Source organism: Parvularcula lutaonensis (assembly GCF_014651915.1).
GTDB lineage: Bacteria > Pseudomonadota > Alphaproteobacteria > Caulobacterales > Parvularculaceae > Parvularcula > Parvularcula lutaonensis.
On sequence record NZ_BMXU01000001.1, the window covers coordinates 1526984 to 1695218 of the forward strand.

Below are 168235 nucleotides of genomic sequence, written 5' to 3' on the forward strand. Positions count from 1 at the left end.
GAGACCATCATCAACCGCTTCGACACGGTGCTTCTCCTGGGGGATCCGCCGCGCGCCCTTTCTGCATTCAGGCTTCTCGGCGACGAGGCGGAGATCCTGACGATCGGAACCCTCGCCCCCCGTCAGGGCGACGGAGCGGCCCTGATCGAGGGGATCATCATGAGCGCAACCGCCGCGGGTGTCCGGCGCTTGTTTCTCGAAGTGAGCACGTCCAATAAGGCTGCGCGGGCGCTCTACCGGCGCTTTGGATTTGAAGAGGCCGGCAAGCGCCTTGGCTATTACCGCGACGGCTCGGACGCAGCGATCCTGCGCCTTGTCCTCGCCGAGGAGGAAACGGATGGACCGTCTTGAGAAGATCTGCGCCGAAAAGGGCCTGCGGATGACGGACCAGCGGCGTGTCATCACAAGGGTCATTTCGGAAGCGGAAGACCATCCCGACGTTGAAGAGATCCATCGCCGCGCCTCGGAAATCGACAGCCGCATCTCCATCGCCACGGTGTACCGGACCATGCGGCTTCTCGAGGACTACGACGTGGTCCAGCGCCATGACTTCCAGGACGGCCATGGCCGCGCTCGCTATGAAGAAGCCAGCGACGACCACCACGACCATCTCATCAATGTGAAGAACGGAGAGGTGATCGAGTTCGTCAATGACGAGATCGAGAAGCTCCAGGAGAAGATCGCTCGCGAGCATGGTTTCAAGCTGGTCGACCACCGGCTGGAGCTCTACGGCATCCCTCTCGACGAGAACGACGCCTAGGCCAGGATTTCCGCCAGCAATTCGAACCGGTCATGGCCCCAGAATTTCTGGGTCCTTTTGCCGTCGTCGAGTACCGCGAAGGGCACGCCGAAGACTTGGTCTCTCTCGATCAGAGCGCGATCTGCGTCGGTCGCCCCCTCCGGTGCGCGCCCAAGATCGGTGTGGGCATCGAGACCCGCTCGCTCGGCACAGGACTTGAGGCACTCCGGATCGGCAATGTCTTCACTCCGGCCCCAACGGGCATCGGACACGGCGAGCGCGAATTCCAGACCCTTGCCTGCTTCCCGCGCGGCATGGAACGCGGTGATCGAAGGGCTGTAGTCGGGCTCGGGCCGAAGGGGCGGAGCGATGGGCAGGCCGGCCCGCATCGTCATTCTCGGGGCATCTTCGAGCATGTAGCGGAGCTTGGGTTTCGAGTCGGTCGGATTGAGAAATGGGGCATCCCCCGGCGGGCCGTCAAAGACATGGAGACTGGTGGATACCTTCGCCGGCAGGCCCTCCCGCGCCACGAGGCGGAGCCCCAGCCGTGAATAAGGGCTGCGGGGGTGAAAGTAGAGACGCAGACAGGTCATCGAGAAGCTCCTTGACGGCCAATCCCTAGGCGTGACCGGACGGGGCGAGAACGGGTTTCTGCAGCCAGGCGCGGTTAGCTCGCGGAGGACATGGCCATACCGCCGGCGACGGAAGTATGGCCCGCGAACCCCACATCCTCCCTCTGTCTCCCTCTGCCATGGACCCCAGCGATCGCTCGAAACCTTCGCGGCCATACCGTCCGGGCGCGCGTGCCAGTGCGGCATGACCGGCATTGCCGGGCGCGCGAGGAACTCATGCCGGGCCTGGGGGGTGTACGGGGTCTCGGTATGGCCAGTTCGCGACATCGCGCTTTCTGATGAGAGAATGCCGGGCGAGGTTCACGAAGCTCCAGCGCCCTGCTAGACTTTACAATCTGACCTGTTTGGACGTGTAAGAATTGACCATACGACACGATAGAGTTCGATCGGAGCCGCGCCGCGAGTTACGTGCAGTGCAGCAAAGCGGGCTGAGGACCGGACCGTCAGCCTGCCCGAAGCGGGATGGTCCAGCGCGCGGCCTCTTGCTGGCAGGCTCTGCGTGAACTACGGCGTGGCAAGCTGGCATGGCCGTGAAGAGGGTCATTGTTTTTGCGTCGCCGAAAGTCGGCGGTGCGAAAGGGGAAGTCGGCACGGGTTATGCGGTCTTGAAGGCGCAGGGCGGTCCTGCCGCCACGAGATCGGGGGATAGCGCTCAATCCCTAGCGGAGCGCTTTTGACTGGCGAGGGCCTTTCGGGGTCCTCGCCTTTTTTCATTCCCGGCCGGGCTGGCGTCCAAAGAGGAATTCGCGGTCGGCATGGTTCCCGACCATGTATTTGTATTCCTTGATCTTGTCGAAGCCGTAGCGGCGGTAGAGGCGCTGCGCGCCATGGTTCTCGGAATAGACACTGATATAGAGGGGCCCGTATTGCCGCTTGAGCCAGCCGAGCGCCTTCTCGAGCAGCTTCACGCCCAGCCCTTGGCCCTGGTGGGACTTGAGGACGTAAAGCCGGCCGAGTTCGCCTGCGTTCGCTGCCATGTCGTCCACCGGGAGACTGCACGGGCCAGCGACCGCATAGCCAACCGCCTCGCCGCGAGGGGTCCGTGCGATCCACACCGCCGAACCTGCGTCCGACAAGATCTGCTCATAGGCGGCAACGCTGTGCGCTTTGGCGAGGAACAGTTGCAGGTCTTCGAGGCTGTAGAGATGCGCGAAGGTTTCGCTGAAGCTCCGCGCGCCAAGATCCGCGAGATCCGCCTCGTCGCCCGGACCGGCCCTCGTGATCACCGCTTCAGCCATGACTTTCCATGCCAGCATTCGCAGCGGCTCTCAATCGGCCACCCGCGACCTTTGCGCCGCTCGCTGCAGGCGGCGCTTGTGCGTTGAAAGAACAGGCATGACATGCTGTTAAGGCTCAAGGGAGTAGGGCGCATGGATATCCAGATCGACGAGCGGGTTCCGCGGGGCGGGCACAGCCTGATGACCGTCTTCGGACTGCCAGGGGCAGTTCTCGGCTATCTCATCTGGGTCAATGGCGACCTCATCGACAAGGCGGGCGGCGACCCGGACCCGACCCTTCTGGCAATGATCTTCGGGCTTCTTTTCGGGGGCGCAACATATTTCCTGACGGTCCTCAAGGGCCAGATCGTCAGGTCTGCATTGGCCGGTGCCATCGTCGCGCTCATCACCGGAGGCCTCTACCGCATCGGCGTCACCGCAGAAGGCGGGGCGCTGTCGGACGGTGTCCTGCCCTTCCTTGCCTGCGCCGTGATCGTCACGGTGCTGCTGCCTTTCCTGAGGGCGGCGTCGAAGGGGAACAGCTTCTTCGACTACCGCCCGCTCTATGCCGATGCGTGGACCATTCCCGTGCTTGTCGGGGTGGCGCAGGTCTTTGTCTTGGTCGGCATGCTGCTGGCCGCGCTGGTGGCGGCGCTCTTTGCCTTCATCGGGCTTGAGTTCCTTCGGGACCTGATGAGCGAAGGTTGGTTCATCGTCACCTATTTCGGCCTTCTCGAAGCGGTCGGCATCGGTGTCGTGCGCCAGCGCGAGTCCGCCGTGCTGGCGGCGCGGTCGATCAAGATGGCGCTGATCCGGGTTACGGCGCCGGTCTTTGCCGCCTGCGCCACGGTCTTTGTCGGCGCGGTGATGATCCGGGGCTTCGGCTCGCTCATCGAGGGGCTGTCGCCGGTGGGTACGCTGACCGCGGCCGCCGCGGCCTCGATCATCATGATCAACGCCATCGTCGCCGACGAGGGCAGGCCGCAAAATGCCCTGTTCGGTGCCACGGCGCGGCTCCTTGGCATTCTTCTCGTCTTCCTGATGGCGCTCGCCGTTTATGGCCTGTGGATGCGGATCGATAGCGAAGGCCTGACGCCGAACCGCATTGTTGCCGGTGTGCCGGTGCTGGTGTTCGCGCTCTACGCCCCGATCTACGCCGCGGCGGCACTGGCCGAGCGCTGGGTGATCCTGCGCCAGGGCAATATTGTCATGTCGGCCGTCCTGGTGGCCATTGCCGTCTTCATCTGCACCCCGCTCTTCAAGCCTTACACGTGGTCCGTGGAAAGCCAGCTCGCGATCATGCGCGCGGCCCCCGAGGAGGTGACGTCGAGCGATCTCGTCTACCTCCGCGACAAGCTGGGCGCTCCGGGCGAGCGGGCCTTCGCGGAGCTTCGCGCCGGGCAGGGCGTGCTGGCGGAGCGGGCCGCGGCCATCGGCGACCGCCCCGCCTACCAAATCCGCCCCGATGAGACAGGCGCGCCGGGCCGGGTTGATGTGTTCCCGAAAGACCGGGAGGTGCCGCAGGCGCTGAAGGATCTCGCCCTCAAGAACATTGTCGTCGAGGAGGACGCGGTCATCGTCTTCTTCGAGGATCGGCCGCTCGCCATGGTCATGCACCAGAATTACGGCAGCCTGCGCATCGCATTCTACCGCGAGGAGGATGGCAGGTGGACGCTGTTCACCCAGACGGCGCTTTACGTGCCGGAGGACCGGGAGGCGGAACTGATGGACGCTGCGCGCCGCGGCGAGGTCGCCTTCGAACGCCGCAGCTATGATGTTCCCGTCATCGACGGTTCGCCGATCCCGGACACGTTCCGGCAGCTCGAAACTTACCGCGTCGACGAGGCCCCCACAGAAAGCTTGGGTCCGGAGGAAGGGGACGCTAACTGACGGCTCCCTTGAAGGATGGAGCCCTGATGACCGACGCGCCTGTTGCCGAGAAGCGCCCCTTTGAACTGACCCAGCACGGTGAGACCCGTGTCGATCCCTATCACTGGATGCGCGACGACAACTGGCAGGAGGTCCTGCGCGACCCCACGCTGCTGCGCGATGACGTGCGCGCGCATCTCGAGGCCGAAAACGCCTATTACAAGGCGCAGACGGACCATCTCGAGGACCTGAGGACGGCGCTGTTCCAGGAAATGCGTGGGCGGATCAAGGAAGACGAAAGCACCGTTCCGATGCGCGACGGCCCCTTCGAATACTATGTCCGCTACCGCGAGGGTGGTCAGTACCCGATTTATGCCCGCCGCAGGTCCGAGAGCGATCCCGAAGACATCATGCTCGACGGCGATAAGGAAGGCGAGGGCAAGGACTTCTTCTCGATCGGCGGGGTCGATGTCTCCTGGGACCATGAACTGATGGCCTATGGTGTCGATACGCTGGGTTCGGAATATTACGACCTGCACGTCCGCCGACTGGCCGATGGCAAGGAATTCGACGACGTCATTCCGTCGACCGACGGTTCTGTTGTCTGGTCCAAGGACAACAAGGGTTTCTTCTATGTCGAGCGGGACGACAACCAGCGTCCCAAACGGGTGAAGTATCACAGGCTCGGGGACAATCCGCAGGATGACCGTCTTGTCTACGAGGAAGACGATGATGGCATGTTCCTCAGCATCGGCGAGACGTCCTCGGACAAGTTCCTGACCATCACGGTCAGCAACGGCACCACGTCAGAGGATCATGTGATCCCCCTCGACCAGCCCGACGCCGAGCCAAGGGTGATCGAGCCGCGCCAGCACGGTGTCCTCTATTTCGTCGACCATCGTGAGGGCGTGTTCTACATCCATACGAATGCGGACGGTGCCGTCGATTTCAAGATCGTGACCGCGCCTGAAGACGCGCCGGGCCGCGAGAACTGGAAGGACTGGCTCCCCCATGCCAGCGGGACTTACGTGTCCGGCATGGTTTGCTTCAAGGACTGGATCGTCCGTGAAGAGAGGCGGAATGCGAAGCCCCGCATCATTGTCGGGCGCTATGACCGCACGGGCGAGCACGAGATCGGGTTCGACCAGGACGCCTATGCCCTTTCGCTCATGGGGTGGGGGGAATTCGACACCGACGTCATCCGCTTCGCCTATGAAAGCCCCAGCCAGCCGAGCCAGGTCTTCGACTATGACATGGCAAGTCGTGTCCGTACCCTGAGGAAGACACAAGAAGTGCCCTCGGGCCACAATCCGGATGCCTACACGGTTGAACGGATCGAAGCCAAGGCACGGGACGGGGAGAGCATCCCCGTCGTCCTTCTCCGCCGCCGTGACGTGACGCCCGATGGCAACCTGCCCGTCGTCCTCTACGGATATGGTTCGTACGGGATCTATATCGAGGACGATTTCTCGACCCATGTCCTCAGCCTCGTCGACCGGGGTGCGGTTTTTGCCGTCGCGCATATCCGGGGCGGGTCGGCCAAGGGGCGGCAGTGGTATCTCGATGGCAAGCTCGACAAGAAAGAGAACACCTTCACCGACTTCAACGATGCCGCCCAGGCCCTGATCGATGCAGGGTACACGAAGCGCGGGCGAATCGTCGGTTATGGCGGCTCGGCAGGTGGCCTTCTCGTTGGGGCGGCGGTGAATCTCGATCCAGGTCTTTATGGCGGCATCATCGGTGCCGTGCCTTTTGTCGACGTCCTCAGCACGATTTCCGACGACACCCTGCCCCTCACCCCGCCCGAGTGGGAGGAATGGGGCAATCCGATCACCGAGAAGTCGGCCTATGAGACGATCAGCAGGTACTCGCCCTACGACAACATCCGCGCCGGCGAAGCCTATCCGCCCATTCTCGCCACGGGCGGGCTGACCGATTATCGCGTCACCTACTGGGAGCCCGCCAAGTGGATTGCGCGGCTCCGTGAGGAGACCACCGGCGGGCCGTTCCTCCTGCGCATGAACATGACGGCGGGCCATGGCGGCTCGGCGGCGCGGTTCGAGCGCCTCAAGGAGCGCGCGGCGGACTATGCCTTCGCCCTCGATGTCCTGGGTCTCAAAGACGCCGAGCCGGACCGCGGCCTCTGATGACTGCGCCTGCGGCTTCGCCCTCGCCGGCGTGGCCGCTACATGAACCTGAAAAGTTTCAAGGGAGAGCCCTATGCTGACCAGCCTCATCGCCCTCGCCGCGCTTGCCGCGCAGGATGTCCCCGAGGCTCCCGAGCCCGCGCCTCATTCCTTCGACATCGAAGTGATCGCGGACATGGAGGAGCCCTGGGCGCTCGCATTCCTGCCGGACGGCCGGATGCTGGTGACGGAGAAGGCCGGCAGGCTGCTCGTCGTGAACGGCGATGGCGAGGTCGAGACGGATGTCTCCGGCGTTCCCGAGGTCGACTATGGCGGGCAGGGCGGTCTTGGTGATGTCGTTCTCCACCCGGACTTCGCCGAGAACGGGATGATCTACCTTTCCTATGCCGAGGCCGGGCGCCGCAACCGCCGCGGTGCCGCAGTGGGCCGCGGTGTCCTCGACCTGGAAAATGGAACGCTCGAAGATTTTGAGGTCATCTGGCGACAAAACCCGAAAGTGACGGGCCGGGGCCATTACGGCCACCGCCTCGCATTCACTCCCGACGGGGAATATCTTTTCATCAGCTCCGGCGAGCGGCAGAAATTCAACCCCGCCCAGGCGATGAACATGAACCTCGGCAAGATCGTCCGTGTCTACCCGGACGGCTCGATCCCCGAGGACAACCCCTTCTATGACCAGGGCGGCGTGACCCGCGAGATCTGGACCCTCGGCATGCGGAACCCGCTCGGTCTCGACTTCGACGCCGAGGGCAATCTGTGGGAGGTCGAGATGGGCCCCCGCCACGGCGACGAGTTCCAGCGGATCGAGAAGGGCGAGAACTACGGCTACCCGAAAGTCTCCATGGGCGATCACTATTCGGGCCGCGAAATCCCTGACCATTCCGAAGGCGACGGCTTCCGCGCCCCGGACGAGTATTGGGTGCCCGCGATCAGCCCGTCCTCGCTCCTGATGTACAAGGGTGACATGTTCCCCGAATGGACCGGCTCGGCGCTGATCGGCGCTCTTTCCGGCCAGGCGCTGGTCCGCGTCACCCTGGATTGCGACACCGATCCAGACGGCGTCTGCGAGGCGGAGCGCTTCGACATGGGTGCCCGGATCCGCGCGGTGGATGAAGCCGCCGACGGATCGGTCTACCTGATGGAGGACGGCGGCGAACGCGGCGAAGGCCGCATCCTGCGCCTGACGCCGAAGAACTGACCTTGATCTGACGCGCCTCAGACGCCACGAAACCAAGGCGGGGCCGCAGGCTCCGCCTTTTTTGTCCAGGAGTTCCCCGATGCCGCTCGATACCCCGCCAGCGACCCGCACCGACTGGACGCGCGAGGAGATCGGAGCGCTCTTCGACCTGCCGTTTACGGAGCTTCTCTTCCGTGCGGCGGAGGTTCATCGGAGCCATTTCGATCCCACCGAGATCGAGGCCGCCCAGCTCCTTTCCATCAAGACCGGCGGCTGCCCCGAGGACTGCGGCTATTGCAGCCAGTCGTCGAAGTTCGACACCGGCCTCAAGGCCTCCAAGCTGATGGATACGGAGCAGGTGCTCGCCGATGCCGCGCGGGCCAAGGCGGGAGGGGCAACCCGCTTCTGCATGGGCGCCGCCTGGCGTAGTCCCAAGGACCGGGACATGCCCGCGCTCGAAGCGATGATCCGCGGCGTCAGGGACATGGGTCTCGAGACCTGCATGACCCTCGGTATGCTGACCGATGACCAGGCGAAGAAGCTCGCGGATGCCGGCCTCGATTACTACAACCACAATATCGACACGTCAGAAGAGCATTATGGGAAGGTCATCACCACGCGGAGCTTCGCGGACAGGATCCGGACGCTGGAGACGGTGCGGAAGGCGGGCATCAACACCTGCTGCGGCGGCATCCTCGGCCTCGGCGAGACGCGCACCGACCGGGTGAGCTTCGTGCATACCCTCGCCACCCTGCCCGAGCATCCGGGCAGCGTGCCGATCAACGCGCTTGTTCCCATCGAGGGCACGCCGCTGTCGATGGCCGAGCCTGTCGAACCCATCGAGCTTGTCCGCACCATCGCCGCCTGCCGCATCACCATGCCCCAGAGCGTGGTGCGCCTTTCCGCGGGTCGCGAGGACATGTCGGACGAAACCCAGGCCCTTGCCTTCCTCGCTGGCGCCAATTCGATCTTCGTCGGCGACGCGCTCCTGACGACCCCGAACCCCGAGCCGAAATCCGATGCCGCGCTCTTCGCCAGGCTCGGCCTCAGGCCCGCAAAAGCGAGCCCTCGCGCCTGAACCTCTTTTCATGTTCTTCGATAATCCCCATCTTGAGCATTCAGGACTCTGGAGGAGGAAGGGCACATGGATTTCGACCTGTTCGGCTACGGCCAGATCGGCGTTTTCGGGTTCGTCTTGGCGATCATCCTGATCGGCAGTTTTTTCAACTATCTGAAGGTTCGTTCGAACAACGAAACGATCCGCGCGCTTGCTGCGTCAGGCCAAGGCATCGACCCTGAGCTTCTCGGCCATCTCAAGCGTGAGAGCGGCGAGACCGGTCCCGGGATGGTGATCGCCGGCTTCATCACCGTGGCGGTCGCCATCGGCCTTTATTTCTTCGGCAGCCAGCTCGGCGTTGCCACGGGCGATGACCAGGTCGGCCCGGTCTTCCGCGCGATTGCCATGATCCCCGGCTTCGTCGGTGCAGCGCTTCTCGTCGCGGGCCTGTTCATCACCGTCTTCCGCAAACGCGGCAAAGGCGCCGCCGTGCCCGACGAAGAACTCGGCTTCTGATTTGGCGAGGGGCCCTCGGGCCTGCTACTCTACCGGGAAAAGTCCACCGGGAGGACGCCATGCGTGACTACACCACTTTCGAGCAGTTCTGGCCCCATTACCTGCGTGAGCACGCCAGGCCGGGCACGCGGATGTATCACTATATCGGCACGGGCCTCGGCCTCGTCGCCATCGCGGCGGCCATTGTCACTGGAAACTGGCTCTTGGTCCTTCTGGTCCCGCTGCTCGGCTACGGCTTCGCCTGGGTCAGTCACGCCTTTGTCGAGCGGAACAAGCCTGCGACCTTCACCTATCCGCTCTGGTCGTTGATGAGCGATTACAGGATGTTCTTCCTTGCGATCTCTGGCCGGTTGAAGCCTGAGCTCGACAAGGCCGGCGTCACGTCGCAGCGGGCAGGGGACGAACTTCCGACTTCACCCAGTCAATGAAGGCCTTCACGTCCGGCAGCGCGGCTTTCGCCTCCGGATAGACGAGCCAATAGGCGAAATCGGTCGGCGTCTCGTGCCCGAAAGGGATGACGAGGCGCGCCGCTTCGAGGTCCGCCACGGCGAGGGCATAGCGGGCGAGCGCCACGCCCTTGCCTGCCACCGCCGCTTCGATCACCAGCGAAGACTGGTTGAAACGCGGGCCCCTTGAGCCGTCAGCATCTTCCACGCCCGCCGCGCGCAGCCACATCTGCCAGGTCGGCACGCCCTCGCGATCGCTGTCGTCATGGATCAGCGTCTGCTTGGCGAGGTCGGCAGGCTCATCGAGCTGGTGGTCCTTGAGAAGGCTCGGTGCACAGACCGGAACGATGCTTTCGGTCATCAAACGTTCTGCGACAAGGCCATCATAGCCGCCGCGGCCGAAGCGGATCGCGACATCCACGTCCGCGGTGGCGAAATCCACCACTTCCATGTCGGCATGCACATAGACGTCGAGATGGGGGTGTTTTTCCTGGAAAGCGTCAAGCCGTGGCACCAGCCATTTCGACGCGAAGCTCGGCGCCACGGACACCGTCACCCGCGACGGACCCGACCCCGCCTGCATCAGGCGGACACCGGTGGCGAGGCGGTCGAAGCCCTCACGCATATGGGGCAGGGCTGCGAGCCCGGCCTCCGTTAGCTCGAGCCCTTTCGGATCGCGCTTGAAAAGCGGTGCCTCCAGCCAGCTTTCGAGGATGCGCATCTGTTGGCTGATCGCGCCGGGGGTCACGTTCAGCTCATCCGCCGCACGAGAAAAACTAAGGTGTCGCCCCGCAGCCTCGAAGGCGCGAAGGGCGTTGAGGGGTGGAAGCCTGCGCATAAAATCGTGTCCCTTGAGGAAACCTAACGTGCACTCGGACGAACATTCGTTTGCTGTCCCGGTTTTGTCACTCCACATAGGCAATCGACACCCTATCGAATAGGTTTTCTATCACCATGCGGTATTTTCCAGCCTTTATGGACCTGCAAGGCGCGACTGTCCTGCTTTCAGGCGGCGGGGAGCTGGCCCTGCGCAAGGCGCGGCTGCTTCTTCCTTCGGGCGCGCGGATCGTGGCCTTCAGCGCTTCTGAAAACAGCCCCCTTGCAAGGGAGCTGGGTGGGCAGGTGATCCTGCGCGCCGGGCCCCTGAGCGACACCGCCTTTGCCGAGAACCCGAAGCTGCTGGTCGCCGCGACCGGCGACGAGGCCGAGGATGAACGGGCAGCGAAGCTGGGCCGCGCTCATGGCGTGCCGGTGAACGCCGTGGACATGCCCCATCTGTGCGATGTGGTGATCCCGTCGATCGTCCACCGCGGCGATCTGGTGGTCGGCATTTCGACCGGTGGTGCCGCCCCGGTCATCGGCCGCCGCCTGCGCGAGCGGCTGGAGCAGATGCTGCCCGCCAGGCTTGGCGAAGTCATCCGTTTTGGCAAAGAACGTCGCGGGATCGTTTCGGAAGCGATCCAAGGCAAGGGCCGGCGCGCATTCTGGGAGCGCTTCTATTCCGGTCCTGCCGCCGAGGCTGTCATGGCCGGTGACGAGGCGCGGGCCGAAAGCCTCTTTCGCGAGGAGCTCGAAGGCGAGACCCCCGGCCATGTCCACATTGTCGGAGCTGGCCCTGGCGATCCTGAGCTCCTGACCCTGAAAGCCCTGCGCGTCTGCCAGGAGGCGGACGTGATCCTCCACGACAACCTTGTCTCGGACGAGATTCTTGCGCTTTGCCGCCGCGATGCCGAGCGCATCTATGTCGGCAAGAAGCGCAGCGATCATGCCGTGCCGCAGGCCGAGATCGGCGCGCTGATGGTGCGCCTTGCCCGTGAGGGGAAGCGCGTCGTCCGCCTGAAGGGCGGTGACCCCTTCATCTTCGGTCGCGGCGGGGAGGAGCTCGAAGCCCTGCAGGCCGAAGGCATCTCCGCGACGGTGGTGCCCGGCATCTCGGCGGCGCTGGGCTGCGCGGCCAACGCAGAAGTGCCGCTGACCCATCGCGGGCTCAGCCAGTCCGTCACCTTTGTCACGGCGGAGGCTGGCGGCGGCGGTGCCCCGGACATCGACTGGGCATCGCTCGCGAAGCTCCGCGGCACGATCGTCGTCTACATGGGCGTGCGCCGCGCGGGCGATGTTGCAGGCGATCTCCTCAAGGGCGGCCTTGATGCGTCGACCCCGGTTGCCGTGGTCGCTGACGGGACGCGCGACACCGAGCGTGTGATCCGCGCCGATCTTGCGACCCTTGGCGATGCGGCAGCGCAAATCTCCGCCCCCGGACTTCTCATCATCGGCGAGGTGGCCGCCAAGGCCAAAGGCGAGGATCTCCTCGCCCTCGCAAGCCAGAGGCAAGCAGCATGAGCCAGACCGAAGCGACCCCGAGAGCGGCCGAACAGCCGGTCAAGATCTCCGCAGGCGGCGTCAAGAAAGCCAAAGCCGCCGGTACGAAGGTCATCACCGCCAACGACCTCTTCTCAGGTGCCGTCGTCTATTGGAAAGCCGACGGTTCCTGGACGGAGGAACTGGACGAGGCCCAGATCCTCGAAGGCCCCGCCGCGCTCGATGCGCTACAAAGGGCGGTCGCCGACGAAGCGAACGCGGTCGGCCCATACCTGATGGATGTGGAGGACGACCACGCCCCTGCGGGCCGTGGGCGCCTGCGCGAGACCATCCGCAAGGCCGGGCCCACCATCCATCCCCAGTTCGGCCGCCAGGCGCAAAGGTTGTAGCCTGATGTACCGGTATGACGACATCGACCGCGCGATGGTGGCCGACCGGGTGGCCGAATTCCGGCGCCAGGTCGAACGCCGCATCGCAGGCGACCTCACCGAGGAAGAGTTCAAGCCGCTGCGGCTGATGAACGGCCTCTACCTCCAGCTCCATGCCTATATGCTGCGAGTCGCGGTGCCCTATGGCACGCTCAACCCGCGCCAGCTGCGCGTCCTCGCGACGATCGCGCGCGACTATGACAAGGGCTATGCCCATGTCAGCACACGGCAGAACTTCCAGTTCAACTGGCCGAAGCTGAAGGATGTGCCGGACATCCTGGATCTCCTCGCCGAAGCCGAGATGCACGCCATCCAGACTTCCGGCAACTGCATCCGCAACACGACAACGGACCCCTTTGCCGGTGCTGCCAGGGATGAGGTCGAAGACCCGCGCATCACCTGCGAGATCATCCGTCAGTGGTCGACCTTCCACCCCGAATTCACCTTCCTGCCGCGGAAGTTCAAGATCGCCGTCAGCGCGACCGAGCATGACCGCGCTGCGATCGCCGTCCATGACATCGGCCTGCAGATCGTCCGCAACGCCGTGGGCGAGCCGGGCTACCGCGTCCTCGTCGGCGGGGGGCAGGGAAGGACGCCCCATATCGGCCAGTGGATCCGCGAATTCCTTCCGCAGGCGGAGCTCCTGAGCTATCTCGAGGCGATCCTGCGCGTCTACAACGTCTACGGACGGCGGGACAACATGTACAAGGCGCGGATCAAGGTTCTCGTCAACGAGATGGGCATCGATGCGTTCCGCGACGCGGTGGAAGACGAGTTCGCGCACTTCCGCGCGATGGGCCCCGGCGGCTCCGTCGATCTTCCTGCCGAAGAACGGGCGCGTATCGCAGGTTTCTTCGCCCCGCCCGCCTTCGAGGACGCACTGGCCTTTTCCGAAAGCTTCGACGACGCCCTCGCCACCGACCAGCGCTTTGCTTCCTGGGTGCGCAGCAACGTTCATCCGCATAAGGTGCAAGGCTACGTCTCTGCCACCATCTCGCTGAAGCCTGAAGGCGCACCGCCAGGCGACATTACGGATACCCAGCTCGAAGCCGTCGCGGACATCGCGGAGGCGTATGCGCTCTCCGACATCCGCACGACCCACGAGCAGAACATGGTCCTGCCCCATGTGAAGCTCGATGATCTCCATGCAGTCTGGCAGGGCCTGGACGAAGCGGGCCTCGGCACGCCGAACCACGGCCTCATTTCCGACATCATCGCCTGCCCGGGCCTCGATTACTGCAATCTTGCCAACACCCGCTCGATCCCGGTCGCGAACCGGATCCAGGAACGCTTCTCCGACCTCGAGCACCAGGCCATGATCGGTGAACTGAAGATCAAGATCTCCGGCTGCATCAATGCCTGCGGCCATCACCATGTCGGCCATATCGGCATCCTCGGCGTCGACAAGAAAGGCGAGGAATTCTACCAACTCACCCTTGGCGGCTCGGCGGACGAGAACGCTTCGATCGGAGAGATTGTCGGTCGTGGTCTGTCCACGGATGAAGTCGTTGACGCCGTGGAGAGGGTGGTCGAGCGCTATCTCGAGCTGCGAAGCTCCGAAAGCGAGCGCTTCATCGACACCTATCGTCGCCTCGGCGCGGATCCGTTCAAGGAGGCGCTCTATGCCGAAGCTCTTTAGGCTCGCCGATGGCGCGGTCATCGATGTCGCGCCGGACGCGGATCTCGCGATCCCCCACGACGCCGACCTCATGGCCGGGGCGCCTGACCTGTCCAGTGCCAGGGTTGTCCGCATCGAGCTTCCGAAGTTCAAGGACGGCCGCGCCTTGACCCAGGCCCGGCTGCTGCGCCAACGCCACGGCTATGGCGGAGAGATCCGCGCAGGCGGACACGTCATTCCCGACCAGGCGCAGTTCCTTGCGCGCCTCGGCGTCGATACCATTGAAATTCCGTCAGAGACGCGGGTGGAGGACTTCCGTTTCGCGTTGAAAGCCTACAGACACGCCTATCAGAGACCGGCGCAGGGACAGCCGGCATTCGCAATCCGGGGCGCTAGGGAATGACAGCGGCCGTTCTGAAACTGCGCGGCGAGACCGCGCCTGAGGATCGTGCGCGCGCGCTGTCGGCGGAATATGCCGACGCCGACGCGCAGGCGATCCTCGAGCGTGCAATCCGCGAGGAGTTTGCGGGCGAAATCGCGCTCGTCAGCTCGTTCGGTGCGGAGTCGGCGGTCCTCCTTCATCTGGTCGCTTCGGTCGCGCCAGAGACCCCGGTGATCTTTCTCGACACCCAAAAGCACTTTGCCCAGACCTTGAGCTACCGGCGCAAGCTCGCTGCCAGGCTAGGCCTGACGGATGTCCGGGATATCCTTCCCGATACGGAGGAAGCGGCTGCGCAGGATCCCAACGGCGACCTCTGGCGCCGCGATACCGATGCCTGCTGCGACCTGAGGAAAGTCCGTCCCCTGAAGACGGCGCTTGATGGCTTCGGCTCGTGGATCACCGGGCGCAAGGCGTTCCACGGCGGGGAGCGGATGCACCTTCCGGCGTTCGAGTGGAACGGCAGGCACTTCAAGGTGAACCCGCTGGTGCGCTGGACCCCTGAGGATGTCGCGGAATACCGCGCACGGCACGACCTTCCGGCCCATCCGCTGGTCGAGCAGGGCTATCCCTCGATCGGCTGCTGGCCCTGCACCCGCGCGGTGGAGGATGGTGAGGGTGTCCGCGCCGGCCGCTGGTCGAACTCCGACAAGGCCGAGTGCGGCATCCACGTCCGCTAGGCGTCAGCTTTCCGCCCGTTCGGCCCTGAAGACCTGCACCGACACGCCGGTCGCCACGACTGCCGTGCTGATCGCGCCGCCGACCAGGACGGCCGTTCCGAGCTTGGTGCTGCCCATCAGCAGGATCGCCAGGGCAATCGCCCCCGTGGCGACGAAAAGCCAGCCCGCCACGCGGTTGCTGGCGCGCCAGGCCCGCTCGTTGCGCAGGGTCCACGGGTTCCTGACCCCGATGACCCAGTTCGGCCGCGACTTGCCGAGAAAATTGCCGATGACGATTAGCAGGAGGCTCGCCCCGGCCAGCACCGCCTTCATGGGAAGCTGGGCCAGCTCGCCGGATGCCGCGCCGGCATTGGCGTAGACGAGGCCCGCCTGGGCGACGGTCAGCAGCGCGAGGCTGCCAATCCAGCCTGCGAGGAACAGCCCCCGGCTCTCCCGGAGGGCCCGTGTCTGCCAGCCCGTCGCCGCGAAAACCGTGAAAAGCACCGTCATCAGGGCGCCAAGCGCGGGCAGGGCGAGCAAGGCCTCGTTGCGCGGGGAGAAGCGGTCAGGCTCGCCATTGATGGTCCAATGCCGGGCGATCTCGGTTCCCGGCTCGATGGCCTCGAAGCCGACGAGGGTGACCCCCGCCATGACCACGCCGATTTGGGCGCTCGCCAGCAAGCCAGTCCTGATCATGGCGTCTCTCCCTTTGGTTTGCCCGATGGCCGCCCGATCCTGAGGACATCCATCAGGCCGGTCAGGGCCTCCTCGGCCACAGACAGGTTGAGGTGGTAGATCACCTTCGCCCCCTCACGCTCGGACGCGACGAGACCGGCTTCGCGCAAGACAGCGAAGTGGCCGGACAGGGTGGGCTTCGAAAGATCGAACGCATCGGCAAGCTCGCCCGCGCTCTTCGGCCCGTCCCGCAGCATGGCGAGGATCTCCCGGCGCACCGGACTGGCAAGGGCCTGGTAGACATCCATATTCGGAAGTTAGGAAATTTCCAAAATAAAGCAAGCACGAGGTCCCTTGCGCGCCGGGGGCCTCGGGCCTAGCTCCCTCCCATGGCATCCCGTTTCAACCATACGTCGAAAGCGCCGTCCCAGCGGCAGCTTCGCGCCGGCGAGCTGATCCGCCACGAACTCGCGCAGATCCTGCAGCGCGAAGAGGTGCATGACGACACCCTGTCCGGCCTCAACATCACGGTGACGGAGGTCCAGACGTCGCCGGATCTCAAGCACGCCAATGTCTATGTCACGACCCTCGGGGGCATCGATGTCGACGGCGCTGTGCACAAATTGACGGTCGCCTCGAGGACCATCCGCCGGACCCTCGCGCCCAAGCTGGCGCTGAAATTCATCCCGGAGCTGCGCTTCCGCAAGGATGACAGCTTCGACAATGCAGACCGGATTTCGGAGCTTCTGCGCAAGGACCGCTAGCCGCACCCCCAACGAAATGTTAATAGATGTTTGACGGCAGGGCCTGCTCGGGTCACAACTAGCCCTGCAGGTCTTGGAGGGTGGCATGTTTTTCCGGCGTAAGAAGCACGAGGACGATTCCGATCTTCGCGAAGAATTCCAGACGGTGAAGGCCACCGTCGAGGGCAGCCAGCCTGGTGCGGTCGAAGAAAGCCCGGCCGGTGAGGCTGTCTTCAATGCTCCGGTGTCCACGGATGCCGCAATCCGCCTCTTCCCGGGCTTCGAGCGCGAGGATTTCGAGGTCGGTTTCGCCCCCGATTCCGCCGCGCCAAGCCTCATGATGCGCTGGAAGGACGGCGGTGAGTGGTTCACCGTGCCGAGCATGTTCAACCGCGCCGTTCTCTCGGCGATGGACGAGCGCGAAAGCGCCAATGACCTCAACCGCCTGCTGCGCAGCTACGGCTACGATGTCGAGGTGCCGGGCGAGTAAACGGACCGCCTGGTTCTGCTTGACGAAAAGGGCCGGGGCGCATAGCCCGCGGCCCTTTCCTTATTGCGGAGACGATGGCGCATGGCGCGGCGGAAAAAGGGCCGGAAGGTCCATGGCTGGCTGATCCTCGACAAGCCCTACGACTATGGCTCGACAGAGGCCGTTTCGAGAATGAAATGGTTTGGCGAGGCCCAGAAGGCAGGCCATGCCGGCACCCTTGATCCGCTGGCGACGGGCATCCTGCCCATCGCCTTCGGTGAGGCGACCAAGACGGTTCCCTTCGTCCAGGACGGCATCAAGACCTATCGCTTCACCGCCCGCTGGGGCGTGCGCACCGCCACCGATGACCGCGAAGGCGAGGTTGTCGAGGAAAGCGCCGTTCGCCCTGACCGCGAGGCGATCGAGGCTGTCCTTCCGGACTTCATCGGCACCATCGAGCAGGTCCCGCCGCAGTTCTCCGCCATCCTCGTCAATGGCGAGCGCGCCTATGACCTCGCCCGCGACGGCGAGGAGGTGAAGCTCAAGCCCCGCGAGGTGGAAATCGACAGCTTCGACCTCATCGACATGCCCGACGCCGACCATGCGGTCTTCGAGGCGGTCGTCGGCAAGGGGACCTATGTCCGCGCCCTCGTCCGCGACATCGCCGAGAAGCTCGGCACCGTCGCGCATGTCTCCGAACTCCGCCGCACCCGCGTGGGTCCGTTCGGCGAAGACCAGGCTGTGACCATGGAGGAAGTGACCGGCCATCCGGTCTCGGAAAAGATCCCCGCCGACGCCCGCGACCACGCTCGCTTCGACGAGCACCTCGTGCCCATCGGCGATGCCATGGCGGACTATCCCAAGGAAAAGGTGTCGAGCTTCGAGGCCAACCGCCTGCGCTCGGGCCAAGCGGTCATGCTGACCCCGGTCAGGGCAAAAGCCCTCCGCGCGGGCGAGGCGGGACTTCTCGACGTGGTGCTGGCCGAGGACGACAGCGGTGAGGTCGCCCTCTGCCGGCTGGACGGCCTCGCCCTCCAGCCCTCGAAGGTGTTCCAGCTCGGCTAGGCGTCAGCCCTGGCCGTCGCCTTCCTCGTCGGTTTTCTCCTCGCCGGTCTTGGCGACCTCGCCTTCGGCTTTCACCCGCTCCTGGATGCGCTTCTCATTGTCGAGGCGCTCCTCGCGGTAGCGGTCCATGGTGCTGTCATCTTGCATCGGCAGTTCACGCATCGTCGTTCTCCTTATTGGCTGCTGCGGTCGATGAATTTCACGAAGCGGCTCTTCGAGCCGTCGGAGGTCTCGTCCTGCAGGAGGGCGGCGAGGTTCTTCTCCTCGAAGTGATCGAAGAAGGTGTCCCAGCTGACGGTCTCGAGATTGTCCTCGTCCTGGAACTTGATCTTCAGGATCACGCCCTTCTGCTCGTCGTTCAACGTTTCGCCCACGAAAGCAGGCTGGCCTCCACGGGCTTCTGCCCAGGATTTGATCGTGTCGTGGTCGGTCGTCTTGATCGCTTCGCTCATCAGGAACCTCCTGCTCCAGCGGACACGGCGCGTTCGGCGAGCGTTCCGGCGTTGCCCTCACGCCTCCGTTCCCTCACAGAGTTCCGCAGAACGAGCGAAGGAGGATCCTCCCGGATGATAAGGCGTTTATTGGTGGGGGCTGGGTGCCTGGGTCTTGTGGCCTGCGGCGGCGGCAGCGACGAAGCGGGTGAAGAGAGCATCTGGGCGAAGGATCCCTTCCCCTCGACCTACAAGCCCTATCCGTCAGAAAACTTCGCGATCACCAACGCGACGATTCTCGACGGCCGCGGCGGCAGGATCGAGCGCGGCACCGTCGTCATCACCGATGGCGAGATCGCGGAGGTCGGGGCATCCGTCCGCGTGCCCCGTGGCCATGAGGAGATCGACGCCGAGGGCAAGTTCGTCACGCCGGGCATCATCGACCTTCACAGCCACCTGGGTGTCTATCCCAGCCCGTCCAATGCCTCGACCTCCGACGGCAACGAGGCCACTTCGCCGAACACTGCCGGTGTGTGGGCAGAGCATTCGATCTTCCCGCAGGATCCGGGCTTCGGGCGGGCGTTGGCCGGGGGCGTGACATCCCTCCACATCATGCCGGGCTCCGCCAACCTCTTCGGCGGCAGGACGGTCACGGTCAAGAACGTCCCTTCACGGACGGTTCAGGGCATGAAGTTCCCGAACGCGCCCCATGGAATCAAGATGGCGTGCGGCGAAAACCCCAAGCGTGTCTATGGTGGCCGCGGCGGCCCCGGCACGCGCATGGGCAACTTCCGCGGCTACCGCCAGGCATGGGCCGACGCCGAAGCCTATAAACGCGAATGGGACGCCTACGCATCGAAGAAGGAAAACGGCGAAGGCGGATCGCCGCCGCGCCGGGACCTCGACAAGGAAACCCTCGCGGGAGTCCTCAATGGGGACATCCTCGTCCACATGCACTGCTATCGCGGCGACGAGATGGTCCAGGTCCTCGATATGGCCGAGGAGTTCGACTACGAGATTTCGACCTTCCACCACGCGATCGAAGCCTACAAGGTCGCCGACTACCTCGCGGAGAACGATGTCTGCGCTGCCGTCTGGGCCGACTGGTGGGGCTTCAAACTGGAAGCTTATGACAGCGTTCGCGCGAATGCGGCCCTCGTCGCCAACCAGCCTGACAGCTGCGTGGTCATCCACTCCGACGACCCGACGGGCGTGCAGCGCCTCAACCAAGAAGCGGCGAAGGCCATGGCCGACGGCGCTGCCATCGGCATTGATATCGCGCCCGAGCAGGCCATCACCTGGATCACCCGGAACCCGGCCAGGGCTGCTGGCATCCTCGACCAGACCGGGACCCTCGAAGAGGGCAAGGACGCCGACATCGTTCTTTGGGACAATGATCCGTTCTCGGTCTATGCCCGGCCACAACGGGTCTATATCGACGGCGCGCTGATGTATGACCGCGAGGAGGGCGTGGAGCCTGTCTTCGATTTCGAGCTGGGCCAATCTGCACGGGAGGACGCATGACCATGCTGAGAACCATCCTGACCTCCGCCCTCGCTGCCATCAGTGTTCTGAGCATGGCTTCGGCACAGGAAGGCATCGTCGCGATCACCAATGGCGAGCTGCATATGACTTCGCCGGATGGTGATGTCATTCTGGACGGAACCATCCTGATGCGGAATGGTCGCATCGCGGCTGTCGGTCGTGACATCGATATTCCTGCGGGTGCGCAGGTCATCGACGCTGGCGGCAACCCCGTCACGCCGGGCTTCTTCGCTTCGCAATCGGGCATTGGCCTGACCGAGATCGGTGCGGTCCAAGAAGCCAATGACGTGAGCACCGATAATGACAGCCTTTCGGCTGCGCTGCGTGCCATCGACGGCTTCAACTATGACAGCTCGGTCTTCGACATCACCCGTGCGGGAGGCATCACACGGGCCTATGTCGCGCCCAATGCCGGCGAGACGCTGTTCGGCGGCTGCGGCGTCGTCATCGCCATGGTTCGCGGGACCGAAGCCATTACGGAGGAGTGCATCGGCCAAACCGCGGTCCTTGGCGAAAGCGCGGCCCGCCGCACAGGCGGCTCACGGCAGGCGGCCTTCGCCACCTTCCGCCGGGCGCTGGACGATGCGATCCTCTACGATCAGGACCCGGACGCCTATGCCGAGAGCGATCACCACAACCGCCTTTCGGTCGAGGACGCCAGGGGCCTGGCGCCTGCAGCGACGGGTGAGGAGCTTCTCCTCATCCGTGTCGAAGGTGCCTCGGACATCCGCCGGGTGCTCGACCTCCAGGAGCAGTATGATCTCGATCTCGTGCTCGTCGGCGCGACAGAAGCCTACCGTCTGGCCGATGAGCTGGCCGAGGCGGGGATCCCGGTCATCGTCAACCCGCTCTCCAACCTGCCTTCGAATTTCGAGCAGATGGGGGCTACACTGACGAATGCTGCCAGGCTTGCCGAGGCGGGCGTCACTGTCAGTTTCTTCGATGACGGTATCGGATACACGCATAACGCCCGCCTGCTACCGCAGCTTGCGGGCAATGCCGTGGCCAATGGCATGACCCATGCCGATGCCATGCGTGCCGTCACGCTGACGCCTGCGGAGATTTTCGGGCTTGGCCGCGAGCTTGGCACCCTCGAACGCGGCAAGCTGGCCGATATCGTGGTCTGGGACGGCGATCCTTTCGAGGTCACCGTGCGCCCCACCCACGTCTTCATCGAGGGCGAGGAGACGAGTCTCGAAAACCGCCAGACCAAGCTCGCTGAACGGTACAAGGACCTCAAGCGCGCCGAGCGTCCTCTTCAGTACAGGAACCAATAGGTCCTATCGAAGCTGCCCCTCTCCCTGCACGGGAGAGGGGAGTTATCCCCGCCCATCCTACATCTCTTGTCCTACCCGTCCTTGCTGCTGGACAGGACAAGCCGGTTCGTGACGGTTTGGCAGCCTGGCGGTTCTCCTGTACGTGCACGAATGACAATTGTGGCGCCAGGACGAGGGCTTAAAGTGCTCTGTGGGCCCTTCGCTAGAAAGCCGGGAGCTGACGAACGAGCCCGCAAATAACATACCTAGCAAGCGCGGCTCTGCCGTCCGCTCCGCTACCTGTCACCCAGTCCTCAAGACGCGAAGCGACAGGACGCCTGAAAGAAGCAACCGCCCACGGGCGGGCCTTCGTGCTGGGCGTTCAGTCGTCCTCGTGAAACCCGGCTGCGATCAGGTCGCCGATCGTCCTGACTGCTTCGTCCGCATCAGGACCTTCGGCCGCGACTGTGACCTCGCTGCCCTTTCCCGCGCCCAGCATCAAGAGCGCCATCAGAGAGCGCGCACCGACAGTGGTGCCTCCCTTGGAGATCGTTATCCGTGCGTCGAAGGGCGCAGCGGTTTCGCAGATCTTCGCAGCCGCGCGGGCGTGAAGGCCGCGAACATTTACGACGGTGACGCGCCGCTCTTTGGTGGTCACCTGCCGCCCTCTTCGCCCCGCAGCACCCACGAGGCGACGGAGATGTATTTCCGCCCGGCGTCATGGGCGTCTTTCACCGCATCGGCCATCTTGGTCTTTGTGCGGTAGCCCTCGGGCGCGAGCTTGATCAGCATCGGGAGGTTGACCCCGGCGATGACCTCGGACTGCGCCTCCTCCATCACCGCGATGGCGAGGTTTGAAGGCGTGCCGCCGAACATGTCGGTGAGGATGATGGCGCCGTCATCGCCTCCCGCTTCCTTGGCGGCACGGACGATGTCCCTGCGGCGCTTTTCCATGTCGTCGTCGGCGTCGATGCAGACAGCCCGCATCCCCGGCTGGGGGCCAACAACGTGAAAAGCCGCCTGGAGGAGTTCCTTGGCGAGATTGCCATGGGTGACAATGACGATACCGATCATGCGCAGCGCATCCTGATGTGGTCTAGCGGTCGGGTCCGGGTTCAAATCCGCACCACAATGAGTGCCCGGATGCAAGAGACCTCAGCGCAAGGCGCAGCGATGCCGCTGTGACGAGCTTGGGGTCCGCAGGCACTTCCTTGGCCTGTTCCAGCCCCGGCTGTTGGGTTTCCGGCTGTTCGGTCGGGCCGAGCCTGACAATGTAGTCGATGCCCATCGGAGGGGCCTGGCGCACCTCGGCGATCCCCATGCCCCGCAAATGGAGGAGGGGGCCTGCAGCCGGTGTTTCCGCCCAGCCCTCGCCGTCGAACTGCACGAGGTCATCGGCGATCAGCCCGGTGCGCTGGTGCGGGCAGTGGGCGATCAGCTCCGCGGCCAGCCGGGATTTCCCGCAGCCCGGTGGGCCAACAAGGAGAACGCCGCGCAAGGGGCCCTCCGCATCGAGAGCGACGCCGAGCGCGGTGCCGTGCAGGCTGCTCAACGCGCCGGGCTCCGGTGCAGGGGAATCTCCACGCAGAAGCGCGCTCCGCCGTTCTCGACCGAGACGTTCTCCGCCCATATCCGGCCGCCATGGCTCTCGACGATCTGCCGCGCGATGGCGAGGCCGAGGCCGGAGTTCGAGCCGAAAGTTGCCCCCTCGGGTCGCGAGGTGGTGTAGAAACGGTCGAAGATGCTTTCCAGGTTCTCAGGCGGCACGCCCGGGCCCTCATCGGTGACAGTGACAAGAACGCAGTGCTGCCGTGCCTGCCGGGATTTCTCAAGCGCCACGGACACCGCGGCATTCTGCGGCGAGAAGCTGACGGCGTTGTCGATCAGGTTGCGGATGACCCGGCCAAGGGCCGCGGGCGCTGCGAACACGCGGGAGTCCTCGCCTTCGAGATCGTCCCAGAAATTGACCTGGGGGCCACCGGCGCTGGTCACGGCGCGGTAGCTGCCGACAATGTCGCCTATCAGTTTTGCCAGCGAAATGACTTCGCGGGTCTCTGTCGCAAGCTGGGCATCAAGGCGCGACGCGGAGGAGATATCGGAGATCAGCCTGTCCATCCGCTCCACGTCATTGGCGATGACTTCGAGAAGACGGGCGCGCTGCTCGTCGGTCTTGCATTTGTCCATCGTCTCGATGGCACTCTTGATCGAGGTCAGCGGGTTCTTGAGCTCGTGGGAGACGTCGGCGGCAAAGCTGTCGATGGACTCGATCCTGTCCACCAGTGCCTGGGTCATCGCGCGGAAGGCACGGGAGAGGCGTCCGACCTCGTCGCGGCGCTGGTCGAAATCGGGGATGCGCACCTGGCCCGCGCGCCCGACGGAGCTGCGCACTTTCTCCGCGGCATAGGCAAGCTGGCGCAGCGGCCTGCTCACCGCAGCGGTGAGGGTCAGCGCGGAGAAGCTCGCCAGCCCGAAGGTCAGGAATGCGATCGGCAGCATGGCTTTGCGGACCCGGTGGCTGACGACATCGATCCTGTCGCTCTCGGCGATCAGCACGCCGCGGAGCTGTCCGTCCTCGACGACGGGCAAGCTGACCGAGGCGACGAGGGTGCCGTCCTGCTTGCGTCTGAGCGCTTTGGGGGCACCGCCGAGTCCGCGGGCGATCCGCTCGGCCTCCGCATCGCGATCGAGGTCCGAGATCCGCTCGCGGATGGGAAGCTCGAAGAGGAAGTGTTCGACCCATTCGGACAAGCTTCGCCCCATGACCTGGTGCATGGCGCCAGAGGGGAGCTTTTCCGGGATCGGAACCGCGACGGGAGCGCCCCCGTTCTTGTCGGTCGTTTCGGCAACGAAAGAGGCAACCCCGCCGTCCACGGCGTAAAGCGCGACGCGACCATCAAAGCCTGCGGCGGCCTCTTCCATGACGACCAGTGCCGCCAGCGGGTCACGCAGGCAGCTGCGCGAGCCGCAACTGCCAAGGCCATTTTCCGACACGGCCGCTCGGGCAAGCACGGCCTGCCGCTCGACCAGTTCGAGCCGGGCATCGAGCAGGCCGTCGCGATAGGCCATCAGGCCGAGAGCGCCGAAGGTCAGGAGGATAAGGCCGAGCGTGTTCCCGATCAGCAGCGCGCCAGAGAAGCGGGAGCGGCTGAACCGGCTGCGCTTGAGCCTGGTCGTCCGGATGGGAGCAGGTCGGTCGGCTGGCTGGGTGAGGGTCGCCCCCATGGGCTAGTCGCTCTTGTATTTGTAGCCGACGCCATAGAGCGTCTCGATACCATCGAAGCTGCTGTCGACCTGGCGGAATTTCTTGCGGATCCGCTTGATATGGCTGTCGATGGTCCGGTCATCGACATAGACCTGGTCGTCATAGGCCGCATCCATCAGCGCGTCGCGTGACTTCACGAAGCCCGGTCGCGCCGCGAGGGCGTGAAGGATCATGAACTCGGTCACGGTCAGGGTGACGCTCTCACCCTTCCAGCTACAGGCGTGCTGGGGTGGGTCGAGGGTGAGGCTGCCGCGGCGGAGAACCTGGTCGGCATCGCCTTCCCGCTGGGAAGGGGCCGTGGAAGCGCGACGGAGGACGGCCTTCACGCGTTCGAGCAACAGGCGCTGGCTGAAAGGCTTCTTGACGTAGTCGTCCGCGCCCATCGTGAGGCCGAGCATCTCGTCGATCTCCTCGTCCTTCGAGGTGAGGAAGATGAACGGCACCGAGCTCTCGGTACGCAGGCGGCGGAGCAGCTCCACCCCGTCCATGCGCGGCATTTTCACGTCGGAAAGGACGAGGTCTGGCGATTTCGCGAGAATACCGTCGAGTGCGGATGCACCATCGGTGAAGGTCGTGACGCCGTAGCCCTCCGCCTCGAGCGCGATCGAGACCGAGGTCAGGATGTTCTCGTCGTCATCGATCAGGGCAATCGACGCCATGCCCATCTCTCCCACACCTACCCACAGACCATGACGGCTAGCAGGGAAAGATCAGCGGGCTGTTAATTGATAACGGAGGATTGGAGTTGAACTCTCCGCAATAAGTATCCTATGTGTTTCAGCAAGAGCGATAGTTTTTTCCAAAGGACGCCCGTGACCTCGATCACCCATGACGTGACCATCCGCCAGCTCCGCTACGTCGTCGCCCTGGGCGCGACCCTCAGTTTCCGGCGCGGAGCGGAACGGTGCGGCATCAGCCAGCCCTCCTTCAGCGCGCAGATCAAGCTGCTCGAGGAAGCGCTGGGCGTGAAGGTCGCCGAAAGGGGCAGCGGAGCGGTGGCCCTGACCCCGGCAGGGCGTGAGGTGATCGCTGCAGCCATCGACATTCTCGACCGGGTGGACGGGCTGAAGCGCACAGCTGAAAGGGGTCCGCTCTCGGGGGTCCTTCGCCTGGGGGTGAAGGCGACACTGGGCCCCTACATCATGCCGCGGGTGGTGCGGCGGCTTCACCAGACCCACCCGCATCTTCGGCTCTTCATCCGCGAAGGCCCGCCTGTCGATCTCGAGCGCGAGCTGGTGGAAGGGCTTCACGACGTGGTCCTTGCCCAGCTTCCCCTCGGCTCTGCGGACGTGCAGTCGGTCCGGCTTTTCCGCGAGACCCTCTTCCTTGCCGTGGCCGCCGACCATCCCTTGGCGGGCCGCGAACGGTTCTCTCCCGAGGATCTTCGCGGGCTCGACGTGCTGACGCTCAGCCCGCGTTTCCACCTGCATGACCAGGTGCTGCGGCTTTGCGAGGAGCATGGCGCGCGCCTCATGCGCGACTACGAGGGCACGAGTCTCGATGCCCTGCGCCAGATGGTGGGCATGGGGCTGGGAGCGACGTTCCTGCCGGCGATCTACGCTGCGTCGGAGGTCCGCGACCAGGGCGACGTTGCTGTCCTGCGCCCGCACAAGGTCCAGCTGGCCCGCTCGATCGGCCTTGCCTGGCGCAAAAGCTCGTCCTTGGATGATGCCTATGGCGCCATTGCCGACGCGGTCAGCGCCGTGGTCAGGGACGAGCTGAGCGGTGTCGCATCCGAGCGCTAGCGCGATCCGGCGCCCCTTTGCGCGCCATAGCAATAAGCTATCGGGATTGCGGCAAGCGCTATGTTTACAGTATCAGGAAGGCGTGGATCGAGGAACTGAACGCCGCTTGCCCCAGAGGCGTTGATGTCCCCCTGCCTCGGTCCGCCCGACCCGGACGTCCAGGGCAAAGACCAGCCCTCCTGCCCCTGGGCGTCCTAACATTGTGTTGCACCGACGACTGGCGGCGATGGCCTTCCCCATCGCCGCCTTTTTTGCCTTAGCCGTGTCAGGACCGGAGGCTGTCGAGGAATTCGGCCATGGCGACGTCGCGTTCCGAAAGGCCGTCCGCATCATGGGTCGTCAGGGTGACCTCGACCCGGTTGTAGACATTGAACCATTCAGGATGATGGTCATGCTTGTCGGCATAGAGCGCCACACGACTCATGAAGCCCCAGGCTTCGTTGAAATCCTTGAACTGCAGCGTCGTTTGCGCGGCGTCCTTGCCCTCTGCCTCCTTCCACTCTGGGTGGTCGGAAAAGAACTGCGCGCGGGCCTCGGGGGAGAGTTTCTGAACCATGGGACCGAGCTAGGGCGCAGCGAACGCGCCGCCAAGACCCATCGCTGCGGCTGCCCCTCCGGAGCGGGGGAGGCAAAGGCTCCGCCAGAGGGCTCGCCGGTCCTTCCAGATGACAGTTTGGACCGTGAGGCGCGGGAATGCTTGATCGGCGGGCGCGAATGAAGGACAAGCTCTGGAAGCCTATGGTGAACGGCGACGGGGCTGCCTTGACGATCACACGCAAACTTCCGGGACTTGTCGGTCTCGTCCTCCTGGCACTCGGGGCAGCCGGTTTCGGCGGCGCCGCGAAGGCCGACTATAAACTCTGCAACAAGACGAGTTATGCGCTCTCCGCGTCGCTCGGTTTCGTGGAGGAGGAGAACCTGCTGACGCGCGGCTGGTGGCGGCTTCGCCCCGGCGAGTGCAAGACGGTCATCTCCGCCGACGTCCAGCCGGGCCGCTATTACGTCTATGCCGAAGCGATTCCGGGGCACCGGGGGGACCTCAAGACCTGGTCCGGTGAAACGCCGCTCTGTGTCCAGAACGACAGCCTGTTCACCCTTCGCGACCAGTCGGTCTGCAAGGAGGACCCCCAGCGCACGCGCGACTTCAACGCCGTCGACGTGACGGGGGAAGATGGTGGCAACTACACCACCGATTTCACCGACGAGAACAACTACACCACCTACCAGGCGCAGATCGCCGGCGTGCAACGTCTTCTTTCAGACGTAGGCTTCGACATCGGGACGATCGACGGCCAGCTCGGCGCGACCACGAAGTCTGCCCTGCGCCAGTACAGGCGCTCGCGCGGCCTCGGCCAGGACGGCGTGGTCGACAACCAGGTGATCGATGCGCTCATCACCGAGGCGAACAACGAGGACGCCAAGCTCGGCTTCTTTTTCTGCAACGAAACGATGCTGCCTGTCTGGGCCGCTTTCGCCCAGCCCGCGGACGGGAGCGAAGGCTACCGATCGTCAGGCTGGTGGCTGCTGGATTCGGGTTCCTGCGCCAAGGTCCGCCGCGGCGCGCTGACGGCTGAACCCTATTACGTCTATGGCATCATGCAGGCCGAAGACCAGGAGCTGACCCTTGCCGGGGGCGACACGCAGTTCTGCGTCGCCGCGGTGCAGTTCGACGCCCGCTCGGACATCGCCTGCGAAGAGTCGGGCTTCGATACAGCGCGGTTCCGCCGCATCGATACCGGTGGGGAGAAGGCGTGGACGTTTGTCTTCAGGGCCGAGCAGTTCAACCAGGATCTCGTGCAGCAGGCCGATCAGCCCGCGCCCGAACCCGCCCCGGCGCAGTGACTGGTCCGCTGAAGGCCGGCTTCGACGGCGTCACCGATTGGGTCTTCGACCTCGACAACACCCTGTACCCTGCAGGTTGCAATCTCTTTGCGGAGATTGACCAGCGGATGACCGCCTATGTTATGGAGGTGATCGGCTGCGATCATGCCGAGGCGCGCCGTGTGCAGAAGGACCTTTATGTGGAGCACGGCACAACCCTGGCCGGGCTGATGAAGGAGCATGACGTCGATCCGCATGCCTTCATGGACTATGTGCACGAGATCAGCCTTGATCCGTTGACAGTGGATCCGGGCCTGCGCGAGGCGCTGCTCGCGCTGCCGGGGCGGAAATTCGTCCACACCAATGGCAGCGTGAAGCATGCGGAGAATGTCCTCGGCGCACTGGGCCTCACGGATGTCATGGATGATATCTTCGATGTGGAAATGGGCGGTTGGGTGCCCAAGCCCCATGCCCAGAACTACGACCTGTTCCGTGAGCGGACAAAACTCGATCCGGCCAAGGCCGCCATGTTCGAGGATATGGTGGTGAACCTCGAAATTCCCCACGAGATAGGCATGACGACCGTGCTCGTGACGACCGACGCGCCGTGGATCGAAGACGAACCGGCATCGAAACGGCCCGGCGCCGGGCATGAGGATGCAGGGCATATCCATCACATCACGGGCGACCTGACATCTTTCCTCAGGGCGCTGACGACAGAACAACCGGAGACAGCATGAACGAGAACCAGGCCCGCGAGATCATCGATGCCGCTTTTGATAGCGGTGACGATGGAGCTGAAGTCCGCGATGCGGTGGATTTTGCCCTTGCCGGTCTTGATGACGGGAGCTTTCGCGTTGCCTCCCGGGAAGACGGTCAGTGGACGGTGCATCAGTGGCTCAAGAAGGCGGTGCTTCTGTCCTTTCGCCTGACGCCCAACGCACCCATTGACGGCGGACCCGGTGGCGGTCGCTGGTTCGACAAGGTGCCCTCGAAATTCGAGGGCTGGGACCAGGCGGCTTTCGAAGCCGCGGGTTTCCGCGCCGTTCCCCCCTGTGCCGTCCGCCGGGGGAGCTTCATTGCCAAGGGCGCGGTGCTGATGCCGTCTTACGTCAATATCGGCGCTTATGTCGGTGAGCGGACGATGGTCGATACCTGGTCGACGATCGGTTCCTGCGCCCAGATCGGCGCGGATTGCCATATCTCGGGAGGCGTCGGCATCGGAGGCGTGCTCGAGCCGCTGCAGGCAGGGCCGGTCATCATCGAGGACAACGTCTTCATCGGTGCCCGCTCGGAAGTTGCGGAGGGCGTCATCGTCCGCGAGGGCGCGGTGATCTCGATGGGCGTCTTCCTCGGTGCTTCGACCAAGATCGTCGACCGTGCCTCGGGCGAGATCAGCTATGGCGAGGTGCCGCCCTACGCTGTGGTCGTGCCGGGCACGCTGCCGAGTGAGAAGGGCGGGCCGTCGCTGGCCTGTGCCGTGATCGTGAAAACCGTGGACGAGCGCACGCGCGCCAAGACCGGTATCAACGAGATTCTGCGCGGCTGAGTTTTCAAGGTCGCTCGCTCAACCGGGCTGTCAAGTCTTGTTCCATCTCGGCTGTTTCGTTTACGAAATGGCGCGAACGGGAGTGCGTAATGAGCCAGCAGGATCTTTTGACGCCGTGGCGGGATGTCATGGTGGAGCTTGTTCGTGACGACCAGCCTGACCTGTCGATGCGCCAGTGGGCGCTGCTGTTGACCGTCTACCTGACACCCGGGCCGCATACCGTGCGTCGTCTTTCCGAAGACCTCGAAGTGCCCAAGCCAGCGATCAGCCGGGCGCTCGACGCGCTGTCGATCCATGGTTTCGTGAAGCGGGAGCGCGACCAGGGCGACCGCCGGGTGGTGCTGGTGCGCAAGACGGCAGAGGGGTCGCAATTCATCGACCGCTTCGCTGCCGCGGTGGATGCCAGCGAGCGGTCCGCGGATCTCGGTTACTACTGATCTCTGTCCACCGGAACAAAAAGAAGGCCGCCCGAGGGCGGCCTGTTTCACGTTCGCTGGGGGAAACGCCTAGCGCTCCGACGGCTCGTCATCGGTGGAGGCGGTGGGCTGGACATCCTCCATCGTGTTGACCGTGCTGTCATCGAGCTCGGCCTCGCCTGGTCCAGGCACTTCGAAGTCGGCGCGGTCAGCAGCGCTTTCAGCCGCTTCCTCCATTGGCGTGTCGCCTTCGGCCATCTCCTCCGAAGTGACGCATTCGGGGAAGGGGACCGGGTCGCCCGAGGTCAGGGTGCCGAGATAGGCAAGAATGTCGGCGCGTTTGTTATCCTTGCGGATCTTCTGCGCCATCTGGGTGCCCGGGACATAAGCCTGGCTGTCATAGAGATACTGGTCGAGTTTTTCGTAGGTCCACTCGCCCTCCATCGAAGCGAGGGCCGAGGAGTAACTGTATCCTTCGACGCTGGCGATGTCGCGACCGACGACGTTCCAGAGCGCCGGACCGGTGCCGTTCGCACCGCCTTGGTCGAAGCTGTGACAGGAAGCGCAGATGCCGGCGCCGCGCTTGCCGCGCTCCGGATCGGCTTCGGCGAGGAGGCAGCCGAGGGAGACTTTTTCCTCCTCCTGGGCAGCGGCAGGGGCGCCGACAAGCTCTGAATAAGGCGTATAGGCGAGACCGAACGGGTTCTCTTCATCGAAGTGATGGTCGCCATGATGCCCACTGGCGAGCGTGACGAACGTGTTGATGATCACCGGAAGCCCGATGAAGATGAGCAGCACGATCAGGATCGCTGCTGCAAGTTTGTTGGTGAAAAGCGGGTCTTTCATTGTACGGGCCGGACCTTCAGTTCGCTTGACGGCGTCGATAACGCTCTGTGAGTTGCGCCGCACATAGCCGCCGAACCTCCAGACCGCAACGCGCGGATTGGCACCGAATTCGGGGATTTTGTTTAAGGAGTCGCTGCGTGGCGAAGATTGCGTACCAAGGAGAGCCCGGAGCCTTCAGCGAGCTGTGCTGTGCAGCCTTCGCACCGGCTTATGAACCTGTGGCTTTTCCGACTTTCGACCAGGTCTTCCAGGCGGTGACGGCGGGGGAATGCCAGTCGGCCATGGTGCCGGTCGAAAATTCCCTCGCCGGCCGTGTGGATGACGTCTACCGCCTGCTGCCTGACCGCCAGGTTGCGGCTGTGGCCGAGCATTTCCTTCCGGTTCACATGCAGCTGATGGCCCTGCCTGACGCCGACCCCGCGAAGATTCGCACCGTGCGCAGCCATCCGATGGCCCTTTCGCAATGCCGGAGATTTATCCGCGAGCGCGGCTACCTGCCCGAGGCGGCGCGCGACACGGCGGGTTCCGCAAGAGAGCTGCGGGACAATCCCGATCCCACCGTGGCGGTGATTGCCCCGCGCGGCGCGGCCGAACGCTATGGCCTGAAGATCATCCAGCCTGACTGCCAGGACGAGGACCGCAACGTGACCCGCTTCCTGCGCCTCGTGCCGGAAGAGGGCGTGGTCTGGCCGAAGCGGAGCCCGGTGCCGATGCTGACGAGCTTCGTCTTCCGGGTGAGGAACATCCCGGCCGCGCTCTACAAGGCGCTGGGCGGTTTTGCCACGAATGGCGTCAACATGACGAAGCTCGAAAGCTATCAGGAAGACCACAGCTTCGAGGCCACCCGTTTCCAGGCAGAAGCCCAGGGCCACCCGGACGACCCGGCCATGGCACGGGCCCTTGAAGAGCTCGAATACTTCACCACCGACCGGAAGGTGATCGGCGTTTTCGCTGCGGATCCCTACCGGGTCAGCCGCGAGGCCTGAGCCTCGACCTTGTCCGGCACCAAGCGCTCGGTGGCCCGCTCGAGCTGGGCCTGCTGGCGCTCGACCACTTCGGCGAGCCGGGCGATCGTCTGCTGGTCTCGCTCACGTTCCTTCATCAGGGCATCGAGCTCGTCTTCGAGGTCCTTGCGGATTTCCGCGCGGATGCGGCCGTAGATGGCGCGGGCGGCGCCAGAGCCGGGGAGGGTATCGAGGGCGAACTCGCGAACGCTGTCGAGCCAGGACGGGCTACGTCTTGTCGTCACCGAAGACCTCCTCCGACTTCCCAAGCATGCGCTCGGCGTCCTCGATCGCTTTCTCGGCGCGGCTGCGGGTCTCGCGGCCCTTGCGCAGGGTCTCGTCGATGCCGGACCGGCGCTTGCGCAGCCATTCCTTGTAGTCGGGACCCAAAAGCTCCTTGTCGCTGACCCTCCTCAGGTCGCGAGCATGGAACGGCTCGAGATCCCCGGTTCGGTGGTCGTTCTTCTTGTCTGGCGGGCTCATGGGGCCCTCCGCGCTGCGTGCGCCTTTGACGTGGTCGCTGCGACCCGGCGCATCAAGCGGTTCGCTCCAGCCACAGCTTGATGAGCTGATGGGCAATGGCCTGCCTCGGCGGGCAGAGGATCGCGTGCTCGCCATTCATCACCAGCTCCGCTTCCTTGCGGGAGAACCAGCGGGCTTCCTCGATTTCGGTGGGGTCGAGGGTCAGATCCTTGCTGGCAACCTCCGCGAAGAAACCCATCATCAGCGAATGGGGGAAGGGCCAGGGCTGGCTGAAGATGTATCCCATCGAGGTCGCCTGCAGGCCGACCTCCTCGAAAAGCTCGCGCTCTGCGCATTGTTCGAGCGTTTCGCCCGGCTCCATGTAGCCGGCGAAGCAGGACATGAAGCCTGCGGGGAAATGGGGTGAGCGCCCAAGGCAGATCTCGTCTCCGTGGATCGGCAGGACGATGGCGACGGGATCGGTGCGCGGGAAATGCTCCGCTCCCGTTCGTTCGTTGATCCGCTTGAAGCCGCCTTCGGCCGAGACCGTGCGGTCGCCCTCATAGGCGCAGAAACGGTGCTGGCGGTGCCAGTTGAGAAGCCACATGCCTTGCCCGGCGACCGCGAGTTCCTGGGGCGGAAGGAAGGGCGCGGCGTTTCTGAGATTGGCGTAGCTCGCAATGTCAGCAAATGGCGGTTTCTCGGCATGCGACGCATCAACGGCGTAGATCGGCGCGCCGTCCCACAGGCCGAGCAGGACCGTTTCGCGGTCCATTGGCAGGGTGCGGAGCGCATCCATCGCCAGCCACTGGATCTGCGATGTCGTGGGCTGGCGGTCGATCAGCAGCTCGCCGCGATAGAAAAGGAGAAGGCGGGCTTCGGGCTTCCTCGCCTGGGCTGCAAGCCAGTCCTTGTCCTTGCGCTGGACCCCCGCCTTGTCGAGCGGATTGGCGGTGAAGGCATTGGGATTGTCGTGCAGCATCGGGCGCCCTGACGGTTTCTCTTTCGAACCTAACGCCCTGCCGGAGCGCTATGAAAGAGCGGTGAAGGCTCAGCCGCCCAGGAGCGGCTTCAGGGCGTCGAGATAGTCCGCGAACGCCGCGCGGCCTTTGTCGGTCAGGTGGATGGTGGTGAGCGGTTTCCTGCCCTCGAAGCTCTTCACCTGCTCGATATAGCCTGCGTCCTCGAGCTTCCTCAGATGGGTGGAGAGATTGCCGCCGGTCGCGCCGGTGGTCTCTTTCAGCTCGTTGAAGGTCGCGGGACTTGCCTGGGAAAGGTAGGCCATGATCCCAAGCCGCAGGCGTCCATGGATCGCATCGTCGAGACGCCCGGCATCGAAACCCTCGCTCATGCGTCCTCGGCAGGAAGGGATTTTGGCTCGGCCATCATCAGGCGGATGCCGGGATACAGGCTGACGAGCAGGACCACGGTCGCGCCGAAGAGGTAGACATCGGGCCGCCCCGCAAGGACCGGGACGATCCCCACGGAAGCCATCGAGATATAGGCGGGGACCTTCAGCCAAGAGGTGCCTGCAAGGGACGCCGTCACAAAAAGCGCGATGCCGTAGCCGGTGAAGGCAACCGCGAGGATGTAGTCGAAGGCAATCTGGCTGGTCGCGCCGATCAGGTTGGCGATGAGCACGCCGAGAAAGAACGCACCGATGGTGAACCCCGCGAACATCCATGCTGCGGCCTCCGCCCTGTTCCCCGCCGTGCCGCGACCGGGTTTCCTGCGGATCGTGCGCAAAAGCAGGGGCATCCCGACGGCGACAGCGGCGCCGAAAGCGAGCCAGTTCCACCCGATGACGGCATAGGGAAGACCAAACTCCCCTGACAGCACCATCCACTGCACCGCATAGGCGATCGGGATGAGAACGCCGTAAAAGACAAAGAACCTGCCGCCGAGGAGTGGCGCGTTGCGGCCGGCCTCGGCCATCTGGCGCACGAAGCTGAGATCGTCGGTCTGGCTGCTCGTCATGGTCGCCCCCTTATTACGGCAGAGTAGTTTGTAATACAAACCAAGGCATGGTTCAAGGGTTTTTTCCATTTCACGGATCATCCTACGAAGCATCATGCTTCGCTCGATCGCTCCAGCCCTTCTTGTCGTCCTCGCAGCCTGCGCCGAGGAGATCACTCCGCTGAACACCCCGTCCCTCGATGGCCCGCTCACGCAGGGGACCTGGGAGACGCGCGGGCGGAAGGGCATCCTGTTCTGGCCTGAAGGCAAGACCGAGACACGGCTGCCCGAGCTGATCGACTTCGCCTGCCCTGAGAACACGAACGGACAGGTCCGTTTCACCGTGACCGGGGACACGGACCAGACCGGCCTCTGGATCGCTGAGGACCGCCGGTCGAGCCGGACGCTCATCCTCGTCACCAAAGAAGGTGCGACGGCTCTCGACTTCGTGGCCGGGAAGCAGTTCCTGCCTTCGATCACTGTGAAGACATCCGCCGAATGGCTGCAGCCATTGCTTGCCGGGGAGGGGCGTTTTGCCATCAATGCCTTTGGCGGGCGGACCTACAGGCTACGCGCGACGGAGGATCTCGCCAAAGCGATCAGGCGATGCGGGGACACGGGATGAAACGGCTTTTCTGGATCATACTCGGCGGGCTCGGCGCGCTGGTCGGCGGCGCGGTCGTCTACCTTTGGACCCCGCCGACCGATCCCGAGCTGATGATGGCGAAGTATGGCGGCACCGAGGCGCGTTTCGCGGACTCCGCGGAAGGGATGCGGATCCACTACCGGGCCGCCGGCCCTGAAGACGCGCCGGTCGTGATTTTCATCCACGGGACGTCAGCGAGCCTTCACACATGGGAAGAGGTGATGGCCGGGCTCTCCGACGATTACCGGGTCATTGCCTATGACCAGCCGGGTCATGGCCTGACGGGTCCGCACCCCGAGCGCGACTACACCTATGCCGGCATGGCGGATGGCCTCGACGCCATCTTCGCGGCCGAGGGGGTGAGCGATGCGGTCCTGGTCGGCAATTCCATGGGCGGCTGGGTTGCCTGGCGAGATGCCCTGGAGAACCCGCACAGGGTGAGGGCGCTGGTCCTGGTCGATGCTGCGGGCATCCCTGCCGCGGTGAAGCCGGAAAGCAATCTTGGCTTCCGCCTCCTCCAGTCGCCCCTTGGAAGGATTGCTATGCGACGCCTGACGCCCCGAGCCGCGATCAGGCAATCACTGGTCGATACGGTAGGCGATCCGGCGGTGGTCACCGACGAGATGGTGGATCGCTACTGGGAGCTCCTGCGCTTCCCCGGCAACCGCCAGGCGGCAGGCGACCAGTTCACGAGCCCCCGGCAGGACCTCTCTGACCGTCTCGGCGAGATCGAACAGCCGACCCTCGTCGTCTGGGGCGCCAAGGACCGGCTGATCCCCGTGGAGAACGCCGCGATCTTCACCGAGCGGATGCCGAATGCGCAGGCCGTCATCTTCGACGAGCTCGGCCACATCCCGATGGAAGAAGACCCCGCGCAGTTCCTTGCGGCCGTCGAGCCCTTTCTTGCCGAGGTGACGGAAGACCCCCTTGCGGAAACGCCGCCCCTTGGCGATATGCAGCCCTAGGAGAGTCGCGCGGACGCAGTCCTCGCCAACCCGGTCAGGTCCGGAAGGAAGCAGCCGTAACGAGTTTCGCTGCGGGTCGTGTCGGCTCTCCGCCTACAGCGTCGAGCAATCCCCCCTATGATCGGTTTCTGGTTCAGCTTTGCTGCCGCCGTGCTGACGACGGCCAGCTTTGTGCCCCAGGCGCTGCTCGTGCTGCGCACAGGCAAGACCGAGGGCATCTCACTCACCATGTATGCGATGTTCACCGTCGGGGTGGCGTGCTGGTTGGTCTACGGCGCCATCCTAGGGTCATGGCCGATGATCGTAGCGAACCTCATCACCCTCGCCCTCGCGTCGCTCATCCTCTCCCTCAAGATTCGCGACACCATCCGCGACCACCAGAACGCCCGCTGAGACAGCCGGATGCACTGGCCGATGTTTGCTCTGCGTGACTTGATGTAAAAAATATCTTGCATACTGTCCGGTATTATCTACATCATGAGGGAGCGGAGCGAAGGGAGAGACCGATGGTCGTTCGTGAGAAAGTGACGCTGGCCGTGCTCGCCGTGCTGGTTGCGACCGGTGCGTGGTTTGCGCAGGAGGTGCGTGCACGGGGTCTTGCGGCGGAGACGGGCTGGCAGATGCTGGCGGTGACGCTGGCAATCATCGTGGCCTCGGCCGTGCTGGCCGGCGGGATCGTGGCCTTGGGCCCCAAGGCGCGTCAGGTCGACGAGCGGGACAATCGCATCGCGCTCATGTCCCAGAGCTTCCGAGGATTTCTTTATCTCGGTTTGAGCTTCGGGGTCCTCGGGCTGGCCGTTGGCAATGGCAACTACGCCCTCGCCAACGGCATCTTTCTCGCCATTCTCGGCATCGAGATCGTCAGCGGTCTTGTGATGCTCGTTCTCTATCGCACCAGCGCCTGAAGGAGGCCGCCATGTCTTTTCGCGAAAAAAGCAATCTTGTGATCCTGCTGTCGACCCTGTTCACCCTCGGGCTTCATGCGGCGCATGCCCTCGAAAGCGGACCAAGGATCGCTGCGTTTTCGACCGTGCTCGGTGCCACGATCTCGTTCGTCGTGCTGGCGATCATCGGGCACATCATGATTGCGATCACGGGCGGTCGGGACGCAGACAGGAGCGACGAGCGGGACCTGCTCGTCGACCGCCGGACGGACCGCATCAGCGAGGCCGCCCTGACGGCCGTCGTGCTGGGTATCCTCGCCTACGGCCTCGCCCAGGACGATGTGCTGCTCGCCAATATCGCTTTCTTCGGCCTCTTCGGCGCAACGCTCGTCAAGGCGTTGGCCAAGGCTGTCCTCTACCGGATGGCGGCATGAGGAAGGCGAAGAGTCGCCTGAGGAACCGTGTGCGGGAGCTGCGGTTTCACGCGGGCGAGATGACCCAGGCGGAGCTGGCCGACAAGGTTGGCGTGACCCGCCAGACCATCGCGGCGATCGAGAAGAACAAATACGCCCCGTCCCTCGAGACGGCGTTCCTCATCGCCGAGGCGTTCGGCAAACCGATTGGCGAGGTGTTCAGCTTCGCCCCGGCGGAGGAAGCCTAGAACTCGATCTCGGTGTTGAGATTGGCGCGCAGCCAGTCCCAGGTCATGCGCTTGAAATAGGGGTGCCAGACCTTGGGCGCGAGAAAGCGCAGTTTCTCCGCTTCGGGCCAGATCGGGATGACGACGCCGCGCAGGCCCGACGACTTGGCCGCGTTGCGCAGGACGCCCATGGTCTGTTCCTGCTCGATCAGGGATTTGTCGCCAAATTCCTCACCCAGCGGGACGATGATCATGTCATTTCCCTGCTCGTGCAGGTGCGCCACGCGAAACGACGTCATGGAGAAGCTCCCTTTCTCCCCAACCCTGTGCCCACTTTCCGCCAGATTCCAGCCTTAGTCGAGGCGCACCTAAGACGTGCTGAACAAAGCCCTTCAACACGCGAAGGATGTTGCCGGGTGCCGGATGTCCGGGGGTTAAGGCGAGATTTTTAGCGGCTCCTTGCCTTCGGAAAACAAGGCGCGACCAAGCCGCCCCTGCCCCTTTCCCCCGAGGGGGCCCTTTGGTTAAGAGGGGCGGTGACCGAACAAACCCCGTACCAAGTCCTCGCGCGCAAATACCGGCCGACGTCGTTCGACGACCTGCTCGGCCACGACGTGATGATCCGCACCCTGCGCAATGCGTTCGAGGCGGACCGCATCGCCCATGCCTTCATCCTGACCGGCGTCAGGGGGGTGGGGAAGACGACAACCGCCAGGATCATGGCGCGGGCGCTCAACTACGAAACCGAAGATATCGATCGCCCCACCGTCGACATGGCGGTGGAGGGCAAACACTGCCGCGCCATTGCAGAAGGGCGGCATCCTGATGTCATCGAGATGGACGCCGCGTCGCGCACCGGCGTCGATGACATCCGTGAGCTGATCGAGGGCGTGCGCTATGCGCCGACGGTGGGCCGGTACAAGGTCTACATCGTGGACGAGGTCCACATGCTGTCGAAGAACGCCTTCAACGCGTTCCTCAAGACCCTCGAAGAGCCCCCGGCCCATGTGAAGTTCATCTTTGCAACGACGGAGATCAGGAAAGTTCCGATCACGGTGCTTTCGCGGTGCCAGCGTTTCGACCTTGCCCGGTTCGACGCCCAGACCCTCGGCACCTATCTCGGCAGTATTGCCGAGAAGGAAGGGGTGCAGGCGGAGGAAGAGGCGCTCGAGCTTCTTGGTCGCGCGGCGCAGGGATCAGTCCGCGACGGCCTTTCGCTCCTCGACCAGGCAATCCTTTCGCGGCAGGGCGATACCATTGAGGCGGACGCCGTGCGACGGATGATTGGCCTTGCCGACCGCGGCTACAGCTGGTCGCTGCTCGAGGCGGTGCTGAAGGGCGACAGCAAGGAGGCGCTGCGGCTGTTCCGGCATCAATACGATTACGGAGCGGATCCTGCCGAGGTCATTCGAGACCTTCTCGACGTGACCCATCTTGTGACGCGCACGAAGGCGGCTGGCGAGGATGCTGCTGCCCACGGCCCTGCGGGGACAGCCGACGCTGCGGCGGCAAAACGTCTGGCTGCGGAGCTTTCGCTGCCTGCGATGACCCGGACATGGTCGCTCCTGATGACGGCGCTTAGGGAAGTGCAGGGTGCGCCTGACCCGGCGGCTGCGGCAGAGGTGGGCCTCATTCGCCTCGCCTTTGCCTCGCGGCTTCCAACACCCGGCGAGGTGATCGCGGGGGCGTCGGTCCCGCCGGGAAAGCCTGAGGCGGCGGCCGCCGAACACGCGCCGGAGCCTGAGCGCGCGGAAGAGCCTGCGCCCGCCGCAGAGCCTGGCGATAGGCTGCCATCGAGCCTCAAGGAGATTGCAGCGCTTGCCGCCGAGCATGGCGAGCTCAGGCTCAAGAACGCCATCGAGCGCAAAATGCGCCTCGTCAGTTTCGAGGGCCAGCGCATCGTCTTTGCACCGACGGATGATGCCGAGGACAACCTCGCGGGCCGCATCCAGGCCGCTCTCATCAAGTGGACCGGCGCAGCGTGGGACGTCGAGGTCGGCAGCGCCACGGCGGCTGAGCCGACCCTCAAGGAACAGCGCGACGCCGCGATCCAGAACCATCCGCTGGTGAAGGAGGCCCTCAAGACCTTCCCCGGCGCGACCATTGCCGAAGTCCGCCCCATCGGCGGCAAGGAGTAAGACATGAAGAACTTCACCGACATGATGAAGCAGGCCCAGAACCTGCAAAAGCAGATGCAGGAAGCCCAAGAGGCCCTGACCGCGCTGGAAGCCGAAGGTGTCGCAGGCGGCGGTCTCGTCCGTGTCCAGATGAACGGCAAGGGCTACGCCCGCAAGGTTGAGATCGACCCGAAAATGTTCGCCGAGGATGACAAGGAGGTCCTCGAAGACCTCATCACGGCGGCCATCAACGACGCCAAGGCGAAGCTCGAAGAACAGTCGGCGGCGAAGATGAAAGAGATGACGGCGGGCCTGCCGCTGCCTCCGGGCATGAAGCTGCCTTTCTGAGGCCATGCCCAGGACCACCGCGGGCCCTGAGCTCGATCACCTTATCAGCTTGCTGAGCAAGCTGCCCGGCTATGGGCCTCGATCGGCTACACGGGCCGCGCTGCATATGTTGAGGAAGCGCGAGGCCGTGATGAAGCCGCTCGGCGATGCCATTGCGCGCGCCTATGAGATGGTGCGGCCCTGCACGGTCTGCGGCAATTGGGATACACAGGACCCTTGCTCGATCTGTACGGACGAAACCCGTGACAAGACGGTGATCTGTTGCGTGCAGGATGTCTCCGATGTCTGGGCGCTGGAGCGGGCGCGGGCGCACCGCGGGCTCTACCATGTCCTCGGCGGCGTGATCTCGCCGCTCGATGGTGTCGGCCCTGATGACCTGCGCCTCAGGGAGCTGACCGAGCGGGCAGGCCAGCCTGCGGTGCTCGAAGTCGTACTCGCGCTGCCCGCCACCGTCGATGGTCAGACCACGGCGCACTATGCTTCCGAGCGCCTCGAAGGCCTCGGCGTGACGATCACCGGCATGGCGCGGGGCGTGCCGGTCGGCGGGGAGCTCGACGTCCTCGACGAGGGCACGCTTGCTGCGGCGCTCAAGGCGCGGCGGCCTCTCTGATGCTTTAGTGGCCCGGAAACGGGTGACGGGTTAGATACACCGCGACAGAGTTCCAGGGACAGGTTCCATGACCGAAAAACGCCGCGCTTTCATGTGCATGGGCGCCTTCGCGCTGCCCTATGCCGAGAAGGCGATCACGTCCCTGCTGCAGAACGCGCTGGAGCCGGTGGAGCTGACCATCCTCACCGACGGAGCCGAGGACAAGGCCAAGGTCGTCGCAGCGATCTCGAAGCATAGCTTCCCCGAGGGCAAGAGCTGGCGCGCCTTTTCCGAGGAAGAGTGCGCAGCCGAGGCTGAAAGGCAGTGGCCGGAGTATCCGGGCCTCAGGAAGTTCCGGACGGGCCATCCCTGCTGGCGCAAGATCTCCGACCCGCTTCTCTTCTCGGAAGGCTCGGATGAGATCATCGTTCTCGATCCTGATCTTTACTTTCCCGGCCCTTTCAGTTTCGAGCCGACGCCGGAGGAAGGCATCCTCCTGATGTGGCAGCGGAACAACTGCCTCTATCCGCCGGAGGCTGTCTGGCGGACGCTCGATGCGGGCTATCCGCTCGCTAATCACGTGGACATCGGTGCTGCGCAGCTCCGGGCCGATACGATCGACCTGGCGTGGTTCGAGAAATTCGTCGCCGATGTGCGAACAGAGGACTTCGAGGCGTTCATGCATATCGAGGCGATCTTCTGGGCCGCGCTCGCGATGAAGGTGGGCGGCGGATATTACGACAAGGATGCCTGGTTCTGCTGGCAGCGGGGGCAGGTGAAGCGTGTCGCCATCGCGCTCGGATTCCCTGGCCCGGCAAGTCTCGGGTTCGAGCCGATCGAGAAGGCGAAATGCGCCCACCTTTCCGGCCCCTCCAAATGGTGGATGGCCGAGCTCAACAAGCAGGGAAAGCTCCGCGAGCGGACGGAGGCCATGGGCCAACCGACCGCGGTGCAACCCTTCCTCGAACTCACCCGCGATCACTACGCCAAAGAGCAGCGGGTGAAAAACTTCGCGAAGAAGCTCGGCTATCAGAAGCTGGTCGGCGGGTAGCTAGTTGCTTTTCCCCATTCGGGAAAACTAAGACTCCACCCCCCTTGCGGAATCGCTTCTTCTTTCGGGTGTGAATCGAAAGGAGGTGATTACATTGGCTTGTACGAAAAAAACCCGGACGGTGAGGCCCGGGCCGAAGCCCGGGCCCAAAACGGTACCGGTGAAACCGCACCGTCGTTCGAAACCCAAACCTTGTAAGAAGTAAGAGTCTGGCGCTGCAGTCCTTGCACGACTGCGGCGCCTTAGTTTTGAATCCATCAGGTCAGGGGTTCAAGTGAGTCAAAACAAGAACACTGAATGAGATTAGTAGGGCGGAACGCGTAAGCGATCCGCCTTCCAAGCTGGCCGCATGACCACGGCGGATCGCTCCGCGTTCCGCCCTACGAAAAGAGCGCCCCGCGGGGCGCTCTTGTTTGTCTTGAACTGCCGCGAGGCCGCCTAGTAGCGGTAATCGTCGCTCTTGAACGGGCCGTTCTGCGGCACGCCGATATACTCGGCCTGCTCTTCCGTCAGCTTGCTGAGCGATGCGCCGATGTGCTCAAGGTGGAGTGCCGCGACCTTCTCGTCGAGGTGCTTGGGGAGGACGTAGACGTCGTTCTTGTACTTGCCGTCCTTGTTGTTGGCCCAAAGCTCGATCTGCGCCAGCGTCTGGTTGGTGAAGCTCGCCGACATGACGAAGCTCGGGTGACCCGTGGCATTGCCGAGGTTCACGAGACGGCCCTGCGATAGGAGGATGATCCGCTTGTCGTCGGAAAGGTGGACCATATCGACCTGGTCCTTGATGTTGGTCCATTTGTAGTTCTTGAGCGCATCGACCTGAATCTCGTTGTCGAAGTGACCGATATTGCAGATGATCGCCATGTCCTTGGCGTTGCGCATATGGTCCGCCGTCAGAACGTCCTTGTTACCCGTAGCGGTGACCACGATGTCCGAACGCGGCATTGCCTGCTCCATCGTGACGACTTCATAGCCGTCCATTGCAGCCTGGAGCGCGCAGATCGGGTCGACCTCAGTGACCAGGACGCGGCAGCCCGCACCGCGGAGCGAAGCGGCGGAGCCTTTGCCGACATCGCCATAGCCGGCAACTGTGGCCACCTTGCCGGCCATCATTACGTCCGTACCCCGACGGATCGCATCGACCAGCGATTCCTTGCAGCCATACTTGTTGTCGAATTTCGACTTGGTGACCGAGTCGTTGACGTTGATCGCCGGGAAGGGGAGGGTGCCCTCTTTCGCGCGCTGGTAGAGGCGCATGACGCCCGTGGTGGTCTCTTCGGTCACGCCCTTGATCGAAGCCTTGACGCGCGAATAGAAGCCCGGGTCACGGGCAAGGCGCTTCTTGATCGTGTTGAAGAAGGCTTCCTCTTCCTCATTGGACGGATTTTCCAGGATCGAAGGATCGGTCTCGGCCTGGCTGCCGACGAGGATCAGCATCGTCGCGTCGCCGCCATCGTCGAGGATCATGTTGGCGAGCGAGCCGTCTTCCCACTCCCACAGCCGGTCGGCAAAGTCCCAGTACTCTTCCAGGGTCTCGCCCTTGTGGGCGAAGACGGGCGTGCCGCTCGCGGCGATCGCGGCGGCGGCGTGGTCCTGCGTCGAAAAGATGTTGCAACTCGCCCAGCGCACGGTGGCGCCGAGGGCTTCGAGGGTGCGGATCAGGACCGCGGTCTGGATGGTCATGTGCAGGGAGCCTGCGATGCGCGCGCCCTTGAGCGGCTGCGCGGCGCCGAACTCGCGGCGGGTCGCCATCAGGCCGGGCATCTCGTGCTCGGCGATCTGGATCTCTTTCTCGCCGAATTCGGCGAGGCTGATGTCTTTGACTGCGTAGTCCTGAGCCATGGGGCCTCCAATATTCGATGGGGAGGCTCGGGGCCTCCCGGAATTCCAACCGCCGGGTAGCAAGGCTCGGGCCAGATATAAAGCTTTCTTTATATGGAGGCGTTGGCGGAGGTCGAGGCTTCTCTCCTGAGCGCTGTGACACTACGTACCGAACGAACGGTTCACAGGAGTTCTTGCCATGCCCAAGCCGAAGGTGACCAAGGAGGATGCTGTCGCCGCCATCACGGAGACGTTCAGAAAGTTTGGCTACGGTGGCGCCAGCCTGGCCAAGCTTTCCGCTGCGAGCGGTCTCGGCAAGTCGAGCCTCTACCACCACTTCCCCAAGGGGAAAGAGGACATGGCCGCTGCCGCGCGGGAGCATGTCATCGATCGCGTGCGCGAGACATTCCTCGACAGCCTCAACGGCGAGGGTGATCCCGTTGATCGGCTCGCCGAGGCCAGAAAGGGACTCGAATCCTTCTACGGCGGAGGGAGCAAAGCCTGCCTGATCGATCTGTTCGGCATTGCCGATGCCGTGGAAGCTCTCCCCGGAACGGCGTCCGCGATGGCTGAAGCGATGACGGCCGGCTTTGCAAAGCTGGCGCAGGATGCGGGCGCCACAAGGGCGGAAGCCATCGAACGGGCGGAGCTGGCGGTGATTGAACTCGAAGGCGCGTTGGTCCTCGCGCGGGCGCTCGGGACGTCCCAGCCCTTTTTCCGTGTTCTGGGCAGGCTGGAAAAGATCCTTCTTTCAAAGGACTGAACCAATCGGTCCAGAAAAGTGCAGCAGCCCCCTTGCCATACGGCGTGGAGACCGTATGTACCGAACGGTCGGTACAATCTACGAGACCAAGTCAACAAGAGAGACCAAAATGAACACCCAACGTCAGAAAACCCCCGCCCTTCGCCGTTTCCTGGTTGGTGCAGCCACCGTCGCCGTCATCGTCGGCGCTCCGTTCGCATTCGCCAGCGAGCCGCAAGCCGTGACCGCAACGAAGGTGGTTGCCCCCCACGGTCTCGTCAGTCACCGGACGATCGACATCGACGGTGTCGAGGTCTTTTATCGGGAGGCAGGCGATCCTTCGAAGCCGACCGTCCTTCTTCTGCACGGCTTCCCAACTTCGTCGCAGATGTTCCGCAACCTGATCCCGGAGCTAAGCGGAGATTTTCACGTCATCGCGCCGGACTATCCGGGCTACGGGGCGAGCGAGCAGCCAGCTCGCGACCAGTTCGCCTACACCTTCGCCAACTACGCCGAGGTCATCGAAGACTTCATCGACGCCAAGGGGGTCGAAGACTTCTCCGTCTACCTCATGGACTACGGCGCCCCGGTAGGCTTCCGCCTCTTCGCAAAGAATCCCGAGCGCGTGCAGGCCTTCATCATACAGAACGGCAACGCCTATCAGGAAGGTCTGAAAGAGTTCTGGGACCCGATCAAAGCCTATTGGAAGACGGGCGCCGATCAGGAACGCGACGCCCTGCGGCCCTTCCTCGAAGTGGCTGCGACGGAATGGCAATACACCCACGGCCAGCCTGATCCGGAGCTGATCAGTCCTGACACATGGCATACGGACCAGTTCTTGCTCGACCGCCCTGGCAACAAGGATATCCAGCTCGACCTCTTCTATGACTATCGTACCAATGTTGAGCAGTACCCTCAGTGGCAGGAGCTTTTTCGAGCCTTCCAACCCCCGACGCTCGTGGTCTGGGGGAAGAACGACCACATCTTCCCCGATGACGGTGCGTACCCGTATCGTCGTGACCTCAAGAATATGGAGTTTCATCTTCTCGATGGCGGCCACTTTGTTCTGGAGAGCCATGGCGCTTTCATTGCCGAGGAAATCCGTGACTTCCTGAAACGCGAGGTCCGGTAGTCTCTCCCCCTCGCGCGCGTGTCTGTCCCGCCTCCTTCTCGGTGGCGGGACATTTTGGTTGGTGCGCCAAATCCGGAGAACGAAGGTGCCGCAGGAGGCCTTCCGTCTCCGGGATCGCTTTTGTCTTGGGCTGGTCCTGATCGACCCGGGGCATGGTGCAGTCGGCCTTTGCTGAGGGGGCTCGGGCCACAATACCAAGGGTATCGGGTTGGCCGGGCGCAATGCCTGAGTCCCCTGCCATGGCCGCCGGCTCAGCCCGAGATGGACGCTCCTGTATCTTTCAGAGAGTGCTTTCTATCGCGCTGCGGCGACCGCCTTCAGGCCCTCGCGATAGGTGGGGTAGAGAAGGTCGCCGACAAGTGCCTTGAGACGATCGTTCCTGAGGCGCTTGTTCTCGGCGTAAAAGCTGCGCGCCATCGGCGACAGCTCCTCTTCGATGTCCTCATACCGCTCGACCGGTGGGGGATCGATTCCGAGCAGCTCGGCGGCATAGGCGATGGGCTCTGCCGAGGGCGAAGGAAGGTCATCGGAGAAATTGACGATGGACGGTGGTTCGTCCGCCTGCAGAAGAGCGTAGAGCCCGCGGGCGATGTCATCGCGGTGGATGCGGTTGAAGACCTGGCCTTCCTTGACCAGCCTGCGCGAGAGGCCGGCCCTGGCGCCTCGTGTGTTGCCACTCAGCGAATCCACTGCGCTGCGTCCGGGTCCGTAGATCCCAGCAAGGCGGCAGAGGACGAGTTCCGCACCAGTGCGATCGGCGAGGGCCTGCCACTGGTTTTCAGCGGCGAGCCTCTCCTTTCCGCGCTCCGTCCCCGGATTGCAGGGGGTGTCCTCGTCCACCCACTCACCGCCGAAATCTCCATAGACGCCCGATGAAGAGAGGTAGAGCACCCTCGGACGGGTCCAGAAGCTCACGCCGTCGAGCGCTGTAGCCGCAGGGCACTGTCCTTCATTAGGGGCAGTGCTGACGATAACGGCGTCCGCCTCCTCAGCGGCCGAAGCGGGCAGCGGAGCAGGGCTTTCCCAGACCACGGGCCTGAACCCCTCGCCAGCCAGCGCCATCGCCTTGGTCCGGTCGCGCGTGGTGGCAGTGATGTCCCAGCCTTGGTCACGAAGGCGCTGGGCGAGCGGTCGTGCGGAATAGCCAAGACCGATGAACAGCACGCTAGGCACGGCTCTTCAGCTCACCGATCAGAGTATCGATGCCGCCTTCGAGGAGGTCGAGCACATGGTCGAAGCCATCCTCGCCGCCATAATAGGGATCCGGCACGTCCCGGTCGAGCAGCATACGGACCTCCGCCGTCCAGTCAGGAAGACGCTGGTCCTCGATATGGGCGAGGTTCGCGCTGTCCATCGCCAGGATGTGGGTGAATTCATAGCCATCGCCATCGCTGAACTGCCGGGCACGGAGCGGACTCAGGTCGTAGCCCCGCGCGGCGGCAGCCTTGATCATCCTAGGGTCCGGCGCGGTACCCACATGCCAGCCGCCGGTGCCTGCGCTATCGACTTCGGCGTCGAGGCCCTGGTCCGCAGCGCGCTTGCGGAAGACGGCCTCCGCGGCGGGAGAGCGGCAGATATTGCCGAGACAGACGAACAGGATTTTCACGAGACACCCTGCTGGCGAAGCTCCTTGAGCTCGCGGTTGAGGAAAACGGAGATCAGAGTCCGCACGCTGGCTATGATCGCGAGGACGATGACGTCTTCGAGGGACCGGTTGACGATGGTGAACAGGATGTCCGCCACGATGAGGAACTCGAGGCCAGCGAGGATATAAGCGCCGAGATGCACGCGCGCGTCAGCGAGGGCTTCACTCATCCCGCGGGAGCCGGACAGGCTCTGCACGGCCACGGTGAACAGGAACCGGGCTGCGCCGAAAACAAGAATTGCGCCGGCAATCAGCTCGATGCTGAAGGCCAGGAATTCGAGCAGGGCCGTCGTGGCTTCCTCAATTCCTTCCAAGGCTTTCCTCCTGTTCGGTGATCCAGGCGTCGATCTGTTCTTCGAGAATGCTCAGCGGCAGGGCACCGTTCCCGAGAATTTCGTCATGGAACAGGCGAACGTCGAAATCGTCACCGAGGCGGCTCTCGGCTCGCTCGCGCAGTTCACGGATCTTTAGCTCGCCAATCTTGTAAGCAAGCGCCTGACCGGGCCAGGTGATGTAGCGGTCAACCTCGCGGATGATATTGACCTCCGAAAGGCCGGTATTTTCGAGCATGAAGTCGATCGCTTCCTGCCGCGTCCACCCCTTGGCATGCATTCCCGTATCGACCACCAGTCGGCAGGCGCGCCACATCTCGTAGGAGAGACGCCCGAAATTGGTCTCCGGCGTGTCATAGAACCCGACTTCCATGCCGAGGCGTTCGGAATAGAGGCCCCAGCCCTCCGTGAACGCCGTAAAGCCGCCGAAGCGCCGGAACTCCGGTAGGTCGAGTTCCTGGCTGAGCGCGATCTGAAGGTGGTGGCCCGGAACCGCCTCGTGAAGGGTCAGGCTCTCAAGCTCGTAAAGCGGTCGGCTGTCGAGCTTGGTGGTGTTGAGCCAGTAGGTCCCCGCCCTGGTGCCGTCGGCAGCGGGGCCGGAATAATAGGCCGTGGTCGTCCCTTCTGCGACGTCAAGCGGGATGGGCCGGATGTCGTAGGGCATCCGCGGCAGGAGGGTGAAGAGATTCACGAGCTGGCCGTCCATCCGCTTGGCGATGGTCGAAGCGACGGCGATCCGCTCTTCGCCAGTCTTCGGATAGTATTTGGGATCCGTACGCAGATGGTTCTGGAAGGCCGCGAGGCTGTCGAAGCCCGCTTCTCTTGCGACGTCCTCCATCTCGGATCTGATGCGCGCGACCTCGGAGAGACCGATCTGATGGATCTGCTCCGGGGTCATGTCGGTGGTGGTATAGCTCCTTGCCCGATAGGCGTAGAAATCCTGCCCGCCATCGAGGCTGCCGACACCGGCTTCGCTGCGGCAGGCCGGCTTGTAAGTACCCTCATAGAATTCCTTGAAGTCGCGAAAGGCCCGAATGATCCCATCACGGATCACTTGCCTCGCCTGCTCGCGCTGGCCGTCGGTCACGCGTGGGTTATCCAGGAGCGGTTGCATGAAGACTGACGCGTCGATGTCGTCGACAATGTGGCTCTCATAGGTGCGCTCGAACCCCACCATGGCCTGGCAGGGCTGGGTCCAGCCTTGATCGACGGCTTCGGCCAGTCGCGCGATCACCGCCTCCATGTAACCGGGCATCGCTTCGAGCCGGCCAAGATAGCTTGCCACATCCTCGTCGCGGCGAAGGTTCGCGCGCTCGGCCACGCGCGCCAGGCTGAGATGCGGCGCCGAGTAGGTGGTCATGGTGAGATAGCGGCCCGGATGCTCGGCGGCCTCGACAGCATCCTCGAGCTCGCGCCGCAGGAGCCGGTAATTGATGCTCTCGTCGCCTTCGAGGCTCTCGCCGTCGATGGCGTCCATGCGCTCCAGCAGCGCCCGGCGGGCCTCGACGCCTGCCCAATAGCCTTCGAGCGAGGGATCGGAGAGACGGCCGCGCCCTTCAGGATGGCCGAGCTGCTCGGCCAGGACCGGGTTTTCCTCAAGGCGCAGTGCCCAATGGTCAGCCATGATCTTCGCGAAGCTGTCAGCCCGCTCATCCACCGTTTCCGCCACAACCTCCGGCGCGGGTGCCGGGTCGGTGACGGTACCCTCTTGCGTGCAGGCGGCGAGGACGAGAATGGCGGCGGTCAGGGACAAGCGCTGGATCATGCAGCCCGCTTACCGGCTTTCCACTGGTTTTGCACAGGGCGGGCTGTAATATCGGCAGCCCCCCAAGGGTGTGGTAGGAGTGCGGCGTGCAGGCAGAACGCGCAGCGATGACGGAGACAGTGCCCAAGCGGCGGGTCAAGGTGCTGCTGCCGATGCCAGCGGGCAATGGCTATGATTATGCCGTGCCCGAAGGGCTGGATCTTAGACCCGGCGACTTTGTCACTGTTCCGCTGGGGCCGCGCCAGGTGACCGGCGTGGTTTGGCCCGATGCGAGCGATCCTTCCGTACCCGATGAGAAACTGAAGACGGTCGTCAGGCGCTTCGACGCGCCGCCTCTTGCCCCCCAGCTTCTCGATTTCGCCGATTGGGCCGCGCGCTATTACATGGTGCCGCGCGGCGCGATCCTGCGCATGGTGGTTCGTGGCGAGCAGGGCCTTTCCGAGGTCAAGGGCAAGACAGGCTATCGCAAGGCTCCGCTCCCTCAGGGTCTGCGCATGACGCCGAAGCGGGAGGCCGTGCTGGCCGTCGCGGGGGAGCGCGCGCTCTCCGCCAAGGAGCTGGCCGAGGCAGCAGGCGTGACCGAGGGCGTGGTCCGGGGGCTCGCCGATGCAGGCGCGCTGGTCCCGGTGATGTTCGACCCCGATCCTCCGTTCACGCCGCCAAACCCTCACCTTCCCGGCCGTGCGCTCGAAGAGGGCCAGGCCGCCGCCGCCGAAGAGCTCCGCAAGCTGATCGGCGAAGGGAAGGGCACCGCCTTGCTCGACGGCGTCACAGGCTCCGGCAAGACCGAGGTCTATCTCGAGGCCGTCGCCGCTGCGCTGAAAGCAGATGCGCAGGCGCAGGTGCTTGTGATGCTGCCAGAGATTGCACTCACTCTCCCCTTCCTGAAGCGCCTTGAAGAGCGCTTCGGCGCGCCCCCTGCGCATTGGCATTCCGACGTGTCCTCCGCAGGCAGGCGCAGGGTCTGGAAGCGGGTGCTCGACGGCACCTGCCGCCTTGTTGTCGGCGCGCGGTCCGCCCTGTTCCTGCCGTGGCAGAATCTCAAGCTCATCGTTGTCGATGAGGAGCACGACCCTGCATACAAGCAGCAGGACGGCATCCTCTACCACGCGCGAGACATGGCCGTGGCCATGGGCGCGCGGCAGCAGTTTCCTGTCGTCCTCGCCTCGGCGACGCCGTCGCTGGAAACTGTTCTGAATGCGGAAGAGGGGCGCTATCGGCGGGTCATGCTGCCCAGCCGGTTCGGTCCTGCAGTGATGCCTGACGTGCATGTCTGCGACATGCGCGCCCATCCGCCGGACCAGGGGCGGTGGCTGGCAGGGCCTGCGGTGGCCGCGATCAACGACACGCTGGCGCAGAAGAAGCAGGTGCTTCTTTACCTCAACCGCCGCGGTTATGCTCCGGTGACCCTCTGCCGCCGCTGCGGAGAGCGGATGACCGCGCCCGACAGCGACACGTGGCTTGTCGAACATAAGTATACGAACCGTCTTGTCTGCCATCAGACGGGCTTTTCGATGCCGAAGCCCGAAAAGTGCCCTCATTGCGGCGGTGAGGACACGCTCGCGGGCTGTGGTCCGGGGGTGGAGCGGGTCGCGGAAGAAGCGCGGGAACGCTGGCCCGACGCACGCATCGAGATCTTCTCCTCCGACACGGTGGATCGTCCGGGCTCGGCGAAAGAGCTTCTCAGTCGGATGACTGCCGGCGAGATCGATATCCTGGTTGCGACGCAGGCGGCGGCGAAGGGACACAACTTTCCGGGGCTGACACTGGTCGTCGGCGTTGATGCGGATCTCGGCCTGTCAGGCGGCGACCTGCGCGCGGCGGAACGGACCTATCAGGTGCTGAGCCAGGTTGCGGGCCGGGCGGGCCGGGCCGCGGACAGGGGCAGCGTGATCCTGCAGTCCTACCAGCCCCAGCATCCGGTGGCTGCAGCGCTCGCCGCGGGCTCTCGAGACGACTTCCTGCAGGCTGAGCTTTTCAGCCGCGAGGAGATCGGCATGCCACCTTTCGGAAGGCTCGCCGGGCTCATTCTTTCAGCCAAGGAAGAGCCCAAGCTGATGGCCGATGCGCGGGCCCTGGCGCAGGCTGTTCCCCATGCCGAGGGAATCGAGGTCTGGGGGCCGGCACCTGCGCCTTTCTACCGTTTGCGCGGGGTCTACCGGCAACGCTTCCTGGTCAAGGGGACCAAACGGTCGAACCTGCAGGCGTTCATCGCCGACTGGCTGGGCACGGTGAAGCCGACCAGTGCCGTGCGGCGGGTGGTCGATATCGACCCTTACAGCTTCCTCTGACCTACCAGGGAATATCCTCGCCCTTATAGTCTTTATAGGTCGCTTTATCGCCGGGCTTGAGGTCCCTGATGACCTGCACCAGACCACGGGCGCTTTCGTCGGGGTCGATCAGGGCGTTCGGTCCACCCATATCCGTCCGTACCCATCCGGGGTGCAGTGTTCCCACGGCGATGCCCTCGCCCTTCAACTCGTAAGCCGCGCAGCACATGGCCATGTTGAGAGCTGTCTTGGACATGCGGTAAGCGATTGCTCCGCCGCTGGCATCGGCGATGGAGCCGACCTTCGAGCTGATCGCCACCAGCTTCTTCTCCTGTGATCGCCGCGTGTGCGGAAGGAATGCCTGAAGGGTCTTGATCGTGCCGATGAGGTTGACCTCCATCGTCATCCGCACCGTATCGGCATCCAGTTCGACAAAGCTCTGACGGCTCCGGTCGGGGCCGTAGATCCCGGCATTGGCGATGACGATATCCACCGCCTCGTCAATCGTCTCGGCCAGCGTGGCGATCTCGTCGTGGTGGGTGGTGTCGAGGGCGTGGATGTTCACGTCGCCAGACAGGCGGCGTAGCTCCTCCGCCGCGGCTGGGCGGCGGCAAGTGGCGTGGACCCGTGCTCCCTCGCCCGCGTAATGCCGGGCCAATGCAAGGCCGATACCCCGGTTCGCGCCGGTGATGAGGACGGTGGTCATGGCAGGCTCCTGTGAATGCTCTGCCATCAGGATAGGCGCGCCGGGGCCTCGAGCGACCCCGGCTAATGAGCTCAGACCAGTTCGACGCCGACAGCGGTTGCTTCGCCGCCGCCGATACAGATGGCGGCCGCACCGCGTTTCAGGCCACGATGCCTGAGGGCATTGACGAGACCGAGAACGATTCGCGTACCCGACGCACCGATCGGGTGGCCAAGGGCGCAAGCGCCGCCATTCACGTTCATCTGGTCATGCTTGATGCCGAGCTCTTCCATCGCCGCCAGCGGCACCACAGCGAAAGCTTCATTGACCTCGAAAAGGTCGTAATCGGACTGGTTGGTCCCTTCGGCCTCGAAGAGTTTCTGCAGCGCGCCAACGGGTGCCGTGGTGAACCACGCAGGCTCCTGCGCGTGGCTGGTCATGGCGGTCAGCCTGGCGAGCGGCTTGTGCCCGCGTTTCTCCGCTTCGCTCAACCGCATCATGACGATGGCGGCTGCGCCGTCGGAGATCGAGCTGGCATTCGCCGCCGTGACGGTGCCGCCCTCGCGACGGAAGGCCGGGCGAAGCTGGGGGATCTTCTCGCGGCGAGCCTTGAAGGGCTGCTCGTCCTTTTCGATCACGATGGTGCCCGAGCGTGCGTCGATGCTGACATGGACGATCTCGTCCTTGAATTGTTCTTCCGAGGCAGCCAGCGCCCGGTCGAGCGAGGCGATGGCGTACTCGTCCTGCTGCTCGCGGGTGAATTGATATTTGTCCGCACACAGCTCGGCGAAGGTGCCCATCAGGCCGCCTTCATAGGCGTCCTCGAGGCCGTCGAAGAACATGTGGTCGAGGACCTGGCCGTGACCCATGCGGTAGCCCGAACGGGCCTTGGGCAGGAGATAGGGTGCGTTCGTCATCGACTCCATGCCGCCAGCAACGCCGATCTTCACCGAGCCCGCAGCGATGGCCTGGGCCATCATCATGATCGTCTTCATGCCCGAGCCGCACATCTTGTTGACGGTCGTGCAAGGGACGGATGTCGGCAGGCCGCCATGGATCGCTGCCTGGCGCGCCGGGGCCTGGCCCTGGCCGGCAGGCAGGACGCAGCCCATCAGGCACTCATCGATGTCTTCGGGCTTGAGGCCAGCGCGCTGCACGGCGCCCTTGATCGCGACAGCGCCGAGCTTGGCAGCCGGCAGGTCGGCGAGCTCGCCCTGCAGGCCACCCATCGGGGTCCTGGCAATCGAGGCAATGACAATGGGATCGTCGGTCGGGAGCAGCATGGCCGTCTTCCTTTCGCTAGGGGCGTTTCCACGCGCCCGTTAGCGCAAGACCGGCGGCCTCGTCACCTCATCCCGGCGCGATCAGCGCTCGCGCGGACGGTAGGCGAGGGCAAGCGTGAGCAGGAAAACCAGCATCAGCGGCCAGGTCGGCGCAGCCGCCGCGGGCTCGGCCCCTTCCGGGGCAATGCTGGCCGCCTGAGCAGCGATATGAAGCAGAATCTGGTTCATCATTTTGCAGTTGCTTACACCATGCCGGGCAAGCTGTCGCGCAGTGAAACATCAAACTGCAGTGACAAAGGCCGACACGGCCATTGCCGCTTGCCTTGCAGGCCTCGGACCAGTTCGCATTTTTTCAGGACATGAACACGCGCGTTCCTGCGTCGCTCAGCCACAGACGGGGCAGGCGGGGTCCTTCTGGAGGGTGACGCGGCGCACCGTTCCCTGCTTGAGGTCGGCGATCAGCATGGCGCGGGTGAGGGGCGGATCGATCCCGCAGAGAAGCTTCACGGCTTCCCCTGCCGCAAGGCTGCCGACGACGCCCACGACGGGCCCCATGACGCCATCCCTGTCGCAGAGGCCGTCTTCCTCGGCTGTCTCGGGAACGAGGCAGGCATAGCAGGGATCATCCTCCGAACCCGGACGGAAAAGCGCAACCTGGCCTTCGAAGCGGGAGGCGGCAGCGGAGAGAAGGGGTTTGTTTCCGGCAAGGCAGGCGCGGTTGATGAGGTGGCGGCCTGCGATCCGGTCGATGCCCTCGATGATGAGATCGTGGCTTTCTACAAGTTCGTCAGCGTTCCTGAAACTGAACATCTCCGAGCAACCACGAACCGCGATATCACTGTTCATAGCGCGCAGACGAAGCGCGGCAGCCTCGGCCTTCGGTTTGCCGATGTCGTCTTCGGTGTAGAGCGTCTGGCGCTGGAGGTTCGAAAGCTCCACCCGATCACCGTCGCAAATCGTCAGTGTGCCAATGCCAGCCCCTGCAAGATAGGCGAGGATCGGACAGCCAAGCCCCCCTGCGCCGATAACCAGCACCTTGGCGGCGGCCAGCTTCTTCTGGCCCTGACCGCCGATTTCGGGGAGGAGAAGGTGGTGTTTATGGCGGAGATCCGCCACTGGCTCAGACCCCGGTCGAACCAAAGCCGCCTTCGCCGCGCAGGGTTTCGGGCAGATCGTCCTCGGTCACTTCGAAATTTGCCTGGGTCACCGGGGCCACGACCATCTGGGCGATGCGGTCGCCGCGTTCGATGGTGAAGGACGTGGCTCGCCCCGACATGGGCGAGCTGGCCGAGTTGGTGTTGACCAGGATGACCTTGACTTCGCCGCGGTAGTCGGCATCCACCGTGCCCGGAGAGTTGAGCACCGTGATGCCATGCTTGGCAGCTAGCCCCGAACGCGGCCGGACCTGCGCCTCGTAGCCTTCGGGCAGGGCAATCTTCAGGCCCGTCGGGATCATGGCGCGCGCGCCCGGCCCGATGACGATCGGCTCGTCGATGGCGGCGACAAGGTCGGCCCCGGCAGCGCCGGAGGTCTGGTAACTCGGCAACGGCAGGCCTTCGGCATGGGGCAGGCGTTTGATCAGGACTTTCGGCATGGTGGGGTTCTCGAGGCTCAGCAATTGTTCTTCAGCACTTCACCAGCGAGGTAAAGCGATCCGCAGATAAGAATGCGCGGCTGGCCTTCGCCCGACCGGCCATAGGCCTTCACCGCGTGCTCGAGGGCGGCATCGAGCGACGGCATGGGCTGGGCAGGTAGCCCCGCTTTCCTTGCTTCTTCGGCAAGCGCCTCGGGTTCCCAGACGCCGGACTTGTCGGCTTTCACCGTCAGCACCGTGGAGGCAAGGCCTTCGAAGGGAGAAAGGAAATCCTGAGCATCCTTGTTCTTCTGCATACCCACGATCAGGACTACGGGGCGCGGGCTTCGGTCGTCTAGATCGGCCAGCGTCCGGGCGAGGGCACGGGCCGCATGGGCGTTGTGCCCGCCGTCGAGCCACAGCTCGCCCGGGTCGCCCAGATGGCGCGTGACAATTTCTGTCAGTGGCCCGGACGTCAGGCGCTGGAACCGTCCGGGCCATTCAGCCGCTTCGATCCCCATGCTGATGAAATCGTCCTGAGGGGCAAGGCCCGCGGCCTTGAGTGCGGCCACGGCGAGACCCGCATTTTCGATCTGGTGGTTGCCCATCAGGCGTGGCAGCCGGAGGTCGGAAAGGCCGCGCTCGTCTTCATAGGTGAAGCCGCCACCCTCGCGGACGAGCTGCCAGTCTTCGCCAAGGATGTGCTGGTCAGCACCCAGTGCCAGCGCGCGGTTGCGCAGGACGTCGAGGACTTCCGGACGCTGGGCGCCCGTCACCAGGGTCGAGCCCTGCTTGATGATCCCCGCTTTCTCGAAGGCGATCTCCGCGAGATTGTCGCCAAGCCAGTCCTGATGGTCGAGGCCCACCGGCGTGATGACACAGGCGCGGGGGTCCGGCACGACATTGGTCGCATCGAGCCTTCCGCCGAGCCCTGTTTCCAGCAGCACCACATCACCGGGAGTCTCGGCGAAGGCCAGGAAAGCCGCCGCTGTCGATGCTTCGAAATAAGTGAGGGGCAGGTCGCCGGCCGCTGCCTCGCAACGACCGAGGACAGAGGCCAGCTGTTCATCGCCGATCTCTTCGCCGGCCAAGACGATCCGCTCGTTGAAGCGGACGAGGTGCGGGGAGGTGTAGACATGGACGCGCAGCCCCGCCGCAGCAAGGATCGTGCGCATGAAGGCGATCGTCGAGCCCTTGCCATTGGTCCCGGCCACATGGATCACGGGCGGCAGCTTCGTATGCGGATCGCCCAGCCGTCCGAGTGCCTTTTCGATCCGGTCGAGACCCAGCACAATCTCTGCCGGGTTCGTGTTTTCGAACCGGGTGAGGAGCCGCTCGACTTCTGCCTTGGCGGCGTGTTGGCTCATTTACTCGGCAGCTTTCGGCAATGTGTCATCGAGCGGGCCGTCTTCTCCGGCTACTGTCGACGCTTCGTCATTGGCGGCGACCGGGACCTCGATTTCCGGTGGGGGCATCAGCACGCTGAGGATCTCGCTCAGCTCCCTGGCCAGTTCCCGGCGGTCGGTGACCCGGTCGATCATTCCCTTGTCGAGGAGATACTCCGCGCGCTGGAAATCCTCGGGCAGTTTCTCGCGGATCGTCTGCTCGATCACACGGGGGCCGGCGAAGCCGATCAGTGCGCCCGGTTCCGCGATATGGATGTCGCCGAGCATGGCGTAGCTGGCCGTGACCCCGCCCGTGGTCGGATTGGTCAGGATGACGATGTAGGGCAGGCCCGCCTCGCGCACCTTCTGCACGGCGATGGTCGAGCGCGGCATCTGCATCAGGGAAAGGATCCCTTCCTGCATCCGCGCGCCGCCCGATGCGGTGACGACGATAAGCGCCGAGCGCGACTTCACGGCCTCGTCAGCGGCAGTCAGCAGCCCTTCGCCGATGGCCGTGCCCATCGAGCCGCCCATGAACTTGAAGTTCTGGACGGCGACGACGGCGCCGCGGTCACCGATCTTGCCCTTGCCGACAACCAGGGCGTCGCGCTCTCCGGTCCTCTTGCGGTAGTCCTTCAGCCGCGCGGAATAAGGCTTGGTGTCCTTGAATTTGAGGGGGTCGTCGGGGGTTTCGGGCAGCTCGATCCGCTCCCAGTCCTCGCCGAGGAGGTGGAAGAGGCGCATGACCGGCGTGATCTGGTGGTGATGGCCGCAATTCGGGCAGACCATCTGCTCATGCTCGAGGTCACGGTTGAAGGTCATCTGCTCGCAGGACGGGCACCGGGTCCAGAGGGCCTCCTGGTTGTCGTCCTGCTTGAACATCTTCTTGATGCCAGGCGGTGTGATGTCACTGAGCCAGTTCATTGTTGCCCTCCAGGCGCATGCGTGGCTGCGGCGAGTTCGCGCGCCAACGCGACAGCTGCGTCCACCCCCTCTAGCTCAAGCGCTTTAACGATGGCCGAACCGACGACAACGGCATCGGCATGCTGCGCCGCAGCGTGGGCGGACGGGGCGTCCTTGATGCCGAAACCGGCGGCGATCGGCAAGGACGTCTTCTCACGCAATCGGGTGATCGCCTCGCCGAGTTCGTCCGCCCCTGCGGAACGGCCACCGGTGACCCCGGCGACGGCGACGTAATAGAGGAAGCCCGAGGCGTGCTCGATCACGCGGTCGATACGCTCGTCGCGGGTCGTGGGGGTGGCGAGGCGGATCATGTCGAGGCCGGCCTCCTTCGCCTGCACGTCGAGTTCGCCACTCTCTTCGGGGGGCAAATCGACGAGAATGAGGCCGTCCACACCCGCGTCCACAGCGTCTTGAGCGAAACTGTCACCGTGTTGGAGAACCGGGTTCGCGTAGCCCATCAGAACGATCGGGGTCTGGTGTCCGGCGGCGCGGAAGCGCTTCACCATCTCGAGGGTCTTTTTCAACGTCTGCCCGCCTGCCAGCGCGCGCTGGCCCGCCTCGGCGATGATCGGGCCGTCGGCCATCGGATCGGTGAAGGGAAAGCCCACTTCGATCACGTCCGCACCCGCTTCAGGCAGGGCGTGGAGCAGGCGCTCGGAGGTCGCGAGATCGGGATCGCCCGCCATGATAAACGGGACGAAGGCCGTGCGTTTCTCAGCTTTGAGCTGAGCGAAGGTGTCGGTCAGTCTGGTCACGCCTGAGCAGGTGCCGCCGGGCGAGGAAAAGCGCAAGACCTGTCGCGTCAGGATGGGGTCGCGGGTGTATCCCTTGGCCTCCATGTCGATGGAGGCACTCCGTTCCCGAACAGGCTTTCCCGACCGCCCGGGACGCGGGGCGGAGACTAGAAGCTTTCGCAATGCCAGCAGGCCTCGCCGATCGGGCTGCCCGGCGGGATCCGCGCGCCTTCCGCGCGGGGAGCGCGAGCCGGGGCTGGCGCTTCGAGATGGGACCTGAGATGTGCCGCCAGCACCTGCCGGTGACCAGGATCGCTGCGGGAGAAGGTCCGCTCGAGTTCGCTCATCGTCTCCCAAAGCGCGCCGCGTACGGCTATGGACGCATCCTGACGGTCCGCAGCGATGAGGGCGGCGACGAAGCGCGCCTCGACGAGCTGCGCAAGCGCAGATCCGCCCGCTTCGGTCACGGTCTCCGACGCGGTATCCAGCATTTCCGACAGCCCTAGGGTTTCGCCCTCCATGGCTTCGAACTGCGCCAGGCGCTCGAGCCGTCGGCTGGCGAAAAGCGCTCTGAAGGTGATGTCCGCCGCTGCCTCAGCCGCGCTGTGATGGTCGAAGACCGGCGCGGTAGCGCTGTCAAAGCTCTCCCGGCGGTTGATGCCCTGGAACGCATCCGCGCGGGGTGTCAGCATGCTGAGAACATGGGCTGGGATGTCGAGCGCCTCAGGGGAGACCGTTTCGAGGATCGCCTCCAGCGCCGTGCGTTGCTCTCTTGCGGGGACGATTTCGACCTCCGCCGGGTCGGTCCCGAGTTTTGCGTATTGGTAGCTGGCGCCACCGATCAGCTTGGATGCCGCCGCCGTCTGGTAGCGGTGGTAGAGATAGACCGGCACCAGCACCTGGCGCAGCTCGGCTGCACTGCGCCCCTCCGCCGCACGGTCGCTCTCAAAATTCTCCAGCGCCACTTGCCGTACACGCATGACATTTTCGAGTTCCGCGACAGGGTCGCTACCATTGTCCCAGACAGAAGCAAAAGGATGGGCCGTGCCGACGCCGCGGCCTTCGCTGTCTTCGATATAGAGGAGCCCGGCCTCGCGGGCTTGAGCGATCACGGCATCGCCATTCTCCTCGCCGTAGAGCCAGCGCGCCGTGGCGATGTCCCAGGGACCGAGCCCTGCATCATAGGTCCGCGAGAAATCAAGCGCCCCGTCCTCCTCAATCACCCAGGGCGCCGGGTAGTCCATCACCGACGCACGGTCATTGTGGCTGGCTGCGAAATTATGCCCGAAGCCCAGTGCGTGGCCGACCTCATGGGCCGAGAGCTGGCGAATGCGTGCGAGCGCCAGCTCGACGGGATCGTCCGCCTCTCCCGAACCCGTCTTCGCCGTCCCGGCGAGGCCCTCGAAGATCATCCGGTCCTGGCGCACCCGCTGGGAACCGAGAATGACGTGTCCCTTGATGAATTCCCCCGTACGCGGATCGGAAATACCGCCGCCATAGGACCAGCCGCGGGTCTGGCGGTGGACCCACTGAATCACGTTGTAACGCACATCGAGAGGGTGAACCCCTTCCGGCAGCACCTCGACCCGGTAGCCGTCAGGAAAGCCTGCCGCGGCGAAGCCTTCAGCCCACCATCCGGCGCCTTCGACAAGCGCCGAACGCACCGGCTCCGGCGCGCCGCTATCGACGTAGAACACGAGGGGATCGTCCTTGGTCAGACGATGCCGCATGGCGAAGGTCTTCTGGACGGATTCCTCGAGCGGGGCCGAGAAATCGTAATACGGCCTGGCAAAGGTCCCGACCCGCGGGTCGTATTCGCGGGTCTCATAGCCATCGTCGGGGAGGGCCACGAAGCTGTGATGCACCGTCAGCGTTACCGCGCCCGGATAGGGAGATGTCTGGCGAACCTCACGACCGGGGTCGGAGGAGACGAAAGTCATCTCCGTGTCGATCTCGGTGTTGAGCGGGAAGGTCAGTATGCCGCGCGGTGCGACACGCGAACGGTCCTTGTCGAGGGTGAAGCCGCCGCTGCCATCTTCCTTCAGCCTCTCGGACAACCCGAGAAGGTCGGTCATCAAGAGCGGTTTGATATCGAAGGTCACGCTGTCACCGGTCTCCTCGATCACGTCGGTGGAGTAGATGATCGAGCGGGCGAAGCTCTGTTCGACGGCTCGAACTTCGTCGGGATTGTCGGTATGCGCACGGTAGAACTGGTTCTCGATCTCCGCGGTGACCCTGCCGTCGGCGACACGAAAGCGGACGATCTCGCCGGAATTGCCCCAGCCGCGGTCGAGCCCGATCGGGTTCGAGCCGAGCCCGGAGGTCAGCCGCATCGCATGGATCACCCGCAGGGCCGTCCCGTCTTCGCCGGGCGCGGGAAGCGTCGCGACCAGCTTGCCCTCCTCTCCCCTGGTGAGGGGCAGGAGCTTCGCCTCGGAGGTGCCGTCATGGGGGTGCGCGGCCGCTGCAGCGCTGCAAATTGCTGAAAGACAGGCGAAAAAAGCCGCAACGAGCTTCGGCATCAGGAATCCCCACGTGAACCCACGCGATGATCGTAACGCCTCAGCCCTTCCTGTCCATGAAGGAGCGGCTAGACGTCGACGCCTAGCGCGGCGGCCACCGTGAAGACGTCCTTGTCGCCGCGGCCGCACATATTGAGGAGGAGGATTTGGTCCTCATCCATCTCCGCCGCGGCATCGAGGGCGCGGGCGAGGGCATGGCTCGGCTCGAGCGCCGGGATGATGCCCTCCTTCCGTGCACAGAGCTGGAAGCAGGCAAGCGCCTCCTCATCCGTGGCGGAAACGTACTCGACCCGGCCTGTTTCGTGGAGCCAGGAGTGCTCGGGCCCGATGCCAGGATAGTCGAGGCCCGCCGAGATCGAGTGGGCGTCGTCGATCTGTCCGTCCTCGTCTTGGAGAAGGTAGGTCTTGTTGCCGTGAAGGACGCCGGGCTTGCCGCCCGTCAGGCTGGCCGCATGTTCGTCCGTATCAAGTCCTTTGCCCGCAGCTTCGACGCCGATGAGGCGCACTTCGGGATCGTCCAGGAAGGGGTGGAAGAGGCCGATGGCGTTCGATCCGCCGCCAATGCAGGCCATGGCGACATCGGGAAGGCGGCCTTCACGCTCCAGCATCTGCTGCTTCGCCTCACGGCCGATCACCGACTGGAAATCGCGCACCATCATCGGGTAGGGGTGCGGGCCCGCCGCGGTGCCGATGACGTAGAAAGTGTCCTCGACATTCGTCACCCAGTCGCGCAGCGCATCGTTCATGGCATCCTTGAGCGTGCCCTTGCCCGAAGTGACCGGCACGATCTCCGCACCCAGGAGTTTCATGCGAAAGACGTTGGGCTTCTGTCGCTCGACATCGGCCGCGCCCATATAAACAACGCAAGGCAGGCCGAAGAGCGCACAGACCGTGGCCGTCGCCACGCCATGCTGGCCAGCGCCTGTCTCGGCAATGATCCGTGTACGCCCCATGCGCTTGGCCAGGAGGACCTGCCCGACGCAGTTGTTGATCTTGTGCGCGCCGGTGTGGTTCAGCTCGTCGCGCTTCAAGTAGATCTTCGCGCCTTTGCCCTTCAGTGCTGTTTCCCGGACGTGCTTGGTGAGACGACCCGCATAGGTCAGCGGCGACGGCCTGCCGACATATTCGGCCAGCAGGCGGTCAAGTTCATCCGTAAACGCAGGATCATTCTTCGCGTCCTCATAGGCCCTGTTCAGCTCGAGGATCAGCGGCATCAGCGTCTCGGCGACGTAGCGGCCGCCGAACTGGCCGAACTTGCCGCTCTCGTCGGGGCCGAGGCGGAAGCTGTTGGGGGCGGTGCGGGCGTCGTCGGGCATCGAGAAATCTCCTGGAGCCGCGCCCCTAGCAGCGGGAAGGCGGATGTTCCAAGCGCTGCTTCGAACGCCATTGCCGCAGCAAGATTTCTCACAGGCGCGTGAAGGGTCGCCGCCAGTCGAGCCCTTAGATGTTGCAGGGCCGCAACATCGCGTCACCAATCTGCCACAAATTCTGCCTTTTCCGTTTGTCGATAAGGATCGGGCTCTGCGACGTTTCGGCGCGCCTCCCGGCCTCGCGGGGCCGTGCGCGATCGACCCGGGATCAACCGGGCGACAGTCATTTGGGAAAGCAACATGAGACAAAGAACGATGCTGAAGACACTGGCACTGTCGACGATGCTGGCGGGTCTCGCCCTGCCCGCAGCGGCGCAGGACGATGATCCGGCGCTGATCGAACCTGCCGCATCCGAAGAGGCGCGAGGCGACGTCATCACGGTCACGGGCTCGCGTCTGCGCAGGAGTTCGTTCGATTCCATCTCGCCTCTCCAGGTGATCGACGCGGATACCTCGCGGCTCTCCGGCCTGACCACGGCCAGCGAATTCATCACCCAGTCGCCGGTGATTGCGGGCACCCAGCTCGACAACTCGATCAATGCGGGCTCGCCGACGGCCGCCGTCGAGGGTGTTGGCGAAGGCGGTGTCGGCTCGAACAACGTCGCCCTGCGCGGCCTCGGCCCGGAGCGGACGCTCGTCCTGATGAACGGTCGTCGCCTGTCGCCTTCGGGTGTGCGTGGTGCGCCCGTCGCGCCCGACCTCAACCTCGTGCCGTCCCTTGCGGTCCAGAGCGTCGAGATCCTCACGGACGGCGCATCGTCGATTTACGGCGCTGACGCTGTCGCGGGTGTCGTCAACGTCATCCTCCGCAACGATTTCGATGGCATCGAGTTCAATGCCCAGGTCACTGCCCCCGAGCAATCCGGCGGCGGCCTCGAGCAGTTCGGTATCATCGCAGGCTCTGTCGGCGACCGCGGCAACGTCCTGTTCTCAGCCGAGTATTTCAACCGCGATACCGTTTTTGTTGGTGATCGGAGAAATTACAACGACTGCCTCCGCGACATCGAGGTGAGCGCCGAAGGCGACATCTTCTCGACATGCCTCGATGCCCGTCCTGACAACGCAGCCTTCGTCAGTGGACTCGGTTTCGCTTTCAGCACGCCGGGCATGAGCAACATTCCGGGCACCCCGAACTGGACGACCACGTCGGGCCTGCCGGGCAACTTCCGCACCGGATCCCTCTACACCCTGCAGGACGAGGAACGCGCGACCCAGCTTCTCGGCGGTTTCGAACGCCTGAACCTCTACTCGGCGGGTGAGTACGAACTCACCGACGATGGCCGTCACAGCGTCTATTTCGAAGGCCTCTACTCGAACAGGGAGTCCACGGACTTCTTCACTTCGGAACAGATCTTCCCCGGCGTACCGGCGATGATCCCAGTGTGGGCTGATGGCAATGGCAACGGTGCCTTTGATGGTCCTTCCGAATACGTCACCGATTCCAATGGTGTCGTCTTCGCCGACAACCCGCTCAACCCGTTCAGCGTCGACGCGCTGCCGGTCATCTCGACGACGTCGCTGCCGCAGATCCGTTCGGCCGATGTCGAGAATGTCCGCCTCGTTGGCGGCTTCAAGGGTGACATCGTTATGCCGTGGTTCGAGGAGCGCAACTGGGTCTATGACCTCGGTGCCTCTTACGACAACAGCTACGGCACGGCGACCCAGCCGATCCTGCGCGAGAACGCGATCCGCGAGTCCCTCGATACCCTGCGGATCGATGCCCAGGGCAATCTCTCCTGCGGCACGCCGCGGACCGCGCTCACCTTCGGCTTCCTGACGCCGGAGAACTGCGTCGTCGTCGACTTCTTCGCTGACAACCTGTTCACCACCACTGGCGGTGACAAGTCGTTCACGGATGAAGAGCGTGCCTTCCTCGAAGGACGGTCGATCAGCACCACCGAGATCGAGCAGCGCCAGTTCTATGGCCTTGCCACCGGTGATGCGTTCGAGCTCCCCGCCGGTACTGTCGGCCTCGCGGTCGGTGTCGAGTATCGCGAACTCGAGATCACTTCGCTCAGCGATGTCGTCCGTGCCCGCGGACTCGCCGCATCGGAAGTTCCGGATACGGAGCTTGACACGATCGGCCAGACCGACTTCTTCGAGATCTTCGCCGAAACCGAAATTCCGGTTCTCGACACGCTCGATGTCAACCTGTCGGGCCGCTACACCGAGGAGGCGAATTTCGGTGACGAGGTGACCTACTCCGTCAAGGCAAAATGGGATCCGCTCGACTGGCTCGGCTTGCGCGCCACCTATGGCACGACGTTCCGTGCACCGAACCTGCGCGAGCAGTTCCTTGCCGGGGCGGCGGGCACCATCGGCGGCGGCAATGACCCCTGCCTCGTCCCGGCGGACGCCAACAACATGCAGGTCTATGACCCGGCCGGCGACGACCGGAGCCAGGCCCTGCTCAACCAGTGCATTGCTGATGGCGCTGATCCGTTCTCTCTCGGTCTCCAAGCCACGACCGCCATTCCGACCTCGACGGGCGGCGGCGATGACCTGAGGGCAGAAACCTCGGACAGCTACACCGCTGGCTTCGTGTTCCGCCAGCAATGGTCCGATGCATTCGATTTCGATCTCGCGGTGACCTATTACAACATCGAGATCGAGGACACGGTCCGCGAAAGCGATCCGGCCAATCTCCTGGCCCAGTGCTATTCGGACCTGCCGCAGCAATTTGCCTGCGACCGGATCACCCGTGGCCCGGCCGGTACCGTGTCGCTGGTCGATGCATCCTTCATCAATGTCGGCCTCTTCGAGACCTCGGGCATCGACTATGTCGCCCGCTTCAACATGCCGCTTGATCAGTTCTCGGACATGTTCGCGGAAACCGAGTTCGGCCTGACCTTCTCGGCTAGCCAGGTTCTCGAGCGGACCGAGGACGTCGATCCGACGGACCCGGACATCCTGCCTCTCGAGCTCGAGGGCACGATCTCCAACCCCGAATGGTCGTGGCTGATGAACGCGACGCTGGAGCGTGGTCCCTTCACCGCCCTGTGGCGCACGCGCTATATCGGTGAAGGCCAGCAGCTCGGCACCGAGGATTTCGATACGTCGCCCGATCCGCTGCGGACGGCCTGCGGCGTGCTCGGCTATTCAGGCACTGGCGGCTGCCGCGACGTCGACTTCGTGGATGACTATTTCCAGAACGACGTCTCGCTGACCTACCGCGCCGAGACCTGGGGCATCACGGCGGGCATCTCGAACGTCTTCGACGAAGAGCCGCCGCTGATCGACCAGGGCGAAGGCCCCTCGCGGATGAACATCGTGACCCAGTCGGGCTACGACCTGATCGGCCGCCGTGCCTTCTTCAATATCTCGAAAAGGTTCTGATGATCCGGATCAGGACAGGGAGGAGGGGCGCTTTGGCGCCCCTTTTTCTTTGGCCCTCTGCTTGGTCCAGGCCTTCGCTCAGATGCGCGCTGCGCGGGCGTTCTCGGCAAAGCCGAGCATCAGGCCGCGGTCCTTGATGCCCCGCTCCCGCTCGATCCCGGACGAGACATCGAGGCCAGCGAAGGCAGGGTGGGCCCCCGCTATCCTGACCGCATTGGCGACATTCTCCGTGCTCAAACCGCCTGCCAGCAGGAACTTGCGCTCACCCGAATATGCCTCCAGCAGCGACCAGTCGAAAGCGCGCCCATGGCCGCCTTTCTGAGGGTTCCCATCCGGCGGCCTGGCATCGAAAAGGAAAGCGCTGCCATAGCGTTGGTCGGCTCTTTCCGCATCTTCCCGCGATGAGATCGGCAGGGCACGGAGCACCGGCAGGCCGATTTCCTTCTCTACCCTTTCGGCAAAGGCGTCGTCTTCGTCGCCATGGAGCTGGACCCGGTCGAGCCCCACCGCGTTGTGCGTCGCGGCGATCTCTTCGAAGGCGTTGTCGGCGAAGAGGCCGACGACCTCGGCATTGCCGAAAAGGATGTCACGGACCTTGTGCGCCTCGCGAAGGGTCACCCGGCGGGGACTTTTGTGGGCGAACACCAAGCCACCGAGCTGCACCTTGGCATCGACGGCAGCCATCGCGTCCTCGGGCGTCCTGAGGCCGCAATATTTCATAAGCAGGGGAGCCGTCACTGGAGGGCCGGGAGGTTTGTCCCGTCCGCGCGCTCGGGCGCCGGGCTCTCACGGGCGCTTCGCAGTTCGCGTTCGAGCTCGATCACGCGGCGGCGGTGTTCGCTGGAACGTTGGCGCAGGCGTGTGCTGGAGATCCACATGCCCATGGCGCCGAGCACGAACCCGATGAGCAATGTGCCGGACAGCCCGGCCCATAACGGCACTTCGAAGGCGATCGCCGGTTCATTGGTGGGAAGAGGGTCGAAGCTGATCGTCACAGGCTCGCGGTTGGCGAGGAAGAAGACGACCAGAAAGATCGCCATGACCAGCAGGAACAGGGTGGTAAGGAAACGCGGCATGGGGGCTATTTGGCCCGCCCGCCGCGCGAAGGGAAGGCGTCAGGCGCGGACGGCCCGTTTTTTCGTCGGTGCGTCGGATCCCGGCTCGTAATCGGCGTTAATCCGCTCACGGATTTCCTTGCCGGCCTTGAAGAAGGGCGCCCATTTCTCTTCGACTTCCACCGTATCGCCCGTGCGCGGGTTGCGGCCCACGCGCGCATCGCGGTGACGCACGGAGAAAGCCCCGAAGCCTCTCAGCTCGACCCGGTCGCCGTTGCAGAGGGCGTCGGCGATCTCGTCGAAGACCACATTGACCATCCGCTCGACGTCCTTGGCAAACAGATGCGGGTTCTCTTCGGCGAGAATTTGAATAAGCTCCGATTTAATCACGTCTCTTCCTTCGCCCCCTCAACAAAACTGCCGTTACGCGCTATTCGCAAGGACGTAACCTTTGCTAATTTCGGCACACAAGCATGAACCGTTTTCGGCGGTCAATGCTGGAACACATCGTCGTGACGGAACCACTAAAGAATTGATCTAGAAAGACTTCGCGTGATGACCACGCCTCCCGCGTGATTCGCACGCGCAAACGCCGAGGTGAATGGTTCAGCGGACTGAACCTCGGCGGTTCTTGGTCTTGCCCCCCGTTTTCGGCCATAAGGCGGGAAAGGTTCTTGAAGAGGTCGCCATGAAGCGTTGTGTGGGAATTCTGGCGGCTGCCTTGCCGTCCTTGGGTGTGGCGGCGGAACCCGACCGGATCATCGTCCGGGCCGAGTCCTCGGAGACCCGGCCCCTTGATGCCCCTGTCAGTCTTTCGGTCCTTGATGGACCCATCGTCCAGTTCCTATCGCCGCGAGCCCCTGCCGAGCTTCTCAACCGCGCTCCGGGCGTTTTCGTACAGTCGGGCTCTGGCCGAGAACATCTCACCGCCATCCGCTCGCCGGTCCTGACAGGCGGGCAGGGGGCGGGATCGTTCCTGTTCCTGCAGGACGGAATTCCGCTGAGGAGTCCCGGCTTCGCCAATGTCAACGGGCTGTTCCACGCCGCCTTCCCCTTTGCCGAGCGCGTCGAGATCCTGCGCGGGCCGGGGGATGTGGCCTATGGTTCGAATGCCCTGCATGGCGCGATCAACGTGGTCACGCCGGAACCCGGTGAAGCGGGGAGCAGCCTGACCGCAGGCTATGGAAGCTTCGACCGCTTCCGCGGCATCGGCACCTTCGATAGCTACAAGGCAAGCCTCGGGCTCAGCGTGCTCAGCGATGGCGGCTATCGCGAAGAATCCGGCGCGACCGAAATCAAGGGCCGCGGCGCGGTCCGCATGGGCGACGGCATCCTGCGGGTTTTCGTCCACCAGCTGGAGCAGGAGACGGCCGGCTTCGTGCTGGGCGACGATGCGTATGAGAACGACGCCCTGCGTCGCTCGAACCCCAACCCGGAAGCCTATCGCGACGTGCGCCACGGCCTTGTGAGCTACGAGAAGCCCTTTGCCGCTGGTGGCTGGGAAGGGACGGTCACGCCCTTCCTTCGCTGGACGGAGATGGAATTCCTGCAGCACTTCTTCCCGGGCGATCCGCTGGAGGAGAACGAGCACGCCAGCATCGGCCTCCAGAGCATCGCCTTCCGCGCGTTGTCGGATGGGGTCGAACTCGCGGTCGGCCTCGATGCGGACCTCACCGATGGCAGCCTGCGCGAATTCCAGGAGAACCCGACGGTCTTCTCCTTTGTCCAGGGCCTTCATTATGACTACGAGGTCGAAGCCCTCGAGGCGGCACCTTTCGCCAAGCTCCTGTGGGATGCGAATGACGCGCTGTCCTTCGAGGCTGGGCTGCGCGCTACCCATACCCGTTATGATTACGACAATCGCGCGCCGTCCGATGTCGTGGGACGCTTTCGCCGTCCTGCCGACCGCAGCGATGCGTTCACGACCCTGACCGGCAAGCTCGCCGCAAGCTATGACCTTGGTGCGGGCCAGAGCCTCTACGCAAGCCTTGCCCGCGGTGCCCGTGCGCCCCAGACCACGGAACTCTACCGGCTTCAGGCCAATCAGGACCCTTCGGGAATCGATCCCGAAACCCTCGATAGCATCGAGCTTGGCTGGCGCGCCGAGGGCGCTGCGGGACGGATCGCCGTCACGGGCTTCGCCATGCGCAAGGAAAACGTTTTCTTCCGCGATGCCGATGGCTTCAACGTCACCGATGGCGAGACCAGCCATGTCGGGGTCGAAGCCGAGGGGCTTTGGCAGATCGCCCCTGAGCTCTCCCTCACTGCCAGCGGCACTTGGGCGGAGCACCGCTATGAGTTCGACCGAAATGTCGGCAATGCCTCGGAAGTCATCACCGAAGGCAATCTCGTCGATACCGCGCCGAAGACGCTCGCCACGGCGCAGCTGACCTGGACGCCTGGCCCCTGGCGCATGGAGGCTGCAGCCACCCATGTCGGGCCTTATTTCATGAATGCGGCCAACACGGTGGAGTATGAAGGCCACGACCTCCTCGACCTGCGCATCGGTCGCGAGGTCGGTCAGAGGCTCTTTGTCACAGCCATTGTCCGCAATGTGCTCGACGCCCGTTACGCTCGCCGCGCTGATTTCGCCTTCGGCAATGAGCGCTTTTTCCCGGGCGAGGAACGGGCTGCCGAGATCGTGTTGACCGCGAAGTTTTGACGCCGCGGCACGGGGCGTTAGAGACGCCTCCATCCTCCCGGCCCATATGGCAGGGAAAGACGTCCTTTTTGAGAAAGCCGCACGATGAGTGAAGAGAAGACCGTCCCCTTCGGCATGCGCGATGTCGCGCCGGATGAGAAAGCGCCGCTGGTCGGTGAGGTCTTCCGTTCGGTCGCCACCTCCTATGACGTGATGAACGATTTGATGTCCGGCGGCATGCACCGTGTGTGGAAGTCGGTGACGGTCGACAGGATGAACCCCCAGCCGGGCCATCACCTCATCGACGTGGCAGGCGGCACGGGCGATCTGGCGGGCAGCTTCCTTGCGCGTGCCGATTCCCGCGAACAGCGCCAGCGGCCGCAAGCCGAGGCGATTGTCTGTGACATCAATCACGCGATGCTGAAGGCCGGGATGGACCGCTCCCGCGCGGGGCGGGTCTGCGGAGATGCCGAGGCGCTGCCTTTCGACGACCGTCAGTTTACGCATTATTCCATTGCCTTCGGCATTAGGAACGTGACCGATCGGGCGGCCGCCTTCCGCGAGGCCTACCGCACCTTGCGCTTTGGCGGGCGCCTTTTCGTCCTCGAGTTCTCCCAGCCGCCGCAGGACTGGTTCCGTGCGATCTATGATCGGTACTCAGATCTTGTCATCCCGCGCCTTGGCGAGGCAGTGGCAGGCGACCGCGAGAGCTACCAGTATCTCGTCGACTCTATCCGCCGCTTCCCCGGCCCCGACGCCTTGGCCATGGAGATCCGGCAGGCAGGCTTCTCTCGGGTGAAATACGAGCGCATGACGGGCGGGGTTTGCGTCCTCCACATGGCTGCGAAGGTCTAGGCCGTGTTCGGGACCCTGGGCGACTTCTTCCGCTTGCTGAGGATCACATGGATCCTTGCCCGCCATGATGCGCTGATTCCACGCGAATTCGAGGACAATGTCCCGGCCTTCGTTGGCACTGTGGGCAAGATCACCCGTTTCGGCACCCGGACGAAAGGGCGCCGTCCCGGCCAGCGTTTCGCTGACGCCCTCGCCGGTCAGGGGCCGGCCTATGTGAAATTCGGCCAGCTCCTCGCCACCCGTCCCGACATTATCGGTTTCGAGATGGCGAACGACCTCTCGAAACTCCAGGACAGGATGGACCCGTTCCCGAAGGAGGTGGCCGAGCGCGAGGTGGAGCGCGCTTTCGGCAAGCCCATTGGCGAGATTTTCGAAAGCTTCTCCGACCCGGTCGCCGCCGCCTCCATCGCCCAGGTCCACAAGGCCGTCACGCCCGGCGGGCGGGAAATGGCGGTGAAGATCCTCCGCCCCGGGATCGAAAAGAAGGCGCATCAGGAGTTCCGGGTGCTTCTCCTTGGGGCACGGATCGTCCAGCGCTTCGTGCCTGCTGCACGAAGGCTCGAGCCTGTCAAGTTCGTGCGTACGCTTATGGAAAGCTCGGAGCTCGAGCTTGATCTCCGCATCGAGGCCGCATCGGCTTCGGAATTGCGCGAGAACCTCGCCCCGATGACCGACGTGGTCGTGCCGGAAGTGGATTGGCAGCGCTCGGCCCGCAGGGTCCTGACCCTTGAATGGATCGACGGTATCCCGGTCTCGGATATCGACGCGGTCAGGGCATCCGGTGCCGACACACGCTACCTTTCTGTCCTCGTCATGCGGTGTTTCCTGACCCAGGCGCTGGAGCACGGCTTTTTCCACGCCGACATGCACCAAGGGAACCTGTTCGTAGACGGAGAGGGCCGCCTGGTTCTCATCGATTTCGGCATCATGGGCCGCCTCGACGAGAAGGCGCGCAGGACCTTTGCGGAAATCATCTATGGCTTCATCCGCCGCGACTACCGCGCGGCGGCGATGGCGCATTTCGAGGCGGGCTACGTGCCCGAGCATTTCAATATCGACGCCTTCGCGACGGCCCTGCGCGCCGTGGGTGAGCCGATCTTCGGCAAGAAGGCCGACCAGCTCGACATGTCGCGGGTCCTGCAACAGCTCTTCGACGTCACGGACGTGTTCGACATGCGGCTCCGGCCCGAGTTGGTGCTGCTCCAGCGGACCATGGTTGTCGTGGAGGGCGTTGCCCGGATTCTCGATCCCGAGATCGATCTCTGGGGCACGGCGGAGCCGATTGTCCGAGACTATATCGAGCGGGAGATCGGCGGGCGCGCATTCGTCCGGCAGGCGCGGGAGAATCTCGACGCGGCCCGGGGCCTGATCGAGGCGTTCCCCGAATTCGCCCAGGCGGCGGAGAATGTTGCGGGACAGCTTGCCAATGGCGGCCTCAGGCTCTCTGACGACACCATTATCCGCCTCGCCCGAGCGATGAAGGGCAAACCCCTCGACCCCGACGAGGCCGGGACCGGCAAACCCTGACCACGCGCGCAAAGAAAAAGGGCGAAGCCGGAGCTTCGCCCTTTCTGCACCACTCTCGCGAGGGGCTTAGAATTTCCAGGCGTAGCCGATCTCGGCGATGAACTGGTTCACGTCGACTTCGAGGTCGGACGGCAGCAGGTTGGTTTCGATTTCCACTGGCTGGGCACCGCGGTAGCGGAAACCAGCGTGCAGAACCGTCGAGTCGGTGAGGTCATAGTCCGCACCGATCATCGCCTGATAGCCGAAGACAGTGGCCGAATCGTCGGCGAAGTCGGCACCCGACGGCTTGTAGCGCACGTCGACATTCATCGCGCCGATGCCGACACCGACGAACGGATGGACACGTTCGTTGGCGACCGTGAAGTCGTAGTAGCCATTGACCATGACGCCGATGGTGTTGACCGAGCCTTGGGCGTCTTCGAGCAGGCGGCCGGTGGTGATGCCAAGCGGGGTGTTCGTGTTGAACAGGATGCCTGCGTCAACACCCGAGACGTTCCCGCCGAGAGCCTGCAGGTTCGAATGGTCCGCCGTGCGGTTCGTCGTGTAGCTCAGCTCGAGCTCGCTGCGGAACGGGCCGTAGCCGGTCGACTTGCCGACGGCGACAGACGCAAAGCCGCCAAGCTCGAAGTCGGTTTCGAAGCGATAGGCGGCATCGCTGGTCAGCGTGCCAGCGCCGAGGCCCAGAACGAAGTCCTGGTTCATGTCGCCAGAGTTGTTGCTTTGACCCATTTGCGAGAAGCCGGCTTTCACCGACACGTAGTAGTCGCTGTCCTGGGCGACAGCGCTTGCCGAGGCCATTGCCAGACCTGCAGCACCAATCATCAGAATTTTCTTCGGCATAGTGACCTCCTCAAACGCCCCCTGCCCAAACGCCGGGCGCGATTAACCTTTGTGCGCCGCGATGGGCGCTTTTCCGATAAAGCGATGAACGCCTTGCATTCAAGAGAGTTCCGAGGCGCCACCTGCGGAAAGATTCAACGTCGACAAAAAGGCAACAGGGGAATTTAACCCTACCGCTTCGCCGCTTGCGTGAGATCGCTGCGGGAGTCAGGTGTGTGATGGTGAACGGAAACGTGAGACAACCCTTGGCTGAAAACGGCAATCCCCATTCGCGCCGCGTCCTTCTCGTCGTCGGCGGAGGCATCGCAGCCTATAAATCCCTGGAGCTTGCGCGCTTGCTGCAGAAGCGCGGCGTGAGCGTGACGGCCGTCCTGACGGCGGGCGGCGCAGAGTTCATCACGCCGCTCGCGCTGTCAGGCCTCACCGGCACGAAGACCTATACCGACCTCTTCAGCCTCACTGACGAAGTCGAGATGGGCCATATCGAACTCAGCCGCGCGGCCGACCTCATCATCGTCGCGCCCGCCACTGCGAACATCATGGCGAAGGCGGCCCAGGGCATCGCTGATGACCTGGCGACGACCCTCCTTCTGGCGACGGACAAGCCCGTGCTGATGGCGCCGGCCATGAACGTGAAGATGTGGGAGCACCCGGCCACCCAGCGCAATCTCGCTCAGTTGAAGAAGGACGGCATCCACATTGTCGGGCCGGAGGAGGGGGCGATGGCGTGCGGCGAGCACGGCATGGGCCGGCTTGCCGAGCCCGAGACGATCGCAGCAGCTGCCGAGCGCCTCCTGCCAAAGCCGCAGGGCGTGCTTTCGGGCAAGCGGATCGTCATCACGGCCGGGCCCACCTATGAGCCGCTGGACCCGGTGCGTTTCGTCGGTAACCGCTCGTCGGGAAAGCAAGGCTACGCCATCGCGGCCGCATGCCGGAACGAAGGCGCGGAGGTGACGCTGATCTCGGGTCCGGTCCATCTCTCACCGCCGCCGGGTTGCGAGGTCGTGCAGGTCCGCACGGCGCGCGAGATGCTGGAGGCCAGCGAAAAAGCGCTGCCCGCGGATGTCTTCATTGCCTGCGCGGCGGTGGCGGACTACCGCCCGGCCTTTGAAACCACTCATAAGGTCAAGAAGGAACGGGGCGGACTGACGGCGATCGACCTGGTGGAAAATCCCGATATCCTGGCAACGGTGTCACAGATGGAAGAGGGCAGGCCGCAGCTGGTCATCGGCTTCGCGGCGGAGACCGATGACGTCATCGGTCACGCAGAAACCAAGCGCGCGCGCAAGAAATGCGACTGGATCATCGCCAATGACGTCTCTCCGGGCACGGATGTCATGGGCGGAGACAGGAACACGGTCACTATCATCACCGGCAAGGGCGACGAAGCGCTCCCGGAGATGCCGAAGGATCGCCTCGGTGCCTACCTCGCGCAGAGGATCGCCAGGAAACTCAGCGCGGGCTGACCTCTTCGACTTGCTCGACGGTGTAGCCCCGCTCTTCGAGCTTGGCCTGGAGTGAATCCTCGCCGACGAGATGCGCGATATTCACGGCGACGAGGAATGTCCCGCGTTCATCGGTCAGCACACGGTCGAGCTGCTGGGCCCAGTCGAGGCTGCGCTCGGTGACGATCCTGCGTTTGAGCCGGGGACTGTTCTTGTAGCGGTCCTCGATCAGGAACGCGATCCGGTCGAGATCACCCTGGTACCAAGCCCCGACGAGATCGGCGTAGTAGGGTTCGCCCAGCATCACCCGTTGGAGGATGTCGGCGAAGAACCCGGCGTCCTGTTCATCGTCCCCAGCCGCCAATGCGGCCATTCTTTGTGCGGAGGTCTCGAGATAGCGCAGCGGCGTGCCCTGCTGCAGCATCTCCCGCGCGATCACGACATCCATGTTGCCGGCAAGGTCGCCGCCTGCATTGACGATGGCGATGTTCTCCGCCTGCATCGCGGCGAACCAGGGGCGGAAATTCTCGAAGTCCTCCATGTCGAGGTCGAGGGTCTTCAGTGCCGCGTCGATTTTCTCGCGTTCCTTCTTGCCGTAGAAGCCGGCAAGCCGGCGGTCGTTCTTCAGCTCGGCCGTTTCGGAGACGATTACCCCCATGGCCCGCTGGGCATCGCGCGAGAACAGGTCTGCTTCGAGGAAAACAGCGTCCGCCTGGCTCATCACGATCTTGATGAGATCCGTTTCCCAATCGATGTCGGGGCGCAGCAGGGTCACGGTCCCGATGATGTAAATGAAGGTGTCCTCGTCCTTCACGCGCCAGACCGGGACGTTGCTCTCCCCCGCAGTGGCCTCGAGGACCGTCCGGGGGCGTCCGGGACCGGCAACCGGTTCCATGCCGACAGTGTCGTCGCGCGCCGGTTCCTCTCCGGTGTCCATTGCGCCTCCACAGGCGGCAAGGATTGAAAGCCCGGCGGCGCAGAGCGCCCTAGAAATTGATGCGCGCACACGCGTCTCCATTCCACTCGTCGGCAGGAGATAACATGCACGTTTAAAGAGAGTGCCAATTACGAACGGGATCGCCTCTCGAAGCGAAGACTGTTTACCTTAACGCAGCATTCACCGTGGAAGATTCGGTATTCGCTGAATTATCCAGCAAAATTTTTCGCGATTTTTCTGAATCGCTAACGGAACCTTACAGCCGTTTTAACCGGATGAGCACCATCCGACGTTACACCGTCTTCCAAGGAAGGAGGGCTGTCCGTGCTAATCACCAATGCGTCGGCGCAAGTTGCGCTGAAGACACTCCGCGCAGCGAACGCCAGCCTCGATTCCGTCCAGAGCCGGATCTCGACCGGTCTCAAGGTTGCGAAAGCGGACGACAACCCGGCCTTCTTTCTCGTCGCCGCGACCCAGCGCTCGGACGTCACCCGGCTCGAAGGGACGCGCGAGAACCTTTCCTACGCGCTGTCCGCTGTCCGCACGGCGCTCTCCGCCCAGAAAGAGATCGACAATGCGATGATCAACATCGCATCCGCCGTCGTGAACCTCGAACAGGGCGTGGCGAATCGTGAACTCGAGCGGATCATCGACCAGCAGATCGAGTATATCCGCGACATCATTCAGGACACCAACTATAACGGCCTGAACCTCCTCGAACGCGATCAGCTCGAGACTTTCATCATCGGGTCCGACCGGAAGGGCTCGAGCATCGACCTGCAGACCCTGACCATCGAAGCCCAGGGGCTCGGCATCAAACCGCCGGCTGTCTCAGGTCTCGCGCCGCCGCTGCCGGGGGCGTTGCTCGACCTCAACTCGACGGTGCTGACCGGCAGCCCCGGGAACCTCAGCCCACGGACTGTCCCGAACACGGTGGGCGTCAATGTTGGCACCAACCCCTCAGGCGGCACCTCCGAGCGGACCTTCGCCATCAGTTTCGAGACCGGCTCGGATGTCACGACACAGCAGGTCCTCTATGAAGAGGGCGGTAACGTCCGTGGCCTGAACATTGCGATCCGCGGCGGCAATCTCGTTTTCGGGGGCTATAACCTCGTCGCTTCCGACCCGACCCCGCCCTGGCCGTATCTCGAGACAACCACGACCATCCAGCCGAACACGCGCTACACCGCGCAGCTCATCTTCGATGGCGAGCCGACGAACACCGGCCAGTTCCGGGCCTTCCTCGACGGCGCGCTCATCGACACGGTTACCGGCGTGGGTATTCTCTATGACCACCCGGGCGGCATCGGCGTGGGGCGGATCAACGGCAACGCCGTCGTCAACGGCATCGTCACCAACCGGATCACGGGTCCGGGCGGCAACGACTTCCAGGGCCAGATCGACAAGATCGTCCAGTACGACTCCGTCCTGACCGGCCCGGACTTCGACGTCATCACGACCTATCTCGCCGAAGGCTGGCTGCCGCCTCGGGGGGTCCAGTACTATATCGGCTCGCCGCTGCGGAAGGCCGATGCCACGCTGATCGAGCTTCTCGAGGCGGTCGGCAACGTCAATGATCCGGGTTACTCGGTGTCGGCTGCGCTCGAAGTCCTCGACGCGGCCAAGCAGAAGTCGAACAACGCGTTCTCGGAGCTCGGGGCCATCGAGGGCCGGCTGTCACGCCAGCAGGACTTCCTCCGAGACCTCACCGACGCCATGGGCGAGGGTATCGCCTCGCTGGTCGAGGCTGACCTGGCCGAGGAATCGGCGCGCCTCCAGGCCACCCAGGTCCAGACCCAGCTTGCCCAACAGAGCCTCCTTATCGCCAACCAGCGGCCCCAGTCGCTTCTGCGGCTTTTCAACTAACCCTCTTGCCAACGCCGCAGCCACGTGATCTTTTCCGTGAAGGAAGAGTTATGTCATCACGTGGGGCGCATATCCTCCGGCTCCTCTTGCCGGTCTGGCTGGTCATCGCGCCTGCAATGGCTTCAGCGCACGCGACCGATCACTCCTTTTCCCTGACGCCTGACCAGCACGCTTGCGCCCTCTGTCAGGCTGGCGACCGCGATGATGACGCCGTGGTGCCCGAATTCAGCGTCCTTCTTGCCCCTCCGAGGGCAGAGCTGGTCCAACCGACTGCGCCGCGTCCCGCCGAAGGCCGGACCGAGGGCGAGAAGCCGATCAGGGGTCCTCCGGCTGCGGGCTGAACACGCTCGCATTCCGTTTTCACATGCTCGTTCGTCCAAAGGCCGCGCGTCAGCGAACGGGCATATCCAGGACCCTGATTTTCCATGACCAAGACCATCCTGCGCCTTTCCTGCGCAAGCCTCGCCCTTGCTCCGTTTACCGCTTTTGCGACCGAAGCCTCCTCCACCGAACCTGCGATCGCTGCAGCGACGACCACGCTCGCGGCTGCTGCAGGAACAGCCGTGCATGAGCCCGAAGGCGACACCATCATCGTCACCGCATCGCCGATCGAGCGTAATGCCGAGGCGCTTCTCTCCCCGGTTTCCGTCCTCGAAGGGGAAGAGCTGCAGCGCCAGCTGCGTGACACGCTGGGTGAGACCCTGCGCCGTGAGCCGGGGGTTTCCTCGACCAATTTCGGCGCGGGCGCGAGTCGGCCGATCATCCGCGGCCTCGGCGGTGGCCGTGTTCGTACGCTGATCAACGGTATCGGTTCGATCGACGCCGCGGCGGCCAGCCCTGACCACGCCACGCCGATCGAACCTGCCCTCGCTGAGACCATCGAAGTCGTCCGCGGCACTGGCCTCCTGCGTTATGGCAGCTCGGCGTCGGGTGGCGTCGTCAACGTCCTCGATGGTCGGATCGCCAGCGAAGTGCCTGAGGACGGTTTCGATATCGCTGGCCGCTACGCCTTCACTTCCGTGGATGAAGGCAGCACCGGCTCGGCTGGCGCGCAGGTCCACCTCGGCAAGCTTGGCGGCGTCGATGTCGTTGCCACGGGCCAGGCGATTACCCGCCGTGCGGGTGACTACGACATCTCCGGTTTCGCTGAGAGCGAAGCGCTGATGGAAGCCGAGGACGATCACGACGACCACGGCATGGGCCATGACGACGAGGAGGAAGTCGAAGGCGTCCTCGAAAACTCGTTCAATGAAGTCGACAGCCTGACCGGCGGCCTTTCGTTCGTCGGTGAGCGCGGCTTCCTCGGCTTCGCGGTCCAGAACTACCGCTCGCGCTACGGCGTTCCCGGCCATGGCCACGGCCACGAAGAAGAGCACGGCGCTGGCGAGGAGCACGATGAAGAGGAAGAAGGCGTCTTCATCGACCTCGACCAGACCCGCTACGACATCAACGGCAGCCTGGCATTCGGCGGACCGATCCAGCGCGTCGATCTCTATGCTGGCTTCGCCGACTACGAACACATCGAGTTCGAAGCCCCCGGCGAACCCGGTACCGTGTTTGCTAATGAAGGCTATGAGATCCGTGTCGAAGCGGTGCAGGCCGAGCGCGGTGACTGGCGCGGCGCGTCGGGTATCCAGATCCGCGATCGCAAGTTCTCGGCCATCGGCGAAGAGGCTTTCGTTCCGCCTACAGAGACCGAGCAGCTCGGCCTCTACACTTTCCAGGAAACCAAGCTCGGCCCGGTCACGGTGGAAGGCTCGCTCCGCTACGAGGAGACCGACCAGGCCCAGACGGTCAACAACATCGAGCGCAGTTTCGAAGGCGTCTCCGGCGCACTCGGCGGCTCGATCCCGGTGGCAGACGGGGTCCGCGCGACGTTCAACCTCTTCAGGACCGAGCGCGCTCCGACCTCGGACGAGCTCTTCAGCGATGGCCCGCACCTTGCCACCGAGAGCTTCGATATCGGCGACGTCAACCTCGACATCGAAACCGCCCTCGGCCTCGAAGGCGGCCTGCGTTTTGCCGGTGAGCGTGGATCATTCTCGATCAATGCGTTCTACACGGAATATAGCGATTTCATCTTCCAGCAGGCGACTGGCCAAACGGGTGAGGACATCCTCATTGCCCGCGGCGAGACGGACCCTGAAGAACTCGAAGAGTTCGCCGAGCTGACGGTCTTCCAGTACACCCAGGCGGACGCGACCTTCTCGGGTCTCGAGATCGAAGGCCAGCTCGAGCTCGGCCAGGCTTCGGGCTTCGACGTCTCCGCCGACCTTGTAGCGGATTTCGTCAATGCCGAGCTCGACCGCGCCGATGCGCAGGGCAACACGCAGCTGCCGCGCATTCCTCCGCTTGGCGTCCTCGTTGGTCTCGAGGCGGATAACGGCACCTTCAGCTTCCGCGCGGAGGCCGAGCATTCTGCGGAAGCCGATGACGTGGCATCCTTCGAGCTGCCGACGGATTCCTTCACCCTGGTCAATCTCTACGCTGACTGGCGCGTGACGGAGAACATCTCGCTCTCCCTCGCAGGCCTCAACATCGGTGACGAGGAAGCACGGGTCCATACGTCGTTCCTGAAGGACCAGGCACCACTACCGGGCCGCAATATCCGCTTCGCGCTCAACATGCGCTACTAGGGCGAGTATTGGCGGGATCATTTTCGCTCTTGCTGTCATTCCCTCTTTCCTTTTGAGTTGAACGGAACGCATCTTGAGGCGAGAGGGGACTGTCGCGGCCGACGCCGGGGCATGGCAGGGTCACGCAGGACCCTCCGCACAGGTCTGTCTCCTCGGAAAAAAGGAAGAGGGGACCTCCATGGACGACAACGCAAAAGATGAAGGCGCGCTTGCGCCTTCACGCCGCACGCTGATGAAAGGCACGGCTGGCGCAGCGGCCATGGCCGCACTTGCAACGCCGGCAGCGCGGGCCCATTCCAGCCATCACGGCGGGGGCGGCCATCCCGTGCTGGCCGAGAAAGCAGCCATCCGCCGCGCGAAGGCCACCAAGCTCCGCTTCGAAGCGGCCCGCGACCAGCTTCGCCCCGACCTTCCGAGGCAGCAGACGAATGGCGACGAGGCCTTTGCCGACAAACGCGCGAGCTTCTTCAAGACCCTGCCGCAGAACCGGTTTGGCGAGGTCAACCGGCAAGCCTACCAGAAACTTCTCGATGCTCTCGCTTCGGGCCAGCAGGGCGATTTCGACCAGATCCCCCTGGCGAGGATCGCCCAGCGCAAGCTCGCAAATCCTCAGGGTGCGTACAAGTACACCCTGTCTGGCCGTGACGGCCAGAACACCTGGATGCGTCCGGCGCCGACCTTCCTCGGCGCGGAAACGGCGGCGGAAATGGGAGAGCTTTACTGGAAAGCGCTCTGTCGCGATGTGCCGTTCAGTGCCTACGGCTCGAGCCCGCTGATCGCCGCCGCGGTATCCGACCTTAATGCTTTCTCGGCAACCGTGGGTCCGAAGTCTGGCGGCAGCGTCACGCCGGAAACGGTCTTCCGTGGCGAGACGCCGGGCGACCTGGCCGGCCCTTACATCAGCCAGCTTCTCACCAAACCGGTCCCCTTCGGCAACACGACGATCGAGCAGCGCTACGCCGCGCCCGCTATCGGCGATGACTTCATGACCACGGAGCGGTCATGGCGCAGGGTCCAGCGGGGCATCGCCCCGCCGCCGCTTCTCAAGGGCAATCCGCGTTACATATCCGACGCCCGCGCCCTCGGCGAATTCGTGCATGTGGACTTCACCTTCCAGGCCTACCAGTCCGCAGCGCTGATCCTGCTCGGCATCCCAGGCTCGTTCGACATCGGCAATCTCTACAACACCAATTCGACTCAAGGCGCCTTTGTCTCGCTCGGGGGTCCTGACGTCCTCGACCTCGTGGCCAAGGCGGGCAATCTCGCATTGACCGGGGCGTGGTACCAGAAATGGCTGGTCCACCGCCGGGCCCGCCCCGAGGTCTATGGTGGCCGCCTCCATTTCCAGAACACCGGTGAGCGCGACTACGGCCTGCCGCAGGAAATTCTGGACTCAGACGGTGTTGGCCGGACCCTCGCGGCACAGGGCACGGGTTTCCTCTCCCAGGCTTTCCCCGAAGGCTCGCCAACCCACCCGGCCTATCCGGCCGGTCACGCGACCATCGCCGGCGCCTGCTGCACGGTGCTCAAGGCGTTCTTCGAAGAGAGCATGGCCTTCCCGAACCCTGAAGAGGCGGATGCCACCGGCCAGACGCTTCTTCCTTACAGCGGGACACTGACGATTGGCGATGAGATCAACAAGCTCGCCAACAATATCTCGCTTGGCCGCGACTGGGCAGGGGTCCACTACCGCTCGGATGGCGTCGATGGCCTTTCCGTCGGCGAACAGCAGGCTATCAGCCTGCTGAGGGATTACTCGCGCACCTATTCAGAGCGTTTCGCTGGTTTCACCCTGACGAAGTTCGACGGTACCCGGATAACCATCAATGATGGCGAGATCGACACTGCCGGGGCCTAGGCCCGGTCGCTGCCATAGGTCATCTCGAGGAAGACATCCTCGAGATCGGCCTCCACGGTGGAGATGTCCTTCACCGATATTCCTGCGGCGTTGACGGCGGAAAGAAGGTCCGCGACCTTCGTCACGCTCGGGCGGTAGTCGATGTAGAGGCTGCCGTCCTCGCGCACTTCCGCGCCGTCAATGCCAAGATCCGTACCCGGAGCAAGAAGCTCCTCCGGCACCACCATCAGTGTCTTGCGGTCAAGGCTCTTCAGAAGCTGGTCTTTCGGCTGGACCGTCTTCACTTCCCCATGGTGGATGATGCCGATCGTATCGCAGAGTTCCTGCGCCTCTTCGAGATAATGCGTTGTCAGAATAACTGTCACGCCACGCTCGTGGAGTTCCATCACCTGGTCCCAGAGCTGGCGCCTGAGCTCGATATCGACCCCGGCTGTCGGCTCGTCGAGGATGAGCACGGGCGGGTCGTGCACCATCGCCTTGGCGACGAGAAGGCGCCGCTTCATCCCGCCGGAGAGCGAGCGCACATAGGCCTCGGCCTTGTCCTCGAGGCCCAGCGAGCGGAGGATCTCCATGGTCCGGCGTTTTGATTTCGGCACGCCATAGAGGCCTGCCTGGATCTCCAGAGCCTCGCGGGGCGTGAAAAAGACGTCCGTCGACAGCTCCTGAGGCACCACGCCGATGGAGGCACGGGCCTGGCGCGGGTTCTTGTCGATGTCGAAGCCCCAGATCGACGCGGTCCCGCTGGTCTTGTTCACGAGCCCGGCTAGAATATTGATGAACGTCGATTTCCCGGCGCCATTCGGTCCCAGAAGGCCGAAGACCGAGCCTCGCGGTACATCGAGGTCGATGCCCTTGAGCGCTTCCTTGGGCGGCTGGCCCTTCGCGCCACGATACACCTTGCGCAGGCCGCGCGCCGAAATGGCAGCATCGAGCGCTGGCTTGGACTGGGTGAGCGGTTTCGCTTCATCACGCATGGCGCCGATGTCGCGACGCATCGCGGAAACGTCAACGCAAAACGGCCTTCCGGGCTGATGCTCGGGGAACAGATTGCCGCAGCGCATCGTTCGCTATCCGGTATCACGGAGATAAACCGATGCGGTTCCTGATTCTTGGTGTCCTCGCCCTCTATGTCGCCGCCACCGGCAATGCGCTGCAACAGGCCGGCGCGGCCGTCAGGACCGAATACTTTGTCGATCTCTACCGGATCACCGTCTACGACACTGACGGCACCTTGACCCGTGAGGACATCAATTCTCTTCGGAAGCCCCTGCGCCTGACGCTCGATGTCCTCTATGACGGCCAGCTGCCTGATATCCCGGACACCTGGCGCGAGGAGCTGGTGCCGGCGGTTTCGGACGAACAGATGGCAACACTCCGCAACGCCTATGCCGACCTCAAGCAGGGTGACCGGGTCGTGCTGGTCTATCGTCCGCACGACGGGACGGTGATTTCAGTGAATGGGACGCCCGTGGTCGAAGACGACGGCTCCGAACTGGCACGGGCCACCTTTGATGTCTGGTTCGGCAAGAACCCGGTCAGCGCGGAGATCAAAGCCGACATCCTGCGCGGCTGACCGCTTGCGGCCCGTCTCCCGGTTCGGCATAGACGCCTCATGGCCACGAAACTTCCCGCTCACAAAGCCCCGCGCACCCTCGATCAGGTGATCGAAGAAGTCGTGAACGACCTCGACGCGATCGACATCGTGTTCGTTGACCAACGGCGGCAGGCTTGCATGGGACAAGGCGGCGCGCTCGGCCATCCGAAGGTGTTCTACACCATTGGCGACAAAGGCTATGCCGAGTGCATGTATTGCGACCGGGTCTTTGTCTACGCGCCTGACCGGGCTGGCGAGACCATCGACCGATGGGCGGAAAGGGAAGAAGCCAAGCGCGCCCGTACCGCGATCGGAAAAGAACTCCCCGGAGACGGCCTCACCGAGAGCGCAACACCTCCTCCCGGAGAGAACCTGGGCGTCTAGCGTGGTATCGCCGCATTACGGCATAGAACACGACCACCCAGAAAAGCAGCAGGCTGAAAAAGCTGAAAAAGCCTCCCCACCCCTGCAGGATGAGCTGCAGCGCCTCGAGATCGGCCGTGCGCACGAGCTGGATCCCGTCCGCGGATAGCTTGAGGCGCTGGGCCTGCTCCGCCGGCTGAGGAATGACACCCGTCCGCTCCATGATCCCGATTGTGATCGCGGTGACCGCCAGCATGAGGGGTGCGGTGACAAGGAAGACTGCGACAGCGGCGAAGGTGTAGGCGGGCGCTCTGGGTGTCTCGACCCGCGCGAAAATCTTCCGGAATGCGTCTTCGTCGAGGCCCTTCAGGAGGTCCGGGTCGGCCTGCCGCAGGTGCTCGTACTCGAACCGCGCGCCTTCGGTGATCTCTTCGTCGATCTTCCGCTGCCACAGGCGCAGCCCGCCATACCAAACGGCAAGGATCAGGAGCACGACGAGATAGTAGGTCAGGAGCATCGCTGGGACTTAAGGGTTCCGACCGGTCCCGTCACGACCTTTTGCCCTGAAACCTCGTTCACCGGCGGGCTGTGGACGATGGTGACGAGCACCCAGCTCAGGATCACCAGGAGGAACCATTCAGGGAACGACGACGAACGCACGGACTCGGATCTCGCGTGCGGCCGCGAGTCCCGAAGCGCCCTCTTCCGTCACGAAATGCCGGCCGTCGGGGGCTCGGGAGACTTCAAGCCGTCTTCGCCTTGCTGAGCGCAGCACCCAGCGCATCGGCAAGCTCCCCCCGCTCCTGCGGCGAGAGGAAGCTGCCGAGGATCAGCACACGGCCTTTCTCCACGAGCCGGAGCTGCGTCTCGTGGCTTGCGGGCCTGTCGAACTCCACCCGCGCCCAGAACGGGTTCAGCTTCCAGCGTGTTTCATGCCCTGACGGCAGCACACGGCTGATCCACAGCGCATCGTCGGTCAGCATGACACGCTCATGGCGGCGACCCTGCACATAGGAGAGGTGGAAGGCCCACCAGACGATCAGGATGTCGACACCGCAGAAGAACGCCACCGGCCACGCACCGAGGGTGAAATAGATCACTGCGTTGACGAGGTTCACGCCGATCACCACGGCCAGCACCCGCCTGAACCCGTCCGCTGTCAGGGACCTGTTCGGAAAGAGCAGGGCATGGAAGCGGAAGTCTTCGTCGCCCGTCACGGGGTCAGGTCCGCTGCTGGCCGCAGTCCTGCCAGTGACAGTCGGCGGCATGTTCTCAATGGTGATGGTCCGGGTCATGGCGGCAAGCTGCCTCTTTCTGCAGCAGATTCAAAGCTCCCCTCTGTCGCAGCGGCAAGTTGTGATCCTCTTTTAACTTCAATCGGCTAGGAAGCCCGTCTCTGAGGGGAGAACATTGATGGTTTTGAAAGCGGAGCTGGCCGCAGGCGGTCCAGCCATGCTGACTGCGTTGGCCCAGCGCAGCGATCTTGTCGCCAGCGTTGTCGGCGCAAGCCGTGACTGCGTGAAGCTCATGGATCCCGACGGGACCGTTCGCTTCATCAATCCGCACGCCCGCAAGATCCTCGATCTCGCAGACCTTGCCGACGTCCTTGGGCATCCCTGGCCACAGCTCTGGCCGAAAGCCTCGCAGAGCCTGATCTCGGCGGCCATTGCGCGGGCTGCCAAGGGCGCGCAGGTCCGGTTCGAGGCCTTCTGCCCCACCGCCCGGGGCCGCGAGGCCTATTGGGACATCTCGATCTCTCCTGTGAGGGACCGCAGCGGCACCATCATCCAGCTCCTCGCCATCTCCCGCGAGATCACCACCCGCATCACGCTCGAGGAATCGGTGCGGGAGCGGGAGGCCGAGATCGAGGCCCTTCGCCAGCGGCTCGCTGAGCGCTCACGCGCCTGAGATCGGGTCTTGCGCATTCCCGCGGTTCATGGGCAGTCTCCGCGCCTGTGTTAACTGGGAGGGCGCCACATGGCAGGCCACGAAGAGTATCTCGAGAAAGTCCGTAAATACGACGCCGGTGCTGACGAAGAGCATGTAAAGAAGCTCTACAACCGCCTGCGCCTGACGATCTCGAACCGTGACGCCGCAACGGTCGCCTGTTCGGACAAGTCCGAGCTCGAGACGATCCGGGATGGCTTCTGCAAGAAAACACTCGGCCTCGATGCCAAGCATTCCGACGACGAGATCATGGATGTCCTGAAAAAGGTCTGCGAGGAAATGTCGGGCGATGGCGGCAACAAGCACCGCATTCCGTTCTATTACCTCGTGGCCAAGCACACGAACACGCTGGACAAGCTCTAAGAGACCACCCTACCTCCCGCGTCATGCCAAGGCTCATGACGCGGGACCAGGTTCAGGAGTTTTTCCGGCGACTCTCGGAGGAGATGCCGGAGCCTGAAACCGAACTCGAATACCAGACACCCTTCGAACTGCTTGTCGCCGTCGCGCTGTCCGCACAGGCGACCGATGTCTCGGTGAACGCCTGCACGCGCAAGCTCTTCAAGGTGGCGAATACGCCTGAAGCGATCCTTGCCCTCGGTGAGGAAGGGCTGGCCGAATACATCAAGACGATCGGGCTGTGGCGCAACAAGGCGAAGAACATTATCGCGCTCTGCCGTATGCTGATCGAGGAACATGGCGGCGAGGTGCCGGAGGATGCAAAAGCGCTGATGGCGCTTCCCGGCGTCGGTCGCAAGACGGCCGATGTGGTCCTCAATGTTGCCTTTGGCCATCCGACCATCGCGGTGGATACCCATATCTTCCGGGTTTCCAACCGCACGGGCCTGGCCCGGGGCAAAACGGCCGACCAGATCGCCGACAAGCTGCCGAAAAGGGTGCCCCCGGAATATCTCAAGAACGCCCACCACTGGCTGATCCTGCACGGCCGTTATGTCTGCAAGGCCCGAACCCCTGAATGCTGGCGCTGCTCGGTGGCAGACCTCTGCAATTTCAAGCCAAAGACGCCGCCGCCTGATGAGCAGGCCGCGATCAAGCGCGCCGCGAAAACAAAGGCGAAGAAGAAGGCCGTGAAGCGCGCACCGAGAAGGAAAGCCGCATGACTCATCGTGAACGGATCATCACCGCCCTCGACATGCCGACGATCGAAGGGGCCGAGGCGCTGGTCGCTCTCCTTGGTGACGAAGGAGCTTTCTACAAGATCGGCTACCAGCTTTTCCCCCTCGGCGGCTACGGTCTCGCCCGGCGCCTCGTCGAGCGCGACAAGAAGGTCTTCATCGACGCCAAGCTCCTCGATATTGGATCGACTGTCGAGAAAGGCGTCCGTAGCCTGACGGAAATCGGTGCGCACCTCCTGACGGTCCATGCCGACACCGACGCGATCAAGGGCGCCGTTCAGGGAAGGGGGGATAGCCACCTCAAGATCTTGGCCGTCACGGTGCTGACGAGTTGGGACCAGGCGGCTGTTGACCGCCACGGCATCGATGCGACGGTGCAGGACCTTGTTCTCCGTCGTGCGGAGATGGCCCTAGAGGCGGGTGCTGACGGCTTGATCGCCTCTGCCAAGGAGGCGCCCATGCTGCGCGAGCGGTTCGGCAGCGATCCTCTCATCATCACGCCGGGCATTCGTCCTAAGGGCGCTGCCGCAGGCGACCAGAAGCGCATCGTCACCCCCGCCGAGGCGATCAGGAACGGGGCTTCGGCCCTCGTGATCGGTCGCCCGATCACCAAGGCCGATGATCCCAAATCCGCCATGCAGGCGATCCTGAAGGAACTGGACGAAGCGCTGTGACAACCGGATCCCAAGAGGCAGCGCAGCTTCTCGCTGGCGCGAAGCGGCTGGTCGTTAAGGTCGGCTCGTCCCTTGTCGCAGGTGGCGAGATTTTCCGCCATGACGGCCTTGCCGGGGATCTCGCGAGCTGGCCCCAGTCCCTCGTCCTCATCAGCTCCGGCGCCGTGGCCCTCGGTCATCGGGCCGCGCCCCAGCTTTCGAAGACCACGCTGGTCGAGCGCCAGGCTCTCTCCGCGATCGGCCAGCCGCTGCTGATGGCAAGGTGGGAGCAGGCCCTCGGCGGTGCCAATGCCCGCACGGCCCAGGTGCTCCTGACCCCCGACGTCACCGACGACCCCCAGCGAAGGGACAATGCCCGCGCGACCCTCGAGACGGTGCTTCAGGCGGGCCTCCTGCCCGTGGTCAACGAGAACGACACGGTGGCGACCGACGAGCTTCGTTACGGCGACAATGACCGCCTCGCAGCCCAGACTGCCGCGCTGGTCGGCGCTGACGTTCTCGTCCTCCTTTCCGATGTGGATGGCTATTTCGCCGCCGATCCCAACAAGGATCCCGGCGCGGCCCATTGGCCCGTCATCCCGCCCGCAGTTCTGGCGGATCCCGCGGCCCACGTCCCGGAGGACAAGTCGGCCCTCGGCACGGGCGGCATGCGCAGCAAGATGGAAGCAGCCCGCCTCGCGGTGGAGGCGGGCATCCCCGCGATCATCGCCTCGGGCCGGGGCAGGGGCCCTTTGAAGGCGCTCGCCAGGGGGGAAGTCCGGGCGTCAGTTGCCCTTTTGCCTTAGCCGCGGCGCGGCTCCGGCGGCATGGGCGGCTGGGGACGGTTCCGCTCCATCTCCTTCATGTCTTCTTCGAGGTCGCGGAAAGCCTGCTCGATCTCGCCATCGGTGGCATCGGCATCCACGACGCGGCTCTCCGCCGAAATGGAGATCGAACGGCGGGTCTCGTCCTCGATGTCATAGCTGACGCGCTCCAGCATGATCACCTTGGTTGTCTTTCCGTCACGCTCGGTGGTCTCGACCGAACGCTTGGAGAAGCTGCCCTTCCCCTCGAACTCGTCCTCGGACAGGACCCCGTCGTGGTTGGCGTCCATGCCGGTGAAAAGCTTGGCCATGGCGTCTTCGCCGCCGCGGGCATAGGCCCTGCCGGGTGGGGGCGGCGCGGGCGGGCCAGCGCCTTCGACCTCTTCGGAGAGGACCTCGCCGGTCGCCTTGTCCATCCTGACGATGCGGCGTTCGACCCGGCGCTCCTCATCGACATTGCCGCCGCGGGCGCCAGCAAATTCGGAATAGCTGATCACCCCGTCGCCGTTCTTGTCATAGGCCGAGAAGACCTCGTCATCGGCAAAGCTCGCACCGGCGCCGAAGGCGGCGGCAGCCAGCGCAGCGCCTGCAAGGCTCGCGGCGGTTTTCAGGGGATTGTTCTTCAGGGTCATGCTCCAGGTCCTTTCCTCTTGCGGAGGCGCGGCCTGGCTTTCGAGATCGTCGGCGATGAAACTGCGGAGCACGTCCGACGCGGTCACGCCGCGTTCGCGGCATGCCTCCATGAAGGCCTGTTTCTGGCTGTAGGGCAGCCGGATCTCGAGGCTCTCGGACTTCTTTTCAGGCCGTTTCATCGTTTCCTCCCAAAAGGTCAGGCTCGGGCAGGAGGCACCCGAGCCGAAGCGCGTGTCCTGAAGTTAGGCATTCTCTGCCCGGCTGCAGCAAAAACTGTGTCCGGACATCCAAACTCGGGCGTTTTTGCTGCAATCGGCCGCAAGTTGCGCGCCCAACGGCGCCGTCCAAAGTCCCTTGCGTCGATTATCGTGATTCAATAAGGGTCAGGGCCGAGGCAGGGTAAAGCGGGAGTCTCGAAATGGCTGCGACCACAGGAGCGACCCGCTACGGACGGCTGGCCGGCCTGGGCTACGTCGTGATCTTCGCATTGGCGATCCATGCCAATTTCGCTGTCATCGAAGCGTTGCCGAGCGAAAGTGGCCCTGCCGCCGTTGCCGACTTCATCCGAGAGAACGCGATGTTGTGGCGCCTGGCGATTGCCGAGTTCTTGGTCGTCATGGCGGTCGACATTGTTGTTGCCTATGCGCTTTACCGGCTGCTCGAAGGCCGTGCGCGGGGCCTCAATGCCCTCAGCGCCCTGTTCAGGCTCGGCTACACCGTGGCCAACATTCCGGTGATCCTGATGCTGCTCACCGCGCTTCGGTGGGCCAGCGCAGAGAGCGTTCCCAATGAGCTGTCAGACGCCATGGCCGCCCAGACCGCTCTCGGCTACGGGCCGGCCTTCACGCTCACCCTCGGTTTTTTTGGCGTCCACCTTGTCCTGCTCGCCACGGCGATCATCGTCTCAGGCCGCCTGCCGAAGGTTATCGGCTTTCTCACCGGCGTCGCGGGCCTTGCTTATACTCTCGATGCGCTTGGCTATCTCTTGCTGCCTGACCTGCGCACGGCCAACATCAGCATCGTCGCGCCGCTGGTCATTGTCCCGGCGCTCATTGGCGAGGGTCTCCTGATGCTCTGGCTCCTGTTCGGCCCACTGAAGGGCAGGGCCTAGCCCTTCCGGCTCCGCCATTCGTCGAACGACAGCCCTTCGCGCACGCCGCTGCAGACATAGTCCTGCAGCTCCTTCGCCGCTTCGGTGTCGTCATCGAGAAGCTGCTCGGGTTCGATCGCCGGGCCGATCTTGAAGTCGAAGGTCTGGCCCTTCTTGTTCATCAGCTCGTGGAACAGTGTCATGTTCCTGAGCTCCTCGTCGATATTGTTGAACCAGTAATAGAGCCAGGAATTCCGGCTCTTCAGGTGCACGGGGATGATCGGGCATTTGTGGCGCTTGGGAAGGTTCGCCACGGTGGACATCCAGGGCCGCTCGATCAGTTCCTTGTCGTCGTTCATGTAGGCAAGGCGCCCCGAGGGGAAGAGGATGATCGCCCGCCCCTCGCCGAAGGCTTTCTTCGTCGCCTTCAGCGTCTCCCGGCTCTTGGCGCGGGACTTCTTGTCCTCGCGCCACTCGACGGGGATCAGCTTCTCCGTCAGCCGCGGGTTCAGGCGGATCGCGTCCGCATTGACGAAGACGATCGGGTCCGGCCGCACCTCTGTCACGAGGTCATGGAGCGCCAGCCCGTCGGCAATGCCTGTGGGGTGGTTGCAGGCGATGATGCACGCGCCATCCTCAGGGATGTGCTCCTTCCCCTCGGCAACGATCTTCATCTGGATCATCTTCGAGGCGTAAGCGAAGGCATCCTCGGCGCTCATCCGCCCAGCCTCGTCCACCATCTTCTTCGCCTTGCCGTAGTCGAGAACGCCGTTCAGCGTCAGGCGGTAGAGCGGCCAGAAGGTCGATTGCGACAGCTTCACCGCGCGCTCGCGGATCAGCTGGTCGACGATGTGCTGGTGGCGCTGCTGGTGGCCGGTCTCGGTCGGCGGCGGCACGTAATAGGGGCTGTTCGCCTGCCACTCATAGATCTCGCGATCCGCCTCGCTTTCCTCGGGGCGAAGCGGTTTCGCGTCGGAGCCGAGCATCGGCTCGTATTCCACGGGCGTCCCGTCGTCCAAGGGCTCAGACCTCGTTCTGCTTGGCCGCCAGTTCGGCACAGCCTTGTTTCGCTAGGGCAAAGATGGCCGCGAATTGCTCTTCGGAGAAGGGCTCTCCCTCCGCCGTCGCCTGCACTTCCACGAGACCGCCGGAGCCCGTGATGACGAAGTTCGCATCGGCTTGGGCATTGGAGTCCTCGTCATAGTCGAGGTCCAGCACCGGCCCGCCTGCGTAAAGGCCGCAGGAGACCGCAGAGATCGTGTCGGTCAGCGGGTCCTTGGTGATCACGCCGTCCTTCATGGCCCAGCGGATCGCCTCGCGCAGGGCGACGAAGCCCCCGGTGATCGAGGCGCAGCGCGTGCCGCCATCGGCCTGGATGACGTCGCAGTCGACGGTGATCTGCCGCTCGCCCAGCGTCTTGAAGTCGACGACAGCGCGTAAGGACCGCCCGATCAGGCGCTGGATCTCCTGCGTCCGGCCCGAGGCACCCTTGCCGCGCTCCCGGCGGCCACGCGTATGCGTCGCGCGCGGCAGCATCGAATACTCCGCCGTGACCCAGCCCGAGCCCTGCCCCCGCATCCACGGCGGCACGTTCTCTTCCCAGCTCGCGGTGCAAAGGACATGGGTGTTCCCTGCCTTGATCAGGCAGGACCCCTCCGCATAGCGGCTGACGCCAGTTTCGATCTCGATGGGGCGAAGTTCATTAAAAGTCCGGCCGGACGGGCGCATGGGCACTCCTTGGTTGGGAGAGCTGCCCTAGCGGGGGTTTGGAGCTGCGTCGATGGGGTGACGGTGAGGTAAGACCCGTATACCTCAACATCTGGCGAAAGAGGGGCGTGGTACTATGCTGGAGTTGTGGGGTCTCGCAGCGGATATCGGAGGACCCGTCTTCGGTGGGTTGGCGGGCAGTTCGATAACCATGTGGATAGGAGCGCGCAGACAACGCCGCAGGCTGGCGCGTAGTCTAGTAGTCTATCAGTTCATTTCAAGTCTATTCCCAATGGTGTGAAAAACGCTCTCGAGGTGGTCGCCGAGGGTCAAGGGGAGCGGCGCCTCCGAGAACCCTATGCAATCAGCAAACGGGTCGTCGCTATGCGGCCACTGCTGTACCAGCTCGCCGTATTGCGTCGGGCTGACCAGAAGAACCCGGATATGTTCGCTGATGCTCTCGAAGCGGCCGAAACTCTCCGGCTACTAGAGCGGTTCGCGAGAAATTTCGGTAGCGGCAACGGCAAAAGCTCTTTCACAGACCTTCAGGGTGAGGCGGCCCTCTCTGCGATCGAAAATTCACAGGAGGCTATCGACAAAATAGGAAACGCGATTGGTTTGAAATCCGGGGAGATTGAGAACTTCGAGACTTTACGAGACGCCGCTGAGGAGGCGGCACGAAAAGCTTCAAAAAAGCCGTTGGGTATTCTACCCGGGGACAAAGTTTTTCTGTCGAGGACAAACATCTAATCCCCGCCCCCACCACCTCCCCTAAACTACTCCCCATCGCAGCAGGACGAAGGGCGCCTGGTACCGTCTCCTGGCAGCCTGCTGCTCTTCGGCTCTCCGTGTCTGGCGCTGATCGCGCCTTGGACGGACGGTCCTTCGCGAGGCGTGAGCTGATGTTCGGCCGTCTCGGAAGTGTTGAGCGCCGAGGACGCCCTGCGGTGAGGCCCTGGGAAGCCTTCACGCCGCGGCACAGTTCAAAAAGACCCTCCGCTGCGGCAGGCCGCAGGGCGGTCCCTTTTCCTAACGGTCGCGAGCCACGCGCCGGAGATGACCCCCGCCCGTCATCCCGGCCGAGCGAAGCGAGAGCCGGGACCCATGGCCTGTTCTCGCATCTGGTGAGATCTAGCGCACCCGGACGATCTTTCTGCCATGGGTCCCGGATAAGCGCTCACGCGCGTTCCGGGATGACGCATCACCTCCAACTGAACTCCAGCCGCTCGAGGTCATTCACGACCTGCCAGGTGCCGCCGCCTTCCTCGACCCGGCGCTGCCAGTCTTCGAGGCGGTTCATGTACTCCCTCGGATCGATATTGTCCGAGTTCAGTTTGGTCACGTTGAGCGCGATGACGTGGAAACCATCGAGCGTCAGCGGGATGTCGCGGACATAGCCCTCGGGCAGGTCCTCTTTCAGGTCCGAGAAGATGAAAATGATCTTCTTGCCGGTCCCTTTCTCGGTGAGAAACTCCGAGGCTTGAAGAACGCCGCCAGTAATGTCCGTGTGCGAAGCAGGACGGACATCCTTGACGAAGCCGTCAACCCGGTCACGGAACTGGCGCTTCTGCTGGTTCGCCACCGAAGGCCTGTCATCGAAGTGCATCTTCGCAACAATGTCCTTCTCGGAGAAGCTACCCGTATCCACACGGGCGACAGCGAAGGCATCATCGGGTTCGAGGCGGGCAAGAATCACATTGATGATCTGCTGCGCCTGGTCGATTTCCTTCGTATACGTCCCCGACGTATCGATCAGCATGTAAACGCCGGTATTGGTCGCCGGCGGCTCGCCACAGGCGGCAAGGCCTGCGGTAAGCGTGGCGGTGAGTGTGATGATCAGCTTACGCATGGTCACCTCCCTAAGCAGCCTTCTGGCCCGAAAGCCTGGCTTCGGTTTCTTCGAGCATCTCGCGGGCACCGGGAGACGCCTTCATCTCCTTGCGCACATCAAGGAAGCGTTTCTCAGCCCACAGAGGAGCGAAGATCGCAACGTCATAGAGCTGGGCAAAAACCTTGCCCCCCTCGTCGAATGTCCGTGCAAGGATCCGCAGGGTGAACGCCATGGTCATGAGGACGCCCGAGGCACCCCAGCCTAGAACGGCACGCATGGAGTGGATGAAGGTCTCGAGCGGGATCGCGATGAAGGTCAGCGCGAAGGGCAGGATGAAGCCCATCCCCATCTGCGCCGCCGTCGTGATCCACAGGAAGCTCGCCTCCTGCGCCACTTCCCCGCGCAAGACCGCAGCGGTGGCGAGCTCGTCCTGGAGGAGAAGCTCGCGCATATAGGCAAGGCCCGCTTCCACACTGGCCAGCGAGAGGAGCAGCGTGAAGCTGACAATCGCAAGCCGGGTCCGCACTTTGTCCGCAAGCGAAGCGATGACCGGGAAGAGCGAGGTGATCCGCAGGCACTCCATCAGGAACAGGCCCATGGAAAGCTCGACCAGGATAATGACGAGGGCGGCTATATCGGCCGTCTTGAAGCTGCCGATATAGGTGTTGCCGCCGACCATCTCGGACATCGGACGGGCGATGAGGTGGAAGTTCACCACCGCGCCGCCGGTCGCGACGAGAAGGACGAGACCCGCAATGAAGAACTGGACGAGGGCAGAGCTTTGCAGCGCCATGGCGGCCTGGTCCGTGTCCTCGTGGATCTCCTCGAACTTGCGCATCGATTCATCCACAACGGCCGCGCGCTCGTTCAGGGTCTCGACCCGTGTCTTCACTTGGCCCAGCAGCCTGACGCTCTCACGCCAGCTCGGGGCCATGTCGTGGAGGTGCTTGTGACGCATACGGCAGTCTTCGCGATAGGCCTTGTTGGCCTCTTCGCCTGCCTTCTTGAACGAGCCATGGATCGACTCGAGAACCTGACGCAGGACAGGTTCGGCCTTGTCCGGCACGGCGGCAACGGCCTCGACCGCATCGGCCCAGCCCGGAGGGGCCGGCGGGTTGGATGCAGATTTGGCGTAGTCCTCATCGAGCCTGGTTGCGTGACCCGCCAGCTCCTGATGCAGGGTCGGGTAGTCGCCGAGATCGCGGTGCACCTTGTCGGCAAAGCGCTCGTATTCGCGCTCGACCATGCGCGCGGCAGCCTCCCGGCCTGCGGAGAGAAGGACCTCGCGGTTCCTCTGCACAAGGCGCGTCCGCACGCTGACCAAGGTGCGCGAGGCGAAGCGCAGCCCCCCGGCGATCGCCTGGCAGGCTTCGAGGATGACATTCTGGATGGGCGCTCTTGCCATGTAGAGCGCCATGACGATCCCGGCCGCCAAGGCCGCGGTGCCGGCGATACCGCCGGAGAAAAGACTGAAATCGGACAAGGGTAGCCCCTCCCGTGAAAACCCATCGCCCACCCGAACGCTCCGCCGGAGCCGAACGCCGTCCCGCCCTGATTGGATGGCAGGACTGGGGAGGGACGCGGGCGGGAAACGGGCGAAATTGGGGCGGCGGCGCAAAGCCTTGCTTGGCAAGGGATTGCGCCCCCTACACGGAAGGGGAAACCATCGCTAAATGGAGACCGTGACCCAGATTTCGGAAATAGACGCGCGCTCGCGAAGCATTTTCAAGACGCTGGTCGAGACTTATCTCGAAACCGGTGAGCCTGTGGGCAGCCGTACGCTCTCGCGCCGCGAAGGGGTTGATGTTTCCCCTGCGACAATCCGCAACGTCATGGCGGACCTGACCGAGCTTGGGCTGCTCGAGGCGCCTCACACATCGGCAGGCCGCCTGCCGACCGAACGTGGTCTGCGGCTTTTCGTCGATGGCATGCTCGAAGTAGGCGAGCCGACACCGGAGGAGCGGGCGGTTCTCGAAAAACAGGCTGCTGACGGAGATGCCCAGGGCGTGCTCGACAGCGCCGCGGACAAGCTCTCGGGCCTCACGCGCATGGCGAGCCTCGTCATGGCGTCGAACAGCGACCGCCCCTTGAAGCACCTTGAATTCATCAGGCTCGATGACACGCGGGCGCTGGCCGTGATCGTCGACGCCGCAGGGGATGTCGAGAACCGCCTGATCGAGCTGCCGCCGGGCATGCCCGCTACCTCGCTGATCGAGGCGGCGAACTATCTCAATGCCCAACTCAGCGGCCGCACCCTCAAGGAGGCCCGCGAGCACGTCCTCCAAGAGATCGAGCAGCGGCGGACCCAGCTTGATGACCTCACCGCGGAGCTTGCCAAGCGCGGGATTGTCGAACTGTCGAACCTGCCCGAGCGGGGTGGGCGCCAGCTCATCGTGCGCGGACAGAGCAACCTCCTCGCCGGGGCGCAGGACGACCTCGAGCGGGTGCAGCAACTCTTCGACGAGCTGGAACGCAAAGAGGGACTGATCGACCTCCTCGAAGCGGCGCGGGAAGGCGAAGGGGTGCGGATCTTCATCGGCGCCGAGAACCGGCTTTTCAGCCTTTCGGGAAGCTCCGTGGTTGCTGCTCCGTATCGGGACAGCGATCGCAACATCATCGGCGTGCTCGGTGTCGTCGGCCCGACACGCCTCAACTATGGGCGCGTGATCCCACTCGTGGATTATACTGCCGACCTCGTCTCGCGGATGATCCGGTGACTGCAGCGCGGGGCTTGAAGCCCCGTTGGCCTTCTCCACATGACATGCGCGTCACGGGAGGGGTGCTGATGAAAGCCTTCGGAATGGCCTGCTTGTCGCTCCTTGGGAGCGCGTTCGCCCAGCCAGCGATCGATTTCTCGGGCGTCCAGGAGGATCTCGCCGGGGAGCCGACGCGGGTCCTTGTCCTTGGTACGACGCATATCAACCAGCTGGAGCCCGAGCAGTTCCCTCTCGAGAACCTTTCGCTCCTCCTGAACAGGCTCGAGGCTTTCGCCCCCGACTTCATCGCGGTGGAGAATATTTCCGGCCAGAATTGCGAGCTCCTCGTTCGGTACAAGGATGTCTATCCGGGCGTCGCTGATCAGTACTGCCCCGACACGGAAAAGGCGCTTGCGAGCCTCGGGATGACGATGCCCGAAGCCACTGTCGCGCTATGGCAGCTTCGGGACGGCCGGGAAGGCGCGCGCTCTGCGGCGGACAGGCGACGGCTTGCCGCGCTCTATCTTGCAACTGGCAACCCCTACAGCGCGGTCGTGCAGTGGTATGCGCTGCCTGAAGACGAGCGAAAGCTGGGTGATGGCCTGACCGAAGAGCTGATCGCGGAGATCGACAAGAGGACCGCGTCGCGCAACGAGAGCAACGTCATCGCAGCGGTGCTGGCCCACCGTCTCGGCCATGACCAGGTCTGGCCGATGGATGACCACTCCGCCGACCGCATCCTGATCAGGGCGGAAGAAAATCCGTTCCCCGCCCTGAGCGAGCATGTGTGGAGCGCCGAACCCGAGGGCCGCGCCTTCTACGAGAAGAGCCTGTCGCTCCTTCAGACCCCGGAGGGTGTCCTCGAAGCCTATCGCCGGCTCAATTCGAAGAAGGCGCAGGAGCTCACGATTGCCGGCGACTTCGGCGGCGCTGCTGCTCACAGTACTGTGACGCGGACCTATGTCGCCTGGTGGCAGGCAAGAGGGCTGCGCATGGCAGCGAACGTGGTCGAGATCGCAGGCAGCAAGCCTGAAGCCAAGGTGCTTGTTATTGTCGGCGCGTCCCACAAGGCGTATTTCGACGCTTATCTCGACCAGATGCACGATATCGAACTGGTCAGCGTGGACCAGATCCTGAACGACTAGCCCGTGTAGAGAACAAGAGTGTCAGGCGTCGTCTCGCGACGCTCGAACCGGTTGAGGCCATTGACCCCGAACAGGCTGATGTCGAGCTTGTCGTCGGGCAGCACCACGATCCGCAGGTCTCTGAGTTCGATGTCGCCGATCGTCAGCACAGGGAGCGTAGCGGGTGCGCCGAGGACTTCGCCATTGGCTGTCGAGAAGGGTACGCGATAATCGCGCTCCCTTGGCCTGATTCCGGCCTTGCGGGCGTCGCTGGCCCGCAAGGTCACGATGCTCGCCCCGGTGTCGACCAGCATCCGGGTCGAACGTCCGCCGATCTGCGCATCGAGCACGAAGTGACCATCCCGCTGGGCATCCACCACCACGCTCACCGGAGCGCCGCCTTCACGAACGACTTTCTGCGGCATGGGCGCCCGCAACGGATTGAACCTGCCCTCGTCATCGAAGCTTCTCAGCCCGAAGAAAAGGATCACGGCAGCAACCGTACCCAGGGCGAGAAATCCGTTGTTCTGCAAGACGAGGTCCCTTCCGTGGCCAAACACACCGTTTCAGATAAACACGTTTGGCGCAAAACGCACGGGAGACGAAGGTGAAGCTTTCAGCAATAGCCGGGGTTCTCGGCTTTCTGGCCGTTGCGCTCGGCGCGTTCGGTGCGCATGGGCTGGAGGACCGGCTGGGTCAGCAGGAATTGGGCTGGTGGCAGACGGCAACGCTCTACCTGCTTGTTCACGCGGCTGTCTCAGCAGCTCTTGGAACGGGTGACAGCCGCTGGCATCGCGCAGGGTGGCTTATGGCGGCGGGAGCTGCCCTGTTCTCCGGGACGCTCTACGCAATGGCGCTGGGAGCGCCGACCGCGCTTGGTGCGATCACGCCGGTTGGCGGTCTCCTGATGCTGGCAGGGTGGGCGAGCCTGGTCTGGTCAGCGCTCAGGGTCTAGGCCGAGAACGGCGCCCATGCCGTAAAGGCCCGGCTCCTTGCCGATCACCCATCTGGCCGCAGCGAGCGCGCCCCTCGCGAAGGCATCACGGCCGAGGGCGGTATGGCTGAGGGAGACGGTTTCGCCCTCGCCCAGGAAGCTGACATCATGTTCGCCATAAACGCCGCCACCACGACGGACGGCGAAGCCGATTTCTTCCGCACGCCGCTCATCGTCGCGGCCGTGGCGTTCGAAGCGCGCAGCTTCCGAAAGCGCCGTACCGCGCGCGCGGGCTGCCGCTTCTCCAAGCAGAAGCGCGGTGCCTGACGGGCTGTCTTTCTTGTAGCGGTGATGGGTTTCGAGAATTTCGATGTCGAAGCCTTCAAGGCTTCGCGCAGCTTCTGCAACGAGGCGCTGCAGGAGCGCGATGCCAAGCGACATGTTCCCCGACTGGACTATGGGCACATGGCGCGAGGCTTCACGAACCGCCGCCTGCTGATCATCGTCGAGGCCCGTCGTCCCCGTCACGAGAGGTATCCCGTGCTCTTGGCAGTAGGCGGCAGCTTCCGCCGTTCCTTCGGGGGAAGAGAAGTCTATCAGAACGTCAGCGGCACCGTCTTCCCGAGGAGGAAAGTCCTGGCAGTCGGCGAGGGCCTTGATGGCCCGGCCCATGCGGCCAGCGCCGCCGAGGAGTGCGATCCGCATCTTATCCATCCGTGCCGTTGAGCTTGTCCCAGAACGTCTTGGCCTTGCCGAGGAAATCGTTCGACTTCGGACAATCCTCACCACCGCCTTCTTCGCAGAACTCCCTCAGGAGCTCTTTCTGTCTCGCTGAGAGATTGGTCGGCGTTTCGACCTTGAGTTCGACATACATGTCGCCACGGGTCTTGCGGCGAAGCTGGGTCATGCCGGAGCCTCGCAGCCGGAATTTCGTACCGGTCTGGCTGCCCTCGGGGATCTTGATCTTGATCTTGCCACCCTCGATCGTCGGCACGTCGATTTCCCCGCCGAGCGCCGCTGTCACCATCGGAACATGGGCCTCGCAATAGAGGTCTGGGCCGTCGCGCTCGAAAAGTTCGTGGTCATCAACGCTGACGAAGAGGTAGAGGTCGCCGAACGGCCCACCGCGCAGGCCGGCCTCTCCTTCGCCGGTGAGGCGGATGCGCGTGCCGTCTTCGACGCCGGCGGGCACTTCGACCTGCAGCGTCCGGGTCTTCCGTACACGGCCCTGGCCACCGCAGTTCTCGCAGGGGTCGGCGATGACCTCGCCCTGGCCCTGACAGGTGGGGCAGGTGCGCTCGACCGTGAAGAAGCCCTGCTGCGCGCGGACGCGGCCAGCGCCGCCGCAGGTGCCGCAGGCTGTCGGCTGCGTGCCCGGCTTGGCGCCAGAGCCCTCGCAAACGTCACACGCCTCGGAAGAGGGGATCGTGATCTCTTTCTTCACGCCCTCGAAGGCTTCGCGGAGGGAGATCTCGAGATCGTATTTGAGGTCGGCCCCTCTTTGTGCGGAGGAGCGCTGGCGCGTGCGTGCGCCGCCCCCGCCCATGAAGTCACCGAAGATGTCCTCGAAGATGTCGGAGAAGGCCCCGGCGCCGCCGAAGCCGCCGCCCATGCCTCCGCCAGCACCACCCATGCCGCCGTTCTGGAACGCGGCGTGGCCGAAGCGGTCATAGGCCGCTTTCTTCTGCTCATCAGAGAGGACCTCGTAGGCCTCGCCGATTTCCTTGAATTTTTTCTCGGCTTCCTCGTCCCCGGGGTTGCGGTCCGGGTGGTATTTCATGGCGAGCTTGCGGAAGGCCGACTTGATCGTCGCCGGGTCCGCGCTCCGCTCCACTCCGAGAAGGTCGTAATAGTCTTGTGCCATTGATTACTCACTGCCCACCGAAAGGACATCGGACTGCGGATGGCTTTCGTCGAGAGAGACAAATTCGCCGCCATAGACTGTCAGAGCGCGGCTGCTAGTCCATTCGATGCTACCGGACTGGCCTTCGAAGACAGCGAACCTGTCGTCAGGGCCTAGCTCGTTTCCGGCTTCATCGACCAGGATCCAGGTCGCGTAGTCTGTCGTCGCACCGCAATCGACGATGTCGATCGCCGCAGAGAAGGCGCCATCGGGCGACGTCACCGCGGATCTGATGTCGTGGCCACATTTCCCCGAAAGCGAGGTACCGTCACACGCCCCCAAAAGGAGAGCAGAGATCAGGATGCTTTGCTTTGGCATGGCTCACTCGCTCGGCTGACGCCATCTCGGAAACCGGGACCCATCTACGAGAAAAGCCGGCTAGGCCGGCCCCGAGGGTCCCGGGCAGCGCTTTCGCGCTGTCCGGGATGACGGTCGGGCCGTCTTACTTCTTCTCGTCGCCGTCGACTTCTTCGAAGTCGGCATCGACGATTTCGGCGTCCTGGGCCGCGTCGGCTGCTGCGTCCGCAGCGGCTGCGTCGGCTTCGGCCTGGGCGTTGCCCTCGCCGTAAATCGCTTCGCCGAGCTTCATCGAAGCCGTCGCGAGAGCCTGGGTCTTCTCGTTGACCTCGTCAGCCGTGACGTCGTCTTTCTCGAGGACCTGACGGACTTCCGCGATCGCTTCCTCGATCTGCTTCTTCTCGGCGTCGCCGATCTTGTCGCCATGCTCCTTGAGCGAGCTTTCGGTCGAGTGGGCGAGGCTTTCGGCCTGGTTCTTGGCCTCGACCAGCTCGCGGCGGGCCTTGTCGGCTTCGGCGTTCGCCTCGGCGTCCTTGACCATTTTCTCGATGTCGGCATCCGAGAGGCCGCCCGACGCCTGGATGCGGATGGATTGCTCCTTACCCGTCGCTTTGTCTTTCGCAGACACGTTGACGATACCGTTGGCGTCGATGTCGAAGGTCACTTCGATCTGCGGCACGCCGCGCGGTGCAGGCGGGATGCCGACGAGGTCGAACTGGCCAAGCAGCTTGTTGTCGGCCGCCATCTCGCGCTCACCTTGTGCCACACGGATGGTCACCGCGGCCTGGTTGTCCTCGGCGGTCGAGAAGACCTGGGACTTCTTGGTCGGGATGGTCGTGTTGCGGTCGATGAGGCGGGTGAAGACACCGCCGAGAGTCTCGATACCGAGCGACAGCGGGGTGACGTCGAGAAGGAGGACGTCCTTCACGTCGCCCTGCAGCACACCGGCCTGGATGGCGGCGCCGCGGGCCACGACTTCGTCCGGGTTCACCCCTTTGTGGGGTTCCTTGCCGAAGAAGTTCTTCACCGTCTCCTGCACCTTCGGCATCCGGGTCATGCCGCCGACGAGGACGACTTCACCGATATCCGAAGCGGTCAGGCCGGCATCCTTGAGCGCGGCTTTCATCGGTTCGATGGTGCGCTTGATGAGGTCGTCGACGAGGCTTTCGAACTTGGCGCGGGTCAGCTTGACGTTGAGGTGTTTCGGACCCGTCGCGTCAGCGGTGATGTAGGGAAGGTTCACTTCGTACTGCGAGGCAGACGAGAGCTCTTTTTTCGCCTTTTCGGCTTCTTCCTTCAGGCGCTGCAGGGCGAGCTTGTCCTGGCGCAGGTCGATGCCTTGGTCTTTCTTGAACTCGTCGGCGAGATAATCGACGATCCGCAGGTCGAAGTCTTCACCACCGAGGAAGGTGTCACCGTTGGTCGACTTCACTTCGAAGACGCCGTCGCCAATTTCGAGGATCGAGACGTCGAAGGTACCACCGCCAAGGTCATAGACCGCGATCGTCTTGGCATCCGACTTGTCGAGGCCATAGGCGAGCGCCGCCGCCGTCGGCTCGTTGATGATGCGCAGGACATCAAGACCCGCGATCTTGCCGGCGTCCTTGGTCGCTTGGCGCTGGGCGTCGTTGAAGTAGGCGGGGACGGTGATGACGGCTTGCGTCACCTCTTCACCGAGATAGCGCTCGGCGGTCTCTTTCATCTTTTGCAGGACGAAAGCCGAGATCTGGCTCGGCGCGTATTTCTCGCCCCGGGCTTCGACCCAGGCATCGCCATTGTCGCCCTTGACGATCTTGTAGGGGACCATCTCCTGGTCCTTCTTGACCGTCGGGTCGTCGTAGCTGCGGCCGATCAGGCGCTTGATCGCGAAGAAGGTGTTTTCAGGGTTGGTGACAGCCTGGCGCACCGCCGGCTGGCCGATCAGGCGCTCACCATCATCGGTGAAGGCGACCACCGAGGGGGTCGTGCGGGCACCTTCCGCATTTTCGATAACCTTGCTCTCGCCGCCTTCCATGACGGCGACGCACGAGTTGGTCGTACCGAGGTCGATACCAATGACTTTTGCCATGGGTCTGTTTGTCTCCTTGTAGCGGGCCACTGTTGCCGGATCCTGCCCAGGCCTCCGACGAATGGGCCCCTGTTGGACATCCAAAAGGGTCGTGCCGAAGGCTCCCTCCGGCAGCCACAGGCATGTGGTGACCTTTTCGGCAGGATGCAACGGGTCGGCCCCGCGATTCGGCAAATCTTCTCACCGGAATTTTTGCGTCCGGCAGCAAGGCGTTTTGCCGTGTCTTGTGGAGCGCTCCGCGCGCCCGAAGTGTTCGCCGCCGGAAACGAGACAACGGAGTTTTTCCCATGGCGGACACGAAATACCCGCATCTCTTCGAGAGCCTCACCTTGGGGTCATTGGAACTGCCGCACCGGGTCCTGATGGCGCCGCTGACGAGGAACCGCGCCCGAGCCGATGGAGTGCATAATGTCGAGCTTGCCAGCACTTATTATACTCAGCGGGCGGGAGCGGGCCTGATTGTCTCCGAGGCGACGGAGATTTCCCCTTTGGCGAAAGGCTATATCGATGTGCCGGGCATCTACCGCGATGCCCATGTCGATGCCTGGCAGAAGATCACCGACAGCGTGCACGAAGCGGGCGGCCGTATCTTCTGCCAGCTCTGGCATTGCGGCCGGATCAGCCACACCTCGCTGCTGCCCGAAAACCAAGTGCCGGTTTCAGCCTCCGCCATCCGCGCCGACGCGCAAGTGTTCACGCGGAATGGTTTCGAGGATTGCTCCCAGCCCCGCGCGCTCGAGACCGAAGAGATCCCCGGCGTCATCGCAGAATACAGGCACGCGGCGGAGATGGCCAAGGCGGCAGGGTTCGACGGTGTCGAAGTGCATGCCGCCAATGGCTACCTGCTCGACCAGTTTCTCCATCAGCATACAAACAATCGTAACGACGCCTATGGCGGCTCGCCGGAGAATCGCGCCCGGCTGGCGGCGGAGGTCGTCGAGGCTTCTGCCGAGGTCTGGGGCGCCGACCGGGTCGGCATCCGGCTTTCGCCAACGGGCAAGTTTTCCGACATGAACCCCGAAGGCATGGAGGAGACAGTCGAAGCGCTCTTCAAACGGATCAATCCGATGGGTCTTGCCTATCTCCATGTGGTGGAAAAATTCCCCGGTCTCGACGTGACGGAGGAGGAGCAGGCAACCCTCGATCGCCTGCATGACAAGTGGGCCGGAACCTATATCGCGAACGGCGATTTCGATGCCCAGAAAGCGGAGGAATGGATTGCGCGCGGGCGTGCCGATGCGGTGACGTTCGGACGCCTCTTCATCGCGAATCCGGACCTGCCCGAGCGTTTCCGCCGGAACGCCAAACTCAATGAGCCAAATCCGGACACGTTCTATGGCGGTGGGGCCGAGGGCTATACCGACTACCCGTTCCTCGACGAATAGATGGCTTTGATTCTTCCTGTAAGGTTCTCTTGACAGTTGGGCATGTAAGGGCTACCTGACACACACTGTCAGGAGGACCTTACATGCTTCGTCGTTCCATTCTCAAGGCAGGCGCCGCGTTTCTCGCTCTTTGCGCCTTGCCCGCGCAGGGCTTCGCAGGTCCCACGGATGGGCCGGGCTGGACCAAGCGCATCGAAGTGAATCCGCAGGGCAAGGGGCGGGACATCGTCTTCGTGCCCGGCCTGACGTCATCACCAAAGGTCTTCGCGAGGACCACCCGCGACCTCCCCGGCGAGCTTCACTTTGTCACGGTGAAGGGTTTTGCGGGGACCGAAGCGCCTGCAGAACTCGATCCCTTCGTCCTGCCAGCTGCCATGGCTGTCTCTGATTATCTCGAGGCGGAAGGCATCACGGATGCTGCGATCGTCGGGCACTCGATGGGAGGTATCGTGGCGATGCTCGCGGCGAACGACACCGACCGTGTCAGCCGTGTGCTGATTGTCGACTCAGTCCCCTTTCTTCCCGCCCTCTTTCAGCCGAATGTCAGTCCCGAGGCCATCGCAGCGACGCGTCCTCTGATGAAGCAACAGATGAAGAACCTGACGCGTGAGATGTGGATGGCCACGGTGCGCCAGGGCCTTCCCGGCCAAGCAATCAGCCAGGAGGCCCGCGAGCGTATCCTGAAAGCCTCGGGCGATTCCGATTTCGAGGCGGCCAAGGCTGCGTTTGTCGATCTAATGACTACGGATTACTCCGCTGACTTCGAGGCTGTCACTGTGCCCATTACGGTGCTCGTTCCGTATGACGAACGCTCCGGCTTTGCGCGGGACCTCGTCGTCTCGCGCTACGAGGCTCAGTACGCAGATGTTCCTGATGTCGAGATCCGGGTGATCGACGACAGCCGCCATTTCATCATGTTCGACCAGCCGGATGTCTTCCGCGCCGAGCTCGAGCGCTTTCTCGCCAAGGAGGACTAAGCCGTGAAATTCACCACTGTTGATTTTCTCACTATTCTCGCAGCAATGGTTGTCACAGCGATCGTCGTTGCCGTCCAAGTCCTGACCGACGGCAGCCGCGGATCATTCAGCGCCATGGTGATCGTCATTTTCGCGACCCTGATCCCGATGCTGCTCCGGGCAAGGGCACGTGGGAAGCGCGGCGAATGAGCCCGTTCCGAAGCAAGCGCTACTTCCGGGAATTCTCCCTTGCCATGGGATTCTACGTTGTCGCCATCATCATCCGCGGCGCCGTTGATCTCGAGGCGATGCCGAAGCCTTTGAGCCTCACGCTTCTCTTTGCGCCCGTGCTGGCGACCATTCTTGTTACCATTGCCATTCTTCGAGCGGTCTTCACGATGGACGAGGTCCAGCGCCGGGTGATTACCGAGGCGTGTCTCGTCTCCATGGTGATCGTCGGTATGGGGAGCTTCGGCTACGCCCTCGTCGCCGAGGATCTCTGCCTCGTCGAGATCGATCTCATCTGGGTCTGGCCTGCGCTGATCGGCGTGGCGGGGATCGCGCAGTGCATCAACACCCTGCGCCTGCGGTAGGCCCACGGATGAAGAACCGTATCAGGGACCTGCGTCTGCAAAAGGGATGGAGCCAGGGAGAGCTCGGCGAGAAGGTCGGCGTCTCCCGCCAGGCGATCAACGCAGTGGAGAGAGGCAAGCACGACCCCTCTCTTCTCCTGGCTTTCAAGCTGGCCGACGCCTTCGACCTCAAGGTCGAGGACCTTTTCGCCCCTGACCTTGGCGAGCGCTCCTAGGAAGTGGCTTCGTCGCTTTCCTGTGAAGGGGTCCCAGCGCCTGCACCGGTCGAGACTGTCACCATCGCCGCGCGGATGACCCGGTCGCCAATGACGAAGCCGGGGGCGGCGACGTCGACGACATGGTCCTTTGGCTCGCCGTTGCCCGGAACCTGCGCGATGGCCTGATGGATGTTCGGGTCGAACTTCTCACCCTTGGGCTCTATGCGCTGGATTCCGTGGCGGCCGAAAACGGTGATCAGCTCTTTTTCCGTCATCCGCAAGCCGTTGACGAGACCTCGGAAGCCTTCCTTGTCCATGTCGGCGGGGTCTTCGGGTGCCAATTCCAGAGCGCGGGCGAAGTTGTCCGCGACGGACAGGAGATCGCGCGCGAAGGTGGTGATGCCGTATTTCGCGGCTTCAGCCTTTTCCCGATCCGCCCGCCGACGCGTGTTCTCGAGCTCGGCGGCGAGCCGCAGGGCGCGATCCTTCTCCTGCTCGAGTTCTTTCTGCAGCTCGGCGATGCGCTGTTCGGCAAGCTCCTTGATCTTGCCGCCATCAAGGGCTTCATCCCGGAGATGCTCGGGAATCTCGATTTCCGGTGCGCCAGCCGGTTTCGGCTGCTGCTGTTGTTCGTCCGCTGCCGCTTGGTTGTTTTCGGGCGCTGGACCTTTGGTTTCGCTCATGCCGGTAAACCTGTTCTGTAAACTGGGGAACGCGGCATGTATCCTTCCAAGCAAGGCGGTTCAAGCGGAGGCATCGCATGCGCGAAATCTATCTGGTGACAACAACGACAGCCTCTGAGGATGATGCCCGGAAACTGGCGCATGCAGCGGTGGAGGAGCGCCTCGCCGCCTGTGCTCAGATTTTCGCGATCGAGAGCGTCTATGTCTGGGAAGGCGTCAAGCAGGAGCGTGAATGGCGGGTCGAGTTCAAGACCACCGACGAGCGCGCCCAGGGGTTGATGCGGCGGCTGATGGAACTGCACCCCTATGAAGTGCCCGAACTTGTCGCGACCCGGCTGGCTGGCGCGAGCGAGGCCTACGCCGCTTGGGTGATCGATACGGTCCTTTAGAGAGGCTGCATCAGCGCCGGAAGCTGGCCAAGATCGGCGCCAGATGCGCGCATGAAGAAGCGGCGAGCAGGGTCGACCCGTTGCACCGCCGCAAGTCCCAGGCCGCGCAGGTGCTTGAGCGGGCCGAAATTGTTCGAGAACAGGCGGTTCAGCGTGTCGGTGCCGACGGCCATCGACGCTGCATCGAAGCGCCGCCATTTGTCGTAGCCGCCCAGCACGGTGCCATGGCCGATGTCGAGCCCCGTGTCCCGTGCCTCGACCAACGAGTGGCAGAGCGCTGCGATGTCCTTGATGCCGAGATTGAAGCCCTGGCCCGCGATCGGGTGGATGCCGTGTGCCGCATCCCCGGCAAGAACGAATCGTTCACGGACCAATTTTGGTGCGTAGAGAAGTGATAGCGGATAGCTCTGTCGCGGGGTCGCCAGCGACAGCCCGCCCAAATGGTCGCCAATACGCTCCCGCGCAGCGGCGAGGAAGGCGTCGTCATCCATGGCGAGGAAACTTTTTGCCGAGCGCGTCTTTTCCGTCCACACGATCGAGGAGTGATTGTTCCGCATAGGGAGGATTGCGAAGGGGCCGTCCGGGTAGAAGACTTCGTGGGCGACCCCGTGATGCGGCCTTTCATGGGCGATGTTGAAGATGATCGCCGTCTGCGGATAGCTCCACTGCAGCACCTGCATGTTCATCAGCGAGCGGAGCGGCGAGAATTTCCCGTCGCAGGCAGCGAGCAGCAGCGTTTTTTCTTCCGTGCCGTCCGAGAGGGTGACCGTACCGTGACCCTCGGTCTTCGGCGCTGCGTAGCTCTCGACGCTGACGCCCCAGCGCTCGGTGATGTTCGATGTCTCGGCCGCCGCTGCGAAGGCTGCGATCAGGTCGGCGTTCTCGACGATGTATCCCAAGGCCGGCTCGTCCATCTCCGGGTCATGCTCGCCGAGAAGGCTCGCCGGGAAATGAAGCTGGCCGCCGGTCAGCCCGCCGCGCCGGAAGCGGTCGCGCGGATTGCCGTTCGAGACCATGATGTCGGTGATCGGCTCGGCCTTGGCTTCGAGGTCGTCCCAAAGGCCAAGGCGCTTGAAGAGCCTGACGCTGGCATAGGCGAGGGCGGTCGTCCGTCCGTCATGCACCGGGGCGCCCGGCGTCGCCCGGTCCACCTGCAGCACCGAGAAGCCGCAATGATCGAGGGCCAGGGCCATCAGCCTGCCGGTGAGGCCCGCACCGGCCACGCACACATCGAAAGTCTTGCTCATCAGGGGCACCTAGTGCGCAAACCGGCATAGCGCAAAGCGTCACCCTGTCTTTGCCGCGGCGTGGAAACCGACAACCATCGCCATGAAGAAGACATTGAACATGAAGAAGGCGAGGGTCAGGAGCGGCGTCGCGATCGCCACGCGCGGCCACGACACCCGATAGGCGGTCCTGAGCGCGATCGCGAGATAGGCGATGAACGCGCCGAGGAAGGGCCACGCCACGACAGTCGTGTTCTGCAGCGCGGGGACGACGAACCCGACGCTGTAGGCGGCAATCGACATGATGTTGACCGCTGCGAGGAAGTAGAGCGTGAAGGTCAGGTGTTCGAGGAAGAGCCTTTGCCTGCCGATCATCGATAGCGCGATAAGGCCAGCCAGGGGCAGCAAGGTGAAGAGCTGCACAATCGTCAGGGCCGTCGGGAAATCCCTCGCACCAATGGAAAGGTCAGCGACCATGCCCGTGGAATCGGCGATCGACCCGAACCCCTGTGCAAAGAACGCAGCGACGATGAGGAGAAGCACGCTGGACGTCACAGCGGTCTTCACGGGGGAGGCGAAGGGTGCCCGCTGTCCTTCAATATAACGGCGTGCGGTGAGTCCCGGTCGCCAGAGCGAGACCATGGTCCTGAGCGTCTTGAACTCGAGATCGAAAAGGGCTGCGGAAGCCTTCTGCACCGCCGATGCGAGCGGCACGAGGGGCGAATGGCTGTCCTGGCCGCAGTGGTGGCAGTAGCGATCGTTGAGTTGGGTTCCGCAATTTCTGCAGGCCTCGGTCATCCGCTCTCCGTGGCAGTCCCGCCCCGGCGCAGCAACTCCTTGTAAGGCTTAATGGAGGCTTAACTGTGGAGCGGCTTTGTTCGCCGGGACTTCAAACCACGCTGGAGATCCGTCCCGTGCCTCGCCGCAAGAGTGCCCAGAAGCCTGACCCGAAAGAGCAACTGCGCGTTGCCGTGCGGCGGCTCGTGGCGCGCTCGGGCGGAGCGGCGCTGATCTTCGCAGCGATCTTCAGCGTCCTTTCGATCGCAAGCTTCGATATTTCGGACCCCAGTTGGTCGACAGCGACAGGTCGCGAGGGGGTGGAGAATGTCGGCGGTCCGCTGGGCGCAATCCTTTCCGACTTTCTTCTGCAGGCCATGGGCGGTGCGGCGATCCCGGCACTCTTGGTGCTGATGCTCTGGGGGCTTGATGCCGTCCTTTACGGCACGCCGGAAAAAACCCCCGTCACGGGCTGGCTGAAGGCTCTGGCGCTGCCGCTCGGCACCGTCGCCGCCGCAGGGGCCATGGCCGCTTGGCCGCGTCCCGCCGACTGGCCGTTCATCGTCGGGGTCGGTGGCCTGTTCGGTGACGGAGCACTGGGCCTCCTGCAGGCCGGGCTGTCGGCAATTTTCGTCCCCTTTCCGCGCATGGTCGCTGCGACGCTGCTTTCCGTGAGCGCTGTCGTCGCCCTTGCCTTCGCCGGGGGGACGCGCTGGGCCCATGTGATCGCGGCAAGTGACGCGGTGGTCTACAGCTACCAGACGGTGGCCGAATGGATCGGCAATCTCGTCAGCAGGCTTCGTGACCGGGGGCCCGCGGAAGAGGAAGACGAGCACGAGCCTCTGAAGGAACCGGGCCCGCTTGTCCGTCTCGTGGATGAGGAGCCGCTTCCCGCCGAAGGCGCAGTCGAGCCGGATGACGCCGCGGCCGGGACTGCCCCCGCACCGGTCAGGAAGCCCGCCGCGCCGAAGGAGCCGCGCATCAAGCGCGAGGTCCGCAAGGTGCCGCCGAAGAAGCGTCCCCAGGTCAGAAAGCCCGGCGATGCTTACGAGTTTCCCGGCGTCCATCTCCTCAAGGCGCCCAGCGCCAAGGACCGCAAGGTGCTCGCCGATTCAGACCTCGAAGAGCGCGCCCGGATGCTCGAACGCGTGCTGGCAGACTTCAAGATCGGCGGCGAGATCATCGGTGTGCGCCCCGGTCCCGTTGTCACGCTCTACGAGCTTGAGCCCGCCGCGGGCGTGAAGTCCTCACGCGTCATCGGCCTCGCCGACGACATTGCGCGGTCAATGTCCGCCGTCGCCTGCCGTGTCGCTGTCGTTCCGGGGCGCAATGCCATCGGCATCGAGCTGCCGAATGACGACCGGGAGATGGTCTATTTCCGCGAAATGCTGTCAACGGACGAATTTGTCGACGGCAAGAACCTGACCCTCGCGCTCGGCAAGGACATTGGCGGCCAACCGCAATATGCCGACCTTTCGAAGATGCCGCACCTCCTGATCGCCGGCACCACCGGCTCGGGCAAATCGGTGGGTATCAACACGATGATCCTGTCGCTGCTTTATCGTCTGCCTCCTGAGGAGTGCAAGATGATCATGGTCGACCCCAAGATGCTCGAGCTCTCGGTCTATGAGGGTATCCCGCACCTGCTCGCGCCGGTCGTCACCGACCCTCGCAAGGCTGTCGTCGCGCTCAAATGGACCGTGCGCGAGATGGAAGAGCGCTACAAGCGCATGTCTAAAGTGGGTGTGCGGAACATTCATGGATTCAACGAGCGCGTGACCGAGGCAAAGATCTCCGGCGAGCCGCTCGTGCGCAAGATCCACTCGGGCTACGATCCCGAGACCGGCGAGCCGACCTATGAGGAGGAAATCCTCGACGAGGACAAGATGCCCTTCATCGTCGTGGTGATCGACGAGGTCGCGGACCTGATGATGGTCGCGGGCAAGGACATCGAGGCGATGGTCCAGCGCTTGGCGCAGATGGCGCGGGCGGCAGGCATCCACCTCATCATGGCGACCCAGCGACCGTCCGTAGACGTCATTACAGGAACGATCAAGGCCAACTTCCCCACGCGGATATCCTTCCAGGTTACCTCGAAGATCGACTCGCGCACCATCCTCGGTGAGCAGGGGGCCGAGCAGCTCCTCGGGCAGGGCGACATGCTCTACATGGCTGGCGGGGGCAGGATCACCCGTGTTCACGGCGCTTTCGTGGCGGATGGCGAGGTCGAGAAGATTGTCGATCACCTCAAGTCCCAGGGCAAGCCAGACTATATCCAGGAAGTCACCGAGGGCGACGAGGAGGACGGCGAAATCGCTGCCCAGCTCGGCCTTGATATCGGTGGCAACACAGGATCGGGCGATGCCCTCTTCGACCAGGCCGTGGCAATTGTTGTCCGTGACCGGAAGGCCTCTACCAGCTATCTCCAGCGCCGCCTGCAGATCGGATACAACCGCGCCGCAACGCTGATCGAGAAGCTCGAGGACGAAGGCATCATCAGCCAGGCCAACCACGCAGGCAAGCGCGAGATACTGATCGGCGAGGACGCGGCCTAACCAGCCGTGTGCGTCCTTTCGTGCTCGAGAAGCCAGCGTTTGCGCCAGACGCCGCCTGCATAGCCTGAGATCTTGCCGTCGGCAGCGATGACCCTGTGGCAGGGCACGATGATCGCCAGCCGGTTCGAGGCGTTGGCGCGGGCGACAGCCCGCATGGCGGTCGGACGGTCCAGCTTCCTGGCGAGGTCCTTGTAGCTGAGGGTCTGGCCCGGCGGGATGGCTTGGAGGCCCTTGTGCACATCCTTCATCCAGGGCGTGCCATAGGTGGTGACGGGCACGGAGAAAGCGAGTGAGGTTCCGGCGAAATAGGCTTCCAGTTCATTCCTCAGTCTGCCGAGGTGCGCGCTCTCTCCAAACCCGATTTCCGATCCCGCCTGCGCCTCTACGGCCTGCAACTCGCTGGGGAGCTCTTTGCGGTCTGCGAATTCGAGCAGCCAGAGACCGCGCCCATCGGCGACAGCGATCATGGCGCCGAGGGGCGTGTCGATGAAGTCCGCGACCAGCTCCGCATCCTGACGGATCGTTCCTGGCGTCCGGCCGAGGAGTCTTGCGAACGCGGCACGGAAGCCGCTTGCGCTCTCGAAGCCGGCATCGAGCTGCGCGTCGATCACGGCGGCGCCCTCCTTTCTCGTGGTGGCCCCCTCCTTCACCCGCCGCAGCCGGGCCATCTCGAGGAAGGTCGTTCCCAGATTGCGCCGGAAGAGGCGGCGTACAGTCGAAGGGTCATGTCCTAGCGCTGCGATATCACGCTCGCACCAGCGGCGCGTCGGCTCCGCCTCCAGCGCATGGAGCAGCGCGGCAATCAACGGCTCCCGCTCGCCGGCAGCGGCCATCGGCTTGCAGCGCTTGCACGGCCGGTAGCCTGCTTCCAGGCATTCCGCCGGGGACTGATAGAATGTGACATTTTCCCGCTTCGGCGTGCGTGCGCGACAGGCAAAGCGGCAGAAGATGCCGGTCGTCGTCACCGCCACATAGGCGTGGCCGTCATAGGCCTCGTCGCGGGCGGCGAGCGCATCATAGAGCCGGTCCTTGTCGAGGGGCGTCGTCAGCATGGAGGAAGCCTAGCACGGTGCTGAGTCCTGCGCGGACGCGGATCGGGCAGGACAGTAAGTGTTGCGTCTTTGCCAGACTACGGCAGATTTCCAGTTCGACACTTCCGATTCGTCCGACGGGAACTGTAAGGGCACGGGGGTAAGCGTATTCTCCGGGGCTGAAATGGCGTTGATGTCACTACCCATGGTTCTGTTCGTGGCCGCGATGAACACCGCGACCGCGCCCGCTGCCAATCCTCAGGACATGCTCGATCCCAAGGTCGACATGGAGCGCCGCCAGAGCCTGCTCGAGGCGGCGCGCTCGGGCCTGGAGTCGATCCGCGCCCTTCAGGCGAAATTCACGCAGGTCGCGCCATCGGGCACGATCTCGACCGGCACGCTCTATCTCCAGCGACCGGGTCGGCTGCGCTTCGAATATGACGAGCCGAGCCCGATGCTGATCGTCGCCACCGGGGGCCTCGTCTATGTGCAGGACAAGGAGCTCCAGACCACCGACAGCTATCCGGTCGGCCAGACGCCCCTGCGGTTCCTCCTGTCCAAGGAGCTCGACCTCGAGGCGGCGCAGGTGATGAGCGTCGAGGAGAGCCGCCACGGGCTCAAGATCGTGCTGGCGGCGAAGGACAAGGACCTGCGTGGTCATCTCGCGCTCCTGTTCGAGCCGGAGAACCTCAATCTCGCGGGCTGGTCCTTCGTGGACGCCAACGGCCAGGTGACCCTCGTGAACCTTGAGGATGTCGAGCAGAAGAAGCGGTTGCCCGGCAGCCTGTTCCGCGTGCCGCAATCGGAAGGCCTGTTCCTGAGCGACAATTAGCGGCCTCTGGCTGTTGTTACGGCGCAACAGTCAAATTTTACCGCGGTGTAATTGGCGGAAAAAGAGTTCCAGCGTTACCATAAAACCACGGTTGGAGTGAACTCTGCCCCCCCGAACTCCAACCGCTGGGCCGCGCTGGCCCGGAAGACGCCCTAGACCGCGCCCGCTTCCAGCCCCATGGAAGCGGGCGCTTTTTTCGTTTGGCGGAGGCCATCCTTGCAAGACCACTACGACGTCGGCGACGAGATACCGGAGATCGACCCTGAAATTTTCGGTGAGCTGGAGCGGGAGATACCCCTCCTGTTCGGCGTGCGGAAACTGGCTGAAGGCTTCGACCAGATTTCGTGGTTCGCCCATCTCGGCGAGCCGCCGACCGAAGACGTGCGCCGGACCGCGGCGCAGTATCTCGACGCCCTGGGTTTTCCCGACGCAGACCTTGCCATCCTTCCCACCCCTGATGACGCAGCGGCGGCGGCCGAGACGCTCGACTGGGCAAGTCCTGCCTGGGAAGCGGAGGAGCTGGCCCGTGCCGACCTCAACTTCCGCGCGGCAGAGGTGCTGTCCGAGGACGCGCTGGAAATCGCCATCCGGCTCGTGACCGCCAAGGCTGGCGAGGCTGCCAAGCAGGCAATGGCCGAAGAGGGTGCGGTCTGGGACATCGAGAGCGAGGCTGTGAAGAACATCGCTGTCGGCGCCGCGGTCCAGACCGCGACCAATGCCGCGCTGGTGCTGCTGGCAGGCGCAGCCGACCCCGAGGTCGACGTCGCGAACCACGTCTTCACCAAGAAGCTCAAGCTTTTCGAGCTGGGCCGCTGGCCGGTTTCGGTCCTCGGCCAGAGCTTTTCGCTATTCTGAGAAGGCGAGCCAGACGAGCCATGCCGCGAGGGCTGTAAGGACCGCCTTCAGGGCCTTTCGGAAAAAGGCCTCGTCGATGCGCTTCAGGATGCGGGTGCCCAGGAAGGTGCCCGCGAATCCTGCTGCCAGCGCCGTGGCCATGAGGGGCAGCCAGTCAGAGTAGGGGAACCCCGCAAGGCCGAAGATCATGACCTTGCCGCCATGCTGGAGGGTCATGCAGGCCCCGGCCGTCGCGATCAGCGCTTGTCGCGAAAACTCCGGGATCCGTGACAGGATCGCCGTGATGAAAGGCCCTGAGGCGCCGACGAACAGCGTCAGGAACATCGACAGGGAGCCTGCGAGCGCGAAAAACGGCGCTCCGGTCGGCAAAGCGAATTTCGGGCCCCATTGGGTGAACAGGATAAACCCCGCGATCGACAGCCTGAGAATGCTGGGATCGAGGGAAAGAACCACCTGGGCGCCGACGATCCCGCCGACCAGTGCGCCCGCGGCGAACCAGCCGATGATGCGCCAGTCGACATGGGACAGGAGAAGGCCGGAACGCCCGGCATTGCTGCCTGTCATGACAACGGCATGGACTGGGATGACTGCTGCGGGAGGCAGCAGGGCACTCATCGTTCCGATCAGGAGGAGCCCGCCACCGATCGAAAAGGCTGCCGTGATCGCCGAGCCGAGAAAGCTGACCACGCACACGATGACGAAGGCGAGGGTACCAAGCTCCGGGGCTGCGACATCGACCATGTCCCGGAGCTAGCGGGGACCGTGCGGCAAAGCCACAGGCCGTCAGGGAAATCCAGATTTGCGGGGCGCGCGCGGCCAGCCTGAAGAACGAACTGCGTCAAGCTAGGCACCCGGGGCTCCCCATGCTAAGAGTTCGTTAAGGTTGTGGAAGTGGGGCCTGGGAATGTTCGATCTCTTTGGGCGGATCGTGGCGGTGTTTGACACGCCTGCCGGGATGGCAATCCTCGGGCTTGCTGTTCTTGCCTTCGCTGGCCTCTTCATTGCCGTTTTTTGGGATACGATCCGGATTCCCCGCCGCGACGATGTTGATGGCGGCAGCGCCGAAATCGCGCCGCCACCACTGATGGCGCCGGAACTTGTCCACCGCGAGGCCGATGAGGGCTGGATCTACGACCGACCGCATCTCGTTCGAAACGGGGTTCTACTCGGCCTCGGGATCCTCTGCGTCGTGGTTGGCGCCATGTTCGTCCAGAGCCTCGGTGACAGCCCGACCCGGATTGCCGATGATCGCGCCGTCGCGCCGGGGGTCGATACGCGCGATGCAGCTGCTGCTCCTGACCGCCAGCTCCCGCCAAACCCGCCGCTCAGGACCGTCGGGAACAGCACGGTCAGCGGCCTGCTCGGATCATCGAAGGGGCACATCAATCTCTGCCGCGAAGAAGGCTCGCTCGCCGAACTCTATGTCGAGACCTGCGCAGGCGACGCCGCCGTCCGTTTCGATCTCCTCCGCTTCACCGTCGGCGATCAGTTCGTCCTCCGGCCGACCTGGCGCGAAGCAGCGCCGACCTTCGTGGGATCGAACAGCCATGCAGCCCCCTTCACCTTCAGCGAAGCCGTCGACTTCGCGACGCCGGAGACGATGACGCCGCAATCCTATGACGGGTTCCTCGTCATCGGTGTCGGAGAGCCCGGCGATGCCCAGGCGCGGGAGGAGGCCCTGCGTGACTTCGCGATCGCCAAGCTATCGGGCGGCGACCGGAGCGAGTGCGAGACATCGCAACGGGTCTACTCGATGAGCGCGGGCTTCAACGAGAAACCCATCGAGGCGCTCAAACAACAACGCGCGATGGTCGCTGACCTCCGCAAGCGGGCCCGCCGCGATGCCAAGGCGCGCGCGGAGCTTCCGGATGCTGAGGAAAGGCTCGCAGCGATGGAGCTGATGATCGTCGAGAAACCAGCCCCGATCGTCGTGGGCATCAGCACTGATCCGCTGTCCTCCGACCCCGACCAGGACATGATGCGCGCGGCGCGCGAATTCGTCCGGAGGTATGCGGACGAGCTTCAGATCGATGTCAGTTCCGTCGCCTTGCGGTCGATGCCTGTCTGCGCGCGAGGCGAGGCATCGCTTTGACCTCAGGCACGCTCTTCGGGTCGACAACTTCTCCCTATGTCCGCATGACCCGGCTGGTCCGCAGCCGGTCCGGGGCTGAAAGCTTTGTTGCGTTCGAAGTGGCCGACGCTTGGAAGGAGAGCTACCGGGCGGTCAACCCGCTCGGCAAGGTGCCTGCCCTGGTCCTCGACAATGGCGTGGCCTGTCTCGAGACGACGCTGATCTGCCGTACCCTGATGGGGATAGGGGGAACGGACCTCCTGCCCGCAGCGCAGATGGAGAGGGTGCAGGAAGAGGCTGACGTCGCCCTGATGATCGGGCTGCTCGATCTCGGCGTCGCCTTTCTTCTCGAAGACCGGCGGGATCCGGCCGAGCAATCGAAGACATGGCAGGCCCGGCGCTTGCGTGGGATCGAAGCGGCCCTGCCCATGGTGGAGAGCGCCGCCCGGCGCGCCGCCCGGCGGCCACGGGGATACGGCGCGATCGCCCTCGTCTCCGCCCTCGACTGGTTCTCCTTCAGGCATGAAGGTCGCGTCCACTGGCGTGAGGCATGCCCTGTGGCGACCGAGGTGGTTGACGGGTTGCTGCGCGAAGAGGATGTGGCGAAAACAGATCCCCGCAACGCCTGAGCACCCCTTCCATGCGTCTCGTCACTTGGAACATCAATTCCGTTCGCTTGCGCATCGCTTCGGTGCAGCGGTTCCTCGAAGAAGAGCAGCCGGACGTTCTCTGCCTTCAGGAAACCAAGTGCCACGACGACCAGTTTCCGCGGAAGGCATTCGAGAAGGTCGGCTATCCACATCTCGCGATCAGTGGGCAGAAGGGTTATCACGGCGTTGCCATTGCGAGCCGTGTCCCGTTCGAGGACCCCGATCCCATGGGTTTTTGCAAGAACGGAGACGCGAGGCACATCGCCGTGACCCTTCCGGGGGGAGTGCGGCTTCACAATTTCTACGTTCCCGCAGGCGGCGACATCCCCGACCCGCAAGCGAACGACAAGTTCGCCCACAAGCTCCATTTCGTGGAGCAGATGACCAAGACCTTCGCAAAGAACAAGGACCAGCCACGGATCGTTGTCGGGGACCTCAACATCGCACCGGAAGAGAACGACGTCTGGTCGCACAAGCAGCTCCTGAAGGTCGTCTCCCACACCCCGGTCGAAACCGAAGCGATGAAACAGCTCATCAGGCGCGGCGGCTTCATCGACGTGGCGCGCGAGCTGATCCCAGGCGACGAGAAAGTCTATTCGTGGTGGTCCTACCGGGCGAAGGACTGGGCTGCTTCTGACCGGGGCCGCCGGCTCGACCACATCTGGGTGACGGAGCCGCTGCGCATGGCAGCGCTCGCGAAGGGGCGGGAAGCCTTCCGCGTGCATCGAGACGTGCGCGGATGGGAGCGCCCCTCAGACCATGCGCCAGTCAGGCTCGATCTTGACTTCAGCGCATAGAAAAACCCCCGCGCGGGGCGCGGGGGTTCGCTGAAGATCAGCCGCTTGCGCGGAGATTACTTCTTCTTCGCGGCCTTCCGGCGCGTGGTCTTCTTGGCGGCTTTCTTGGCCGGAGCTTTCTTGGCTGCGGTCTTCTTGGCCGGAGCTTTCTTCTTGGCAGCCTTCTTGGCCGGGGCCTTCTTCTTGGCCGGAGCCTTCTTCTTGGCAGCGGCTTTCTTCTTGGCCGGGCGCTTCGGCGCCATTTGTTCCGCTTCGATCTTGTCGAGAGCTTCGGCGTAGGACTTGAGCGCCTTCATGAAGCCCGACTGCTGGGTCTTCGGCAGCAGGTTGAGCGCTTCTTGCTCGGCCTTCGTGACCTTGGGTTCGTGGCTGGCAAGGATTTTCTTGCCGGCCGCGGTCAGCTTGACCGAGTTGGCGCGGGCGTCGTCCTTGGTGCGGGAGCGGGCGACGTAACCTTTCGAGGTCAGGCGCGCGATCATGTCAGCAAGGGTCGAACGGTCGATTCCGGTGCGGCGGACGAGGTCCGTCTGCGATAGGCCTTCTTTCTCGCTGATCGCGTGAAGGACTGTAAACTGACGGGCGGTCAGGCCCTTGGAGCCGACTGCTTTCTTGTACAGGTCGTCTGCATATTGTTGCGCCCGGCGAAGGAGATGTCCCGGGCTTTCTTCCAGCGCGTATTTCGCCATGATGTCACTCGCTTTTTGACGTCTTTGGCGCGGAAAGCCGCGCCGGGTTCAAGTTATTGAGGCGGCAACCTCACACTGTTCGAAAAGAACACCGGACGCTGATCGCCTTGACATCGGCGTTTGACACGTTGTCCTTAACGAACGCTTGCCAATTTGAGTGCTTCGCACACGGATGCAAGACTTTTTGGCTCCGAAACGATACGGTCGCGGAGAATCTTGCAGTAGATCGACTGGATTTGATGATGAGCACCGATAATCTGGACCCCGAATTTGATACAAAAATCCCTGATGGCGATGATCGGGAGCGGAACGTCTGCACCCGGTGTGGCTTTATTGCCTACGAGAACCCGAAAGTCGTCACGGGCAGCGTCGCAACGTCGCCAGACGGACGAATCCTCCTCTGCAAGCGAGCAATTGAGCCGCGCAAAGGCTTCTGGACGTTGCCCGCAGGCTATATGGAACTTGGGGAAACGGTCGAACAGTCAGCACGCCGAGAAGCATGGGAAGAGGCGCGTGCGGAGCTCGAACTGGACCAGGTGCTGGCCCTCTACTCCGTGCCCCGCATCTCGCAGGTACAAGTTATGTTCCGCGCGCGGCTCATGAACCCGGACACAATTGCCGCGGGCCCCGAGAGCGAAGATGTCAGTCTTGTGACGTGGGAGGACATTCCCTGGACGGAGCTGGCCTTCCCGACGGTCTACTGGGCCCTCAATCATTTCAAGGAGATCGAGGGTGAGACGAGCTTCGTGCCCTTCTCCAACCCACAGGACGGGGTTTGAGCCTCAGTCCTTCTTTTCGTCTAGATTGGCGTGCTTCATCAGGAAGGGCGCGTTGGCCGCGATGAAGGCGAAATAGGCGATGGTGAAGCCGATGCCCTTGATGGTGAGCCACCAGCCTTCCTGCCCTATCGGAACGAGCGTTCGCCACAGAGCTTCGTTGGCGAGAGCCATGGCTGCGTTGAAGGCGATGAACCGCCAGGTGAAGGTGCGCCACGCCTCCCCGGACATCTCGATTGCGCCGTCGAACAGGATGCGCAGGAAATTCCGCCCCGTCAGGAGTCCCGCAGCGAGGGCTCCGCTGGTCAGGCCATAGACGATCGTCGGCTTCACATAGAAGAAACGCTTGTCCTGGAAGACGAAGGTCATGATCCCAAGGCCGATCACCAACACGCCCGTGACGGCGAGAAGCGGCACGATCCGCTCGGTCCGGTAGACCGAATATCCGAAGGCGGCGATGAACGCCGGCATGAAAAGGGCGAGGCCGGTATAAAGACGCCCCTCATCGCCTGCGAACAACTCCGTCCCAAAGGCGCTATCGAGCATCGGTCCGAGAGTGCCGTTGAGGACATAGCCAAGGAGCAGCACCGCGATCGGGCCGAACTCCACCGCCAGCTTTTCATTGCCTTCAAGCTTGATTGGTCCGGTACCGGGCGCCTGTTCCATGCATTGTCCTTTGTGCTGATCGTCAGACTTCGGCAGTGAGGGCCTTGGCGAAGTCCCTGGCATCGAAGGGGCGGAGGTCGTCAATGCCTTCGCCGATGCCGATATAGTGGATGGGCAGGGCGAACTGGTCGCCCAAGGCTACCAGAATGCCGCCCCGTGCCGTGCCGTCAAGTTTCGTCATGACAAGGCCGGTGACGCCGGCAATGTCCGTGAACGTCTTCGCCTGACTGATGGCATTCTGCCCCACCGTTGCGTCGAGCACCAACAGTGTGTCGTGCGGCGCGTCGGGAGCGAGTTTCTTGATGACGCGGACGATCTTGGCGAGCTCATCCATCAGCTCGCTGCGGTTCTGCAGGCGGCCAGCCGTGTCGATCAGGACAACGTCGTGGCCGTTCTTCTTCGCTTCCTCGATCGCATCGAAGGCGAGGCCCGCGGCATCGGCACCATGGGGGCGCGTGACCACCGGAGCGCCGGTCCGCTCGCCCCAAACCTTGAGCTGCTCGATAGCCGCGGCGCGGAAGGTATCGCCCGCGGCCAGGAGCACTGAATGGCCCTCGGCCGTGAACTTCGCGGCCAGCTTACCGATCGTCGTCGTCTTGCCCGCACCATTCACGCCGACCACGAGGATGACATGAGGTTGGTTGGCCTTGTCGATCACCAGCGGTTTTTCAAGGGGTGCCAGGGTTTCCGAGATGACGTCCGCGAGGATTGCCTTGACCTCCTCGTCGGTGACGTCCTGTCCGACGCGTTCCTTCCGCAAACGGCTGATGACGCGTTCGGTCGGCGCGAGGCCGAGGTCGGCCGAGATCAGCAGGTCCTCGAGCTCTTCGAGGGTCTCCTCGTCGAGCTTCTTCTTCGTGAAGATGTCGGAGACGCCGCCAGCAAGCCTCGAGGAGGTGCGCGCGAGGCCTTCGGTCAGCCTGCTGAAGAAGCCCTTCTTCTTCTTTGGCTCGTCCGCTGCGCGCTCAGGATCGGGCTCTCTGGGAGAGGACTCCCGATCCGCTGCATCCTCCAGCGCCATGGACTGGGATTCTTCCGTGTCTTCCGCGGCAATGCCGCCTTCCTCCGCAGGCGTCTCGTGCAGGAAGGTCGCTTCGCCGGCCTCGGTGTCTTCCTCGACCGTGGCGGCATGGACTTCGCGCTCGGCGCTTCGGCCCAGGTCGGGGGCCAGGTCTTCGGCGACCTGCGGCGACGTCTCATCGGGCCGCGAGGTTTCCTCGACGTCTGGTGCTTGCGGCTCGTGCTCCTTCCTCCGTCCGAAGAGGCGCGCCATGAAGCCTTTCTTCTCTTCTGCCATCGGGCTGCTCCTTCTTTGTTGCGCGCCTGGTTGATATGGGCCCGGTCCGTCGGGGCGGGAACCCGTGCCGGGACCTTTCCCGCGAAGCCGCCTCTCTATCGGCCTCGAAGGCCAAGATAAACAGGGGCGCCGTTGGATCCCGAACGTCCATCTTCAGCCGCTTGGCCACCGATGTTTCCGGCTGGCTTGCCCGGGATTGCCAACGACAGGAACGGCCATGCCGGGTTCCTCGATTGATGGATACGAACGGAGAAGCGCCGAGCGTGGTTCCCGAACCGGGCTAACCTGCCGAGGCGACGAGATGCCGCCCGTCCTGTTTCCCGAGGCGTGCCACCACGCGGTCACCGGGAGAAAGCGGGGTGCCGGTAGCGAAGTGGACATCCGTAAAATCGGCAAGCCTGCCGCGCGGCGCACCGTGCTTGATTTCTTCGATCAGGACTTCGGCCGTCCGCCCGGTGCGGGCATCAAGATGCCGGGCAAGGGCCTCGCCAGCGGCTGCCCGAAGGCGCGCCGCCCGGTCCTTCACGACATCGCGCGGTAGCTGGGGCATCCGCGCTGCGGGCGTTCCTGCGCGCGGGCTGAAGGGGAAGACGTGGACATAGGCAAGGTCGCATTCGGCCACGAGGTCGAGCGAGGCCTTGAACATCTCCTCCGTCTCCGTTGGGAAGCCAGCGATCAGATCCGCGCCGAAGGCGATACCGGGCCGGGCATCGCGGAGCCGATGGCAGAGGTCGATCGCATCCTGACGGCTATGGCGCCGCTTCATCCGCTTCAGGATCATGTCGTGGCCGGCCTGAAGCGAAAGGTGCGCGTAAGGAGCGATCCGCTCGACACCGGTCATCAGGCGGAAGAGCCGGTCGTCGATCTCGGCCCCGTCGATCGAGGACAGCCTGATCCAGATATCGTCAGGAAGCCGATCATTGAGCGCTTCGACAAGATGTCCGAGAGACAGCCCTTCACCGAGGTCAGGTCCCCACGAGGTGAGGTCGACGCCGGTGAGGACGATCTCCTTGGCGCCGCGCTCGACAAGCTCCATGGCGCGGTCGCAGGCCTCCGCTACCGGGAGCGAACGGGCGTCGCCTCGTCCGTAGGGGATGATGCAGAAGGTGCACCGGTGATCGCAGCCATTCTGCACGGCCAAGGGCGCACGGACGTCGATCGAGCGCGGGCGGACGGGCGCCGTTTCCGGCAGCTTCCATGCTGCGGGGTCGAGCTTGCGCCCGTTAGGAATGCGCCGGGCCACTTCCGGCATGGCTTCGAAGGCTTCAGGCTCGAGTTCGGCTGCGCAGCCCGTCACCACGACGGGGCGGCCGGGGTTCTGTTTCGCGGCGCGGCGAATGGCCTGGCGGCTCTGGCGCACCGCTTCTCTTGTCACCGCGCAGGTGTTGACGATCACTGGCGCCGTCCCACCCTCTTCCGCAAGATTCGCCATCGCCTCGGTTTCCGAGGCGTTGAGGCGGCAGCCGAGATTGACAGTGATGGCGCGGTTCTCGCTCATGGCGCCCATCTGCGGCCCAAAGGCGCCGTGGACAAGTCCCGTGGCTAGAAGACGCCCTTGCGCCGGAGCTGCACCGGGCCGGCCATCAGGACATGTCCGGTCTTCTCGTCCCATGTGATGTGCAGGGTCCCTCCATCGGCACGGATCGCAGAGCTTCGCCCTGTCAGGCCGCGACGTGCTGCGGAGACCAGAGTGGCGCAGGCGGCCGTGCCGCAGGCCCGGGTGATCCCGACGCCACGCTCCCACGTCCTGAGTCGCAGGCCGCCGTCCTCCCGGCTGACGACGGAGACGTTGCATCTCTCAGGGAAAAGCGCGTGGTTCTCGATGGTGGGTCCGAACGCTGCAAGATCGGTGGCCTCAGCATCCGTCACGAAGAACACCGCGTGGGGATTGCCCATCGAGACGCCGGCGGGCGGCTCCAGCCCGTGCCGCTGGAGGAGGCCGGGAGGCAAGGGAAGGGCGATGGTATCGTCGACCGCTTCGCTCAGCGGGATGTCCCTCCAGCCGAGCCGGGGAGCCCCCATATCGACCTCGATCTGGCCGCTGGCGCGGGAGGCATGAAGCTCACCCGAAGGGCTGCCGAAACGAAGGATTTCGCCGCCCTCTTCGTCGAAGAGGAGGCTGGCGATGCACCGGGCGGCATTGCCGCAGGCACCGGCTTCACTGCCATCGGCGTTCCAGATACGCATCGCAGGGCCTTCGATGAGGCCGATGACCTGGTCGCAGCCATATGGCCCCGAACGGTCACCTAGCGCGCGGGCAGCATCAGTGGTCATCGTCCCTCCGTCGCGGAGATCAACGATCACGAAGTCATTGCCTGCCCCGTCCATGATCCAGAAGGGGCGGCCTTCGAGGGGCTCGAGCGGATCAGTCATCACCCGACCATCTGGCTTGTGAGCGCTGCACTCGCAACCATCAGGGATCCCGCGAGCGCAAGCTCCACGACAAGGGACACACGTCGGTGGAGGACGAACGCCGCGGCCAGTCCGACAATCATCAGCGGCCAGAGCGGCGTTGTCGTTGGTGCGAGGATGACGCCCAGTGACGCGACGAGGAGCGCGGCCGCGAGCCGGAACGACTTCGCGAGGGCAAGGAGAAACGCTGCCGCTGGCCCGGCCAGCGCCGTGGGTACTCCGGCGGTGACGAGCGTCGCCCCGCCATTCCCGGCATCGGGCGGCGCCCCTTGGAGGAGATGGAGGAAGCCGAGCGAGACGAGCGCCGGGAAGAGGACGACCACATAGAAGGACGTCATGTGCCGGTCGATCATTGCCTTTGGCGCTATGAGAAAAAGCGGGGATGCGAAAGCGAGAAGCAGAAGCTCGAATCTTGGTATAAAGAGGGTCGCTGCGAGGAAAGCGGCGCCGATGAGGGCGACATGCTGCGCGCTCCCGCTCCGCTGGACCTTCTCGATACTGATGAAGATTGAAAGGAGTGCCGTGGCGGCGAGGCCGAGCCCCCCGGCGGTCATGGTCAGGGTGGCGGGATGGAGCGCCATGGGCAGGTATTCCCTGCCGGTCTTCGTCAAACGCAGCATCAGGACCCCGGCACCCCAACCGAGCCAGCTATTGGCAAGGATGACTCCGGGCGACCTGCTCCCGCCGAAAGAGAGCCGGGGTTCGCCGCTCAGCCAATCGAGCAAGAGCTGCGGCGCTTCCGAGAATGCAAGACCGGCAAGGGACAGGATGGCAAAGAAGGTGAGAGATTCCGCTTCACGCATGGCGGGTAGCCTTCAGCACGTCCTCGCCTTCGCTATGGTCTGTCTTGTCCCAATAGTGGGGTGCAAAGACGAACTCCAGCAGCGCCTTGTAGCCTGCGGCGGATTGCAGGAACCAGTAATAGGGTATGCCGATCATCGCCTCGGTCAACTCGTACCATCCGCGCCGGAGGGGTGCGACGAGCAGGCACCAGATATGGGCTGCATTGCCTGCAACGAAAAGAAAAAGACAAAGAGTGCCGAGCGCGCCCTCGAACAAGGGCGAGAATATCTCTAGACGGAGCACTATCCACGCCAGGAACAGGCACCACATCAGCGGGTTGACTACAGCGTTCATGAAAACCGCGCCGAGAGCGAAATGAAGAACGATGGCTTCCCGCCATCCGATTATGCTCCGCATATGGACGATCCAGGTCTGCAGATAGCCCTTGAGCCACCGCGACCGCTGCTTCACCCACCGCCTGGCCGTGTCTGTCGCTTCCTCATAGGTGGTGCTGTCGACGGTTCCGATGCGGTAGCCGCACCGCGACAGCCTGATGCCGAGATCCGCATCCTCGGTGACATTGTAGGGATCCCAGCCGCCCGCGTCCTCAAGCGCCGACCGCAGCACGAAATTGCTGGTGCCGCCGAGAGGCAGGGGGAGTCCCAGTCGCGCAAGGCCGCTCAGGAACCAGTCGAAGTGAAGGCTGTATTCGAGCGCGAACAGCCGCGTGATGAAGCTGTCATCCCGGTTGTAGTAGTTGAGCCGCGCCTGAACGCAGCCGAGATCGGCGGGTCCCTCACGGAAAGCTTGCGCGACCTTGAGGAGCTGGTCCTTTTCCGGACGGTCTTCCGCGTCGTAGATTCCGACAATTTCAGCGCGCGTTTCGGAAAGGCCGATACTGAGTGCGTTGGGTTTCGTCCTCGGGCCACCAGAGGGTATTCTCACGATACGGACGAAAGAAGGGAGGGTGCCAGCCCCCTTTTCGGTCAGGTGGTCGTCCACTTCGAGAAGAAGAAGAACGTCGAGCTTTTCCCGAGGGTAGTCGAGCTGGCCGATCGCCGTGATGAGGTTCTTCACGCTTTGCGGCTCGTTGTAGAGGGGACAGAGAAGGGCGATAGTCGGCGCGCCCGTGCCCTCCACCTCTAGGGGCGGGCAGTGGATATCGTCTGTATACGATGCCGCCATGGCCGCGAGTCGCAGGATGAGGAATCCTCCCGCAAGGGCTGCATTCAAGCCGAACAGGAGCTTCGCCGTCATGATGGGGTTCACAGCCAGGAGGATCGCCAGTCCCGCGCCAAGGCCCCCGAGAATACGCCACTGGAAGGGGGAGAAGCGCCGTGCCGCTTCGGTCGATGCTGCCCCCATCTGCATCACCTAGCTCGACTGGTTGTTCCAGAAACGCCGTATGGTGATCCCTATGACCGGCAGCGTGAGATAGAACACAGGCATCCATGGGAAGGATGCCCACTGGGCTCTCGAAAGGTCTGCAGCCCAGGCGATGGCGACGAGGCTGACGACAGAGATCAGCCCTGCAATGGTATAGGTTGCCTTCATGATCCCCACCAGATTGAGAAGAACGCCGTGCTCCCCGGGTCGATACCGCGGGTATAGAGATCGGTGCGCGCGCCAATCTCGAGTTTCATGCGTTTGCGGATTGGCAGCACGGCTGAAATGCCGAGCTGGCCGAGGTCATAGTCGATCCCTTCCGGGTCCTTCGGGAACAGTCCCTTGGTGTGAAAGGTCCGTGCCAAGAGCATCCCGCCCCGGTGCTTGAGGCCGATCGTGGTGTGGAGGCGCAGCTGGTCGGCATCGTCGCCGAGGCTCCTGCGGTAGCCGAACTCCGCCTCTGCAAAAGCCCGATCGTTGCCGACACCTTCGAGCCAAGACAGCCCGATCGCGGCATCCTGGCCCATGGCGCGCTGGCCGCGCACAAAGGTCGACGTCCTGAAAACACCCGTCAGCCTGATCGAAGAGGCCCGCGTGTGATCCGCAGGCAGAGCGAACTGCGCGAAGATCTCTGCTTGCGCGATCCCGTCGAGGTAAATTGCGTAGTCATCGCCAACGACCTGCTGCTGGGCGTGGGCAACCGAGCTGCCGACGGAAAAACCCTCGGTGAGACCGTATTCGTGGTAGGTCCTGGCTGTCAGCTGCGAGAAGTCGTAGTCTTGCCCCTTGGCCGCGAACATCTCGACGCTGTCGATGTTCAGCCATTCTCCTGCGGGGCGCGTCCAGGCGCCTGCCCGTGCATCGGGCGGGAGAAGAACGCAGGCAGCCCCTCCGATACAGGCAGCGACACAACGAGATAACACAACGACACCTGAACGCTTTGGCGATTGGAATTAAGGTGTCGTCTTAAGTTAAGGCACAGGAAATCGTCACCAACCTATGCTAGAATGGCAGCGTTGATGTGTTCCTGTGGTGGAAATTCTAGCTACACGCCTGCTCAACCCGTTCCAAAGCCTTGGAAATTCCGAGCAAAGAAAATGTGTAGTTGGTCGCGGTGGCTCGGGCCGACGTGGCGGAGACCCGCATTTCCCGTCCGCGGCGCATGGCGTCGACCAGGCGTTGCTCCTGGCGCGGGCTTTCGATGAAGCCCTCGCGGTCGGCCGAGAACATCTCCCAGCGGTCGGACCCGATCCGGACCAGCGGCTCGGAGCCGTTCTGGAGCTGGTAGCCGGCCATGAAGCTCGGCTGGAAGGTGGCGGCGCCGGACTGCCAGCTTGCCACCGAGAAGAAGACGTCACCGTGGTTCGCCGAAGTGGGCGAGACGTCCTGCGGCTCGGTCACGGCATAACAGATCTTGTCCCCGGTATCGGTGGAGTAGGTGAAGACCATCCAGTCCTGATAGGTGGCGACCTGCTCGGGGTCCGCGGCATTGGCGATACCCGTAGCGGCGAGGGCGGCGATGGAGACGGCGAGAAGGCGCATGCGGATCCTCGTAGGTTGGTCGGAAGCCCTTATGCCCAAGAACATGCCGCGGTGGAAGCGGATGTTCCCGTGATCGTTAGTTAAGTTGGAGACGGATCGCAGCTGACGTGAGGAACGGACAGATCGCGATCGCCTGAAGGCTGTAGGCCCCGAGGATGAGGAAAGGAATGAGTCCCGCTTCCCCCGCCTGAGGTCCGAACACAAGAGCGGGAATGATGAGGGGCAGGGCACAAAAGACGAGAAGCGGCGCACCCCGGCGCTGCCCGCTGGCAAGGGCGCCCACCGTTCCTGCGGTGAAGACCAGCCCGGGGCTGGCGAGCAGGATGGCCAGCACGCCGAGGAGCGATCCGCCATAGGCAAGGAGCAGCATCGGCGCAGCGACAAGAAGCGGCACCAGGAGGAATACCCACGCGACTGCCAGCTTGATGAGCATCGCTTCGGCCAGGCTCACGGGAGAGAGCACCAGCTGCTCCATCACCCCTGAACGCAGGTCGTCCTCGAACAATCCCTCGACACCAAGGAAGACGGAGAGGCCGAGAATGATCCACAGGAGTCCCGGCCCCGCCGCTTTTAGGACCTCCGCATCATTGCCGATCGCGAGCGGCGTCAGCGCGCCGAGCGCCGCGAACAGCCCGGCGCCAATGACCCAGCCACCCTGGCGGGCACGTAGCATGGCCTCGCGGCGGATGAGGGCGGTCCGGGCGCTCATGCGGCCTCCACAAAAAGGGTCTTCGCGGACGGCAGGGCTTCGCGGTCGTGGAGTGCCAGCATGACCAGGCCGCCGCGGGCGCGATGGATGTCGATCAGGGCCCTGACGATCTCCTTGCCCTCCTCGTCAAGCGCGGCGAACGGCTCGTCGAGGAGCCAGAGCGCCCGCGGGCTGATCAGCAGGCGGAGGAGGGAAAGGCGTCGCCGTTGGCCCGTCGAAAGGTCGCCGACGCGAAGATGGCCCTGCTTCTCAAGGCCCAACTGCCCGAGGCTCTCGCCGGGGTCGCGCCCATAGAATGCGCCGAGGAACCGGGCCGTCTCGCGCACGGTCAGCCGCGGCGAGAGCCCGCCTTCCGGGGAGACCATGTGGATCTCGTGGGCGCGGATGAAGGCCGGGTCGAGGACCTGGACGCCCCGGCTGAAGACGATTTCGCCATCAAAGCTCGCAAGCCCCGCTACGGCGCGGAGCATCGATGTCTTCCCCGAGCCGTTCGGCCCGCGCAGCATCACGGCCTCGCCGGGGGCGAGCGACAGGGAAACCCCGGCAAGGACGTCTTTCCCGGCGCGCTGCACGCAGACATCATCGCAGGAGAGGGACATCTCGAAGGCCATCGCCCGGACATGGGGTATGCCGGGCCATGGGAGCAAGGTGTCAGGCGGTCTCTTTCTTGCGCATCGCCTAGGGACCAGCCGGTGCAGTCCGATGCCGCCGCGAGCGCGCCAAGCGGTAGGCCTGCTTTCGGGATGAGATCCGCTCGGCAGCTACATAATCGCCAGGTTGCGATCTCATTGGAGAAAGCTTCGGGGCCGACCGCGTTGCAACAGTCTCCTTCCCCGCGCATAAGCGGCACAAGAACAACGTATTAGTTGCGAACTATTCGCAAGTAAGGAGACCGCCGATGATCCCGGGTCACGATAGCCTGAAGACCAAGACGTCCCTTTCCGCCGCCGGGAAGGACTACTCGATTTACTCGCTCAAGAAGGTGGAGGACCGCCTCGGGGATCTGTCGCGGCTGCCCGTTTCGCTCAAATACCTGCTCGAGAACATGCTGCGCTTCGAGGACGGCCGTTCGGTGACCACCGACATGGTCGATGCCTTCGGCACCTGGCTCAAGAACGGCGGCAAGAACCCGATCGAGATCGCCTATCGCCCGGCCCGCGTCCTGATGCAGGACTTCACCGGCGTCCCCGCCGTCGTCGATCTTGCCGCCATGCGTGATGCCATGAAGGCGCTTGGCGACGACCCGGAAAAGATCAACCCGCAAGTGCCCGTGGACCTTGTCATCGACCACTCGGTGATGGTCGACTATTTCGGCACGGAAGACGCCTTCGAGAAGAACGTCGAGCGCGAATACGAACGCAATGCAGAGCGTTACCAGTTCCTCAAATGGGGTCAGGGTGCGTTCGAGAACTTCCGCGTCGTCCCGCCGGGCACCGGCATCTGCCACCAGGTGAACCTCGAATATCTTGGCCAGACCGTCTGGACGGCCGAGAAGGACGGCGAGACCTATGCCTATCCAGATACCCTGGTGGGTACGGACAGCCACACCACCATGGTGAATGGCCTGTCGATCCTCGGCTGGGGTGTCGGCGGCATCGAGGCTGAAGCGGCGATGCTCGGCCAACCGGTCAGCATGCTGATCCCGGAAGTCATCGGTTTCCGCCTGACCGGCCGCCTGCCGGAAGGTGCGACGGCCACCGACCTTGTCCTCACCTGCACCAAGATGCTGCGTGACAAGGGAGTCGTGGGCAAGTTCGTCGAGTTCTTTGGTGAAGGTCTCGATCACCTGACCCTCGAAGATCGCGCGACCCTCGGCAACATGTCGCCGGAGTTCGGCTCCACCTGTGCGTTCTTCCCGGTGGACGAGATGACACTCAAATACCTCCGCGGCACCGGCCGCGATGAGGATCGTATCGCCCTCGTCGAAGCCTACGCCCGTGAACAGGGCCTGTGGCGCTATTCGAAGGGCGAGAATGCCGTCGAACCGGTCTTCACCGACACGCTGGAGCTGGATCTCTCGACGGTGGTGCCGGTCATCTCCGGGCCGAAACGCCCGCAGGACAAGATCCTCCTGACCGAAGCCCCGGAAGCCTTTGCGAAAGCTCTGGACAAGGAATATGGCAAGGCAGACGAAGCCGGCAAGCAGGTCCCGGTCGAGGGCGAGGACTACACCCTCGGCCACGGCGACGTGGTGATTGCAGCGATTACGTCGTGCACGAACACGTCGAACCCGTCGGTCCTGATCGCTGCCGGTCTTGTGGCGAAGAAAGCCCGTGAATTGGGCCTCAACCGGAAGCCTTGGGTGAAGACCTCGCTTGCGCCGGGTTCGCAGGTGGTCACCGAATATCTCGAAAAGGCCGGCTTGCAGGACGACCTCGACGCCCTCGGCTTCGACCTTGTCGGTTACGGCTGTACCACCTGTATCGGCAACTCGGGTCCGCTGCCGGAGCCGATCTCGAAGGCAATCAACGAGCATGATCTCGCCGTGGCGTCTGTCCTGTCCGGCAACCGGAACTTCGAAGGCCGGATCAGCCAGGACGTCCGCGCCAACTTCCTCGCATCGCCGCCGCTGGTGGTCGCCTATGCGATCGCGGGGTCGATGAACATCAACATCACCGAGGACCCGATCGCTCAGGACAAGGACGGCAATGACGTCTACCTGAAAGATATCTGGCCGAGCTCGAAGGAAATCTCCGAGATCGTCCAGAAGTGCGTCACTCGCGAGATGTTCATTGAGCGGTATGCGGATGTCTTCAAAGGCGACGAGCGCTGGCAGAAGATCGACGTTCCCGCGAGCGAAACGTATAGCTGGCCGCCATCGACCTACGTTGCCAATCCTCCGTATTTCGAGGGCATGACGAAGGAGCCGGGCGATCCCAAGCCGATCGAGGGCGCGCGAATCCTCGCACTGCTCGGTGATAGTGTGACCACGGACCACATCTCGCCGGCCGGCGCGATCAAGGCGGACAGCCCGGCGGGTAAGTACCTCCTGTCGCACCAGGTGCCGGAGCGTGAGTTCAACTCCTACGGCTCGCGCCGCGGCAACCACGAGGTCATGATGCGGGGCACCTTCGCGAACATCCGCCTCAAGAACTATATGGTTCCGGGTACGGAAGGCGGTGTCACCAAGTACAATGGCGAAGTCATGTCGATCTTCGACGCCGCCATGAAGTACAAGGAGGACGGCAAGGAGCTCGTCGTCTTCGGCGGCGAACTCTATGGTAACGGCTCGTCGCGCGACTGGGCTGCGAAGGGGACGCGACTCCTAGGTGTGCGGGCGGTCATTTTCCAGTCGGTCGAGCGTATCCACCGCTCGAACCTCATTGGCATGGGGGTGCTGCCGCTGCAGTTCAAGGAAGGCGATAGCTGGCAGAGCCTCGGCCTGACCGGCGACGAGGAGATCACCGTTCACGGTGTCGAAACTCTGCAGCCGCAGCAGGACCTCAAGGTCACGATCAAGTTCCCTAACGGCGACACCAAGGACATTACCGTCCTTGCACGGATCGATACGGCGGACGAGCTCGAATACTATCGCCACGGCGGCATCCTGCATTACGTCCTGCGCAAGCTGGCTGCGTAAGCGGGATTTTCACGAAGAATGAAAGGGCGGCTCTGGCCGCCCTTTTTCTTTGCCCGGTTTTTGCGATCCGGTGGCTGAGCGCCTATGTCTCCGCCATGGCCAAACCTGTGACCGTGACGATCGACCACGACAAGTCGATGGATGACCTTCGCCGCCGGATCGATGAAAACATCGACGAGCTGACATCCGGTCTCGCCGGGCAGCTTGCGCTGAAATTCGACCGGCGCTGGGAGGGGGAAACTCTCCATTTCTCCGCCAAGGCAATGTTCCAGAAGGTCACCGGGACGATCGAGCTGTTCCCGCAGCACGTGCGCATCACCGTGGTGTTGCCCGACATGCTCGCGGGCATGGCGCAGAAGGTGTCGGACAAGCTCCAGAAAAAGGGCGCGATCCTGCTTGAGGACAAGCGCGCCTAGCCTTTTCTGCCTGTCGGACCCGAGAAAAGCGTGACCGGAAGGAGACTGCTCTGCTATCCTTGAGGTTGGTCTTGGGAGTCATGGGCATGGGCAGCCTCTTCATCGTCTTCGCGCGCGCGCTGATCGTCGCACCGTTCCTGGTCACCGGCGTTCTCGGTTTCCTCAACTACGCAGAGGGCGCAGCCGCGATGGCGCAAAGCCACCCGCAGCTCGGCGCGGCCTATCCGGTGCTGATGGGTGCGCAGCTCCTTGCGGGTGTCGTCATCCTGCTTGGCCTGCCGTTTCACCGCATCCTCGCGGTCATTGCCGGCGTCATCCTCCTTGGCATGGCAGCTGTCTGCTCGCCGTTCTGGAACTTCATCGGTGAAGAAGCGATGGCCGCGAAGGCGATGTTCCTCGCCTGCATCGCCCATGCCGGCGGCCTGTTCCTGATCGCGGCGATGCCGAAGAACTGAAGCTCCGCTCTCGTCTTTTTCGGCACGTTCCGCACGGGGCGGACAGCCCTTCCTCACAAGAAAGGGCGCATACCCCGTTGTTTGAAGGCCCGGTCCGGAGCGGAAGGGGACGGCATCGGCAAGGCCGCGCCGCCCCCAGTGCCCTGACCAGTCGAGCCGCCACCGCTTCTGCTGCAGGCACCCAGGGGCAGGAGGACGCCCAGCATGGGCAGAAGTCGGGAGGGACGGAGCGGCTTCGGCGTGTGGAGATTGTGTCCGGGAGCGCGCGCTGAACCAACACGACGCGACCTTTCAATACAAAAGCGCCCCCGACCGATGCGGCGGTGGCGCGGATTTTGTCTGAACCTGCGACAACCTCAGTCGAAGAAAGCTTTCGACGCCTCGAATGCCGCGTCGGTGAGTGCGTCGATTTGCGCGTCATCGGCCCCCGCTTCGCCGAGATGGCTAAGACCGCGCCTGTTCAGCTCCTTGGCGAGCGCGGCATCGCGCATCTTCACTTCAACCCGCGTCATGCCGGCGTCGAGTTCGTAGGGGTCGTCGACCTGCTTGGCAGAAACACCGAGGAAGTTGCCGCCGCCGCCCGGACGATAGGCCGCCAGCGCGTTGGCATAGGCTGCCAGCTCGACCCGCAGCACGTCGAAGGTGCCGCCCATATTGGTCTGGTCTGCCCCGTTCATGGTGATCATCGGCAGCATCAGCATGGCCTGGTTCTGGGTGTAGACCGCTTTAGACATGGTATTTTCGTTGAAGGTATTGAGAACGGATAGCGGAGGCTGCGACGTGGTCTGCACCCCGGACATGAACAGGATGACGTCGTATTCTCCGTCAAGTTCCATATCCAGCATCGTGAAGGCGTAAGGAACGCCCGCCATATCGACTCCGGCCAGGACATGGACCGAACCGTCGGGCGCCTTTTCCTGACCTGCGAACTGCAGGCCTTTCGACGACATCATCTGGCGGACTTCCGCCTCCGAAACCCCGGCCTCCGCCGCTGCGACGACCGACAGCGCCGCGCCAGCGCCCAAGACAGTTTTCAGAAATTTCAGCATCACGCGCCCTCCCAGCGACAGGCCCACGCGCCCTTGGCGCACGAAACCACATGGACGCCGCCCCTTGCGCGCCCTATTGGGCGAACATGACCGACCTTTCGCGTATCCGCAACTTCTCCATCGTCGCCCATATCGACCACGGCAAGTCGACCCTTGCTGACCGCCTGATCCAGGTGACCGGGGGTCTCACCGAGCGTGAGATGCAGGAGCAGGTGCTCGACAACATGGACCTCGAGCGTGAGCGCGGCATCACGATCAAGGCCCAGACAGTGCGGCTGAATTACACCGCGAAGGACGGCAAGGAATACATCCTCAACCTGATCGATACGCCCGGCCACGTCGACTTCGCCTATGAGGTGAACCGCTCGCTGGCTGCTGTGGAAGGATCGCTCCTCGTGGTAGACGCGAGCCAGGGCGTCGAGGCCCAGACTCTTGCCAATGTCTATCAGGCGATCGAAGTCGACCACGAGATCGTCCCTGTCCTGAACAAGATCGACTTGCCCGCCGCTGATCCCGATCGGGTGAAGGAGCAGATCGAGGAGGTCATCGGCCTCGATGCGTCCGACGCCGTAGAGATATCGGCCAAGACGGGCATGGGCGTCCCTGACGTCCTCGAAGCCATCGTCAACCGTCTGCCCCCGCCCAAGGGCGATCCGGATGCACCGCTGAAAGCGATGCTGGTGGACAGCTGGTATGATCCGTATCTCGGCGTCGTGGTCCTTGTGCGGATCATTGATGGCAAGATGAAGAAGAACCAGAAGATTCGCATGATGAAGGCTGGTGCAACCTACCAGATCGACCAGGTTGGCGTCTTCACGCCCAAGAAGGTGGAAGTCGATGAGCTCGGCCCCGGCGAGCTTGGCTACTTCACCGCGTCGATCAAGGAAGTGGCCGACACCGCAGTCGGCGACACGATCACCGATGACAAGCGACCTGCAGCTGAGGCGCTGCCGGGTTTCAAACCGAACCAGCCGGTTGTGTTCTGTGGCCTCTTTCCCGTCGACAGCGCGGATTTCGAAGACCTGCGCGACGCCATTGCGAAGCTGCGGCTCAACGACGCCAGCTTTGAGTACGAGATGGAGACCTCGGCCGCGCTCGGTTTCGGTTTCCGCTGCGGCTTTCTGGGGCTCCTGCACCTCGAGATCGTCCGTGAACGGCTGGAGCGTGAGTTCAACATCGACCTCATCACCACGGCACCGTCGGTGGTCTACCATATGTACAAGACCGACGGCACGATGGAGGAGCTTCACAACCCCGCAGACATGCCGGATCCGGTGCATATCGACCACCTCGAGGAGCCTTGGATCAAGGCGACGATCCTCGTCCCGGACGAATATCTCGGCGGCGTCCTCAAACTGTGCGAAGACCGTCGCGGTATCCAACAGGATCTCACCTATGCGGGCTCTCGCGCGATGGTGGTGTACGAACTGCCGCTTAATGAGGTCGTCTTCGATTTCTACGACCGGCTTAAATCCATCACCAAGGGATATGCCAGTTTCGACTACCAGATTATCGGCTACCGTGAGGGCGATCTTGTCCGTATGCAAATTCTCGTCAACGAAGAATCTGTCGACGCGTTGGCGGTCATCGTCCACCGCTCGAAAGCGGAAGTTCGTGGTCGTGCGATGTGCGAGAAACTCAAGGACCTGATTCCGCGGCACCTGTTCAAGATCCCGATCCAGGCGGCCCTTGGCGGCAGGGTGATCGCGCGTGAGACCATCGGCGCCATGCGCAAGGACGTCACCGCCAAGTGCTATGGCGGCGATGCGACCCGCAAGCGGAAACTTCTGGAGAAGCAGAAGGCCGGCAAGAAGAAGATGCGGCAGTTCGGCCGTGTCGAGATCCCGCAAGAAGCCTTCATCAAGGCCCTCAAGATGGACGACGCCTGATCAGCCAGCGCGCAGGCCGAGGCGGATGGTCAAGACGCCATCCTCCTCGGTGATCCCGGCTTCGCTCCATTTCGACGCCTTCACGAAGGTCTTCACGAGGCCGAAGCCGAAGCGGTTCTCTTCGGGCAGCTTGGCTTCCTCCGTCCACGTTATCCGAAGCTCGGAGCCTTGCTTCTGCCAGGCCAGCTTCACAGGCTTGCGCTTCGAGAGTGCTCCGTGCTCGGAAGAGAGAAGGGCGAGTTCGTAGAGGGCCAGGGCCGCGTTGGTCGCCTGTTTCGGGCCGATATAGGTTTCGCTGCCCGCCCTCTCAATAAGCTTGGCAGATGGATCGAAAGGCTCAAGGACAGCGGTGACGATGTCGGCAAGCGGTGCTGGATGGGACGGATCGCTGAAAACCACTCCGTGTGCGGCGTTGAGGGCCTGAAGCTGATAGAGCAGCCGACGGCGAAGGGATTCCGCCGTGCCGTCAATATCGTCAGCACTTCTTGTGATGACCTGCACTGTCGAGAAAAGATTGCGGACCCGGTGATCGAGTTCGTTCAGAAGCCGCTCCTGCTCCTCCTCGGCCCTTACCTGCTCGGAGACATCGCGCTGGACGGAAAGCCATGCTTGCGGGTTGCCGTCGCTGTCCATGATCGGTGAGATCGACCACTCGATCTGAAATGGTGTGCCGTCCTTCCGGTAATTCGTGACGCGGGTGTGGTCGTGCCCCTTGCCTGCTTCGAGGCTGGCGCGCACTTGGTTCAGGGCCTCCCGGTCGGTCTCGGGACCCTGCAGGAAGCGCGGCGACCTGCCGATCACTTCGTCCGCGGCGTAACCCGTCATCCGTTCGAAGCCTTTGCTGACCCAAGTGATGCGAGGCCCGGGCTCATCGAGCGGCCCGTATTCGGTTATTAGTATGCTGTCCTTCGCCTGGTTGATGGCGATTTCCATCGCCCGCACCTGGTCGATAGCCTTCTGCATCTTTTCGTCAGAACTGCGGGCTTCGCCCTTGATAGCGGCGAGGGAAGTCCGCTGTTCCGTCACATCCCATTGCGAGCCGAAGAAATGGGTCAGCTTGCCTGTCTGGTCGTAGACCGGGCTGACATGAAGGGCGTTCCAGAAGGGTGTGCCGTCTTTGCGGTAATTGAGGAGTTCGACATAACAGAATTCCTCCTTCCTGATCGCCTCACGGATCTTCTCGATTTCTGCCTGATCGGAGTCCGGCCCCTGCAGGAAGCGGCAGTTGCGGCCTATCACCTCGTCATGGCTGTAGCCGGTGAGTTTCGTGAAGGCCTCGTTGGCATAGACAATCGGATTGTCCGGCTGGCTCGGGTCCGTCGCGATCATCGCCATCCGCGTATGACTGAACATCGCTTGGAGCAGGTTGGACGGAGGGGCGGCGTTGAATTCCATGCCGAAGGGTTAGCGCCATTTCGCGGCGGGGGAAGGGGTTCAGCTGCGTAAACCTCCGATTTAGCTGAGCAAAGTGCGCCACGTCGCACCGCGCCTTGCGCTGTGATAGGCTGGTCTGATGATGCTTTCGGGGGAAGGGCCATGCCCAAGGTCGCCGTCGCCGTGATCCACGGAATCGGGAGCCAGGCCAACAAGAGGCCTGCGGTCTCCGATGAGCGGACGTTCTCCGATCGTCTGTACAAAAAACTCCGAGGGCAGCTCGGCCGCAGGGTCATGAAGAATGACGTCGCCTGGCGGGAGATCTTTTGGGCAGACATCCTGCAGGACCGGCAGGATGCCTATCTCAAGGCGATCACCGACAAGGTCAGCGTCGGCAAGATTCGTCGCCTTCTCGTCCAGAATTTCGCCGATGCCCTGGCGTTCAGCCGAAGGGGCACCGCCTATCAGGACCTGCAGAAGCGGATACGCTCGACCGTCGCCGATTTGTCTCATGACTGCGGCCCAGCGACTCCGCTTGTGATCCTTGCACACAGCTTCGGTGGACGGATCATGTCGAACTACATCTGGGACCTGCAGCAGGGACTTTTTCGTTACCAAAACGACTTCGAGAATCTTCAGACTACAGCGCGCTTTGTCACATTCGGATGCAACCTTCCGCTCTTCACATTCAGTTTCCCGGCAGAAGAGGTGGAGCCCATTGCCTTTCCGGGTACGGCGCTTCCCGATGCGCTGGTCCAGGAGCCGTGGTGGATCAACTATCTCGATCCCCAGGACCTCCTCGCCTATCCCATTGCACCGATCGGACCGAAGTACCTCGAGCTTGAGCGCAGCGGCGGCTTGCGTGATGTGACGATCAATGTCGGTGGGCCGCTCAAGTCGTGGAACACGCTGAGCCATGACGAATACTGGAGCAGCCGTCAGTTCTACCGTCCGGTGGGTGACATGCTCCAGCGGATTCTCGACCTCGCCTAGATCCAGTCCCGAGCCTTGAAATACGCCCCGGCAACAAGGCCGCAGAACAGGCAGATCGCCACGACGATCCAGAACGCATACGGATTGTCAGCGCCAGGAACGCCGCCGACATTGATGCCAAGAAGCCCGGTCAGGAACCCCAGCGGCAGGAAGATCGCTGAAACCACGGAGAGGACCATCATGTTGCGGTTCATCCGGTCCGAGCGCGCGGCGGCCATCTGATCGACGATGACGTTCGCACGCTCGATGGTGATGTCCAGTTCCTCGACAATCCGCGTGGCCCGGTCCGCCTCTTCCTGGATCTCCAAGATGTCGTCGGCGTTCAGCCCTCCGGTCTCCCGGCTGCCGAGCTTCACGATCGCATCGCGCATCGGCCCGAGGTAGCGGCGGTAAGTGGCGGCATCGTGGCGCATGGAGGAAATCTGGTCTTCGAGGGCATCACTTTCGCCGACCTTGTCAGCCAGCTCTTCCAGCGAATCGAGACTGTCCGCCAGCCCGTCAACGACCGGCTCGATGAGCGAGAGGAGCCTGCGGATGATCTCCACGAGCAGCTGTCCCGGTCGCTCATGGGCCTGGCCTGCGCGATAGAGCTCGCGCAGTTCCTCCACGGCGACGCTCCTGCGCATCCTGACCGTGATCAGTCGCTGGGCTTCGAGCCAGCAGCGGATCGAAATCATGTCCTCGGGCCGCGCGCCTTCGTTGAGGTTCACGCCGCGCAGGTTGATCAGCACCCCTGAGCGCAAGTGCTGGCAGCGGGGCCGCGTTTCCTGCGCGAGAAGCGACCGCGCCACCATCGGGTCAAGGCCGAGGTCGCTCTCGATCAGTTCGCCTGCTTCCTCGATGTTGAGGTGGAGCCAGATGAACCCGCCGCGGGGAGCCTTTTCCTTCGAGGGGTCTTCCACCGGCGTGACGGTGCCGTCGGCGGAAACCCGGAAGCCCTCGATCATCCCCCTGACCGGCAACAGGGCCTGCGAGGTGCCAGGTGAACTCTGATAGGTGTCGGGCATAACGGTAACTCATGTCTGGGGCGTTGCGATGTTGGGGCGGTGCGCGGATAGTTTCCAGTAACGAACAGGAATATTGCCGCAGGGAGGTGAAGATGGCGCTTCGCGCAGACTACGTCATTGTCGGCGGTGGATCAGCCGGCGCCGTCCTCGCAAGTCGCCTGTCCGAGGACCCTTCCAGCAAAGTGCTCCTGCTGGAGGCAGGGCCCAAGGACACCAATCCCGCGATCCATATCCCGTTCGGCCTCGTCGTGATGACGAAGATGAAGAAGATCCTCGCGTCCTTCGAGACGGTGCCGCAGCGGCATCTCGATGGTCGCGAGATGTACCAGCCGCGTGGGCGGACGCTCGGCGGTTCGAGTTCGGTCAACGCCATGTGCTATATCCGCGGCGATGCCTCGGACTATGACGAATGGGCGGAGATGGGCGCCGTCGGCTGGGACTGGGTGTCTTGCCTCGAGTACTTCAAGAAGGCCGAGGACAACGAGCGGGGTGCGGATGAGTTCCACGGCGTGGGCGGGCCGCTCGGCGTCTCTGACCTGCGCTACGTCAATCCTTTGACCAGGGACTATGTCGAGGCGGGCGAGCATCTCCAGATACCTCACGTCCGCGACTTCAATAGCGACGAGCGCGAGGGCCTCGGCATCTATCAGGTCACCCAACGGGGAGGGGAGCGCTGCTCGTCGGCAAAGGGTTACCTGACCGACGCGGTCAAGCGGCGCGAGAACCTCGAAATTCTCACCGGTGCACAGGCGCGACGGGTGCTGACCGAAAACAGTCGCGCAACGGGCGTCGAATATGCCTTGAACGGACGAATCGACACGGCTCAAGCCGATGCCGAGGTCATCCTTGCAGCAGGTGCCTTCGGCTCCCCCCAGCTCCTGATGCTCTCCGGCATCGGCCCAGCGGACCATCTGCGGGAGCACGGCATCGATGTCGTGCGCGATAGTCCCTCCGTCGGCGAGAACCTCCAGGACCACCTGGACGCGCACCTGACCTACAGGACAAAGACCGATACGAGCTACGGGCTCAGTTTTCGCTTCATCGCCCGTTCGGCAGGCGAGCCCTTCCGCTATGCCCGCAGCAGGCAGGGGATGCTCACCTCCAACATTGCCGAGGGTGGCGGTTTCGTGAAATCTTCGCCTGATGCTCCGAAGGCGGATCTCCAGTTTCACTTTATCCCTTCTATTCTCGTCGACCATGGGCGTAAGCAGGTGCCGGGCCACGGGTTCACGTTCCATGTCTGTCTTCTGTATCCGGACAGTCGCGGCCATGTCCGCCTGCGGTCAGCCGACCCCGGCGATCCCCTGCTGATCGATCCCAACTATCTCTCCGACCCCCGCGACCTGCCTCGGCTGAGAGCGGGATACCGGCTGTGCCAGCGGCTCGCTTCGGCGCCGCCGCTCCAGAAGCACGGGCCTGAGCCTCGGGAGGCGCAGACCGGCGACGAAAGCGACGAGGAGATCGACGCCCTTGTGAAGGCGACCGCGGAAACCGTCTATCACCCCGTCGGCACGTGCCGGATGGGCAACGACCAGGGTGCGGTGGTGATGCCGAACCTCAAGGTCCGCGGTGTCGATGGCCTGCGCGTCGTCGATGCCTCGGTCATGCCGAAGATCGTCGGCGGCAACACCAATGCGCCCACCATCATGATCGCGGAACGTGCTTCGGACATGATCCGCGGTCGGATCTAGATGCTGAGCGCGAACAGGCACTGCGCTCCGAAATAGAGCGGCGAGATCGCCACGCTGTTCCACGGGCTTTCCTTCACGAACCGGTCCCGAGCCACGAAGAGGTCCGACACCGCGAACATCAGGGCGGCGAGACCGACCCACCAGGGCAGGGCGCCGCCGGCGAGGAGAAGCGCGGACCAGACCATGGCGGCAATAACTCCGCTGTAGAGGCCAATGGCGAAGCGGTCCGGCTTCGAGACTTTCGGGAAAAGCCACACGATGGCGATGACCGTGAGCGCGAAAGCAGGGGCGAAGGCGTATGGCGCAACCGGACCCGCCCCGGTCGTTGGGTCCATCAGCATGAAGGCGATGGCAAAGGCGCCATGTGCCAGCCCGAAGGCCAGCATCCCCATTTTGAAAACGAAGGGCCTGTTCCTTGGCAGCAGGAGGACATCGCCGAGCGCTGACAGGACGAGCGCGGCGAGGATCGCCCCGCCGTAAAGGCTGCCGAGGGCTCCGGCCACCAGCGCCTGCGTCACGAATGCGCCTGCTGCCAGCGGCTTCAGAACCGATTGGGCGCGCCGCGCACCGGCAAATTCCGCCACCGTCAGACCAGATGTCGCCAGCAGGCAAACCAGTGTCGGCCAGTGGGTTCCCATCATCTTTCTGCCCTTCGCGCGTGATACAGGCCAGCTTCTCTAACCCGACGCATTGCACCCGTAAAAAACGCGTGCTAGCGGCCCGACGCGCCGTGGGGGCACCCCTCACGCCAAAGCATTCCGCCGCCGCTGATTTCCTTGTCTTTCGACGCAGCGGCCACCCGCGACGGAGAAAGATAACGAATGGCCGACTCACGGTCCGAGATCGCTGAACGCTACGCCAGCGCCTTCTTCGAACTGGTTCAGGAAGAAGGCAAAGTGGAGAAGGCCGAGGCTGACCTCGACGCTCTCCGCCAGGCTTATGACGACAGCGAAGACCTGCGCCGCCTGGTCCAGTCCCCGGCTTTCAGTGCCGAGGTGAAGACCAAGGGGATCGCCGCCGTGCTCGAGGGCAAGGCTGATCCGCTCACCGTCAACTTCATGAAGCTCCTGGCCTCTAATGGCCGCCTGCCGCTGCTCCTGCCGGTGATCCGCCGGTTCAAGGAGATCGCTGCCGAAGCGCGCGGGGAGGTATCGGCCCAGGTCGTTTCGGCTCACCCGCTGAGCGATGACCAGGTGCAGGAACTCAAGACCCAGATCCGGGCCTCGGTCGGCAAGGATGTCACGCTCGACACCTCCACCGATCCCGAACTGCTCGGCGGCCTGATCGTGAAGATCGGCAGCCGGATGATCGATTCTTCTCTCAAAACCAAACTGGCGCGCCTCCGCGCGCGACTGAAAGAGGCGTAAGCGCATGGAACTCAACGCGTCTGAAATCAGCTCTATCCTCAAGAGCCAGATCAAGGACTTCGGCAAGGACGCCGAGGTTTCCGAAATCGGCCAGGTTCTCTCGGTCGGCGACGGCATTGCCCGCGTCTACGGCCTCGACAACGTCCGCGCGGGCGAGATGGTCGAGTTCGAAGGCGGCGTGAAGGGCATGGCGCTGAACCTTGAGGAGGACAATGTCGGCGTCGTGATCTTCGGCAGCGACACCGGTATCCGTGAAGGCCAGACGGTCAAGCGGACCGAGGCCATCGTGGACGTGCCGGTCGGCAAGGGCCTTCTTGGCCGCGTCGTCGATCCGCTCGGCAACCCGCTCGATGGCAAAGGTCCGATCGAAGCGACCGAGCGCCGTCTTGTCGATGTGAAGGCGCCGGGCATCCTGCCGCGTAAATCGGTGCACGAGCCGGTCCAGACGGGCATCAAGGCGGTTGACGCCATGATCCCGGTCGGCCGCGGCCAGCGCGAGCTCGTCATCGGCGACCGCCAGACCGGCAAGACCGCCATCTGCGTTGACGCCATGCTGAACCAGAAGGGCCCGAATGAAGCCGCCAAGGACGATTCGGAAAAGCTCTTCTGTATCTACGTCGCCATCGGCCAGAAGCGTTCTACGGTCGCGCAGATCGTCAAGACGCTGCAGGACAACGGTGCCCTCGACTACACCATCGTCGTCGCTGCGACCGCTTCGGACCCGGCACCGCTGCAGTTCCTCGCGCCGTTCGCCGGCACCGCGATGGGCGAGTATTTCCGCGACAACGGCATGCACGCCGTGATCGTCCATGACGACCTCACCAAGCAGGCCGTCGCTTACCGCCAGATGTCGCTTCTCCTGCGCCGTCCACCGGGCCGTGAAGCCTTCCCGGGCGACGTCTTCTACCTGCACTCCCGCCTGCTCGAGCGTGCTGCGAAACTGAACGAAGACCACGGCGCAGGCTCGCTGACGGCGCTGCCGATCATCGAGACCCAGGCCAACGACGTCTCGGCCTACATCCCCACCAACGTGATCTCGATCACCGACGGTCAGATCTTCCTCGAGACGGACCTCTTCTATCAGGGCATCCGCCCGGCCGTGAACGTCGGCCTGTCGGTCTCGCGCGTCGGCTCGGCTGCGCAGATCAAGGCCATGAAGCAGGTCGCGGGCAAGATTAAGGGTGAGCTTGCCCAGTACCGTGAGCTTGCGGCCTTCGCCCAGTTCGGCTCGGACCTCGACGCCGCAACGCAGGCGACTCTTAACCGTGGTGCCCGCCTGACCGAGCTCCTCAAGCAGCCGCAATACTCGCCGCTGCAGGTCGAAGAACAGGTCGTGGTGATCTTCGCCGGTACCCGTGGTTTCCTCGACCGCATCGAGACCGCGAAGGTCCAGGAGTTCGAGGCCGAATTCCTGCGCCATATGCACAGCCAGCATGCGGACGTCCTGACGACCATCCGTACCGAGAAGAAGCTCTCGGATGAGACGGACAAGAAGCTCACCGAAATCCTCGAGAACTTCACTAAGTCGTTCGCATAACGAGTAACTCCTCCGGGTCGTCCAGGCGCCCCGGGGACGTCAACGGGTAGGCACGATGCCGTCACTCAAAGACCTCAAGACCCGCATCGGCTCTGTGAAGTCGACGCAGAAGATCACCAAGGCGATGCAGATGGTCGCCGCCGCGAAGCTGCGCCGTGCCGAGGAGGCCGCCAAGGCGGGCCGTCCTTATGCGACGCGTATCGAGACGGTGCTCGCGAACCTCGCCGCCGGCATGACGCCGGGCGCGCCGGGTCCGAAGCTGCTGACCGGCACCGGTGACGACCAGACGCATCTTCTCGTGGTCTGCACGGCTGACCGCGGCCTCTGCGGCGGTTTCAACTCGTCGATCGTCCGCCTTGCCCGTGAGCACATCATCAAGCTCCAGGGCGAGGGCAAGACGGTCAAGATCATGACCGTCGGCAAGAAGGGCTACGAGCAGCTCAAGCGCCTCTATGGCGAGCTGATCGTGGAGCGTATCACCTTCGAGGACGTGAAGACCGTCGGGTTCCAGCAGGCAAAAGACATCTCCGAGAAGCTTCTCGATATGTACGAGGCCGGTGCCTACGACGTCGCGACCATCTTCTTCGGAGAATTCAAATCGGTGATCGCCCAGGTCCCGACCGCCCAGCAGATCATCCCGGCGGAGCCGCCGAAGGTCGAAGAGGCCGAGAACGAGATCAGCGCTCCGTATGAGTACGAGCCGGGCGAGGAAGCGATCCTCGAGACCCTGCTGCCGCGCTATGTCGCCGTGCAGGTCTTCAAGGCCCTCCTCGAAAACGCGGCCTCGGAGCAGGGCGCGCGAATGTCCGCCATGGACAATGCGACCCGCAACGCCGGCGACATGATCGACAAGCTGAACCTCCAGTACAACCGTGCCCGCCAGGCACAGATCACGACCGAACTCGTCGAGATCATCGCGGGTGCCGAGAGCGTCTGACGCGTAGTGAACAATGGAATTGGGAAAGCCGCCCCTCGGGGCGGCTTTTTCTTTTGGCATCGCAAGAATGAGGCCCGCACTCGGCATCGAAGATTTGGGTTGAGGGCGAGTTCGGTTCTCGGGGCACCCGGAATGACCTTCGAACGTTACTCAGCGAATTCCTTGACCAGCGCGGTGGGCTCTTCCGCGATTCGCCGCAGATAGTGCTCGGCATACCGCACGGTCGTCTCTTCGCTATAGAACCGGGCTGCTTTCTCCTTCGCCGCTGCGCCGAGCCTCGCGCGCAAGGCTTCATCCCTGCGCAGCCGGTCGATTGCCTCGGCAATGGCCATCGCCGACCCCGGTTCCACCGCCAGCGCCTCGCGCCCGTCGCTTGCGTATTCCAGCACGCCTTCCGCCGCCGTTACCACCTGCGGCACGCCGAGATGCATGGCCCCGACGAGGCTGACGATCCCGCACGGGGTCTCCGTGCTCCGCATTGGCAGCACATGGGCATCGGCATGGGCGAGGACCGACCACGCGCGCTCAGGCGGAATATTGACCAGCACTGTGACGTTCCGGGGCACATCCAGACCGACGAGATTTTTCGGCCGCGCCACGATCACGAACCGCTCGTCAGGGCGCAGCCGCGCCGCCTCCATCAGAACGGCATAGTCCCGCGCCTCCCCGCCCAGCGCGGCAATGTAAGGGCCTTCGATCTCCCGCTGCGGCGCGAATTCCGGTGCTTGCACCCCCCACGGCCAGAGCACGAGCCGCTGGCGGTCGAGGCCAAAGGCCTCGGCGTAGAGCCGTGCCTCCATCTCCGTGAACACGAAGCCCTGATGGAGTCGCGAGAAAGCCCGTCCCATCGCCGCACGTCGACTGCCTTGCGGCAGGTCGGTGAAGTTGAAGGCGAAAAGGTCGTGCCGTGCGGAGCGTCCGCCGCGGAACTGCTCCACCCACGCGGCGCATCCTGGCAGGAAGGAGAGGATGAGGTCGAAGGACTCACGCTGGTGCTCGCGCCAGATCCGTCGTGCTTCGAGGGCGGAGGCGATGCCTTGCCGCCATGTCCCGTCATGCCTGGCCGGCGGGATTCGGTAGTGGGTCACGTCCAGTTGGTCAGCGAAGGACAGCTTTGGAAACACCCATTCCCAGTCCGGCTTCCTGATCCGGTTCACGGCAGCGATCCGTAAGGTGCGCGGCAGGCGCTCTTGGGGCATGGAAACTCCGCGACAAAACAAGGCAGGGACTGGCTTCCGGCGTATCTGTGCCCGGATGGCGACACAAGGTCCGCGGCAGCTGCTGATTTCTTGCCGAAAGCCTCTGGAAACATGGGGGGAGAGGCGCTAGGCGCCGCGGGATCATACGTCGGAGACGCAAAAAACAATGACAGAAGGACGGATCGCTCAGGTCATCGGCGCAGTCGTGGACGTCGAATTCGACGACCACCTGCCGGCCATCCTGAACGCGCTCGAAACCGATAACGGTGGAAACCGCCTTGTCCTCGAGGTTGCCCAGCACCTCGGACAGAATAAGGTTCGCACCATCGCCATGGACTCGACCGAAGGCCTCGTTCGCGGCCAGAAGGTCACCGATACCGGCAACGCCATTCAGGTTCCGGTCGGCGAGGGCACCCTCGGCCGCATCATGAACGTGATCGGTGAGCCGGTGGACGATCTCGGCCCGATCAAAGCCGATACGAAACGACCGATCCACGCGGAGGCCCCGCCCTTCGTCGAGCAGTCGACGGAGTCGGAGATCCTCGCGACGGGCATCAAGGTCATCGACCTTCTCTGCCCCTATGCCCGCGGCGGCAAGATCGGCCTGTTCGGCGGTGCTGGCGTTGGCAAGACGGTTCTCATCCAGGAGCTGATCAACAACATCGCCAAGGTGCACGGCGGTTACTCGGTCTTTGCTGGCGTTGGCGAGCGGACCCGTGAGGGCAACGACCTCTACTGGGAAATGATCGAGTCGAACGTGAACAAGAACCCGTTCGAGAACAACGGCGATGCCTCGGGCTCGAAAGCCTCGCTGATCTACGGCCAGATGAACGAGCCGCCGGGTGCCCGCGCCCGTGTTGCGCTGACCGGCCTGACGGTCGCCGAGTATTTCCGTGACCAGGGCCAGGACGTCCTGTTCTTCGTCGACAACATCTTCCGCTTCACGCAAGCCGGTTCGGAAGTGTCGGCGCTTCTTGGCCGTATTCCTTCGGCGGTGGGCTACCAGCCGACCCTGGCGACCGACATGGGCGCCATGCAGGAGCGGATCACCACGACCACCAAGGGGTCGATCACCTCGGTGCAAGCCGTCTACGTCCCGGCGGACGACCTCACCGACCCGGCCCCGGCGACGACCTTCGCTCACCTCGACGCGACCACGGTTCTCAACCGTGCCATCTCGGAAAAGGGCATTTACCCGGCTGTGGACCCGCTCGACTCGACCTCGCGGATCCTCGACCCGCGCGTTGTCGGCGAGGAGCACTACGAAGTGGCCCGTGGCGTCCAGAACATCCTGCAGCGCTACAAGTCGCTCCAGGATATCATCGCCATCCTTGGCATGGATGAACTCTCCGAAGAGGACAAGCTCACGGTTGCGCGCGCGCGTAAGGTCGAGCGCTTCCTGTCGCAGCCCTTCGACGTCGCCGAGGTCTTCACCGGCTCGCCGGGGGTCCAGGTGCCGCTTGAAGACACTGTGAAGTCGTTCAAGGGCCTCCTCGCAGGCGATTACGACCACCTCCCCGAGCAGGCCTTCTACATGGTCGGTTCGATCGAAGAGGCTGTCGCGAAAGCCGAGCGCATGGCCGAAGCCGCCTGAGCAGCGGTTCACAACGGAACAATCGAGAAGCCCGGACAGTCTCCCTGTCCGGGTTTTTTCGTGCTTCGAGCTGAAACGGTACGCCGGCGCCAACTTTCCCGCGCAGGGTGAAAGCGGGCTTGGCGCCGCAACCGGAATGGCCCCCAACGGGGCGAGCCAGCGTCAACAGGGAATTAACAATTGCGCCAGCCGCGCGAACGCCACCCCTAGGCACACCGTTTGCAATGCCCATGTGTGAGCAGCAAGCGGAGGCCAAACATGATGCTCTCGTTCATCGACCAGCTTTGGATCCAGATGGGTCTCAAGCGTTCGGAACTGCGCCGCGAACGCGGCCGGGGCGTGGCCTATGCAGTCTTGGCGCTATCCTGCCTCACCTCGACAGTGCTGATGGCAGACCTCGTCATCAATTTCTCGGGCCGCTTCGGTTGATGGCAGCCTGGACGTTCCGGAAAACAGGCCGCTTCGGCGGCCTTTTTTGTGCTTTGGCCCGTGGGCACAGCAGCGGCTTGCGCTTCCGCCCAAGATGTTCTTGAAGCGGCGGACGTAGGAAACAGCAGGCCGTCCGAGGCCCCCGCACGAAGGATTTCAACGCACCATGGCGCAGTTTGCCTTTTCCCTCGTCTCTCCCGAGCGTGAGCTTTTCTCCGGCGAGGTCGACGCCGTCGTGGTTCCCGGCACCGAAGGCACCTTCGAAGTCCGGGCCAATCACGCGCCCCTGATGGCGACTCTCTCGCCTGGCATGCTCGAAGTGCATCAGGGCGGCGAGGTGACAAAGACCTTCGTCCGCGGCGGCTTCGCTGACGTGTCGCCGAACGGCCTCACCGTTCTGGCCGAGAAGGCCGTGAACGAGCAGGACCTCCAGGGCGATGTCCTGACCTCAGAGCGCGAGGACGCCCAATCCACGATCGAGGAAGACGGTGCAAGCCCCGAGGAAGTCCTCAACGCCCGTCGCGCCCTCGACACGCTCGCGAAGTACTGAGAACGCTTCAGGCGGCTTTTACCGGAGCCTCGCTACACCTCTCAGGGATGTATGCGGTTACGCACGTCGCGCTGCCGCTGGCGTCTTTATTGCACCGCCGCACGGGCCTAAGCCGGTGTGCGTTTCTGTGAGCGAGGACATCGATGTCGACCACTTCGTTGAACCCCGAGACTGAGGCGCGTCCCGCCGTGGTGACGCCGCCGCATTTCGAGGCTGACCTCGACCGGCTCTATCGCTTCGCAGAGGAGAACCGCGAAGCCTACAGGAACAACGATCCATTCCCGCACATCGCCATTGAGGACTTCGTGAAGCCGGAGATCCTTGAAGCGGTCCTGCGCGAAAGTGCCGACAAGTCGTCTTGGCACCACATGAATGACGAGGACCAGAACAAGTTCGCGACGGCCAAGACCCTCGCCATGGGTCCGCAGACCCGCGCGCTGATCCAGTTCCTCAACGGCCAAGAGATCCTCGCATTCCTCGAGAAGCTGACCGGCATTGAAGGGCTCATTCCGGACCCGGATCTTGCCGGTGGTGGCCTGCATGAGCTGCGCGACGGCGGCTTCCTCCGTGTCCACGCCGATTTCAACTTCCAGCGCAGGCTGAAGCTCGACCGCAGGATCAATCTCCTCCTCTATCTCAATAAGGGGTGGGAAGAGGAGTGGGGCGGCAATATCGAGCTCTGGGACGAGAACACCACCCGTTGCGTCAAGCGATACACGCCGGAGTTCAATCGCTGCGTGGTGTTCAACACCACCGACCGCAGCTTCCACGGGAACCCGCAGCCGGTCCGCGCGCCCGACGGCCGGACGCGCAAGTCGATCGCGATGTATTACTACACTGTCGGCCGACCCGCGGAAGAGGCTTCGCCAGACCACATGACGATCTTCCGCAAGCGTCCTGAAGAGCGCTCGGCAGCGGATGCGGCGAAGTCGATGATGCAGCGCTGGCTGCCGCCTGCGATTTACGACGCGATCCGCAAGGTCAAAAAGTAGCCGCTTTCCCGATTGAGGAGGCAATTGGCACGGCTTGACTATGGCGCCCACCTCCTGAGCATTGAGTGAGCTGAGGGATGTCGGGTTGGGTCGCGCGGTCTCCCGCTCAGCTTTCACCGTGGGAAGCGCACGGTTTGGTCAGCCGGCCGCGGTCGGCTTCGTCACCGCCACCTCTACCCCCGGAGCGTTCTTGACCGGCTTGCCCTCCGCCAGCGCTTTCCGCTTCGCACGCCTCGCCATCATGTTGAGAACCTCGACGAAGGCCGAGAACGCCATCGCCGCGTAGATGTAGCCCTTGGGCACATGCGCCCCGAAGCCTTCCGCGATCAGCACCGTGCCGATCAGCAGCAGGAACGCGAGCGCCAGCATCACCACGGTGGGGTTCCTCTCGATGAAGTTCGCCACCGGGTCAGCGGCGATCAGCATCACCGTCACCGCGACGATGACGGCAATGAACATGATGACGACATACTCGGTCATGCCGATGGCAGTGAGGATGGAGTCGATCGAGAACACCGCGTCGAGCAAAAGGATCTGGATGACCACCGAGGCCGCGGAGGCCGTGCCGACCTTGCTCCCGGCGGCGTGCGCCAGTTCATGCTCTTCGGGGTCGGTCTTCTCGTGGATCTCCCGCGTCGCCTTGAAGACGAGGAACAGCCCGCCCGCTATCAGGATCAGGTCCTTCCAGGAGAAACTGTGGCCGAAGGCTTCGAACAGGGTCGTCTTGAGGCCGATGATGACCGTGACGAGGGAGAGAAAGATCAGGCGCAGGATCAAGGCGCCACCGATGCCGACGCGTCGCGCGCGTGAACGCTGTTCCTTGGGCAGTTTGTTGGTGAGGACCGAAATGAAGATCAGATTGTCGATGCCGAGCACGACCTCCATCACGATCAGCGTCACAAGCGCGGCCCAGGCGGCCGGATTCGAGAAAAGTTCGAGCACGTGGGAGCCTCCTGGGGACTAGAACGTGACAGAGGGCAGATAGTTCTCGCCAAACACCACGGCGGTCATCGCGAGGCTTGCGCCGATCCACCCGAGGAACAGCTGCCCAATTCCGGGCCTTGCCCTGTTTCCGGCCCAGAAGGCGAGGATCACGAGCAGCACGATGACAGCGGCTGGCAGGGTCCACGCCCCGATGCCGAGCTCCGCGCTCACGCGCATCTCGTCATTGGGGCTGGAGAGCGAAACGAACTGCGCGACGATGCGCATGAAGGCGGCGGAGAACACGACCCAGAACGCAATGAGAGACCCCGACACCCGTGCGATCACTGCGGCGAAGGCCGCGATCAGCACGGTGGCCAATGGCCCCGCAATATCGACCAGCATGCGGCCACCAGTGCTGTCGATGCCCCCGACAGCGCTTACGTGATTGATCGTAGCGACCACGTCATAGCCCAGCACTTTGGCGGCAACGGCGTGGGCGGTTTCGTGAGCGACAAAGGTGAAAACGGTCACGATGACCGTGGTCAGGATGGTCTTCACGCTCACTGTCCCCGCAAACCCGTCGCGCCTGTAATTGGGCATCGGAGCGGAAGCTGTCGACCCCGTGATGCGTGAAAACCTTGCGCCTTTCGCAGCTGGGGGGTGAGGAAGCTCCTGAACACATGACGGAGGCTGGAGATGGCTGAGCAACGAATGACGAACGGCCGCGGCGAGGTCTACGGATCGATCGTCGATACGATTGGCAACACGCCCGTGGTAAAGGTGAACCGTCTCGCCCCTGACGGCGTGGACATCTATGTGAAGGCCGAGTTCTTCAACCCCGGCGGCAGTGTGAAGGACCGCCTCGCCATCGCGATCATCGAACATGCCGAACGGACCGGCGCGCTGAAGCCTGGCCAGACGGTGGTCGAGGCGACCTCCGGCAACACCGGCATCGGTCTCGCCATGGTTTGTGCGGCGAAGGGCTATCCGCTGGTCATCACGATGGTCGAGACGTTCTCCATCGAGCGCCGCAAGCTGATGCGCTTTCTCGGTGCCAAGGTGATCCTGACACCGAAGGCAGAAAAGGGCTTCGGCATGGTCAGGAAAGCAAAGGAGCTCGCCGAGCAGAATGGCTGGTTCTATGCCCGCCAGTTCGAGAACGAGGCCAATGCCGACATCCACGAAAACACCACCGGCCGGGAGATCGTCGCGGACTTCGCGGGCAGGCGTCTCGACTGGTTCGTGACGGGCTTCGGGACCGGCGGCACGGTCACTGGGGTTTCCCGTGTGCTGAAGAAAGAGCGCCCCGAGGTGAAGATCGCGCTATCCGAACCCGACCTCGCGCCGATGCTCGAAAGCGGCCAGCCTCAGGAGCGGCAGCCCGATGGCTCCCCGGCGGGCAGCCACCCGGCATGGCAACCGCACCCAATCCAAGGGTGGAGCCCCGACTTCATTCCGAAGGTGCTGCAGGAGGCCATTGACAATCGGTACTATGACGAACTCCTGCCCGTGACCGGCGCCGAAGGCATCGAGGCGGCCCGGGAGCTTGCGGCGAGGGAGGGGATCATCACCGGGATTTCCGGCGGCTCGACCTTCGCTGTGGCCCGTCGCATCGCCGAGAGGGCAGAGAAGGGCTCGCAGATCCTCTGCATGCTGCCCGATACGGGCGAGCGCTATCTGTCTACGCCGCTGTTCGAGGCATTCGGTGCCGACATGAATGACGAGGAGCTGAGCATCTCGAGATCGACGCCGTCGGCGCAATTGCCCTGATCAGGCGGAGCGGTGGAGGCGGCGTAGGAGTTTCGGCTCCTTAGCCTTCGCCTCGATGGTCAGCCTGGCCTCGCCGCGGTCGGCTTTGCGGTCGCGGCGGAGCTGCGCCACCTGCTCCGTCAGCTCGGTGACAGCATCCTTCAGCTGCTCGGTTTCCGAGCGGCGGCGGAAAAGAGCGCCGATGAGCGCCTTGAGCAGAAACACGCCGACCACCGGCGACAGCATGACGATAAGATAGCCGCGAAGCGCCTCTACCCGGCCAGGAAGCTCGCCGAAGCCATCGATTCCGAACATGGCGAGGGCGGTGACCAGGACCACGATCGCAACGTAATTGAGCATCTTGGGCAGGGGGGAGAAAGCGCCGACCAGCGCCATCAGGATCAGCGACAGGACGAACAGGACGATACCCGTCGCGCCGAGAAAGCTGAGAAGCCCGCCCAGCAGGCCCAGCGCCTCGCCTAATATGTCAATGCTTTCACGCACCTGTCGAACTCCCACCCGCCGGTTCGGGCGATGACAGCTAGGTTAGGCTAAAGAGATCGTCACGTCACCTGACCGGGGGACCGTTTTCGAACGCATCGAAGACATCCGAGCGGAAGCGCGCCGGGGGAAGCTGCTCCCGGATCTCGATCACGATGGTGTCCTCGGAAGTCCGGCCGTGACGGTCTGTGGTCGTCACCACCGCGCGATGGACGCCAAGGGGCAGGTCCTCGGGAAGGCGCGCCCGCCAGAGATGCACATTGCGGTCGGCGACCGCGTATTGCGGCTGCGGCGCTGCCGGGCCGGTCCTGATGCCGTTGGCAGCCTCGACGCCCTGGTTGCGCTCGAGACCGGAGCGGCTTTCCATGGCGAAGCGCGCCACGGAGAGCTGGCGCTGGGTCGCGAAGGGGTCGGCCCATTCCGCACCGACCTTCGGCGCCTCGCCGGAAGAATCCTGGGTCCTGACCATCGGGATCGTCCGGCCATCGAGCGTCAGTTCGACCGAACTCTCGCTCGAGCCGAACCAGACATTGGCGGTGAGGTAGCTGCCCCGGCTGAGATCACGGGGCGTCAGCGTCTGCACATCGGGCAGGTCATTGATGGAGAGCGGCGGCACCGGGTCGCGGCGGCGCGGGTCCTGCGCCCGCCAGTTCATGATCTGGTTGTACCAGCTCCTGAAGATAGGCGTGTTGACGGAGGTCCACATCGTCCGTTCACGCCCCACATTTGAGCCGAAGTAACTCTCGACATAGTCCGTACCTGATATGTCGAGTTTCACCCATCCACGCGGAGCGCCCATTGGCTGGAGGGCCATAGGGACTCCGTGGTGGTCAAAGTCACCGCCGTACCACGCACCCGCCGCAGAGCCGACCACCAGATGGCGGAACGGCAGCGCTCCGACACCGGTGACCTCGCGCCACGATGCGAAGCTGTCGCCTGGCGATAAATTTTCCGCCGTATGCGTATGGCCTGCAAGATCGAGCGCCTTGCGCCCGTCGACGAGGGCGTGGAGCTCTCCTGCGTTGTCGGTCTGGTGCTCCGGCGCATCCTGCCGCATGAAGCTGACGAGCGGGATGTGGTGGGCGAAGACCACCAGCTCGTCCCCGCGCGAGGCTTCGAGCAGGTTCCTGACGAAGGTCATCTGCTCGTCAGTGATCCGACCGTTATAGCGTTTGCGCTGGTCTTGCGTGCAGAACTCCCGTCCCGCGCGGGCGGCGTCTTCTTCTGTGCAGGGATAAACGATGTTATCGAGAACGATGAAAAGCGTATTGCCGATCTCGAATGCATAGTAGTTCGGCCCGTAATTGGCCCGCCACGTGTCCGTCGCCGCGTCGTCGCTATCGGCGTCGAGGTCCATGTCATGGTTGCCCGGCGCCCACCATTGCGGTGCCTGGAGCGTACCGACAATCTCTGATACCCTGTCGAAAAGCCCCAAGTCGTCTCCCACCACGTCACCGACGATAATGGTGCAGTCGGGGTGCTCTGCCCTCGGACGGTCGAGGATGTCGTCGATCGTGGAATCGCGCAGGTAGCCAATTTCCGTGTTCGAATAGGTCTGGGTATCGCCCAGCACGGCGCAGGTGAACCGCTCGCTCGCGCTGGCCTTGACCAGGGGGAAATTGATCGCGGCAGGCAGCGGCCCCGTGGGCGCCATGCCGCCGAAGCGCATCGCCTTCACCGATCCGTTCGGTTTGTGCTGGTAGGCGAACTGCGGGACCCAATGCTCATTATGCGGAACTTGGTAGCCGCGAGGCTGGATGACAAAGACCGCCATGTCGTCCCGTTTTGGCAGGGCGTAGCTGCCATCCTGCCCGGTGAGGACGACATCGAGGCCGTTCGACACTTTCACGTAAGGGATACCGGGCTCCCCTGGATCCTGCGTGCCGTTGCGGTTGAGGTCCTCGAATACCGTGCCGGTGGCTTGGTCGCCTCCCGACCCTGAGCCGCGAATGATCTCGGGCGCGCCGCGATAATCGGAGAACAGCGGCCCGCCGTGGGGCGCGACGCCGGGGGCAGGGCCATCGGCCGGCACGGTTTCACAGGCGACAAGAATGGTGGATGCGGCGAGAAACGCTGCGCGGCGGAGCATGGCGGGTCCCCTCCTGGAAGCTGGTATCGACAACCTAGGGCGAAAACGGTGTCCGCCCTTTTGGGCCCAGCCGCGCCGAACCCCAAGGCCCCTTGGCACCTAGGGTGAACGCCGTATCACCGGGTCGGAACCGGAACCTCGCCCTTATAGTCGTAGAAGCCGCGTCCCGATTTTTTGCCCAACCATCCGGCCTCGACATATTTCACGAGGAGCGGGCAGGGGCGGTACTTCGAATCCGCGAGGCCGTCATAGAGAACCTGCATGATCGACAGGCAGGTATCGAGGCCGATGAAGTCGGCGAGCTGGAGCGGCCCCATCGGATGGTTGGCCCCGAGCTTCATTCCCGTGTCGATCGCTTCCACCGTGCCGACACCTTCGTAGAGGGTGTAGATCGCTTCGTTGATCATCGGCATCAGGATGCGGTTGACGATGAAGGCCGGAAAGTCCTCGGACACGGCCATGGTCTTGCCGAGCTTGTCGACCAGCATCTTCGCAACATCGAATGTCTGCTGCGAGGTGGCGATCCCGCGGATGACCTCGACCAGCTTCATCACCGGGACCGGGTTCATGAAGTGAAGGCCGATGAAGCGGTCGGGCCTGTCCGTCACCGCGGCGAGGGCGGTGATCGAAATCGATGACGTGTTGGTGGCGATGATGGCGTCGGGGTTCAGGATCTCGCTCAGCTCACGGAAGATTGCCTTCTTGAGCTCGCTGTTCTCCGTCGCAGCTTCGATCACGATGTCGCAGCCTGAGAGTTGGTCGAGTTTGGCGGCGGGCTTGATCCGGGCAAGGGCTGCTGTCTTCTCGTCTTCGGAGATCTTGCCCTTTTTGAGCTGGCGGCCGAGATTGCCTTCGATGTTTTCGATGGCCTTGCCGATGGCGCCCTCATTCACGTCATGGAGAAGGATATCATAGCCTGCGAGGGCGAAGACATGGGCGATCCCGCTGCCCATCTGTCCTGCGCCGATCACGCCGATCGTCTTGATGTCCACCACGTCTGCCTCCGGGTCCTGTCCACAACCGTATTCGGGGAATGGAGCATGCGCCCGCCTGCGCTGCAGCGCAACATCAAGCTGGGATGACGAGGAACAGGTAGATGGCCAGCGTGCACAGCCCGAGCACCGTGCCGATCGAGACAACGCCGGAGACCCCTGCGATCCACTGCCGGTAGACCGATGAGAGGACGATCGAGGCGACCGCCGGGGGCAGGCCCGTGAAGAGCGCGGCCACCGCGGTCGCCGTGGGGTCGCTGGTAAAAAGCCAGACCAGCGCGGCCGTCAGGGCCGGGAAGGCGAGAAGCTTGATCGGCAGGAGGAGCGCTGCGCCCTTCAGCTCCCCGACCTTGCGGGAAAGGAGTAGGTCCGCTGCGCTGAGGCCGAGGACGAAGAGGCCGACTGGCCCTGCTGTCCGCGCCATGAAGGCCAGGAAGCCGCTGACTGGCTCGGGCAGGGGAAGGTGCGTGACCTGCGCGACCAGCCCGCCAAGCGTGCCCAGCACGATAGGGCTCTTCAGCGCACGGACCACCGCGGCCCTGATCGTGCGCAGGACATTCTCGAGGCTCGACGGGCCTTCGCCATCTTCCTCCGGCCAGGTCATCAGCGCCGAGCCGATGGCGAAGACCACAGTGCCTTCGAACAAGACGAGGATCAGGAACGGCGAGGCCCACCCCTCCACAGAGGCTGCGATCGGAATGCCGAGGAAGATCGCATTGCCGCAGGTCGCGGAGAAGACGGCTGCTCCCGCTTCCCTGATCGTCAGGCCGAGAAATGCGCGCGCGATCAGGAAAGCCGCGGTCGATGCGGCCGCGAGGCTGAGAAGATAGCCCGCGCCCAGACCGACGAGAATTTCGCCATCGACCGGGCTCGATCGCATGAACTCGAACCCTGCAAAGGGCATTGCGATCATGAAGACGAAGCGTGACATCCGCCGCGCGTCCTCGCCGTCGAACAAATTCAGGGCCCGGCAACCTGCACCGAGGAAAATTGCACCGAAAAGGGGAACGAGAAGCGAGACGAGCGGCGACATTCTGCCGCTCCTAGGGATGTTTCCATGCCGCGCAAGCGCCCCGGTGCGGCGGATTCGGGAAAAACTGGCAGCCAGGCACGGGGAGCCCTCGGGGGGCTGGGGGGCGAGATGTTCCGAAGGCTTACGCCCCCGCGCCTGGCCATTCAGGCACCGTGCTCCGGCAATGCGGCAAAATGAGGGCGCAGCCGGGGCCGGGAAGAGGGCAGCCACGGCTTTGACCGTCAGGTTTTTTGCCGTAGCCTCACGCCATGCAAGGGACCACCTCTCAGGCTCGGAGCCAGCCCGCAGCCGTCCATTTCGACCGTCGGGAACTCGACCGGCTCCTCCAGCTTTACGGCTTTTTCGTCGCCCGGGGCGACTGGAAGGACTACGCGATCGACGGGCTCTCCGACCGGGCTGTTTTTTCGGTTTTCAGGCGCGCCGCCGAAGCCCCGCTTTACCGCATCGAAAAGAACCCAAAGCTCAGGAATCGTCAGGGCGCCTGGTCCGTCGTCTCCATGAGTGGCCAGGTCCTCAAGCGCGGGCATGAGCTCGAGCAGGTCTTGCGGGTCTTCGACAGCAAGAAGCTGAAGGTCGTCAGCTGACCAACACCTGCTGAATTGCATTGCCCCGGTCCCGCCTCCCGCCGAGAATCGTGGTGGAGAAGGGAGGGTGGGGCCATGAGAAACAAACATTTTGCGACACTCGCGGCGGTGCTTGCCGCCAGCGGGGCAACCGCGGCGCAGGCGGCCATCGTCATCACTGACAAGGCCGCGTACACATCGAGCGCAGGGGTGGAAAACGAGAGCGGTCCGATACCGATCGTCGCTGGCTCGTTCGGAAGCCGGATGGTCGGCGATGTGACGATCTCAGCCGGTGCGGGGAGCTCCCTCAATCTCACACAGGACTGGTCGAGCCGGATCGCCGGGAACCAGTGGGCTATCAATGGCGTCGAGAATTTCTCGATCGACTTCGACGGGCCGAAATTCTCCTTCGGGATCGACCTCGTGGAGCCTGAGCGCGACCCCCTGGTCAATGCGGCCTTCATCGACTCGACCTTCCGCATCGACCTCTGCAACGGGATGACCTGTTTTGACAGCGTGAGCTTCTCGCCGATGAACGACATGGCGGTCTTCCTCGCCGTCGCCTCGATGCAGGCTTTTGATCGCGTGGTCTTCACCGAGACGACGGGCGGCATCGAGAACGAGTTTTTCGGCGAGATCTTCGCTTCCACGCGGCCGATCCCCCTGCCTGGTGCGGCGCTCCTGTTCGCCCCGGCCTTGGCCGGGCTGGCCTTTGTTCGTCGCCGTCGCTGAGGGAACCGTCGCCGGGCTTTTGCGTGTTCGGATGCGAACAGAGGAGAACCGGCATGGCAGAGACCAAGTCCCTGAGTATCGGCAGCGGGAATGTTCGCGCCTTCGCGACACTGCTCCGCGCTTTTCACGGCAAGACTGCGGTGACGGACCAGAATGACGGCTCGAACGAGAGCGACACGCTCCAGGACGATCTCGAGCTCTCCAAGGAGCCAGGCGAGCTTGCCGATCTGCGTGGCCTTTACGCCGAAATCGGTCCCGCCGGTCGGCTGGACATCGCCGCGCTGCTGCTTCTCGGCATGGACGAAGCGGCGGATTTCGACGAGGCGATCGCGATGGCCGGCGACCGTGATGGTCCCGACCTGGCTGACATGCTCGAGATGCCTCACGCGCCGGACCTGATCCTCGCAGGACTCGAACGTATGGGCGGCAAGGGCGACAATGTCGAAGCCGTCCGCCCGCTCCCCGAGTCAGGCTCCAGGACATAAAGCGCGCCCGACAAAAAAGCCCCGGCCAAGAGCCGGGGCTTTCTCGTTGCGGGATGCGCCAGGCGCCTAGTCGCGCATGATGCCGAGCAGGTTCAGGACGTGGATGAACAGGGTCACGAACGATCCGTAAAGCGCGAACGCGCCGAAGATCGCCGCACGCTCATTCATCTCGGTCGCGCCTTGCGCGTAGAGGTTCTTGATCATCTGGGTCTCATAGGCGGTGACCCCCGAGATGAAGAGGATCACGCCCGAAGAGATGAAGAAGCTGAACATGGTCGACTGGATGAAGAAATTCATCACGATCAGGACGAGGAAGCCGATGCCGGCCATGAACAGGAACTTACCCCAAGGCGAGAGGTCTTTTTTCGTCGTATAGCCATAGAGGGACATGGCGAGGAAGATCGAGGCCGAGATGAAGAAGGCCTGGGCCACGGCGAGCGCCTCGCCCGCACCGACCATGAAGGCCACGAATGGGCCGATCAACATGCCCCAAAGCGCGACATAGCCCCAATAGGCGGCATGGGCGACGGCCTTGGAACCGTTAAAGATCATCCGCGGTGCGAGCCAGCCAAGGGCCAGCACACCAATGAAGGGCAGGAACCTGAGGCCCGCGGCGAATTGCAGCGCGGCCGGGTTGGTGAGGAAGAAGAAGGCGATGAGGGCGGTCGCTGCGACGCCCATAGCCATGTAGTTGTAGACGCCCAGCATGTACTTGCGGAGGCCCTCGTCAAAGGCGACCGCGCCTGTGCCGGCGCGCTGGTAAAGACGTTCAGTCTCGGACATTCATTTGCTCCTTCGCGCCAAGGGCGGCGCGTACGCAGTTGCTACCGAAGATAAGCAAGCTCGCGCCCCGTGCAACGGGCGGAAGCGGAAATTGCCCATTCCGGCCCGGGGATTGCAGTCCCCCCTGCCAAGCAGCGCGAATTTATTAGCAGACCGTTGCCACGGGACGTTAAATGGTTACGCTACTTTTAATGCATGGGAATGGGCAGGCCCTAAGGGCGCGGGCTCCAATCGAACCTGGGGAAGGGCGGAAAACCAACATGATCGGTCAATTCAAGGGGCGCATGCTCGCATGCGCAGCGGTCTCGTCGTTCGCACTGTTGGCAGCGAGTCCCGCTCTGGCGCAGGACAATGAGGGCCTGCCGACCATCGCCGAGAAGGTCGAAGGCTTCGAGGCCAAAGAGGGCCTTTTCCCTTTCTATACCGACCCCGATTCCGGCGAAGTCTTCATGGAGATCTCGGCTGACCAGATCGGGGAGGAGTTTGTCGCCTTTACCTATGTGGAGAACGGCGTCGTCGATGCCGGTGCCTTCAAGGGTGCCTATGCCGACAACAGGATCATCCGCTTCGACAAGCACTTCGGCCAGTTGGAGCTGAACGAGGTCAACACGGCCTTCTATTTCGACGACGAGAGCGCGATCGCCCGCGCTTCCGACGCCAACATCTCCCCGTCGATCATCGGTAGCCTCGACATCATCGCCGAGACCGAGGGCGAAGGTGACGAAGCCGACCGCTACCTCATCGCTGCGGGCCCGCTGTTCAAGTCGGAGATGCTGACGGCGATCAACGTGCCGAACCCGCTCGCTGGTCCCTTCGCCTTCGCGGTGGGTGGCCTCAACCCACAGAAGACCAAGTATGACGCCGTCCGCGGCTATCCCGAAAACGTCGATGTCCGCGTCGACTACGTCTTCGACAACCCAATGCCTTTCAATGGGGGCTCGGCGGCCGTCACGGATGCGCGCAGCGTCACCCTGACCGTGCAGCACTCGCTGATCGAGATGCCGGATGATGGCTACACCCCGCGCTTTGACGATTACCGCGTTGGCTATTTCCTGGATCAGGTCACAGACCTGACCTCTGATTCAAGCGCGCCCTATCGCGACCTCATCAACCGCTGGCGCCTCGTCAAGAAGGACCCCGAAGCGGAGCTTTCCGATCCGGTCGAGCCGATCACCTTCTGGATCGAGAACACGACGCCGGTCGAGTACCGCGAGACCATCGCGGAGGCCGTCCTCGCCTGGAACGAGGCCTTCGAAGCGGCAGGCTTCTCCAATGCCGTCGCCGTCGAGGTGCAGCCCGACGACGCGGACTGGGACGCCGGCGACATCCGCTACAACGTCCTGCGTTGGACCTCCTCGCCGCAGCCTCCGTTCGGTGGCTATGGCCCGAGCTTTTCAAACCCGCGCACCGGCGAGATCCTCGGTGCTGATATCATGCTCGAGCTGAGCTTCATCACCGGTGCCCAGTTCACTGAGGAAGTCTTCGAGAAGGCTGGCCTGCCGCTCGAGTTGACAATGGGCGACAAGCTCAACGAGGACGGAAATCCCGTTGCTCCGCTGGCTGACGATCGCCATCTTTGCCACGCTGGCGCGGAGATGCGCGAAAACCTGAACTTCGGCCTCGCCAAACTGCAGACCGAAGGCGCAACGGAAGAGGAGAAGTCGGAATATATCCGCCAGAGCCTCAGCTTCCTGATCCTTCATGAAGTCGGCCATACGCTGGGTCTCAACCACAACATGAAGGCGACGACCGTCTTCGGTCCCGACGAAATCCACGACCCGGAAGTCACCCAAGGCGCGCCCTCAGGCTCGGTCATGGACTACCATGCGACGAACTTTGCACCGGTGGGCGTCGCGCAGGGCGACTACAACCACACCCGTCCGGGCTCCTACGACAAATGGGCGATCGAGTTCGGCTACAGCCCGGAAGTCGATGACCCGGTCGTGCGCGAAGCGGTGCTGTCGAAATCATCTGACCCGAAGAATGCCTTTGGCAACGACGCCGACGACATGCGCAGCCCGTGGAACGGCATCGACCCGCGCGTGATGATCTTCGACCAATCGTCCGACCCCGTCGAATATGCAAAGGACCGGATCGAGCTGACCAGGTCGATCATGGGCAAGCTGCTCGACAGCTATGAGGGTGAGGACAGCTACCAGAAGCTGGTGCGCCAGTACTTCACCCTCTCGGGCCAACAGGCCCGCATGGCGCTGGTCATGTCGAAGCAGATCGGCGGCGTCTATGTCGAGCGCGTCAAGCCCGGCCAGGATGACACTGTTCCGTACACGGCCGTTCCCGAGGCGACGCAGCGCGGCGCCATGATGGCCCTTGCCAAATACGCCTTCGCCAAGGACGCTTGGGAAGTCGACGAGGAGCTCCTCCGTCACCTCCAGACCCAGCGTCGGGGGTACAACTTCTTCTTCAACACCGAGGACCCGAAGGTGCACCAGCGTGCCCTTGGCATCCAGAACGGCATCCTGAACCAGATCCTGAACCCGCAGGTCATGCAGCGGATGACGGACAGCTCGCTCTACGGCAACACCTACTCCGCTGCCGAAGTGATCCAGGACCTCAACGATGCCATCTTCGGCAATGACCTTGTAGGTACACCGAACATGTTCCGCCGGAACCTGCAGGTGGCCTACACCCAGCGCCTTGTCCGTATCGCCTATGGTCTTGGCTATGACCCGGTGGCCCAGGCTGCCGCGCTAGCCGGTATCCAGGACATCAAGTCCCGCTTCGGCTACCTGCCAGACTTCCTGTTGCCGCTCGAAACCCGCGCACACCGTGCAGCGATCCGCTTCGAGCTTCAATTCGCAGGCTGATCAGTCTTGGGGAGAGGCTGGTAACGCTGGGGGGCTCGCCCCTCAGCCTTTTTTCTGCAGCCGCGCGGCGAAGAAGCCGTCCATCCCGCCATCGGCCTTCAGTTTGCTCGGCAGGCAGCGGATTTCGCCCTGTTTGTTGATGACAGGCAGGTCGCCGATCTCGGACGAGGTGACCGGCACACGCTCGACATCGCCGCGACGTTCAAGCAGTGCCGCGACCTGCTCCTCGCCTTCTTCGGGCAGGAGGGAACAGACAGCGTAGACAAGCGTGCCGCCGGGCTTGAGAAGATCGAGCGCCTTTTCGAGCATTTTCTTCTGCAGGCGGACGAGATCGGGCACCTGCGTCTCGCGTGAGGTCCAGAGCAGGTCAGGATTGCGCCGGATCGTGCCCGTGGCCGAACAGGGTGCGTCGAGGAGGATGCGGTCAGCAGGGTTGGCTGGCGACCATTCGAGAAGATCCTGTTCGAGGACAACTGCCTCGAGCCCGGTACGCTGGAGGTTGGCGTGCAACCGCTCGAGCCGCAGGCCCGAATGGTCGATCGCAAAGACCTCCGCCCCTGTTGCCGCGAGCTGCATGGTCTTGCCGCCCGGCGCTGCACAGAGGTCGAACACCTTCTCGCCCTCCCGCGCGCCCAGGATCTCCGCAGGCAATGTCGCCGCCACGTCCTGCACCCACCACGCGCCTTCTTCGAAGCCAGGGAGGGAAGGCACCGGTGCGCTCGCCATGCGGACCGTGCGAGGGCCGATCTTCCGGGCACCGAGTTCTTCAGGCCATTCGATCGTGGCAGAGGGATCCTTCAACGAAATGTCAAGCGGCGGTTCGATGCGGTGGGCTTCAGCAATCGCGCTCGCGGTCTTGGTTCCGTAGGCGCGTGCCAGCTTGCGCCACAGCCAGCCCGGCGTGTCGGCGCGCAGGGGCTGCTTCTCGGCCAGTTCCTTGCCATTCTCGGCAAGGCGGCGGGCGATGGCATTGACAAGCTTCGTGTAGCCCTTGCTCTCTACACGGAGCTTCGCCAGTTCCACCGCCGACCATGCGGCGGCGTGGTCCTCGGTGCCCATTAGGCAGAGCTGCGCCGCGGTGATCCGCATGATGTCCCGCAGGTATGTCTGCTTGGGCTTGAGCGGCACTTTCAGGTGCGCGGCGATCACCTCGTCGAGGGTTCCCCTGCGACGCAGGGTCGTCGAAGCGAGCGCGCGGGCAAAGCCGCGGTCGGCGCCTTCAAGCTCGTTGAAGCTGCGGCAGGCCTCGAGCGCCTGGTCGAGAGTGAATCCGTTGGCCGTGAGGCGCAGAAGGTCGACGGCCGCGGCCCGCGAAGCCACGCCGGGCGGCAGGGCGGCGCGGCGCTCGCGGCCTTCCTCCAGCCGCTCGTGACGCAGCTGCTCGATGCGCTCTGCATCGTCCTCGCTGAGAGGTCGCCTCGGCCGATCGTCTCGCCGCGGCCTGCGTTCACCGTCACGAGGCCCGCGCGGCCCGCCGGGACCCCGTCCGCCAGGCCCTTTTCCGCCGGGACCGCGTCGTCCGCCGCGGTCGTCCCCGCCGCTGAATTTCCGTGGTCCGCCGGGCCTGCCGCCGCCTCGCCGGGGGCCTGTTCCTTCGCGCCTAGGGCCGCGCGGCCCGTCGGACGCCTCGGTTTCGCGACGTTTACTCCCGCTTAACTTCTGGCTACGGTTTTCATCTTCTCGACGGGGCATAGGGTATGAAACAGCTTCTTCTGGCTGGGATCGCGTTGTTCACAGGGCTCGGACTGGCGTCTGCCCAGTCCAACGCGCTTGGCACGTCCGGCAAAATCCGCAACCCCTCCGCGCCCTTGACCAGCCTTCATGCAGAGGCGCTGATCCCGGTTCTGTCCCAAATGGGGCTGGATTATGAAGGCGCAACGCTGCCCGGCGGCGAGAAAGTCCTTCTGGTTCAGGCTTCTGACGGCACGCGGTTCCAGATCACGCCGATGGCCTGCGACCGCTCGAACCGGTGCCGCGGGATGCATATCGTCACGATGTTCGCGACCGACGTGGACCGCCGCACCGTGCAGGCGTTCAACGACCGCTATGCCTTTGTCTCCGCCGGGATGAGCGATGAGCGGCTGGCCTATCTTTCGCGCTATGAACTCGCCGATTTCGGCATGCCGCGCGGCAATGTCGCCGTGTCGATCGAGGTCTTCCTCGAAACTGCCGACCTTTTCGAGGAGCATCTGGCCGCCGCGACCCGTGACCTCAAGCAGGCACCCCACGGCAGCGACCTTTCCGCCAACGGCCTCAACATGGCAGGCCTGATGCGTTCGGTCTCCACGGGCTTCGCCCCGCGCGAGGTCGTCCCCCACGGCCATGCGATCAGCTTCGAGGAAACCCTGGACATTGTTGAGACCTTCGCAAGAGCCGAGAAGATCTACCCGGGCCGCATCGTCAACAATCTCGATAACTAAGCGCTTGCGTTCCGGCGGTCCCTCCGCTTCAACCGGGCACCGCGGCACCCATAGCTCAGCTGGATAGAGCGCTGCCCTCCGAAGGCAGAGGTCTCAGGTTCGAATCCTGATGGGTGCGCCATTCCCCGCCTGCGTTGCTCCCGTGGCCCCTCTACCCGTGCGTCAGCGCTTTCGGGGTGGCGAAGTCGACCAGCCTGCCTGTTCCGAGCTGGACGTCTTTCCACCGTGCCACGGGAAAATCGATGACCGCGACGGCTGCGGTCGGGAACTTCTCGAAGGCAGGATCGCGTGGCGGTGCTGCAAGCGCTCGCTCGGCGAACACGCCAATTCCCGGCTGGTGGCCTAAGATCAGGAGGCAGGGCACCTCCGGTGCATCGTGCAAGGCGCGTAGGATCGTCTCGGATGTCGCGAGGTAGAGCGTGCTCGAAGCGGTCGCCTCGCAACCTTCATGAACGGGAGCGAGCCTCGCCCAGGTTTCCCGCGTCCGTTCCGCAGTCGAGACGAAAGCCGCGTCCGGGCGGTAGCCGTTCTCGTCGAGCCATGCCCCCATCAGTTCCGCGGAGCGCCGTCCCCGCCCGTTGAGCGGGCGGTCGTGGTCGCTGAGCTCGGGATGGTCCCAGCTTGATTTGGCATGCCGCATCAGGATCAGCCGGCGCATGGCGGTCCTCCCGGCCGCGTCCCTAGCACGCCGGGCCGCCACCGGGTGACAATCCGCACATATCGCGGGGTTTTAACGCCAAAGTTGACCTTCACGGGCAACTCTCCGACCCTTCGATTGTGACCGGAGCACCCTGATGGCAGCGCGCAGCTATTTCTTCTGCGGCATTGGCGGGAGCGGCATGCTTCCCCTCGCAATGTATCTCCATGCCCGGGGGGTGGAGGTTTCAGGCTCGGACCGGGCGATCGACCAGGGCCGGGCGGATGCCCTGAAAGCGCGCCTCGCCGCCGCTGGCGTGGTGGTTTTCCCCCAGGACGGCTCGGGCATTACGAGCCCGTCTCAGGTCCTCGTCACGTCCTCGGCTGTCGAGGCACAGATCCCCGACGTGGTCGCCGCGAAAAAGATGGGTGCGGAGCATATCATCCGTGCACAGCTTCTGGCACAGTTGACGAATGACGCCGAGGTGAGCTGCGGCATAGCCGGGACGAGCGGCAAGTCCACAACGACCGCGATGCTCGCCCATGTGCTGTCCGAGGCGGGCACGGATCCCGCCGTGGTCAATGGCGCTCCCATGCTGAACATCCGCGACGGCGAGGGGCGCCCCTTGGGCTGGCGCAACGGCTCGGGCGCTTTTGTCTGCGAAGTGGACGAGAGCGACGGCTCCATCGCGCGCTACAACCCTTCCGTAGGCGTTATTCTCAATGTCTCCGAAGACCACAAGCCGATGGCCGAACTCAAGGAGCTCTTCGGAGGCTTCGCGCAGCGCTCGGGTCGGGTGGTCCTTGGCATTGACAGTGAGCCAGTGGCCATGATCGCTGGCAGCCTGGCGCCGGAAAAGGTCGTCACGGTTTCGATGGCGCGCGGGGCTGATGTCTCTGCAGGGCCCGTGACGAGCAACGATGATGGTTTGATCGCTGACGTCACAGTGGATGGCGCAAAGGTCTCAACGCTCCGAATGCCGCTGATCGGTGCATTCAATGTAGGCAATGCTCTCGCAGCCATCGCGGCGGCGCGCGAGTTGGGTGTCGATCCTGCAACCGCCTGCGAGGCGCTGGCAACCTTCAAAGGCTCGGCGCGCAGGCTCCAGACGGTCGGCAAGAGCGGCGGCGTCACGGTGATCGATGACTTCGCGCATAACCCGGAAAAGATCGAAGGGTCGGTCGGTGCGCTGGCGAAACACTATGCACGCCTGCACGTCTTCTACCAGCCCCATGGCTACGGCCCGCTGCGCAGTTTCCGCGAGCTTTACGAGAACGCTTTTGCTGGGGCCTTGCGGCAGGATGACGTCCTGGCTGTCAGCGCACCCGCTTATTTCGGCGGCACGGTCGAGAGGACCGATGATGCCGAAGTGATGGTCATGACACTGAAGGATCGTGGTTGCCAAGCCCATTATCTCCCTTCCCGTGATGCCTTTGTCGATCTCGCACGAGCCGCCAAACCGGGGGATGCCGTGGTCGTCATGGGCGCCCGTGACGACAGCCTGACCAGCTTCGCCGAGGGCCTGCTCGCGGAGATTGCGCAGCGATGAAGCGGGTTGCGGTCGTCGCGCCCAGCCGCTCGCTGGACAGGAAGGCCGCGGAGGCAGTGAAGCGCCTTGTCGAAACGGCGTATCCGGATCGTCTGGAGCTGGCAATTCACCCGCAGTGTTTCGCGGCTTCAGGGCATTTTGCCGGAGATGACCAGACGCGCGCAGGCGCTTTCATTGACGTGGCGAACGACCCCGCTGTCGACGCCGTCTGGTTCGCGCGCGGCGGCTATGGCGCCTGCCGTATCCTGGACCAGGTGGTCCCGAGCCTTGGCGATGCGGCAAAGGCGAAGACATGGCTCGGCTACAGCGATGGCGGATACCTGCTGGCGGCCCTTGATCGCGCAGGTATCGGGCGTTCCGTACACGGCCCGGTCGTTGCCGACATCATCAGGGCGGATGGCGAGGCGGCGGCCCGCCGTGCACTGGACTTTCTCGCAGGCGAGCAAGGTGGCAAAGAACCCTCAGTAGGGGAAGGCAGTGCAGTAGCGCTGACGCTGTCGATTCTCGCTTCGCTCGTCGCCGGGCCGCACGTCCCGGACCTCAAGGGGCGTGTGCTGATGATTGAAGAGGTCGGTGAGCATCTCTATGCCATCGACAGGATGCTCTACACGGTGTTCTCGAGCGGCAAGATCGATGGCTGCGCCGGGCTGCGCCTGGGGCGGTTCAACGATGTTCCCGAGAATGACATCGATTTCGGCGAAGAGCCGGAGGCCATGGTGAGGCGTTGGTGCGAGGAGTACGAAGTGCCTTATCTCGGCCGCGTGGACATCGGCCACGACGCCGGGAACAAGATCGTCCCCTTCCGCTGACGCGACCGGCCTGTGGATGAACAATGGTGCACCTAAGCGGAGAAACCTCGAACCAATTGTTTGAGGTGCTCTCCGAATGGAATGCACAGTTAAGTTTTTGTTCTCTATATGATAATCCCAAAGAGCTTCCATTTCAACTGGATGGTGCTGCGCCGCAGGAAACTGCGGATTCAGCCAATTCCGACGGCGAAGAGCCGGTTGAAACATATGGGAGCGGGTCATGGACGGGCTAACTCCCAAATGGGGCTCTATCGGTGGTAGTTCTCGTGGATCGGGGCAAAGCTCTGACTCCAAGCAGGCTAAATCCAAAGGGCAGAACAAAAAACGCCCAGCTCCCTTCTCGCTTCGCTTGAGCTTTGAGGAAAAGCAAAAGCTTATCGAGGATGCCGGTCGTCAATCGATCTCCGCCTACATCAAGGCTCGATTGTTTGATCCTGACACGCCTGTCAAACAGGCGCGTGGGCTAAACCCTATCAAAGATCAAAAAGCCCTGGCGCAACTGCTCGGAATGCTGGGCTCGTCTCGCATTGCCAAGAATTTGGATGAATTGGCGGACGCTGCTCGCGTCGGTGCGCTGCCGCTCGGCGATGAAACCGACAAGGCGCTGCGCCGGGCCTGTGACGATATCCGGGTTATGCGGAGCTTCTTGCTCGCCGCGCTTGGCATCCGGGAAACCGACAAATCGACAGACGTTTGTGAAAGCTGTTCATCAGCCTTCATTCGTGCTGCGAGCCTTGAAGGCTGTGCCTGCCCTGACGGGGCACCCCAAGAGGGCATGGAGCCATGATCATCAAAGCCTCACAGCGCGGTGGTGGTCGCAAGCTTGCGGCTCACCTCATGAATGAACGCGATAACGATCATGTCGAACTACACGAAGTTCGCGGCTTCGTATCTAGTGATCTGCGCGGCGCTTTTCTGGAAGTCGAAGCAGCGGCCAAGGGAACCAAGTGCAAACAGCACTTCTTCTCGGTCAGCTTGTCACCGCCTGAGACAGAAAACGTACGACCCGAAGTCTTCGAACTGGCGGCACGCCGCATCGAAGATGAGATGGGCCTTCAGCGCCAGCCGATGGCGCTGGTCTTCCATGAAAAGGATGGTCGCCGTCACGCCCATGCGGTTTGGAGCCGTATCAACACAGAGAATATGCGGGCAATCAACCTCCCGCATTTCAAGCGCAAGCTGAATGAGATTTCGCGCGGGCTCTTCCTTGAGCATGGCTGGAAACTACCTGACGGTTACAAGCGTGGGAAAGATCGCTCGCCGCTGAACTTCACGCTAGCCGAATGGCAACAAGCCCGCCGCGCCGGAAAAAGCGCTGCCGATATCAAGGCGACATTTCAGGAATGCTGGAACGGCGCAAAAGATGGTCCGGCTTTCAAGCGTCAGCTAGAGGAGCGCGGCTACTATCTGGCGCAAGGTGATCGTCGTGGTTTTGTTGCCGTCGATTATCAGGGTGAAGTTTATGCCGTTCCGCGCATGACCGGCCAGAAAACCAAGGCGGTCAAAGAGCGCCTTGGTGATCCAGCACAATTGCCCTCAGTCGCTGAGACCAAGGCGCGGGTCTCCGATTTGATGGAGAAAGTGCTCAAGCGTCACATTGAGACGCTGGATAAGGAAAGCGCAGAACGTCTCAAGCCGATCCGCACATCGAAGCGCACCATGCGAGCGGAGCATAAGGCAGAGCGTGCTGCCCTCGATCAGCACTTGGCCGATCGATGGCTAAAAGAATCCAGAGCTCGTCAGGCACGTTTCTCCAAAGGACTGAAAGGCGTTTGGGACTGGCTGCGCGGCAAGTATAGCGCCGTGCGCCAGCGCAATGAGGCTGAAGTTACCTTCAAGCGTGAGCGCGATGCCAAAGAGCGCCAGGACCTTGTGACCAGGCAACTGGCCGAACGGCGCGCGCTGCAAAACGAAATCCAAAATGAGCGGAAACGCCATTCCGGTGAGCTGGCGCTGCTCTACCGCTGACGAGACCCCGATGGCGCAGCCACCCTTTATGTAACCACGGCGTTGCTCCCGATGGAAGGCTGATCTGGCCGGAACCTTCACATGGTGGAGGCCAGATCAG

The 168235-nt window shown here is 63.6% G+C and carries 179 protein-coding genes, 1 tRNA gene and 1 other RNA gene (1 of these 181 only partly in view); 96 read left to right on the top strand and 85 right to left on the bottom strand.

Going from position 1 to position 168235, the window contains the following annotated elements; all coding sequences use genetic code 11:
• Together IE053_RS07390 and IE053_RS07395 are read left to right on the top strand one after the other, a co-directional pair.
• A protein-coding gene (locus IE053_RS07390) for a GNAT family N-acetyltransferase (protein ID WP_189574036.1) crosses the window boundary here: on the top strand, positions 1-351 show its 3' portion. It extends 87 nt beyond the left edge of the window; the window shows 351 of its 438 coding nt (coding positions 88-438); the start codon falls outside the window, past its left edge; its stop codon occupies positions 349-351.
• Entirely contained in the window at positions 338-760 is a 423-nt protein-coding gene (locus IE053_RS07395) for a Fur family transcriptional regulator (protein WP_189574039.1), read from the top strand. The genes IE053_RS07390 and IE053_RS07395 overlap by 14 nt, the downstream gene beginning before the upstream one ends.
• On the opposite strand, the gene IE053_RS07400 is transcribed toward IE053_RS07395, so the two are convergent.
• Entirely contained in the window at positions 757-1332 is a 576-nt protein-coding gene (locus tag IE053_RS07400) for a DsbA family protein (RefSeq protein WP_189574057.1), read from the bottom strand. The two genes, IE053_RS07395 and IE053_RS07400, sit on opposite strands and share 4 nt — an antisense overlap.
• 749 nt (positions 1333-2081) lie before the next feature.
• Positions 2082-2627, bottom strand: coding sequence for a GNAT family N-acetyltransferase (locus tag IE053_RS07405; RefSeq protein WP_229786101.1), 546 nt, complete (start codon positions 2625-2627; stop codon positions 2082-2084).
• 114 nt (positions 2628-2741) lie between these two features.
• Between IE053_RS07405 and IE053_RS07410 the strand changes: the two genes are divergently transcribed.
• The 6 genes from IE053_RS07410 (at position 2742) to IE053_RS07435 (ending at position 9782) form a co-directional block, all read left to right on the top strand.
• On the top strand, positions 2742-4478 hold the full coding sequence (locus IE053_RS07410; RefSeq protein WP_189574060.1) for a DUF4153 domain-containing protein: 1737 nt from the start codon (positions 2742-2744) through the stop codon (positions 4476-4478).
• Positions 4479-4504: 26 nt separating this feature from the next.
• Positions 4505-6604 (top strand): S9 family peptidase, encoded by a 2100-nt coding sequence (locus IE053_RS07415; protein ID WP_189574063.1) that lies wholly within the window; start codon positions 4505-4507, stop codon positions 6602-6604.
• A 73-nt stretch (positions 6605-6677) separates the two neighbouring features.
• On the top strand, positions 6678-7802 hold the full coding sequence (locus tag IE053_RS07420) for a PQQ-dependent sugar dehydrogenase (RefSeq protein ID WP_189574066.1): 1125 nt from the start codon (positions 6678-6680) through the stop codon (positions 7800-7802).
• A 79-nt stretch (positions 7803-7881) separates the two neighbouring features.
• Positions 7882-8859 carry a biotin synthase BioB gene (gene bioB / locus IE053_RS07425; protein WP_189574069.1) on the top strand — a complete coding sequence of 326 codons (978 nt, stop codon included), beginning with the start codon at positions 7882-7884 and terminating at the stop codon, positions 8857-8859.
• 66 nt (positions 8860-8925) lie between these two features.
• Positions 8926-9354, top strand: a complete 429-nt coding sequence (locus IE053_RS07430) for a hypothetical protein (RefSeq protein WP_189574072.1) — start codon at positions 8926-8928, stop codon at positions 9352-9354.
• A gap of 59 nt (positions 9355-9413) precedes the next feature.
• Positions 9414-9782: an Mpo1-like protein gene (locus IE053_RS07435; protein WP_189574075.1), complete on the top strand. Its 369-nt coding sequence runs from the start codon at positions 9414-9416 to the stop codon at positions 9780-9782.
• On the opposite strand, the gene gcvA is transcribed toward IE053_RS07435, so the two are convergent.
• Positions 9733-10638, bottom strand: a complete 906-nt coding sequence (gcvA, locus tag IE053_RS07440) for a transcriptional regulator GcvA (protein WP_189574078.1) — start codon at positions 10636-10638, stop codon at positions 9733-9735. The two genes, IE053_RS07435 and gcvA, sit on opposite strands and share 50 nt — an antisense overlap.
• Before the next feature lie 116 nt (positions 10639-10754).
• Between gcvA and cysG the strand changes: the two genes are divergently transcribed.
• The 5 genes from cysG to IE053_RS07465 are packed head-to-tail and all read left to right on the top strand — an operon-like array spanning position 10755 to position 15284.
• Positions 10755-12140: a siroheme synthase CysG gene (gene cysG, locus IE053_RS07445; RefSeq protein ID WP_189574082.1), complete on the top strand. Its 1386-nt coding sequence runs from the start codon at positions 10755-10757 to the stop codon at positions 12138-12140.
• Positions 12137-12508, top strand: a complete 372-nt coding sequence (locus IE053_RS07450; RefSeq protein WP_189574085.1) for a DUF2849 domain-containing protein — start codon at positions 12137-12139, stop codon at positions 12506-12508. Before cysG ends, IE053_RS07450 begins: the two co-directional genes overlap by 4 nt.
• A 4-nt stretch (positions 12509-12512) precedes the next feature.
• On the top strand, positions 12513-14186 hold the full coding sequence (locus tag IE053_RS07455; protein WP_189574088.1) for a nitrite/sulfite reductase: 1674 nt from the start codon (positions 12513-12515) through the stop codon (positions 14184-14186).
• Positions 14170-14568: a DUF934 domain-containing protein gene (locus IE053_RS07460; protein WP_189574091.1), complete on the top strand. Its 399-nt coding sequence runs from the start codon at positions 14170-14172 to the stop codon at positions 14566-14568. Before IE053_RS07455 ends, IE053_RS07460 begins: the two co-directional genes overlap by 17 nt.
• Positions 14565-15284 carry a phosphoadenylyl-sulfate reductase gene (locus IE053_RS07465; protein WP_189574094.1) on the top strand — a complete coding sequence of 240 codons (720 nt, stop codon included), beginning with the start codon at positions 14565-14567 and terminating at the stop codon, positions 15282-15284. The genes IE053_RS07460 and IE053_RS07465 overlap by 4 nt, the downstream gene beginning before the upstream one ends.
• Before the next feature lie 3 nt (positions 15285-15287).
• Here IE053_RS07465 and IE053_RS07470 read toward each other — a convergent pair whose 3' ends face one another.
• Together IE053_RS07470 and IE053_RS07475 are read right to left on the bottom strand one after the other, a co-directional pair.
• Entirely contained in the window at positions 15288-15959 is a 672-nt protein-coding gene (locus IE053_RS07470) for an SdpI family protein (RefSeq protein ID WP_189574097.1), read from the bottom strand.
• Positions 15956-16246: a metalloregulator ArsR/SmtB family transcription factor gene (locus tag IE053_RS07475; protein WP_189574101.1), complete on the bottom strand. Its 291-nt coding sequence runs from the start codon at positions 16244-16246 to the stop codon at positions 15956-15958. The genes IE053_RS07470 and IE053_RS07475 overlap by 4 nt, the downstream gene beginning before the upstream one ends.
• A gap of 81 nt (positions 16247-16327) precedes the next feature.
• Between IE053_RS07475 and rbfA the strand changes: the two genes are divergently transcribed.
• From rbfA to truB, 3 genes are all read left to right on the top strand, one after another.
• Positions 16328-16702 (top strand): 30S ribosome-binding factor RbfA, encoded by a 375-nt coding sequence (gene rbfA / locus IE053_RS07480; RefSeq protein ID WP_189574104.1) that lies wholly within the window; start codon positions 16328-16330, stop codon positions 16700-16702.
• Between the two features lie 85 nt (positions 16703-16787).
• Positions 16788-17171 carry a hypothetical protein gene (locus IE053_RS07485; RefSeq protein ID WP_189574107.1) on the top strand — a complete coding sequence of 128 codons (384 nt, stop codon included), beginning with the start codon at positions 16788-16790 and terminating at the stop codon, positions 17169-17171.
• Positions 17172-17252: 81 nt separating this feature from the next.
• Positions 17253-18215, top strand: coding sequence for a tRNA pseudouridine(55) synthase TruB (truB, locus tag IE053_RS07490; protein ID WP_189574110.1), 963 nt, complete (start codon positions 17253-17255; stop codon positions 18213-18215).
• Positions 18216-18218: 3 nt separating this feature from the next.
• Here truB and IE053_RS07495 read toward each other — a convergent pair whose 3' ends face one another.
• Together IE053_RS07495 and IE053_RS07500 are read right to left on the bottom strand one after the other, a co-directional pair.
• Entirely contained in the window at positions 18219-18377 is a 159-nt protein-coding gene (locus IE053_RS07495; RefSeq protein ID WP_189574113.1) for a hypothetical protein, read from the bottom strand.
• A gap of 11 nt (positions 18378-18388) precedes the next feature.
• Positions 18389-18667 carry a hypothetical protein gene (locus tag IE053_RS07500; RefSeq protein ID WP_189574116.1) on the bottom strand — a complete coding sequence of 93 codons (279 nt, stop codon included), beginning with the start codon at positions 18665-18667 and terminating at the stop codon, positions 18389-18391.
• A 114-nt stretch (positions 18668-18781) separates the two neighbouring features.
• Between IE053_RS07500 and IE053_RS07505 the strand changes: the two genes are divergently transcribed.
• Positions 18782-20170 carry an amidohydrolase gene (locus IE053_RS07505; protein ID WP_189574119.1) on the top strand — a complete coding sequence of 463 codons (1389 nt, stop codon included), beginning with the start codon at positions 18782-18784 and terminating at the stop codon, positions 20168-20170.
• Positions 20167-21468 carry an amidohydrolase family protein gene (locus tag IE053_RS07510; RefSeq protein ID WP_189574133.1) on the top strand — a complete coding sequence of 434 codons (1302 nt, stop codon included), beginning with the start codon at positions 20167-20169 and terminating at the stop codon, positions 21466-21468. Before IE053_RS07505 ends, IE053_RS07510 begins: the two co-directional genes overlap by 4 nt.
• 361 nt (positions 21469-21829) lie before the next feature.
• Here IE053_RS07510 and IE053_RS07515 read toward each other — a convergent pair whose 3' ends face one another.
• Genes IE053_RS07515 through IE053_RS07535 form a run of 5 tightly spaced genes read right to left on the bottom strand, consistent with a single transcriptional unit; the run spans position 21830 to position 25368 of the window.
• Entirely contained in the window at positions 21830-22105 is a 276-nt protein-coding gene (locus IE053_RS07515) for an HPr family phosphocarrier protein (RefSeq protein ID WP_189574136.1), read from the bottom strand.
• Positions 22102-22521 carry a PTS sugar transporter subunit IIA gene (locus tag IE053_RS07520; RefSeq protein ID WP_189574138.1) on the bottom strand — a complete coding sequence of 140 codons (420 nt, stop codon included), beginning with the start codon at positions 22519-22521 and terminating at the stop codon, positions 22102-22104. The genes IE053_RS07515 and IE053_RS07520 overlap by 4 nt, the downstream gene beginning before the upstream one ends.
• A gap of 22 nt (positions 22522-22543) precedes the next feature.
• The gene (locus IE053_RS07525) at positions 22544-22999 is read right to left on the bottom strand and encodes a hypothetical protein (protein ID WP_189574140.1); all 456 of its coding nucleotides are present in this window, start codon (positions 22997-22999) and stop codon (positions 22544-22546) included.
• Positions 22996-24669, bottom strand: a complete 1674-nt coding sequence (locus IE053_RS07530; RefSeq protein WP_189574143.1) for a sensor histidine kinase — start codon at positions 24667-24669, stop codon at positions 22996-22998. Before IE053_RS07530 ends, IE053_RS07525 begins: the two co-directional genes overlap by 4 nt.
• Positions 24670-24672: 3 nt before the next feature.
• Complete coding sequence (locus IE053_RS07535) at positions 24673-25368, bottom strand: response regulator transcription factor (protein WP_189574146.1); 696 nt, start codon at positions 25366-25368, stop codon at positions 24673-24675.
• Positions 25369-25521: 153 nt separating this feature from the next.
• Here IE053_RS07535 and IE053_RS07540 point away from each other — a divergent pair, with 153 nt between their 5' ends.
• Positions 25522-26454: a hydrogen peroxide-inducible genes activator gene (locus IE053_RS07540; protein ID WP_189574149.1), complete on the top strand. Its 933-nt coding sequence runs from the start codon at positions 25522-25524 to the stop codon at positions 26452-26454.
• 265 nt (positions 26455-26719) lie between these two features.
• Here IE053_RS07540 and IE053_RS07545 read toward each other — a convergent pair whose 3' ends face one another.
• Positions 26720-27010: a 4a-hydroxytetrahydrobiopterin dehydratase gene (locus IE053_RS07545; protein ID WP_189574152.1), complete on the bottom strand. Its 291-nt coding sequence runs from the start codon at positions 27008-27010 to the stop codon at positions 26720-26722.
• 137 nt (positions 27011-27147) lie between these two features.
• On the opposite strand from IE053_RS07545, the gene IE053_RS07550 reads away from it, so the two are divergent.
• From IE053_RS07550 to IE053_RS07565, 4 genes are all read left to right on the top strand, one after another.
• Positions 27148-28296 (top strand): DUF1036 domain-containing protein, encoded by a 1149-nt coding sequence (locus IE053_RS07550; RefSeq protein ID WP_189574155.1) that lies wholly within the window; start codon positions 27148-27150, stop codon positions 28294-28296.
• Positions 28293-29015, top strand: coding sequence for a pyrimidine 5'-nucleotidase (locus IE053_RS07555; protein ID WP_189574158.1), 723 nt, complete (start codon positions 28293-28295; stop codon positions 29013-29015). Before IE053_RS07550 ends, IE053_RS07555 begins: the two co-directional genes overlap by 4 nt.
• Entirely contained in the window at positions 29012-29824 is an 813-nt protein-coding gene (gene dapD, locus IE053_RS07560) for a 2,3,4,5-tetrahydropyridine-2,6-dicarboxylate N-succinyltransferase (protein ID WP_189574161.1), read from the top strand. Before IE053_RS07555 ends, dapD begins: the two co-directional genes overlap by 4 nt.
• Before the next feature lie 89 nt (positions 29825-29913).
• Positions 29914-30261 carry a MarR family winged helix-turn-helix transcriptional regulator gene (locus tag IE053_RS07565; RefSeq protein ID WP_189574164.1) on the top strand — a complete coding sequence of 116 codons (348 nt, stop codon included), beginning with the start codon at positions 29914-29916 and terminating at the stop codon, positions 30259-30261.
• A 69-nt stretch (positions 30262-30330) separates the two neighbouring features.
• Here IE053_RS07565 and IE053_RS07570 read toward each other — a convergent pair whose 3' ends face one another.
• The gene (locus IE053_RS07570; protein ID WP_189574167.1) at positions 30331-31086 is read right to left on the bottom strand and encodes a c-type cytochrome; all 756 of its coding nucleotides are present in this window, start codon (positions 31084-31086) and stop codon (positions 30331-30333) included.
• A 137-nt stretch (positions 31087-31223) separates the two neighbouring features.
• Between IE053_RS07570 and IE053_RS07575 the strand changes: the two genes are divergently transcribed.
• Positions 31224-32072 (top strand): prephenate dehydratase, encoded by an 849-nt coding sequence (locus IE053_RS07575; protein WP_189574170.1) that lies wholly within the window; start codon positions 31224-31226, stop codon positions 32070-32072.
• Here IE053_RS07575 and IE053_RS07580 read toward each other — a convergent pair.
• The 5 genes from IE053_RS07580 to IE053_RS07600 all read right to left on the bottom strand — a co-directional run bounded on the left by IE053_RS07580 (position 32048) and on the right by IE053_RS07600 (position 34529).
• Positions 32048-32335 (bottom strand): hypothetical protein, encoded by a 288-nt coding sequence (locus IE053_RS07580; protein WP_189574173.1) that lies wholly within the window; start codon positions 32333-32335, stop codon positions 32048-32050. The genes IE053_RS07575 and IE053_RS07580 overlap by 25 nt on opposite strands.
• The gene (locus IE053_RS07585; protein WP_189574175.1) at positions 32319-32573 is read right to left on the bottom strand and encodes a hypothetical protein; all 255 of its coding nucleotides are present in this window, start codon (positions 32571-32573) and stop codon (positions 32319-32321) included. Before IE053_RS07585 ends, IE053_RS07580 begins: the two co-directional genes overlap by 17 nt.
• Before the next feature lie 52 nt (positions 32574-32625).
• A complete protein-coding gene (gene nudC, locus IE053_RS07590) occupies positions 32626-33534 on the bottom strand; it encodes an NAD(+) diphosphatase (protein ID WP_189574177.1) in 909 nt (302 codons plus the stop codon).
• Positions 33535-33603: 69 nt separating this feature from the next.
• Complete coding sequence (locus IE053_RS07595) at positions 33604-33903, bottom strand: winged helix-turn-helix domain-containing protein (RefSeq protein WP_189574179.1); 300 nt, start codon at positions 33901-33903, stop codon at positions 33604-33606.
• The gene (locus tag IE053_RS07600) at positions 33900-34529 is read right to left on the bottom strand and encodes a hypothetical protein (protein ID WP_189574181.1); all 630 of its coding nucleotides are present in this window, start codon (positions 34527-34529) and stop codon (positions 33900-33902) included. The genes IE053_RS07595 and IE053_RS07600 overlap by 4 nt, the downstream gene beginning before the upstream one ends.
• Positions 34530-34623: 94 nt before the next feature.
• Here IE053_RS07600 and IE053_RS07605 point away from each other — a divergent pair, with 94 nt between their 5' ends.
• The 7 genes from IE053_RS07605 to IE053_RS07635 all read left to right on the top strand — a co-directional run bounded on the left by IE053_RS07605 (position 34624) and on the right by IE053_RS07635 (position 37664).
• A complete protein-coding gene (locus IE053_RS07605; protein ID WP_189574183.1) occupies positions 34624-35133 on the top strand; it encodes a hypothetical protein in 510 nt (169 codons plus the stop codon).
• A complete protein-coding gene (locus IE053_RS07610; RefSeq protein ID WP_189574185.1) occupies positions 35130-36119 on the top strand; it encodes an alpha/beta fold hydrolase in 990 nt (329 codons plus the stop codon). Before IE053_RS07605 ends, IE053_RS07610 begins: the two co-directional genes overlap by 4 nt.
• Positions 36116-36216: signal recognition particle sRNA small type (gene ffs, locus IE053_RS07615), an RNA gene on the top strand. The genes IE053_RS07610 and ffs overlap by 4 nt, the downstream gene beginning before the upstream one ends.
• Before the next feature lie 20 nt (positions 36217-36236).
• Positions 36237-36512 carry a SemiSWEET transporter gene (locus IE053_RS07620; protein WP_189574188.1) on the top strand — a complete coding sequence of 92 codons (276 nt, stop codon included), beginning with the start codon at positions 36237-36239 and terminating at the stop codon, positions 36510-36512.
• Positions 36513-36625: 113 nt separating this feature from the next.
• Positions 36626-37024 (top strand): hypothetical protein, encoded by a 399-nt coding sequence (locus IE053_RS07625; protein WP_189574191.1) that lies wholly within the window; start codon positions 36626-36628, stop codon positions 37022-37024.
• 11 nt (positions 37025-37035) lie between these two features.
• On the top strand, positions 37036-37437 hold the full coding sequence (locus IE053_RS07630) for a hypothetical protein (RefSeq protein WP_189574194.1): 402 nt from the start codon (positions 37036-37038) through the stop codon (positions 37435-37437).
• On the top strand, positions 37434-37664 hold the full coding sequence (locus tag IE053_RS07635) for a helix-turn-helix transcriptional regulator (RefSeq protein WP_189574197.1): 231 nt from the start codon (positions 37434-37436) through the stop codon (positions 37662-37664). The genes IE053_RS07630 and IE053_RS07635 overlap by 4 nt, the downstream gene beginning before the upstream one ends.
• Here the strand turns inward: IE053_RS07635 and IE053_RS07640 are convergent.
• Entirely contained in the window at positions 37661-37942 is a 282-nt protein-coding gene (locus IE053_RS07640) for a hypothetical protein (protein WP_189574200.1), read from the bottom strand. The two genes, IE053_RS07635 and IE053_RS07640, sit on opposite strands and share 4 nt — an antisense overlap.
• 237 nt (positions 37943-38179) lie before the next feature.
• On the opposite strand from IE053_RS07640, the gene IE053_RS07645 reads away from it, so the two are divergent.
• The 4 genes from IE053_RS07645 (at position 38180) to IE053_RS07660 (ending at position 41748) form a co-directional block, all read left to right on the top strand.
• Complete coding sequence (locus tag IE053_RS07645) at positions 38180-39781, top strand: DNA polymerase III subunit gamma/tau (RefSeq protein WP_189574203.1); 1602 nt, start codon at positions 38180-38182, stop codon at positions 39779-39781.
• Between the two features lie 3 nt (positions 39782-39784).
• Positions 39785-40108: a YbaB/EbfC family nucleoid-associated protein gene (locus tag IE053_RS07650; RefSeq protein WP_189574206.1), complete on the top strand. Its 324-nt coding sequence runs from the start codon at positions 39785-39787 to the stop codon at positions 40106-40108.
• Positions 40109-40112: 4 nt separating this feature from the next.
• Positions 40113-40718, top strand: a complete 606-nt coding sequence (recR, locus tag IE053_RS07655) for a recombination mediator RecR (protein ID WP_189574210.1) — start codon at positions 40113-40115, stop codon at positions 40716-40718.
• A 67-nt stretch (positions 40719-40785) separates the two neighbouring features.
• Positions 40786-41748, top strand: a complete 963-nt coding sequence (locus IE053_RS07660) for a hypothetical protein (RefSeq protein WP_189574213.1) — start codon at positions 40786-40788, stop codon at positions 41746-41748.
• A 438-nt stretch (positions 41749-42186) separates the two neighbouring features.
• Here the strand turns inward: IE053_RS07660 and ahcY are convergent, their stop codons facing one another.
• Positions 42187-43587 carry an adenosylhomocysteinase gene (gene ahcY, locus IE053_RS07665; protein ID WP_189574215.1) on the bottom strand — a complete coding sequence of 467 codons (1401 nt, stop codon included), beginning with the start codon at positions 43585-43587 and terminating at the stop codon, positions 42187-42189.
• A 178-nt stretch (positions 43588-43765) separates the two neighbouring features.
• On the opposite strand from ahcY, the gene IE053_RS07670 reads away from it, so the two are divergent.
• Together IE053_RS07670 and IE053_RS07675 are read left to right on the top strand one after the other, a co-directional pair.
• Positions 43766-44329 (top strand): TetR/AcrR family transcriptional regulator, encoded by a 564-nt coding sequence (locus IE053_RS07670; RefSeq protein ID WP_189574218.1) that lies wholly within the window; start codon positions 43766-43768, stop codon positions 44327-44329.
• Positions 44330-44438: 109 nt separating this feature from the next.
• The gene (locus IE053_RS07675) at positions 44439-45440 is read left to right on the top strand and encodes an alpha/beta fold hydrolase (protein ID WP_189574221.1); all 1002 of its coding nucleotides are present in this window, start codon (positions 44439-44441) and stop codon (positions 45438-45440) included.
• A 294-nt stretch (positions 45441-45734) separates the two neighbouring features.
• On the opposite strand, the gene IE053_RS07680 is transcribed toward IE053_RS07675, so the two are convergent.
• The 4 genes from IE053_RS07680 to IE053_RS07695 are packed head-to-tail and all read right to left on the bottom strand — an operon-like array spanning position 45735 to position 49182.
• Entirely contained in the window at positions 45735-46613 is an 879-nt protein-coding gene (locus tag IE053_RS07680; RefSeq protein ID WP_189574224.1) for an SDR family oxidoreductase, read from the bottom strand.
• Positions 46606-47046, bottom strand: coding sequence for a low molecular weight protein-tyrosine-phosphatase (locus tag IE053_RS07685; protein WP_189574226.1), 441 nt, complete (start codon positions 47044-47046; stop codon positions 46606-46608). The genes IE053_RS07680 and IE053_RS07685 overlap by 8 nt, the downstream gene beginning before the upstream one ends.
• Positions 47043-47399: a DUF1622 domain-containing protein gene (locus tag IE053_RS07690; protein ID WP_189574229.1), complete on the bottom strand. Its 357-nt coding sequence runs from the start codon at positions 47397-47399 to the stop codon at positions 47043-47045. Before IE053_RS07690 ends, IE053_RS07685 begins: the two co-directional genes overlap by 4 nt.
• Positions 47386-49182 carry a DUF885 domain-containing protein gene (locus tag IE053_RS07695; protein WP_189574232.1) on the bottom strand — a complete coding sequence of 599 codons (1797 nt, stop codon included), beginning with the start codon at positions 49180-49182 and terminating at the stop codon, positions 47386-47388. Before IE053_RS07695 ends, IE053_RS07690 begins: the two co-directional genes overlap by 14 nt.
• 107 nt (positions 49183-49289) lie before the next feature.
• Here IE053_RS07695 and IE053_RS07700 point away from each other — a divergent pair, with 107 nt between their 5' ends.
• Positions 49290-51473, top strand: a complete 2184-nt coding sequence (locus IE053_RS07700; RefSeq protein ID WP_189574842.1) for a primosomal protein N' — start codon at positions 49290-49292, stop codon at positions 51471-51473.
• Position 51474: 1 nt separating this feature from the next.
• On the opposite strand, the gene IE053_RS07705 is transcribed toward IE053_RS07700, so the two are convergent.
• The 10 genes from IE053_RS07705 to trpB all read right to left on the bottom strand — a co-directional run bounded on the left by IE053_RS07705 (position 51475) and on the right by trpB (position 61913).
• Positions 51475-52158 (bottom strand): SDR family oxidoreductase, encoded by a 684-nt coding sequence (locus IE053_RS07705; RefSeq protein ID WP_189574234.1) that lies wholly within the window; start codon positions 52156-52158, stop codon positions 51475-51477.
• A gap of 71 nt (positions 52159-52229) precedes the next feature.
• Positions 52230-53420, bottom strand: coding sequence for an acetyl-CoA C-acyltransferase (locus IE053_RS07710; RefSeq protein ID WP_189574237.1), 1191 nt, complete (start codon positions 53418-53420; stop codon positions 52230-52232).
• A gap of 81 nt (positions 53421-53501) precedes the next feature.
• Entirely contained in the window at positions 53502-53651 is a 150-nt protein-coding gene (locus tag IE053_RS07715) for a hypothetical protein (protein ID WP_189574240.1), read from the bottom strand.
• Positions 53652-53804: 153 nt separating this feature from the next.
• Complete coding sequence (locus IE053_RS07720; protein WP_189574243.1) at positions 53805-54536, bottom strand: HesA/MoeB/ThiF family protein; 732 nt, start codon at positions 54534-54536, stop codon at positions 53805-53807.
• Positions 54537-54540: 4 nt separating this feature from the next.
• Positions 54541-55014, bottom strand: a complete 474-nt coding sequence (gene dut / locus IE053_RS07725; RefSeq protein ID WP_189574245.1) for a dUTP diphosphatase — start codon at positions 55012-55014, stop codon at positions 54541-54543.
• A 17-nt stretch (positions 55015-55031) separates the two neighbouring features.
• Positions 55032-56360 carry a bifunctional folylpolyglutamate synthase/dihydrofolate synthase gene (locus IE053_RS07730; protein WP_189574248.1) on the bottom strand — a complete coding sequence of 443 codons (1329 nt, stop codon included), beginning with the start codon at positions 56358-56360 and terminating at the stop codon, positions 55032-55034.
• Positions 56361-57302, bottom strand: coding sequence for an acetyl-CoA carboxylase, carboxyltransferase subunit beta (gene accD, locus IE053_RS07735; protein ID WP_189574251.1), 942 nt, complete (start codon positions 57300-57302; stop codon positions 56361-56363). It abuts the gene before it with no gap.
• Complete coding sequence (gene trpA, locus IE053_RS07740; protein WP_373302867.1) at positions 57299-58096, bottom strand: tryptophan synthase subunit alpha; 798 nt, start codon at positions 58094-58096, stop codon at positions 57299-57301. Before trpA ends, accD begins: the two co-directional genes overlap by 4 nt.
• A 146-nt stretch (positions 58097-58242) precedes the next feature.
• Positions 58243-60597, bottom strand: coding sequence for a zinc-dependent metalloprotease (locus IE053_RS07745; protein ID WP_189574257.1), 2355 nt, complete (start codon positions 60595-60597; stop codon positions 58243-58245).
• 68 nt (positions 60598-60665) lie between these two features.
• The gene (gene trpB / locus IE053_RS07750; protein ID WP_189574260.1) at positions 60666-61913 is read right to left on the bottom strand and encodes a tryptophan synthase subunit beta; all 1248 of its coding nucleotides are present in this window, start codon (positions 61911-61913) and stop codon (positions 60666-60668) included.
• 294 nt (positions 61914-62207) lie between these two features.
• On the opposite strand from trpB, the gene IE053_RS07755 reads away from it, so the two are divergent.
• On the top strand, positions 62208-65303 hold the full coding sequence (locus tag IE053_RS07755) for a TonB-dependent receptor plug domain-containing protein (protein ID WP_189574263.1): 3096 nt from the start codon (positions 62208-62210) through the stop codon (positions 65301-65303).
• Positions 65304-65381: 78 nt separating this feature from the next.
• Here the strand turns inward: IE053_RS07755 and IE053_RS07760 are convergent, their stop codons facing one another.
• Genes IE053_RS07760 through IE053_RS07770 form a run of 3 tightly spaced genes read right to left on the bottom strand, consistent with a single transcriptional unit; the run spans position 65382 to position 66748 of the window.
• Complete coding sequence (locus tag IE053_RS07760) at positions 65382-66023, bottom strand: phosphoribosylanthranilate isomerase (RefSeq protein WP_189574266.1); 642 nt, start codon at positions 66021-66023, stop codon at positions 65382-65384.
• A 14-nt stretch (positions 66024-66037) separates the two neighbouring features.
• The gene (locus tag IE053_RS07765; RefSeq protein ID WP_189574269.1) at positions 66038-66379 is read right to left on the bottom strand and encodes a LapA family protein; all 342 of its coding nucleotides are present in this window, start codon (positions 66377-66379) and stop codon (positions 66038-66040) included.
• Between the two features lie 39 nt (positions 66380-66418).
• Positions 66419-66748: an integration host factor subunit beta gene (locus IE053_RS07770; protein ID WP_189574272.1), complete on the bottom strand. Its 330-nt coding sequence runs from the start codon at positions 66746-66748 to the stop codon at positions 66419-66421.
• Between the two features lie 298 nt (positions 66749-67046).
• Between IE053_RS07770 and IE053_RS07775 the strand changes: the two genes are divergently transcribed.
• The 3 genes from IE053_RS07775 to ubiB all read left to right on the top strand — a co-directional run bounded on the left by IE053_RS07775 (position 67047) and on the right by ubiB (position 71381).
• Complete coding sequence (locus tag IE053_RS07775; RefSeq protein WP_189574275.1) at positions 67047-69020, top strand: TonB-dependent receptor; 1974 nt, start codon at positions 67047-67049, stop codon at positions 69018-69020.
• Positions 69021-69104: 84 nt separating this feature from the next.
• Positions 69105-69854, top strand: coding sequence for a class I SAM-dependent methyltransferase (locus tag IE053_RS07780; RefSeq protein WP_189574278.1), 750 nt, complete (start codon positions 69105-69107; stop codon positions 69852-69854).
• A gap of 3 nt (positions 69855-69857) precedes the next feature.
• Positions 69858-71381: a 2-polyprenylphenol 6-hydroxylase gene (ubiB, locus tag IE053_RS07785; RefSeq protein ID WP_189574281.1), complete on the top strand. Its 1524-nt coding sequence runs from the start codon at positions 69858-69860 to the stop codon at positions 71379-71381.
• Positions 71382-71447: 66 nt separating this feature from the next.
• On the opposite strand, the gene IE053_RS07790 is transcribed toward ubiB, so the two are convergent.
• Positions 71448-72221 carry an outer membrane beta-barrel protein gene (locus tag IE053_RS07790; protein WP_189574283.1) on the bottom strand — a complete coding sequence of 258 codons (774 nt, stop codon included), beginning with the start codon at positions 72219-72221 and terminating at the stop codon, positions 71448-71450.
• 218 nt (positions 72222-72439) lie between these two features.
• On the opposite strand from IE053_RS07790, the gene coaBC reads away from it, so the two are divergent.
• A complete protein-coding gene (gene coaBC / locus IE053_RS07795) occupies positions 72440-73687 on the top strand; it encodes a bifunctional phosphopantothenoylcysteine decarboxylase/phosphopantothenate--cysteine ligase CoaBC (protein WP_189574286.1) in 1248 nt (415 codons plus the stop codon).
• On the opposite strand, the gene IE053_RS07800 is transcribed toward coaBC, so the two are convergent.
• A complete protein-coding gene (locus tag IE053_RS07800; protein WP_189574290.1) occupies positions 73674-74603 on the bottom strand; it encodes a TraB/GumN family protein in 930 nt (309 codons plus the stop codon). The two genes, coaBC and IE053_RS07800, sit on opposite strands and share 14 nt — an antisense overlap.
• Positions 74604-74927: 324 nt before the next feature.
• Here IE053_RS07800 and IE053_RS07805 point away from each other — a divergent pair, with 324 nt between their 5' ends.
• From IE053_RS07805 to IE053_RS07820, 4 genes are all read left to right on the top strand, one after another.
• A complete protein-coding gene (locus IE053_RS07805) occupies positions 74928-76469 on the top strand; it encodes a flagellin N-terminal helical domain-containing protein (RefSeq protein ID WP_189574293.1) in 1542 nt (513 codons plus the stop codon).
• 50 nt (positions 76470-76519) lie between these two features.
• Positions 76520-76810: a hypothetical protein gene (locus IE053_RS07810; protein ID WP_189574296.1), complete on the top strand. Its 291-nt coding sequence runs from the start codon at positions 76520-76522 to the stop codon at positions 76808-76810.
• An 84-nt stretch (positions 76811-76894) separates the two neighbouring features.
• Complete coding sequence (locus IE053_RS07815; protein ID WP_189574300.1) at positions 76895-79105, top strand: TonB-dependent receptor; 2211 nt, start codon at positions 76895-76897, stop codon at positions 79103-79105.
• Positions 79106-79283: 178 nt separating this feature from the next.
• Positions 79284-80963, top strand: coding sequence for a vanadium-dependent haloperoxidase (locus IE053_RS07820; RefSeq protein ID WP_189574303.1), 1680 nt, complete (start codon positions 79284-79286; stop codon positions 80961-80963).
• Here the strand turns inward: IE053_RS07820 and IE053_RS07825 are convergent.
• Entirely contained in the window at positions 80960-81937 is a 978-nt protein-coding gene (locus IE053_RS07825) for an ABC transporter ATP-binding protein (RefSeq protein ID WP_189574844.1), read from the bottom strand. The two genes, IE053_RS07820 and IE053_RS07825, sit on opposite strands and share 4 nt — an antisense overlap.
• A gap of 119 nt (positions 81938-82056) precedes the next feature.
• Here IE053_RS07825 and IE053_RS07830 point away from each other — a divergent pair, with 119 nt between their 5' ends.
• On the top strand, positions 82057-82536 hold the full coding sequence (locus tag IE053_RS07830) for a chalcone isomerase family protein (RefSeq protein ID WP_189574306.1): 480 nt from the start codon (positions 82057-82059) through the stop codon (positions 82534-82536).
• A gap of 39 nt (positions 82537-82575) precedes the next feature.
• Positions 82576-82941, top strand: a complete 366-nt coding sequence (locus IE053_RS07835) for a zinc-finger domain-containing protein (protein WP_189574308.1) — start codon at positions 82576-82578, stop codon at positions 82939-82941.
• Here the strand turns inward: IE053_RS07835 and IE053_RS07840 are convergent.
• From IE053_RS07840 to IE053_RS07850, 3 genes are all read right to left on the bottom strand, one after another.
• A complete protein-coding gene (locus IE053_RS07840) occupies positions 82895-83437 on the bottom strand; it encodes a hypothetical protein (RefSeq protein WP_189574310.1) in 543 nt (180 codons plus the stop codon). The two genes, IE053_RS07835 and IE053_RS07840, sit on opposite strands and share 47 nt — an antisense overlap.
• Entirely contained in the window at positions 83428-83580 is a 153-nt protein-coding gene (locus tag IE053_RS07845) for a hypothetical protein (protein ID WP_189574312.1), read from the bottom strand. The genes IE053_RS07840 and IE053_RS07845 overlap by 10 nt, the downstream gene beginning before the upstream one ends.
• A gap of 83 nt (positions 83581-83663) precedes the next feature.
• Positions 83664-84215, bottom strand: coding sequence for a DUF2244 domain-containing protein (locus tag IE053_RS07850; RefSeq protein ID WP_189574314.1), 552 nt, complete (start codon positions 84213-84215; stop codon positions 83664-83666).
• A 118-nt stretch (positions 84216-84333) separates the two neighbouring features.
• Here IE053_RS07850 and IE053_RS07855 point away from each other — a divergent pair, with 118 nt between their 5' ends.
• From IE053_RS07855 to proB, 5 genes are all read left to right on the top strand, one after another.
• On the top strand, positions 84334-84828 hold the full coding sequence (locus IE053_RS07855) for a PAS domain-containing protein (RefSeq protein WP_189574316.1): 495 nt from the start codon (positions 84334-84336) through the stop codon (positions 84826-84828).
• A 69-nt stretch (positions 84829-84897) separates the two neighbouring features.
• Positions 84898-85230, top strand: a complete 333-nt coding sequence (locus IE053_RS07860; protein WP_189574318.1) for a DUF2853 family protein — start codon at positions 84898-84900, stop codon at positions 85228-85230.
• Positions 85231-85265: 35 nt separating this feature from the next.
• Positions 85266-85988, top strand: a complete 723-nt coding sequence (gene nth / locus IE053_RS07865; protein WP_189574846.1) for an endonuclease III — start codon at positions 85266-85268, stop codon at positions 85986-85988.
• Positions 85985-86677, top strand: a complete 693-nt coding sequence (gene pyrF / locus IE053_RS07870; RefSeq protein ID WP_189574320.1) for an orotidine-5'-phosphate decarboxylase — start codon at positions 85985-85987, stop codon at positions 86675-86677. The genes nth and pyrF overlap by 4 nt, the downstream gene beginning before the upstream one ends.
• On the top strand, positions 86674-87462 hold the full coding sequence (proB, locus tag IE053_RS07875; protein ID WP_189574323.1) for a glutamate 5-kinase: 789 nt from the start codon (positions 86674-86676) through the stop codon (positions 87460-87462). The genes pyrF and proB overlap by 4 nt, the downstream gene beginning before the upstream one ends.
• On the opposite strand, the gene IE053_RS07880 is transcribed toward proB, so the two are convergent.
• Positions 87459-88292 (bottom strand): EF-hand domain-containing protein, encoded by an 834-nt coding sequence (locus IE053_RS07880; protein WP_189574326.1) that lies wholly within the window; start codon positions 88290-88292, stop codon positions 87459-87461. The genes proB and IE053_RS07880 overlap by 4 nt on opposite strands.
• A gap of 239 nt (positions 88293-88531) precedes the next feature.
• Between IE053_RS07880 and IE053_RS07885 the strand changes: the two genes are divergently transcribed.
• Positions 88532-89224, top strand: a complete 693-nt coding sequence (locus IE053_RS07885) for a DUF4386 domain-containing protein (RefSeq protein ID WP_189574329.1) — start codon at positions 88532-88534, stop codon at positions 89222-89224.
• Here the strand turns inward: IE053_RS07885 and IE053_RS07890 are convergent.
• Positions 89221-90222 carry a lysophospholipid acyltransferase family protein gene (locus IE053_RS07890; protein ID WP_189574331.1) on the bottom strand — a complete coding sequence of 334 codons (1002 nt, stop codon included), beginning with the start codon at positions 90220-90222 and terminating at the stop codon, positions 89221-89223. The genes IE053_RS07885 and IE053_RS07890 overlap by 4 nt on opposite strands.
• A 4-nt stretch (positions 90223-90226) precedes the next feature.
• Entirely contained in the window at positions 90227-90931 is a 705-nt protein-coding gene (rph, locus tag IE053_RS07895) for a ribonuclease PH (protein WP_189574334.1), read from the bottom strand.
• 276 nt (positions 90932-91207) lie between these two features.
• Between rph and IE053_RS07900 the strand changes: the two genes are divergently transcribed.
• The gene (locus IE053_RS07900) at positions 91208-91660 is read left to right on the top strand and encodes a hypothetical protein (protein WP_189574337.1); all 453 of its coding nucleotides are present in this window, start codon (positions 91208-91210) and stop codon (positions 91658-91660) included.
• Between the two features lie 451 nt (positions 91661-92111).
• Here IE053_RS07900 and IE053_RS07905 read toward each other — a convergent pair whose 3' ends face one another.
• On the bottom strand, positions 92112-92759 hold the full coding sequence (locus tag IE053_RS07905) for a VWA domain-containing protein (protein WP_189574341.1): 648 nt from the start codon (positions 92757-92759) through the stop codon (positions 92112-92114).
• A 10-nt stretch (positions 92760-92769) separates the two neighbouring features.
• Positions 92770-94224 (bottom strand): hypothetical protein, encoded by a 1455-nt coding sequence (locus IE053_RS07910; RefSeq protein ID WP_189574344.1) that lies wholly within the window; start codon positions 94222-94224, stop codon positions 92770-92772.
• A 199-nt stretch (positions 94225-94423) separates the two neighbouring features.
• On the opposite strand from IE053_RS07910, the gene hrcA reads away from it, so the two are divergent.
• Together hrcA and IE053_RS07920 are read left to right on the top strand one after the other, a co-directional pair.
• Complete coding sequence (gene hrcA, locus IE053_RS07915) at positions 94424-95458, top strand: heat-inducible transcriptional repressor HrcA (RefSeq protein WP_229786107.1); 1035 nt, start codon at positions 94424-94426, stop codon at positions 95456-95458.
• A 44-nt stretch (positions 95459-95502) separates the two neighbouring features.
• The gene (locus tag IE053_RS07920; RefSeq protein WP_189574350.1) at positions 95503-96582 is read left to right on the top strand and encodes a DUF5694 domain-containing protein; all 1080 of its coding nucleotides are present in this window, start codon (positions 95503-95505) and stop codon (positions 96580-96582) included.
• On the opposite strand, the gene IE053_RS07925 is transcribed toward IE053_RS07920, so the two are convergent.
• Positions 96579-97094 carry a retropepsin-like aspartic protease family protein gene (locus IE053_RS07925; protein ID WP_189574354.1) on the bottom strand — a complete coding sequence of 172 codons (516 nt, stop codon included), beginning with the start codon at positions 97092-97094 and terminating at the stop codon, positions 96579-96581. The two genes, IE053_RS07920 and IE053_RS07925, sit on opposite strands and share 4 nt — an antisense overlap.
• A 74-nt stretch (positions 97095-97168) precedes the next feature.
• On the opposite strand from IE053_RS07925, the gene IE053_RS07930 reads away from it, so the two are divergent.
• A complete protein-coding gene (locus IE053_RS07930; RefSeq protein ID WP_189574357.1) occupies positions 97169-97516 on the top strand; it encodes a DUF423 domain-containing protein in 348 nt (115 codons plus the stop codon).
• Here IE053_RS07930 and dapB read toward each other — a convergent pair.
• From dapB to dnaK, 4 genes are all read right to left on the bottom strand, one after another.
• The gene (gene dapB, locus IE053_RS07935; protein WP_229786108.1) at positions 97499-98209 is read right to left on the bottom strand and encodes a 4-hydroxy-tetrahydrodipicolinate reductase; all 711 of its coding nucleotides are present in this window, start codon (positions 98207-98209) and stop codon (positions 97499-97501) included. The two genes, IE053_RS07930 and dapB, sit on opposite strands and share 18 nt — an antisense overlap.
• Complete coding sequence (gene dnaJ / locus IE053_RS07940) at positions 98202-99359, bottom strand: molecular chaperone DnaJ (protein WP_189574360.1); 1158 nt, start codon at positions 99357-99359, stop codon at positions 98202-98204. The genes dapB and dnaJ overlap by 8 nt, the downstream gene beginning before the upstream one ends.
• A gap of 3 nt (positions 99360-99362) precedes the next feature.
• Complete coding sequence (locus IE053_RS07945) at positions 99363-99716, bottom strand: hypothetical protein (RefSeq protein ID WP_189574363.1); 354 nt, start codon at positions 99714-99716, stop codon at positions 99363-99365.
• A gap of 124 nt (positions 99717-99840) precedes the next feature.
• Positions 99841-101763: a molecular chaperone DnaK gene (dnaK, locus tag IE053_RS07950; protein WP_189574378.1), complete on the bottom strand. Its 1923-nt coding sequence runs from the start codon at positions 101761-101763 to the stop codon at positions 99841-99843.
• Between the two features lie 287 nt (positions 101764-102050).
• On the opposite strand from dnaK, the gene IE053_RS07955 reads away from it, so the two are divergent.
• From IE053_RS07955 to IE053_RS07975, 5 genes are all read left to right on the top strand, one after another.
• On the top strand, positions 102051-103148 hold the full coding sequence (locus IE053_RS07955; protein ID WP_189574381.1) for an alkene reductase: 1098 nt from the start codon (positions 102051-102053) through the stop codon (positions 103146-103148).
• An 83-nt stretch (positions 103149-103231) separates the two neighbouring features.
• A complete protein-coding gene (locus IE053_RS07960; RefSeq protein WP_189574383.1) occupies positions 103232-104125 on the top strand; it encodes an alpha/beta fold hydrolase in 894 nt (297 codons plus the stop codon).
• Positions 104126-104128: 3 nt separating this feature from the next.
• On the top strand, positions 104129-104314 hold the full coding sequence (locus tag IE053_RS07965; RefSeq protein WP_189574385.1) for a hypothetical protein: 186 nt from the start codon (positions 104129-104131) through the stop codon (positions 104312-104314).
• Positions 104311-104697: a hypothetical protein gene (locus tag IE053_RS07970; RefSeq protein WP_189574387.1), complete on the top strand. Its 387-nt coding sequence runs from the start codon at positions 104311-104313 to the stop codon at positions 104695-104697. The genes IE053_RS07965 and IE053_RS07970 overlap by 4 nt, the downstream gene beginning before the upstream one ends.
• Before the next feature lie 8 nt (positions 104698-104705).
• Positions 104706-104912 carry a helix-turn-helix transcriptional regulator gene (locus IE053_RS07975; protein WP_189574389.1) on the top strand — a complete coding sequence of 69 codons (207 nt, stop codon included), beginning with the start codon at positions 104706-104708 and terminating at the stop codon, positions 104910-104912.
• Here the strand turns inward: IE053_RS07975 and grpE are convergent.
• Positions 104909-105577: a nucleotide exchange factor GrpE gene (gene grpE, locus IE053_RS07980; protein WP_189574392.1), complete on the bottom strand. Its 669-nt coding sequence runs from the start codon at positions 105575-105577 to the stop codon at positions 104909-104911. The genes IE053_RS07975 and grpE overlap by 4 nt on opposite strands.
• Before the next feature lie 77 nt (positions 105578-105654).
• On the opposite strand from grpE, the gene cutA reads away from it, so the two are divergent.
• Entirely contained in the window at positions 105655-105966 is a 312-nt protein-coding gene (gene cutA, locus IE053_RS07985) for a divalent-cation tolerance protein CutA (RefSeq protein ID WP_189574395.1), read from the top strand.
• On the opposite strand, the gene IE053_RS07990 is transcribed toward cutA, so the two are convergent.
• Positions 105963-107213 carry a UbiH/UbiF/VisC/COQ6 family ubiquinone biosynthesis hydroxylase gene (locus IE053_RS07990; RefSeq protein ID WP_189574398.1) on the bottom strand — a complete coding sequence of 417 codons (1251 nt, stop codon included), beginning with the start codon at positions 107211-107213 and terminating at the stop codon, positions 105963-105965. The two genes, cutA and IE053_RS07990, sit on opposite strands and share 4 nt — an antisense overlap.
• Positions 107214-107252: 39 nt before the next feature.
• Positions 107253-107990, bottom strand: a complete 738-nt coding sequence (locus IE053_RS07995; protein WP_189574402.1) for a DUF3667 domain-containing protein — start codon at positions 107988-107990, stop codon at positions 107253-107255.
• Between the two features lie 116 nt (positions 107991-108106).
• Here IE053_RS07995 and IE053_RS08000 point away from each other — a divergent pair, with 116 nt between their 5' ends.
• Positions 108107-110524, top strand: a complete 2418-nt coding sequence (locus tag IE053_RS08000) for a DNA translocase FtsK (RefSeq protein ID WP_189574417.1) — start codon at positions 108107-108109, stop codon at positions 110522-110524.
• Here the strand turns inward: IE053_RS08000 and IE053_RS08005 are convergent.
• Positions 110521-111576: a bifunctional transcriptional activator/DNA repair enzyme AdaA gene (locus IE053_RS08005; RefSeq protein WP_189574420.1), complete on the bottom strand. Its 1056-nt coding sequence runs from the start codon at positions 111574-111576 to the stop codon at positions 110521-110523. The genes IE053_RS08000 and IE053_RS08005 overlap by 4 nt on opposite strands.
• Before the next feature lie 172 nt (positions 111577-111748).
• Between IE053_RS08005 and IE053_RS08010 the strand changes: the two genes are divergently transcribed.
• Together IE053_RS08010 and IE053_RS08015 are read left to right on the top strand one after the other, a co-directional pair.
• Positions 111749-112387: a LolA family protein gene (locus IE053_RS08010; protein WP_189574423.1), complete on the top strand. Its 639-nt coding sequence runs from the start codon at positions 111749-111751 to the stop codon at positions 112385-112387.
• A 216-nt stretch (positions 112388-112603) separates the two neighbouring features.
• A complete protein-coding gene (locus IE053_RS08015) occupies positions 112604-113242 on the top strand; it encodes a hypothetical protein (RefSeq protein ID WP_189574427.1) in 639 nt (212 codons plus the stop codon).
• On the opposite strand, the gene IE053_RS08020 is transcribed toward IE053_RS08015, so the two are convergent.
• Complete coding sequence (locus tag IE053_RS08020; RefSeq protein ID WP_189574431.1) at positions 113234-113983, bottom strand: sulfite exporter TauE/SafE family protein; 750 nt, start codon at positions 113981-113983, stop codon at positions 113234-113236. The genes IE053_RS08015 and IE053_RS08020 overlap by 9 nt on opposite strands.
• Before the next feature lie 163 nt (positions 113984-114146).
• On the opposite strand from IE053_RS08020, the gene IE053_RS08025 reads away from it, so the two are divergent.
• From IE053_RS08025 to xth, 3 genes are read left to right on the top strand one after another with little or no spacing between them, the layout of a single operon-like run.
• Positions 114147-115334, top strand: a complete 1188-nt coding sequence (locus IE053_RS08025; RefSeq protein ID WP_189574434.1) for a hypothetical protein — start codon at positions 114147-114149, stop codon at positions 115332-115334.
• Positions 115331-115942, top strand: coding sequence for a glutathione S-transferase N-terminal domain-containing protein (locus tag IE053_RS08030; RefSeq protein WP_268249047.1), 612 nt, complete (start codon positions 115331-115333; stop codon positions 115940-115942). The genes IE053_RS08025 and IE053_RS08030 overlap by 4 nt, the downstream gene beginning before the upstream one ends.
• Before the next feature lie 11 nt (positions 115943-115953).
• Positions 115954-116760 carry an exodeoxyribonuclease III gene (gene xth, locus IE053_RS08035; RefSeq protein ID WP_189574439.1) on the top strand — a complete coding sequence of 269 codons (807 nt, stop codon included), beginning with the start codon at positions 115954-115956 and terminating at the stop codon, positions 116758-116760.
• 56 nt (positions 116761-116816) lie between these two features.
• Here xth and IE053_RS08040 read toward each other — a convergent pair whose 3' ends face one another.
• Positions 116817-117446 (bottom strand): MarR family winged helix-turn-helix transcriptional regulator, encoded by a 630-nt coding sequence (locus IE053_RS08040; RefSeq protein ID WP_189574442.1) that lies wholly within the window; start codon positions 117444-117446, stop codon positions 116817-116819.
• A gap of 239 nt (positions 117447-117685) precedes the next feature.
• On the opposite strand from IE053_RS08040, the gene IE053_RS08045 reads away from it, so the two are divergent.
• Positions 117686-118225 (top strand): NUDIX hydrolase, encoded by a 540-nt coding sequence (locus IE053_RS08045; protein WP_189574850.1) that lies wholly within the window; start codon positions 117686-117688, stop codon positions 118223-118225.
• Positions 118226-118228: 3 nt separating this feature from the next.
• On the opposite strand, the gene IE053_RS08050 is transcribed toward IE053_RS08045, so the two are convergent.
• The 11 genes from IE053_RS08050 to ccmA all read right to left on the bottom strand — a co-directional run bounded on the left by IE053_RS08050 (position 118229) and on the right by ccmA (position 127664).
• Complete coding sequence (locus IE053_RS08050) at positions 118229-118888, bottom strand: inner membrane-spanning protein YciB (RefSeq protein WP_189574445.1); 660 nt, start codon at positions 118886-118888, stop codon at positions 118229-118231.
• A 22-nt stretch (positions 118889-118910) separates the two neighbouring features.
• The gene (ftsY, locus tag IE053_RS08055) at positions 118911-120185 is read right to left on the bottom strand and encodes a signal recognition particle-docking protein FtsY (protein WP_189574449.1); all 1275 of its coding nucleotides are present in this window, start codon (positions 120183-120185) and stop codon (positions 118911-118913) included.
• A gap of 280 nt (positions 120186-120465) precedes the next feature.
• On the bottom strand, positions 120466-121683 hold the full coding sequence (gene mtaB / locus IE053_RS08060; protein WP_189574452.1) for a tRNA (N(6)-L-threonylcarbamoyladenosine(37)-C(2))-methylthiotransferase MtaB: 1218 nt from the start codon (positions 121681-121683) through the stop codon (positions 120466-120468).
• Positions 121684-121727: 44 nt separating this feature from the next.
• Positions 121728-122558 (bottom strand): diaminopimelate epimerase, encoded by an 831-nt coding sequence (gene dapF / locus IE053_RS08065; protein ID WP_189574455.1) that lies wholly within the window; start codon positions 122556-122558, stop codon positions 121728-121730.
• Positions 122558-123400 (bottom strand): hypothetical protein, encoded by an 843-nt coding sequence (locus tag IE053_RS08070; protein WP_189574458.1) that lies wholly within the window; start codon positions 123398-123400, stop codon positions 122558-122560. The genes dapF and IE053_RS08070 overlap by 1 nt, the downstream gene beginning before the upstream one ends.
• Entirely contained in the window at positions 123393-124745 is a 1353-nt protein-coding gene (locus IE053_RS08075; protein ID WP_189574461.1) for a glycosyltransferase family 2 protein, read from the bottom strand. The genes IE053_RS08070 and IE053_RS08075 overlap by 8 nt, the downstream gene beginning before the upstream one ends.
• A gap of 9 nt (positions 124746-124754) precedes the next feature.
• On the bottom strand, positions 124755-124934 hold the full coding sequence (locus IE053_RS08080; protein WP_189574464.1) for a hypothetical protein: 180 nt from the start codon (positions 124932-124934) through the stop codon (positions 124755-124757).
• A complete protein-coding gene (locus IE053_RS08085; protein WP_189574467.1) occupies positions 124931-125689 on the bottom strand; it encodes a hypothetical protein in 759 nt (252 codons plus the stop codon). Before IE053_RS08085 ends, IE053_RS08080 begins: the two co-directional genes overlap by 4 nt.
• Before the next feature lie 118 nt (positions 125690-125807).
• Entirely contained in the window at positions 125808-126308 is a 501-nt protein-coding gene (locus IE053_RS08090; protein WP_189574469.1) for an invasion associated locus B family protein, read from the bottom strand.
• Positions 126309-126384: 76 nt separating this feature from the next.
• On the bottom strand, positions 126385-127017 hold the full coding sequence (locus IE053_RS08095; RefSeq protein ID WP_189574472.1) for a heme exporter protein CcmB: 633 nt from the start codon (positions 127015-127017) through the stop codon (positions 126385-126387).
• Entirely contained in the window at positions 127014-127664 is a 651-nt protein-coding gene (ccmA, locus tag IE053_RS08100) for a heme ABC exporter ATP-binding protein CcmA (RefSeq protein ID WP_189574475.1), read from the bottom strand. Before ccmA ends, IE053_RS08095 begins: the two co-directional genes overlap by 4 nt.
• 251 nt (positions 127665-127915) lie before the next feature.
• Here ccmA and acnA point away from each other — a divergent pair, with 251 nt between their 5' ends.
• The 3 genes from acnA to IE053_RS08115 all read left to right on the top strand — a co-directional run bounded on the left by acnA (position 127916) and on the right by IE053_RS08115 (position 131468).
• The gene (gene acnA / locus IE053_RS08105; RefSeq protein ID WP_189574478.1) at positions 127916-130597 is read left to right on the top strand and encodes an aconitate hydratase AcnA; all 2682 of its coding nucleotides are present in this window, start codon (positions 127916-127918) and stop codon (positions 130595-130597) included.
• Between the two features lie 95 nt (positions 130598-130692).
• On the top strand, positions 130693-131013 hold the full coding sequence (locus tag IE053_RS08110; protein WP_189574481.1) for a polyhydroxyalkanoic acid system family protein: 321 nt from the start codon (positions 130693-130695) through the stop codon (positions 131011-131013).
• Positions 131014-131099: 86 nt separating this feature from the next.
• Positions 131100-131468 carry a hypothetical protein gene (locus IE053_RS08115; RefSeq protein WP_189574484.1) on the top strand — a complete coding sequence of 123 codons (369 nt, stop codon included), beginning with the start codon at positions 131100-131102 and terminating at the stop codon, positions 131466-131468.
• Positions 131469-131824: 356 nt separating this feature from the next.
• Here IE053_RS08115 and IE053_RS08120 read toward each other — a convergent pair whose 3' ends face one another.
• Positions 131825-132517, bottom strand: coding sequence for a hypothetical protein (locus tag IE053_RS08120; RefSeq protein WP_189574486.1), 693 nt, complete (start codon positions 132515-132517; stop codon positions 131825-131827).
• 86 nt (positions 132518-132603) lie between these two features.
• On the opposite strand from IE053_RS08120, the gene lepA reads away from it, so the two are divergent.
• Positions 132604-134406, top strand: a complete 1803-nt coding sequence (gene lepA, locus IE053_RS08125; RefSeq protein WP_189574489.1) for a translation elongation factor 4 — start codon at positions 132604-132606, stop codon at positions 134404-134406.
• Here lepA and IE053_RS08130 read toward each other — a convergent pair whose 3' ends face one another.
• A complete protein-coding gene (locus IE053_RS08130) occupies positions 134407-135801 on the bottom strand; it encodes a PAS domain-containing protein (protein ID WP_189574492.1) in 1395 nt (464 codons plus the stop codon).
• Positions 135802-135942: 141 nt separating this feature from the next.
• Here IE053_RS08130 and IE053_RS08135 point away from each other — a divergent pair, with 141 nt between their 5' ends.
• Positions 135943-136773, top strand: a complete 831-nt coding sequence (locus IE053_RS08135; protein WP_189574494.1) for a hypothetical protein — start codon at positions 135943-135945, stop codon at positions 136771-136773.
• Here IE053_RS08135 and IE053_RS08140 read toward each other — a convergent pair.
• On the bottom strand, positions 136770-137780 hold the full coding sequence (locus IE053_RS08140) for a zinc transporter ZntB (protein ID WP_189574497.1): 1011 nt from the start codon (positions 137778-137780) through the stop codon (positions 136770-136772). The genes IE053_RS08135 and IE053_RS08140 overlap by 4 nt on opposite strands.
• Positions 137781-137872: 92 nt before the next feature.
• Here IE053_RS08140 and IE053_RS08145 point away from each other — a divergent pair, with 92 nt between their 5' ends.
• Complete coding sequence (locus IE053_RS08145; RefSeq protein ID WP_189574499.1) at positions 137873-139471, top strand: GMC family oxidoreductase; 1599 nt, start codon at positions 137873-137875, stop codon at positions 139469-139471.
• Here IE053_RS08145 and IE053_RS08150 read toward each other — a convergent pair.
• The gene (locus tag IE053_RS08150) at positions 139468-140112 is read right to left on the bottom strand and encodes a lysoplasmalogenase family protein (RefSeq protein WP_189574502.1); all 645 of its coding nucleotides are present in this window, start codon (positions 140110-140112) and stop codon (positions 139468-139470) included. The genes IE053_RS08145 and IE053_RS08150 overlap by 4 nt on opposite strands.
• A 180-nt stretch (positions 140113-140292) precedes the next feature.
• Here IE053_RS08150 and IE053_RS08155 point away from each other — a divergent pair, with 180 nt between their 5' ends.
• From IE053_RS08155 to IE053_RS08165, 3 genes are read left to right on the top strand one after another with little or no spacing between them, the layout of a single operon-like run.
• Complete coding sequence (locus IE053_RS08155) at positions 140293-140838, top strand: F0F1 ATP synthase subunit delta (protein WP_189574505.1); 546 nt, start codon at positions 140293-140295, stop codon at positions 140836-140838.
• 4 nt (positions 140839-140842) lie between these two features.
• Positions 140843-142375: a F0F1 ATP synthase subunit alpha gene (gene atpA, locus IE053_RS08160; RefSeq protein WP_189574507.1), complete on the top strand. Its 1533-nt coding sequence runs from the start codon at positions 140843-140845 to the stop codon at positions 142373-142375.
• Between the two features lie 55 nt (positions 142376-142430).
• Positions 142431-143312 (top strand): F0F1 ATP synthase subunit gamma, encoded by an 882-nt coding sequence (locus tag IE053_RS08165; protein ID WP_189574510.1) that lies wholly within the window; start codon positions 142431-142433, stop codon positions 143310-143312.
• Between the two features lie 146 nt (positions 143313-143458).
• Here IE053_RS08165 and IE053_RS08170 read toward each other — a convergent pair whose 3' ends face one another.
• Positions 143459-144511, bottom strand: coding sequence for a glycosyltransferase family 4 protein (locus IE053_RS08170; protein ID WP_189574513.1), 1053 nt, complete (start codon positions 144509-144511; stop codon positions 143459-143461).
• Positions 144512-144677: 166 nt separating this feature from the next.
• On the opposite strand from IE053_RS08170, the gene atpD reads away from it, so the two are divergent.
• The 4 genes from atpD to IE053_RS08190 all read left to right on the top strand — a co-directional run bounded on the left by atpD (position 144678) and on the right by IE053_RS08190 (position 148076).
• Complete coding sequence (gene atpD, locus IE053_RS08175) at positions 144678-146105, top strand: F0F1 ATP synthase subunit beta (RefSeq protein WP_189574516.1); 1428 nt, start codon at positions 144678-144680, stop codon at positions 146103-146105.
• Positions 146106-146363: 258 nt separating this feature from the next.
• Positions 146364-146534, top strand: coding sequence for a hypothetical protein (locus tag IE053_RS08180; protein WP_189574518.1), 171 nt, complete (start codon positions 146364-146366; stop codon positions 146532-146534).
• A 166-nt stretch (positions 146535-146700) separates the two neighbouring features.
• Positions 146701-147084, top strand: coding sequence for an ATP synthase F1 subunit epsilon (gene atpC, locus IE053_RS08185; protein WP_189574521.1), 384 nt, complete (start codon positions 146701-146703; stop codon positions 147082-147084).
• Between the two features lie 143 nt (positions 147085-147227).
• A complete protein-coding gene (locus IE053_RS08190) occupies positions 147228-148076 on the top strand; it encodes a 2OG-Fe(II) oxygenase (RefSeq protein WP_229786109.1) in 849 nt (282 codons plus the stop codon).
• 138 nt (positions 148077-148214) lie between these two features.
• Here the strand turns inward: IE053_RS08190 and IE053_RS08195 are convergent, their stop codons facing one another.
• Entirely contained in the window at positions 148215-149018 is an 804-nt protein-coding gene (locus IE053_RS08195; RefSeq protein ID WP_229786110.1) for a TerC family protein, read from the bottom strand.
• Between the two features lie 18 nt (positions 149019-149036).
• Entirely contained in the window at positions 149037-149600 is a 564-nt protein-coding gene (locus IE053_RS08200) for a hypothetical protein (RefSeq protein ID WP_189574524.1), read from the bottom strand.
• Positions 149601-149696: 96 nt separating this feature from the next.
• Here IE053_RS08200 and cysK point away from each other — a divergent pair, with 96 nt between their 5' ends.
• Positions 149697-150770, top strand: coding sequence for a cysteine synthase A (cysK, locus tag IE053_RS08205; protein WP_229786111.1), 1074 nt, complete (start codon positions 149697-149699; stop codon positions 150768-150770).
• Here the strand turns inward: cysK and IE053_RS08210 are convergent, their stop codons facing one another.
• The 4 genes from IE053_RS08210 to IE053_RS08225 all read right to left on the bottom strand — a co-directional run bounded on the left by IE053_RS08210 (position 150771) and on the right by IE053_RS08225 (position 155364).
• Positions 150771-151253, bottom strand: a complete 483-nt coding sequence (locus IE053_RS08210; protein WP_189574527.1) for a hypothetical protein — start codon at positions 151251-151253, stop codon at positions 150771-150773. It abuts the gene before it with no gap.
• Positions 151254-151317: 64 nt separating this feature from the next.
• Positions 151318-153339 (bottom strand): calcineurin-like phosphoesterase C-terminal domain-containing protein, encoded by a 2022-nt coding sequence (locus IE053_RS08215; RefSeq protein WP_189574530.1) that lies wholly within the window; start codon positions 153337-153339, stop codon positions 151318-151320.
• A gap of 116 nt (positions 153340-153455) precedes the next feature.
• Complete coding sequence (locus tag IE053_RS08220) at positions 153456-154331, bottom strand: 3-hydroxybutyryl-CoA dehydrogenase (RefSeq protein WP_189574858.1); 876 nt, start codon at positions 154329-154331, stop codon at positions 153456-153458.
• 76 nt (positions 154332-154407) lie between these two features.
• Positions 154408-155364, bottom strand: a complete 957-nt coding sequence (locus tag IE053_RS08225; protein WP_189574533.1) for an AEC family transporter — start codon at positions 155362-155364, stop codon at positions 154408-154410.
• Between the two features lie 248 nt (positions 155365-155612).
• Here IE053_RS08225 and IE053_RS08230 point away from each other — a divergent pair, with 248 nt between their 5' ends.
• The 3 genes from IE053_RS08230 (at position 155613) to IE053_RS08240 (ending at position 157144) form a co-directional block, all read left to right on the top strand.
• Positions 155613-155948, top strand: a complete 336-nt coding sequence (locus tag IE053_RS08230; protein WP_189574537.1) for a DUF2794 domain-containing protein — start codon at positions 155613-155615, stop codon at positions 155946-155948.
• Positions 155949-156023: 75 nt separating this feature from the next.
• Positions 156024-156659 carry a hypothetical protein gene (locus IE053_RS08235; protein ID WP_189574540.1) on the top strand — a complete coding sequence of 212 codons (636 nt, stop codon included), beginning with the start codon at positions 156024-156026 and terminating at the stop codon, positions 156657-156659.
• A gap of 53 nt (positions 156660-156712) precedes the next feature.
• Positions 156713-157144, top strand: coding sequence for a hypothetical protein (locus IE053_RS08240; RefSeq protein WP_189574543.1), 432 nt, complete (start codon positions 156713-156715; stop codon positions 157142-157144).
• 66 nt (positions 157145-157210) lie between these two features.
• Here the strand turns inward: IE053_RS08240 and IE053_RS08245 are convergent, their stop codons facing one another.
• The gene (locus IE053_RS08245; protein WP_189574546.1) at positions 157211-157927 is read right to left on the bottom strand and encodes a Bax inhibitor-1/YccA family protein; all 717 of its coding nucleotides are present in this window, start codon (positions 157925-157927) and stop codon (positions 157211-157213) included.
• A 260-nt stretch (positions 157928-158187) separates the two neighbouring features.
• Between IE053_RS08245 and IE053_RS08250 the strand changes: the two genes are divergently transcribed.
• Complete coding sequence (locus IE053_RS08250) at positions 158188-160752, top strand: zinc-dependent metalloprotease (protein WP_189574550.1); 2565 nt, start codon at positions 158188-158190, stop codon at positions 160750-160752.
• 42 nt (positions 160753-160794) lie between these two features.
• On the opposite strand, the gene IE053_RS08255 is transcribed toward IE053_RS08250, so the two are convergent.
• Positions 160795-162072, bottom strand: a complete 1278-nt coding sequence (locus IE053_RS08255) for an RsmB/NOP family class I SAM-dependent RNA methyltransferase (protein WP_189574552.1) — start codon at positions 162070-162072, stop codon at positions 160795-160797.
• Between the two features lie 377 nt (positions 162073-162449).
• On the opposite strand from IE053_RS08255, the gene IE053_RS08260 reads away from it, so the two are divergent.
• Positions 162450-163172, top strand: coding sequence for a YbjN domain-containing protein (locus IE053_RS08260; protein ID WP_189574554.1), 723 nt, complete (start codon positions 162450-162452; stop codon positions 163170-163172).
• 44 nt (positions 163173-163216) lie between these two features.
• Positions 163217-163293, top strand: a tRNA-Arg gene (locus tag IE053_RS08265).
• Positions 163294-163323: 30 nt separating this feature from the next.
• On the opposite strand, the gene IE053_RS08270 is transcribed toward IE053_RS08265, so the two are convergent.
• Positions 163324-163830 (bottom strand): SixA phosphatase family protein, encoded by a 507-nt coding sequence (locus tag IE053_RS08270; RefSeq protein WP_189574556.1) that lies wholly within the window; start codon positions 163828-163830, stop codon positions 163324-163326.
• Between the two features lie 136 nt (positions 163831-163966).
• Here IE053_RS08270 and IE053_RS08275 point away from each other — a divergent pair, with 136 nt between their 5' ends.
• The 4 genes from IE053_RS08275 (at position 163967) to IE053_RS08290 (ending at position 168135) form a co-directional block, all read left to right on the top strand.
• The gene (locus IE053_RS08275; protein WP_189574558.1) at positions 163967-165358 is read left to right on the top strand and encodes a Mur ligase family protein; all 1392 of its coding nucleotides are present in this window, start codon (positions 163967-163969) and stop codon (positions 165356-165358) included.
• Entirely contained in the window at positions 165355-166167 is an 813-nt protein-coding gene (locus tag IE053_RS08280; protein ID WP_189574560.1) for an LD-carboxypeptidase, read from the top strand. The genes IE053_RS08275 and IE053_RS08280 overlap by 4 nt, the downstream gene beginning before the upstream one ends.
• Before the next feature lie 220 nt (positions 166168-166387).
• A complete protein-coding gene (locus IE053_RS08285; RefSeq protein ID WP_189574562.1) occupies positions 166388-166954 on the top strand; it encodes a hypothetical protein in 567 nt (188 codons plus the stop codon).
• Complete coding sequence (locus IE053_RS08290) at positions 166951-168135, top strand: relaxase/mobilization nuclease domain-containing protein (RefSeq protein WP_189574564.1); 1185 nt, start codon at positions 166951-166953, stop codon at positions 168133-168135. The genes IE053_RS08285 and IE053_RS08290 overlap by 4 nt, the downstream gene beginning before the upstream one ends.
• The last annotated feature ends 100 nt before the right edge of the window (positions 168136-168235 follow it).

Coding starts and splice junctions, on each gene's coding strand:
- IE053_RS07395 (WP_189574039.1), top strand. CDS start 338: ATGGACCGTCTTGAGAAGATCTGCGCCGAAAAGGGCCTGCGGATGACG.
- IE053_RS07400 (WP_189574057.1), bottom strand. CDS start 1,332: ATGACCTGTCTGCGTCTCTACTTTCACCCCCGCAGCCCTTATTCACGG.
- IE053_RS07405 (WP_229786101.1), bottom strand. CDS start 2,627: ATGCTGGCATGGAAAGTCATGGCTGAAGCGGTGATCACGAGGGCCGGT.
- IE053_RS07410 (WP_189574060.1), top strand. CDS start 2,742: ATGGATATCCAGATCGACGAGCGGGTTCCGCGGGGCGGGCACAGCCTG.
- IE053_RS07415 (WP_189574063.1), top strand. CDS start 4,505: ATGACCGACGCGCCTGTTGCCGAGAAGCGCCCCTTTGAACTGACCCAG.
- IE053_RS07420 (WP_189574066.1), top strand. CDS start 6,678: ATGCTGACCAGCCTCATCGCCCTCGCCGCGCTTGCCGCGCAGGATGTC.
- bioB (WP_189574069.1), top strand. CDS start 7,882: ATGCCGCTCGATACCCCGCCAGCGACCCGCACCGACTGGACGCGCGAG.
- IE053_RS07430 (WP_189574072.1), top strand. CDS start 8,926: ATGGATTTCGACCTGTTCGGCTACGGCCAGATCGGCGTTTTCGGGTTC.
- IE053_RS07435 (WP_189574075.1), top strand. CDS start 9,414: ATGCGTGACTACACCACTTTCGAGCAGTTCTGGCCCCATTACCTGCGT.
- gcvA (WP_189574078.1), bottom strand. CDS start 10,638: ATGCGCAGGCTTCCACCCCTCAACGCCCTTCGCGCCTTCGAGGCTGCG.
- cysG (WP_189574082.1), top strand. CDS start 10,755: ATGCGGTATTTTCCAGCCTTTATGGACCTGCAAGGCGCGACTGTCCTG.
- IE053_RS07450 (WP_189574085.1), top strand. CDS start 12,137: ATGAGCCAGACCGAAGCGACCCCGAGAGCGGCCGAACAGCCGGTCAAG.
- IE053_RS07455 (WP_189574088.1), top strand. CDS start 12,513: ATGTACCGGTATGACGACATCGACCGCGCGATGGTGGCCGACCGGGTG.
- IE053_RS07460 (WP_189574091.1), top strand. CDS start 14,170: ATGCCGAAGCTCTTTAGGCTCGCCGATGGCGCGGTCATCGATGTCGCG.
- IE053_RS07465 (WP_189574094.1), top strand. CDS start 14,565: ATGACAGCGGCCGTTCTGAAACTGCGCGGCGAGACCGCGCCTGAGGAT.
- IE053_RS07470 (WP_189574097.1), bottom strand. CDS start 15,959: ATGATCAGGACTGGCTTGCTGGCGAGCGCCCAAATCGGCGTGGTCATG.
- IE053_RS07475 (WP_189574101.1), bottom strand. CDS start 16,246: ATGGATGTCTACCAGGCCCTTGCCAGTCCGGTGCGCCGGGAGATCCTC.
- rbfA (WP_189574104.1), top strand. CDS start 16,328: ATGGCATCCCGTTTCAACCATACGTCGAAAGCGCCGTCCCAGCGGCAG.
- IE053_RS07485 (WP_189574107.1), top strand. CDS start 16,788: ATGTTTTTCCGGCGTAAGAAGCACGAGGACGATTCCGATCTTCGCGAA.
- truB (WP_189574110.1), top strand. CDS start 17,253: ATGGCGCGGCGGAAAAAGGGCCGGAAGGTCCATGGCTGGCTGATCCTC.
- IE053_RS07495 (WP_189574113.1), bottom strand. CDS start 18,377: ATGCGTGAACTGCCGATGCAAGATGACAGCACCATGGACCGCTACCGC.
- IE053_RS07500 (WP_189574116.1), bottom strand. CDS start 18,667: ATGAGCGAAGCGATCAAGACGACCGACCACGACACGATCAAATCCTGG.
- IE053_RS07505 (WP_189574119.1), top strand. CDS start 18,782: ATGATAAGGCGTTTATTGGTGGGGGCTGGGTGCCTGGGTCTTGTGGCC.
- IE053_RS07510 (WP_189574133.1), top strand. CDS start 20,167: ATGACCATGCTGAGAACCATCCTGACCTCCGCCCTCGCTGCCATCAGT.
- IE053_RS07520 (WP_189574138.1), bottom strand. CDS start 22,521: ATGATCGGTATCGTCATTGTCACCCATGGCAATCTCGCCAAGGAACTC.
- IE053_RS07530 (WP_189574143.1), bottom strand. CDS start 24,669: ATGGGGGCGACCCTCACCCAGCCAGCCGACCGACCTGCTCCCATCCGG.
- IE053_RS07535 (WP_189574146.1), bottom strand. CDS start 25,368: ATGGCGTCGATTGCCCTGATCGATGACGACGAGAACATCCTGACCTCG.
- IE053_RS07545 (WP_189574152.1), bottom strand. CDS start 27,010: ATGGTTCAGAAACTCTCCCCCGAGGCCCGCGCGCAGTTCTTTTCCGAC.
- IE053_RS07550 (WP_189574155.1), top strand. CDS start 27,148: ATGCTTGATCGGCGGGCGCGAATGAAGGACAAGCTCTGGAAGCCTATG.
- dapD (WP_189574161.1), top strand. CDS start 29,012: ATGAACGAGAACCAGGCCCGCGAGATCATCGATGCCGCTTTTGATAGC.
- IE053_RS07565 (WP_189574164.1), top strand. CDS start 29,914: ATGAGCCAGCAGGATCTTTTGACGCCGTGGCGGGATGTCATGGTGGAG.
- IE053_RS07570 (WP_189574167.1), bottom strand. CDS start 31,086: ATGAAAGACCCGCTTTTCACCAACAAACTTGCAGCAGCGATCCTGATC.
- IE053_RS07585 (WP_189574175.1), bottom strand. CDS start 32,573: ATGAGCCCGCCAGACAAGAAGAACGACCACCGAACCGGGGATCTCGAG.
- nudC (WP_189574177.1), bottom strand. CDS start 33,534: ATGCTGCACGACAATCCCAATGCCTTCACCGCCAATCCGCTCGACAAG.
- IE053_RS07595 (WP_189574179.1), bottom strand. CDS start 33,903: ATGAGCGAGGGTTTCGATGCCGGGCGTCTCGACGATGCGATCCATGGA.
- IE053_RS07600 (WP_189574181.1), bottom strand. CDS start 34,529: ATGACGAGCAGCCAGACCGACGATCTCAGCTTCGTGCGCCAGATGGCC.
- IE053_RS07605 (WP_189574183.1), top strand. CDS start 34,624: ATGCTTCGCTCGATCGCTCCAGCCCTTCTTGTCGTCCTCGCAGCCTGC.
- IE053_RS07610 (WP_189574185.1), top strand. CDS start 35,130: ATGAAACGGCTTTTCTGGATCATACTCGGCGGGCTCGGCGCGCTGGTC.
- IE053_RS07620 (WP_189574188.1), top strand. CDS start 36,237: ATGATCGGTTTCTGGTTCAGCTTTGCTGCCGCCGTGCTGACGACGGCC.
- IE053_RS07625 (WP_189574191.1), top strand. CDS start 36,626: ATGGTCGTTCGTGAGAAAGTGACGCTGGCCGTGCTCGCCGTGCTGGTT.
- IE053_RS07630 (WP_189574194.1), top strand. CDS start 37,036: ATGTCTTTTCGCGAAAAAAGCAATCTTGTGATCCTGCTGTCGACCCTG.
- IE053_RS07635 (WP_189574197.1), top strand. CDS start 37,434: ATGAGGAAGGCGAAGAGTCGCCTGAGGAACCGTGTGCGGGAGCTGCGG.
- IE053_RS07640 (WP_189574200.1), bottom strand. CDS start 37,942: ATGACGTCGTTTCGCGTGGCGCACCTGCACGAGCAGGGAAATGACATG.
- IE053_RS07650 (WP_189574206.1), top strand. CDS start 39,785: ATGAAGAACTTCACCGACATGATGAAGCAGGCCCAGAACCTGCAAAAG.
- recR (WP_189574210.1), top strand. CDS start 40,113: ATGCCCAGGACCACCGCGGGCCCTGAGCTCGATCACCTTATCAGCTTG.
- IE053_RS07660 (WP_189574213.1), top strand. CDS start 40,786: ATGACCGAAAAACGCCGCGCTTTCATGTGCATGGGCGCCTTCGCGCTG.
- ahcY (WP_189574215.1), bottom strand. CDS start 43,587: ATGGCTCAGGACTACGCAGTCAAAGACATCAGCCTCGCCGAATTCGGC.
- IE053_RS07670 (WP_189574218.1), top strand. CDS start 43,766: ATGCCCAAGCCGAAGGTGACCAAGGAGGATGCTGTCGCCGCCATCACG.
- IE053_RS07675 (WP_189574221.1), top strand. CDS start 44,439: ATGAACACCCAACGTCAGAAAACCCCCGCCCTTCGCCGTTTCCTGGTT.
- IE053_RS07695 (WP_189574232.1), bottom strand. CDS start 49,182: ATGATCCAGCGCTTGTCCCTGACCGCCGCCATTCTCGTCCTCGCCGCC.
- IE053_RS07700 (WP_189574842.1), top strand. CDS start 49,290: ATGACGGAGACAGTGCCCAAGCGGCGGGTCAAGGTGCTGCTGCCGATG.
- IE053_RS07705 (WP_189574234.1), bottom strand. CDS start 52,158: ATGACCACCGTCCTCATCACCGGCGCGAACCGGGGTATCGGCCTTGCA.
- IE053_RS07710 (WP_189574237.1), bottom strand. CDS start 53,420: ATGCTGCTCCCGACCGACGATCCCATTGTCATTGCCTCGATTGCCAGG.
- IE053_RS07715 (WP_189574240.1), bottom strand. CDS start 53,651: ATGATGAACCAGATTCTGCTTCATATCGCTGCTCAGGCGGCCAGCATT.
- dut (WP_189574245.1), bottom strand. CDS start 55,014: ATGCCGAAAGTCCTGATCAAACGCCTGCCCCATGCCGAAGGCCTGCCG.
- IE053_RS07730 (WP_189574248.1), bottom strand. CDS start 56,360: ATGAGCCAACACGCCGCCAAGGCAGAAGTCGAGCGGCTCCTCACCCGG.
- accD (WP_189574251.1), bottom strand. CDS start 57,302: ATGAACTGGCTCAGTGACATCACACCGCCTGGCATCAAGAAGATGTTC.
- IE053_RS07745 (WP_189574257.1), bottom strand. CDS start 60,597: ATGCCGAAGCTCGTTGCGGCTTTTTTCGCCTGTCTTTCAGCAATTTGC.
- trpB (WP_189574260.1), bottom strand. CDS start 61,913: ATGCCCGACGACGCCCGCACCGCCCCCAACAGCTTCCGCCTCGGCCCC.
- IE053_RS07755 (WP_189574263.1), top strand. CDS start 62,208: ATGAGACAAAGAACGATGCTGAAGACACTGGCACTGTCGACGATGCTG.
- IE053_RS07760 (WP_189574266.1), bottom strand. CDS start 66,023: ATGAAATATTGCGGCCTCAGGACGCCCGAGGACGCGATGGCTGCCGTC.
- IE053_RS07765 (WP_189574269.1), bottom strand. CDS start 66,379: ATGCCGCGTTTCCTTACCACCCTGTTCCTGCTGGTCATGGCGATCTTT.
- IE053_RS07775 (WP_189574275.1), top strand. CDS start 67,047: ATGAAGCGTTGTGTGGGAATTCTGGCGGCTGCCTTGCCGTCCTTGGGT.
- IE053_RS07780 (WP_189574278.1), top strand. CDS start 69,105: ATGAGTGAAGAGAAGACCGTCCCCTTCGGCATGCGCGATGTCGCGCCG.
- IE053_RS07790 (WP_189574283.1), bottom strand. CDS start 72,221: ATGCCGAAGAAAATTCTGATGATTGGTGCTGCAGGTCTGGCAATGGCC.
- coaBC (WP_189574286.1), top strand. CDS start 72,440: ATGGTGAACGGAAACGTGAGACAACCCTTGGCTGAAAACGGCAATCCC.
- IE053_RS07800 (WP_189574290.1), bottom strand. CDS start 74,603: ATGGACACCGGAGAGGAACCGGCGCGCGACGACACTGTCGGCATGGAA.
- IE053_RS07810 (WP_189574296.1), top strand. CDS start 76,520: ATGTCATCACGTGGGGCGCATATCCTCCGGCTCCTCTTGCCGGTCTGG.
- IE053_RS07815 (WP_189574300.1), top strand. CDS start 76,895: ATGACCAAGACCATCCTGCGCCTTTCCTGCGCAAGCCTCGCCCTTGCT.
- IE053_RS07820 (WP_189574303.1), top strand. CDS start 79,284: ATGGACGACAACGCAAAAGATGAAGGCGCGCTTGCGCCTTCACGCCGC.
- IE053_RS07825 (WP_189574844.1), bottom strand. CDS start 81,937: ATGCGTGATGAAGCGAAACCGCTCACCCAGTCCAAGCCAGCGCTCGAT.
- IE053_RS07830 (WP_189574306.1), top strand. CDS start 82,057: ATGCGGTTCCTGATTCTTGGTGTCCTCGCCCTCTATGTCGCCGCCACC.
- IE053_RS07835 (WP_189574308.1), top strand. CDS start 82,576: ATGGCCACGAAACTTCCCGCTCACAAAGCCCCGCGCACCCTCGATCAG.
- IE053_RS07840 (WP_189574310.1), bottom strand. CDS start 83,437: ATGCTCCTGACCTACTATCTCGTCGTGCTCCTGATCCTTGCCGTTTGG.
- IE053_RS07850 (WP_189574314.1), bottom strand. CDS start 84,215: ATGACCCGGACCATCACCATTGAGAACATGCCGCCGACTGTCACTGGC.
- IE053_RS07855 (WP_189574316.1), top strand. CDS start 84,334: ATGGTTTTGAAAGCGGAGCTGGCCGCAGGCGGTCCAGCCATGCTGACT.
- IE053_RS07860 (WP_189574318.1), top strand. CDS start 84,898: ATGGCAGGCCACGAAGAGTATCTCGAGAAAGTCCGTAAATACGACGCC.
- nth (WP_189574846.1), top strand. CDS start 85,266: ATGACGCGGGACCAGGTTCAGGAGTTTTTCCGGCGACTCTCGGAGGAG.
- pyrF (WP_189574320.1), top strand. CDS start 85,985: ATGACTCATCGTGAACGGATCATCACCGCCCTCGACATGCCGACGATC.
- IE053_RS07880 (WP_189574326.1), bottom strand. CDS start 88,292: ATGAAACGGCCTGAAAAGAAGTCCGAGAGCCTCGAGATCCGGCTGCCC.
- IE053_RS07885 (WP_189574329.1), top strand. CDS start 88,532: ATGGCTGCGACCACAGGAGCGACCCGCTACGGACGGCTGGCCGGCCTG.
- rph (WP_189574334.1), bottom strand. CDS start 90,931: ATGCGCCCGTCCGGCCGGACTTTTAATGAACTTCGCCCCATCGAGATC.
- IE053_RS07905 (WP_189574341.1), bottom strand. CDS start 92,759: ATGCGTAAGCTGATCATCACACTCACCGCCACGCTTACCGCAGGCCTT.
- IE053_RS07920 (WP_189574350.1), top strand. CDS start 95,503: ATGCGCGTCACGGGAGGGGTGCTGATGAAAGCCTTCGGAATGGCCTGC.
- dapB (WP_229786108.1), bottom strand. CDS start 98,209: ATGGATAAGATGCGGATCGCACTCCTCGGCGGCGCTGGCCGCATGGGC.
- dnaJ (WP_189574360.1), bottom strand. CDS start 99,359: ATGGCACAAGACTATTACGACCTTCTCGGAGTGGAGCGGAGCGCGGAC.
- IE053_RS07945 (WP_189574363.1), bottom strand. CDS start 99,716: ATGCCAAAGCAAAGCATCCTGATCTCTGCTCTCCTTTTGGGGGCGTGT.
- dnaK (WP_189574378.1), bottom strand. CDS start 101,763: ATGGCAAAAGTCATTGGTATCGACCTCGGTACGACCAACTCGTGCGTC.
- IE053_RS07955 (WP_189574381.1), top strand. CDS start 102,051: ATGGCGGACACGAAATACCCGCATCTCTTCGAGAGCCTCACCTTGGGG.
- IE053_RS07960 (WP_189574383.1), top strand. CDS start 103,232: ATGCTTCGTCGTTCCATTCTCAAGGCAGGCGCCGCGTTTCTCGCTCTT.
- IE053_RS07970 (WP_189574387.1), top strand. CDS start 104,311: ATGAGCCCGTTCCGAAGCAAGCGCTACTTCCGGGAATTCTCCCTTGCC.
- IE053_RS07975 (WP_189574389.1), top strand. CDS start 104,706: ATGAAGAACCGTATCAGGGACCTGCGTCTGCAAAAGGGATGGAGCCAG.
- grpE (WP_189574392.1), bottom strand. CDS start 105,577: ATGAGCGAAACCAAAGGTCCAGCGCCCGAAAACAACCAAGCGGCAGCG.
- cutA (WP_189574395.1), top strand. CDS start 105,655: ATGCGCGAAATCTATCTGGTGACAACAACGACAGCCTCTGAGGATGAT.
- IE053_RS07990 (WP_189574398.1), bottom strand. CDS start 107,213: ATGAGCAAGACTTTCGATGTGTGCGTGGCCGGTGCGGGCCTCACCGGC.
- IE053_RS07995 (WP_189574402.1), bottom strand. CDS start 107,990: ATGACCGAGGCCTGCAGAAATTGCGGAACCCAACTCAACGATCGCTAC.
- IE053_RS08005 (WP_189574420.1), bottom strand. CDS start 111,576: ATGCTGACGACGCCCCTCGACAAGGACCGGCTCTATGATGCGCTCGCC.
- IE053_RS08010 (WP_189574423.1), top strand. CDS start 111,749: ATGTCACTACCCATGGTTCTGTTCGTGGCCGCGATGAACACCGCGACC.
- IE053_RS08020 (WP_189574431.1), bottom strand. CDS start 113,983: ATGGTCGATGTCGCAGCCCCGGAGCTTGGTACCCTCGCCTTCGTCATC.
- IE053_RS08025 (WP_189574434.1), top strand. CDS start 114,147: ATGTTCGATCTCTTTGGGCGGATCGTGGCGGTGTTTGACACGCCTGCC.
- xth (WP_189574439.1), top strand. CDS start 115,954: ATGCGTCTCGTCACTTGGAACATCAATTCCGTTCGCTTGCGCATCGCT.
- IE053_RS08040 (WP_189574442.1), bottom strand. CDS start 117,446: ATGGCGAAATACGCGCTGGAAGAAAGCCCGGGACATCTCCTTCGCCGG.
- IE053_RS08045 (WP_189574850.1), top strand. CDS start 117,686: ATGATGAGCACCGATAATCTGGACCCCGAATTTGATACAAAAATCCCT.
- IE053_RS08050 (WP_189574445.1), bottom strand. CDS start 118,888: ATGGAACAGGCGCCCGGTACCGGACCAATCAAGCTTGAAGGCAATGAA.
- ftsY (WP_189574449.1), bottom strand. CDS start 120,185: ATGGCAGAAGAGAAGAAAGGCTTCATGGCGCGCCTCTTCGGACGGAGG.
- mtaB (WP_189574452.1), bottom strand. CDS start 121,683: ATGAGCGAGAACCGCGCCATCACTGTCAATCTCGGCTGCCGCCTCAAC.
- dapF (WP_189574455.1), bottom strand. CDS start 122,558: ATGACTGATCCGCTCGAGCCCCTCGAAGGCCGCCCCTTCTGGATCATG.
- IE053_RS08070 (WP_189574458.1), bottom strand. CDS start 123,400: ATGCGTGAAGCGGAATCTCTCACCTTCTTTGCCATCCTGTCCCTTGCC.
- IE053_RS08075 (WP_189574461.1), bottom strand. CDS start 124,745: ATGGGGGCAGCATCGACCGAAGCGGCACGGCGCTTCTCCCCCTTCCAG.
- IE053_RS08080 (WP_189574464.1), bottom strand. CDS start 124,934: ATGAAGGCAACCTATACCATTGCAGGGCTGATCTCTGTCGTCAGCCTC.
- IE053_RS08090 (WP_189574469.1), bottom strand. CDS start 126,308: ATGCGCCTTCTCGCCGTCTCCATCGCCGCCCTCGCCGCTACGGGTATC.
- IE053_RS08095 (WP_189574472.1), bottom strand. CDS start 127,017: ATGAGCGCCCGGACCGCCCTCATCCGCCGCGAGGCCATGCTACGTGCC.
- acnA (WP_189574478.1), top strand. CDS start 127,916: ATGATCCCGGGTCACGATAGCCTGAAGACCAAGACGTCCCTTTCCGCC.
- IE053_RS08110 (WP_189574481.1), top strand. CDS start 130,693: ATGGCCAAACCTGTGACCGTGACGATCGACCACGACAAGTCGATGGAT.
- IE053_RS08115 (WP_189574484.1), top strand. CDS start 131,100: ATGGGCAGCCTCTTCATCGTCTTCGCGCGCGCGCTGATCGTCGCACCG.
- IE053_RS08120 (WP_189574486.1), bottom strand. CDS start 132,517: ATGCTGAAATTTCTGAAAACTGTCTTGGGCGCTGGCGCGGCGCTGTCG.
- lepA (WP_189574489.1), top strand. CDS start 132,604: ATGACCGACCTTTCGCGTATCCGCAACTTCTCCATCGTCGCCCATATC.
- IE053_RS08130 (WP_189574492.1), bottom strand. CDS start 135,801: ATGGAATTCAACGCCGCCCCTCCGTCCAACCTGCTCCAAGCGATGTTC.
- IE053_RS08135 (WP_189574494.1), top strand. CDS start 135,943: ATGCCCAAGGTCGCCGTCGCCGTGATCCACGGAATCGGGAGCCAGGCC.
- IE053_RS08140 (WP_189574497.1), bottom strand. CDS start 137,780: ATGCCCGACACCTATCAGAGTTCACCTGGCACCTCGCAGGCCCTGTTG.
- IE053_RS08145 (WP_189574499.1), top strand. CDS start 137,873: ATGGCGCTTCGCGCAGACTACGTCATTGTCGGCGGTGGATCAGCCGGC.
- IE053_RS08150 (WP_189574502.1), bottom strand. CDS start 140,112: ATGATGGGAACCCACTGGCCGACACTGGTTTGCCTGCTGGCGACATCT.
- IE053_RS08155 (WP_189574505.1), top strand. CDS start 140,293: ATGGCCGACTCACGGTCCGAGATCGCTGAACGCTACGCCAGCGCCTTC.
- atpA (WP_189574507.1), top strand. CDS start 140,843: ATGGAACTCAACGCGTCTGAAATCAGCTCTATCCTCAAGAGCCAGATC.
- IE053_RS08165 (WP_189574510.1), top strand. CDS start 142,431: ATGCCGTCACTCAAAGACCTCAAGACCCGCATCGGCTCTGTGAAGTCG.
- IE053_RS08170 (WP_189574513.1), bottom strand. CDS start 144,511: ATGCCCCAAGAGCGCCTGCCGCGCACCTTACGGATCGCTGCCGTGAAC.
- atpD (WP_189574516.1), top strand. CDS start 144,678: ATGACAGAAGGACGGATCGCTCAGGTCATCGGCGCAGTCGTGGACGTC.
- IE053_RS08180 (WP_189574518.1), top strand. CDS start 146,364: ATGATGCTCTCGTTCATCGACCAGCTTTGGATCCAGATGGGTCTCAAG.
- atpC (WP_189574521.1), top strand. CDS start 146,701: ATGGCGCAGTTTGCCTTTTCCCTCGTCTCTCCCGAGCGTGAGCTTTTC.
- IE053_RS08190 (WP_229786109.1), top strand. CDS start 147,228: ATGTCGACCACTTCGTTGAACCCCGAGACTGAGGCGCGTCCCGCCGTG.
- IE053_RS08200 (WP_189574524.1), bottom strand. CDS start 149,600: ATGCCCAATTACAGGCGCGACGGGTTTGCGGGGACAGTGAGCGTGAAG.
- cysK (WP_229786111.1), top strand. CDS start 149,697: ATGGCTGAGCAACGAATGACGAACGGCCGCGGCGAGGTCTACGGATCG.
- IE053_RS08215 (WP_189574530.1), bottom strand. CDS start 153,339: ATGCTCCGCCGCGCAGCGTTTCTCGCCGCATCCACCATTCTTGTCGCC.
- IE053_RS08225 (WP_189574533.1), bottom strand. CDS start 155,364: ATGTCGCCGCTCGTCTCGCTTCTCGTTCCCCTTTTCGGTGCAATTTTC.
- IE053_RS08230 (WP_189574537.1), top strand. CDS start 155,613: ATGCAAGGGACCACCTCTCAGGCTCGGAGCCAGCCCGCAGCCGTCCAT.
- IE053_RS08235 (WP_189574540.1), top strand. CDS start 156,024: ATGAGAAACAAACATTTTGCGACACTCGCGGCGGTGCTTGCCGCCAGC.
- IE053_RS08240 (WP_189574543.1), top strand. CDS start 156,713: ATGGCAGAGACCAAGTCCCTGAGTATCGGCAGCGGGAATGTTCGCGCC.
- IE053_RS08245 (WP_189574546.1), bottom strand. CDS start 157,927: ATGTCCGAGACTGAACGTCTTTACCAGCGCGCCGGCACAGGCGCGGTC.
- IE053_RS08250 (WP_189574550.1), top strand. CDS start 158,188: ATGATCGGTCAATTCAAGGGGCGCATGCTCGCATGCGCAGCGGTCTCG.
- IE053_RS08260 (WP_189574554.1), top strand. CDS start 162,450: ATGAAACAGCTTCTTCTGGCTGGGATCGCGTTGTTCACAGGGCTCGGA.
- IE053_RS08270 (WP_189574556.1), bottom strand. CDS start 163,830: ATGCGCCGGCTGATCCTGATGCGGCATGCCAAATCAAGCTGGGACCAT.
- IE053_RS08275 (WP_189574558.1), top strand. CDS start 163,967: ATGGCAGCGCGCAGCTATTTCTTCTGCGGCATTGGCGGGAGCGGCATG.
- IE053_RS08280 (WP_189574560.1), top strand. CDS start 165,355: ATGAAGCGGGTTGCGGTCGTCGCGCCCAGCCGCTCGCTGGACAGGAAG.
- IE053_RS08285 (WP_189574562.1), top strand. CDS start 166,388: ATGGACGGGCTAACTCCCAAATGGGGCTCTATCGGTGGTAGTTCTCGT.
- IE053_RS08290 (WP_189574564.1), top strand. CDS start 166,951: ATGATCATCAAAGCCTCACAGCGCGGTGGTGGTCGCAAGCTTGCGGCT.